Raw genomic sequence first — 226456 nt, forward strand, 5'->3', positions numbered from 1 at the left:
AAAAGGAAACGCGAATGCTAACCGCGCTCTTGGTGACGGGCGGAATCGCACTGGTGCTCGGTGTCATCTTGGGCTGGGCAAGCGTGCGGTTTCGTGCCGAAGGGGATCCGATCGTCGATCAGATCGACGCCATTTTGCCGCAAACGCAGTGCGGCCAGTGCGGGTACCCGGGCTGCCGTCCCTACGCCGAAGCAATCGCGAAAGGAGAAGCGGACATCAACCGGTGCCCCCCCGGTGGCGATGAAGGGGTGCGCCGCCTGGCGGAACTCTTGGGTCGGGAATACAAACCGCTCGAGCAAGAGGAAGCGGCTGCGAAACCTAAATCCGTCGCGGTCATCGACGAGACCCGCTGCATCGGGTGCACGTTGTGCATCCAAGCGTGCCCGGTCGATGCGATCGTCGGCGCAGCAAAACAGATGCACACCGTGATCGACACGCAGTGCACCGGGTGCGAATTGTGCGTTGCGCCGTGCCCCGTCGACTGCATCACGATGGAGCCGATCCCCGAATCGCTGGAAACCTGGAAGTGGCCCAAGCCGACGTGGTCATCGGAAAGAAAAACGACGGAGACGGTATGAGGTGGTTTTCCTGGCTGACCTCGTCAGCGGCGAACACTTTGGTCGACCCGGTTTCGGGGCGGAAACTCTACCCGATCGACGGGGGGATCGCTTTTCCCGATTACCACAAGCAGGAGACCGCTGACATTCCGATCCGCAACGTCGCGATGCCATCGCATTACATCGTTCCGCTTCGGGTCAATCCTCGCTTCACTGCACGACCGATCGTCGATATCGGTGCCCGGGTACGGAAAGGGGAAAAAATCGGAGAACCCGAAGGGAAATTTGGCGTCGCAGTGCACGCGCCGACCTCAGGTGTGATTCGCGATCTGGGGCATTACCCGATGACCCATGTCTCAGGGTTGCCCGCGCTGGCGTACTTCATCGAGCCCGACGGCAAAGATGAGGCGATCGAACCCACACCGTATCGGGGCGCTTGCGACGACACGGATCGCATTCGCGACTTCCTCCAACAGATGGGGCTAGCAGGATTGGGCGGCGCAGCGTTCCCTTCACACGCCAAAGTGGCGTCGAGCCCGGTAAAAACCCTCATCATCAACGGAGCCGAATGTGAGCCCTGGATCACGTGTGACGACCGGCTGATGCGCGAGCATGCAGCCGAAATCGTCGCAGGCGCGTGCGACCTGGCCGCTGCCGTTCACGCCCAAGAGGTTTTGATCGGTATCGAAGACAACAAGCCCCAAGCCATTGCGGCGATGCAAGCCGCCGCGGCCAACCATGGCACGGTCACCGTGGTGGCGATCCCGACCATCTACCCAGCCGGCGGGGAAAAACAGCTGATCGAACGCCTGACGGGTATCGAAGTGCCGTACGGTCATCTCTCAGCCGAATTTGGCGTGTTGGTGTTCAATGTGGGCACTGCGCGCGCCGTCCATCGTGCGCTCACCGACGGCGAACCGTTGATCGAGCGCGTCGTCACGCTGACGGGTGCCGCGGACGATCCGGGTAACCGCTGGGTCCGAATCGGTCATCCCATTGCGGAGCTCATCCTTGAGATGGCACCCAAACCAGAGGTCGATCGCTACCTTTTGGGCGGGCCGATGACCGGCTTTGCGATTCCTGACCTCGATGCACCGATCCTCAAAGGGAGCAACTGCATCATTGCCGCTTCGCCGGACCTTTTCCCGCCACCGCCGCCGGAGCAGCCGTGTATTCGGTGCGGTGCCTGCGCGCCGGTGTGCCCTGCCCGTCTCGAGCCCATGGCGCTCTATTGGTTCGCCCGGGCGCAACAATTCGGCAAAGCGCAGGAGTTTCACCTGTTCGATTGCATCGAATGCGGCTGCTGCGCCTATGTCTGCCCCGCGCACATCCCGCTCGTCGATTACTACCGTTACGCCAAAAGCGAGATTTGGGAGCGCGAACGGGAAAAAAGTAAAGCACAACAATCGAAGGCCCGGTTCGAGTTCCGCAATTACCGCTTGGAACGGGAAAAAGCGGAAAAAGCGGCGCGCGCCGCCGCCAAAGCCGCCGAAACGAAGCGACGACTCGAAGCCCAAGCGAAGCAGTCATCGACAGAAGCATCGCCTGGCGACACGGACAGTAAGCAGGAAAGCGCACCTTCGCCCCAAGCGCTCGGCACGAACGATCCGGACGCACGGAAAAAGGCGCTCGTTGAAGCGGCGCTGGCGCGCGCCCGTGCGAAACGGGCTGCAGAGGCGACAGAACCTTCCGGAGAGAATCGGGAATGATCACGGCTCCTTATTGGCGCGCACCGGTCAGCGTCACCCGTGTGATGGGATGGGTTTTGCTTGCGCTCATTCCAGCGATCGTGCTGCACGTGATTTTCTTCGGCCCGGTCCTGTTGGCGCAATTGCTCCTGGCCAGCGTCGCCGCCGTTGTCGTCGAAGCGCTGCTGCTGTGGGTGCGGCGACGACCGATCGTTTCCGCGGTCACCGACCTTTCGGCGGTGGTCACCGCTTGGTTGCTGGTCCTGGCTCTGCCTACAACCGTTCCTTGGTGGTTGACGCTGTTGGGGGTCGTGATTGCAATCGGTGTCGCGAAACAGCTGTATGGCGGTATTGGACAAAACCCGTTCAACCCGGCGATGGTCGCTTTTGCGGCGCTGATCGTTTCGTTTCCAGCAGAGCTCTCGCGCTGGCCGTTACCAACGACACCCGTTGCGTGGCAATGGGCCAGCTTCCTTGGAACCCCCAACGTCGATGCACTGGCGAGCGCGACCGTGTTGGACACGCTCCGGACCGCGGTCCATAGTGGCCAGGCGGTTAGTGAGCTCCTGGGGCGTTCGCCCGTTTTCGGCACCCTCTCGGGTGCCGGGTACGAGTGGATCGCAGTGGCGTTCCTGGCGGGTGGCCTCCTCTTATGGCTTCGGGGGATCATCCCGGGACGCCTTCCTTTTGCGTTTCTTCTGACCTTGGGGGTTCTGTCCACCCTCGCCTGGCTGGTCGCCCCAGAACGGTTCGCGCCCCCGTGGGTCCATCTCTTCGCGTACAGCACGATGCTGGCCGCATTCTTCATCATCACCGACCCGGTGAGCGGGGTGGTCACGCCACGCGGGCAATGGGTGTTCGCTGCGGGCGCTGCGCTGCTCGTTTTCTTGATCCGCCATTTCGGACAATTTCCGGACGGGGTCGCGTTTGCGGTTCTGCTGATGAATCTGGCGGCCCCATGGATCGAGATGAAGACCCAACCGCGCGTCTTTGGGGAGGACCACCCATGACGTCGGCTACCCAACCCACCGTTTGGCAAGCGGTGCTCCGCTCGTCGTTGCTCTTGACCCTGTTTGCCGCGGCGTTTACACTGCTGATGAGTGGCGCCTACCAACTGACCCGCGCGCCGATTGCAGCAGCGATTCAAGCAGAAGAGCTGCGACTGGTTCGGGCACTCGTCCCACCGTCTCCTCCTGCGCGCACCATCCGCGAGATAACGTTACCTGAAGCGATCACGAAGGCGCTCGATCTCAACCCGCCGGCCAAAGGGTACGTGGTCTTTCGTGAGGCCGAACCCGAGCTGGTGATCGTGCCGGCAAGAAGCCGCCAAGGGTACGGGGGCGACGTTGTGGTCATCGTCGCGGTCAATAAAAGCGGGGAACTCATGGGCGCCCGCGTCACCCAACACCATGAAACCCCTGGGCTTGGCGACTATATCGACCCGGAACGCGATCGCAACAAGGCGCGCCCGTGGATCACGCAATTCGCTGGCATACCGATCGCTGCGCACCCAGGTCCCTGGCGGGTCAAAAAAGATGGCGGATTCGTCGATGCGCACGCCGGTGCGACGATCAGCGCCCGCGCCGCAACGATGGCAATCGAGCGCGGCGCGCGGGTGGCGAGCAGCGCCTTCGCACAATTGGTCGCGTTAGCCAATCGCGAACGCGGAAACGACGAGAAAGGGAACCAACCATGAACGGCCATGGAACGATCGCCAACGAATTGGGCGTAAATGGGCTCTGGAAACAGAATCCGGCGTTGATCCAAATGCTGGGGCTGTGTCCGACGCTCGCGGTCAGTACCAGTTTCGTGAACGCGGTCAGTTTGGGGTTGGCTACGGTTGTCGTGATGATGATCGCCAGTACCGCGGTTGCGGTATTGCGTCATGTGATCCCGCGTGAGATCCGAATTCCCGTTTTCATTCTCATCATCGCGGGGTTGGTGACCGTGGTCGATCTCCTGATGAACGCCTATTTGCACTCCCTCTATCTGGTTTTGGGCATTTTTGTGCCATTGATCGTCACCAACTGCATCGTGTTGGCACGCGTCGAGGCGTTCGCCGCGAAAAATCGCCCAGATTACGCAGGGTTGGACGCATTGATGATGGGGTTGGGGCTCGTCTGGGTGTTGGCGCTGATCGGTGCGATTCGTGAGATCATTGGACAAGGGACGCTCTTTGCCGGAATCGAATGGATCGTGCCGTCTTGGTCCGCGATTACGCTGTTCGGCGATGCGTCCCAGGGGTTCCTGTTGGCGATGTTGCCTCCGGGCGCATTCATCGTGCTGGGCTTTTTGGTTGCTGCGCACAACGCGCTCACCGCGTGGCAAAAAGCGCGAACGAAAAAACGCACTTTGGCGGCATCCGCGCCCGCTGCACCAACGCCCATCGGGGGTGAGGCGTGACTGCTGCGCTGATGAGCGACGCCGCGGTAGCGGAGGCTTTTGCGCGCTGGCAAGCCAACAACCCGGAGCCGACCACCGAGCTGCACTACGGCAACCCCTTCCAGCTTTTGGCTGCAGTGGTGCTCTCTGCGCAAGCAACGGACAAAAGCGTCAATGCCGCTACCCAAACCCTCTTTGCGGTCGCACCCGACGCCTGTTCGATGGCGCAGCTCTCCGAAGCGGAAATTGCCGCACACATCCGGAAGATTGGCCTTTACCAAAGCAAAGCGCGCAATTTGAAGCGCCTTGCCGAGCGGCTCTGTGCCGAGCACGGTGGCGCGGTTCCCAACGACCGCGCGTACCTGGAAAGCCTACCGGGTGTCGGGCGTAAGACCGCGAACGTTGTGCTCAATACGCTCTTCGGAGCAGAAACGATCGCGGTTGACACCCACATCTTTCGTGTCAGCAACCGGATGGGGCTGGCACCCGGCAAAACCGTTCGCGAAGTGGAAGATCGGCTCATGGCGCGCGTCCCAAAACCGTATCGCCGCCATGCGCATCATTGGTTGATCCTGCACGGGCGCTACACCTGCACGGCGCGGCGCCCCCAGTGCAACCGGTGCTTGGTTGCCGATTTGTGCGGCTACCCCGAAAAGTCGGTCCCGCCGCAACCGCTTACCACAGAGGAGACGTGATGCTCTTTCAACCATCCCGCGACGATGTCCGCCGTTTTCTGGCCGAAAGCTATCGCCGGTGGCGAGCCGGATTACCGCTCGAACCGATGCAGGCGGTTGCCACCGAGGTGATCGCACTCCACCCGGAATACTTTGCGCTCTTTGACGATGAAACGCAGCTTTTTCGCGATTACACACCGGAAGATGGCGGCGTCAATCCCTTTTTGCATTTGACGCTACATTTGGCCGTAGCCGAACAGTTGGCGATCGACCAACCGCCTGGCATCAAAGCGCTCTACGCCGCGCGGGTACAAAAGCGCGGCGATCCGCACGAAGCGTTGCACGATCTGGTCGAAGCGCTGGGCATGACGCTCTTCGAAGCGCAACGCGCTGGCCGCATGCCGGACAACGACAGCTATCTGGAACGGATCCGCCGCTTGCCGTGAGGCGAAGCGCGCCCATGCTGCGTGGTGCGTCGACCGATCAGCGGGGCACGCGGTAGTTGTCCTGCGTCATCAGGTCGACGCCACACGGGAACGATTCCACCCAGTCGATGAACCGCTGGACCATCGCCTTGCCCTCGAACCGTTGCCCGTGCTGTGGCACGATCATTTCGATCTCGAGTGAACGCGCCATGTTCGCCCAATAGCGCAGGATCTTTTGCGACACCATATAGCGCCGGTGAAACGCGCTCATCTTGGGAATATGTGCGTCGAAATCGGCCACCGGTTTCGCCGCTTCGTTATGGTCGACGATCGAAACGCCCAAATCGCCGGAAAAGAGGATTTTCGCGACCGGATCGTAAAACTGGAAGTTCCCTTCCGCGTGCATGAAGTGCGCCGGCAGCGCGATGACTTCGCTGTTGCCGAGCGGGATTCGCATTCCCTCGTCGGGGATTCCCAGAATACGGTCGGAGTAATCTTTCCCTGTGGTGAAATGGGGAACGAACCGCGTCCACAGGTTCGAAATGTACACCTTAGCGTGCGAGGTGATCAGCCATTTATTGACGGACGCGATGATGTCCGGGTCGGCGTGGGACGCGAAGATATAGTCGATATCTTGCGGCCGGCAATATTTGGACATTCCCATCAACAGACCCGTATGGGTCATATTGCCGCCGGGGTCGAAGAGCGCTGCATGGTGCGCGTCGATCACCAGGAATTGGTTGCATTGCACCGCGTGGTTGCGTTCTTCATCGACCAAGTCGTAGAACCCGAGCACGACGTGCTCACCATTGTTGAAGAGCTCGATTGCCATCAGCAATTCCTTGCCTTGCTGCGAGTGTTCTGCGCCATTTTCCCACAAAAGGCACGAAAGGAAATAGTGCTGTAAAAAAGGTGTGTTTTTCCCCCTTTTTCTCCCCACCATCTGGCGGAGGCACGCGCGACAATGGCAACGCAGAAGGAGCGACACGATGAACTGGGATCCACAGTGGGCGCCGCTTGTGCGGCTGATCGGCGTGTTGGTTTTGTTGGTGGTGGTGGCGTGGGGAGTCAGCCAATGGCTGAAGCGTCGCCCCGGCGGCGCGAGCGGTAACCGGCAATTGCGCGTCGTCACCGCCGTTGCCGTGGGCACCCGAGAACGGGTGGTTCTACTCGAAGTAGAAGGCGAACGGGTGCTCGTGGGCGTGACACCACAACAGATCACCCCACTGTGGCACAAGGGTTTTGCCCAGACGATCGCGAACGTTCAGCACGGGCGCTCTGCACCCTCTGCGGACGCCACATCAAAAGAATCCATCCCCCAACCGCAAGACGAGGGCCGCGATGACACCCATCGCCAACCGGAATAACCGCCCCACGGTACCGATGCGGCATTCATTCGGGCACGAGCAAACCGTGACGAAGCGCCGTCGACACGTTTCGTGGTTTGCCGTGTTCTTCATGGCTTGCGCGCTCTTCCTGATCAGTCACCCGGTACTCGCGCAACAGGGCATTCCGCTCGCGACCGTGACGCCGCAACCCAATGGCGCGTCGAGCTATTCGCTCAACGTGCAGACGCTGCTGCTCCTTACCGCACTCACGTTCTTTCCCGCGGCGTTGCTGATGATGACGAGTTTCACCCGCATCATCATCGTGCTGTCGCTGCTGCGCATGGCGTTGGGAACCCAAACCTCGCCCCCCAACCAGGTGCTGATCGGCATCGCGCTCTTTCTCACCTTCTTCATCATGGCGCCCGTTTTCGACCGCATCTACCAAGAAGCGTGGGTACCCTACCAGAACGATACGCTGCCGTTCGAGGCGGCCGCAGAAAAAGCCGCGGAGCCGCTCAAAGCGTTCATGCTGGCGCAAGTTCGTGAAAACGATCTGCGGCTTTTCGCCGATTTGGCACAAACCCCAGCGGTCGAAAAACCTGAGTCACTGCCGCTGCGCGTGATCGTGCCCGCGTTTCTTACCTCTGAATTGAAAACCGCGTTTCAGATCGGCTTCGTGATCTTTTTGCCGTTTCTCATCATCGACATGATCGTCGCGTCGGTGTTGATGTCGATGGGGATGATGATGGTCTCACCCATCCTGGTCGCGCTGCCGTTCAAACTCCTGGTCTTCGTGCTGGTCGACGGCTGGACGCTGTTGGTTGGTTCGCTCGTTCGCAGTTTTGGTCTTTAGGAGAAAAGCGATGCATGCTGCGCTGTTCGATTTGGCCAGGGACGCCGTGATCACGACGCTGCTCCTTGCAGCACCGCCGTTTCTGGCGGCGCTGCTCACGGGGTTGCTGGTGAGTATCTTCCAAGCCGCGACGCAGATCAACGAAATGACGCTTACTTTCATTCCGAAATTCGTTGCGGTGGTCGCCACCTTGGTCTTCATGGGTCCCTGGATGGGACAGACGATCACCGATTTCATGACGCGTCTGATGACCGATCTGCCACTACTCCTTTCCTGATCCACCTGTTGCGGCTACTTGCCTATCGGGCTGGTCGCAGCGCCTCCAGGGAAAAGGCCCCCGATGCTCACCCTCTCTGAAACGCAATGGAGCACGTGGCTCGCCCTTTACGGGCTACCCTTGTTTCGCGTGCTGGCACTCCTCACCGCCGCCCCGGTCTTTTCGAACCGTGCGGTTCCCACCCGCGTTCGCCTGGCGCTGGGGCTTGCGGTAACCTTGGTGCTTGCGCCCACGCTCGCGCCGCTTCTCAAGCCGCTACCGCTCGGCTCCTGGCTGATTCTGCCCGCGATCGTCAGCGAAATCCTCATCGGTGTCGCGATCGGTTTTTTCCTGCGCCTCATCTTCGCAGCGATCGATCTCGCTGCAGCGTTCGTCGGGTTCCAAATGGGGCTGTCGTTCGCCGTTTTCTTCAGCCCGACGAGCGGCGCACAGACCCCAGTCCTGAACGAGTTCATCGGGGTTTTCGCCACCCTTCTCTTTTTGGCGCTCGACGGTCATTTGATGCTGATTCTGGCGCTGGCGCGCAGCTTCGAATGGTTGCCACCGCTTGGCGGTCCTTGGGCATGGGAAGCCGGATGGGCGGTTGCGGTGCAAGTGCCTGCGATCCTCTTCACCACCGCGTTCATGATCGCGCTCCCCGTGACCGCAGCCCTGTTGCTCACCAATATCGCGCTGGGTTTTCTCACCCGCACCGCGCCGCAACTCAACATCTTCGCGATCGGGTTTCCGATCACGATCACGATCGGTTTCTTGGCGCTCTGGGCCGTCTTTCCGGCGCTTGGAGAAGCGATGCAACAACTGTTCGTCGATGGGTTGTCGTGGGCTGAGCGCTTTCTCCACGCCCTGGGCGCGCTGCCCACCTAGCGATCGGGTACCATTACCCCCGTGACGACGACCGCATCCCCCCTCCCCCTACCGGCGATCCTCGGTCCGACCGCGTGCGGCAAAACCGCGCTGGCGCTGGCGCTGGCCGAACGCTTTCCCGTCGAAGTGATCAGCGTCGACTCGGCGCTGGTCTATCGCGGCATGACGATTGGAACCGCGAAGCCGGATGCGTCCGAACGGGCCCGGTGTCCGCACCACCTGATCGATCTCGTCGAACCCGAAACAACCTACACAGCCGGGCGTTTCGTCGCCGACGCCGAGCGGGTAGCGGCAGAGATTGCTGCACGCGGCCGGATCCCGCTGTTGGTTGGCGGTACGATGCTCTACGCCAAGGCGTTGCACGAAGGCTTGGCGGCTTTGCCTGCCGCGGACGCCACGCTACGCGCCGAAATCGACGCACGCGCCGCACGCGAAGGGTGGCCGAAACTCCATGCTTGGCTTGCGGAACACGATCCGGAAACGGCGGCACGGCTTTCGCCGAACGACCGGCAACGCATCCAACGCGCCCTCGAAGTGGTGTTGACCACGGGCAAACCCATGGCAGCGGTGCTGGCCGAGCACCAAGCACAAGCGCCGCGCGATCGACTGACCCTTTTGGCGTTGATTCCCGGGTCACGGACTTGGCTGCACGACCGGATCGCGGCACGATTTCACCAAATGCTGGCCGCCGGGTTCGTCGCGGAAGTGGCGGCACTCCGGCAGCGCCCAGCCTTGACTGCGGAACATCCGTCGATGCGCGCAGTGGGCTACCGCCAGGTTTGGGCCTATCTGGACGGGCAACTGAGCGAAACGGAAATGATCGCGGCAGGCATTGCGGCGACACGCCAACTGGCGAAACGGCAACTGACCTGGTTGCGGCAATTCACGAACCGCTGGCCACGCGTCACGGTGCTCGATCCGTGTGACCCTCAGCTGATTGCCAAAGCCAGCGCCTGGCTTTGCCGGACTGCGATCGCTGCGACCACCAAAGCGTAGCCGATCATCGCATAACGCCAGTTGCCCCGGGCGAGCTGGACTGCAGAGAGGCCGAAGCGCGCTTCCAGTAACAGATGGACCCCCGAAAGGGGGTTCACCGCCAACCCCAGTGCCCACGTACCCAAGAACATGAGCGCAAGCACGACAGGGTCTGGCGCCAGCGGCGCGAACCACGAACTGACGATGGTGATGGTGATCACCGCATGAACGCCAATGGAGGCAAGCGCGATCATCCCGGCCAAAGTCAAGGCGGCCACGACCCAATCGAAACGGGCAACGGGTAACCAGTGGCCGATCACCGGCAGCCACGACTCGATGCCCACGGCGAACACCCCTGCGGCAAGGAAAAGCAGCAACTCCCCGCGCATCAAGGGCAACCGCTCGACGATATGGTGGTAGAGCGTATGTTGCCACTCCGCTGCCGAGGCGCGAACCAGCAACACGACGAACGGCAACCCCATTGCGGCAAGATTGATCACCGAAAGCATCGCCCAATCCGGACGCCATTCATGCCCCACGACGACCAGCGTTGCCATCGCGAACGGCAAAAACAACTGCCGTGGCGTCAACGGATAGTCGGGCAACGATGCCAATGCTTCGGCGGGATAACGGCGGACGATCTCGGCAATCGAAAACGCAATCAACACGACAGCCAGCGGCGCGCCATACTGCGCGATCGCAGCAAGCGACGCACCGGGTGCGTAGGTGATCGCCACCGCCATCGCGGCAAAGAACGGAGACCACAACGCCGCGGCGAGGAACCCGCGCGCCAGCGCCCGCGCCATCGGCTCAGGGAGCGGCGCGTGCGATCGCTTGACCAATTGTTCGACCGTGATCACGACCATCGAAAGATTGATCACGGCACCGATGAGGTGCACCGCGCTCACCACTTGCAGCAGCCGCCGCCACGGCGGTGCTGGACGCGTTTCCGCACGCACCGCAGGCGGCGCTGGCGCGACCAACTGCAAAAAGGTGACGCTGGCGAGCATCGCGATCAGGAGTGTATTTTGAGTGAGCATTTTCGCCCACGCCACGGAATGCCCCGTCGCCGCTGCCGAGAGCGCAAGCAGCAGACCGATTCCCAAGAGCGCGCCGACGGTGCGCTTTTGCCGCGCGTCGAGCTGCGGAAAGAGCCACGGCGTCAATAGCCAGGCAAGCGCGCCCGCCCACGGCAAGGTGGGCGCACCCATCCCCCCTGTGGTGGCGAGCAGCGCCACCGCAAAAATCCCCCAACCGCGCATCGGCGATCAGACGTACCGCACGTGCGGCGCCCCTTCGTGCGCGACGATCGCGCCAATCCGGTAGACCCTTTCCCCCATCGCCGCAAGGGTTGCCGCAACCGCATCCGCGGCACCGGGGTCGACCACCACCGTCATACCGATGCCGCAGTTGAAAACACGCAGCATCTCATCGTCCGCGACCTCCCCGTGCGCTTGCAGCCATTGGAAGAGTTCCGGGCGTGGCCACCCGTTGCGCTCGATTTCAGCCGCCGTGCCTTGCGGCAGCACGCGCGGCAGGTTTTCGGTCAATCCGCCGCCCGTGATGTGCGCCAGCGCCTTGATCGCGTCGCGGTGCGCCGCGCGTGCGGCGAGGATACTCTTCACGTAGAGCCGCGTTGGCGCCATCACTGCGTCGCGCAGTGGCTGCCCGTCGAGCACCACGTTGGCATCCGCCTCTGGGTCCTCCCCCAGCCCCGAACGGGCCAAAATCTTGCGAATGAGCGAATAGCCATTGGAATGGGCACCGCTACTGCCCAACCCAAGCACCACGTCCCCTGGTGCCACGTTCTTGCCATCGAGCAACTGCGCGCGCTCGACCACCCCCACCGCGAAACCGGCCAGGTCGTATTCGCCATCGGGGTACATATCGGGCATCTCTGCCGTCTCCCCGCCGATCAGCGCGCACCCACACGCTTCGCACGCCTGAGCGATACCGGCGACCACCCGTTCGGCAACCCCGACGTCGAGCCGACCACACGCGAAGTAGTCGAGGAAAAAGAGCGGCTCTGCCCCTTGCACCAGGATGTCATTGACGCTCATCGCCACCAGGTCTTGGCCGACGGTGTCGTGACGATCCCACGCGAACGCCAATTTCAGCTTGGTACCAACACCGTCGGTCCCCGAAACCAGCACGGGATCGCGATAGCGCTGCCCCAAAGCGAAGAGCGCCCCAAAGCCGCCGATACCGGCAAGCACTTCTGGCCGCATCGTCCGCGCGGCCCAAGGTTTGATGCGGTCAACGAGCGCGTCCCCAGCGTCGATATCGACACCGGCATCCCGATAAGTCAATCCCGCCACGTTCGGCTCCCTTGCAGAAATGGTTGGTCACGGCGATAATTCGCACTTTCCGAATTGTACGACGAACGGTTACCGAGACGCGAGACACCCGGCCGGTGCAACTGCTACTGGATCTTTTCGACCCTCTGCCCCAACGCTTCGACAATTTCGAACCGCTGGGCAACGAAGCGCTCGTTGCGACGCTCGAACGGTTTGCCGTAAACGAACCGATGCCGGGGGTGACCACCCCTCATCTCGCGATTTGGGGGCCAGCGGGAAGCGGCAAAAGCCACCTGTTGCACGCCGTCGCGGAAACGGTGCGCCGTAACGGCAACGTCGCCTGCTACTGCCCGTTGCGCGAACCGTTTCTCGAACCGCCACCGCAATTGTCGGGTGCCGTGGTCCTCTTCGACGATCTCGACGTGGCGGACGCCGCGGCACAAGAGGCGCTCTTTCATGCGTTCAACCGCGCCGAACGCCTCAAGCAGCGGTGGTTGGTCGCGGCGAACGCCCCGCCGCATCAATTGCCTTTGCGGGAAGATCTGCGCACCCGGTTGGCGCTGCTTCCCCTCCTGCCGGTAACGCCGCTCGACGACACAGGGCGGGCGCGCCTCATCGCGAGACGTGCCGCAGAATGGGGGGTAGCGATTTCCGACGATGCCGTGCGCTTTTTGCTCACCCATGCGTCGCGGGCCATTCCCGAGCTCTTGCTGGTACTCGAAGCCGCCAGCGAAGAGAGCCTGCGCCGGGGCAAACCGATCACCGCACCGCTCGTCAAAGCGGTGTGGCAACTGATTTCACAGGAACCCTGAACGATGGATTTGACCCTGTTCGATCTGGACAATACGCTACTTGCCGGTGACTCCGACTTCAACTGGGCGCAATTCCTCATCGGCAAAGGCTTGATCGACCGCGAGCTGCACGAAGCGAAAAACCAGCAGTTCTACGACGACTATCTGGCCGGTACGCTCGACATCGACGCCTTCTTGGCGTTTCAACTCGCCCCCCTGGCGCGCCACGATCGGGAAACGTTGGAAGCGCTGCGCGCCGAATACCTGGAGACGGTCGTCCGCCCGATGATGTTGCCGCGCGCGCAAGCCGAAGTCGCAGCGGCCCGTGCGCGCGGTGACCTCGTTGCGGTCGTCACCGCGACCAACGCCTTCGTCACCGGCCCGATCGCCCGCGCGTTCGGTATCGAACACCTGATCGCGACGATCCCCGAGGTGGAACACGGCCGTTTCACCGGCCGCTGCCGCGGCACACCGGCGTTTCAAGCGGGCAAGATCGCGCGCGTCGAGGCGTGGCTGGAGTCGCTGGGTTATTGGTGGAATTCGTTTACGACGATCCGCTTCTACAGCGATTCGCACAACGACCTGCCGCTCCTTACCCGCGTCGATGAGCCGATCGCGGTCGATCCCGATCCGACGTTGCGCGAAGCCGCGCAGCGTAACGGCTGGCGTATCGTCTCGTTCCGGGAGCCGATGGAAGATGATTCGTAAAATTTTGCGCACACTCACCGCCAAAATCGCTCCGCGCCCGAAACCTGCGGTATTGAACGCGGCGCACTACGGCATCGCCCCGGAGCGGATCTCCCCTGCGGCACGGCGGGTGTGTGAAACGCTGCAACGCAACGGCCATCAGGGATTGATCGTCGGCGGCGCGGTGCGCGACCTGATTTTGGGGCGCAAACCCAAAGATTTCGACGTCGCGACCGACGCGCCCCCGGAGCGGGTGCGCGCCCTTTTCCGCCGTTCCCGGATCATCGGCCGCCGCTTTCGCATCGTCCATGTCTATGCGGGACGGGAAACGGTCGAAGTGACCACGTTTCGCGCCCACGTCGACCCCAACGCGCTGGCCACGGACGAACATGGCCGTATTCTCGAAGACAACGTCTTTGGCACCATCGAAGAGGACGCGCTGCGCCGCGACTTCACCGCGAATGCGCTCTACTACGACCCGATTCAAGGCGTGATCCACGACTTCCACCACGGCGTGGGTGACCTGCAAGCGGGTGTGCTGCGGATGATCGGCGACCCCGAAAAGCGCTACCGCGAAGACCCCGTGCGGATGCTTCGTGCCGTGCGCCTGGCCACGAAGCTCGGCTTGACGATCGATGCGGCCGCACGGGCGCCACTGCGCCGCCTTGCGCCGCTTCTTGCGAACGTTCCCCAAGCACGGTTGGTCGATGAACTCATCAAAGTCCTTACTTCCGGTCGCGCGCTGCACTGCCTGGCGCGTCTGCAGGAAGAGGGATTGGCCGAACACGCTCTCGCGCCGGTAGAGCGGTTGCTTGCCGTGCCCCACTACCGTACGTTTCTCGAGATCGCGCTTGACGCAACCGACCGGCGAATTCACGAGGGAAAACCGGTTTCCCCCGCGTTCACGCTTGGCGCGATGCTCTGGCCGGTGGTGCGTGAAGCGTGGGTTGCCGGGGAACAGGCCGGACTGCCCCGCGTGCCGGCACTGCAAGCGGCATGCGACGAAGTCCTTTCCGGAGATTTCGCGGCGCTCGCGCTGACGCGCGCGATGGCTGCCGACATGCGGGAACTTTGGTTGCTGCAACCCCGGTTCGAGAAACGGACGGGGAAATACCCGTATCGGCTGCTTACACAACCGCGTTACCGAGCGGCATGGGACTTCCTGATGTTGCGGGTCTGCGCCGGCGAAGTGCCCGAAGCGCTGGGCATGTGGTGGGAACGCTTCGCCCACGCCAGCGAAGCCGAACGCGCCGAACTGATCCGCGCCGCGCAACAGGGAAACGCCCCTGGCAAGAAAAAACGCCGGCGCCGCAAGAAAGCGAAACCGCGCTCCGCGGACGCTGCCGTCGCACAAACGGATGCGGCGCCACCCGTTGCGACACCGAGCAAGGAGGCGTGATGACCCAAAACCCTTTCGTCACGGCCTATGTCGGCCTTGGCGCGAACTTGGGAGACGCCCCTGGGCAACTGGCTGCCGCGGCACAGTGCCTCACGCTGCTGCCCCAAACCGAAGTGATCGCGCTCTCGCACCTCTACCGCAGCGGCGCGATCGAGGTCGATGCCCCGCAACCCGACTACTACAACGCGGTTGCGGCGCTGCGTACCCAGCTCGATGCCGAGGCGCTGCTTGCTGCGTTACTCGCGCTCGAAGCGCGTTTCGGCCGCATCCGCACGGGCTACCATTCGCCGCGGACGCTGGATCTCGATCTACTCCTCTACGGCAACGAACGCTATTGCTTGCCGCACCTGACCGTACCCCATCCGCGGCTTCACCAGCGCGCGTTCGTGCTGTTACCACTCTTGGAGCTGGCCCCGGACCTGACCGCACCGGGCCTGGGGCGGTTACTCGACTACCTACCGGCCGTAGCGGCGCAGCCGATTACTCGGATCGCGCCGCTTGCCGCACCCGAATCGACACGTTTGCAACCGATAGAGGCTTTGGCACAATGACACCCTATGCGCAACCCAACCCGGGAGCCACGGCGATGAACGCTGCAGATAAAGCATCACCCGTAACCCTGACCACGCTGCAACGCATGCGGGAAAACGGTGAGAAGATCGCGATGCTCACCTGTTATGACGCCGCGTTTGCCGCACTGCTCGATCGTGCCGGCGTCGATGTCCTGCTGGTCGGGGACTCGCTGGGCAACGTCATTCAAGGGCACAAGACGACGTTACCGGTGACCCTCGAACAAATGTGTTACCACACGGCGTGCGTCGCACGCGGTGCGCACCGCCCCTTCATCGTCGCCGACCTGCCTTTCGGCAGCTACCAGCAAAGCCCCGAACAGGCGTTCGCCAGCGCAGCACAACTGATGGCGGCCGGCGCCCAAATGGTGAAGCTCGAAGGGGGCATGCCGATGGTCGATACCGTGCAATTCCTGGTCGAACGCGGTATCCCGGTCTGCGCCCACATCGGCTTCACCCCGCAAGCGGTCAACCAACTGGGCGGGTACCGAGTGCAAGGGCGCTTGGAGGCGGAAGCCGAACGGCTCTATCTCGAAGCCTCGGCGCTGGAGTCTGCTGGTGCGGCGATGATCGTGCTCGAAATGGTGCCGCGCGCGGTCGCAAAAGAGGTCACCCGCCGCACCGACGAAATGATCACGATCGGCATCGGCGCCGCCCCCGAATGTCACGGGCAAGTGCTCGTCCTCTACGACATCCTCGACATTTTTCCGGGACGCAAAGCCCGTTTCGTACAAAACTTCCTTGCCGGCGCAGAAAGCATCCACGCTGCGGTTGCCGCGTACGTCAACGCCGTGAAAAGCGGCGCGTTTCCCACGGAAGCGCACTGTTACTGACGCGGTGCCGCAAAACATCGAACCGATCCGACGACGCACGGAGGGGTGATGGACCGCACGTTACAGACCTTCACGACGATCCGCGCCTGGCGCGAACACCGCGCCACGCTCGGTGAGGTGGCTTTCGTCCCGACGATGGGCGCGCTGCACGAAGGCCATTTGGCGCTCGCACGGCAAGCGCTCGCGCGCACGCCCAACGTGGTGGTGAGCATCTTCGTCAACCCGCTGCAATTCGGTCAAAACGAAGACTACGGCCGTTACCCGCGGATGCTCGAACGCGATGCGGCGCTGTTGCAATCACTCGGGGTGCCGTATCTCTTTGCGCCCGACGTCGCGGAAATGTACCCGGAGCCGCAGCAGTTCTTCGTCGAACCCCCGGAACGCTACGCCGCGATTCTGGAAGGAGCCGCGCGCCCGGGTCACTTCCGCGGTGTTGCTACCGTGGTGATGAAGCTCTTTGCGATCATCCAACCCACGATCGCCCTCTTTGGCAAGAAAGATTACCAACAGTTGATGATCCTACGCCGCATGGTGGAACAATTCGCGTTGCCGATCACCATCGAAGCGGGCGAGACCGTCCGCGCCGACGACGGATTGGCGCTCTCTTCTCGCAACGCCTACCTCTCGCCAGCGGAACGGCAGGAAGCGCCGCGGCTCTTCCAGGTGCTCAAAGCCACGGCCGACGCCCTCCGTTCGGGGCAAGGGGATTATGCTGCGCTGGAACAAGAGGCGATCGCCACGCTCGCCCGCCACGGCTGGCAACCGGATTACGTTGCGATCCGGCGGCAACACGACTTGCAGCCACCTTGCTGCACCCCGCCCGATTTGGCCGCAGAACCCCTTGTCGTCTTGGGCGCGGCCCGCTTGGGAACGACACGGTTGATCGACAACATCGAGGTGGGGTGAAGAAGATCACCCCATTGGTCGAAGGGTAGCCTACTCGCGAGCGACAAAAAAACCCGGCCATAAGGCCGGGGGTAATCTCCTCTTTGTGAAGCGGGCATTACGCCCGCCCTCCTCCATCTGTTCGTCAGCCTTTGAGCTGCTCCAGGATCGCTGGGTTTTCGAGCGTCGAGGTGTCTTGGGTGATCTCTTCGCCCTTCGCGAGCTGACGCAGCAAGCGGCGCATGATCTTGCCGGAACGGGTCTTCGGCAGGTTGTCGCCAAAACGGATCTCTTTCGGTTTGGCGATCGGCCCGATCTCTTTCGCCACCCAGTTCTGCAGCTCTTTGACGATCTGCGCCGCTTCTTCTCCTTCGGGACGCGGGCGCGTCAAAACCACGAACGCGACGATCGCCTCGCCGGTGACTTCGTCCGGACGACCGACCACCGCCGCTTCGGCAACGAGTTCGTGCGCCACCAGCGCCGATTCGATCTCCATCGTCCCCATCCGGTGTCCTGAGACGTTGAGCACGTCGTCGATCCGGCCCGTGATGGTGAAGTAACCGGTTTCGGGGTCACGAATCGCACCGTCTCCTGCCAAGTAGAGCTTGCCTTGGAAGTCCGCCGGATAGTAGGACTTCTTGAAGCGCTCCGGATCGCCCCAGATGGTACGGATCATCGACGGCCACGGCTTCTTGATCACCAGGAAGCCGCCCTGACCCCACGGGACTTCGTTCCCCGTCTCATCGACCACCGCAGCCTGAATCCCCGGGAACGGCAGCGTGCACGAACCGGGCACAAGCGGCGTGGCACCGGGCAACGGCGTGATCATATGGCCGCCGGTTTCGGTCTGCCACCAGGTATCGACGATCGGGCACCGTTCACCACCGACTTCGCGATAGTACCACTCCCACGCCGCCGGGTTGATCGGCTCGCCCACCGACCCGAGGATCCGCAGCGACGAGAGGTCGAAACGCTTGGGATGCACGTCCGGGTTGCTCTCCGACGCCTTGATGAGCGCCCGGATTGCGGTTGGCGCGGTATAGAAGATCGAAACCTTGTGCGCTTCGATCATCCGCCAGAAGCGGCTGGCATCCGGGTAGGTGGGCACCCCTTCGAAGACAACCTGGGTGGCGCCCACCGCAAGCGGCCCATAACAGACGTAGGTGTGACCGGTAATCCAGCCGATATCCGCGGTACACCAGAAGATGTCCTCTGGTTTGTAATCGAACGTCCACAGCATCGTGAGCGCCGCGTGGGTGAGATACCCACCGGTCGAGTGCTGTACCCCCTTCGGCTTCCCGGTCGAACCGGAGGTGTAGAGCAAAAAGAGGGGATGTTCGGCTTCGACCCATTCGGGCTCGCACACGTCGCTCTGCCCAGCGATCGCGTCGCTCCACCACAAGTCGCGACCTTCTACCCAATTGATTGCCATGCCGGTGCGTTTGTTCACGATCACCTTCTCGACCGTGTCGCACCCGCCCATGCCGATCGCCTCATCGACGATCGCTTTCAACGGCAACTGCTTACCGCCGCGGAACTGACCGTCGGAGGTGACGACCACTTTCGCGCCGGCATCTTGGATGCGGTCTTTGAGCGCCTGCGCCGAGAAGCCACCGAACACCACCGAATGGGTTGCGCCGATGCGCGCACACGCTTGCATCGCCACCACCCCTTCGACGCCCATCGGAAGGTAGATCACCACGCGGTCGCCTTTTTTTACGCCCAGCGCTTTGAGCGCATTGGCAAACTGCGCAACCCGCTTCAACAATTCCGCGTAGGTGACTTTCGTGACCTGGCCATCGTCCGATTCGAAGATGATCGCCACACGGTCACCTTTCCCCGCTTCGACGTGGCGGTCCAGACAGTTGTACGAGGCGTTCAACACCCCGTCGGCAAACCACTTGAAGAACGGCGCGTTGGATTCGTCCAGCACCTGGGTAAACGGTTTTTTCCAGGTCAATAGATTACGCGCATGGTTGGCCCAATACCCTTCGTAGTCCCGTTCCGCCTCTTCACAGAGCCGGCGGTAGTGGTCCATCCCCGAGACCGCAGCATTTTTGACCAACGCTTCTGGCGGGTAGTAGAGCTTTTGTTCGCTCATGGCCTGACACTCCCTCTCACTTGTGGAACAAAAATCAATGTATCGGCATTATCTTACAGCAACCTTACACACGACAAGCGATCGTGCGTTGGTGGCGTTTTCGATACAATCACGGCAGAGACAACCAGGGAGTGCCACGATGACCACCACCATTCGCGAAGCCGACTTCATCGAATCGATTGCCGACGCGTTCCAATTCATCAGTTACTACCATCCCCTGGATTTCGTCCAGGCGATGGCTGAAGCCTACGAAAACGAACAAAACCCAGCGGCCAAGGACGCCATCGCCCAAATCCTGACCAACTCGCGCATGGCCGCCGAGGGACACCGCCCCATCTGCCAGGACACCGGAATCGCCGTCGTTTTTCTGAAAGTGGGGATGAATGTCCGCTTCGACACCACGAAAAGCCTGCAGGAACTGGTCGACGAAGGGGTTCGGCGCGCCTACACCAATCCCGAAAATCCGCTGCGCGCCTCGATCCTGCGTGACCCGGCGGGCAAACGGCAAAACACCCGTGACAACACCCCTGCGGTCGTCCACTTCGAACTGGTGCCCGGTGACACCGTGGAAGTGATCTGTGCCGCGAAAGGGGGCGGTTCGGAGAACAAAGCAAAACTGGCGATGCTCAACCCGTCCGACTCGATCGTCGACTGGGTGCTCAAAACCATCCCGACACTGGGCGCCGGGTGGTGCCCGCCGGGGATTCTCGGTATCGGCATCGGCGGCACGCCGGAAAAAGCGATGCTGCTTGCGAAAGCGGCGTTGATGGACCACATCGACATCCACAAACTGCAAGAAAAGGCGGCCAAGGGCGAAACCCTCTCCACCGTCGAAGCACTGCGTCTGGAACTCTACGAAAAGGTCAACGCCCTGGGAATCGGCGCGCAAGGGCTGGGGGGACTGACGACGGTACTGGACGTCAAAATCCTCGACTACCCCACGCACGCAGCGAGCTTGCCGGTTGCGCTCATCCCCAACTGCGCCGCAACGCGCCACGTCCATTTCACGCTCGACGGCTCTGGCCCGGCGGAACTCACGCCGCCGCGCCTCGAAGACTGGCCGAAAATCACCTGGACTCCGGATCTCAAACAGGCCAAACGGGTCGACCTCGACACCCTCACCAAAGAAGAGGTGGCGACGTGGCGAGCGGGCGACATCCTGCTCCTTTCCGGCAAACTCCTCACCGGCCGCGACGCGGCGCACAAACGGATCGCCGACCTCCTGGCCAAAGGCGAACCGCTACCGGTCGATTTCACCAACCGGGTGATCTACTACGTGGGCCCCGTCGACCCCGTTCCCGGTGAAGTGGTCGGCCCTGCCGGCCCCACCACCGCGACCCGTATGGACAAATTCACCCGTATGATGCTCGAAAAGACCGGGTTGATCGCGATGGTGGGCAAAGCCGAACGGGGCCCGGAAGCGGTCGCCGCGATCCGCGACAACAAAGCCGCCTATCTGATGGCGGTGGGTGGTGCTGCGTACCTGGTAGCGAAAGCGATCAAGAAAGCCCGCGTCGTCGCGTTCGAAGATCTGGGCATGGAGGCGATCTACGAATTCGAAGTCCAAGACATGCCTGTGACCGTCGCGGTCGATAGTGAGGGGAACAACGTCCATGAACGCGGTCCCCAGGAGTGGCGGGTCAAAATCGGCAAGATTCCGGTGAAATCGGCGTAGCCGGACCGATTCGCTCCCTACCCCAAGGGGGATGAAGGGTGTCGGCGATGGCCCCTCTTCCGGCGCGGCGCAAGTTACCAATCGGAATCCAATCCTTCCGGAAGATTCGTGAAGGGGGCTTTTACTATGTCGACAAGACACCCTTCATCGCCGCGCTGGCCGAAGGCGCCAACTACTACTTCCTTTCCCGCCCGCGGCGCTTTGGCAAATCGCTCTTTCTCGACACGCTGGCTGCCGAGCAGGAGGGCTGCCCGCTTTCCCGTTCAGAGGTGCGCGCCTGGTACAACGGCTACTGGTGGGGGGGAAACGCTCGGGTCTACAACCCGTTCGACGTCCTGCAGCTCTTGCGTTTCCGCACATTCCGTCCGTGGTGGTTCGAAAGCGGGACGCCAACCTTCCTGGTCGAACTGCTCAAAGAGCGCGCCTTTTTCACCCCCCCGGCTCGAACGCCTCTTTGCCACCGAAGCGCTCCTGTCGTCGTTCGACGTCGAAGCGATCGAACCCGAAGCCCTCCTTTGGCAGACCGGCTACCTCACCATTGCCGACGCCCACTCGGCTGGAGGGCTCATCGAGTACGAGCTCACGCTGCCCAACACCGAAGTGCGCACCGCGCTCAACCAAGCGCTAACCCACGTGCTCCTTCCTTCCCGTCCGGGTGAGAGCCTCACCCAAATCGTCCGGATGTTGCAACAGGGTGACTCCGAGGGCCTGCAGCGCCACTTCGTCCGTCTTTTCGCTTCGATATCGCACGACTGGTACCGCAACAACCCGATCGCCCAGTATGAAGGGTATTTCGCGAGTGTCTGCTACAGTCACCTGGCCAGCCTAGCGTTACCGCTCAAAGCGAAAGCGGTGAGTGAAGCAGGACAGGTCGACCTCGTGATCGAGGCGGGTGCGACGGTTTGGGTGATCGAATTCAAAGTGGTTTTCGGAGAGGCTGCCACAGGGGAAGCCCTGGCCCAAATCCAGGCACGTGACTATGCCGCCCCCTATCGCGGCAAGCCAGGCGTTGCCCGTGTGATCGAGCTTGGCGTGGAGTTCAGTAAGACCCGCCGAACCTTGGTCGGATGGCACGCGCACGAATGGGTCGCCCAACTTTAGCGCGATGACAGACGCCCTATGCTATAATGCGCCCCGCTTCTCATCCGCCGGCATAGCTCAGCTGGTAGAGCAACCGCCTTGTAAGCGGTAGGTCGTCCGTTCGAGTCGGACTGCCGGCACCAGGTCATGACCAAACCCCACCACACCCTCACCGTCGCGTCGGAAACGGTCGCCGTTTACCGCAAAGCGATCAAACACCTCTACCTGCGCGTGCGTCCCGAAGACGGCACGATCTGCGTCTCCGCACCGCGCTTCGTTTCCGATAGCGCAATCCGCCACTTCGTCCTGAGCAAATGGGAGTGGATCGCGCGGCAGCGCACGCGCCTGGCGCACCACCCTTCTCCCGGAAAGCCCCTGGTAGACGCTGCGTGCCTTACCGTAGCGCAACCGCTCTGGTTCGAAGGCAAGCCATACCGCTTGGTATGGGTACCCGGCACCGCACGCGCGGCTGTGCACCGCGACGCGGCGACGCAAACGGTCACGGTTGCGGTGGCGCACACGACCCCTCCGGAACGGGTGGCGCGTGCGGTGGAGGCGTGGCTCCGCGCCGAACTCAAAACGCGTGCGGCGGCGCTCCTCGCCCAATGGGCGCCCCGTGTCGGGGTAACCGTTGCCGACTGGGGCATCAAACGGATGAAGACGCGTTGGGGCACCTGCAACGTCCGCGCCCGCCGCATCTGGCTCAACCTGGCGTTGATCGCCCACCCTCCCGCCTGCCTGGAATATGTGGTGGTGCATGAGCTCGCCCACCTTCTGGAGCGCCACCACAACGCCCGTTTTCACGCGTTGATGGACCGGTTTTTGCCCGATTGGCGCGCGCGCCAGGCGCAACTCAATGGTATTCCCCATCGCGATGCGTTTTCCGAACGGGGAAACTAGGCCGCCCGACACAGCCGCACCGTCACCGGTCGAGCAGCCAGCCCATCGTCGCCAAGCCGGCGAACGTCATCGCCACCGAACCGCCCAGATGCAGCAGCACGGAAACCGCAAACCAACCGTAGCGTTCGTGTTGCAGCAAGTGCACCAGTTCGGCTGAGAAGGTGGAAAAGGTGGTCAAGCCGCCACAAAAGCCCGTAACGATGAAGAGCCGCCACGCCGGAGCCAGGTTGGGCAGCGCGGTGATCCAGCCAAGCGCCAAGCCGATGAGGTAGCCGCCCAATAGGTTCGCAGCGAGCGTCCCCAGCGGGATCGTCGTCCACAGCCAGTTGAGCTGCACCCCCAGCCACCAGCGCAGCACCGCGCCAAAGCCCGCGCCGACGAAAACGGCCCCCACCGTCCGCCATGTTTCGGTCATCGGTTTCCTTCCCTAGCGTTTCGTCTCTCTAGCGCAACGACCGCGGCACCAGCGCTCGGAGCGGATAGGCCAACACCACCAGCGCGGGCGGCAGCGCAGCAAGAAGCGCCGCCGCGCCGCTCAGCACCGCAACGCGTGCAGCCGAATCGGCCGGCACCGCGCCCCAGAGCCGATGGGCGAGCAGGCGCAGCGGGTCGCCGTCGAAGCCGTACGCACCGAGCCAGGTACTCCAGACTGGGCTCAACCACTGGTACCCGGCAAACACGAACAGTGCGGCGGCGCCAGCGGCAAGCAGCGCCCCCAACCAGACCCGGTGCCACAGCGGCAACAGGGTGGTGATACGCCCTCCACCCAGCGCAAAGCGCAACGCGCACGCCTCTGCAGTCGCGCGCGCCGCATGCGCGATCAGCGCGCCAAGCGCCGCAAACCACAGCAGCGCTACCAGTGCCCCCAGCCCCTGCGCCAGACGCGTGCCCCACGTGTGCCACGCCTGCCACCGCGTCAACCACGTCGCGTCATAGACCACCTGGCGGACGTCAGGGCGTTCGCGAAGCGCCCCGACGGCATCGGCAAGCGCGTCGGCATCCCACTGGCGCGGCACGAGCCGCACCACGGGCGGCAACACCAACGCGGCGGTGATTTCGGAGTCTTCCAGACGCAACAGCGCGCGGACATCGTCGTCAGAAAGACGTTCTGCACGCTGCCACTGCCCCGTTTCTGAAGCAGTGCGCACGAAGGTTTGTGCCGCGGCATCGGCGTCGAGTGCGAAGACGACCATCACCGCGAACTGGTCGCGCTGCGCTTGGAGCCAAAAGGATAACGACGCCACGAGTACCCCCAGCCACACCCCCCACGCGACCACGCCACCCAGCGTCACCGCGTGCCAAAGGAGTCCGGAAATGCGTCGCGTGCGGCGGAGGGTCACGGGTGCACGTCCTCCACTACGCGGCCGCGCACCAGCGTCACCCGCCGCACGGGTTGCTCATGAAGAAACGGCACGTCGCCCCCCGTCGCGACCAAGACGGTTGCGCCGGCAGCGTGCGCTGCGGCAATGAGGCGCCACAAGCGCATCGCGGTTTCCGTGCACGCTCCTGCGGTGGGTTCATCGAGCAACAACAGGATTGGCGCATGGAGCACGGCGCGAACCCACAGAGCGAGTTGCCGTTCCGAGCCCGAGAGTTCGTGCGGGAACAACTCGGCTTGTTCGGCAAGTCCCAATTCGTCGAACCATTGCCGAACCCGAGCGTGCGCGCGGCGGCGTGGCGTCCCCTGGACGATGAGCGGCAACGCCACCGATTCGATTACGGGTTGATCGGCGATGAGCGGCCATTCGGCAAAGAGCATCCCAACCCGACGCCGCCAATAGGGAAGCGCGCGCGCCGGCAACCGTTGCAGTGAGACGTCGTCCCACCACACCTCCCCTTGGGTGGGGCGCAGCAGCGCTGCGATGATGCGCAACAACACGCTCTTACCTGCATGACGCGCGCCACGAAGCCACACCCACTCGCCCCGCGCAATGGTAAGCGTCACCCCCGCGAGGATCGCAAGGCCCGGTTGCGGCGCATAGGTGAGGTCCTGCACGCGAATCATAAGCGGCGCGCGCTCATTCCAAGCGTTCTAAGCCCACCAGCGCGGCGACGAAGTCGCGCGCGACAAACGGCCGAAGGTCATCTACCCCTTCGCCGACACCGACGAAACGAACCGGTTTCGGCAACCGTTTCGCAAGCGCCGCAATCACACCTCCTTTTGCGGTGCCGTCGAGCTTGGTGAGAATGAAACCGGTGACGCCGATCGCTTTGTCGAACGCTTCGGCCTGCGCGATCGCGTTTTGACCGATATTGGCATCGAGCACCAGCAGCACTTCGTGCGGCGCGCTGGGTTCCGCTTTTTGAATCACCCGTCGCACCTTGGCGATCTCTTCCATGAGGTGGAGTTGCGTGGGCAAGCGCCCCGCGGTATCGACGATGAGCACGTCATAGCCGCGCGCTTTCGCGGCCTGCACCGCATCGAACGCCACCGCGGCGGGGTCACCCTTCTCTTGCGCGATCACCGGCACGCCGTTACGTTCGCCCCAGATCACCAACTGTTCGCGCGCCGCGGCACGAAACGTGTCGCCCGCAGCCAGCATCACCTTCTTGCCTTGCGCTTGGTACCAACGGGCGAGTTTCCCGATCGAGGTCGTCTTGCCGGCGCCATTTACGCCCGCCACCATGATCACGAAGGGGTGCGCGACGCTGACGTCGAGCGGCGCTTCCAAAGGCGCCAACAACGTTTCGAGCTCGTCGGCCAGCACCTGACGCAGCGATTCGGCCGCTTCCAGCCGGTCCCGCTTGATCCGCTCACGGATCCGCGCCATCAGGGTTTCGGTCACCTCGATACCGCAATCGGCCATCAGCAGGGTGGTTTCGAGCTCTTCCAGGAACGCTTCGTCGATCTTGCGCCCGGTAAAGAGCGAAACCAATTGCCCGCGGGTGCGCGACAAGCCCGCTTTGAGGCGGTGCAACCAACTGAACATGGCGAACCTTTTGTCCGTTTTGCCGTCGAATCTTGCGATTCTAAACGATCCCCTTGGGAATCGGCTATCATCGCGCGATAACGAAAGGAGCAGCTGATGAAGCGATGGCTATCGATCGCGGTTTTTTCCGTGTGGTTTTTCGGTTTCGGCCCGGCGCAGGCTGAGACGCAACCACAGCCCACCTCAACGGACGCGCCGCACGTCGTCACCGCTCGGCTCGACAACGGCATGGAAATCTTGGTGGTTCCGGATCATCGCGCACCGTCGGTCGTGCATATGGTCTGGTACGACGTCGGCAATGTCGACGAGCCCGCAGGCAAGAGCGGTGTAGCCCATCTGTTCGAACACATGATGTTCAAAGGAACGAAGACGGTACCCGCGGGGGAATTCAACCGCCGCGTCGCCGAACTGGGTGGGCAGGACAACGCCTTTACGAGCCGCGATTACACCGCCTATTTCCAGCAGGTGCCCCCGCAAGGGTTGCCCACGGTGATGGCGCTCGAGGCGGACCGCATGGTGAACCTCACGTTCGACCCCGACGCGTTTGCGAAAGAGCGCAACGTGGTGATCGAAGAGCGTAAGCTCCGTACCGACGACGTCCCCGAGGCGCTGGGGTACGAAACCCTCATGGCGACGCTCTTCTTCGCCCACCCTTATCGCAATCCGATCATCGGCTGGCCCACCGATCTTGCGGCGCTTACGCTCGACGACGTCAAAGCGTGGTACGCCCGCTGGTACGCCCCCAACAACGCCCATTTGGTAGTGGTGGGCGACGTCGACCCGGAATCGGTCATTGCCGAAGCCAAACGCATCTACGGGCAGATTCCTGCGAAACCGGTCCCGACCGTGCGCGAACGGACCCGCACCGACGAACCGCCACAGCACGGGCCGAGACACGCGGTGGTCTATGGCAAAACGGAACTACCCAGCGTGACGCTTGCCTGGAAAGTACCCCCACTCACGGACCCGGACCGTGATCGTACCGTCGCAGCTTTGGTGGCGTTGGCCGCGGTGCTCGACGGCTTCGATGGCGCGCGCCTGCCGCAGGCACTGGTGAAAACGCAGAAAATTGCCGTTTCGGTCTCCGCCAGTGCCGACGTGATGGGCCGCGGCCCGGGCATTTTCGCGCTCGACGCCCAAGCCGCCCCCGGGGTCTCCCCAGATCGGCTCGCCGCGGCGCTCTATGAGGCGGTTCAGCGCGTTGCCCGCGAGGGGGTCACCCCAGCCGAACTCGAACGCGTGCTGCGTCAGTACGAAGCGCAGCAAGTCTATCAGCGCGACTCCCTGATGGGACAAGCGATGCGCATCGGCATGGCGCGCGCGGTGGGGTTGCCCTTTGATGCCGAAGTGCGCTTCTTACGCCTCTTACAAACCGTGACGCCTGCCGAAGTGCAGCAAGCGGCGCAACGGTGGTTCGACCCAACGACGATGACCCGCGTCGATGTCCTGCCGCAACGCGCCACTCAGGAATCTGAAGAGGAGCGGACGCAATGAGTGCCCCCCGGATTGCCCATTCACGCCTGTTCCCACGCCGTCTGCACCATTGGCTGACCACGGTGGCTTTGGCCCTGCTCGTGGGGTTTGGTTTGACCACGCCGGTTCGGGCCGCGGTGAGCGACCGCTTCGTGGTTGACGGGGTTCCCGTCGACTTCGTGATGAGCCCCGGCATCCCTCTGGTCGACGTCATCGTTTCGTTCGACGCGGGCAGCCGCCGCGACCCGCCCGGCAAAGCGGGTCTGGCGGCGCTCACGCGAACGCTCCTCACCGCAGGCACGACGCAACACGACGAACAGGTGCTCAGCGAGGCGTTTGCCGACCTGGCAACCGAGCTCACCGGCGACGTCGACCCCGACCGCGCGACGCTCTCTTGGCGAACCCTAGCAAAACCGGAAATTCGCACCGCCGCCGCAGCGCTGGTTGCGGAGGTGCTCAGCGACGCCACCTTTCCCGATGCGGTCTTTGCTCGGGAACAGGCGCGCATGATCGCCGGGTTGCGCGATGCGCTCACCCGTCCGGAGGTACTGGCCGAACGGGCATTCACCGCGGCGATCTATCGCGACCACCCGTATGGGCAACTGACCACGGAGGCGTCGCTGACCAGTCTGACGCGCGACGACGTCGTCGCGTTCTTCAAACGCCATTACACCCGCGCCACGGCTCAGGTGACGATCGTCGGCGCGCTCACCCACGACGAAGCCGCGGCGTTGGCGCGCACACTGATTGCCGCGCTGCCTTCGGGCGAAGCGTTGCCGGCGCTGCCCCCGGTACCCGCTCCGGCGTCGACGCCGCAGACGATCGTTCGTGACCATCCGTCGGAACAGACCCATTGGGCGATTGGCATGGCGGTGCTGTCGCGCGACGACCCCGACTATTTCCCGTTGCTCGTCGGCAACTGGATCCTGGGCGGGGGAAGCTTCAGCTCCCGCTTGATGCACGAGGTACGGGAGCGGCGGGGCTACGCCTACAGCGTCTATAGCGCGCTCGAGCCCCTGGCACAGCCTGGCCCGTTCGTCATCCGCCTGCAAACCCGGGGCCGTCATGCCGACGCGGCGCGCGAGGTGGTCGCTGCTACGCTCGCGCGGTTCCTCGCCGAAGGGCCGACACCCGAAGAGCTGGCGTTGGCGAAACGCGCGCTCGCCGACGGCTTCGGCTTACGGATCGACTCCAACCGCAAGCTCGCTGCGTTTCTTTCCGTGGTCGGCTACTACCGACTGCCACCCGACTGGCTCGAACGCTACCCCGAAGCGGTGCGCGCGGTGACGCTCGAACAGGTGCACGACGCGTTCCGGCGGCGCTTCGACCCGAACGCGCTCGTTTGGGTACGGGTGGGCGGCGCAGGCGACCAACCCAACGCCCCAAGTTCCGCGTCGAACGCGCCTCCGGCACCCGACGCGGCGGCGACGGCGCACTGAACGCCAGGCAGCGCAACGAATATGGGGCACGTTCGCATCATCGGTGGCGAATGGCGGGGGCGGCGCCTCACCTTTCCCGAAGCGCCCGGGCTGCGCCCCACCCCGGACCGGGTGCGCGAAACGCTCTTCAACTGGTTGGGACAGCGGCTGAACGGCCAGACGTGCCTCGACCTTTTCGCCGGTAGCGGCGCGCTCGGTTTCGAAGCGGCGTCGCGCGGCGCGCAACGGGTATTCCTGGTCGAACGCAACCGGCGGCTCGCCGCGTCACTGCACCGCTGGGCGCAAACTCTGGCGCCGGAAAGGGTAGCCGTGGTGGTGCGCGATGCGTTACAATGCGCGGCGGCGTGGAGGGAGCCGGTCGATCTGCTCTTTCTCGACCCACCCTACCGCGCCGGCTGGCTAGAGAAGCTCACTCCGCACCTCGATCGCCTGGTCAAAGCAACCGGCACGATCTACGCCGAAGCCGAAGCGCCGATCGACTGCTTGGGGGCGTGGCAGGTGGTTAAGCGGGGTACGGCCGGTCAAGTCCATTACCATTTGCTGGAGCGTTTGCCGCAAACGAATTCCGATGAGGCCCAGTAACAGCACAGTCGTCTATCCCGGCACCTTCGACCCGATGACCAAAGGGCACGAAGATCTGGTGCGCCGCGCGGCGCGGCTTTTTCCCGAACTGATCGTTGCGGTGGCGCGTAGCCACGGGAAAAACCCGCTCTTTTCGCTGGAGGAGCGGGTCGCGATCGCGCGCGAGTCGCTCGCTGATCTTACCAACGTCACCGTGGTCGGGTTCGACGGGCTCTTGGTCGATTTTCTGCGCGCCAACGGGGCGCGGATCCTCCTGCGGGGCTTACGCGCGGCTTCCGATTTCGAGTACGAATTTCAAATGGCGGGGATGAACCGCAAGCTCTATCCGGAAATCGAAACGGTCTTCTTGACCCCGGCAGACGAATACATGTTCATCTCTGGGACGATGGTCCGTGAAATCGCCCGACTGGGTGGTGACGTCTCGCGCTTCGTCACCCCCGCAGCGCTCCACTACCTGCAAAGACGACTCTCGTAACCTTTCCCCAACCCTTGAGGAGTAACGCAATGGCTCTGAAAATCACCGAAGAGTGCATCAACTGCGACGTCTGCGAACCGGAATGCCCCAACAACGCGATCTATCAGGGCGACGAAATCTACGAAATCGACCCGGACAAATGCACCGAATGCGTCGGCCACTACGATGAACCGCAATGCCAGCAGGTGTGCCCGGTCGACTGCATCATCGTCGACCCGGAGCACCAGGAAACCAAAGAGCAGTTGATGCAGAAATTCCTCAAACTCACGGGCGGGAACTGACGCCAACGCATCACCGCTCAATCGTCGAGGGGGATCTTCTGATCCCCTACCGCGACTGCGGTGATGCTGTTCTTCGGGCTCCCTTCGATCAAGCGGTCCGAATAGGTCAAATAGACCAGCACGTTGCGTTTGCGGTCGACCATCCGCACCACCTGCACCTTCTTGAAAATCAACGACGCCCGTTCGGAAAAGATCGAATCCTGTTGCGGCAGCGGACGCTTGAAGCGGATCGGAGCCACCTGGCGGCACGCGATCGACGCATCCGACGGGTCTTCGGCAACGCCCAGCGCCCCTTTGATCCCGCCCGTTTTCGCGCGCGAAACGTAGCAGACCACGCCGTCGACGTCCGGGTCGGGAAACGCTTCGACCACGATCTTGTGGTTCGGCCCGATCAATTTCCACACCGTCGACACTTCGCCGATCTCTTCACCGGACGCAAGCGACGCCGTGAGGAAAAGGCCAAGCGCAAACCCAACCGATTGGGCGCAGCTTCGCTTCATGGCACAATCTCCCTAACCGTGTGACGCCAAGCGCAGCGATCGTACCATGATTCCCTGGCTCGACCCTACCGCGCCGCCCCACTTTCCGACCACGGCGTCGGCGCTTACCGAACCCAACGGGCTGCTTGCGGCAGGCGGGGCGCTCACGCCGGCGTGGCTCGTGACCGCGTACCGCCACGGGATCTTCCCCTGGTACCAAGGCGGAGAGCCGATCCTGTGGTGGTCGCCCACACCGCGCATGGTGTTGCTGCCGGAAGCGTTTCGTCTGCACCGTTCGCTCAAGAAGCGCATGAAGCAGGTGCCGTTCGTTACCCGCGTCGATACCGCGTTCGATGCGGTGATCGCGGCGTGCGCCACCACACGTCGCGAAGGCACCTGGATCACGCCAGAGATGATTGACGCGTACACGACGCTGCACCGCCTGGGGTTTGCGCACAGCATCGAAGTGTGGCACGACGATCATCTGGTGGGCGGCCTCTACGGCGTCTGTCTCGACCGCATCTTTTTCGGCGAGTCGATGTTTCATTTCGAGCCAGATGCGTCGAAAATGGCGTTGGCGCGCTTGGTTCTGGAAGCGTTCGAACGAGGAATCGTGCTGATCGATTGTCAAATGAGCACCGCGCACCTCCGTTTCATGGGAGGCATGGCGATCCCACGCGACGCGTTCGAGACGGTGCTGGCGCGCGCGATCACCGCCGCTCCCGCACCGCAATGGTGGGGAGACGCGGCGCACCGTAGCGGTGACGCTGCTTGCGAAATGCCGTCTCGTGGCGGCGCACCCTGCACCACGAGGGAGCTGGTGACGTGCCTGACACCGTGGCTTGCGGCCGCACGAGCGCGGGCGCCGGCGTTGCGCGAGGCATTCGCATGAACCAACGGAGCCCTTTGACGCCGCAAGAGCGTTGGGCTTGGTACGCTTCGGCTCCCTACCCCTGCCCCTACCTGCCGGGCCGCACGGCACGCTCCCGGGTGATGCTCCCTTTTGCCGAACCGACCCTCTTCGACTATCAAGAGCTGCTGCAACGCGGCTTTCGCCGCAGCGGCGAACACCTCTACGCCCCGGCGTGCGACGATTGCCGCGCGTGCATTTCGGTGCGGGTACCGGTGGCGCGTTTTCAACCCAACCGCAGCCAGCGACGCGCCGAAAAGCGGCTTTCGCAGCAACTGACCGCACGCGAACTCCCGCTTGCGTTTCACCGCGACCACTATGCGCTCTATGCGCGCTACGTCTCGTTGCGCCACGCATTGCCAGAAGCGGAACGCAGCGAACAGGCCTATATCGAGCACCTGTTGTGGAGTCCGTTCGATACCCGCTTGGTCGAATTTCGCACCGCGGAAGGCGTGCTCAAAATGGTCTCGCTCATCGACGTGCTGCCAGACGCCCTGTCAGCGGTCTACACCTGGTACGAGCCCGAAGAGCCGCACGCCTCCTATGGAACCTACGCGATTTTGTGGCAGATCGCGCAGGCGAAACGCGCCGGGTTGCGTTACGTCTACCTGGGGTATTGGATTGCCGGATCGCGCACCATGGCGTACAAAGCGCGCTTCCAGCCGCTCGAAGGATTCTGTCCCGGCCGCGACGCCGAATGGCACCCGGTCACGCCCCCGTTGGCGGCCGCGCATCCTTCGCGTTAGAATCGTTGCGTCTTTCCTCCTACCCCAAACAAGATGGCGTTACCTCCCATTCCTTACGCGCTCGTGCGCCCGCTCCTCTTTACCTTGGACCCGGAACAAGCGCACGAACTGACCTTGGCTGCTCTCTCCCGCTACGGCAAATGCGTCGCCCCCCCTCCACCACCCGAAGCCGCGCCTGTCACCGTGATGGGACTCCGTTTTCCGAATCGGGTGGGTCTGGCAGCCGGTTTGGACAAAAACGGGATTGCGGTCGATGGGCTGGCGCACCTCGGTTTCGGCGCGATCGAAGTCGGCACGGTCACGCCGAGGCCCCAGCCGGGCAACCCCAAACCGCGGCTCTTTCGCCTTCCCGAAGCGCAGGCGCTGATCAACCGCATGGGGTTCAACAACGACGGCGTGGAGGCGCTCGTTGCCCATCTGCGCCACCGCCGTTTTCGTGGGATCCTGGGGATCAACCTCGGCAAGAACGCGACGACCCCGATCGAAGCCGCGTTCGACGACTACCGCATGGGAATGCAAGCGGTTTGGGAGATCGCCGATTACGTCACGATCAACATCTCCTCCCCCAACACGCAACAGTTGCGTTCCTTGCAGGAGCGCGACGCCCTTGCGGCGCTCCTGGACGGACTCAAAGCGGAGACGGTTCGCCTCGAAGCGAAAAGCGGGAAACGCACCCCGCTGGTGGTCAAGATCGCCCCGGACCTGGACGACGATGCGATTGCCGCAATCGCCGAAACGCTGGTCACGTTCGAGATCGACGGCGTGATCGCCACCAACACGACGATTGCGCGGGATGGCGTCGCGCACCTGCCGCACGGCAACGAAACTGGTGGCCTTTCCGGACGCCCCCTCTTTGCACGCAGCACTGCGGTGGTACGCGCACTTGCCGACGCCCTTCAGGGTAAGATCCCCATCATCGCTGCCGGCGGAATTTTGTGCGGAGACGACGCACGCGCGAAACTCGCAGCAGGCGCAACCCTCGTGCAGATCTACACCGGTCTGATCTATCGCGGCCCCAAGCTCATTGCGGAGGCGATAGCAGCGACGGCGGCAGAATGCTCGCGCCAGAAGGGGGAAGCGGCGTAACGGGCGTTTGTTCCTGATCGAGCCCCGCCATCGTCTCGAGCCGGATCGTCACCCTCCGATTGCGCGCCCGCCCTTGCGGGGTGAGATTGTCGGCGATCGGGCGCTGATCGGCGTACCCCACCGCTGCCAGGCGGCTTGGGTCGACACCCTCTTGGACGAAGAAACGCACCACCGCTGCCGCGCGCGCCGCAGAGAGCTCCCAGTTGGACGGAAACGCAGCACCCGGCCGCAACGGCACGTTGTCGGTATGACCTTCGACTTGGATCGGGAAATCGCCGCTTTGCGCCAGGACCCGAGCGATGGGACGCAACGCCGACAGCGCAACGGGCGAAAGGTTTGCTGAGCCGCTGGGGAAAAGGATCTCCGCCCCCACGTCGATCGTCACGCCAAACGCCCCTTCGGTCACCCGCACGTCACCGTTTTCGATCATCGGTGCCAGTGTCGCGCGCACCGCATTCGCGGTCTGAGCCGTCGCTTCCAGCGCCGCCTTGACCCGGGCTTCGCGCGACGTCTCCTCGTCGCCCTCTTTTCCGCCACGCCGCTTCACCGCGAGCGGCAACCCGGCGACAACGGCGGGGATCACCGACTCTTCCCGCCGCTCGCCGGGTTTCGGCACCAGAACACCCGCCCGAAACGCTTCATAGATCGACTCGGAGAGGACCCGGTACTTCCCTTCGTTGACCGACGAGATCGAATACATCACCACGAAGAAAGCAAAAAGCAGCGTGATGAAATCGGCATAGCTCACGAGCCAGCGCTCGAGGTTTTCGTGCTCCTCCCCTTTTTTCCGTCGCGCCCGTGCCATCGCCATTCCCGCTACCCAGTCGCCCCACTACCCGGTTCTGCTTCGGGCTCACTCCCGGGCAGGAAACTGCGCATCATTCCCTCGACGAGCCGTGGGTTTTCGCCGCTTGCAATGCCGACGAACCCTTCGACCAGCATCTGGCGGGTCAGGATCAGTTCGGCCGCGTAGGTGAGGAGTTTTTTCGAGATCGGGATATAGAGCAGGTTCGCCGAATAGACGCCGTAGATGGTGGCGACGAACGCCACCGCGATGCCACTGCCCAATTGAGCGGGGTCGGCAAGGTTCTCCATCACGTGGATCAACCCCAGCACCGCGCCGATGATTCCGATGGTCGGCGCGTAACCGCCAGCCGACTCCCACACCTTGGCGCGCACCTTGAACTGCTCTTCGAGCACTTCGAGTTCCGTGGTCAGCACCTCGCGCAGCCGTTCAGGTTCGATACCATCGACCAGAAGTTGCAACCCTTTGCGCACGAACGGGTCGGTTTCGCTCGCGATTTTGATCTCCAGCGCCAACAACCCTTCACGGCGCGCGGTACGCCCCCATTCCACCGCTTTGGCGATCCACTCCTCGGGGTCGCTCACCGGCGTGCGAAAGAGCCACCCCAACATTTTGAGCGCATCGACGAAAATCGGCCACGGCGTTTGAACGAAAAGCGCCGCGAAAGTCCCACCGAAGACGATGAGAAACGCACCGAACTGGACGAGCGAAAGGGGGTGCCCCCCTTCGACGACGAAACCGCCGACGATCGCAACCAACCCAAGCAGCAAGCCGACGACCGTGGTGAAATCCTTCATCCGCTCGCTCCCGGATCGTCCTTGGCGGCTTGCTTACGCGGCCGGCCACGCCGCTTTCCTGCCGCGGCCGATTGTCCCAAAAGCTGCGCGCGGATGCGCGCAATCGCCGACGAGAGGATTTGCGAGACGCGCGATTCGCTCACCTCGAGCACCGCGCCGATCTCTTTGAGGTTGAGTTCGTGTTCGTAGTAAAGCGCGAGCACCGTCTGTTCGCGTTCCGGCAGTTGCGTGATCGCGTGCGCGATCCGGGATTGCAATTCCCGCCGTTCGGCGAGCGCTTCCGGATTGGCCGAATCGTCGCCAAGGTGGCGCTCGAGGAAATGCGCCGCTCCGGATCGCCCCTGGTCCTCATCGATCAGGTCGTCGTAGTAGAGAACCGCATGGCCTTGCGCCGCGGAAAGGGTCGCAAAATAGTCTTCAAGTGACCAGCCGAGCGCATCGGCCACTTCCGCGTCCGACGGTTGCCGTCCCAATTGGTGGGTGAGCCGCTCGATCGCCGCTTCGACCTCGCGCATCGCCTGCCGCACCGAACGGGGCACCCAGTCGTTGCCGCGCAGCGCGTCGAGCATCGCACCGCGTACCCGCGCCACCGCGTAGGTTTCGAACTGCGCGTCGTCCTGGACTTCGTAGCGTTCGATCGCCTCCAGTAGCCCCATCATGCCGTACTGGATGAGATCGTCAAGCATGATGTTGGCGGGCAGTCGCGCAGCGAGCTGCATCGCCATCCGCTTGACCATCGGGGCGTAGTGTTGGACCAGTTGGTTGACGTCACGTGTGGTTTTTCCCGCCATACCCCACCATTTTGGATCGGGCGCATCCCGACAGCCGACGAAAAATGCGCGGTCGAGCTGTGCCAGCCACCGAGCGCGCGCAGAACCGCTAGCGTTCTTTTTACCACAACGCGGCGGGGATAGGGTCACACTCACGCGGCTACGCCCTCCGCCGGCCAAAAGGTATCGAGTAATGCTAATGGCGCGGCTTGCCAAACGGGTAACGAGGTTTGGCGCACGATCGCGCGCTGCAGGTGGGCAAGGAAGCGGGCCGCTTCGCGCAGATCGGCGCCGTCGGCAAGGAGCGTGATGCGATCGACCCCCAGATGGACGAGTTCGCGCGCCCGCTCGAGCGCCGCCCGCCACCCGCTGCCGCTCACCTCCGCCAAGAGCCAATGGCGCGGGGTGGAGGTCAGCCACCACGACGCGTCGGCAACGCTTGCCCCACCGCCAAAGAGAACCACCACGTCGTAACGCCGCGCGTGGTGCTCGAATGCGGCAAAGAGCCGTTCGCGCTGGGTTTCGTCGAGAAGCGGAAGCGCCACTGCCGCGGCTTTCAGGTTGAGGTACCCCCACCCTTGACGCAAGGTGAGATCGAAGCGTTGCCGTGGGGATTGCGTCTGCAACACCAACAACAGGTCTGCGGGTCGCCCCACGCCGCGCGCTTCGGGCAACGTTACCGAAGCGGTTGCTTCATCCGCAAGCAGCGCCCGGCCGCTCACCGTGACCAGACGCGCCATGAACCGTTCCGTCATCCGGGCCCAGTCGCGCCCCGCGGCATAGAGGCTATGCATCGCCGGGGGTTCGCGGCGAAACCAGCGCCGTAGCGTCGCTGCTTGATCGTCATGTCGCCACATCCTGCACCTCCGTCATGCACTGGCCGCGTGCGCCAACCACAGTGCCGCATCGTCTGCCGCAACCCGCCACGGCGCCTCTTCGCCGCGATTCACGCGAAAGGCGCGGTCGAGCAGATAGGCGCGATTCGGCAGATGGAGATCTTCGGGTACCCGCTGGCCGTTGGCCACGTAATGCACCAGAAGACGATGGCGCACGACCACGTCGACTGCAGCAGCGAGCGAGACCGCTTCGTCCGTTTTGGTGATGATCGCGCCCGCCAGCCCTTCCCCACCGAACGCCCGCACGACATCATCGAGCGTATCGCCTCGGCTCGCTGCGTTGAGACAGAGCAACCGTTTGACGACACCGCCCCCGGAAAGCATCGCGATCTGTTGCGCGACCGCTTTGTCGCGCTGGCTCAGCCCCACCGTGTCGATCAAGACGATGTGTTTGGTCGCCAGCTCTTGGAGGGTCAACCGCAGGTCTTGCGCGTCGCGCACCGCGAAGACCGGCACCCCCAGAATGCGTCCGTAGATGCGCAACTGCTCTTGCGCTCCGATCCGAAAACCGTCGGTGGTGATCATCGCCACGCGCGCGGCACCGAGCTGCACCACGCAGCGCGCGGCGATCTTCGCAGTAGTGGTGGTCTTGCCGACCCCCGTCGGCCCCACGATCGCATAGACCCCGCCTTTGGCGATCAATTCGTCGTCGTCACCGACCACCGCCAAACGCGCGCCAAGCCGCGCTTTCGCGGCCTCCCGCGCCGCGTCGGCCTCGGCGTGCGCTTCGATCTTGTCGCAGATCGCGCGCGCCAACGCCGGGGAAAAACCGGCGTCGAGCATCTCACCCAACACACGCGCGCGCCCCGGCGCTTTGCGGATCGCTTCGTTCCACGCAAACCCTGCCAGCTGCTGCTCGATGAGCGCGCGCACCTGCTGCAATTCACGCGCGAGCAGCGCATTCTGTTCGTGCAACGTCTCGATCTGTTGCGTCACCGTCGGGGACACCGCTGCCGCCGACGGTGGTTCCGGCTCAGCGACACTCCGTCCCGCGTCGCGCCCGAGCCGCTTCTGCAACGCTTCGAGCCCTGCTTTGACCCGCGCCGCTTCGCCGGCAGCGGCAACATCCTCTTGCCGCGCCGCGTAGTCTGCGGTGACGATGCGGGGCGGTTCGAACGGGCGGATCGTTTTGGGTTTCGGCGCACTGCTTTGCTTGACCGATGCCGCGGGGGGAGGTGATGATGCGATTTCGCTTGCGGGCATCGCGATGATCTCGACGCCACCGGGCACCGAGCGGTTCGCGAGTACGATCGCGTCCTCCCCCAGTTCTGCTTTGACCAGTTTCAGGGCTTCGCGCGCGGTGGCAGCTCGAAACTTTTTCACGTTCATGGTGGTCGCACTCCTTCACTTCGTGCGGTCTTACCGCCATTATCGCGGCGAAACCAGGAAATCGACGTGAAGAGAAGGCGGGGAAAACCGCCGCAATTTCGGCGCTATGCGGCCCCGATCATCTCGACGATCTCGATCCCACGGTTGTCGGGCATCTCGGCGTGCGACAACACCCGCAACATCGGGACCGATCGCTTCAGGAAGCGCGCAAGCAACCAGCGCAATTGGGGCGGGACGAGGAGGATCGGCGCTTTGCCGCTCTGCTCCATCCGCTGCGCGGCTTCGGAAATCCGGCGCAGCAGCGTATCGGCAAGCCCCGGTTCGATCGCTCCTTGCGCCGCCCCGCTCACCGCTTGCGACAGCACCCGTTCGAGCCCCGGATCGAGCACCAGCACCGGCACTTTCTGCTGCCCCGGCACGAGCGACTGCACGATCGCGCGCCCGAGCGCCTCCCGCACCCGGCTGGTGAGTTCGTACGGATCTTGCGTCTTCGGCGCATGTTCGGCGAGCGTCTCCAGGATCGTGCGCAGGTCGCGGATCACCACCCCCTCTTCGAGCAGCAACTGCAGCACTTTGTGCAGCAGCGTCACCGTCACGAGCGACGGCACCACGTCTTCGACCAGTTTCGGCGCCTCTTGCTTGAAGCGATCGAGAAGCGCCTGCACCTCTTCGCGCCCCAGCAGCTCTGCTGCGTGGTCGACCAGAATCTGGTTGAGGTGGGTGGCAACCACGGTCGCGGCATCGACTACGGTGTACCCCAACGCGTACGCCCGTTCGCGTTGCGCGGCGTCGATCCACATCGCCGGCAAACCAAACGCCGGGTCGGTCGTTTCGCGTCCTGAGAGCGGCCCGGTCACCTGCCCCGGATTGATCGCCAGATATTGGCCAGGGAAGACCTCGGCGCTCGCGATTTCGACCCCTTTGACGATCACGCGGTAGACGTTCGGTTTGAGCTCCAGGTTGTCGCGAATGTGAACGGTGGGGGGCAAAAAGCCCACCTCTTGCGCAAAGCGCTTGCGCAGCCCGCGAATCCGTTTGATCAGTTCGCCCCCTTGTTGCGGGTCGACAAGCGGGATCAGCCGATACCCCACCTCCAACCCCAGCACGTCCACCGGCTGCACATCGTTCCACGTTGCCTCGACCGTCTCTTCGGTGGGCGGAGGCGGCGCGGTTCGCGCCGCTGCCGCGGCTTTCGCGGCTTCGTGCTGCCAGCGCTTCCACGCCAGGAACCCGAGCCCGCCTGCGATGAGCAGAAAAACCAGATTCGGCATCCCCGGGATCGTCCCCAGCAGCCCGACGATCGCCGCCGCAATCATCAGGACCGGCGGTTTGCTGAAGAGCTGCCCCAAGAGCTGGCCACCCACGTCTTCCTCTTGTTCCTCTTCTGCGACGCGAGAGACCACCATCCCCGCGGCGATCGAAATCATCAACGAGGGAATCTGCGCCACCAACCCGTCACCGATCGTCAGCAGCACGTAGGTGTCGATCGCGCGGCCAAAATCCATACCGTGGCCGATCGTCCCCACCGCGAGTCCCCCCAGCACGTTGATCAGCGTGATGAGGATGCCTGCGACCGCGTCGCCGCGCACGAATTTCGACGCACCGTCCATCGCACCGTAGAATTCGGCCTCTTTCTGAATCTCGCGGCGGCGACGACGCGCCTCGGCTTCGTCGATCAGACCCGCGTTGAGGTCGGCGTCGATCGCCATCTGCTTTCCGGGCATCGCGTCCAACGTAAACCGCGCGCTCACCTCGGCGATCCGTCCGGCCCCTTTGGTGACCACGGCAAAGTTGATGATCACCAAAATCACGAAGACCACCACGCCGATTGCGGTGTTCCCACCCACCAGGAACTGTCCGAACGACTCGATCACCTTACCGGCGGCGTCGGGCCCGGTGTGCCCTTCCAAGAGCACCACGCGGGTAGACGCGACGTTGAGCGAAAGGCGCAAGAGTGTCGTCACCAACAGCACCGCCGGGAATGCCGCGAATTCAAGCGGACGCTGCACGTACATCCCCACCAGCAGCACCACGATGCTCATCGCGATGTTGAAGGTAAACATCACGTCGAGGAAGAAGGGGGGTAGCGGCAGCACCATCATGGTGAGCACGAGGAAAATGAAGACCGGCGCTGCCAAGAGCTTGAGTTTCGTCGGCGTCAGGAAACGGCGCCAGTCGAGCGCGGCAAGGTTCATCGGGCTCGCCACTTAGCTTCTCCTCACGAAGGCTTCGGTTGCTTCCTCAGGGGGTGGTACATAGAGCGGTTCGGGAATCTCCAGCTCTGGCGGCAATTCCGGTTTCGGGCCGCCACGCGCCATCCATTGGTCGAGCTGATAGACATACGCCAACACTTCCGCTACCGCAAGATAGAGCCCGGCGGGAATCGCTTCCCCCACTTCGGTATGGACATAGAGCGAACGCGCGAGCGCTGGCGCCTCGACACGCGGCACTGCATGCGCTTCGGCCAATTCGCGGATTTTGAGCGCGACCGCGCCGCGCCCCTTCGCGACGACCACCGGTGCCGCCATCTTCTGCGGTTCGTAGCGCAACGCTACCGCGAAATGGGTCGGGTTGGTCACCACGACGGTCGCTTTCGGCACCTCGGCCATCATCCGCCGCCGCGCCATTTCACGCTGCACCGCACGGATACGCCCTTTGACCTGCGGATCCCCTTCCAGCTCTTTGTGTTCGCGCTTGACCTCCTCTTTCGTCATCCGCAGGTTCTTGGTGTAACTCCACAGCTGATACGGCACGTCGGCTGCGGCGATCAGCGCGATCGCACCCACCAACCACAGCGCATCCCAACCGATCGCGTCGACGAATTGGGCCGCGGCGTGTTCGAGCGGCATGCGGATGAGCGCGAGTACCCGGTCGGTTTCCGAAGTGAGCGTCCACCAGGCCACTACGCCCACCAGTACCGTCTTCGCCACCGCTTTGGCGAGTTCCACCAGCCCATTGAGCGAAAAGACCCGTTTGATCCCCTGCATCGGATTCAAGCGGCTCCATTTCGGCGCGAGCAGTTTGGGTACGAACAGAAACCCGCCGACCGCGACGTGCCCCGCCACGGCAGCAACCAGCAGAAAGAGAAAGAGCGGCGTCAACGCGAGCAACGTCTCTTTGACCACGTACGGCAACAGCGCAAGGAGCGTCGTCACCTCGAACGCGCGCTCGGTTCCGAACGACCACACGGCCTGGACCAAACGGGCGATGCGCTCCCCCATCCAGCTACCGGTGACCATCAGCACCGAAACGCCTACCAGCAACACCAAGAAAGAGGCCAGTTCCCGCGACTGGGGAATTTGCCCCTCTTCCCGCGCCTGCTCGATCCTTCGCGCAGACGGCTGTTCGGTCTTTTCGAGGTCGCTCTCTTCGGCCATCGCGCCGCTCACCTGCTTCGACAGGCTCCATTATCACGGCGCCGCGCGTGTCGCATCACGGAGAAAACGAGGCAAAAAAGCGGCTATTTGTCGATTGCGTCGAGCCCGTGGATGCGCATACCGACGACGATACCCCGTTCCCGAAACCAGCCGCCGGGCATTTCGAGCGCCCAGCGTACCGGTTGTGCGGCGCAGTGGGGCGTCAGCGTATGGGGTGCCATCTCGGCGATATTGACGATGCGGCCAGCATCGTCGAGAAACGCCACCGCGAGCGGCAACGGGGTGTTTTTCATCCACATGCAGTGGCGGTCAGGAAACGGAAAGCGAAAGAGCATCCCGTGATTGGGCGGCAGTACTGTGCGAAACATCAACCCCTGTTCCCGTGCGCGTTGCGTCGCTGCCAATTCCGCAGTGATCTGATAGAGCCCAGCGCGCAGTGTCACCCGAGGCAACGGGGGATCGGCGATCACCGTACCGCTCCAGCCGCTCAACCAACCCAACACAGCGAAACAGACTACCCATCCCGCGCGGCGCGCACGCGCTGCAAACCCCCAACCGAAAACCATCGCACCTCCTCGCGCCAACCTGCGCACCGTTTCATTCCAAGTTTATACTGCACGGCATGAACCCCACCGTCTCATCACCCCGAAACCGCCTTCGGGCTCGGTGGTACCGCATCCTTGAAAGTACTCAAAAGCGAATGCAAAGAAACACGCTCGTGCCCGCACTGTGGCAAACCCCTTACTGGGCGCACACCGCAGCAAGAGGTTTCGCCACCGCAATGACTCACAACCGTGAGCCGACCGCACCCCGCTTCACAATGCGCCATTCGCCCGGCTGAAGCCGCAAGTTGCGCAGATCGTAAGGGCCGATTGCAATGCGGACGAGCCTGAGCGTCGGAAACCCCACCGCTGCGGTCATCCGCCGCACCTGGCGGTTACGCCCCTCGCGGAGCGTCAGTGCGATCCAACTCGTCGGCACGCTTTTGCGAAACCGCACCGGCGGCACACGCGGCCACAGATCCGGCGGCACGATTCGCACCGCGTGCGCGGGCAGGGTCACCCCATCCTTGAGGCGAACGCCGTGACGCAGTTGCGCGAGCGCCGCGTCACTCACCTCCCCTTCGACCTGGACCCAATAGGTCTTCGGCCATTTGAAGCGGGGGTCGCTGATCCGCGCCTGCCACGGGCCGTAATCGGTGAGCAGCAAAAGCCCCTCGCTCTCTTTGTCGAGCCGCCCGGCTGGATAGACGTTGGGAACGGGCACGTACGCCCGCAATGTCGCTTCCGGCGGTTCCCCGGAAAATTGGCTAAGCACCCCGTACGGTTTGTTGACCGCAATCAAAATCGGCACGATTTTTTTGGCAACCAAGAAAGACGCGCAGTAGAATAACAAGAAACGACAATGGAATCCACGCGATGACGCCCCCAACCTCCCCCTGGCTTCGCCGCTTGCCCGGCAGCCGCAAAGCCCCCGCCGGTTTGGAATGGAAGCTATTCAAACGCCTGCCGCGCTGGTTTGCTGGAGGATTGCTGGCGTGTGCATTGCCACCACTCATCGCGCGGTGGTGGTATGCCGATCTGGGACCGGCCGCGGAAAAATACCTCAACACAGTGGATATCCTCACGCTCGCAGCACTGGTGCTCCACGTCATCATCGTCTTCACGGTGGGGTTCGGCTGCTTGGTGGTAATCATCATGAAAGGGCACGGCTATGTTGCCGATGGCATCGAGGTGCCTTCGAGCCGCGAAGACGACCTCGCCGACTTGCGCGCACGCGAAGCGTTGAAACGGGACACCATCCTCCACAAACCACAAAACGGACGATGATCCCGGCCGAGTTCGTCACGCTGCTCTTTTCCGCAGCCAGCATCGAGCGCTGGAACGACCATCCACGCCCGATGCCTTTCACGGAGCTCGACAAGCAAGCGCACAAAGCGATCATCGCGTGGGTTCTGGCGCGCGCCGAGGAAGATGCGGGCAAATCGATCGACTGGGAAGCGCTCATCGGCGGCACCATCGCCGAGTGCCTCCACCGCATCGTCCTCACCGACTTGAAACCGCCGATCTTTCACCGTTTGATGGCGGAAAAGGGGCAAGCGCTTACCGAATGGGCGCTCGAACGGCTGGCGCCCGCCGTCACCCCGGTCGCTGACGGCGCGCTCTTTACGGCGATTCGCACCCACCTCACCGCACCAGCGCCCACCCTCGAGCGCCGTATTCTCAAAGCGGCGCACTACTTAGCTACGCAGTGGGAGTTTCGCCTGATCTACCACACCGCCCCCTTCCTCTACGGCATCGAACAGACGAAAGCCGCGATCGAAGGGGAGATCGAAGCGCACTACGACCTCATCGGCGTACAAAAAATCGCGCTGGGAAAACGCCTCTTCGGTTTCGTCGACCTGGTCGGGCAGTTGCGTTTCCAACAGCGCTGGGCGCAGACGCCGCGGCTACCGAAAACCTCAGTGCTCGGGCATCTGCTGTTCGTCGCGATTTTGAGCTACTGCGGCGCACGGGAGCTGGGTGCGAAGAGTGTGCGACGCCGCTGCAATGCCTTTTACGGCGCGCTCTTTCACGACCTGCCGGAAGTGCTCACCCGCGATGTGATTTCGCCGATCAAACGCGAAGCGCCAGGCGTGGAAGCACTTCTCAAAGCGGAAGAACGGCGGTTGATGGCCGAAGTGCTTTTGCCGCTTCTCCCCGACAATTGGCATGCACAACTGCGCGCCTATACGGAAACGGAATTCGCCTGCCGGGTGCGCGAACACGGGGAATGGCGTATCCTCGCGGACGAAACGGTACCGGAAGCGCTCGACCGTGATGCCTGCGACCCGATCGACGGCCCGCTCATCAAAGCGATGGACGAACTCGCCGCGCTCACCGAAGCGGCGCAATCGCTCGCCCATGGCGTTCGGGCACCGGCGCTGGTGGAAGCGAACCTCCGCCTGCCTGAAAAGTATCACGGTAAACGCCTAGGGGCACTCGATCTCGGCGCCCTGTTCGCTGTGCTGCGGTTCGAAGGGTAGCGAAGGGAGATTGAATCGCTGAAGATCATCAAATTGGGGGAATGACCATGACAGCCGCTGTGGATGATCTCCAACGCCTAACAGTGAAAAACTTTGGGCCTATCGTCGAGGCCGATGTTGAATTCGGTGATTTGACGGTGCTGGTGGGACCACAGGCAACCGGGAAGAGCGTATTCCTACAACTGCTGAAACTGCTGGTGGATACCGCAATCATCCATCAAGAGTTCGCCCGCCACGAAATCGATTGGCGCAACAATCTGAACGATCTATTCGAAATCTACTTTGGCGAAGGCATGTCCAGAATTTTCAGCAAGGAAAGCCAGGTTTTCGTGGACGATAAGCCCTTGCCATTGGAAGGATTAGCCAAACCGCAATTATCATCCGCATCATCCGAACGCATATTCTACATTCCAGCGCAACGGGTACTCAGCATGCGGGATGGCGTGACCCATCCTTTCACTGATTACCGGGCGGGTGATCCTTTCTGCCTAAGGGAATTCAGCGAAAAGCTGCACGTTCTGGTCCAGGGGGAATTCGTTACGGGCAAATTTTTCCCCCAGACCAACCGCCTTAAAAAGTGTCTCCGCAATCTGGTGGAAGGTCAGATTTACGGCAACCTATCTCTCATCAAGGACTCTTCTGGCTATCAGAAACGTATCGTCCTGGAAACTCGAGAGAAAGCCCGCTTACCCTACTTGGTCTGGTCAGCAGGACAACGAGAATTCACTCCGTTGCTTTTGGGTTTCTATTGGTTGTTGCCACCATCCAAAACGCCTCGCCGCCAGGCCTTACGATGGGCCATCGTCGAAGAACCGGAAATGGGCCTCCATCCCAATGCCATTTCAGCCACCCTGGCAATCGTGTTGGAACTGCTGGCGCGAGGTTATCGAGTCTGCATCTCCACTCACTCTCCCCATGTGCTCGACGTGATCTGGGCATTGCGCTTTCTCATAGAACATGGCGGCAGGAGAGAGGATGTCAAAGATATGCTCGGTCTCAAAGGCAGTGGAGCAGATAAAATTGCCAATGCCGCGTTGCAAAAGAACTATCGGACCTACTTCTTTTCCCACCACCAACCCGTTATTGACATTTCCAGCCTGGATCCCGGCGCTGAAAAGCCAGAAATTTCCGGCTGGGGAGGGCTAACCGGCTTTTCGGGCCACGTGGGGGAAATTGTCGCTCGCGTTGCCCGGCGCTGGGAGGAACATGCCGCATGAGTCAGTTCTGTGAAGGGGTGGCAAAAGCACAGGGTCTGAATGCCAGCCATTGCCACCCCGGACTTCAGGCTTTGGGTTCCAACGCACACAAAATCCAAGTTGATGACACCCGCAAGCTCACCGGCAGCATCGATTTGGATTCAGCACTTGCAGTAAATTATCCAAACAGCCCCCGTTGGGATTATGGGGTCGGTTACGATCAACGCTGCCAAGAAGCAGCCTACTGGATTGAAGTGCATCCGGCGGACACTTCCAAAGTGAAGGAGGTCATCGACAAACTCCAGTGGCTCAAACAATTCCTAGCGCGCAATAAAGACCTTCGGCAACTGACCAAAAATGCGAACAACCCTTACCGTTGGGTCGCCTCTGGTCGGGTCAAAATACCGAAAAACAGCCCTCAGTTCCGCTTGCTCTGCCAACAAGGCCTTTCTTTTCCCCGGTCAAACGTTACGATCCCATGACTGATCGCCATGCATCTCTCATCAACACTTCGCTACTTCCCACGCCGCATTGGCCATCACCGCCTCTTCGTTGGTCGCCACCACCGCCACCGCGACGCGGCTTGCTGCCGCTTCGATGCGTCGATAGCCATCAGGTAGCCTTCCCACCGCCGCTGCATTCGCTGCGTCGTCGATCACCACGCCAAGCCACGCGGCGTATTGGGCGATGCGGGCACGCACGGGCGCTGCGTGTTCGCCGATCCCGCCGGTGAACACCAGCGCATCCAACCCTTGCAGCGCCGCAGCCAGCGACCCCAACTCTCGCGCGGCCCGGTAACAGAAGAGCTCGACCGCTTCACGCGCTTTCGGGTCGTCGCTTGCCAGGAGCGTGCGCATGTCGGAACTGAGTTCGGAAACGCCGAGCAACCCGGATTCGCTGTAGAGGATGTGTTCGATCGCGCTCGCGTCACGTTTTTCGTGTTGCAACAAATAAAGCACAACCCCCGCATCGATCGTCCCGCAGCGGGTACCCATCATCAAACCATCGAGCGCGGTGAACCCCATCGTCGAAGCGACGCTCTTGCCCCTGTAAAGCGCGCACATCGACGCACCGTTGCCCAGGTGGGCCACCACCACACGCCCCGCCGCGCGCTCCGGTCCCAGAACTTCCGGCAAGCGCCCGGCCACATAGGCGTAAGAGAGACCATGGAATCCGTAGCGTCGCACCCCCGCCTCCCAGTAACGGCGCGGCAAGGGCATCATCTGCGCCTGCCACGGCTGCGAGCGATGAAACGCGGTGTCGAAACAGGCCACCTGGAGCCAATCAGGGTGGCGGGCGCGCAACAACCGGATCGGCCGCAGATTGTGTGGCTGATGAAGCGGCGCCAGCGGAATCAACGCTTGGAGTTGCGTCAAGACCCCATCGTCGATCGCCACCGGCGCAGCGAACTCGTGCCCGCCATGCACCACGCGATGCGCAACGGCCGCCACCGTCACCCCGGCCAAATGTGCTTCGATCCACGCCAACAGCGCCGTGAGCGCCGCGTCATGCTGTGCCTCCAGGTCGCCGTCGAGCGGTAACGCGATCCGTCCCTCGGCGGCTTGACTACCCGCTTGGGCGCGCACCGCGGCAGTGGCAGTTGGCTTGTTGCCCAGGGGGGCCGCGTTGGCTTCTTGCGCGCCTGCTTCGTTAGCGCACTGCCACTGCAACTGCGCCGCCCCTAGACCAATCCCGTCGATCTTTCCCCACCACTGCGCGGTAGATGCCACCCCGTTTTCGTCACACGGAAACAGGGCGAATTTGAGGCTGGAAGAGCCCGCGTTCAAACAGAGGATCGCCTGGGTGTGCGGTTGCGGTTCGATCATCATTTTTTCGTTCCTGGGTCGTTTCGTCCGAGAAACCCGCTGCGCCGTCTCCAGCGCGTCACGGAACCACTCGCGGCGGCCCTCATCGCCAGATCGGTCACGACGGCAACGCCATCCCTTGCGCTTTCGCCGCAACCAGAATCTGCGCAAGCGCACAGCTCGCCACCCGCGTTTCCGGGGTGTCGGCGCGGCTGGTGAGCACGATCGGCACCTTCGCCCCCAAAACGATTCCCGCCATCAGCGCATTCGCCAGATATTCGAGCTGCTTCGCCAGCATATTGCCTGCTTCCAAGTCGGGCACGACCAGAATGTCGGCATTGCCCGCAACCGCAGAGCGGATCCCTTTGACCTTTGCCGCGACGAGCGAAACCGCGTTATCGAACGCCAAGGGGCCATCCAGCAACCCTCCGGTGATCTGTCCGCGGTCGGCCATCTTGCAGAGCGCCGCCGCCTCGACCGTCGAGCGGATCTTCGGATTGACCGTTTCGACTGCGGAGAGGATCGCCACTTTCGGTTCGGTGATCCCGATCGCATGCGCCAGATCGATCGCATTCTGCACGATGTCGCGCTTCTCTTCGAGCGTCGGTTCGATGTTGATCGCCGCGTCGGTGATCATCAGCGGATGCGGGTAGGTGGGAACGTCGGCAAGGAACACATGGGAAATGCGGCGGTCGGTCCGCAACCCCCGCTCTTTGTTCACCACTTCACTCATCAATTCGTCGGTGTGCAGCGACCCCTTCATCAACGCCGCGCACTCCCCTTTGCGGCAAAGCGCCACCGCCACTTCGGCAGACGCGTGCGAATGGGGCGTATCGACGAGCGTGATGCCGTCGAGCGACACCTCCAGTTGCTCGGCCAACGCGGTGATGCGCGCCCGCGGACCCACGAGCACCGGGTTGATCACCCCCGCCTCCTTCGCCTCCAACGCCCCCAAAAGCGCATATTCGCTGCACGGGTGCGCCACCGCCATCCGCACCGGCGGCAACCCGCGCATCAGGCTCATCAGGTGCTGGTAGCGGAGTTCCTTATCAGAGATCGTCACTTCCGGCAGAGCGACCCGCGGCCGCCGGATCTTCTCCGTGGGCGCGACCACCTCCGCGGTGCCATCGATCACCAGCAACCCCTCCTGGTTGGTCGCCGTGCAATCGAAAAGCACGTGGTGGTTGTGGGCGAACTTTTCCCGAACCGTGACCCGCGCGGTGAGCGTATCCCCGATCGCGATCGGGCGGTGGAAACGCAAGTCTTGCCGCACATAGACGGTGCCGGGCCCAGGGTATTCCGTCCCCAAAATCGCGGAAAAGAGCGCCCCACCCCACATCGAATGGCCGACGATTTCGCGAAACTGACCCGATCGGGCGAACTCCGGGTCGACGTGCGTCGGGTTGAGGTCTCCCGAAAGCACCGCGAAAAGGTGGATGTCCTCAGGGCGCAGCGTCCGGGTGATCTCTGCCCCCTCACCCACGGTGATCTCTTCGAAGGTCTTGTTCTCGATCCACACCACCGGGTGCGCGTTCATCATGATCGGTTCCTTTTTGCTGCACCGCATCAATGTACCCTTTTTCCCGCTTTCTTGCAACCGAAGCGGCAAACTGGCGTGCTAAACTCGCCCATGATGACAAACCATGGCTACGGTGTGTTGCTCTATGAAAGCGCGTCAATTCTTTATCGCAACGCTCAAGGAAGATCCGTCGGATGCCGAAATCGTCAGCCAAAAGCTGATGATCCGCGCCGGTTTCATCAAAAAGGTCGCAGCGGGTATCTACACTTGGACCCCGTTGGGACTCAGGAGCCTGCGCAAAGTCGAAGCGATCGTGCGCGAAGAGATGAACCGCGCCGGGGCGCTCGAACTCCTCATGCCCGCAGTGCAACCCGCGGAGCTGTGGCAAGAGTCGGGACGATGGACCTTCTACGGTCCGGAGTTGCTGCGCTTCAAAGACCGGCATGAGCGCGATTTCGTGATCGGCCCCACACATGAAGAGGTGATCGCCGATTTCGCCCGCCGCGAAATCAAAAGCTACAAGCAGCTCCCCAAACACTTCTATCAGATCCAGACCAAATTCCGCGACGAAATCCGCCCCCGTTTCGGCGTGATGCGCGCCCGCGAATTCATCATGAAAGACGGTTATTCGTTCCACGCCTCGTTTGCGGACCTGGAGCGGGAATACCGCAATATGTACGATACGTACACCCGAATCTTCACCCGGCTGGGACTGGAATTCCGCGCCGTCGCCGCAGACACCGGCTCGATCGGCGGCACCGGTTCGCACGAATTCCACGTGATCGCCGAAACCGGGGAAGACACGATCGCGTACTGCCCCACCTCCGATTACGCCGCAAACGTCGAACTGGCCGAAGCGCTTGCTCCGCAAGGTGACCGTCCTGAGCCCACCGCCCCCTTGACCGAAGTGGCCACGCCGGGGGTGAAAACGATCGCCGATCTGGTCGCGTTTCTTGAGATCCCCATCGAACAGACGGTCAAAGCGGTGGTCGTGGAAAGCGAAGGCGGCGAACCCGTGCTGCTCCTGTTGCGCGGCGACCACGAACTCAACGAAATCAAAGCGCAAAAACTGCCGGGAATCAAGAATCCGCTCACCTTCGCCAGTGAAGCCGCGATTCGCGCCGCATTCGGCGCTGGCCCCGGCTCACTCGGCCCCGTCGGATTCAACGGGCGGATCATCGCGGACCGAACCGTCGCCAAAATGGCCGATTTCGTCACCGGCGCGAACCGTGACGGCTACCACTACACCGGCGTCAATATCGGTCGCGACTTTCCCGAACCCGAAGTGGCCGATTTGCGGAACGTCGTCGCCGGCGACCCCTCCCCGGATGGCAAAGGGGTACTCGCGCTGTGCAAAGGGATCGAGGTGGGCCATATCTTCCAGCTGCGCACCAAATACTCCGAAGCGATGCAGTGTACGTTTCTCGACGAAACCGGTGCGGAACGCCCGATGGAGATGGGCTGTTACGGCATTGGCGTGACCCGCATCCTGGGTGCCGCGATCGAACAGAACCACGACGCGCGGGGCATCATCTGGCCAGAGCCGATCGCACCGTTCGAAGCCGTGGTCTGTCCGATCGGTGCGACCAAATCGCCTGCAGTCGCCGAAGCAGCAGAGCGGATCTACCGCGCGCTCAGCGACGCGGGCATCGACGTGATCCTGGACGACCGCAACGAACGCCCGGGGGCGATGTTCGCCGACTGGGAATTGATTGGTGTGCCGTGGCGACTGGTCGTGAGCGAACGCGGTCTGAGCGCGGGGACCGTGGAAATCCGCCACCGCCGGGCCGCGGACAATATGGTGCTTCCGGAAGCCGAGGCGCTCGCTCAGGTGATCGCCGCGATCCGCAATGCGAAGACGGGGGATACGCACGCAACATGATCCGCGGCGCGAAGCGCACCGGCACGTTCCTGCTCCTCTTTGCGCTCCTTAGTGCGCCCCCTACCCTCCAGGCGGGCGCACAGCGCTACGAACCGCTTGCCGACGCGGTGCGCGCCGCGCTCGCTACCGCGACCCAAGCCGACGCGCCACCGCCCATCGCCACCCTTGCGGCGACTTTTCCCGAAAGCGCCCAATGGGTTGCGAAGCAGCAATCGCGGGTTGCACGCTATCTTCCGGACCCCATTGAACGTGACGAACTCCTCTACACCGTCTGGTACGAAGCGGCGCGCGCGGGGCTTCCCCCCGATCTGGTGCTCGCAGTGATCCACGTCGAAAGCCGCTTTCGTAAATATGCCGTCTCCACGGCTGGAGCGCGCGGCTACATGCAAGTGATGCCTTTTTGGGTCGATCTCATCGGCACCCCGGAACACAACCTTTTTCACCTGCGCACCAACCTCCGGTACGGAACCGTAATCCTGCGCCACTACCTTGATATCGAACAGGGCGATCTGGTGCGTGCGTTGGGCCGCTACAACGGGAGCCTGGGGGACCCAACCTACCCCAATTTGGTCTTTGCCGCGCTGAACCACTATCGCTAACCGAAAGGCGCAACGATGACCATCGCTTCGCTTCCCCGCAGCGTCGTCGCGTTGGGGTTCGTCTCGCTGCTCATGGATCTCTCTTCCGAGATGATCCATAGCCTTTTACCGCTCTTCCTAGTTACTATCCTTGGCGCCTCGCCGGTTGCGATCGGGATCATCGAAGGCATAGCGGAAGCGACCGCCGCCATGGTCAAAATTTTCTCGGGGACGCTCTCCGACCGTTTCCAGCGTCGCAAACCGCTGATTTTGCTCGGATACGGCCTCGCTGCCGTGAGCAAACCGCTCTTTCCACTCGCCAACAGCGTCGAAACGGTGCTGACTGCCCGCTTTCTCGATCGCATCGGTAAAGGGATACGCGGCGCCCCGCGTGACGCTCTCATCGCCGACGTCACCCCCGAAACCCAACGGGGTGCGGCGTACGGCCTGCGTCAAGCGATGGACACCATGGGCGCCTTCCTTGGCCCACTCACAGCGGCGCTCCTCATGGCAACCACGGACGACAACTTTCACCTGGTCTTTTGGGTCGCAAGCCTGCCCGCGCTCTTGGCCGTCGCCTTTATCCTCTTTGCCGTAACCGAACCGCCACGCAGCACGCAGACTCACCCAAGCCGCACGCCGATCACCCTTGCGGCAGCTCGCGAACTCCCGCTCCGTTTCTGGTCGATTTTGGCTTTAGCGGCGATCCTTGCGCTCGCCCGCTTTTCCGAGGCGTTTCTCCTTCTGCGCGCCGAAAACTTGGGTCTGGCTGCCACCTGGACACCGTTGGTGCTGATCGCGATGAACCTCGTCTATGCCGTGAGCGCTTATCCTTTCGGCAAAGGATTCGATAGCGGGCAGCGTCGGGCCCTTCTGCTCTGGGGCATTGGCTTCTTGATTGTCGCCGATCTTCTCCTTGCGCTCGCCGACCACTTTTGGTTCGTCTACGTTGGCGCGATGTTCTGGGGCTTACACATGGGCGCCACGCAAGGCCTCCTCTCCGCCTGGGTTGCCGAAAACGCGCCGCACCACCTGCGCGGCACCGCTTTTGGTCTGTTCAACCTGATCAGCGGCGTGGCCCTCCTCGGTGCCAGTACACTCGCCGGAGGGCTTTGGTCTGGAATCGGCCCCAAGGCAACGTTTCTCAGTGGGGCAGCCTTCGCAACCATTGCCGCGATCGGCCTGATCGCGAGCCGAGCGTGGCAAAACCGTTGACGAGACGCCAAAAGCCGACTACTGCGATTGCGGCAGCAGTTCCACCTCCCCGCGAACCCGCACCGTCACGGTTTCCAACTCGCCCGTGATCGGAACCGGCGCGGCTTCGCGTGCGGCCAGAAACGCAACGCCTCGCGGCACGCCCGGCTGCGCGGTCGGATAATCGAGGTCGATGCGAACGAGCCGATAGCCCGAAAAACCCAACGTTTGCGTCACCTGCTCGGCTCGATGCCGGAACGCATGCAATGCTTGTGCCACCAACGTATCGAGCGTTTTTCGCCGTTGCGCTTCCGAAACGGTTCCGGTAAGCGCTACCAACAGCAATCCCTCTTGTTGAAGCGCCCCCACCAAACGCCCCAGCGCTGAATTGTCGTCGCTCACCAACCGAAGCTGCTGCTGCACCACCCACCTCCGAAAGGCGCCTTCCCGGTCCCGCAGCGCTTCGGTATGGTAGCCGGTCGTGTACGCTTCGATGCCCGGAACCCGGTTTGCCCGCTTCAACGCCGCATCGATCTGGCGATTCACCCGATCGGCGAGCTCGGCGGGGTCTTGCCCTTCTGCCTGCGCGCGCAAAAGCGCCACCGTGCGATCGTGCGCTACCTCGGCCGAAACTGCTTCGGCAAACGCCACCCGATGCAGCCGTTCCGTTTCGGCAAAGATGGGTTGCGCAAACAGCAGCGACGCCGCTAGGAGCACGCTGCCCGTGGCATTGCGCAGAGAATTTCGCTTCGTCATTGCGCCACCACCTGTTTCAACACCGCCTGCTGGAAAGGACGGAACCACGCCGCTGCGGTGAGTGCCGCGCGCCGCGCCACACGTGCGGGAAACGCATCGCGGGTATAGAGCGTAGCCACCAGATTGGTCGCTTGGTAGAGCGGCCAGGTGGCGCGGCGGTGCGTTCGCTCATAGGTCAAGAGATGGCGCTGCGCATGCAGCGGCGCGCCCGCGGCCAGCGCAGAGGCGAGCGCTTCGGTGAGCCGCACCGCGCTCGCCAGCCCGAAATTGAATCCGTGGGCCGTGACCGGGTGCATTCCCACCGCGGCGTCGCCGATCAACGCCACCCGCCGCGCCACGAAATCGTGCGCATAGACCGCAACGAGCGGGTAAGCGAAGCGTTCGCTCACCACCGTCATCCGCCCCAACCGTCCGTCGAAGCGACGCGTGAGCTCATCTGCCAACGCGGCATCCGAAAGCGCCATGAGCCGCGCGATCTCCGCGTGCGCCATCGTGACCACGATCCCGCTCACGTTGTGGTTGAGCGGCAACAGCGCCAATGTCTGGCCACCGTAGCCGAACCACTCCCATGCCACGTGCCCGTGCGGCGCGTCGTGCGTCATGCGCACGAGCATCATCGTCCGCTGGAAGTCGAGTCGGCTGGCACCGATCCCCACCTGCGCCCGCACCCGCGAAAAACGGGTATCGGCGGCAACGAGCAACGACGCTCGGAACGTCCTGCCGTCTTCCAGCGTGAGCGACACCTCGCGGTCACCCCGCACCACCGACGCGACCCGCGCCCCAGTGATCAGCGTCGCAGCACCGCGCTCGGTCACCGTCTCGTACAACGCGCGACGGATCCAGTGGTTAGGAACCAACAGACCGATTGCATCGGTTCCCGCGTCGGCTGCGCGAAAACGCAACGCCAGGAGCGACGGGCCGTCGAAGACCTGCGCATCTTTGAGCGGCGACACCTCCGCTTCCGGAATATGCGACCAGACCCCCAAGCGTTCGAGCGTGGCGCGCGACGCGTAGGTGAGCGCGATCTCTCGGCCATCCGGTGCGGGATCAGCGAGCTGCGCTTCCGGTTGCTGATCGAAAAGCGCAACGCGCAATCCCAATGGTGCCGCCGCCAACGCAAACGCCAATCCTGCTGGACCAGCGCCCACCACCGCAATGTCGTACTGGTTCATCGCATGCTCCTTCGTGCTTCGCCTTTACGCACCTCCGGTCCCACCCACGGTGATCCGCTCGATCCGAAGCGTCGGCTGCCCCACCCCTACGGGGACGCTCTGCCCCTCTTTACCGCAGGTGCCAATTCCCGGGTCCAACGCCCAGTCGTTCGCGATCATCGTCACCTGCCGCATCACTTCCGGCCCATCGCCGATCAGCGTCGCTCCCTTCACCGGATATTGGATCTTGCCGTTCTCCACCCAGTAGGCTTCGCTCATCTCGAAGACGAACTTACCGGAGGTGATATCGACCTGCCCGCCGCCGAACTGCACCGCGTAAATGCCGCGATCGAGGCTTGCCACCACCTCTTCCGGCGCGTATGGGCCGGGGCGCAGGTAGGTATTGGTCATGCGCGGTAGCGTCAAATGGGCGTAGGATTCGCGCCGTCCGTTACCAGTAGGACGCATCCCCATCAAGCGCGCGTTCAGCCGGTCGTGGAGGTACCCGACGAGCACCCCATCTTCGATCAACACCGTCTCGCCGGTGGGAGTGCCTTCGTCATCGACGGTGAGCGAGCCGCGCCGTTCGGGCATCGCCCCGTTGTCCACCACCGTCACCCCTTTCGCCGCGACAGTTTCACCAAGCTGTCCGCTGTATGCAGAGACCCCTTTGCGGTTGAAATCGCCTTCGAGCCCGTGACCCACCGCTTCGTGCAGCAGCACCCCCGGCCAACCCGATCCCAGCACCACCGTCATCTCGCCCGCCGGTGCGGGACGCGCTTCGAGATTGACCTGCGCCTGGCGCACCGCCTGTTCGGCCAAGCGGTCGAGCACCGCGTCGTCGAAACGTTCGAGCCCATAGCGCCCGCCGATCCCGGCGGACCCCACTTCGCGCCGTCCGTTGTCGTGCGCGATCACGGTGAGCGACAAGCGCACGAGCGGCCGAATGTCGTACGCAAGCGTCCCATCGAGCCGCGCAACGATCACCGCTTCCCACACCGCAACGAGATGCGCCATCACCTGATCGAGTCTCGATTCCAACGCCCGTGCTTTGGCTTCCAAGCGCTGCAACAGCGCCACTTTGTCGGTAGCGGCCAAGGTGTGAACCGGATCGACCGCCGGGTATTGCGGCGTAACGGCCGCTACCCGCGCAAGCGGCACCGCAGTGACACCCGCCTGCCCCTGCGCGGCAATCGCCCGGACGGTTCGCGCCGCGTCACGCACTGCGTCCGGCTCAAGGACATCGGTGTAGGCGAGCGCCTGTTTTTCGCCATGGATCGCCCGGGCGCCGACCCCTGCGTCGATCGAAAAGCTTCCCGCTTTGACGATCCCCTCTTCCAGTGACCACGACTCCGCATGGCGATATTGAAAATAGAGGTCGGCATCATCGACCGCGTGGCTGGCGATCTCCTGCAATACCCGCGAAACGGCGTGCGCGTCCCACCCCAGTGGCGCCCACAGATGGCGCTCGGCCAGATTCCAACGCTCGATGTTCGTGTTCTCTTGACTCACTGCGCAATTCCCCTTTGCCGACATTGCCCCCACAAGGGTGCTATCATTTTTCCATGACTGCTCATTCTAACAACGCAACGACCCATCCCGCGCTCTCCGCCCTTCGCCCCCCGGCATGGCTTGGCGCAGAGGCGGGCGAACGCCTCGTCGAGCGGCTGGAGTATCTACGCCATACGCCCGCGCGCATCGTCTGGGTAGGAGAAGGCACCGCATGGGCCGATTCGCTCGCCACGCGCTACCCCAACGCCGCGTGCTGTGGCTATCGGCCCGACGAAACCCCCGCCGGTAGCGCCCCGCTTTCCCCCTCAGACGCGGCTTGCGATGACTCGTTCCTTGCACGACTGAAAAAACGGTTCGCAAAAGACAAGCGGAAAAGCGCCACCGTCTCTTTTCGCACTGCCGACCCGTTGCACCTGCCCGAAGAACCGGGCGGGATCGACCTTTTTTTCAGCAACTTGTTGCTCTACCGCGCCGCTGACCCCACACAACTTCTGGCCGCATGGCAACCCCTACTCGCCGAGGATGCACCGCTTTTTTTCGCGACGTTGGGTCCCGACACCCTGAAAGAACTCAAAGCGGCATTGGCTTGCGACTCAGCTCCGCCATGGCCACCGTTTTTGGACATGCACGACCTGGGGGACATCCTGGTACGGTTGCGCTACGCCGAACCGGTGATGGACATGCAAATGCTCACGGTGCGTTACGAACGTCCCGAAACGCTCCGCACCGATTGGGGCCCGTGGCTGGGGCTTGACGCAGCTGAGCGCATCAACGCGATCCCTTTTCCGTTTACCTTGACCGTGGAGCTCGTCTTCGGGCACGCATGGCGCGTCACCCGTCTAGCGCAACCGCAGCAAGACCCCCGGGCGCCGCGCCCCATCGTCTGGCAACCTCGCCCCGGAAAACCTCAGGAACCTACGACACCGCAATGACCACGCCGATCTGGATTTTCGACCTCGACAACACGCTGCACCACGCCAGCGCCGCGATCTTTCCCCACCTCAACCGCCAGATGACCGCCTATTTGATGCGCCACCTGGCGCTCGACGAAACGGAAGCGAACGCGCTTCGGGTGCGCTATTGGCGCGCCTACGGCGCGACGCTCGTCGGGCTGATTCGCCACCACCGCATCAACCCGCGCCATTTCCTGCGCGAAACCCACCGCTTCGACAATCTGGCCGCGCACATTCACGCCCCGAAGCGGCTGGCGGCGACGCTGGCGAAATTGCCCGGCGCCAAAGTCCTTTTCACCAACGGACCCCGCGAATACGCGCGCGCCATTGTCGAACACCTGGGGATTCACCGCCACTTCGTTCGCCTCTTCGCGATCGAAGATCTCGATTACAACCCCAAACCGCGCCGCCGCGCCTATGCTACGGTACTCCATGCGATGAAAGTCGCGCCTTCGCGCTGCATCCTCATCGAAGACAGCGCCGAAAATCTCGCACCGGCGAAGCAACTGGGCATGACCACCGTTTGGGTCACCCGCGCGCGCGGCTTACCGCCCTACGTCGACTGGAAGATCGCTACCGTCACCGACCTTCCGAAAGTGCTGGGGCGGTGGGGCGCTCGGTCATCGCACCCCCGATTGTTCCTTCGCTGACTGTTCCCTCGTCGCCGGGCTCGCCCCTGGCAATGCGACGAGCACAGTCAGCCGCAGCGCCCGCTCAAGCCCCTTCCCGCAGCCACTCGGCCACTTCCAGCGCAAAGTAGGTGAGTACCGCGTCAGCGCCGGCCCGCTTGAACCCCAAGAGCGCTTCAAGCACACACGCGCGGCGCTCCAACCACCCGTTCTGCGCCGCAGCAACCAGCATCGCGTACTCGCCGCTCACCTGGTAGGCGAACGTTGGTACGCCAAAGGTCTCTTTCACGCGTCGCACGATATCGAGGTAGGGCATCCCGGGCTTGACCATCACCATGTCCGCCCCCTCTTCGAGGTCGAGCGCCACTTCGCGCAGCGCTTCGTCGGAATTGGCGGGGTCCATTTGGTAGGTATATTTGTTTCCTTTGCCCAGATTCGCCGCCGAACCCACCGCGTCACGGAATGGGCCGTAGAAGCTGGACGCGTATTTCGCCGCGTAGGAAAGGATCCGCACCTGGCTATGCCCAGCAGCGTCGAGCGCTTGCCGGATCGCACCGATACGCCCGTCCATCATGTCCGAAGGCGCCACCACGTCGGCCCCAGCTGCGGCATGGCAAAGCGCCTGTTTGGTGAGCGCCGCAACCGTCTCGTCGTTCAACACGTAGCCGGTGGGGTCATTGCGCGCAATCAAACCATCTTGCCCGTGCGCGGTGTAGGGGTCGAGCGCTACGTCGGTGATCACCCCAAGCTCCGGCGCTGCGCGCTTAAGCGCCGCGACCACCCGGGGCACCAACCCGTCGGGGTTCCACGCCTCTTCCGCCCCCCAACTCTTCTTCTCAGGCGGCACCACTGGAAAGAGCGCGATCGCGGGAATACCCAGCTTCGCCGCTTTCTCCGCCAACGGCAACAAACGGTCGAGCGTCACCCGCTCCACCCCCGGCATCGACGCCACCGCTTCGCTACGATCCTTCCCTTCCAACACGAAAACGGGCCAGATCAGATCATCGACGGTGAGCGTGTGCTCACGCATCAAGCGGCGTGAAAAATCGTCGCGCCGCATCCGCCGCATCCGCACCGCGGGAAACGCCCCCATGGGAACAACCATCGCACGGCTCCTTGTAATGGTCCTCGATATTCCGATTATAGACCCCCATGCGCTGCTTCCTTTCGTACGCCTGCCCACCGCGCTATCATCGGGTAGGTCGAATACCGAGGAGCCCTGACCATGCCTGAGGAAGCAGCTCACGCACCCCGCACGCCCCTGGCCGCCCGGAAGGAGACGCCGCCCGCACCACTCCCGGAACCGTTCGTCGCCGAACTCCGCGCGCGCTTGGGCGAACGGTTCACGCAAAACCCGGCGGTTTGCGCACAACACGGCCACGACGAATCGCACTTTCCCGACGCCCCGCCGCAAGCGGTCGCATTCGTCACTTCGGCAGCCGAAGTGCAAGCGCTCGTGCGCGCGGCCGCCCAGCATCGCGTCCCCCTCATCCCCTTCGCCGCCGGCAGCTCGCTCGAAGGGCACGTCTTGGCTCCGTTGGGGGGCGTTGCGGTGGACTTCACCCAGATGAACCGCATCCTGGCGATCGAACCGGAAAACATGCTCGCCACTGTCGAACCGGGTGTCACCCGCACCCAACTCAACGCCGCGCTCAAAGAGACCGGGCTCTTCTTCCCGATCGACCCCGGCGCCGACGCGACGATCGGGGGCATGACCGCCACCCGCGCTTCCGGCACCAACGCAGTGCGCTACGGCACCATGCGGGAGAACGTCCTGGCGATCGACGCGGTACTGGCCAACGGCGAACCGATCCACACCGGCACCAAAGCGCGCAAATCGAGCGCGGGTTACGATCTCACCCGGCTGTTGGTCGGCTCCGAAGGGACGCTTGCTCTCTTTACCGCGATCACCGTGCGCCTCCACCCGTTACCGGAGGCAGTCGCCGCCGCGGTCTGCCCTTTCCCGACGATCGGCGCTGCAGTACATACCGTGATCGCCGCGATCCAAATGGGCGTTCCCCTGGCGCGCGTCGAATTCCTCGACGAACGCGCAGTAGCCGCAATCAACCGCTACAGTCATACCGAATACCCCGAAACGCCCACCCTCTTCTTCGAATTCCACGGTTCGGAAAGCGCCGTGGCCGAACAGATCGAACTCGTCAAAACGCTTGCAGAAGAAGCAAACGGCGGACCGTTCCTCTGGGCAAACCGCCCGGAAGAGCGAACACGGCTGTGGGCCGCGCGGCACAAAGCCTACTTCGCCTGCCTGGCGTTGCGCCCCGGCTGCCGCGGCACCACCACCGACGTCTGCGTCCCCATCGCCCGCCTAGCCGAAGCGGTGGAAGCGGCGCGCCGCCTCATCGACGCCTCTGGCTTCATCGCCCCGATCCTGGGGCACGTGGGCGATGGAAACTTCCACACCCTGATCCTCGTCAACCCCGACGACCCCGACGAAATCGCCCGTGCCGAAGCACTCAACGAAGCGATCGTCACTGCCGCGCTCGCGCTCGAGGGCACGTGCACCGGCGAACACGGGATCGGGTTGGGTAAGAAGGCGTTTCTCCGCCAAGAAGCGGGCGAAACCGCCGTTGCAGCCATGCGCGCAGTCAAGCAAGCGCTCGACCCGCTCGGGATTCTCAACCCAGGGAAAATTTTCGAGTAAAATAGTCGGGAACTTTCTGCTGACCGGCTTGTCTGAAGGATCACAGCGTGGCAACAGCAGCCATGGTTTTCATCCTCCCTCCTCCTCCCGCCCTCCTCCCTGAGCGGGATTGAACGCCCGGACGAACCCGTCTGGGCGTCTTTTTTTATCGCCGTGCGTTCGCGTTAGCATCCCCCGTTTTCGGTAGACGCCACCACAGCCAGAGTATGCTGCTGCGCCGCTGCGAACCAATTACCGACCACTGTTTCCACTTCCGCAACCCCCGTGCGCTGCAACGCCGAAAAGAGCTGCGCGGAAACCTGCCACCCGCGGGGTGCCAGCGCGCGCCGAACCTCGGCAAGCGTGGCTGCCGCTTTGCCGCGCGAAAGCTTGTCCGCTTTACTGAGCAAAACATGAACCGGCAACCCGCGCGGTGCGAACCATTCAAGAAGCTGCCAGTCGAGCGGCGTCAGCGGATGGCGGGCATCCATCACGTGCACGAGGCCAATCAGCGCGTCCCGGTTCATCAGATAGTGTTCGATCAACCCCACCCACTGCCGACGCACCGCTTCCGGCACCTTGGCGTAACCAAAACCGGGCAGATCGACCAGATAACACCCCGCAGGCGTGCGAAAAATGTTGAGCAATTGCGTCCGCCCAGGCGTCCGCGAGACATACGCCAGCCGTTTGTGGCCCGTCAATGTGTTGATTGCGCTCGATTTCCCCGCATTCGAGCGCCCGACGAACGCCACCTCCGGTCCCGCCGCAGGCGGCAACCCCGTCGGTTTCGCGATCGAGGTCACGAATGCCGTACCACGAAAAAAACCGTCATTGTTGAGATGCATCAAACGCTTGCACTTCCACGAAAATTGTCACTTCCGTTAGAATAGCAGTTTTGAGTTGCTTCGTCTTGGGGAACCGTCATGAAACCACTCGTAGTCGCTAGCTCGCTGCTTCTCGTCGCTGGCGCCGCGCACGCTGTCGAGCCGGCCCGTGTGCAGGAGATCGTCACCACCATTTGCGCCGCGTGCCATGGCACCGACGGCAACAGCGCTGTTGCCGAATACCCGAAACTGGCCGGACAACACGCCGAATACCTCTACAAGCAGTTGGTGGAATTCAAGAGTTGGAACGGGGAACCCCCCAAGCGTGAAAACGCGATCATGAACGGCATGGTCGCCACCCTCACCAAAGAAGAGATGAAAGCGGTCGCGGAATACTTCAGCCAACAAAAACCGGCAGAAAGCGCCGCGCAAAACCCGGCCACATTGGCGCTGGGGCAAAAGATCTGGCGCGCCGGAATCGCCAGCAAAGGGGTCCCGGCGTGCGCCGCGTGCCACGGCCCGTCGGGTAGCGGGATCCCGGTTCAGTACCCGATGCTAAAAGGTCAACACCCGCAATACACCGTCGCGCAACTCAAAGCGTTCCGCGAACAGCAACGCGCCAACGACCCCGAAGCGATGATGCGCATGGCCGTCAATGCCATGACCGACAGCGAAATGGCGGCTGTTGCCGACTACATCGCCGGCTTGCGCTGAGAACTGTCTGACCGGTCGCGTGAACAGGCCATCTACCCCCGGTCGAGCCTAACTGCTCGGCCGGGAAGTTTTTCTCTTTTGCTTGTCACGTTTTGCCCGGAGCGCAAGCAACCTTTCGACCTCCGCGCGAGAAAACCCCGCCTGTTCCCGCGCCGCCCAATTGACCGGCGGATGGGGTAACGGCGCACGAAACCGTTCGACCAACGCCTGATAGGTCTCCTCCGGCGGCAAACTCCGTTCGGCACACAACCAGCGAAACCAGCGACCCCCTGCCGCCACGTGGCCGACTTCGTCGCGCAAAATCACATCGAGCACCGCCAGCGACGCCGTGTCGCCAATTTGCCGCAACTTCTCCTGAATCACCGGTGTCGCGTCCAACCCGCGCGCCTCCAATACCCGCGGCACCAACGCCATACGCGCCAGCGGATCGTCCATCGTCTTCACCGCCATCTCCCACAACCCATTATGGGCAGGGAAATCGCCATAGAAAAACCCCAACGCTTCGAGCCGCGCGCACACCAAACCGAAGTGGTACGCCTCCTCCGCCGCGATCCGAAGCCAATCGGCGTGAAACGCCGTCGGCATCGCGGCAAAACGCCACACACAATCGAGCGCCAGATCGATCGCGTTGAACTCGATGTGCGCCACCGCGTGCAGCAGCGCCGCATGCCCTTCGCGCGTACCCACCTTGCGCTTCGGCATCGCCGCGGGCGGCAACAAGACTGGCCGCTCAGGGCGCCCTGGCTGCAGCAGTGGCGGCGGCAACGGCCGTTTTGGTTCGACGCGAAGCGCGCCTGACTGCCACCCCTGCCACAACTCCTGCGCGCCCGCGCACTTCGCCGCCGGTTCGGCGGTCATCAGCACCCGAAACGCCGCCTCATGCACCGAACGCCCAGAACGCTCCGACTGTTCCCCTTGTGCAGAATGCGCCACATTCACTGGCATCGTTTCCCTCATGGGCGCTCCCAAACCCAACGGCCCGATTATGCCGCACAACCCGCGCCGCCCGCGTTACAATCCCAAAAACAGCGTACCGCAGACCACGCCACAGCGCGCACCTTCACAATCCGAAGAGAGGAGAACCCCGATGCTTTCGGTTGCCGACGCCCAAACCGCGATCCGTGCCGCACTCCAACCTGTGATGGCGTGGGAACTCGTCCCACTGCCCCAAGCGCTGAACCGCATCCTTGCCGAACCGATCCTTGCGCCGTTCAACGTCCCAGCCCACGACAACGCCGCCATGGACGGTTACGCGGTACGCGCCGCGGACCTTGCCCCCGATCGACCCACCACGCTCACCGTGATCGGGAGCGCCTTTGCCGGGCACCCCTTCACTGGTGCGCTCACCGCCGGCACCGCAGTACGGATCATGACCGGCGCCGAAATCCCCAACGGGGCGGACACCATCGTCCCGCAAGAACTCTGTACCGCCCACGACAGCGCCACCGTCACCATCCCCCCCGGGCAAAAAGCCGGGCAACACCTGCGCCGCGCGGGCGAAGACCTTGCCGCCGGCAGCGTCGCGCTACCCGTGGGCCGCCGCCTGGGCGTTGCCGAACTCGGGCTCATCGGGTCGCTCGGCATCGGGTCGGTGCGCGTTTATCGCCGGCTGCGCTGCGTCGTCCTCTCCACCGGCGACGAAATCGCCACGATCGGCGAACCGCTCGCCCCGGGACAGATCTACGACAGCAACCGCCATACGCTCACCGCCGCGCTCACACGCCTGGGGTGCGACGTGCTCGACTTCGGCATCGTGCGCGACGACCCCGAACTACTGCGCGCTCGCTTCACCGACGCAGCGGAAACCGCCGACGTGGTCCTCACCTCCGGCGGCGTCTCGGTGGGCGAAGCCGACTTCATCCGCCAACTCATGAGCGAACTCGGCGCCGTTCACTTCTGGCAACTGGCGATCAAACCCGGGCGACCGCTTGCGTTCGGCCGCATCAAAACCGCCTGGCTCTTTGGGCTGCCGGGTAACCCTGTCGCCTCGTTGGTGGCCTTCGCCGCGTTTGCCCGCGACGCGCTGCGCTACCTGCAAGGAGAAGACCCGGTGACGCCCGCAGAACCGATCCCGGTCACCCTGGCGCACCCGATCCGCAAAAAACCGGGGCGGCAAGAGTACCTGCGCGGCACATTGGCGCGCGAAAACGGCACGCTGGTGGCGCACGTTGCCGGCGCCCAGGGTTCGGGCATCCTCAGCTCGATGACCCGCGCCACCGGCTTCATCATCCTTCCCGAAGAGGCCGGTGACCTACCGGAAGGGGCAACGGTGGCGTTCCTGCCGTTTGCGGTGGTGTTTTGACGGACGGGAAACAGGCTATTCCTGCAACATGATCAGCGCTTCGTCCAGTCCATGACGGAAATAGTGCAACCGGCTGGAACGGTCGGCAAGATGGGCTGCAGAAACGGAAGCGAATGAAAACGGGAAAAAACTTGGCGACCCCATGACGACGGACAACGCCTGTCCTGTGGTCGCTTGCGCGCGCAAATAGGCCTCGGTCAACCAAGCAATCAGTGCTGCTTGATCGATCGCAACCGAGGAAGCAGGGCGATACAGGCCCTGCTCATCGGTCTCCACAAGCACGCCCCAATCCACGAAACTGCGCAGAAGCCGTTGTGCTGCCCGTGAAACCGTTTCACGCTCTCCATATTGCTCGCGCAATCGGCGTTGTACCTGACTGACCGTCACCGCACCTTGAAGCCTGAGGAGTCGCCCCACGTTGGCCGCTACCGCGCCCCAGAACGGATAAACCGCCATAATCATGCCCCAGTGCACGGCAACATGGCACTCGCGCGGCAGTTTGACAAGGAATTTGAGCCCATCTTGTTGCAGAGGGCGCAGTTCAAGCGGGGGGCGAACCCAGATTCTCATCAAGATCGTCACCGTCTTATCTAACGATCCGCGGGCAGCGGTATTCGCGGACTGAAACGCGCTTTGAAGCTCAGAACAGAGCGCCGTTTTCACCGCTGGTGTGTGCATTCCAGCAAGAACCAAACCGGCAGCGTAGTCTAGCCATTTCAGACGCACAATCCGATCAAGGCCGATTTGGCTCTGTCGCGATGATTTCATCGGTTTTGTCTCTCAATTTGGACGAAAGGCACGATCAGCTCTTCAACGCTGATACCGCCATGCCCCACAATGGTTTCGCCTTCGCGCACAAAAGCGGTTCGGTACGGTGCGATTAGCGCCAAATAATCTTCTGGCAAACCGATGGGCGGCCATTCCAACGACTGAGGGAAACGCTCTTTAATTTGCGCCCGCAATCTGTAATCCGAATAGACACGCACGCGCTCGCCGCGCACGTCCGCAACCGCCCCTTCGGCAGGTCGCCCCACCCCTTGCGCCTCAACGTTGCCGTGGTCCGAAGCCAGGTACGCCTGGAAACCTTTGGTATGTAGGATACCGAGAAGATCCCGCAGGAATCCCTGCTTAGTCCAAAGACGAACCTGGTTGTGCATACCCGCTGCACCCAGCGCCATGCCGTGCAGAATCTGGTCGACCTTATCGATGACCAGCCCGACGACACGTAATTTGGGCCGAGAGATAAGCTCAGAAACTTTGTCCAAATCCCCTTCGCCCAGCCCCTTGGCGTAAGCCACCTCATTTGCGTTAAGCCCCTGATCGACCCAGAACTGCGTCCAAAGGGCTGGCTCTTTGTCTGTGGTATGGATACTCGCCGGGAAAAAGATCGGTGGCTTGCCGGCAAAGGCGGCTTGCCGGGAAACCGAGGTGATAGTGGGAATCCAAGCGAAAACGGCGTTCTCACGGAACCGCAGAGACGAATCCTGCTCGCTGAGTACCTCACGCAAGACGATCCATTGGTCTAGGGCGAGGCCATCTACCAACAGAAAAGCGATTTTCGAGCGTCGGTCGTCTCCGAGGCTTCGGGCGAGGAACCGCGGGATGTGATGCAGCATTACCGGTGGTGTGGGCGGCAGGTTGATCAGACTCCCGTAGCGCTTCATCACCCAATCGGTGAGCGCGGAATCGATCCGGGATCTCAGAGCCTGAAGGCGCGCCCGGTATCCTTCCGGCAGGATGGTGTCCGGCTCCAGCTCCAACGCGACGAGTTCCGCCCAACGGTAAGCAAACTGCAGCCACTCCCCATGACGCACCTCCACCGTGGGGATCGTCTTTTCAAGGGCATCCAGCAGCCCCTCCATGCGGCGGCGTCGGTTCTCCTCGGAGGAGACTTCGATCCCGTAAGCCACCCAGGTCTTGGCAAGCATCTGCGATTGCTTGTGCGGAACCGGCTGGAGCAAGCCCTCAAAGAAAAGATTATCGAGGTAAATGCGGACATCGGGGTGGTCGAACGGCAGGTGCGGGGTGCTTAGGGCATAGTGCGCCTCCACCTCGCGCACCTTGCACTTTTCACCGAGCATTTGAGCTGCGAATTGGTCGAGGAACACCGGCCAGCGCTCCTGCAAGAACGCAAAGAATGCTTGCCCATCCGGAATGATGGCCTCCAGAGGCCAATCCTCGAACCGGCCGTTTTGACGAAGCATTTGGATCAAGCGCTCATCGAGAATGGCCGGAATTCGTTGTCCACGGTAATGGCGGCGCAGCAAAACTCGGAGCAGACCCTGAGGCTCTTTGATCAGTTCTGGCGCAATGTCAAATACATGACGCAGGATGAAGTCTTTCGTAGCGTTGTCGCCGAGCTGCCCCGGCGCGTGCCTCAATTGCGCATCGAACAACGCATCGAGATCAGCCCGATCGAGCGCCGCAACAACGGGGTAGCTGAGATTCGGAAAGAGATCGCTCAAGGAGAACGAGAGCTTGCGGCCAGCCTGCAGCAGGTCGTAGGGTAAGGCATCAAGATCGCTCGACGGCGATCTCAGCACCACCACCAGATCGGTTTCCTCGCCGCGGTCCCAGCGGGAGCGGAACTTGGATTCGTAGGCATAGCGAAAGGCGACATGATCCTCGAACGGGATCAGCTCAAAGCCCCGTTCCCGGATCCCTTCGAGAACACCTTCTTCAAGGAGAAGGCCATCCGGATCCGCGACCAGGGTAAGCCGGGCGACTTGGGGTGTGAACTCCCGCAGGATTTGGTCACGCCAACTACCCATGGACGCCTCCCTCCACGCGGACGAGAAGCAGGGGCGCCATTTCCGGCAAGATCTGGGCCCTGCGCTCGAGTTGTTCCCTGAAGCGTTCTTCCTCCTGTTCCAAGAGACTCAGGCGATGGTTACGGACCTGGGGCAGTCCGATGCGCTCGATGGCTCTGCGTCGCGCAGCGAAGGCGTACTCGCCCTTTTCGCGCTCCCATGCAAGGCGCTCCTGGTGAGCGGCTACCAGCTCGTCGTAGATCGTCTTCCCCTGGCGCTCCGCCGTATCCCAAAGTCGCTCGAAGGCTTGATGCGAGGTCTCGACGTCCAAATGCCAGAGGATCGTGGGCTTCGTTACCACCAGTTGATCCCAGATGTGCCGGGCAGTCGGTGCAAACACCCGACCGTCGTCGGCGAGGAACAAAGGCATGATGCGTCTTCGCCGCGTCTCGGGTTCCGGGTCGAGTCTCTCTTGTGTGTCGGAAAGATTCGTGCGCCGCAACGCACCACACGTGACTGAAATCTGCCAAAGCGACCAAAAACCCCTGATCTCTGGGGCAAGACCAGGTAGCGTGATGACCGGGATTGGTTGTCCCGGGGCAAAGGGAGGCAGGCGCATGGCCAGCCCACGCACCTTGGGATCTTCCAGCGTCAAGTGGTAGGGACACACTGATTTATTCGCAGATCGATGGGCCGAACTCATCCCTGACATGCGAGAATTGAAGTACTGACATTTGATAGGCACTTGACGATGCAAGCGAGCTTTTCCGAACTTGAATATGCGAGCAAGAAGAAAGTGACGCGGCGCGACCGGTTTCTTGCCGAAATCGATGCGGTAACGCCTTGGTCGGCGCTGGTGGCTGAGATCGAACCGTTCTACCCGAAGGGAACCGGACGAGGCCGGCCGCCGATTGGCGTGGAACGCATGCTGCGCATGTATATTGCCCAGCAGTGCTTCGGATTGTCCGATGAAGGGATCGAAGACGCCATCTACGACAGCCAGGCCATCCGGCGCTTCGTTGGCATCGACCTGTCGCGGGAGTCTGCGCCCGATGCCACCACCCTGCTCAAGTTTCGCCGCCTGCTGGAAACGCACCATCTGACCGAGCGCATCTTTGCTGCCATCAATACCGTGCTGGCGCAGAAGGGTTTGATCCTCAAGGAAGGCACGGTCGTTGATGCCACGATCATCGCCGCACCGTCCTCGACCAAGAACCGAAGCGGCAAGCGCGATCCGGAAATGCATCAAACCAAGAAGGGCAATCAGTGGTACTTTGGCATGAAAGCCCACATTGGCGTCGATGCCGAAACCGGCATCACCCACACGCTGGTGACCACCCCGGCCAACACCAATGATGTCACCCAAGCCCATGCCCTGCTGCATGGAGAAGAGAAAGTGGCCTTTGGCGATGCGGGCTACCAGGGCGTCGAGAAGCGGCAAGAGAACCGCAACGGCAAGGTTCGATGGGAAGTCGCGATGCGTCCGGGCAAACGCAAGGCGCTGCCGAAGACGGCGATGGGCAGGTTGATCGACAAGATCGAGCAACTCAAGGCAAGCGTGCGTGCCAAGGTCGAGCACCCGTTTCACATCGTCAAGAACCTCTTCGGCATGAAGAAGGTACGCTACAAGGGATTGGCGAAGAACACTGCGCAGCTCTACACGCTCTTTGGGTTGGCGAATCTGCTGATCGCCAAGCGGCAATTGTTTGCGCTCAACGCCCAAGGTGCGTCCTGAGAGGGGCGAAATGAGGAAATTCGCCGAGAAACGAGGCGAAAGCCAGCCGAAAATGGCGGCAAAAAAGACATTTCTTGCCCACCGAGGTGTCAATGTCGAAGGGATACGGTCAATCTCGCTCATTTCCAGTCAAATGCTGATTTGTTCAGCGTGTCCGTAGCTCAAAGGGCTCGCTTCTGCCTCTTTGCTGGTGAAGACGACATGGGTCAGTCGCTCGCCGCCCGGCCAAGTGAGCTCCCAGGCGCCGTGCTTCCTCTCCGCCTTGCCGCCGTGCGCCTGCAGGTAGCTTACCGTCATGCGCTCTACCCAATGTGGGAGCGGATGAGCCAGCAGCCGCTGCGCTTCACCGGGATCTAGGTCTTCAACAGAACCGAGCACCGAGGCGCTTTGCCGAGACTGGCGGGCCTGCTCCTCAATGCTCTGCACCACTTCATTGATTTTCGTTTCCGCTTCCTCAGGATTGAGGATGGCCTCCACATACAGATCATCGAAAATGCGCCCCGCCTGAGCAGAGTCGAGCACGTCACCGGTCTTGTCGATGCCGAACTCCTCGAAGATGACCGCCAGTTTCTCTTCCAGAACCTCGCGGACACGGTGCTCGACCGAGTCCTCGAACACGAAGTTGATGGCGCGCACCGTGTGGCTCTGGCCGATGCGGTCCACCCGGCCGATGCGTTGTTCCAGGCGCATCGGGTTCCAGGGGATGTCGTAGTTGATGACCACATGACAGAACTGGAGGTTGAGACCCTCACCACCGGCGTCCGTCGAGATGAGGATGCGGGCATCCTTGGCGAATGCGTCCTGGACGCGTTTGCGCTCCTCCATGTCCATGGAGCCGTTGAGGCACACCACCGTAAAGCCACGCTCGCTCAGGAACTCGAACAGCATCTCCTGGGTCGGCACGAACTCGGTGAACACCAGCACCTTGAGATCCGGATCGCCTTCCTCGGCCTGAAGACGGTAGATCCACTCCAGGAGCGCTTCGGCCTTAGCGTCCGGGCCTTGGGCTTCGCAGCGCTTGGCCGCTTCCAGGAGCCGCTTCACCTCGGCCCGTTCATTCTTCAGGGCCTTGAGCCGGGTCTTGAGCAGCGTTTCCATCAGCTCCTGGCCGTCCAGATCGGCCCAGTCCTCCTCGCTGAGCTGCGAAAAGAGTGTGAGCTGTTCCTGCGGAGCATCGAGCGCTTCGAGGCGCCGCTCCAGGGTGGTGCGGATGGCGCAGGTGCTGGAGACCACCAGGCGCTGCATCAGAATCATAAGGAATCCGATGGCGCTGCGCTTCTCGAGCATGGCCTGGTTGTAGCCCTCGCGCACGTATTCGGTCACCGCCGCGTAGAGCAGCCGTTGATCCCGGTGGCGATCCTCCCAGGAGACCGGCGCAAGCTCCGTGCGCCGAGGTTTGAAAAGCGGCTTGCCCTGCGCGTCGATGGCCCGGCGCTTTTCTGTTCGGATGACGTAGGGCTGTACCCGCTCCTTGGAAATACTTTCCTCATCGGGAAACGCTTCTGGATCCAGTAAAGAGAGGAGCCGCCTAAAATGATCCGTCTTCCCCTGGTGCGGCGTAGCGGAGAGCAGGAGCAGGTAGGGCGCCGCCTCGGCCAGCCCCTGGCCGAGCTTGTAGCGGGCCACCTGGTCCGTGCTCCCACCCAAGCGATGGGCCTCGTCCACGATGACCAGGTCCCAGCCGGCGGAGATCAGGTCCTCGAAGCGTTCCCGGTTGTACGCGGCCACCTGATCCCTCGACCAGCCGCGCCGGCTGTCCAGGGGCTTCACAGAGTCCATGGGGCAGACCACCTGTGGATGGCTCTGCCAGAGGTTGTCTTCTTGGGCAATGCGGCGGTAGGCGGAGAAGTCGCTCGGGATGAGCAGGCGGAACTCCTCCCCGAAGTGGGTGCGCATTTCCGCCACCCATTGGGTCACCAGGCCCTTCGGGGCGATCACCAGCGTTCTCTCTACCTGCCCTCGGAGCTTGAGCTCCCGCATGATAAGACCTGCCTCGATGGTCTTGCCCAGGCCCACCTCGTCTGCCAGGAGATAGCGCACGCGGTCGCCCGACATGGCCCTGGAGAGCGCTCGAATCTGATGGGGCAACGGGATGACGTTGGACACCATGGGAACCAGCAATACATGACCCTCGGTGGCGCTAGTGGAACCTTCGAGCACCCCGGTCACCTTGGCTGCGGCAGCCACATAAGCTATGCATCCGGCTTCAATCTCTGGCCGCAGGTCGGCACTCAGCGGCCGCAAGGCAGAGCAGGGCACGCGCACCACCGCGTCCTGGTTCGGCAACCAGATGCGGCACACTGTCTGATCCCACAAAGTTTGTTTTTCGATGACCTTGCAGGCGCTCTTATGAACGGTGCTGTAGTGCCACTCGTGATTCATTGTGGAAACCAGGTTCGCAACACATCAACAACCGATCGGAACGTTTCGCAGTCCATCAATCCCTTCACGCCCGCAAGCTTACCAATTTCGGCAAAGTCTCTGGGTGAAATGGTCCTTTTGAGGCGCTCCCTCATCACATATTCAAAAAGCTCCTTGGGTTGTTCAGCCTTGAGTACATCCACAGGCTTGCCGAGCTTACTTGAACGATCTGCAAGCCAGGTATTTAGTTGCTCTGCTGATATGCCGCAATAGGAGATCAATGCGTTTTCGCAATACCAAAGCCATTGCTCCAGCTCGGGCACAAAAATAGTGATAGAACTGTTTCCGCTCCAGGTGTAGGAGTCGAGCTTATTTTGAATTTCATCGCGCACTTGCTCGGGCGATTGATTATGGTCACGACCAGAACCGTGATGATCCCATGTAAGAAGCGCTTTTTGGTATTTCCCTTTCTTCATTCTCGTCAGTTCCGGACCACTTTGCACCATCCCAGAATCACGCTGAGGGTGCCGCTCAATGTCGAAAGTAATCTGGCGAATGCCCAACGCCAGAGGTTTATTTAGAAGCGAATTCATAAAGGCTTGTGCATCCGCGTCGGCAACATATAGGAGCAAGTCCTTCATTCAAGCACCCCCGCCGCAAAAACAATCCCCAGATCTGGCGCGCCGTCCCAGTCCTTCAGCGCGGGATGATTACGCCCTGCAGTGATATGTGCACCGTCCGTATCACGGCTAAAGCAAAGCAGAGGATCAATGCCACACTGCTGTACGACAAATGGGGAATGAGTCGCCACTAACATCTGAGAACGCGGCACTGTTGAAAGTGAGCGCAGAATAATTTCAAGTGCCTTCGGATGAACTCCGTTTTCCGGCTCTTCAACCATGTAAAGAGCAGGCTCCGGAGGTAAAAACGCTGGCAAAGTCAATGCAAGCATCCTCAGTGTGCCATCCGACAGTACCCAGCTTGGAGCCTCAAGCCCGTTTTCATATCGGAGCACCAGATATTCGGCATTATCTGCCTGCCTTCTAGCCCATCCAATGTTCACCAAGTCAGGCAATGCATAGCGCAAATGTTCAACCCAGTTATATACAGGACCCGACTCTGCCCAGTAAGGCCCCAAACCACCACCCGCGCCAAGAAGACGACCAACGACACGAGCTAAATTCGTACCGTCAAGCTCCAAATCTGTGGGTCGAGTGGCAGGACAGGGTAAACGCATGGCTGGGCTATTGAGCTGAATGTAACGAACCCCTTGCATCAGGAATCGTCGCACAGTATTGGCTGTCGGATAACGCTCTTCGTCAGGCGGTGTGAGAGCAAGCGTCAATTTATCCAATCCAAAATTGAACGAATCCTGATAGGTTCCCTTCTCTCGTAAATAGAAGTCGGTCCCTTTCGTGGTTTTGCCCAATAGTCGTTTAGGTTTTACCTTGGGGCTGAATTCTATTGTCCTGCCACTAGGAAGCCAACTTTTCGAATACTGGCGAAGAATTTCATCATGGACACAAACCCCTAGTTTTGGATCCTGCTTGATTGCAAGACGATAGTTGATCAAGCTTTCTGCCAAGGCGGGCAGTTGATCAGAAAGATCGAGCCATAGCTCAACCTCAATAATTCCTCCTTGACGCATCCAGGTAAGATCATCGAAATCGGCAATATGTCGAGATTCAACGGCTACAGCCGGACCGTGGGCCAGGCAATCTCTTACAAAGTCGATGGCATCAAGAAATGTCGTCTTTCCAACGCCATTCGGTCCGACCAGAACATGAAAACGCGACAGTGGGAGATTTGATAACTCCCGAATGCCTTTATAATTTTTTATAGAGATGCCTACGATCATGATTCTCCTCCCACCCTTGTCACCGCCTGGTCGTACCACATGAGAAGCTTGGGATCCTCCTGGAGGACGTTATCGGGGATCTTGCGCGCCACGGCGATTATGGTCGCGTAGTCCCGATCCTGCCATGCCTTCTTGAAGCCGGCGCGGACGGCCTCGAGGCGGAACACCTTCAGGCGCCTCTGCTTGGACTCGCGGTACTCCTCGAACTCGCGCAGCAGGGCCCGCTCACGGAGCTTCTCCAGGTCGCTGGCCTTGTTGGGGTCCGGGACGTACCAGCGGTCTTTGGCGCGAGTGATGAGGACTGAGGACTGAGTGCTGAGTTGGCCGTTCTCCTCCGCCGCACGGCCGGAAGCCAGCTCTTCCTGAATGATTTTGCGGAGGTCGGCGCTTTGCTTCATCCAGGAGACAAGTTGGGCTGGAATCGGGCCCTTGCCGTCGTAGCGGAGGAAGTTCTGCTCCAGCAGTTCATCAAGTTCGAGCATTTTTTCGTTCTTCTTCCAGCCACCAATCTCCTGCATGAACTGCGGTTTAAGATCGCCTGCAGTCTGCGGCTTCCTGGTGAGCTGCTGCTTGAGCCACTGGATGGCGGAGGCCTCATCGGTGACGAAGAGCTGGAGCTGCAGGATCTCTTTCACTTTCATGCGCTTCTTGTCGTACTCCGCGACCTGCTCGGGCAGGAAGTACATCCCGTCGCGCTCCGGGAAGCGCTGGGCGAGACCGGCGTAGAACTCCGCCGCGGAGAGCGGTACCGTCACGCCCCGCTGGACGTGGAAGGCCACCATGCGGTCGAAGAGCAGGTAGTTCTGCCGCTCGGCGATGACCTCCGCCTTGCCGTCCTTTGAGACGAACACCGGAAGTTGTTTCAGGTGCGTGCGGACGAAGTCCCAGACACCTTCCTCGGTGCCGGCTTCGCGCTTGAAGCGCTCTTCCAGCCCCCCGTTTGGCTTGTAGCACGAAATGACCAGGTCCTGTTTGACGGCATTGGCGCTGGTCACCTGCTTGAACGAGCCCTGCTTCTTATCCAGCGTGCGCACGTCGGCGATGACGAAGCCCGCGGTTTGCAGTGCTTCCTGAATGCTGTTCCATACGCTGTTCTTGGAGTTGTGGAACTCCACCGTCATCCAGCGGCCTGGCTTGAGCACCCGATAGTATTCCCTGAAGCATTCGGTCATCAGCCGCTGGTATTCCGGCAGACCTTTGCCTTGGACCTTGTTCTCGATCGCTTCGGGCTCGTTGTTGGTAAAAACCTTGAGCCAGGATTCCCAGAGGAAGTTAAGTTCGGAGTACATCAGATTGCCGCCAAAGGGCGGATCGGTGAAGATGTAATCAATTGAATTATCTATTGGGGCGAAGCCCAGTGTTCTTGATTCCAAGATATTGTGTATTTGAATACAGCGGCCATTATCTGAAGAAAGGATGGCTCGGAATCTACGCTTGAAGTTCTCAAAGATCGAGCCTTCGCGCGGAAGTGATGGAACATACAATGTGCCTTTTAAAATCCCCCCCGCCGTATTTTTCGGGTTACGATTATCAAATCGAAAGCTGGATTGTATACTGCTGATCTGCAGCAATCCGGTAAGAACAAACAAACCATGAAGACTATTTCGATTCTTAAACTTACTAGATAGCGCCCCCAACACCCACAAATTCCGCTTGGTATAGAAATGGTGCACGTGGGTGAGGCCGATGTCATCGTTGCGACGAGATTCTTCGCCCTCCGGCATTCGGTCGGTCGGAAACCAGTAGGGAATGTCCAGCTCTTCGATCTTTTCGATCAGCGCCAGATCAAAGGCATCGGGCGTCTTTTCGTAGCGCTTCTTGCCCACGCTGTAGTTGATCAGAACCGGTACCTGCTTGGCCTGACGGATGGTTTCGCCGATGCTTTTGTCGTATCTGGTCACCCAGGCGCGATCCATATTGCGCTTGGTCAGGCTCGCCCCGCAGTGCGGGCAGGGAAATTCGTCTCTGACCTTGCCCGCTTCCTTGTCCACCGCCGCGTGCCAGAAGATCACCTCCTCGGTGCAGTCCGGGCAGACGAACACGTCAGACCAGACGGTGTAGTTGATCGTGCCGCGGCATAGGATCGACGCGATCAGCGCCCGCGCCTCGTCGGCCGTGCGGCATGCGCGCAGTTTCTCGGCCCACGTCGTCGCCTCGTTCGCAGCGGTGGTGGTGAGCGTGGCGTACATCCAGCCGCATTCGGCTTCTACCTCTTTCAGTATCTGGTTGGCTTCGCGCTCGAAGGCGCGCACGTCCACCGGTGTGTTGAAGTTGTAGGCGATAAAGGTCGCCGCCGGCGAGAGGTCGTTCAGCACAGCGCGCCGCGCGCCGAGCTTGGAAAAAGGCTTCCAGACCGTTTTGCCGTTTTCGTCCTGTTCCGGCTGGTAGATGGTGCCTGCATCATCCACCTTGTAGCCCAGCGACTCCACGGTTGCGCGGTCGCCGCAGAGTTGCGCCGCCACGCCGGTCATCCCCGTGCCGCAGAAACCGTCGAAGACCACGTCGCCCGGCTCGGTATAGTGCAGGATGTAGCGCATGATTGCCTTGTGCGGCACTTTGGTGTGGTAGGAGTGCGCGTTGTAGATGGGATCGTTCTTCCCCTCGCTCACATCCGCCGCGAACGGCTCCTTGCTGTACGGCACGTTCGGGTCGTAGGGCTTGCCGTAGTGCTTGATGAAGTCCGCGATGAAGGGGTTCGGACACGCCGTGTAATACGGTGGATCGGAGAGGTTCAGGATGTCTTTGATCTCACCGTGCGGGAAGCCGATCTCGTCCTTCCAGCGCTGGAGCAGATCCTTGTTTGAGTCCGCATGGCGCATGCGCTCGGCGAGCTCACGCAGATGCGCGTCATCCCCCATCGGCCATTTCTCGACCGACCCCATCCGTTCCACGGCGTCTTCCACCGTGGTGAAGGGCACACCGCCAAGTTTGGCGTGGAGTTCCTCCAGCCCTTCGCGCAAGAGGCGGAGGAAGTGCTCCCGCCGCGCTTCGTCGGAGGCGAATGTCTGGCCAAGACATTCGCCCGGTTCCTGGTTCCTGGTTTTGAGATCCTGGTTTTCAAAAAGGTTGTTTTGGTGGTTCATGTGAACTTTACTCCTTTTACTCCTTTTACTCCTTTTGACTGAATGAGGCGGAATGGAGCCGTCTTATTGCCATCATGCAATGCTCCCCAATACGCGCTGCTCATTAAAATGCGCATTAGACGGCTTTCAATGCAACATTCAATGAGCAGCATTATTGCTTTGCCCATTCATAACGCGCCCAGCGTCCTCGCCCCGGTTCCTGTATTTGCGGGTTCTCTTGCCGTAACTCTCGCATCAACCTGACCACTTGATTCCTGTCCAAATGAGTAATCTGGCGAATCTCCGCGTTACTCAATCCAGACTCTCCCCGGTCAGCGCGCTGCTTAAGAATGCTCAACACTCGAGTCTTCGCGGCTTCCCAGTCAATGCGGCGGTCTCGCTCGGGATGACCGGGCGCCGAGAGGCGCCGGTGCAGGTCGGCACGCAGACGCCAGTAGGTGCCCCGGCCCGTGCCGCCACGCTCCAGATAGCCCAGATCGAGTTCCATGCGGCTCAGGGTTTCCTTGGCGTCGCTTTCCGTCTGCTGGGTAATACGGGCTGCCGTGATGGTGTCGATTTCGGGATGCCTCAAGAGATACTGCAGGGTCAGCAGCTCCTCGACTGACAGGATACGACCCTTGTCGGCCTCTTGTGCCACGAAAAGCCGAAAGGGAACAGACAAATCGCTGGCGCGGAAGATAACCCGGACCGCTTCGCCTTCATCGAGGATCTCGGGAGGCTCCTTGCCCTCAATGAGCAAAGCCTGGTACATCCGGCGTACCCCCAGGTTGCTGCGGTTGACAAGTCGCAGGCGTGTCAGGGCATCCACCAGGGCCGGATTTCGGGGAACCGGTTCATGGCGCAGGATGTTCTGCGGCGTGATGCCACCCGGTAGCCCGCCGGGATTGCTGATTTCAAGACGGTCGCGAAATTGCTTGACCAGGATGGGGCCGTAAATCCGGTAATCGGCATGAACGAAGGCATTGAGCAGTGCCTCACGCAAGGCGATTTCAGGATAGGTCCGGATTTCGAAATGGAACAAGCCCTGGGGAACGGTGGTGATTGGGTTGTCAGCCATGATCCGGTCGAGGATGCGATCCAAAGCAATGGGAAGTGCATCGTATCCATCTGCGCGATCGGAATAGTCCGTATCAGATACCATGCGCAGATGCGTCCAGACGTAGCCAGGGAAATGTTTCCGAATGGCACGCTCCGTTCCGCTCAGCAGCACCCCCGATCTCAGCAAGCGTCCGTCCCGGATGAGCCCGAGCGTAGCAAGCAGTTCCCGATCGGGTCGACGTAGGAGATCGTCGGGAGCATTCTCGCGACGAGCGGCCTCGCGGAGACGTTCCATCGCCGCTGCAGAAACCAGGGATTCAGGCATGTCGGAAACCGGGGTGGCGGTAAAATCGGTTTCGCCGGTCTCCACCATGATCCGACGGCGCAAGGTGCCCGTAAGTGGCTGACAATCCTTCCCAATTCGGATCTTGCCGCGTCCCTGCGTGTCCGTGTAGGGTGGCAGACCAGGATAAATCTGCATGACAATGAGTCGTCCAGTTCCTTCCGGGACCGGAAGCTCCTGGAATACAGGGGTCAATTTGGGATCTGTGGAGTCGTAAACCGCCTTTTTCAGCCGATTGATATCGATCTCTGGTGGCACGCCCAGGATGGCATTGGATCGTCCGACTGCCTTGTCGTTCACACCGAAAATGACGGTTCCCCCGCCACCATTGGCCATGCAGACCGCCATTTCCACGACCAGGGCTACAGCATCCTGAAGGCTGCGGGTGTTCCATTCCTTGAAATCGAGATCCTGCCCTTCAAGGGCATCCGCCGGCTGATGTTCTAGCTCATCAAGGAGAGAGCGGATCTCGTCGAGCTCTTTCATTACAGCCTCATTTTGTTTTCATTTGTGCACACTGGTAATTCTCACTCCAGTACAATTCGGACCTTGCCGGGCTCGTTGCCCTTGGTGCGTTCATCAAGGTATTCCTCAAAGCGTTTCTTCATCTCCGCGGGCGTTGCCGGTGAGCCGCCTTTGAGAAGGGCTGCGCGCAGATCCTCGGTCTTCACCGCAACCTTGACCAGCCCGGAGAGCACCTCCTGCAGGGCATGGATGAAATCCTGGCCCAGTTCATCGGGCAGCTTCCGTTCCTTGAGGAAGGCATCCACCAGCTTCCTGGGCTCGGGCTTGAGCAGGTCGAGGTTGCCGCGGGTGGTCGGGTCCTCCAGGTTGGCCAGCAGCGTCTGGGTCCAGTCATCGAGGAGCTTGTCCAGTTCCGTGTCCAGGTGCTCGAGCACGGTCGCGGCAGGTGCGGCAGGTGCGGCAGGCGCCTCCGTGCCGGGCCGGAAGGAGCAATGCGGGCAGACCGGCGCCGCAATGAGGTCCTGCTCGGTGAGCGCGAAGCAGCTCTTCAGGCCGGCCAGACGGTTCTGGAAATCGGTCAGGTGCTGGCGCGGCATCAGATCAATCGTGGAGAGCTGCTGGAGTTTCTTGAGCCGCTCGTCACGCAGAAGCGCACGCTTGCGCTTGTCCTCATTCACGCCTAGTCGGGAACGGGCGTGCATGGTGAGATAGGCTTGCACGTAGGACTTCTTGAGGTCGGTGAGCTTGCGCAGGGTCTGCTGGCGGAAAGCGCTGGACGTGCGCTGGGCCGGGTCCGACACCTGCGCGAGCACCGCATCTCGCGTCGCCTTCATCTGCTTTACCCATTCGTGGTCCGTGGGCAGCACCGCCTCGGCGGTGGAGAGATAGGAGGCCACCGGGCCCAGGTCGCGGACCAGCTCCTGCAGGGACTCGATCTCCGAGAGAACCCTCAGACCGTCCTCGTGACGCGTCACCTCCTGGACGTCATAGCGAAAGTTCCTAAACTTACCGGGCGAGGAGTAGGCCTGGAGGGATTCCAAGAAAGTTTTGGTCTGGTTGAGTCGGTCGCGCAGCTGAGCAGCTTCCTCCTCGGCGAGCAGATTCCTACCCCAGAACGACAGGCCGCTTTGTAGGCTCTGTTGGGCCAAGACCAGCTTCTCCACCACCGCGGAGACGGCTTTCTGGAGCTGTTGGACCGGCTCTTCCTTGCCCTGGGTGATAAGCTGCCCCATACCCGACGCAAGCCCAAGCAGACCGAAGAGCGCCTTGAGTGCGGGCAGGTTCCAGTCTTTGGGGCGTTCGATGTGCTTGAAGTCGACCAAATCGTTAATCGGCGTCGCGGCCAGTTGCGGCAAACCAGTAGCATCGAACTTTTTGCCGGGAATCGAAAGCACGATATCCCCGGAGTTGACCAGTGCAGCTAGGACCACAACAACCCATTGAGGCTCTAAGCGGTAACCTTTCTCTGGTGCGAAGTACTCAACGCCAAAGACCTCCTGGATCAGCTCCGAGCGGTTGACCACCTGGCCTTGCCCTTTGTTATTGAGGAGGTTCAGGATGTGCTTCGCGTATTTGGAGCGGTACGGGTCGAGCCGCTCGCCATCGAGGAGCTCGAGGGCGTCGAGCACGGCGTTCGCCTGCTTGCTGCGATTCTGTCCGGCGATGGCACGCAGAGCGTCCTGTGCCGCCTGCTCGCGGTTTTGACTCGTGATGAGCACCGAGAAGTAGGGATACTCAGGCGCTTGGTCCTGAAAGTGGGCCGCAAGGATCATTCCAGCGACGGTGTTTACCAGGTCGCGAAAGTTGATCCGCTCATGATCAGCGATGCCGAGGCGTTCGCGGATGGGTTTGCCCTTGGCCCATTCGATGAGAAGCCGGGTGCGCGCCTGGTAGGTGACTTCAAAAGCATCCGCGACATGCTTTTGTAACCACCCCACCAATTCCCGCAGAAACCCGGCGGCTTTCGACTCATAGGTGGCTTTTGCGTGGCCACTCGAGGTGGAGGCGAGATCAAGCGCTGCGGCGTAGCAGCGAAGCGTCTGATCAAACGCGTCGGAGCGCGTCTTGAGCCGGAAGAAGAGTTCGTCGTTCCTTTTTTCGTCTTTAAATGGCGGTGGGTCAAACGGCTGGATGAAGTAAAGATAGAAATCACGTGGCGGCACAGCCGTTGACCTTTCATTGGGAGCGCCAAAGAAAAGATAGCCTTGACGCGCTGCTTTGCGTTCCAACCAAGTGAGTTCGTGCTGCCAAATCCGGTAACCGGTGACGTAAGTTTGGTCGGTGCACTCCATGACCCGTTTCAGGGCCTCGTAGTAATAGCGGTCGAGCTGGGAGGCATCGAGGCTTTCGGCGCGCTTCTCGATGAGCGCGTCAAAGTCGTCTGTCTTCTTGAGATCCAGGTAGTACTGACGGTTATTTGGGTTGAAGGAGATGAACTGGCCGCTCACGGTCTTGTGGATCTCGCGCAAAACCGTTTCCACCTGGGAAAGGAGGTCGTCGGCCGGGTCTCCACCCAGTTCTTCGATGCCGGGCTGGTAGAGACAGAGCGCGTCGCGCAGCTCCTCGGCCGTGGCGCCCAGGGGTGCGTAGATGTCTCCGGTCGTCAGCCGGTGGACCGAGAGCGCGTGGATGATGCGGAGCGCCATGGGCTTGTACGCCGGCCGGGTGAAGGCCTGCTCGATCCGGGACTCCAGCACCTGGCTGCAATCGATCACCGCCTTGATGTCTGGGACGGCGCGGAAGGAGGGATTCTCGCGCAGGTTCGTCCAATAGCTGTCGTAGGCGATGAGACCGGGCCGGTCTTGCGGCACCTCTTGGTCGAGGAGTTTTTTCATGGCCAGAGAGATGGTCTTGAGCACCTCGCGCTTCTCCACCGCCGTGACGCGCTCAAAGGTGTCGATGTAGTCGGGATGGACCGGGAAGAGGCGGACGAACTCGTCCATCCGCTCGTTCATGTGGCCGTAGAACTTGGCGAACGGCGTGAGGTATTCGCGGATCTTGGCCTGCTGCTCACCGGTCTTCTTGAGCAGGCGCTCGGCGACGACGAACTTCACGTCCTTGCGGGCGATGAGGATCTGTTCGAAGCGGTCCTTGACCCGGCGGATGCTGTCGGCGACGAAGGCGAAACGGGGGCTGTCGAAGATGGTCTCCTGCACACCCGCCATGAAGCGGAAACGCAGGTCCTTGCAGACCTCACCCACCTCACGGAGGAAATTGAGGTCTAGGATCAATTCCTGGTCCTTGCGGGTGCGGAGATAGTCCAGCAGCTCATCCACGACCAGGAGCAGGCCATGGTCCGGATAGGCCTTATGGAACGCGGCCATCATCTCCTCGAAGGCCCGCTTGTTGTTGGGGACCTGGCTGGCATCCGGGAAGGTATAGGTCACGCCCATGGCGGCCAGGTACTCCTCCAGCTCGCCGACGAGGATGTCCCGCAGCGACATGGTGGTGGCCCCGATCTCGGTGCGGACCACCTTGAACTTGCCGGCAATCGCTCTTGCTGCTTGTGCCACCTGTGCGTTGCCCAGATAGGTCCGCAGGTCCGCGTGCTCGGCGATGCTGGAGATCACCGACATCAGGTGTGACTTACCGGTGCCGTAGTTGCCCACGACAAGCAGCCCCTTGTTATCGACGGGCTGGTCGAACTGAAGCTGGGGGATCACAAGGCCGGTCAGCTTTTCGGCCATCTCGTCGGAGATGACGAAGGTGCGAACCAGCTGCTGGGCAGCAGAGGCTTCATCGGCATCCCGTAGCTGGACTACGGATTCGATGGGCTCGAAATGGATCAGGTCACGGTATTTCATTGGTTACCTCTCAGGTCTATCCGTATTGGCATCTGGGGTGATCACCAGAAAATCGCGAATTGGGTAGCGTCGATATTCGGGATGGCCTGGAGCAGCATAGATGATATGCCCATCCGCTATCGACCCATTCCATGCCGCGATAACGCTCTTGTTCCGAGACAACCCCTGAAGTAGACGCATAGGATCGTGCTGCAAGTGGACATCGAAAAGGATCTCGATGTTGTCGAGCAAAACCAGTTCGCCTGGGGCTGCACGGACGATTTCGCTCAGGAGTTTTTGCGTCAACAAAGCCCGTTGACGTTCGGTCAGGTCCAACATGCGGCGGGAGAGTTCCAGATTGACGTTGATGAGTGGCACAGAAAGGCTCTCCGCAAGCCCTTGAAGCACGGCTGTTTTGCCAGTTTGAGCCCCGCCAACCAGTAAGATGAGCTGAAAATAAAGCGCTTGCACTTCATCGATTCGTTTTTTTATTTCTGCTCCCGCCGGCCACATCGGGCTTTCTCCACCCTGTCGAGCAGTCCGCACCACTTGATCCATTATGCCTGATTTTGCGCGGGTTCCCACCCGCCACAACCTTGCAGCCCCACTCCTTTTTCAGTACGTGCTAATATCACCATCGAAACGATCGATCGACTGGTTTTCGCCCTACTTCACAAAGGAGCCCCGATGGACCCAAACACCCTCAAACAGCTCGTCGGCGAAGCAGCGGTGCAAGAGATCCCCGATGGCGCGGTAATCGGCGTGGGTACTGGCTCGACGGTGAACTGTTTCATCGACGCCTTGGGCCGAAGCGGCAAGAAGCTTGCGGGCGCGGTTTCGAGCTCGGAAGCCACCACCGCGCGCCTTGAAGCGATCGGTGTGTCGGTGTTGGACGCGAATACGGTCGAATCGCTCGCGCTCTACATCGACGGCGCGGACGAGATCGACCCCAACTTCTGCATGATCAAAGGCGGTGGCGGGGCGCTCACGCGGGAAAAGATCGTCGCGGCGATGAGCGAACGCTTCGTCTGCATTTGCGACGCGACGAAGCGCGTCACGGTGCTGGGCCGTTTTCCCCTGCCGGTCGAGGTGATCCCGATGGCGCGGGAATACGTGGCGCGGCAATTGCGCGCGTTGGGGGGCGACCCGAAACTGCGCGCAGGGTTCACCACCGACAACGGCAACCAGATCCTGGACGTGCACGGACTTACGATCGACGATCCGCTGGCGTGGGAGCGGCGGCTCAACGACATTCCCGGCGTAGTCACGAACGGCATCTTCGCGATGCAGGCCGCGCATGTGCTGCTCCTGGGCACACCCAATGGGGTCGAGCGGTTCGTGCGGCAATGACGGCGTGCGGCTTTCGCCCTGTCACCAAACCGTCACATTCCCATGCTAAGATTACCGGCACGTTCTGAGGAGAACCGCTGATGAATCTGAAGCCGCACACCCTTTCCGTTTTCGACAGAGAGATCAACGAATTGCGCACCTTGGTGCTCACCATGGGGCGAGAGGTGGAAGCGCAGGTGCAGCGCGCGGTCGAAGGGGTGCGTACGGGCAATACCGATTTGTTGGAAGCGGTTCGTTCGAAAGAAAAAGAGATCAACGCCGAAGACCGCGAGGTGTTCGAAAAAACCGTTCAGCTTATCGTGCGCAACGCCCCCACCGCGAGTGACCTGCGGCTTGCGCTTGCGACGATGCAGATCGCGACAGACCTGGAACGGGTTGGCGACGAGGCGAAAAAGATCGCGAAAGCGGGGTTACGCCTGCTGGATCGGCAACCCTCTTTCACGCCCAGCGTCGAGCTCGATCTGATCACCCGTACCGGCGTGGAGATGCTCCATGCGGCGCTCGACCTCTACGCGCGGCTCGAAGACGACCAGGCCAGCGAAATCCTGGCGCGCGACAAAGAGGTGGACCGGATGTTCAAAGGGATCCTGCGCGAACTGATCACCTATATGATGGAAGATCCGCGCACGATCTCGCAGTCGATCGAACTGGTCTTCATCGCGAAGGCGCTCGAACGCGTGGGCGACCACGCGAAGAACATCGTCGAGCACGTGATCTACGTGGTGGAGGGCAAGGACGTGCGCTACCGCGGCTCGCCGCCGCAAGCCGAGGCGTAAGCTTCAACCGCTCAAGGGGCGGCGCCGCGCCAGGCCGCTGCGGCAAGCATCACCCAGCCCGCGATCAGCGCCAACCCGCCAAGCGGGGTGACCCAACCCGGCAGCCACCGTTCGCCCAAGAGCGCGTGGAGGTAGATCGAGCCGGAAAAGAGGACGATCCCCGCCACCCACGCAAGCGCCGCCCAGCGCAACCACAAGGGATGGGGCGCGGTTCGCAACCAGACCCCCACGGCCAACAACCCCACCGCATGGATCAGGTGGTACCAGGCCGCGGTTTGGTAGGCGTCCTGCAACGCTGGGGAAAGGTGGGTGAGCGCGTGCGCGCCGATCGCACTCAAGACAACCCCACACCCCCCAAACACTGCCCCCAGTGTCAGCACGACGCGGCCATTGAGCCAGCGAAAGAGCCCTTTGGGTTTGACGGGCATCATCTGCGGGTAGGATCAGTTTTGCGGCGGGACGTAGTTGGGGATCGCTTCTGGACCCGCGCCCGTGCCGAAGAGGAACTGCTCCATCTGTTCCTGCAGGAATTTACGCGCCTGCGGATCCAACAGATTCAAGCGGTACTCGTTGATGAGCATCGTCTGGTAGCGCTGCCACGCTTGCCACGCCTCTTTCGAGATCTGCTCATAGACCTTCTTTCCCAGCGGCCCTGGCAGCGGCGGACGTTCCAGCCCTTCGGCTTCTTTCTGTAACTTCACACAAAAAACGGTTCGTGTCATGGACTGATCCTACTGAGTGAGCGTTTTGACGAACACTTTGCTTCGCCGTTGGTAATTGTAAAGTTCTCGCTTCTGTTTCGGAAGGGCATCGACGCTCACTTCCACGAACCCCCGCTCCAGGAACCAGTGGGCGGTGCGGGTTGTCAGCACGTAGAGTTTTTCCAAACCCGCTGCGCGCGCCCGCGCTTCGATCCGACGCAGCAGCTCCTCGCCGATCCCGGCGCGACGGTATTCCGGCGCGACCGCAAGGCACGCCAATTCGCCCGCCCGCTCTTCCGAAAAGGGGTAAAGCGCCGCGGAGCCGACCACCACGCCGTCGTGTTCGACCAGGATGAAGCGGGTGATCTCTTGCTCCAGGAGCTCGCGGTTGCGCCGCACCAGGGTGCCGTCGGCTTCCATCGGCGCAATCAGCGCGATGAGCGCCGGGACGTCTTCGCTGGTCGCGTCGCGATAGCGAAAGACGGGATTCCGGGTGATCATCGTGCCCACCCCTGAGTGGGTGAAGCATTCGAGCAAGATCGCTCCGTCGAGGTCGCGCGCGATGAGGTGCGCCCGGCGTACGCCGCGCCGTACCGCGTCGATCGCGTACGGCAGGTAGGCGCGCAGATCTTCGGAAAAGGTCGCGCCAGCTTCGTCCAGCCGCTGCTGCGCTTCGGTGACCGTCACCGACGCCATCACCCCTTCCCCTTCCGGTGTCGGGATTCCCGGTGCGTCGCAGAGAAAGATCAGCTTTTCCGCGTGTAGCGCCACCGCGACTTCGGCTGCCACCTCTTCCATGCTCAGGTTGAAGATTTCGCCCGAGGGCGACGCGGCGATGGGGGAGATCAGCACGACGTTCTCTTGTTCCAGGTCGGCTTCGATTTCGTCTGCAATCACCTTGCGCACCGCGCCGGTGTAGAGGTAATCGACCCCTTCGATCACTCCGAGCGGACGCGCCACCAGGTAGTTGCCACCGGTGATGCGCATGAAGCTTCCCGCCATCGGGGTATTCGGCAACCCCTGCGAGAGCTTGGCTTCGATCTCGAGCCGCGTGACCATCTGCGCCGCTTTCACGCATTCCAGCGCTTCGGCGTCGGTGACGCGCATGCCGCGGTGAAACTGTGGCGTCAGCCCACGCCGCGCCATCTCCGCGTCGATCTGGGGTCTGGCCCCGTGCACCAACACCAGACGGATTCCAAGCGCAGCAAGGAGGTTGCAGTCGTACGCCAGCCGCTGCATCCGTTCGCCTTGCGCCACTTCACCGTCGAACGCCACGACGAAGGTTTTGCCGCCGAACGCGTGGATGTAGGGTGCCGAATGGCGCAGCCACGCAACGAACTGCGCGACCGCTTTACTGTCTTCGAGCGCGATCGGCACCATCGCCTCCGGCGTTTCTGTCCCTTGCTTGCGCGCCGCACCGCTTGCTTTCATCCGTTGTGCATCCCTTTCATTGTGACCACCACACCGCCGTTTGCGCGAGCGCCGCGACCGCTGCAGTTTCGGCCCGCAACACCCACGGCGCCAGCCCCAACGCGACCGCCTCATGTTGGGCGAAGTATCGTTCCTCTTCGGGGTGCCACCCCCCTTCCGGCCCCACGAGGAGCACGACACCGCCCATGGGCGGTGCGCGCTTTGCCACCGACGTAGCTCCCGGCTGCAACCAGAACCAGGTGATCGGTGGCGTGACCCATTCGGCAAGGCGTTCCGCGAATGCCGTCAGGGGTGTCACCGGGAGGATTTCCGGTACGGTTGCCCGACCGCACTGCGCGCAGGCGTTCGCCGCCACCTGTTGCCAGTGCCGCCGTTTCTTCTCCGCGCGCGCGGCATCGAACCCCACCTGGCTGCGCGCCGTGACAAGCGGCACCCAATGGGTCATCCCAAGTTCCGTTCCCTTTTGCACCACCCAGTCGAGCCGCTCCGCGGGAAGAAGTGCGGTGGCGAGTACCCGCGGCGTTGGGGGTTCGGGTAGCGGCGTGACCGGCTGCAACGCATCTACCGTCACGGTGCGGCGACCAACCGCCACGACAACCCCTTCCCACTCCCGCCCTGCGCCGTCGAATAGCCGAATGGGATTGCCCGGCAGAACGCGCCGCACCAGCGCGTGGTACGCGGTTTCCGGCGGCAAATCCCAGGGCGTTTGCGGCGCGGTGTGCCACGAACGGGCTTCCGGGGTATAAAAACGGGGAGGAAACACGCCACGGTCCCGATACGATTTCGATGCGATTATCCCAGATTTCGGTGCGGCACGCAGTCCAGCCCCTTCATGGGCCAGCGGACTCATGGTTGCCACGGCCCGCGCAATAACCTTACCCATAAATGGGTTGACGCTGCGCTGCAGCACGCTATAATTCGCTTCACGTGACGCGGGGTGGAGCAGTCCGGTAGCTCGTCGGGCTCATAACCCGAAGGTCGCAGGTTCAAATCCTGCCCCCGCAACCAATCCAACCAACCCCTGTGGTTGGTTTTTTTGGATACAACATTTCAACAATTTTCGTAAAATCAAAATGAATGCCAACGAAGCGATCGACGCCCTCTCTGCCCTTGCCTCGGCACCCCGGCTTGCCCTTTTCCGCCTCTTGGTCCGCGAGGAGCCGACGGGGTTGGTTGCCGGCGAAATCGCCGAACGTCTTGGGATGAGCCCCAGCCAGGTCACGTTCCACGCGAAGACGCTCGAACGCGCCGGGCTCGTGATGAGCAACCCCGAAGGGCGTTTCGTCCGCTACCGCGCCGCAATTCCCCAAATGCATGCGCTCATCGCCTATCTCACCGAGGAGTGCTGCGCTGGGCAACGGGAGGTGTGCGCGACGATGCGTGCCGAATCGGGCATTGACGATCACTGGTTTCAATCAACCGAGGAGCCATGCCGATGACGGAAAAACGGAACGATCCGTCGAAACCACCCATGGTATTCGACGTTTGGGCAGAACGGGGCACCTCCTACGGAATCGCTCGCACCAAAAACGCAACCGTAATTCTCGATACCGATATGGCGGGGCGACACGATGCGTTCAACCCTGCCGAACTGCTTCTCGCTGCGCTGAGTGCCTGCATGCTTAAGGGCGTGGAGCGCATCATTCCCATTCTCAATTTTTCCTTGCGCCATGTAGCGATTCGTCTGCACGGTGAGCGACGCGATGTCCCGCCTGCCCTTGCTCGGATCTGCTACACGATTGGGGTAGACAGCGTGGAGAATGACCGGCGGCTTGATCTCCTACACGAAAATCTACGCAAATACGGTACCGTCTTCAATACAATCGCGCCGGGCACCCAGCTCAGCGGTTCTATACACCGCATGAAACGGGTTTTGGTACTCTGCACCGGTAACTCGTGCCGATCGCAAATGGCCGAGGCGATCCTCAATCACGACCTCGCTCCGTTCGTTCGCGCTTTCTCGGCAGGCGTTGCGCCGCAGTCCGAAGTGGCGCCGAACGCGCTCGAAGCGCTACGGCGCGCCGAACTCCCCACCGAAGGGCTCGCGCCGAAGGATGTGGCACAGTTTCTCGACGAACCGTTCGATCTTGTGGTCACGGTGTGCGACCACGCCCGTGAGGCGTGCCCCGTCTTTCCCCGCCCCATTCCCACGTTACACATGGCCTTTCCCGATCCGCACGGGCAGCCGCTCGCCGCGTTCGAAGCGGTACGGGACGCGATCCGCGCCCATTTGGTCCCTGCGGTTGCCCAAGCGTTGGCCGTTCCTTTCGCCCAGGAGAACGCGTGATGAGCGCCCAATGTGACGTCACAGCGCGCCGCGCGGCAGGCGCGCCCCTCGGTTTTTTCGAACGTTACTTGACCCTTTGGGTGGCGCTTTGCATCGTCGCCGGGATCGTTCTGGGGAAAGTGGTCCCCGGTTTCTTTCAAGCGATCGGCCGTATGGAGGTCGCTCAGGTCAATTTGCCGGTCGGTCTCCTCATCTGGGTGATGATCATCCCGATGCTCATCAAGATCGACTTTTCCGCATTGGGTGGCGTCACCGCGCATTGGCGCGGCATTGCGGTGACGCTCTTCGTCAACTGGGCGGTCAAGCCCTTTTCGATGGCGCTCTTGGCGTGGCTGTTCGTCCGGCATCTGTTCGCGGAATGGCTCCCCACCGAGCAGCACGACGCCTACGTTGCCGGGTTGATCCTGCTTGCCGCTGCGCCGTGCACGGCGATGGTCTTCGTCTGGAGTCGGCTGTGCAACGGCAATCCCTATTTCACTTTGACGCAAGTGGCGCTGAACGACATCATCATGGTTTTTGCGTTCGCACCGATCGTCGGTTTTCTCTTGGGCGTTTCGAAAATCGAAGTCCCCTGGGAGACGCTCTTCCTTTCCGTGGTGCTCTATATCGTGATCCCGGTGGTGCTTGCGCAGATCTGGCGCCGTCGGTTGCTTGCGCAAGGCGAAGCGGTCTATGAAGCCGCGCTGGTGAAGTTGGGCCATGCGTCGATTGCGGCGCTCCTCATCACCCTGGTGCTGCTCTTTGGCTTTCAAGGGGAGATCATCCTCGATCAGCCGCTCATCATCGCGCTTTTGGCGGTGCCGATCCTCATTCAGGTCTTTTTCAATTCGACCTTGGCGTATCTCCTCAACCGCACAGTAGGGGAAAAACACGAGGTCGCCGGCCCGTCGGCGCTCATCGGCGCGTCCAACTTTTTCGAATTGGCCGTTGCGGCAGCGATTGCCCTCTTCGGCTTCGAGTCGGGTGCGGCGCTGGCTACGGTGGTGGGCGTCTTGATCGAAGTACCGGTGATGCTCGCAGTGGTGGCGATCGTGAACCGCACCCGCGCGTGGTATGAAGGCCGAGCGGCCCGCGAAACTGCTGCGCTTTGAGCCCGAAAACACCCCCCACCCCGCAGAGAAAGGAGAAAACGATGACTGCTTCCTCGAACACAACAGCCCCCAACCCGGCACCGCCGACGCATCTTGGCTGGTTCGTAGGCATCCCGACGGCTGCGGTGGTGTGGTGGTTCGCCTATTCGCACCTTACCGATTGGGCCGATTGGGTGGTCGCCACCCTAGGCTTGCGCCGTGAGACCCATCTGGGTGAGGCGGTGCACTTTTTCGCTTATGACGCGCCCAAAGTGCTGCTGTTGCTCTTGGGTATCGTTTTCGTGATGGGCGTCGTGCAGACCTTTTTTGCCCCCGAGCGCACCCGGGCGCTCCTTTCGGGCAAGCGGCTGGGCATTGGCAATTTTCTCGCGGCGCTTCTGGGCATCGTCACCCCGTTTTGCTCCTGCTCGGCAGTACCGCTCTTCATCGGTTTCCTCTCCGCGGGCGTCCCATTGGGGGTCACCTTTTCGTTCCTCATCTCCGCGCCGATGATCAATGAGGTGGCGCTGGCACTGCTCTTCGGCCTCTTTGGCTGGAAAGTGGCCGCGCTCTATCTGGTCACCGGGTTGTCGATTGCGATCGCCGCGGGGCTTGTGATCGGCAAGCTCAAGATGGAGCGCTACCTACAAGATTGGGTGCGCGACATTCACATGGGAGACGCCGCATTGCCCACGGGAACCACACTGACCTGGAACGACCGCTTTGCCGCGGGGCTGCGCCATGTGCGGGAGATCGTCGGCAAAGTGTGGCCCTATGTCCTCATTGGGATCGCCGTGGGCGCCGGAATCCACGGCTACGTCCCAGAGGAGTTGATGGCAAAGCTCTTGGGCAAAGATGCGCCGTGGTGGGCGTTGCCTGCCGCGGTAGCGATGGGGGTACCGATGTACACCAACGCGGCAGGGATCATCCCGGTGGTCGAAGCGCTCATCACCAAAGGGGCCGCGCTGGGCACGACGTTGGCGTTCATGATGAGCGTGATCGCACTTTCGCTACCGGAGATGCTCATTCTGCGTAACGTTTTGAAATTGCCCCTGATCGCGACGTTCGCTGGCGTCGTGGCCATGGGGATTTTGTTCGTCGGTTATCTCTTCAACGTGCTGTTGAACTGATTGTTTCGTGAAAGGAGTCCGCAATGGAAATCAAAGTTTTGGGTACCGGCTGTGCGAATTGTAAGAATACGGTACAACTGATCGAGTCGGTAGCCAATGCGTTGGGCGTCTCTGTTCAACTGGAAAAAGTGGAATCACTGCCCGAGATCATGCGCTACGGGGTGATGAGCACACCGGGTGTTGTGATCGACGGGAAAGTGGTTCATGCCGGCAGCGTTCCCACGCGCGCGCAAGTGGAATCCTGGTTGAGACCGGAGTCGTGAATCGGGCTTGAAGGGGTTGCGGCAACCGCTGCCCTTGGTCTGTGCCGACGCACTCAAAGCCCCGCCGCGGAACGAACCCCGTCGATTGCCGCGGCAATGCGGGCGCGGTGGTCTTGCCACGCCTGGTACTCGGCTTCGAGCACCGCGATCTGGGGTTCCAGGGTGTCTACGGAATCGCGGATGCGCGCCAGGCTTTGCATCCGCTTTTCCAGCGCTTCGGCTTGTTCGGCCAATGCTTCGTCCATCGGCACCATCACCACCCGAACCCACGCCAGAAACTGACGGTAGTGGCGTTCCCAACGGGCTTCGATCTCCCGCCCAACCAGCGACGCAAACTGCTCGATCACCCGTTTTTTGCCGTGCGCGAGCAGAAACCCCCACCCGGCCACCTGTTCGAGCGCTGCTTCCCGTACGTCCTGGATGCTCGCGATGAAGGTCTCGTACTGCGGCGGCTCCGAAGGGGGATCGCATTTGAGCCCATACTCCGTTTCGAAGCGGTGGTAGAGCTTGTCCACCATCGTTTTCAATTCGCCGAGTTTGCGGTTGCCTTCCTCAAGCCACTCCGAGATGCGATCGAAAAAACGTTCGATTTCGCTGCGCATCTGCGCTGAAAAGGTCGCCTGCTGGAGCGCCGCGACCACCTGCTCGACTTCTGCGCGAATCCGCCGCCGACCGATGAGTTCGAGCAGCGCTTTCGCTTCACGAGCGAACAGCGCTTTCGCCGCTTTGCTGCGCTCGGCCAATGCGTCGAGCTCCTCTTTTTCGCTCTGCACCTTCTTGAGGAGGTAGAGCATCCGAGCGCGGTTCTTGTGGCGCAGCCCGTTGAGCTCTTCCAGCTGGCCGTGGAGCTGCGTCAATTTGGCTTCGATCCCAGTTGCGGCAAGGAGCCCCTCCAACGCGGCTTTGAGGTGAATTTCGCTGATCTCCAGACGACGATCGACCAGCGCTTCGGAAAGCGCCGCTTCGAACTCCGTGATCCGCGACCGCGTCACCAACGCGTCGTCGCGTCGAATGCGCCCCACCAGGGCCCGTTGCGCCGAAAGCGGGAAAATGTGCGAGACCGAAACGCCCAAATGGTGCGCGACGTCGGCGACCCGCGCGTCGATCTCCGCTTCGATCTCGGCTTCGCTGCGCAGCCCATCCTCCAGCGCGTCGATCTTGTTAAGCACCACCAAGGTCGCAGCGGAGCGGTCACCACCGCTTTGGATGAACCGGCGCCAAACCGCGAGGTCGCTGCGGGTAACACCCGTATCGACACCCAGCACGAAGACGATGGCTTGACATTCGGGCAACAGCGACAGGGTGAGGTCGATCTCCGCACCGATCGCGTTGAGTCCGGGGGTATCGACGATCACCAGCCCCGCGGCGAGGAGCGGGTGCGGATAGCGGATGATCGCGTGGCGCCAGGCCGGAACCAGAACGGTTCCGTCGGGCTGCGGTTCGAGCCCGTTTTCGCCGCTGGGGTCGATGCGAAATCCGAGCGACTCCGCCTCATCGACCGACACCTGTTCGACTTCGCAAACCCCTTGCGTTGCCGCTAAGACGCTCTGCGTGTCCTGCGGGTCGAACGGTCGCCGCGTCCAGAGCTCCGGCTGCATGCGGGCGTCGCGTAACGTGACGTCGCGCGCGGCAGCGATCGGCAAGAGCAGCACTTCGGGGGTTGCACCGTCGAACCATTCGAGCTCGGTTGGGCACATCGTGGTGCGCCCCGTCCGCGACGGCAATATCCGTTCGCCATGGTCGGCAAAAAAAAGCGCGTTGATCAGTTCGGTCTTGCCACGGGAGAATTCGGCCAGGAACGCGACCCGCAGCCGTTGGGTATCCACGGCATCGAACGCTTCGAGCAACCGGGCGCGCACGCGCTCACGCCCAGCCACTCCGGCATCGCTAAGCGCCTGCTGCACGATTAGGAGCGCCGAGCGAACCGACCCCCGCCACGCGTCGAAATCGATCAGGTACTGACCCAGTGCCATTTCGGCTCAAGACTGTCGTGAAGAAGTAAAAGGGTAGCACAAAAAGGATCGATCGAACGATCAATCCGCCTGACACCGCGGGCACCACCAGGTGCTTCGCCTCTGCTGCACGATCCGTTCGATCGGCGTCCCGCACCGGCCGCAAGGCTTCCCCTCTTGCCCATAGACCGCAAGCTGCAATTGAAACCACCCTTGCGCGCCATCGACGGTGACGTAGTCCCGAAAGCTGGTCCCACCAGCGGCGATCGCGGCGTCGAGCACCGCACGCACTGCCGCGATGAGTCGCGCCCATTCGTCCGCGGAAAGCGTTTCCGCTGGGCGCTGCGGCGCAATCCCGGCGTGGTAGAGCGCCTCACACGCATAGATGTTGCCCACGCCCACCACGACACGACCAGAAAGCAGCACCGCTTTGATGCTGGCACGTCCGGCGCGGTGCATCGCCCATTCCGGGGTCAATGCGGGTGAAAAGGGTTCGGGCGCGAGGGTTGCCGACCAACGGGCATAGTCGTCGGCTGGCAACAGGTCGCACCAACCGAAGCGGCGCGGATCGCGAAAGCGCAGGACCGACGCAGAAAAAGCGAGCTCCAGATGTTCGTGAGGCAGCCAATCAGACGCGGGATCCGTGAAGTAGAGCCGCCCACTCATCCCCAGGTGAAAGCGCAGATAGGCGCGCGCACCGTCTGCACGCGCCAGTTCCAACGCCACCACTTTGGCGCGCCGGGTGACGGCGCAGACCGTAGCATCGCGCCACGGCAAAAATGCCGAAGCATCGAGTGGACGGCGTAGGTCTGCCCGGCGAACGGTAGTGTGCCGCCACTGCTGACCGATGAGTGGCATCAGTCCTCGCTTGACCGTTTCGACCTCAGGCAATTCTGGCATGCCGCTACCCCGGGAACGCGTTTTGTAGCGCCACCAGCGTCAGCATCCCCAACGCGAAAGGGGCCCACGGGTTGCGCCAGAACGCGGCGGAGACCATCACCACCACTGCCGCAACCAGCTCCGGCTTGAACGCGACTTCCCCACCGGCCAGAAAGAGGTCTGGTGCAACCAGCGCGCCCAGCGCTGCCGCGGGGGCGTAGCGCAACCACATCTGCACCGATTGCGGTAACCGTACCTTTTCCCCGAACAGCAAGAACGCGCCGCGGGTGAGCCAAGTGGCCCAAAAGAGGAGCAAAAAAATGGGAAGATAGCCCCAACCCCAGACGCCGTGTGCTTCTGCCATACTCACGCTCCTTGGCGGCGCGCATGCCACCAGGTCCAAGCACCACCGGCAGCCAGCCCGGCGAGCACCGCAACGACCACGCCGCTTTTGAGCGGCAGGTCGTACGCCAGGATCGCCACCGTTGCCGAAGTGAGCGCGGTGACGCGCATCGCTGCCTCTTTGACAAGCGGCACCAAAAGCACCAGCAGCGCGATCGTGCCCATGAAGGTGAGCGGCCAGTCACGCGGCAACCATTCCGCGCCGAAAATCCCAACCAGTCCGAAAAGCTGCCACAGCCACCAACACCAGAGGCCAGCCGCGAAAAACATGCGCCAGCGCCGCTCGGGGTCAGGTTCTGCTGTGAGCCGCGGCCCCAACACGATGAACAACGCATCGACCAGCCAGTAACTGCCCAACGCACGCCGTGCCCACGATTGGTGGTGAAACGCTGGCGAGATCGCCGCACTGTAGATCACGAAGCGCAAATTGAGCACAGCGGCGGTAAGCCAGACGATTGCGATCGGTGCCCCGGCAACGATCAACGGCAACGTGCCCAGTTGCGCCGTTGCCGCGAAGACGAAGAGGTTCATCGCCGCCGCTTCGCCTTCGCTCAATCCATAAGCGCGCATCGTAAGCCCCGTTGCGATCGACCACGGGATCAAGCCAAGCGACAACGGCATCATCAAACGCAACGCTTCGCGCCACGCCGGTTCCTCTGGCGTAGCACCTGGAGGCTGAGTACTCACGGACGCTTCACTCCCTGTTTTCGTGGTGTCGATGCGCGTTGGGGTAACCGCTTGTGGGGTTGCCCTGCGCTTGTTGTTTGACGCTGTATGGGGGGATCGACCGGCGGCACCAGCGCATTGGGTCCATACCCGATGAGGTCACGCCGCCCCAGCGCGCGCAACGCTTCCCGAATGAGCGGCCAATTGGCGGGGTCGTGCCAGCGCAGGAGGGCTTTGTGCAGCCGCCGTTGCCGCCCTTTGCGCACGACGGTAACCGGCTTTCCCCCGTTTGCCAACCGTTTCAACGGGTTGCGTCCGGAATGGTACATCGCGGTTGCCAACGCCATCGGGGTTGGCAAAAAGGTCTGCACTTGGTCCGGTTTGAAGCCGTTTTGCTTTAACCAGACCGCTAGATTGACCATCGCTTCGTCGGTAGTCCCCGGGTGCGCTGCGATGAAGTACGGGATCAGTTGTTGCCGTTTACCCGCCGCTTTCGAGTAGCGTTCGAAGAGCGCGCGGAAGCGGTAGTACGTTTCGACCCCCGGTTTCATCATGTGCGCGAGCGGCTCCGGTTCGGTATGCTCCGGGGCGATCTTCAACCGCCCGCTCACATGGTGCTGCACCAGCTCTTTGACATATTCGGGACTTTTTACCGCCAGGTCGTAGCGCACGCCGGAACCGATCGTCACCAACTTCACGCCGGGCACTTCCCGTGCCGCACGATAAAGCTCGATGAGCGGCCGATGGTCGGTTCCGCCCAGGTTTTCGCAGACGTCCGGATAGACGCACGACAGGCGGCGACAGCGCGATTCGATCGCAGGGTCCTTGCACCGCATCCGGTACATGTTGGCCGTGGGGCCGCCCAGATCGGTGATGTGGCCGGAAAAACCGGGCGTTTTGTCGCGAATCGCAGCGATTTCCCGCAAAATCGATTCGTGCGAGCGGTTCTGGATGATCCGCCCTTCGTGCTCGGTGATCGAACAGAAAGTGCACCCGCCAAAGCAACCGCGCATGATGCTCACCGAGAAACGGATCATCTCCCACGCGGGAATGCGCGCGTTGCCGTAACTGGGATGAGGACGGCGCGCATAGGGGCGCTCGTAGAGGAAATCCATCTCTTCCGTGGTGAGCGGCAACGGCGGCGGATTGACCCACAGATCGCGCGCGCCCGGCCCAACCCCGTGCCGTTGCACCAACGCGCGCGCGTTGAATGGGTTCGATTCCAGATGCAGGAGGCGCGAGGCGTGCGCATAGGCCAACGGGTTTGCCGCCACCGTTTCGAACGCCGGCAACCGCACCACCGTGCGTTCGCGTGCCGCCCCTTTGGGCTGCTCGACCGGGCGATCGGGGTCGGTGGCGTCGAGCTCCACCCATTCGGGACCGGGCAGCCAACCTGGCTTCACCGCAAACGCCGACCCCCGCAGGTCACGGATCGACGCGAGCGGTTCGCCTGCTTGCAACCGGGTAATGAGCACAACGAGCGCGCGCTCGGCATTGCCATAGAGCAGCAAATCGGCTTTCGCGTCCAAGAGGATCGAGCGCCGCACCTTTTCGCTCCAGTGGTCATACTGGGCGATGCGGCGCAAACTCGCTTCGATCCCGCCGATGACCACCGGCACGCCAGGAAAGGCTTCGCGGCACCGCTGGGTATAGACGATCACCGCCCGGTCGGGACGTTTGCCCGCAACACCACCCGGGGTATAGGCATCGTCACTGCGGATGCGGCGATCCGACGTATAGTGGTTCACCATCGAATCCATATTACCGGCGGTAACCCCGAAAAAGAGGCGGGGCCGCCCCAGCGCGCGAAACGGTTCGGCACTGCGCCAATCCGGCTGGCTGATGATCCCCACGCGCAAACCGTGCGCTTCCAACAGCCGCCCAACGAGCGCCATGCCAAAACTGGGGTGGTCGACGTACGCGTCGCCCGTGACCAAGACGACGTCACAGGCGTCCCACCCGAGCGCATCCATTTCGGCGCGACTCATCGGCAGGAACGGGGCTGGGTTCGGATTGACCAGTTGGGGCAGGATCGTGGGTGTGTTCATCGTATCGACTCGTTATTTGCGAAGGATTGTAACGACTTTCGAGTCAGAAAACCACTGCCCACCATTCAGACCATTGCAACCCGTTTCGCTTGACCCCGCAACAGCGCGAGCAACAGGAGCGGCACCACGAAAAGGGTGAGGATCGTCGAAACGCCCAGCCCCCAGACGATACTCGACGCCACCGGCCCCCAGAGGAGCGAGTGACCGGCCAGACCCGTCGCCAGAGAAAAGAGCCCACCGATCGTCGTGCCCGACGTGATGAGGATCGGGACGATCCGCCGCCGTGCCGCGGTCACCACGGCGTGAATCGGGCTCATCCCGGCGCTGCGGCGGTCGTTCACCGCAGCAACGAGCACGATCGCGCTATTGACCGCGATTCCGGTGAGCGCGACCACCCCGTACATCGTGTAAAGCGAGAGCGGCAAACCGGACGCGGCCAACCCGAAAACCACGCCGGTAAACGCCAACGGCACCGTCACCAGGATCACCAGTGGCTGCACGTAGCTGCGAAACTGAGTGGCCAAAATGAGATAGATCAACCCCACCCCGACTAGGAAGATTTTCTGCAATGCCGCAAGGCTTTCCTTGATGTCGTCGAGCTCGCCGGTGAAGTCGAGCGTGACGTTGGGATAGTGCGCCGCCACCGCCTGCCAACGCCGCAGTAGCTCTGCGTTCACCGCTTGGGTCTCGGCAACCGTGCGGTCGAGTTCCGCTTCCACCGTCACCGAACGGGTGTATTGGTAACGGCGCACCACGCCCGCCGTTTCGCGCACCGTCACGTCGGCCAATACCGATAACGGCACCGCACCACCCGCAGGCGTCACGATCGGCAAATCGAGCCACGACGGGACGCTCGGCCACGCAACGGGTTTTGCCTGGACGATCACCCGCCAGGTCTCACCGCCCCGCCGCGTCTCCCCCACGTACTCGCCGTCGGCAAGAAGCGCCGTGGTTCGGGTCGCAGTGGCGACGTCGAGGTTCGCGTCGGCCAGCGCCTCCGGGCGCCAGCGCAATTCTATGGTGGGGCGCCCGGCCGCCTGATCATCCTGAATGTCCTTCACCCCCGGGATGTCGCGGAGCCACTCTTTGACGAGCGCCACCACGGCGTCGCGCGCAGCGTCGTCGTCGGAGCGCACCTTGACGCTCACCGGGCGCTGCGCGGGCGGCCCCCCTTTGACGATCAAGAACGACGCGGTGTAGGGTTTCGCCGCGGCGGTCACCGCGTCGCGCAGCGCATCGATCACCGCTTCGGTACTTCGCCCGTTCGGTGTGCGGGGGTTGAGCGAAACGATCACCTGGGCATGGTGGTCGGCATAAAGCGGTTCGGTATCGGTGAATTTCACGCCCGCCATCGCCACCGCCGCGCGCAGCTCCTCGGCAGGCAGTGTCGCTTCCACCGCCTGCCGCATCCGGTCGGCAACCGCGAGCGTCTCAGAAAGCGGTGTCCCGACCGGCAGATCGGCATGGATATAGAAGAGCCGAATCGTTTCGAACGCGAAAAACTGCACCCGAACGGTGCCACTCACCACCAACGCCACCGCAGCAGCGAACGCCAGGAACGCAAGCACCGCCGCCCGTTTCGGTCGGCGTAGCGCCCATACCAGCCACCGACCATAGCGATTGCGCAAGCGGCGCTGAAAGCGCTCGCGCCAGAGCCCCCAGCGCGAACGCGGCCGATCGAACGCCGCATGCATCGTCAAGATGTGCGCCGGAAGTAACCAATAGGCTTCGACGAGGCTCATCGCCAGCGCCACAGTGACGACGACGGGAACGACCCGCAAAAAATCGCCCAGAATGCCGGGCAGGAGCATGAGTGGCAGAAACGCCGCCACTGTGGTGAGCACCGCGCTTGCCACGGGCGCGGCCACTTCGCGCAACCCGGCAAAGACCGCCTGCTGCGCCGGCACCCCCTGCACGATCTTGTCGTGGATCGCTTCAACGATCACCACCGCATCGTCGACAAGCATCCCGAGCGCGATCACCACCCCCAAGAGCACCGTCAAATTGAGCGTACTGCCGCTCACGGCCAATACAGCCATTGCCCCCGCAAGCGCAAAAACCATCCCCGCAGCCACCAGCAGCGCCAAATGCCGCCCCAGGAAAAACCCGACCATGACCAGAACCAGCGCAAGGCCCACCAGCGCGTTCTGTTCCATCACACCGATTGCTGCGCGCGTCTCCGGGGTTTGGTCATCGACGAGCGCAAGCCGCAGCCCCAGCGCTTCGAGCCCCGAATTGTGCTCGTCGATATAGCGGTTGAGCGCGTCCAAAAGCTGAAGGGTGTTCGCCTTCGCCTTTTTGGTGATCGAAACGAGGAGCGCCGGATGACCGTGGAAACGGACGAGTTGACGGGCGCGCTCCGCCCCTTCCTGAACCTCGGCAAGCTGGGAAAGTGGCAGCAGCGCCGGTACCGGGTCGTTGGTACGCGCCACTTGGATCGGTAACTGGGCGAGCGCCTCGGCAGAAACCGTTTCGCCCTGTACCCGCGCGAGCCACTCTTCGCCAGCGATCCGCACCCGCCCAGCAGCCAGATCGCGGAACCAGGCGCGCACTTGATCCGCGAGCGTCACAGGGGCAACGCCCAGCGCCGCCAACGCGATCGGGTCGAAACGTATCTGCAATTCCGGTTCGCGAAAACCGAAGACCAACGCGCGATCTACCCCCGGAAGGCGCTCGAGGTCCCGTTTGATCCGCTCCGCAGTCGCACGCAGCGTCTCCCCACCCACCGGTCCGTACAACGCGAGCATCGCGGTTGGAAAACCGTTCGAGGTCGTGATCTCCATCACGCGTGGGGTTTTCGCGGTCTCCGGCAGGTCGTTCGCCTTGTTGAGTACCTCACGCCGTACCTCTTCGACGCGGCGCGCAAAGGTGGCGTCGTCCAGGCGTTCGAAACGGACCAAGATCGACGACAGCCCCTCACGCGAGGTCGACACCAAATAGCGGATATCGGAAACGGTGCGCAGCGCCTCTTCGAGCGGCTCGGTGATCTTTCGCGCGACATCTTCGGCGCTCGCCCCAGGATAGACCGTCCAGACATTGACCCAGTTGAAATTGATTTCGGGGTCGCGCGCCCGGGGCATCGTCAGATAACTGGCGACCCCGAGCGCAACGACCAGCAAAAACGCAAGGTTCGCCAGCGGCCCATTTTCCAACAAGCGGCGCACGAACCCACTCATTGCCCGCACTCCGCGCGAGTTTCGGATCGGGGTGTACGCGCACCCACGTATGCCCACGCAAGCCCCCCCTGGCGACCCACCGCGATCTGCGCCTCCTCAGGTAACCACCCAGACGGTAACGCCACCACGGCGCTGCGCCCCGGAAGGGCGTCTGGTAGCGCCAGAAAACGGGGCGGCGCAGTGGGGTTACGTCGCACCCAAACCCCGACGCGACCGTCGAAGGTCGTGACCGCTTCTGGCGGCGCGATGCGTGCCGACGATTGCCACCGGACCCGCCCCACGGTTCCTGCGGCCAATGGATGAGGGTGCGTGAAGCGAAACCGCACCGTCGTGCGCTGTCCGGGCGCGTCACGCACCGCGTTGGTTGCGACCCAGGTGAGCGCGATTTCCGCGGCCGGATCAGAAGAGGGATCGGAGATGAGCGCGGATGAATGTCCGGTTACGAACGGCACGAAGCGAGGTGACGCGGCAGCATGGGCAAGCTCCGCTGCCTGATCGCCCACCACCTGCGCGACCACCTCCTGCTCGGCCGAGGTCACCACCGCGATCCCTTGTCCCGCAGCGACCCAGTTTCCTTCCTGCGCCAAGCGTGCGGTGACCACACCGGCAAACGGCGCGCGCACCACCGCGTGCGCCAAGCGCCATTCGGCTTGCGCCCGTTGCGCCGCCCGCGCAGCCGCCTCCTGCTCGGCGATCCGCAACTGCTCTTCGGCAGCCGCCATGTTGTCGCGGTTGCCCACCCGTTGGGCAAGCAACCGCTCTGCTTGGGCAAGTAACCGTTTCGCCTGCGCCACCCGCGTTTGCGCCGCGGCATACGCCGCCGCCGCTTCGTCGCGCGCCAAACGCAACAGCGACGCGTCGAGCTCCGCGACCACATCGCCTGCCGCCACCTGGTCCCCCACGCGCACGGGGAGTTTTTCGATTCGGCCAGCGACTTCCGGCGCGACGGTTGCCGACTCGCGTGCGACCACTTTCGCGGGGGCTTCGCGCGCAGACGGCACCACTACCGTCGGCCACGGCTGCCAAATCGCTTCGGCGGAACCAGCCTGCGCGCACGCTTGTGCCGTTTCGGCTTGCGCCACCGGTTGCGTCTGCGCGATGCCCAGCCAACCGCAGAGCAGCGCTAGGCGCCACGCGATCCCCCATTGCTTGCGTCGCACCCAATTTCTGTTCCCGATCGACAAGTGCGCCTCCTGCTCAGTATAATGAGCGGGTCTTCCCGCTCGTGTTTTCGTACTATGGCTACCCAACCCCGCGTCGGTCTCTTTGTCACCTGCCTGGTCAATACCATCCGTCCCAACATCGCGATGGCGCTTGCACAACTCTTGGAAGCCACGGGGCACCGCGTCGAAGTCCCGTTCGCGCAAACCTGCTGCGGGCAACCCGGCTACAACGCGGGGGACTGGGATGCCGCCCGTGCGCTTGCGAAGCAGACCATCGCCGCGTTCGAACCCTTCGATTATCTCATCGCGCCGTCGGGCTCGTGCCTTGCGACGATTCGCCACGACTATCCGGAGCTGCTCAAAGACGATCCCGAATGGCGGGAACGCGCGCAACGGCTCGCAGCCAAGTCGTGGGAAGCGCTGAGCTACTTCGCCCAACAGGTTCCATTGGAACAACTCCCACGGGTCCGGTTCCCCTATCGCGTCACCTACCACGACTCCTGTTCCGGCTTGCGCAGCCTGGGGATCAAGGGACAACCGCGCCAGCTCCTTGCCCGTGTCGAAGGGCTGACGCTCGTGGAGATGGCAGAGGCCGAGGTGTGTTGCGGGTTCGGTGGCACCTTCTGCGTCAAATATCCCGAACTCTCCGAGGCGATGGTCGAACGCAAGGTCCAAAACATCCTGAAGAGCGGCGCGCAAGTGCTCTTAGGCGGCGACCTGGGTTGTCTGATGAACATTGCCGGGCGGCTTGCGCGCATCCATGCCCCGGTCCGGGTCTATCATACCCTCGAAGTGCTGGCGGGGCTGGCAAATGGTCCCGGTTTGAATGGCTGACGCGATCCCGCGGGAGCATGCAATGAGCGAGCAATCGACAAAAGCCCAGCTGTGTCACCCGATGACCAGCCGCACTCCACGCCGCTTTCGCGAACAAGCGGTCTTCGCGCTGCACGAGCCCAATCTCCAGGCGGCGCTTTCCCGTGCCGCGGATGGCTTCATCGGCAAACGCGCGAAAGCGGTTGCGCTCGTCCCCGAATTCGAGCAGTTGCGCGAAGCGGGCGCCCAGCGCAAAGATGAAATCCTGGCCAACCTCGACACCTACCTCGCCGCGTTCGAAGCAGAGGTCACCCGCCACGGCGGTGTCGTCCATTGGGCACCCGATGCCGACGCGGCGCGCCGCATCATTCTGGAGATCTGCGCCGCAGCGAATGCCCGCGTGATCACCAAGGGCAAATCGATGGTCTCCGAGGAGATCGGGCTCAACGAGGCGCTGGAGGCAGCGGGGTACGAAATCGTCGAAACCGACCTAGGGGAGTACATCATTCAGCTGGCGGGAGAAGCTCCTTCACACATCATCGCCCCCGCGGTCCACAAAACCAAAGAGCAGATCTCCGACCTCTTCGAAGCCGCGCATGGCACGCCGCGGCAAACGACCGTCGAAGGGCTGGTCACCGAGGCGCGGTTGCAGCTGCGACAAAAGTACTTCCAAGCAGACGTCGGCATCACCGGCGCGAACTTCCTCGTAGCCGAGACGGGACAGACCCTCATCGTCACCAACGAAGGGAACGGTGACCTCACGCAGACGCTCGCACGGGTCCATATCGTCACCGCCGGAATCGAGCGGGTGGTCGGCACCCTCGAGGACGTTGCGCTCTTTCTGCGTTTGCTCGCGCGTTCCGCAACGGGGCAAGACAGCGAAACCTACACCACCTACTCCGTCGGCCCGCACCGCGCAGGCGACCAGGACGGCCCGGAAGCGTTTCACGTCGTGCTCGTCGACAACGGACGCAGCCGGATGCTCGATGGACCGTTCCGTCCAATGTTGCGCTGCATCCGCTGCGGCGCGTGCATGAACCATTGCCCGGTCTATGGCGCGATCGGCGGGCATGCGTACGGTTGGGTCTACCCGGGGCCGATGGGATCGGTCTTGACTCCGCTCTTTACCGGACTCGACAACGCGCTCGATCTGCCCAACGCCTGCACGCTGAACGGTCGTTGCGGTGAAGTGTGCCCGGTGAAAATCCCATTGCCGGACCTGCTGCGCCGTCTTCGCCACGAACAGCACAAAGCGGGCCTTCGTCCGGCGCTGGAAGGACGGGCCCTCACCCTCTGGCGCTGGCTCGCAACCCGCCCTGCGCTCTACCATGCCGCGGAACGGGTCAAAGTCAGGCTGCTCGCCGCGTGGGCGCGCGGGCGCAAGACGCTTGACTGGTTTCCCTTCGCCCGCGGCTGGTTTGGGGTTCGTGACCTGCCCACGCCCCCGGGACGCACCTTTCTCGAACTGTGGCACGCCAAACGCGAAAACCCAAACGGAGGCGAGCGATGAACGCAACCGCAGGCTTTCCCACGTCGCAACGACCCGAACGGCTGGACTCCGCTTCGACAAACGACAGCACCGCCACCCGGCACGCCGACGGTCGTGAACGGGTGCTCGCTGCGATCCGCGCTGCGCTGGGCAAAAATGGCGCAGTTGAGCCTGCCGATCCCGCTGCGCGTGCCGCTGCGATCACCCCGCGCGCACCCCACCCCCGGCTGGCGTTCTCTGAACCAGTCGCGGCACGATGGCAACGACTTTGGACCGCACGTGCCGGAACGGTGCACGAACTCCCTTCCCGCGACGCCCTTCCCGAAGCGGTCGCGGCGTGGTGTGCCGAAGTGGGTGCCACACCGCCCACACACGCGAGCGGCACCCTCCTCGACCTCCCCTGGCCTGCTGCGTGGCAACTGCGCTGCGAACCGGCAACCGTCACCACGGAAACCGCGGTGAGCGAAGCGTACGCTGGCATCGCCGAAGTGGGAAGTCTTGTCTTCCTCTCCGCCCCCGTGCATCCCACCACCCACCGGTTCGTGCCAGACAACCACCTCGTGCTGCTATCGCAGTCCCGCATCGTTTCCCATTTCGAGGAGTTCTGGGCGCTGCTGCGCCGCGAACTGGGTGACGACACAACCGATTGGCGCGAACATCTGCCGCGCACCATCAACTTCGTCGCTGGCCCCTCACGCACCGGAGACGTCGAGCAGACGATCCAGTTGGGCGCCCATGGGCCGCGGCGGGTGCACGTCTTCTTGATCCCCTGAACCCCATCCACCCGCTTCCGTTTTTCAGGCGGGGCGGAACACCCCGCACCGGGTGAAAACGCAAGGCGGGGGACGCGCGTCACTCCACCGTCACACTCTTTGCCAGGTTCCGAGGCTTGTCGACATCGGTTCCCCGCACGAGCGCCACGTGATATGCCAGGAGTTGTAGCGGCACTACATGGACGATCGGAGAAAAGAGCCCGTAGTGTTCCGGCAACTGGATCGCGTGCAGGTGCGGCACCTGCGGTATGCTCACCCCCTGATCGGCGAAGACGTAGAGTTCGCCGCCGCGGGCGCGCACCTCTTCCAGGTTGGACATGAGCTTGTCGAGCAACTGATCGTTCGGCGCCACCGCAACCACCGGCATCAGGGCATCGACGAGCGCAAGCGGCCCATGCTTCAGTTCGCCCGCGGGATAGGCCTCCGCATGGATGTAGCTGATCTCTTTCAGTTTCAACGCCCCTTCCATCGCGATCGGCCAATGGACCCCGCGCCCCAAAAAGAGCGCGTGCGCTTTGTCGGCGAAATGGGGCGCCCACGCAGCGATCTCCGCTTCCTTCGCCAACACCGCCTGTAGCGCCACCGGCAAATGGCGTAACCGCGTCAATTCCGCTGCTTCCGCTTCGGGGGTGAGCCGGCCGCGCAGCTTCGCCAACGTCAAGGTGAGCAGCGCCAGCGCCACCAATTGGGTCGTGAAGGCTTTCGTCGACGCGACTCCGATCTCCGGTCCGGCATGGGTGAGAAAGGTTGCCGCCGCCGTGCGGGTCAAAGCCGACTCTGGTACGTTACAGATCGCCAGGCTCTTCGTCATCCCCAGTTGATGGGCATGTTCGAGCGCCGCGAGGGTATCGGCGGTTTCGCCCGATTGCGAAATCGCCACCACAAGCGTTGCTGGATGCGGAACGCTGTCGCGGTAGCGGTATTCGCTCGCGATTTCGACCACCGTCGGAATCCCCGCCACCGCTTCGAGCCAGTAGCGTGCGACCATTCCGGCATGGTAGCTGGTGCCGCACGCCAAAATCAGCACCCGGTCGATCTGGTCTAGCCACTGCTCGGCCGCCCCAAAGAGCGCGGACCCCAACGCGACGCCACCGCCGATCGCGCCGACGGTATTGGCGATCGCCTGCGGCTGCTCGAAGATCTCCTTCTGCATGTAGTGGCGGTACCCCCCCAACGCCACCGCGTCTGCGGTGAGCGCCGTGGTGCGGATGGGACGCGTCACGGGCGACCCGTCGGCCGCAACGACCGTCACCGATGCGGGGGTCAATTCGGCCACGTCCCCCTCTTCCAGCCAGATCACCTGGCGTGTGTGGGAAACCAACGCCGAGACGTCGGACGCCGCGAAGTTCGCCCCTTCGCCCACGCCCAACACCAACGGGGAACCGCGACGCGCCACGACCAACCGCTGTGGGTCGTTCGCGTCGAGCACCGCGATCGCAAAAGCCCCTTGAAGGCGCGCCACGGCCTGCTGCACCGCGGCAAGGAGCGATGCCCCTGCGGCACGTGCCTGCGCCACCAGATGGACGATCACCTCGGTATCGGTCTCGGACGCGAAAACCGCCCCGTGCGCAGACAATTCGGCGCGCAACGCGTTGGCGTTTTCGATGATCCCGTTATGGACGAGCGCAACGCTACCCACCACATGGGGGTGCGCGTTCGCTTCGGTCGGTGCCCCGTGGGTTGCCCAACGGGTATGGGCGATGCCCACCCGCCCGCTGAGCCCCTGGCGACGCACCGCCTCTGCCAACGCCGCAACCCGGCCCGTTCCCCGCGCGCGCTGCAGCACCCCAGCGTCATCGACCACCGCAATGCCTGCAGAGTCGTACCCGCGATATTCGAGTCGCGCCAACCCGTCGAGCAAGAAATCGACCATGCTTCCATTAGCGGCTACCGCCGCGACGATCCCACACATCGTGCTCTGCCCTCTTCAGTTCGTCGTTCGTTACCGTTGGCCGCGCTTCACCACCCTACCTGCCCCCAACCCTGCATGCGCACGCCAACCGCTCATCGTTTCTTCTGGGGGCGCTTCCAGCCCGTGATCGAGCGCTGCGGTGCTCGCGAAAGCGTCAGCGCCTCTGGCGGCGCGTCTTTGGTAAGCGTCGTGCCCGCTCCCAACGTTGCGCCGCGCCCGACCCGCACCGGCGCAACCAGTTGCGTATCGCTGCCGATGAACGCGTCGTCCTCGATCACCGTCCGGTATTTGTTCGCTCCGTCGTAGTTGCAGGTGATCGTTCCCGCTCCGATATTGACCCGAGATCCCACCGTCGCGTCGCCCAGATAACTCAGGTGGTTGGCTTTGCTTCCTTCCCCGATTTCGCTGTTCTTCACTTCGACGAAGTTGCCGATGTGCACCCCGTCGGCGAGCACCGTCTTGGGCCGTATGCGGGCGTAGGGGCCGATCACCGCGTTCGCGCCGATCCGCGCACCGACGATATGCGAAAAGGGCTCGATGCGCGTCCCTGGCCCAACGACACAGTCCTGCAGCACAGAGTGCGCGCCGACCACCACGTCGTCGTGCAATACCACCTCGCCCAGGAAGAGGCAACCGACGTCGATCGTCACGTCGCGCCCGCAGGTAAGCTCCCCGCGCAAGTCGAACCGCGCCGGGTCGAGCAAGGTTACGCCCGAGGCCAAGAGCCGTTCCGCCGTCTGCCGTTGAAAAATCCGTTCCAACTCGGCAAGCTGCCGCTTGTCATTGACCCCGAGGGTCTCTTCTACCGTCTCCGGCTGCACCGCAACCACAGCAACCCCCTCGGCCACGGCACGTGCGACCACGTCGGTGAGGTAATACTCCCCTTGCGCATTGTTGGGGGTGAGCGCAGCAAGCCACGCCGCCAAGCGGGCTTTCGGCAAGACCATCACACCGGTATTGACTTCACGAATCGCACGTGTGGCTGCATCCGCATCTTTCTCTTCGACGATTGCGGCAACACCACCTGCGCCATCGCGCACGATTCGCCCGTACCCGCTCGGATTTTCGAGGGTCACCGTAAGCAGCGCGACCCCGTCGCACGCGGTTGCCGCGGCGACGAGCCGCACGAGCGTCGACGGCCGAATGAGCGGAACGTCACCATAGAGGACCAGAGTCCATCGTGCTGGCGAATCGGCGAGCGCCGGTAGCGCTACCTGCAGCGCATGACCGGTGCCAAGCTGCGGCGTCTGCGCCACCGTGCGCCAGATGTCTGAACCGGTTTGCTCGGGCGCCTTCTGTGGCGCAGTCGGCCCGTTCCCACTGCTTGCAGACACCCTCTGGCGCGAATACCACGCCGCGAGCGCAGCGGTTACCTGCGCCGCTTCATGACCGACCACCACCACGCCTTGCGCGGGAGCGAGCGCTTCTGCGGTATCGAGCACGTGAAAAAGGAGTGGCCGCCCCGCAAGCGGCTGCAACACCTTTGGCCGCGCCGAACGCATCCGCGTCCCTTTTCCCGCAGCCAGAACGACGATATCGACTGTGTGCGGTGTCATCTTCCCTCGCCCTCACCGTGACCCTAGGATTTTCGCACAACAAAGCCCATATCGACCGCTTCGATTTCTGCCGACCGCGGCTCGCTCGATTTGCGCCGCCCCGTTTTTTGCCTTCTCAAACAATGCCGCTACAATCGCGCCGATACGCCTGAAGACGAATGCCTATGTACGAAGTGTTCATCGACGAGATGGAAGTGGTCGTCCCGGTGGGGCTCTGCCCGCACGAACGGCTGGCCCCGCAACGCTTACTCGTCTCCGTTCGCGCACGCGGCGCGCTGCCGATCCGTCCGCATGACCTCAGCGCGTGCATCGACTATTCGCTCGCCGTCGACCGGGTCAGCGCTTGGCAGTCGGCGCCCCATGTCGACCTCCTGGAAACGCTCGCCACCGAACTCGTCGACCACCTCTTTCGCCACGATCCGAAAATCGATTGGGTCGAGGTGACGCTTGCCAAACCAGATTTTTACCCAAACGCCCGCGCCGTAGGGGTGCGCATTGCGCACTCGCGTGACAGCTATGCGGCGCGCACGGCGTTATAATTATGAATTACGATCATTTCGTCGGAAGCAATCATGGCATTCGATCCGGTTCCGCTCTTCTTCGTACTGGGTTTTCTGGCGCGACTCGCGCGTTCTGACCTCAAAATCCCCGGACAACTCTACGAAGCCCTTTCGATCTATCTGCTCCTGGCGATCGGTCTCAAAGGCGGTGTGGAACTTGCCAAAGAGCCTTTCTTCGAAGTCGCACCCAAAGCAGGGGTAACGATCCTCTTGGGCGTGCTCATCCCGCTCGTTGCGTTTCCCATCCTCACCCGTTTGGGTCGACTGCCGCGGCCCGACGCCGCGTCGATCGCCGGTCATTACGGTTCGGTGAGCGCGGTGACGTTTGCGGTCGCGCTCGACTTTCTCCGCGCCAAAAACGTCCCATTCGAAGCGTACGCGCCGCTTTTCCTCGTCCTTCTTGAGATCCCCGGGATCATCGTCGGGATTCTTCTGGCGCGGATGGGTAACCTCCAAACCGTCCGCTGGGGACCACTCGCGCACGAGGTCCTTTTAGGGAAAAGTATCGTGCTCTTGGCAGGGGGACTCGTCGTGGGTTGGCTCGCCGGCCCCGAAAAGATCGCCCCGCTCGAACCGTTCTATTTCGTCGGCTTCAAAGGAGCGCTATCGCTCTTTCTCTTGGAAATGGGGCTCGTCGCGGCCGGGCAGATCGACGCGCTGAAGCGTGCCGGGGTATTTCTGACGGTTTTCGGTGTCGTGATGCCGCTCATCTCTGCTACCCTAGGATTCATCGCCGCGGCAATCGCCGGCCTTTCCGCAGGCGGCGCGATGCTGTTGGCAACGCTCGCCGCGAGCGCCTCCTACATCGCGGCCCCCGCAGCGATGCGCATCGCCGTGCCCGAAGCCAACCCGGCGCTCTCGATCGGCGCATCGCTCGTGGTCACCTTCCCCTTCAACATTCTGGTTGGCATCCCGCTGTATTATTTCGTATCCCAACAGATCATTGGATAACGAGATGAAAACGCGCGCTACCCGACAACTCGTCGTGATCATTGCCGAAGAAGCGATCGAAGGGCTGCTCACTACCGACGTGATGCGCCTGGGTGCCCATGGTTACAGCGTCTGCGAAGTCCGCGGTCAGGGCTCCCGCGGTTCCCGCAGCGGTGAATGGGAAGCCGCGAAAACGGTCCGCATCGAGGTACTCTGTTCGCCGGAAGTTGCCGACGCGATTCTCGATCACGTCCTGACCCACTACTTCCGCCATTATGCCGTGGTGGCTTATACGTTCGAAGTGGGCGTGTTACGACCGGAGAAGTTTTGAACCCCTTCAGCGTTCCTTGGCACGAAAACAGATCGTCGGTATGCAAGGGATGGCGGAGGCGGTGAGATTCGAACTCACGAGGGGCGCAAACCCCTGGCGGTTTTCAAGACCGCTGCCTTAAACCACTCGGCCACGCCTCCGATCGGGCGCAATTGTACCGTAAAACCTCACACCAACGCGACATCTTCGCCGCGCCCCAATTCGGCAGTCAGCGCGGCACGCATCGTTTCGCATGTCGCAACGGCCCGAACGGACGGGCGATTGCGGACGCGTCGACCCCAGTAGGGCTCAGGAAAATGGGGATCGTCTCGGTAGCGAGGGATCACATGCCAATGCAGGTGCGGCACCACGTTCCCGAACGCAGCCAGATTGACCTTGTCGGGTTGCGCCTCCGCGCGGAGGGCACGCTCGACGCCCCATAAAATCCGCCACAGATGGTTCGCCTCAGCCCAGGAAAGATCGGTCATCTCCTCGACGTGCCGCTGCCAGATCACACGGAGATATCCCGGATACTCGGGATCTTGCACCCATACGACGCGACACATTCGGTTTTGCCAAACGATGGGCAACACTTCTGACGCACACAAGGGACAAGGTGGAGGCATCGCAAACGACCTGCTGACAACGCGCAGTGATCAGTATAATCTCTGTATATCCATCTTTGCTACCGTGCGCGTTCCATGGCCAACGACAAATCCGGTTTTACGCCCTTAGAGTGGCGTCCGCAACTCGCGGTGGGTCATGAAAAGATCGACAAAGACCACAAGCGGTTGATCGAACTCATCAACGAGGTGCAATCCCTCTTTGTCACGCATGCCTCGATGGGGGTGCTTACGCTTGCGCTCGACGCGCTTCACGACTACACGCGTGATCACTTTGCGCGTGAAGAGTCGGTCATGCGAAAAATTGACTACCCCCACTTTCACAAGCACGCGCAAGCCCACGAAACGCTCGTCCGGCGCCTCAACGACCTGACCGAAAAGATCCTGCTGGCCCACTCCCAACAAACCTCAGCCGATAGTCTACCCAAGGAAAATAAAGAAGCGCTGTTACAACTGTTGCGCGACTGGTTGATCCACCATGTGATCCAGGAAGATCTCAAAATGAGGGACTACCTCCTGGGCGCAGCGGTCTGACGCGCGTACGCGCCTCATGGAATTTCTCGACACCCCATTCACCGCGTGGTTCGGTGTGATTCTGGGCGGTGCCGCCGCGGGGGCGATGAATGCGCTCGCTGGCGGCGGCACCTTCTTCTCCTTTCCGGCACTGCTCGCAGCCGGTTTGCCCCCGGTTGTCGCCAATGCCACCAATTCGGTGGCGCTCTGGCCAGCGAGCCTCTTCACCGCCTGGGCGTACCGGCACGAATTGCGCCGCTATGCCCACCACCTTGTCGTAATGGTCGTGATTGCGTTGATCGGAGGCGCGCTGGGTGCTGTGCTTTTGCTTTTCACCCCCAACCGAACCTTCGCAACGCTCATTCCTTGGCTTTTGCTCATTGCAACACTGCTTTTTGCCGCGGCACCACGCATCAACCGCTGGCTTACGAAGCAGCGGCAAACCGCTGCATCAGCCATTTCGCCCCAACCCCTGGCCGAGAAACGAAACGATACCGTCATAGCGCCCCCCGGCAGCAGCATTGCCCACCCGGGTGCGCGTCTGTTCCAGTTCTTCGTCGCGATCTACGGCGGTTTCTTTGGTGCAGGGATGGGAATTGTGATGATCGCGGCGATTGCGCTGCAACGCATCGAAGACATCCATGAAATCCAGGCCCTCAAAAACCTGCTCTCAGCGGCGATCTATACGGTAGCAGCGGCGACCTTCGTTATCGGCGGTGCGGTGAGCTGGCCCCACCTCGTGGTCACCGCGATGAGCGCCAGCGTCGGGGGATATCTCGCTGGTCGCGTCGCGCGACGCTTACCCGCGAAGTGGCTTCGCACCTTCGTCCTCTTCGTCGGAACCGCGCTCACCTGCTATTATTTCGTTTCCGTCTATGGAGCCCCGTAACGCAACTCGTTGCGGAAAAATCCGTTCATTGTGACTTAGGGAGACAAAAACGATGTCTGCACTACCTGACGGCGTGACGATCAACGCCCCGATGCACCCACGCTTCGACGAGATTCTGACACCAGAGGCGCTGTCATTCGTAGCCAAACTGCACCGGAAATTCGAACCACGGCGGCAAGAACTCCTGCGCGCGCGCGTCGAACGGCAAGCGCGCATCGACGCAGGGGAAATGCCCAATTTCCTTCCCGAAACGGCGCACATTCGCGAAGGCGACTGGAAGATCGCACCGGTGCCCAAAGCGTTGGAATGCCGCCGCGTCGAAATCACAGGCCCTGCGTCGGATCGCAAGATGGTGATCAACGCGTTCAACTCCGGCGCGGACAGCTACATGACCGACTTCGAAGACGCGAACAGTCCCAACTGGTTCAACCAGATCCAAGGGCAGATCAACGTCTATGACGCGATTCGCCGTCAGATCGATTTCGTTGCCGAAAACGGCAAGGAATACAAACTGAATGAGAAAATCGCGGTGCTGCAAATCCGTCCGCGCGGCTGGCACCTGGACGAAAAACACGTTCTTGTCGACGGGCAACGCGTCTCTGGTGGGCTTTTCGATTTCGGCTTGGCCTTTTTCCACAACGCCAAAGAGCAGATCGCGCGCGGCGCCGGCCCCTTCTACTACCTGCCGAAGCTCGAAAACCATCTCGAAGCGCGGTTGTGGAACGACGTCTTCCATTTCGCCGAAGACGAATTGGGACTGCCGCGGGGCACGATCAAAGCGACTGTTCTCATCGAAACGATCCTGGCCGCGTTCGAGATGGAAGAAATCCTCTATGAACTGCGTGACCACTCGGCAGGTCTCAACGCAGGGCGCTGGGACTACATCTTCTCCTGCATCAAAAAGTTCAAGAAAAACAAAGACTTCTGCCTGGCCGACCGCAATTTGATCACCATGGAAGTTCCCTTCATGCGTGCCTACGCCCTTTCGGTCGTCAAAGCGTGCCATAAGCGCGGCGCCCCGGCGATCGGCGGCATGAGCGCGCTGATCCCGATCAAAAACGACCCGGAAGCGAACGCGCGTGCGCTCGAAGGTGTGCGCAAAGACAAGCGGCGCGACGCGAACGACGGCTTCGACGGCGGCTGGGTCGCCCACCCCGGTTTGGTGCCGATCGCGATGGAAGAGTTCGTCGCGGTGCTCGGCGACAAACCCAACCAGTGGGAAAAACAGCGTACGGAAACCTTCACGGCGAAGGAGCTACTCGATTTCCGTCCGGAACAGCCGATCACCGAAGCGGGGCTGCGCAACAACATCAACGTGGCGATCCACTACCTGGGCGCATGGCTCAACGGCAACGGTGCGGTGGCGATCCACAACCTGATGGAAGATGCCGCAACCGCAGAGATCGCGCGCTCGCAAGTGTGGCAATGGGTCTATAGCCCGAAAGGGATCTTGACCGACGGACGCAAGGTCACCGCAGAGCTCGTCCGCTCCCTGATCCCGGAAGAGCTCGACAAGGTGAAAGCGGTGGTCGCCGCCCAAGGCGAACCGCTGGAAACGTATGAACAAGCGGCGCAAATCTTCGAGAAGATCGCATTGGATCCGGAATTCCCCGAATTCCTGACGTTGCCGCTCTACGAAGCCATGCCGTAGCCGCGAAAGGGGCGCAACCAAGCGCCCTTTTCTTTTGGCTGCTTTCTCTCGGGCTGAGGCGCGGTCACGATGCCAATGCTGACCCACGACGAACGCAACGCGCGGGCGGAAACGATCCGCAAAGCGTTTTGGCAACGCACGCGCCGTTTGACGTGGGCCGAACTTGTCGTCTGGCTGCTCTACAACTTTGCGATCGTCTGGTGGGCCGAGCCGATGAGCCGGATCACCCTCTGGGGCATTCCACTCAGCTTCCTCAATCTCTCGTTTTTTTCACTCGTACTTTTTACCGTATTGGCAACCGGCTACGCCGTGCTGGTCAATCGTTGGGCGCGTTCTGCGCGCGCTCAGCTTTCAGCGCTTGCTTCGCCCGCCAATGGGCGTGTCGACTGAGCGCAAAATCCAGGATCAATTTCAACCAGATCGTCGTTCCCGCAATCGCGGTCCAGGTATCGAACGGTAGTGCCAAGACGATCACACCATAGATCACATACGCGGTGACCGCACCGGCAACGAGATTGATTGCCGCGGTGTACGGCGCCCACCGTTCCGGATCGGGCGGCGGCTCTCCCCCTTTCAATGCCACTTCGGAGTAGTCGCGCTGGACGATGATACGAAACGCGCGGCGTAACCAGACGAAGGTTACTGGAAAAAGTGCCAAAAAGAGGATCCAATTGATCGCAAGTGAGACGGTCAAATGGATGCTTTCCATAGGTCGTATCCTCAGAAAACAAGCCGCCAACCGAAGTTGGCGGCCTGCACATTATACCGGAGTTCCGGCAAGTGGTCTGGCCTGTCTGCCTCGGGTCAATCGAGGCAGAGACCAAACCGGCTGATCAGTGGACGTGGGTACCATCCACCGCTTTGGCACCGCGCGGCACGCGGACGCTTTCCACCAACGCCTGGATGTGCGCCGGGGTTCCGGTGTGAATTTGTCGACCAGGAATGCAACGATGAAGTTCACCGCTGCCCCCACCGCACCGAACGCCTCAGGCGTGATCCCGAAGAAGCTGTTCGGCCCGCCGATCAGGTCGAGATACTCGGTGCCCTTGATGAAGAAGATCCCCTTGTGTGCGAAGACGTAGAAGAGGGTCACGACAATACCGGCGATCATCCCGGCAATCACCCCCTCTTTGTTCATCTTCTTCGAGAAGATCCCCATCATGATCGCCGGGAAGAGCGAAGAGGCGGCCAAACCGAACGCCAGTGCGACGGTCCCAGCCGCGAATCCCGGCGGGTTGAGCCCCAGGTAGCCGGCAATGACGATCGAGATCGCCATCGCAATTCGGCCCGCCATCAGCTCGCTTTTCTCACTGATGTTCGGCGCAAACACCCCTTTCACCAGGTCATGCGAAATCGCAGCCGAGATCGCCATCAAGAGCCCCGCGGCGGTCGAGAGCGCTGCCGCCAGCCCCCCTGCCGCGATCAAGCCGATCACCCAGTTCGGGAGCAACGCGATCTCCGGGTTCGCCAACACGATGATATCGGCGTTCACCGTCAATTCGTTGCCTTTCCAACCGGCCTGTTCGAACTTCTGCTTCGCGGCTTCGTCTTTGGTCTTGTCGTTGTAGTACTGGATGCGGCCGTCCCCGTTCTTGTCGGAGAACTGCAGCAAGCCAGTCACTTCCCAACGCTTCATCCAATCGGGGCGCTCTTCGTAGCGGATCCCTTGGTCAGCGGTCACCATCGGCTTGTTCTCGAGCGCAGCGGGATAAACCGTGGCCAAAAGGTTGTAGCGCGCCATCGCCCCGACCGCCGGCGCCGTGGTGTAGAGGATCGCGATGAAGACGAGTGCCCACCCGGCCGACGAACGGGCGTCTTTGACGCGCGGCACGGTGAAGAAGCGCATGATCACGTGCGGCAAACCGGCGGTGCCGATCATCAGGCTCAGGGTATAGACGAACATGTTGAGGGTACTCCCCGCCGTGGTCGTCGTATATTTCCCAAAGCCCAGTTCGGTGACGATCTGATCGAGCCGCTCAAGGAGATAGACGTCACTCCCCTTCAGGGTCGAACCCAGCCCAAGCTGCGGGATCGGATTGCCGGTGAGCATCGCGGAGATGAAGATCGCCGGGATCGTATAGGCCACGATCAGCACGATGTATTGCGCCACCTGCGTGTAGGTAATCCCCTTCATGCCGCCAAAGACCGCATAGAGGAAGACGATACCCATCCCGACGTAGATCCCCACCTCCTGTGAAACCCCAAGGAAACGGGAGAAAGCAACGCCAACACCGGTCATCTGCCCGATGATGTAGGTGAGCGACGCGATCAAGAGGCAAAGCACCGCGACCACCGCAGCGGTTTTGGAGTAATACCGATCCCCGATGAACTGCGGCACGGTGAATTTACCGAATTTGCGCAGGTACGGTGCGAGCGTCATCGCCAGAAGGACGTAACCCCCCGTCCATCCCATCAGGAAGACGCCACCGCCGTAACCCAAGTTCGAAATGAGACCGGCCATCGAGATGAACGATGCGGCACTCATCCAGTCGGCAGCAGTCGCCATCCCGTTCATCACCGGCGGAACCCCACCCCCTGCTGCGTAAAACTCCGAAGTGCTACCAGCGCGGGCCCAGATCGCAATCCCGATATAGAGCGCGAACGAGAGCCCGACGATCAGCCAAATCCAGGCATTCAGTGACATACTGTTTCCTCCCCTCAGTCTTCGTGGACATCGAATTCACGGTCGATGTCATCCATCTTCTTCGCGTACCAGAAGATCAACGCGACGAAGACATAGATCGAGCCCTGCTGGGCAAACCAGAAGCCCAACGGATATCCGCCCAAATGGATGCTATTGAGCGCCGGGGCAAAGACGATCCCCGCGAGGTAGGAGACCGCAAACCAGATCACGAGCACTGTGCCAATGAGGCGCAGTGTCGCTTTCCAGTAGGCGTCGGGTGACTTGTCCATCTCAACCTCCTTTGTGGTTAACGAAAAAAGCCATCGCCCAGGGTGACCTCGACGATGGCATAAAGCGTACGGATGAATGCTTACGCGAAACTTACAGCAAGCGAATTTTCGTCAGTCGATCACATCCGTTCGATCATCGCGGCCCCAAAGCCCGAACAGGAGACTTCGGTGGCGCCGTCCATCAAGCGGGCGAAATCATAAGTGACGATCTTGTCGTTGATGGTGCGCTCCATCGCGGCGATGATGAGGTCCGCCGCCTCTTTCCAGCCGAAGAAGCGCAACATCATCTCGGCAGAGAGGATGAGCGAGCCCGGGTTTACCTTGTCGAGCCCGGCATACTTCGGCGCGGTGCCGTGGGTGGCTTCGAAGACCGCGTACTGGTCACCGATGTTCGCGCCCGGCGCGATCCCGATTCCGCCAACCTGCGCGGCGAGCGCGTCGGAGATGTAGTCGCCGTTGAGGTTGAGCGTTGCGATCACGTCGTATTCGGCAGGGCGCAAAAGGATCTGCTGCAGGAACGCATCGGCGATCGAATCCTTGACGACGATTTCGCGCCCAGTCTTCGGGTTGGTGAATTGGCACCAGGGCCCCCCGTCGATCGGTTGCGCGCCGAACTCTTCCTTCGCCACCTGATAGCCGACGTCGCGGAAGAGCCCTTCGGTAAACTTCATGATGTTGCCCTTGTGCACCAGCGTCACCGATTTGCGGTCGTTGTCGATCGCGTATTGGATTGCGGCGCGCACCAGACGGCTCGTCCCTTCGATCGAGACCGGCTTGATGCCGATCCCAGAGGTCTCGGGAAAGCGGATCTTCTTCACCCCCATCTCTTCTTGAAGGAACTTGATGACCTTCTGCGCCCCTTCCGACTTCGCTGGCCATTCGATCCCCGCGTAGATATCTTCGGTGTTTTCGCGGAAGATCACCATATCGACGAGCTCCGGGTGCTTGAGCGGCGACGGCACCCCGTTGAAATAGCGCACTGGGCGGACGCACTGGTAGAGGTCCATCTCTTGCCGCAACGCCACGTTGAGCGACCGGATTCCGCCACCAACCGGAGTGGTCATCGGCCCTTTGATCGACACCGCGTATTCCTTGAGCGCCTCCAGGGTCTCTTCAGGAAGCCACTGATCGGGACCGTAGATGCGCGTGGCCTTCTCACCGGCATAGACTTCCATCCAGTGAATCTTACGCTTCCCGCCGTAGGCTTTCTCCACAGCAGCGTCGACCACGGCACGCATCACGGGCGTGATATCGACCCCAATCCCGTCCCCTTCGATGAAGGGTACGATTGGGTTGTCGGGGATCGGCTGCCCCATTACGATTTTTTGACCCCCTTCTGGCACTTGGATCTTTTGATAGCTCATGGTGCTTTCACTCCCTGTGTTAGGAACCCTTATTATCCGTCAAAACGCCTTTGCCGCGCTATACTTCGCGAAAACTCCAACCAGACAAGGGAGACGAAGATGGATCGGCCGATGCCCGATGAACTCGAACTCATCGCCCAAGGCATGGCACGAACGATGATCGAAGGGTTCGACAAGCACTACCGTATCTTTCGCGCGGTAAGCGCCCGGGCCAAAGAGCTCTTTGAAGCGGGTGACTGGCAAAAGCAGCTCGAATTGGTGCGCGATCGCGTCGAATTCTACGATCAGCGCGTTGCCGAAACGGTCGAACGGCTCAAAACGCAGTTTCCCATCGCTACGCTCGACGACGCCACCTGGCGTGCGGTCAAACTCTTCTACATCGACCACCTGATCGACCACAAACAGCCTGAGCTCGCAGAGACCTTTTTCAATTCGGTGACCACCAAAATCCTGGACCGAAGCTACTTCAACAACCAATACATCTTCGCGCGCCCTGCGATCTCGACCGAATACATCGAGTCGTTCCCGCCCGTCTACACGAGCTATTACCCGAAAGAGGGGGGGCTACGGGCAACGATCCGTCGCATCGTCGAAGATTTCGACTGGGAGCGCCCCTTCGAGGACCTTGACCGCGACATCGGCTTTGTCCTACGCGCGCTGGAGACGCACCTGGGTGGCCGGTGGCCGAAAATGGAAGTGAACGCCCAGATTCAGGTGCTCTATTCCCCGTTTTACCGCAACAAAACGGCGTACGTGATCGGCAAAGGGATCAACGGCCACGACGAAATCCCCTTCTGTCTGGCGATTCGCCACGGCGACAGCGGCAAATTGATCATCGACACCGCGCTCTTCGAAGCGTGGCGCATCTCCGTGCTCTTTTCGCTGTCGCGTGCCTACTTCCTGGTCGATATGGAAGTCCCGTCGGGCTACGTGCAATTTTTACGCTCGATCATGCCCAACAAACCGCGCTCCGAACTCTATACGATGCTTGGGTTGGGCAAGCAGGGCAAAACGATGTTCTTCCGCGATCTCATCGCCCACCTGCGCCACTCCAACGACCAGTTCATCATCGCGCCGGGGATCAAAGGGATGGTGATGCTCGTCTTCACCCTACCCTCTTTCCCGTACGTCTTCAAAGTGATCAAAGACCGCTTCGGCAGTTCGAAAAACATCGACCACGCCACCGTGCGCCGCAAATACCACATGGTGAAGCAAGTCGACCGCGTCGGCCGAATGGCCGATACGCTGGAATTTTCCCAAGTGGCGCTGCCGCTTGCGCGTTTCTCTCCCGAATTGCTCGTCGAATTGCGGCAAGAGGCGCCCAGTCTGATCGAAGAGATCGACGACCAATTGGTGATCAAACACCTCTACATCGAACGCCGCATGACGCCGCTCAACCTCTATCTGGAAACCGCCACCCCAGAAGAAGCCGAAGCGGCGATCATCGAATACGGCAATGCGATTCGCGAGCTCGCGATCGCGAACATCTTCCCCGGTGATATGCTGTGGAAGAACTTCGGCGTGACGCGCTACGGCCGGGTCGTCTTCTACGACTACGACGAGATCGAATATATGACCGAGATGAACTTCCGCGCGATTCCGCCTGCGCCTTATCCTGAAATGGAGATGAGCGACGAGCCGTGGTATTCCGCAGGGCCGCGCGACGTCTTCCCCGAAGAGTTCGCGACCTTCTTGCTGGGGGACCCGAAGATCCGGCAGATCTTCCTCAAACACCACCGCGACCTCTTGACCCCGCAATTCTGGCAAAATGCGCAAGAACGGATTCGGGCAGGCATTGTCGAAGATTTTTTCCCGTACGGGGAAGAGATGCGTTTTTGTCACCGCTACCGTGGTTCAACCCCTACCCATGACTGAAAGGACCGAAGGAGGTGCACCGATGACCCGATTTTTGACCACCCGTACCGCGCGTGCTGGAGCAGCCGTGCTCGCGTCGGCAGCGTTGCTTGCCGGTTGCGTCACGACCAACCCCTATACCGGGGAACGAGCGAATACCGCGAAAGGAGCAACCGCCGGCGCCGTTGCCGGTGCGGTTCTCGGGAACGTCGTCGCAGGGAAAGGAGACCGGACCAAAGGGGCGTTGATCGGTGCCGCGGTGGGTGCCGTAGTCGGCGGCGCGATCGGCCATCAAATGGACCAGCAAGAGGCGCAACTGCGGCAGCAGCTTGCCAATACCGGCGTCGAAATCCAACGGCAAGGGGACACCATCCGGCTGCAAGCGCCGGAGGCGATCACCTTCGCCACCGGGAGCGCGCAATTACAACCGCGTTTCCTCACGGTACTCGACCAACTCGCGCAGAGCGTGCAGCAATACCCCAACACCCTCATCCGCATCGAGGGGCACGCCGACGCCACCGGCAGCGCGGCGTTCAACCAGACGCTCTCGGAAAACCGCGCGCAGGCAGTCGCGAGCTACCTGATGCAACGCGGTGTCGATCCGCGGCGCATCGTCGCGGTCGGGTTCGGTAGTTCGCGCCCGATCGCCTCGAACGCCACGCCGGAAGGGCGGGCGCAGAACCGGCGGGTGGAAATTTTGCTGATCCCAGCAACCGACGGCTAAACCGCTTCTTGCGCTTTCGTCCGCGCTTGCGCCCAGCCCAGCGCCACCTGGTTGCGCCACAGTCGAATCACCCGTTTGAGTTCGGGTGAGAGCTGGAATTGCCGGGGCAGCGGCTTGTCGAGATAGGCAAGCCCGAACGTCTCGTCGCGCGTGCGCAAGGGAAGCAGCAAGACACTTTCGCCGCGCGGCAGGCGGCGCATCGCGTCGGGAAACTTCGCGGCAATCGCGGGGTCGCTGCGCATCTCGATTTCGATGTCGAGCCCCCGCGCCACCGCCAACTGAAACACGTGCCCGGGGCCGGACAGCGGGATGTGCCAAAGCGCCGCACGCAGGTCGCGCCATTCGGGTGCGATCCCGAATGCGGGCACGAGCCGATCGCCTTCGCAGAGAAAGAGAAGAATCCGTTCACAGCGCAGCGCCCGCCAAGCGATTTCGCACGCCATTACCGCAACCGAGGCCCACGGCTGTCCTTCGAGCAGCGATTGTGAATACTCCTCGATTCCGACCAGGATCCGCCGCATCGCCTGTGCTTCATCGACGGGCGTTTGCGGGTCGGGTGCGTAGTCATCGTTGTCGTGGTCGGTTTTCGCTGTCGGTCCGGCGGATGCATCCGCGGGCGCCTCTGGCGAGTGTGCACGGTGCGGCGCCTTGCGCCCGTGGTCCGGCTGCGTCCCGGGATCGGCAAATACCGTAAAGGGATCCCCCGCTCCTTCGAGAGCACGCCACCATTGGGCGGCCGCCTCTTCGCACCGTTTGGTGCTCGCCTGCCACTGTGACGCATCGATCGACTTGAGAAACGGATAGCGGTGCGTCAGCTCACCATACAGCGCCGCGAGCGTCTTTCCTTGCGCCAGTTGCGCGCCAGCCGCCTCGGCTGCGGCGGTGAGCCAGCGCACGGCATCCTGTTCCTGGGTCAAGGTAACGGGCGGCGCACCAACCGTAGGCGCGATCGCCTGCTGTACCGCAAGCGGCAACCCCCACGCCTTCGCGACGAAGAGGCCGAACGTCGCACAATGCACCCCCAACACCTGGTACTCTGCTTTCGCCTCCGACATCCCGGCGGCAACGAGCGCCTGGATCTGTGCCGCTTCTTCGGAAAAGTAGTGATGAATGAGTAAGCGGCCCAAATGACGAAACAGCGTTGACAAAAAAGCACGTTCTCCTTTGATGCGGAAACTGGGGGCGAGCTGTTCGGCAAAGAGCGCGCTCACCAACGCGCGCGCCCACTCGACCGCGATCGTCCCCTGCGCGTTACCAAGCCGCTGCAAGACCACTGAGGTGAGCGCCAGGTTGCGCACCGTCTCCAACCCCAGGAGCACGAGCGCCCGCGACACCGTCGTGATCTCCGGCATGCCGCTGCGGCGGTAGGTGGCGCTGTTTGCCAAACGTAAGATCCGCGACGCCAGCGAAACGTCGCGTAGGATCACGCTTGCCAGATGATCGACACGCGCGTCGTTCGATTCGGCCAATTGCACCACCAACCCGACGCTGCGCGCCAGCGCAGGAAATTCGCCCTGCGCGTTCATCCGCTCCCAGAGCGACGCAAGGACCGATTGCGCGGAAGATTCAGAACTCTGTTCCATCGGGTCCATTGTAGGCGAAACACCCGGTATCGTGCACAGATGCGATGCTTGGCGCCGACTCCACAAAAAAGGGGGCCAAAGCCCCCTTCCTTGGGATCAGAACCCGAAGAACCGAACCTTACGCCGCGACTTGCTTGGCGACTTCGGCAAATTCCGGAATCTGATCGAAGTTCATGTAGCGGTAGATGTTGGGCGCTTGCGCGCTTACCGGTTGCATCAGCGCCATATACTCTTCGACCGTCGGGATACGCCCCAAGAGCGCGCATGCCGCCGCGAGCTCCGCAGACCCGAGATAGACCCGAGTATCGAGCCCCAGACGGTTCGGGAAGTTGCGGGTGGACGTGGACATCGCGGTGCTGCCGCGCTTGATCTGCGCCTGGTTGCCCATGCAGAGCGAGCAGCCGGGCATTTCGAGCCGGGCGCCGACGCGCCCAAGCACCCCATAGACCCCCTCTTCGCGCAGGATCATCTCGTCCATCTTCGTGGGCGGCGCGATCCAGAGGCGCGTGGGGATGTCGTTTTTCCCCTCGAGCACTTTCGCCGCGGCGCGGAAATGGCCGATGTTGGTCATGCACGAGCCGATGAAGACCTCGTCGATCTTGTCGCCAGCTACTTCGGAGAGGAGCTTGACGTCGTCCGGGTCGTTCGGGCATGCGACGATCGGTTCGGTGATTTCGTTGAGGTCGATCTCGATCACCGCAGCGTATTCGGCGTCTTCGTCGCGCTCCAACAACACCGGATTTTCGAGCCACGCTTCCATCTTTTCGATGCGCCGCGCCAAGGTTCGCTTGTCTTCATAGCCGTTGGCGATCATCCACTTCAAGAGCGTGATGTTGCTCTTGAGGTATTCGATGATCGGCTCTTTGTCGAGCTTCACGGTACAGGCCGCGGCCGAACGCTCAGCGGACGCGTCGGTGAGTTCGAACGCCTGCTCGACCTTGAGGTGCGGTAGCCCCTCGATCTCCAAGATTCGGCCGTTAAAGATGTTTTTCTTCCCTTTCTTCTCGACCGTCAAGAGCCCTTGCTTGATCGCATAGTAGGGGATGGCATTTACCAGGTCACGCAGTGTGATGCCCGGCTGCATTTCGCCCTTGAATTTCACCAGCACCGATTCAGGCATATCGAGCGGCATCGACCCCGTTGCCGCAGCGAACGCGACAAGACCCGACCCAGCCGGGAACGAGATCCCGATCGGGAAACGGGTGTGCGAGTCCCCGCCTGTCCCGACGGTATCGGGCAACAACATCCGGTTGAGCCACGAGTGGATCACGCCGTCACCGGGACGCAAACTGACCCCGCCCCGTTCGGTGATGAATTTGGGCAGCTCTTTGTGCATCTTGACGTCGACCGGCTTCGGGTAGGCCGCGGTATGGCAGAAAGACTGCATCACCAAGTCGGCCGAAAAGCCCAAGCAAGCCAGGTCTTTCAGTTCGTCGCGGGTCATCGGGCCGGTGGTGTCCTGCGAACCAACCGTGGTCATCCGCGGTTCGCAGTAGGTCCCGGGGCGCACCCCTTTCCCTTCTGGCAAACCGCAAGCGCGGCCGACGATCTTCTGCGCCAGCGTGTACCCCTTGCCGCTCTCTTTGGGTTGCTGCGGCAGCCGGAAGAGGGTCGAAGCAGGCAACCCCAACGCCTCGCGCGCTTTCGCGGTGAGGTTCCGGCCAATGATCAGGTTGATCCGCCCCCCCGCGCGCACTTCGTCGAGCAAGACCGGGCTCTTCAGTTTCGATTCCGCGATCAGTTGCCCGTTTTTGTAGGCTTTGACTTCGGCCGTTTCGTGGTTGATCTCGAGCTCGATTTCGTCCCCCATCTCCATCTGAGAGACGTCGATCTCGATCGGCAACGCGCCAGCGTCTTCTTGCGTGTTGAAGAAGATCGGCGCGATCTTGCCGCCCAAGCACACGCCGCCGTAGCGTTTGTTGGGAACAAAGGGAATGTCTTTACCGGTCCACCAAATCACCGAGTTGGTGGCCGATTTGCGCGACGAACCCGTCCCTACCACGTCGCCGACATAGGCAACCGGATGCCCTTTTGCTTTGAGCGATTCGATCCGTTTGATCGGCCCGCGAACACCGGGCTCATCGGGCTCGATCCCAGGGCGCGGGTTTTTGAGCATCGCCAACGCGTGCAACGGAATGTCGGGGCGCGACCAGGCGTCCGGCGCAGGCGAGAGGTCGTCGGTGTTGGTTTCGCCGGGAACTTTGAAGACGGTGATCGTCATGCGCTCGGGCACCGGCTCGCGGCTGGTGAACCATTCCCCCTCTGCCCACGACTGCAATACCGCTTTGGCGTTCTCGTTCCCCGCGTCGGCAAGCGCTTTGACGTCGTTGAAGTAATCGAACATCAACAAGGTGTGTTTGAGCCCTTCTGCAGCGATTTGGCCCACCACAGGGTCTTTCAGGAGCTCGATAAGCGGCGCCACGTTGTAGCCCCCCAGCATCGTGCCAAGCAGTTCTGTGGCACGCTCACGGCTGATGAGGGGATTGGTCTCGTCACCCCGCGCGATGTGGGTCAAGAATTCGGCTTTCACCTTCGCGGCGTCATCCACCCCGGGCGGCACCCGGTAGGTGAGCAGTTCGAGCAGAAACGCCTCTTCACCTGCGGGCGGGTTACGCAGGAGCGCCACGAGCGCTTCGGTCTGTTCCTTGGAAAGCGGCAACGGGGGGATGCCGAGCGCCGCACGCTCGGCCACATGGGCACGGTAGGCTTCCAACATGACGATCACCTCGCTATGGTCTCGCACAAACAAAATATGTCTTATGTCTTTTATAAGACTAGAGGACTTGACAGAAAGATTCTACAAGAAAGCGCCCCGAGCGACAAGCATTCGCCCGGGGCGCCGTGCCTCAGTGTTTGACGAAACGAACTACCTTGCCTCAGTACGGCACCGTGTGCAATACCGAGCAACGGGATATGGTCTGACGCACCCTCTTGCCGGGATGCGCTCAGCCCAACCGCGCGGCCAAAGCCGCATCGACGACGGTTTTGGGGACATCGGCGGTCACCACCGCTTCCCCGATTCCCTTGAGCAGGACGAAGCGGATTTTGCCGCCGACAACCTTCTTGTCACCCGTCATCAGTTGCCAGACCTGGTCGGTATCGAGTGCCGGCCCCCGTACCGGAAGGCCAGCACGGATGAGTAGCCCTTCGATCCGCGCACAGTCGTTTTCCGTGAGCCATCCCAGGCGTAGCGACACTTCGGCGGCGATCATCATCCCTGCAGCAACCGCCTCGCCGTGCAACCATTGCGTGTAACCGGTTGCGGTCTCGATCGCGTGCCCGAAGGTGTGACCCAAGTTGAGGGTGGCGCGAACGCCCCGTTCCGTTTCGTCCGCTGCAACCACCTCTGCTTTGTTCCGGCAGCTGCGCTCGACCGCGATCGCGATGCTTTCGGCATCGAGCGCCAAGAGCGACTCGATGCGGTGTTCCAGCCATTCGAAGAACGCGGCGTCGCGAATCAGTCCGTATTTGATCACCTCGGCAAGCCCCGCACGCAATTCGCGCGCCGGAAGCGTGCGCAAAGTCGCCGTATCGATCAACACCGCACGCGGCTGGTAGAACGCACCGATCAGGTTTTTGCCGCGGGGGTGGTTGATCGCGGTTTTGCCACCGACGGAGGAGTCGACTTGCGCCAAGAGCGTCGTCGGCACCTGAAGGAACGGCGCACCGCGTTGCCAGCACGCCGCAGCAAAACCGGCCATGTCCCCGATCACGCCGCCCCCCAGCGCGATCACGGTCGTTTCTCGCTCCGCGCGGACGTCGACGAGCGCATCGAAAATCCTCTGGAGCGTCTCCCAGTTTTTATAGCGCTCGCCATCGGGCAACACCACCGCCGACACCGCAACGCCGTGCCGTTCGAGCGCAGCGCGAAAGGTCTCCAAATAGAGCGGCGCCACCGTGGTGTTGGTGACGATCACACCGTTGGGTTGGGGCAGGTGGGGCAGCAACAGCTCCGCATGGGACAAGATCCCCTCATCGATCCAGATGGGATAGGATCGCGCCCCCAAATCGACGCTGACGATGCGCACGGCTCATCTCCTTTCTTCCGTTTCTGGTGCAGCCCCTCACGCCGACGTTGCGGGCAACGGCACCCCATAAGCGACCAGCGCTTCTTCGAGCGTTTGCACCACCGCAGACAACCGCCCATCGCGGGTGGGAACGATCAGGTCGGCCACTTCGCGGTACCAGGGGTCCCGCTCGGCAAGGAGCGCTTGCAGCCGCGCTTTCGGATCGGGCACCTGCAGGAGCGGGCGCGTGCGGTCGTATTGCAAGCGTTCCCACAACACCTCGAGCGGTGCTTCCAGATAGACGACCACGCCGCGGCGCTTGAACCGTAGGCGATTCTCCGCGCGGGTCACCGCGCCGCCCCCCGTTGCGATCACCAGATCCTCTTTGGCCAGCAACTCATCCAAAAGCCGCGCTTCGCGATCGCGGAACCCGGCTTCGCCCTCCAACTCGAAAATGAGCGGGATCGGAACGCCGGTGCGCGCTTCCAATGCTTCGTCGGCATCGACGAACGACAACCCGTGGCGGGCTGCCAACGCCTTGCCGATCGTGGTCTTCCCGGCGCCCATCATGCCCACCAATACGATCGGTTCCACACCTTCCTCGGTTTTCTGGGAACATGGGCGTAGTGTACCTTAGCGCAGGCGCAGATCGTCGCTGACGATGCGGGGGGTGAGGAAGATCATCAGTTCGGTGCGCTGTGCGGTCCGGTTGGTATTCTTGAAGAGGTTACCCATGATCGGAAGGTCTCCCAAAAAGGGGACTTTGTTTTCGTTTTGCTGATCGCTCTCCTCGAAAAGCCCACCCAAGATGACCGTGCCACCGTTTTCGACGATCACGTCGGTTGTGACCTGTTTCTTCAAAATCGGCGGGTTGCCCTGGACGCTCCGAGTGAAATCGGCACGGTTTTTCTCGACGAGCACCGACATACGTACCCGCCCATCCGGGGTGAATTGCGGCGTCACTTCCAGGATCAGCGCCGCCTCTTTGAACGAGACCGTCGCCGTTTGGGTAGTGGTGCCCGGCGTCACGTACGGAATTTCGTCGCCTACGCTGATCCGCGCCTTGACGTTGTTCGCGGTCATGATCTTCGGACTCGAAATGATGCGCCCGTTCCCCGAGACCTCGGCCAGGTTGAGTTCAAGGTTGAGGTAGCGCGTGAGCGACTTGTTGAAGATCGAAACCGCGAACGAACCGTAATTGGTGTTGGTCACGGTGGCGCCTGCGGTATTGGGCCAATTGAACGGGCCGATGGTGTAGAGCACCCCACCGCCCAGGCTCCGGATGCGCGCGTCATCAAACCCCAGACGCGCGCCGATTTCGCGCCCGAAATTGGTGGTCGCTTCGACGATGCGCGCTTCGATCACCACCTGTTTCGGCGGCACGTCGATCTCTTTCAAGAGCGCACGCACCGCGGCCAGGCGATCCTCGACGTCGGTGACGAAGAGTTTGTTCGTGCGCGCGTCGAAGGTCGCCGAACCACGCGCAGAGAGAAAGCCTTGCGTCTGGGCTCCGCCGTTGCTGCCACCGCCGCTTCGGCCGCTCACCAACATCTGATGGATCTCAGCAGCCGAGTGGTAATTGATCTGGAACGATTCGGTGCGCAGCACCCCTTTTTCCACTTTCTGGTTGACCGCCGCCAAACGCTCCTGTTCACGTTGCGCGATCTCTTGGGTGGGTGCAACCCAGATGATGTTGCCGTTTTGCCGTTTGTCGAGCCCTTTCGCCTGCAAAATGATATCGAGCGCCTGATCCCACGGCACCTCTTTGAGCCGCAAGGTGATCGTACCTTGCACCGTGTCGGACGCGACGATATTGAATCCGCTGAAATCGGCAAGCACCTGCAACAACGCCCGCACTTCGACGTTCTGGAAGTCGAGCGTCAACCGCTCACCGTTGTATTTCGGTTTGAGGAGATCAGAAACGGCATTCTCTTCCTCCTTGGGCGGCTCAGCGACCTCCAACACGAACGTGGTATCGGCCTGATACGCGGTGGGTTGCCAATCCCCTTTCGCCCAAACCGAAAGCACTGCATCGCGCCCCTTTTGGGCAAAGCGCAATTCGGTCACCGGTGTGCCGAAATCGCGGACGTCGGATCGGCGGTGCAAAAGATCGGGCAACCGGACGTCGGGGAAACGCACTTCCAGGTGGTCCCCCGCGCGGATCAGGTCGGGGGAGACCTTCGTCGAAGAGAGCGTTACGACGACACGCCCTTCGCCGCGTTCGCCGCGGCGGAAATCGACGTCGCGAATTTCAGGGGTGTCGAACACCGCCTCGGCTGCCGGTGGCGCTGCGCTTCGCGCGGACGCGACTGCCGCAATCGCGTTCGCTACCGGCTCCGAAGCGGGTTGCGCCGCGCGGCGCCAGTCGATGCGCCACCCTTCGGGGGTAGCCGCAAGCGCATAGGGCACCGGCTCGTCGAGCACCAAGACGACGCGCAGCCGCTGCCCCGACTCCACCAGATAGACCCGATCGACTCCTGCACGCGCAAAGCGCTCTTCCGAGCGGCCCAACCCATTTTTAGCCCCGACGAAGTCGAAGATCGCGCGCGCCGGCCCGCTCATCTGAAAGTGGGCAGGCGCAGGCACAGCGGCATCGAAACGCAACAGAAGACTGGCTTGCCCATCGCCGCCCTCGACCAGCTCCACGCCAGTGAGTTGGGCTGCCCAGACAGAGAGCGCCATCCACATACCACAGAAGCCAGCCAACCACCGCACTGCCACACGTCGCCACTCGTTTCGCACCTTACCCCCCTTGGCTCACCAATTCGCGTTCCCGTTCCCGCCAACGTCCGTCGTCGTCACGGACCAGTTCGCGCAGCACGATCCGCCATTGCCGTCCCGCATCCGTTTCCGCTGGTTCGATCGCGACGATTTGGCCGAAATCTTTCCCCAAATAGTTGCCGACCGTCACCCGGTACAATTTGCCATCCGGCGCAGCGATCAGCCCCCACCGCGTCCCTTTCTGCTCCAGAACTCCGCGTAACGCCAAATCGTCCAACGCGAACGCTTCGAGCGGCTCACGCGCGCGCGTCAAATCGGGGGCAGGCAACCCGGGGTCGACCGCTGCCGCTTCGGCTTTGGGCGGCGGCGGCAAGAAGCGCGACAATGCAAACGGATCGGGCAGATCATAGGCTGCATAGGTCAGCGGAACGATCGTGCGCACCTGCGGTAACGGTTTGACCCGCCCTTTGAGCGACGCAGCAGACTGTTGCTGCCACGCTACCAAATCCTCCATTCCTTCGGGCGGCACCACCAGCCCACACCCCGCAGTCAGCAGCGCCCCCACCACCGCGACGAACCGGGTACGCAGGAAACAGCGCCGCGCCATCATCGCAGACCTCCTTGGCGTTGCGCCGGCTTAGGCACCTGCGCCGCCCGCTCCTCCTCATCCAGATAACGATACGCAAAGAGCGTTGCGTCCATCTGCAGGGTTGGATTGTCGCCTTGTCGATTCGCGACAGCCAATTTGACGTCGGCGAACGAGACGACGCGGGGCATCGACGAGACGTCGCTGAGGAACCCGGCGATGCGGTGGTAATCCCCCGTCAACCGGATCGTCACGGGCAATTCGGCATAGAACTCTTTCACACTTTCAGTCCCCGGCCGAAAGAGCTCGAACCGCAAACCGCGCTGCAACCCATAGCGGTGCGCCTCTTTCAACAACCCGTCGACTTCGGCGCGACTGGGAAGGCGCTGCAACAGGTCCCCAAACTGCTTTTCCGCTGCTTTCACTTGGTTGCGCAGCAGCGGCAAATTGACTGCAAGCCGTTTCTTCGCCAGCCACCGCTCTTTGAGCTCCGGTTCTTTGGCCACCGCCGCTTCGATCGCCGCGATCTGATCGCTCCACAAGAGATACCACCCCAAAAAGAGGGCCAGTACGAAAGCCACGACCCAAACGGTGACCTGCGGCGCAAGCGGCCACAATCCCGGATCGTTCGGGTCGAGATCGCGAAACTGGGCAGCGAACCGGGCGAACTGCGCCTTCATCGCTCCGCTCCTTCCTTTTGCGTCGTACGCTGCTCGATCGCGGCTCGGTCGATCGTCACCACCAGCGCGAATTGAACGCCACTTTGCCGGTCGACTTCGGTTGCTTGCGTTTCGATCAAGCGGACGCGATGGAAATCGGGAGAAGACTCCAGCGCGCGCATCAATTCTGAGACCGTGCCGTTGGAGCGCGCCAGACCGCGCAAGGTGACCTCGGCGTCATGGCGCTCGAGTTGGGTGAGCGCCACACCCTCGGGTAACAACCGCGGCAACGCATCGACGACAGCGATCGGTTCGACCCGCCGCAGTTGCAGCGACTCGATCACCTCTTTCCGCGCCAAAATCCCCGCAATCAGAGATTCCAGCGATTTGATCTCGGCGATTTGCCGGTCGAGCTGCGCAATCTCTTGTTCCAAGAAATGGTTGCGCGCCGTTTGCCGCGCCAAAAGAGAATCGAGCCACCACCACCCTGTGGCGACCACGAGCGCGGCGCACAGGGTCACCCCGCCCAAACCGAAATAGAAGCGCTGTCGTCGCTCTTCGCGCAGCGCTTCCCGCCACGGCAAGAGATCGATATCGATCGAATTCACGCTACCCCCGCCACGCCAAGCCAGTTGCCAACGCAAATCGCGGTGCGACCGGCAACCACTCCTGCCAACGCGCTGCCACAGTGAGCTTCACCCAAGGGTTGAGCAGTGCCACCGGCGGCGAAACCATACCCTGCACCGCTTCGACAACCCCAGGCAATGTCGCGACGCCACCCGCGAGCAAAAGCCGGTCGATCTGCGTCACCCCTTCGGATGCGGTGAGGAAGAATTTCAACAGATTCGCGACTTCAAACGCGAATTTCGCCAAAAACGGTTGCAACACGTCTGTCTTCGCCGCTTCGCTCCATTGATTCGACGCGACCATCTGGTTAGCCGCTTCGTTCGAACGCAAAAAACGTGCCAGGTCACGTCGGATACGGCTCGCTTCGAACGATTGGCTGCGGTCGAATCGCCGCTCGCCATTGACCCAGACAACGAGCTCGATCGTGTCTTCCCCAGCGTCGACGAGCGCCGTGACGCCAGAAAGCAGTTCCGCACGCAGCGCCGCGCGACGCAACGCCAGACTTTCCACGTCCAAGTGTGAGAGGGTCAATCCCGCTTCTTCAGCGATAAGCTGCATCGCTTCGACCCGCTCGTGGCGGGTGGCGACGATCACCACCCGTTCGGTTTCCGGTTCGACGCCAGGCCCGACCACCTGCCAATCGGCGCGCAGATCCTCGACCGGAAACGGAGACATCCGCGCCAATTCGGCAAAGACGAGCTCTTCCTTTTCCCGTTCGGAAAGGCCGACAGGAAAGTCGACGCTGCGTTGCATCACCGCACTGTCGGGCAATGCCATCACCGCCGCTCGGACGCCACCCAGCATCTGAGCCGCCTTCATGAGCGCGCCCACCACTGCCTTTTGATTGCCTACCCCAGACGCCGAATACCACCCACTTTCACACGGCACGGTTGCAACGCTTGCTAGCGCAACTGCCTGCCCCCGCCGCTGCAACTTGACCGCTTTGACGGCGGACGGCCCCAAGTCGATGCCAACGCCCTCCCCCGCTTTTTGTTGTCGTCCCAACCGCAGCATCGAATGCAACGCCTCCCCTCGATCGATAAAAAACGCGCTTTCGCGGCAGCAAAGCTATAATCGGCGAATCTCCGCCCGCTGTCAAGACAATCGTTATGCGTTTGCTCAAATGGACGGCCGTTTCGTTCGCACTCCTCGTCTCGCCGCTTGCCGTGATCGCCACCGTGATCCTTTTTGCGTGGCAGGAACTGCCCGACGTTTCGCAGCTGGCCGATTACCGCCCCAAAATGCCGTTGCGCATCTACGCGAAAAACGGCGAAAAAATCGCGGAATTTGGCGAAGAACGGCGGGTGGTCGTCGATATCACCGCGGTACCGGACCACTTGAAAGCGGCGATTCTGGCCGCTGAAGACGAGCACTTCTACGAACACCCTGGCGTCGATCCGCTGGGCATCGTACGCGCCGCGATCGCGAACCTCATCACCGGTGCCAAGGCGCAAGGGGGTTCGACGATCACGATGCAGGTGGCGCGCAACTTCTACCTCTCGCGCGAAAAGAGCTACTGGCGAAAATTCTACGAAATTCTGCTCGCGATCAAATTGGAGCGGGAACTCAGCAAAGACCAAATCTTGACGCTCTACATGAACCAAATCTACCTGGGGCAACGCGCCTACGGGTTCGCGGCCGCAGCGCAGGTCTATTTCGGCAAGCCGATCCAAGCGCTCACGCTCGCTGAAAGCGCACTCCTTGCGGGACTTCCCAAAGCACCGTCACAGCTCAACCCCTACCGCAACCCGGAAGGAGCATTGGCGCGGCGCGAATATGTACTGCGGCGCATGAAGGAGGCCGGATTCATCGATGAGATGCAATACGAAGCCGCCAAAGCCGAACCTCTGACACTTGCCAGCGACCAGAAGCGCGAAAATACCGTCGTCAAAAGCGCCATTCCCTGGGGCGGGCACGTCGCCGAACTGGTCCGGCAACTGATCGTCGAGCGCTACGGCGTCGACACCGCGATGACCGCGGGGCTTCAAGTGTACACGACGATCGACCCCAAATGGCAACGGGAAGCCGAAGCCGCGGTTCGCCGGGGGTTGATCGCGTACGACCAACGTCACGGTTTTCGGGGCCCGGAAGGGGAGATCCCTGCTTCGGTGCTGCAGTCGCGTGATCCCGGTGCGCTCGCCGAAGCGCTCGAAGCCTACCCCGACGCGCCCGACGGGCTCGCCGCAGTCGTGCTCACCGTCGCCCCTAAAGCGATCACGGTGTGGCGCAACGGTACAACCCTCTCTTTGACCGGCAAAGGGATCGCGTTCCTCGAACGCGCGCTCGCGCCGCGTGCGCCAGCAGCGCTCCAGATTCGCCCCGGCGCCGTGATCCGTATTCGCCAAAACGAGCAAGGAGAATGGGAAGCGACGCAACTGCCCGATGCGCAAGCAGCGCTCGTGGCGCTCGACCCCACCACTGGTGCGGTCCGGGCGCTCGCTGGAAGCTACGATTTCGAACTCGCCAAATTCAACTACGCCACACAGGGTTTTCGTCAACCCGGTTCGGCGTTCAAACCCTTCATCTACTCGGCCGCGCTCGAGAAGGGGTGGATGCCGGGCAGCTGGATCGAAGACGAGCCGATCGTCTTCGGCCCCGAGATCACGGGAAGCAAGGAGTGGGCGCCGAAAAATTACGACGACAAATACGAAGGGTGGATGCGGGTGCGAGAAGCGCTCGCCCACTCGAAGAACCTTCCAGCAATCCGCATCCTCCACGACATCACCCCCCAATACGCGCAACAGTGGATTACCCGCTTCGGGTTCGATCCGAAACGGCACCCCCCCTATCTCACCATGGTGTTGGGCGCGGGCGAAACCAGCCCGTGGATGTTGGCGCGCGCCTACGCGGTCTTCGCGAACGGGGGTTATCTTGTCGAACCCTATCTGATCGACGAAATCCGCGACGGTCAAGGGACACTGCTCTGGAAGGCGCACCCCACCGTTGCCGGAGACGAGCGCATTCGCGCGATCCCCGCGCGCAACGCCTGGTTGATCGACTCGATGCTCCACACCGTGGTCGAACGGGGAACCGGCGCGGCGGCGCGACGCGCCCTCAAACGCAACGACCTCGCGGGCAAAACAGGCACTACCAACGACGCGGTCGATGCCTGGTTCGCCGGCTACCACCCGAGCCTCGTTGCGGTCACCTGGGTGGGTTACCCTCAGCCCAAACCACTCGGCAAACGAGAGACCGGTGGCCGCGCGGCACTGCCGATCTGGATCGACTTCATGCAGACGGCGCTCGCGGGCGTCCCAGAAACCCATTCGCCGATGCCATCGGGGATCGCGACCACGATCCTCGACGGCAGACCTGAGTATTATTACACCGAACTGCCGCCACCAGATCCCTATCCGCCAACACCCATCTGGGAAGGCGGCGAGGGGTGGAACCCCAATTTGCTGCCCACCCCCGAAACGCCCCCCAGTGAGCGTACGCCGTATGCGCCGATCTTGGAGCGCTCTTTCCTCAACTGAGAAGGATCCAATACCGCCATGGGACAACGTTTCGTCAGCTACAAACACCATTTCCTGGTCGCGATGCCCGAGCTCAACGACCCCAATTTCCGCCAAACGGTGGTCTATCTGGTCGAACACCACCCCCAAGGCGCAATGGGGTTGATCATCAACCGTCCCACCGAAATCACCCTGGGGCAGCTCTTCGAGCGGGTCGAAGCGGGCGCGGTCAACCCCCTCGTTGCCGACGCGCCCGTCTTCTACGGCGGGCCAGTCGCGACCGAACGCGGTTTCGTCCTGCATCGTCCCAGTGGCGAATGGGCAGGATCGATGACGCTACCCGAAGACATGGCGCTCACCTCGTCGCGTGACATCTTGCCGAGCTTGGGCGACGTGAACGCGGTCCGCGACTTCCTGGTCTTGCTGGGCCATGCCGGTTGGGGCGAAGGTCAGCTAGAAAGCGAAATCGCCCGCAACGACTGGCTAACCGTACCCGCCGACCCCGAGATCATCTTTTCCACGCCGCCAGAAGCGCGCTATCAGGCGGCGCTCGCGCTGCTTGGCGTGCGCCCCGGTTTTCTGGTCGGAGGTGCCGGGCATGGCTGAATGCGCGCTCGCGCCCTGCGACGGCGTCTGGCTCGGGATCGACTACGGCAACGCGCGGATCGGCGTCGCGGTCGCCACGCTGCCCGTCGCGATCGCGACCCCCCTGACCACACTGGCCGCGCAGCCCGAAACGCGTTTCTGGGTCGCTTTCGACGCCCTCGTCGCGGAATGGCACCCCTGTGGATTCGTCCTGGGGTGGCCACCCACACCCGCAAGTGGGAACCCCCACCCAATGCACCCCGCGATCACCGCGTTCGCCAACACCCTCACTGCCCGTCACGCCAAACCCATCTACTGGGTCGATGAGTCGCTTACCTCGGCGCACGCCGAACAGCTCTTGCGCGAAACGGGCAAACGGCGCTGGCAAGCGCGCAAAGCGCGCCTCGACGCGGTAGCTGCCGCGCTCATCCTGCAAACCTTCTGCGACGGTCACGCCACCGTCTACCCTCCGGGAGCAATCACGCATGCACACGGAAAACCCATTGATATCGCCACCCCCTGACGCCGAAACGCTCTACCATGAACTCGAGCGCGCGATTGCGCCGTACCGCGATACCTTCGACGCCTTCGTCGGCATCCACGCGGGCGGCAGCTGGATCGCCGAACGGCTGCGCGCCGCGCTCGCGCCAACGCTACCGCTTGGGGTGATCGACGTGTCGTTCTACCGCGACGATCTGGCACAACGGGGTCTGGGGCGGCGCGACGTTCGGCCCAGCGAACTTCCGTTCTCGGTCGAAGGCGCACGGATCCTGCTGATCGACGACGTGCTCTACACCGGACGCACGGTGCGCGCTGCGATCAATGAACTCTTCGACTACGGCCGCCCCGCGTGCGTGCGGTTTGCGGCGCTTGCCGATCGCGGGGGGCGGGAACTCCCGATCTGTCCCGACTTTTGCCCCTGGCGCAGCCCGACCCCGCTTGCCCCCCACGTGCGGCTCGAACTCATCGTCACCCCCGATCAGACCTTTCGTTGGGAGCTCGTTGCATGACGCCACTCCAACTCACACCCGACGGGCGCCTGCGTCACCTCTTGACGCTCGATGGGCTACCCGAACCGATCCTGCAGCAGATCTTTTCGTTGGCAGACTCTTTTCTCGAAGTCTCTGAGCGCGCGGTGAAAAAAGTGCCGCTTCTGCGCGGCAAAAGCGTCTTCAACATCTTCTTCGAAAACTCGACCCGTACGCGCACCACCTTCGAGATCGCTGCCGCACGGCTTTCTGCCGACGTCGTCAACCTCAACATCGCCACCAGCAGCACGGCGAAAGGGGAGTCGCTGCTCGACACCATCGACAATCTTTGCGCGATGATGGCCGACATGTTCGTGATCCGTCACGCCGCAAGCGGCGCGCCGGTACGCATCGCGCAACACCTCGCTGAACGTGGGCTCGACCACGTGCGCGTGCTCAACGCTGGCGACGGCCGCCATGCGCACCCCACCCAAGGGTTGCTCGACATGTACACCATCCGCCACTACAAGAAAGAATTCACCCGTCTCACCGTCGCGGTGGTCGGTGACGTCCTTCATTCACGGGTCGCGCGCTCGGAGATCGCGGCGCTCACCACCCTGGGGGTTCCCGAAGTGCGCGTTGCCGGGCCGAAAACGCTGCTGCCCAAAGCGCTCGGCGAATTGGGCGTACAGGTCACCCACGACCTCGACGAAGCGCTCGACGGCGTCGACGTGATCATGATGCTGCGGCTGCAAAACGAGCGGATGCACGGCTCCTTCATCGCCACCACTGCCGAATACCACGAATGCTGGGGACTCACCCCCGAGCGGCTCAAACGGGCCAAACCCGACGCGATCGTGATGCACCCAGGCCCGATGAACCGTGGGGTGGAGATCGCATCGAGCGTCGCCGACGGCCCCCAAGCCGTAATCCTGCCGCAAGTCACTTTTGGGATCGCGATCCGCATGGCCGTCTTCACCCTATTGGCGGGCGTTGCCCCAGGAGGTCTCGCATGAAGTGGTTGATCACCAACGCCTACCTCGTCGACCCCGCTTCGGGGCGTGAAGGGTACGGAGCGGTTGCGATCGCCGACGGCCGCATCGTGGCGATTCAAGAACACCCGGCCGACCCGCCTGCGGCACCGGCGATTCCGGGCTTTACACCAGATCGAACCTGGGACGCGCAGCGGCGCGTACTTGCCCCGGCGTTGGTCGATACCTACGCGCGCCTCACCGGCCCGGTCTTGGAACAGCAAACCCGCTTGGAGCGCGAATTGCACGGCGCAGCGGCCGGCGGGATCGGTCATCTGGTGGTCGCGCCGGATACAGCCCCGCCGCTTGACGAACCGGGGTTGGTCGAAATGCTGCTCGAGCGCGCGCGCCGCGCCGCAACCGCCGACATCCTGCCGCTCGGCGCGCTCACCGTCGGCCTCAAAGGCGAGCAACTTGCGGAAATGGCGCGTCTCACCACGGCCGGCTGCATCGCGTTCTCGCAAGGCGATCGCCCGATGCGCGACACGCTGGCGTTGCTGCGGGCGATGCAGTACGCGGCAAGCTTCGACCTTCCCGTCTGGCTCACCGCTGCCGACCCCGACCTCAGCCTGCCGGGCGGCGCGCACGACGGCGTGGTCGCCGCACGCCTGGGGCTACCGCCAATCCCTGTCGCGGCGGAGACGGTCGCGCTCACGCGCCTCATCGAATTGGCGGCTGAAGCAGGCGTTCGGCTCCATGTGGTCAATCTGTCGAGCGAACGCAGCGTCGCGTTGATCCGCCGCGCGAAAGACGAAGGGCTACCCGTCTCGGCGAGCGTCTCCGCGCTCCATTTGACGATGACCGAACTCGACATCGGGGCGTTCGATACCAACGCCCACGTGATTCCGCCTTTGCGCAGCAGCCGCGACCGGGAAGCGCTCGCCGCAGCAGTCGCTGACGGCACGATCGACGTCATCACCTCGAACCACACGACCGTGGGGCGTGACGCGAAAGCCTACCCCTTTTCGGAGAGCGCCCCCGGGGCCGCAGGCTTCGAAACGCTCCTGCCGCTCGTACTGCGCTGGGGCGAATCGCAAGGGCTGTCGCTTGCCCAGACGCTTGCCCCAGTGAGCAGTCGCGCCGCTGCGCTTGTCGATAACGACGAATGGGGGCGGCTTGCAGTCGGCGCCCCGGCCGACCTCATCCTCTTCGATCCCGACGAACCGTGGATCGTCGACGCCCATTCGCTCGTCGGGCCTGCGCACAACACACCGTGGTGGGGTCTGCCGCTCACGGGGCGCGTCACCCACCTGATGCGGCGCGGCACCTTCGTCTTCGAACGCGAAGCGGCACCGGTCAAAAATTGAGCGAGTCGTAGAGGCGCGTGCGCCCAGTGAGCTCCACGGTCACCTCATTGGGCGCGCAGATCGCAGCGCTCCCAGCGCGCGTCAACCACCCTTGCCGCACGCAGATCTGCCGGGGGCCTGGGTCGCGCACCACCCGCGCGCGCCCCGGCGCGATCTCGATCACGGTGACGCCCAACGCACCGGTTACCTGAATGGTTTGGGGCTGGTCAAGCGCATAGGTTCCGACGACACGGCCCGCGACACGCACCACGGCGTGGGTGGGGGCTCCTGCCTGCAGTAACCATGTCAGCGACACGGCAACCGCTACAACGCCAATCGCAAGCGCCCCCCAATCCCCAGGGCGCAACAGGTGCTGCCAACCGCGCCACGCTGCGTGCCCCATTGCCGCGTCTCCCAACACCACGGTCAGTGTGGGAACATTTCGCCCAAATGGGTCAGAATCGCGGTGCGCTCGTGTGCGTCACAACGCAACAACACCAGCTTGGTCCGAGACGTTGCGCCCCCGACCACCGTCACCGCGTTCTGACGCAGGCCAAAGGTTTCGGCCAAGAAGGCGCACAGCGCCGCATTCGCCTTCCCCTCGACCGGGGGGGCCGCGATCCGCACTTTGAGCGCATCGCCGTGGCGCCCTGCCCAACCGCTGCGCTTCGCGCCGGGCTGCACGTGCAGGGACAACAACACCCCGTCCGAATGCGTCTGCCAGCCCGACACGTCACCCACCCACCGACGCCGCCAACAAGCCACGCACGACCATGAATCGGAGTTCGCCGCCGACGATCGCCAGCAGGTTGAGCGCAAGGAACAGGATCACCGGACTGAGGTCGATCCCACCGATCATTGGCACGAAACGACGGATCGGATCGAGGAAGGGATCGGCAAGCGCGTGAATCACCGGCGCGAGCGGGGCATTGGGCTGTAACCAGGTGAGCAACGCCGAAACCAGCACGACCCAGAAGACCAGGTACCCCAGGACATAGAGGGTTTCGAGCGCGCCGCCCACCACCATCACCCCCAGAACGCCGAAGAGCGGCAGGCTGGGCAGGTGACCCAGCACCGCAAACTTGAGGCCGATCAACACCATTTGGCTCACCCACGCCAAGAGTACGCAGCTCCAGTCGAGCCGGGTACGCGGCAAAAGGCGTCGCACCGGCCGCGCCGCCCATTCGGTGAGCGTCAGCACAAACGCGCCCCCCGGCAGAAAGAACGAAATCCGTCGCCAGCGCATCAAAAACGCGATCCAAAAAAGGGCCGAAAGTCCGTTGAAGACGGTACCGAAAACGAGATCGAAAAGTTGCCCGCCCCCCATCCGTTACGCTCCTTTCGCCAGCTCTTGCGCGCGCTGGTACGCCGCCGCGACCGCCGTCTCCAGAATGCGGTCCCACGCATGCGCGAACAGTACTTCCAATGCCGCAGCGGTCGTTCCCCCCGGCGAAGTGACACGGGCGCGCAACACGTCCAAGGGATCGGCGCTCGCGTCGGCGAGTTTCGCGGCGCCCAGCAGGGTCCCGACCGCCAAACGGCGCGCCACGTCGGCGGGCAACCCCAGCTCGACACCCGCGCGGGCGAGCGCTTCCATGAAGAGGAAACCGTACGCTGGACCGCTGCCGGAGACCGCAGTCACTGCGTCGATCGCCGCTTCGTTCTCGACCCAGACCACCTCACCTACCGCTTCCATCACCTTTTGCGCCAACTGCCGTGCGGTTACGCCCACCTCGGGCGGCGCGTAGAGCCCGCTCATTCCCGCGCCAACCAAAGCCGGGGTGTTGGGCATCGCGCGGATGATCGGCGCCGTGTCCCCCAGCAATGCGGCGATCCGCGCGCTCGGCACCCCGGCCATGATCGACAGCACGGGCGTTCGCCCGACGCGACCGGCAAGAGGCGCGAGCGCCGTCGCAACCACTTGGGGCTTTACCGCAAGCACGATCAGATCGGTTTCGAAAAAGGGGTCATCGACCACGGGAAGCGCCTTCACCCCATACCGACTTTCCAACGCCGTGCGGCGATCCGGGTTAGGGTCGACGACGTGGATCCGTTTCGCATCGGTCACGCGCCGATCGACCAACCCGCCCAGGATCGCTTCGGCCATATTGCCGCCACCCAAAAAACTCAACCGCATGCTTTTGCTCCTTTTCCTGATGCGTCTTCACCACCTTCGCGCCGCGATGTTTTGGGCGGTCTGGGTCCGAAAAGGGCGCTACCGATGCGCAGATGGGTCGCCCCTTCGGCAAGCGCCACCGGCCAATCGCTGCTCATCCCCATCGATAGCGCCCAAACGGGCAAGCCTTCACGCTGCAACGTGTCGCGCAGCTCACGCACCGTTCGAAAACGGCGCGCGAGCAATGGGGGATCGGCGCTTGGCTCAGGGATCGTCATCAACCCCACTACTTGGAGCCGCGGCAACCGCGCCACCGCTTTCACGAGCGCCACCACCGTTTCAGGCGCGACACCGGCTTTGCTCGCCTCCCCACTCACATTCACCTGCACCATCACGTTGAGCGGCCCCCGTTTGGGATCACGCTGCTCGGCAAAGCGCTTCGCCACTTCCAGGCGGTCCAGCGAATGGACCCAGTCGAACGCGGCGGCGATCGCCCGCGTCTTGTTGCGTTGAATCGGCCCGATGAAATGCCATTCGACGGGTAGATCGGTGAGTTGCTCCTGTTTCGCCACCGCCTCCTGCACATAGTTTTCGCCGAAGACGCGCACGCCTGCGGCAAACGCGGCACGGATCACCGCAGCGGGTTGCGTCTTACTCACCGCAACCAGCGTCACCGTCGCCGGATCGCGCCCCAAGCGCTCTGCCGCCTCGAAGATTTGTGCCCGCACCGCGGCAACCCGCGCGGCGATCGCGCACGCGTCGACCTCGCTCATGCCCTCCATGCTGCTCCGTTTCGTCGATCGTTTGCGACCGCAACGAGTATAGCATCGACGAAATCGGCTACCATAGCGGGATCAGATGCGGGAGACTGCTCGATGGACATCGCCGAACTGCTTGCATTTGCGGTCAAGAACAAAGCATCAGACCTTCACCTTTCGGCGGGGCTACCGCCGTTGCTGCGCATCCACGGCGACATCCGGCGCGTCAATCTGCCGGCGCTTACCGACGCCGACGTCAAGGCGCTCGTCTATGACATCATGACCGACGCGCAACGCAAAGCGTTCGAAGCCCATTTCGAAGCCGACTTCTCGTTTGAGATTCCGAAACTGGCGCGCTTTCGGGTCAACGCCTTCATGCAAAGCCGCGGCATGGGCGCAGTCTTTCGCACCATTCCCAGCAAAGTGCTCACCCTCGAAGAGCTCGACGCCCCGGCGGTCTTCAAGACGATCTGCGACCAGCCGCGCGGCATCGTGCTCGTCACCGGCCCCACCGGTTCTGGGAAATCAACGACGCTGGCGGCGATGATCGACTACCTCAACACCACGCAGCCGCTTCATATCCTCACCATCGAAGATCCGATCGAGTTCGTGCACGAAGCGAAAAAATCGCTCATCAACCAGCGTGAGGTCCATCGCGATACCCTCTCATTCGAAAACGCGCTGAGGTCGGCATTGCGCGAAGACCCCGACGTGATCCTGGTGGGGGAGATGCGTGACCTCGAAACGATTCGGCTTGCGCTCACCGCTGCCGAAACCGGCCACCTGGTCTTCGGGACGCTACACACCTCGTCAGCGGCAAAGACGATCGACCGGATCGTCGACGTCTTTCCTGCTGCCGAAAAAGAGATGGTGCGCGCGATGCTCTCCGAATCGCTGCGCGCGGTGATCTCGCAAGTACTCTTGAAGCGGCGCGACGGCAGCGGGCGCGTCGCCGCGCACGAGATCATGATCGGCACGCCCGCGATTCGCAACCTCATTCGCGAAAACAAGATCGCGCAGATGTACTCGATCATCCAGACGAGCCAGGCGCTGGGGATGCAGACGCTCGACCAATCGCTGCAACAACTGGTCGCGCGTCATATCGTTGCCCCCGACGAGGCGCGTGCCTACGCCGTAAACAAAGACGCGTTCCGGTAATCGGGTAAGGAGGCCACGATGCAACGTGACCAAGCGTTGAAATTCACCACCGACCTCCTGCGCCGCGTCAAGGAGCGCAACGGTTCCGACCTCTTCATCGCCCCCGATTTCCCGCCAGCGATCAAGATCGACGGGGCGCTGCAACCGCAGTCGAATCAGCCACTCACCGCCGCGCACACGCTTGCGATCGCCCGCGCGGTGATGAACGACCGCCAAGCCGCCGAATTCGAAGCCACCAAAGAGTGCAACTTCGCGATCTCGCCAGCCAACATCGGCCGCTTCCGGGTCAACGCCTACCGCGCCAAAGGGGGGGTTTCGCTCGTCTTTCGCACGATCCCCGACACCATCCCGACGCTCGACAGTCTTCGGCTCCCCGCCATCCTCAAAGAGGTGGCGCTGGTCAAACGCGGGCTCGTGATCTTCGTCGGCGGCACCGGTACCGGGAAATCGACCTCGCTTGCGGCGCTCATCGACTGGCGCAACGAACACAGCCGCGGGCACATCATCACCATCGAAGATCCGATCGAATTCCTCCATCCCCACAAGAAATGCCTGGTCTCGCAGCGCGAGATCGGGATCGACACCGACAGTTGGGAAATCGCGCTCAAAAACGCGCTGCGCCAAGCACCCGACGTGATCATGATGGGCGAAATTCGCGACCGCGACACGATGGAGTACGCGATCGCCTTCTCCGAAACAGGGCATCTGTGCCTGGCGACGCTGCACGCGAACAGCACCAACCAGGCGCTCGATCGCATCATCAACTTCTTCCCCGAAGACCGACGGCAACAGTTGCTGATGGACCTGTCGCTCAACCTCAAAGCGATCGTCTCACAACGGCTCTTGCCGCGCGCCTCGGGACCAGGGCGCGTCGCTGCGGTTGAGATCCTCCTCAACACGCCGCTCGTTGCGGAACTGATCTTCAAAGGGGAGATCCCCGAAATCAAAGAGGTGATGAAACGCTCGCGCGAACTGGGGATGCAGACCTTCGATCAAGCGCTCTTCGACCTCTACGAAACTGGGATGATCCGTTACGAAGATGCGCTGCGCTACGCCGATTCGGTCAATGACCTGCGCATCCAGATCAAACTCCACAGCAAACGGCCCGACAAGCCCGAAGTGGAAGTCCCAGAAGGGCTCGATATCGTGTAACGAAGGCGTAACGGCTCGGTTTGCCGTTGATCACGCCTCTGCTTCTGCACTCATGACGCGGTTACGCTTCAAAGAACCCGCTACGATCGGGTAACGCAGCAACACGCAGCGCAGTGGCCCGTTGTCGAGGTGCCACTTCGCCGCTGGCCGCAGGCCGATGCGCTTGGCGAATTGCGAATCGGCGGTCAAGAAATGGGCGGTCCACCCTGGCCAGCGGCGTTTGAGCGCGTTGCCCAGCACCGGGTACCACTTGGCGAGCGCTTCGGCTTCGGCCAGGCGGACCCCGTAGGGGGGGTTGGTCACCCAATAACCGGGCGGCACTTCGGTTGGCGGATCGAGCGCCTCTGCGGCCGCGACCTGCCACACGATCGGCAACGGCTGTTCCAATGCGGCTTCGAGCTTCTGCCAATTGTGCTGCGCCGCGGCGATCTGCCGCGGATCGGCGTCGGCGGCAAAAAGGAGCGGCTCCCTGTGCTTTGTGCGCAGCACAGCGATGTGCCGAGCGGTCTCTGCCCGTAGGGTGTTGCGTAGCTGCTGCCACGTCTGGCGGTCGAGTCCGTGCCACTGTTCGAACGCGAACACGCGAAAAAGCCCCGGGGGAATCGCATAGGCGCGCATCGCCGCTTCCAATAAGAACGTCCCGCTGCCACACATCGGGTCGATCAGCGGCAACGTGGGTGTCCACCCGATCACCTGCAAAATCCCAGCAGCCAGGTTCTCTTTGAGCGGCGCCAGCGTCGTTGCTGACTTGAACCCGCGCTGCACAAGCGGCGCCCCGCTCGTATCCCAATAGAAGGTCGCCCCCCGTTCGTCGAGGAAGACGACAGCCCGAAAGGTTGGATCGTGTTTGTCAACGCTGGGACGACGACCGCACTGGGCGCGGAGCGCGTCACAGATCGCGTCTTTCACCCGCAGCGTGAGAAAAGGGATCGCATCGGTGCATGCCGCCCGCGTCACGGTGAGATCGACACGCAGCCGCGCATCGGGCGAAACCCATTTCGGCCACGCGACGGTTCGCGCCAGGCGGTAGAGCGCCGCCCCCTCTTCGCCACGCCGCTTGCCGTGCGGCAACGCGCCGCCTCCCACCGCGACCAACACCCGCGTCGCGATGCGGCTCGTGAGGTGTACCCGCATGAGTACCGGCCAGTCACCGGTAAAGGCAACACCACCGGGACGCACCCGGATTTCAGCGGCACCCGCAGCGGTCAATTCGTCACCGAGGCATGACTCCAACCCGCGCGGGCACGGCGCGAACGCGCGCAACCGATTCGACACGACATGCTTCCCGGCTTAGAACGGCTTCAACACGACAAGAAAGACGACGACGGTCAGGATCACCACCGGGATTTCGTTGAAAACCCGAAACCAGACGTGGGAGCGGGTGTTGGTGCCGGCCTCGAAACGGCGCAGCAGCACCCCACAATACGCGTGGTAGGCGATCAGCAATACCACGAGCGTCGTCTTCGCGTGCAGCCACCCGCCGGAAAAACCGAACCCGAACCAGAGCCAGAGACCGAACCCCACCGCCAAAACCCCAAGCGGCGTCATGAAGCGAAAAAGTTTGCGTGCCATGAGGAGCAGCCGGTCGCGTGCGGCTGCGTTCTCTTCCATCGCCAGATTGACAAAGATTCGCGGCAGATAAAAGAGCCCCGCGAACCACGAAGTCATCAAGATGATATGCAGCGACTTGACGACGCCATAGAGCACGATTCCCTCCTTTCTTTCCAGATCGGTTGCGCGAGCAACGCAAAAACCGTGGGATAGCGCAAACGAAAGCGAAGTTCCCGTTTGAGGCGGTCGTTACGCAGCCGTCGGCTTTCGGTGAGGAACGAAGCCATCATCGGCCCGACACGTTCCAACACCGCTTGTCTGGGCAGACGCGGCGGGCGGGGCAGCCCCAGTGCATCGGCCACCGCATCGAACCACGCGCCCATCGGCAACGGTTGATCGTCGGCAGCGTGATAGGCGCGCCCCGTCTTGCCGCGCCACCCCGCCACCCAGAGGATCTGCGCCAGATCGTTGGCATGGATGTGGTTGCTGATACTGTCCTCCTCTTCGTGAATCGCCGGATCACCACGCAGCAACCGCGCCACCGGGAGGCGTTCGGCGGAATAGATCCCCGGTACGCGCAGCCGCACCACCCAGCCGCCCCGTTTCGCCCAATCGCGCCACAACCGCTCCGCCGCGACCCGCCGCGCTGCGCGCGCCGTTTGAGGGGCAACCGGGTCGCTCTCGCGCACCCACGCCCCTCCTCGGTCGCCATAGACGCCGCTCGTACTCAGATAGACCATACGCGGCCGAAGAGCGAAATGGTGACGCCGCCCCGGGCCGCGTGGCTTACTTCGGGCGGTGCTTCGCCGCAGCGCTGCCTGCAGACGACGGGTGCGGGGGTCGATCACCCCGTTCCCCGCAGGTGGTGCCGTCACCCAAACCTGATCCACTGCCGCGCCGATTCGCGCCAACGACCGCCAGAGGTCGAGATCGGCGACGATCACGCGTGCCCCCAACGCGCGCCACGCGGCGCTTTTGGCAGGATCGCGCACCACCACCCAAAACTGGACGCGAGACGCCAAGGCGCGCGCTGCACGTAACGCGACATCCCCGCCGCCCACGACCAACACTCGAACCGTCACGCTCGCGCCCCTCTTCCCGTACAATAAAGGCTTCCGATTATCGCACGCGACGTTCCATGACCCACACGGTTCAGATTGCGAATCACCCCGACGCCACCTTTACCGCCGCGCCCGACGAAACGGTACTCGACGCTGCGCTGCGATCGGGCCTTACTGTGCCGTACGGCTGCCGTGACGGCGCCTGCGGCGCCTGCCGTGCGCGCGTCGTGAACGGCACCGTGGAATTGAAGGGGGTCGCGCCGGGCGTTTTGTCCGACGACGAACGCGCCGCTGGCTGGACGCTGCTCTGCCGGGCTTACCCCAGATCCGATCTGACGATCGAGGTGCGGGAGCTGCGCCGCGCCGACGATCTGCCCATTCACAAATTTCCCGCGCGGGTCGAAACGATCGAAAAGATCGACGACGTCGCGATCGTCACGCTCAAGCTGCCGAATAGCCTCGACTTTCGCTTCCGCGCTGGACAATATGTCGATGTGCTGCTGCCCGATGGCGCCCGCCGCAGTTTTTCGATCGCGTCGGCACCCAACCACGGCGGTTTCCTCGAACTCCACATCCGGTTGGTGCCCGGTGGCCGTTTCACCCCGAAGGTGTTCACCGAAACCGCACCGAAAACGGTGTGGCGCCTCGAAGGGCCATTCGGCACCTTTACCCTGAAATCGCGCGCACGGCCGCTCCTTTTCGTCGCCGGGGGAACCGGTTTTGCGCCGATCCAATCGCTCCTGCAGGAACTGGCTGCCGGCGAACCCCCTCAGGTGCCGGTGCTCTGCTATTTCGGTGCCCGCACCCCCGCTGGGCTCTACCGCGACGCCTGGTTGCGGGCGTTTGCCGAATCCCACCCCTGGCTCGATTATCGCCCGGTGATCTCAGAGCCGGAGCAGGCGCCCGATTGGACGGGGCGAACCGGATTGGTACCGGACGCAGTCGTTGCTGAGCTCAGCGACCTCACGGCGTACGACGCCTACGTCTGCGGCTCCCCCGCGATGGTTGAAGCCGCACGCGCCCGCTTTCGCGCCGCGAACCTGCCGGAAGAAGCCTTTTTCGCCGACGCGTTCACGTTTCAATCGACGCCGCAATGAACACCGCCTTCGCCTATCTGACCCGCGAACCGGCGCTCAATCGCCGCTTTCAGATCACCGCGAACCGCCTCTGCCTGCACGCGAGCACCACGGAGCAGGCGCTCCAGACGCTCACGGCGCTCACGCCGCACTGGCCACAGTCACACGCCGTGCTGTTGTCGCTGATGCGTCTGCCGCCCAGTATCAAACTCCTTTCATGGGCGTGGCCGGAAAACACCTTCCTCGAAATCCCCCAACAGGCACTCACCATCCCGGCCACGCAACAGCTGATCGCGCACTGCGTCCAGCAAGAGACGCCGCTTTGTCTGGCCTGGTACGATGGGGTCAGTCCCTACCCCGACGCGCCGTGGCGCTTTTCGCTCGTCGATTGGCGCAAATGCCAAAGCCCCGACGCGGCGCCTGGGGTGGCGTTGGCGTGGGGGGTGCCGTCTCGGGCTGCGGCGCAAACGGCATTGCACCATTTCGCCGGGGTGTGCGGGTGGTTCTTTCTCAAAGAGGCGCTCCCCAACACGCAGTGCGAACCGGCACCGGCACGCACCACGGTGCTCCATTTGATCGCGCTTTTGCAGCAAGACGCTGAGATCGCAGAATTGGAAAAGGTGCTGAAACGGGACGTCGCGCTCGGCTACCGGCTTCTGCGCTACCTCAATTCGCCCGCGATGGGGCTACGGATGGAGATCACCTCGTTTCGCCATGCGGTGAGCATTCTTGGTTATCGGCCGTTGCTGCGCTGGCTCTCGGTCTTGCTCGTCCATAGCCACGACCACCCCGAAATGCCCGCGCTCGCGCAGACGGCATTGACGCGCGCCCGCTATCTCGAGCGTCTCGCTGCGGAGTTCTTCGACGCCGACGAAGCCGAAGCGCTCTTTCTCTGCGGACTGTTCTCGATTTTGCCGCAGCTCACGGGTGAGCCGCCGGAAGTGTCGCTGGAACCACTCACCTTACCGGAAGCAGTCAAGGCAGCGCTGATCCAGCGGGATGGGCCCTACGCACCCCTCTTGGCGCTCGCCGAAGCGAGCGAAAACGCTTCCCCTGCGCGGCTCATCGCCCAGGCAGAAAGCCTAGGGGTTGCGAGCGCCATGCACAATCAGGCGCTTCTTGAAGCGCTGGAATTCGCCGACCAGATCAACCAATGAAAAAGCCCGCCTCTGCGGGCTTTGCCATTGCGGGCTTTTGCTTGCGCTGCGTGCGCTTCGGTAAGACACCGAAACGCGCGCAAGCCGATCACTTGAGGGTGAGCACCCAGCGGACGATCTTTTCGATATCCGCTTCAGCCACTTGGGGATGCGGCGGCATCGGAACCGGACCCCAGACACCGGCACCGCCCTTCTTCACTTTCTCGACCAATTTGGGCACGTCGGCTTCGGTATATTTCTTCGCGACGTCTTTATAGGACGGGCCGACCAGTTTCTTGTCGATCGCGTGGCACGCCATGCACCCTTTCGCTTTTGCCAGCGCTTCATCGGCGAACGCCGGTGCGGCTCCAACCGTCATCACCCCGGCCACCACCAACAGTTGTGCGATTTTTTTCATCGCTGCTCCTTCTTTTCGGTCAATAAGAAAATCCCCGAGGCATTGTACGCGTAAAGGGCAAAAGAAAGCAACCCTTTTTTCATCAGTGATATCTCATTGCCGCGGATCGGCGAGCCATTGTTGCGGCAGCCACGCTTCGCTGCTCGCCCGCAACGGATTGATCTCCAACCCACCACGACGCAAAAACCGCCCCCAGACCATCAGCTCCGTCATACCCAAGCGCCACAGGTCGGTGTAGATCCGCTCGATGCACTGCTCATGAAATTCCGCATGACAGCGAAACGAAACGAGGTAACGCAGAAGCGATGCAGGATCGACGCGCGGCCCGACACAGCGCAGGTAAAGGCTTGCCCAATCGGGTTGCGCCGTCACCGGGCAGAGCGAGCGAAACGCGTCCATCACGAACCGTTGTTCGCAAAGAGTGGGGCTGTCGATACGGAGCAGCGTGGGATCGTATTGGTAACGAAAATCGTCCGCGGCAACCGTGTCCAAAAGGCATGCGCCGGGGTCGCCGAAATCGGACGCAACCGCGCGGCAAAATTGCGTCAGGGGATGAAGCGCGACGCGAACCGGCGCCTGCGCTACCGCCGCCAGATCCGCTTGGATGCGCGCAACCAACGCGTCGCCCTCCGCGAAACGAATTTGGTTGAAACCGTTCAGATAGAGTTTGAGCGACTTCGATTCGATCAAGTATGGGGAATGGGCAGGCACCCCGATCTCGATCACCGCCGCCTGCGGCTTTCCGTGCGCGTCGAGCCACGAGCCTTCGTATCCGTACCAGCGGTCTTCACCCACCCAATGCGGCAGTGGGTCACCCAACGTCGCACGCGCGGTGGCACGCGCGATCGGCGTCAGCAGCTCAGGCGCGTACCCGTCCGGAACAGCAACCGACTGGCCAAGCAGCAACCCGCTCATGCCCCACCCCCGTAGAGGGTCCACAACATCTTCGCCAAGAGCAAGAGCAGAACCCCGGCCAAAATTCGTTTCAGCACCGGCACGGGCAACCGGTGGGCCCACCGGGCGCCGATCGGCGCGGTCAGAATGCTCGTTGCGCTCACCCCGATCACTGCAGGCAGATAGACGTAGCCCAACGAGAAGGGTGGCAAATTGGGGTCATGCCAGCCGTTCACCACATAACCGATCGTTCCGGTGATCGAAATGGGGATCCCCAGCGCGGCCGAGGTGCCGATCGCGTGCGCCACCGGGACGTTGCACCACGTGAGGAACGGCACCGTGAGTGTCCCCCCGCCGATCGCAACCAGCGCGGAAACGGCGCCGATCACGAACCCGGCGAAACCGAGCCCCAGCCAGCCCGGAAGCTGACGCGTAGGCTTCGGTTTCAAATTGAGGAACATTTGCAAAGAAACGTATGCTATAAAGCACGCAAAAAAAATCGCGAGGGTGCGACTGGGAATCAGGGACGCTATGAAAGAGGCGACGAAGGTACCGAACAGCACGCCACTTGCCATGGGGACGAGCGCGTCGGTGCGCACCGCATGGTGTTGGTAGTGGGTTCGAGCACTCGCGAACGAAGTGAGGACGATCCCAGCCATCGACGAACCGAGCGCCAAATGGACAACGACCTCAGAAGAAAAGCCCTGATAGGCAAAGAGCGTGGTCAGCACCGGCACCATGATCGCGCCGCCCCCCACACCCAACAACCCGGCAAAAAGCCCCACGAATACCCCGAGAATCGGGTAAGCAAGCCACCAGAAGTCCATATGCTCAAGAAAAAAAGAGCCCCCGCAGCGCCGGTTCGGCTGAGTGACCTGAACCTACGGTTCAGGAGGGTCGCGTTCCCGTCACCATCAGGCACGTACCCACGGCACACGCACACAGGCGACGTCTGGGTCGGCGACCAATCGTCACGTTATTGGTTCAAGGATCGTACAGCCTTCTCGAACGCCGCAGGGAGTACCCGGTTCAGCGCGGCAGCGACGGCTGGCACTCTGCCAAGAGCCTGTCGAGCCGCGCACCCATACGTTCGATTCTACGCTGAAACCCGGCGATGTCAAACCCCCCTTGCCGTTGCGTGCGAATGAGTTCCGTTGCGATCTCGAACGCCGCCCAAAGAAGCAGCTTCTCTCCGCTCAACCCCTCGCCGCTCAGACGCGCGAGCCGCTCGTCGAGGAGGCGCGCCGCGTCCCGCAGGAGCGGCGCGTCCGCTTCGTCACACGTCAATCGGTAGGTCTTGCCGCGCAGTGTCACCTCGACCCGAACTTCAACCATCGTCACGCTCCTTACGCGCAAGCCACGCCGCCAGCTCGGAACGCAGCGCTGCGACCCGTTCTTGCTGCTTGGCCACTTCGGTGCGCGCCGTGGTCACAGCCGCTTGGAGACGGCGGTTCTCTTGTTGCAGTGCAGCCACCTGAAGCCGCAGTTGCGCGTTCTCCTGCCGCGACGCGGTCAGTTGTTGCGCCAGCAACTCGATTCTCTGCTCGAGCCCGGCGAGCAATTGCTCCATCTCAACGCTCCACTTGCGTGACATCCCGAACCGCACCGGTATCGGCGCTGGTCGTGAGTGCGGCGTAGGCACGCAGCGCGGCCGAGACCGGGCGATTGCGTGCTACCGGCTTCCACGCGTTCGCGCCGCGCGCTTCCATCGCGGCACGGCGCTTTGCGAGCGTCTCGTCGCTCACCGCAAGGTGGATCCGCCGGTTGGGAATATCGATCTCGATCGTATCCCCTTCCTCGACGAGCGCGATCGGGCCGCCGCACGCCGCTTCGGGCGAGACGTGGCCGATCGAAAGCCCCGAGGTTCCGCCCGAAAAGCGGCCATCGGTGATGAGCGCACAGACCTTGCCCAACCCTTTCGATTTGAGGTAACTCGTGGGGTAGAGCATCTCCTGCATGCCCGGCCCCCCTTTCGGCCCTTCGTAGCGGACGACGACGACGTCGCCCGGCACGATCTGGTCGGAAAGGATCGCCTCGACCGTCGCCTCTTGGCTTTCGAAGACCCGTGCCCGGCCTTTGAAGACCCAGATCGACTCGTCGACCCCCGCGGTCTTGACGATGCACCCGTTCGGCGCGAGGTTCCCGTAGAGCACCGCAAGCCCACCGTCTTGGGTGAACGCATGGACGCGATCGCGGATCACGCCGCGCGCGCGGTCGAGATCGAGCTCAGGGTAACGGTTTGCCTGGGAAAAGGCTTTCGTGGTCGGGATCCCGCCCGGCGCCGCGCGGTAGAAACGGTGCACCTCAGGATCGTCGGTCTGTTTGACGTCCCACTGCGCAAGCGCCGCTTGGAGCGTCGGGCTATGGACCGTTGGCACCGAATCGTCCAAAAGCCCCGCACGCTGCAGTTCGCCCAGAATGCCCATCACGCCGCCGGCGCGATGCACGTCTTCGATATGGACATCGGGCACCGCGGGCGCCACTTTACAGAGACACGGAACTTTGCGGCTGATGCGGTCGATATCGGCCATCGTAAACGGGACGCCCGCCTCAGACGCCGCCGCCAGCAGGTGCAGCACCGTGTTGGTGCTGCCGCCCATCGCAACATCGAGCGCCATCGCGTTTTCGAACGCGGCAAAGGTTGCGATCGAGCGCGGAAGCACGGTTTCGTCGTCCGCTTCGTAATAGCGTTTGGTCAACTCGACGATCCGCCGCCCCGCCTCGCGGAAGAGCCGCTCGCGGTCAGCGTGCGTGGCCACGAGCGTGCCGTTACCCGGTAGCGCCAGCCCCAACGCCTCGGTCAAACAGTTCATCGAGTTCGCGGTGAACATCCCCGAGCACGAACCGCAGGTGGGGCAGGCGCTCCGTTCGATCGCGGCCACCTCTTCGTCGCTTGCCTGGTCTTCGGCCGCTTTGACCATCGCATCGACCAGGTCGAGCGCCACCGTCTTGCCCCCGATCGTCACTTTCCCCGCCTCCATCGGACCGCCGGAGACGAAGATCGTTGGGATGTTGAGGCGCAGCGCCGCCATCAACATGCCCGGGGTGATTTTGTCACAGTTGGAGATGCACACCAGCGCATCCGCGCAGTGGGCGTTGACCATGTATTCGACCGAATCGGCGATGAGCTCCCGGCTCGGCAGCGAATAGAGCATCCCGCCGTGCCCCATCGCAATCCCGTCATCGACCGCGATCGTGTTGAACTCTTTGGCGATACCGCCCGCTTTGACGATCTCTTCGGCGACGATCCGACCCAGGTCGCGCAGATGGACGTGCCCCGGGACGAATTCGGTGAAGCTGTTGGCGATCGCGATGATCGGTTTGCCGAAATCGCTCTCTTTGACGCCGGTAGCGCGCCACAATGCGCGGGCGCCTGCCATGTTGCGCCCATGGGTCGTCGTGCGCGAACGGTACTGCGGCATGGTGCTCTCCTGCTTCAAGGGTCTGACTTTGGCGTATTCTAACGCTTTTGCGGCAGGAAGCGCGATGGCACTCGTCTTTCCCGAAATCGACCCGGTTGCGATCCACCTGGGTCCGCTCACCGTCCGTTGGTACGGCCTCATGTACCTGGCTGGTTTTGCGGCGTTCTATTGGCTGGGGCTTCGCCATGCGAAACGGCTCAGGGTAACCGACGTGTGGTCCCCAGAGCGCCTGGAACAACTCCTCACCGCGGGCGTAGTCGGCATCATCGTCGGCGGCAGACTGGGCGAAGTGCTCTTCTACCAACCCGCCTACTACTTTACCCATCCCCTCGAGATCGTCGCGATCTGGAAAGGGGGGATGAGCTTCCACGGTGGGTTGCTCGGCGCGATCGCCGCGATGCTCTGGTACGCGCGCCGCACCGGTCAAAATTTTTGGCAGGTTGCCGACTTCGTCGCCCCCCTCATTCCGCCTGGGCTGGGGTTTGGTCGCATCGGCAACTTCATCAACGGCGAACTCTGGGGACGCCCTGCACCCGAAGGGCTGCCCTGGGCGATGATCTACCCCCACGTCGATGCGATTCCCCGCCACCCCTCGCAACTCTACCAAGCCTTCGGGGAAGGGATCGTTCTCTTTCTCTTCCTCTGGTGGTTTGCACGCCGACCGCGTCCCGCCGGAATGGTTTCAGCCGCGTTTCTCGTCGGCTACGGCAGCGTTCGCTTCCTCTGCGAATTTTTCCGCAACCCCGACCCCGGCATCTTCTCCGCGTTCGGCAGCCTTCTCACCACCGCGCAATGGCTCTCTTTGGCTATGGTGTTCGCAGGCGCCGTGCTCACCGCGTGGGCGCGTCACCGTCGGCAACCACCGTCATCGTGAAGCGCGCCACCCCCTCGACCTCAGCAGTCACGCGATCCCCCGCCACCACCGGCCCGACCCCAGCCGGCGTGCCGGTAAGGATGAGGTCCCCCGCAGCCAACCGCCAATAGCGCGAAAGGGTGGCGATCAACTCAGGGATCGACCAGATCATCTGCGCGATATCCCCCGCTTGGCGCAGCGTCTCATTGACCCAAAGGCGAACCGCGCCGCGGGTCAACGCCACACCTGGGCGCGGCACGAGCGGCGCAAGCGGCAGCGACGCGTCGAACCCCTTCGCCACATCCCACGGCCGCCCTTTGGCCTTCGCCGCACTTTGCAGGTCACGCCGAGTCATGTCGAGTCCGACGGTGTAGCCCCAGATCGCTTGCTCCGCCTCCACTACACTGAGATTGCGGCCGCCACGCCCCAACGCAACCACCAGTTCCACCTCGTGATGGACCTCTTCCGTCATCGGCGGATAAGGCCAGCACGCCGTCTCGTCGGTCACTGGAAAAACCGCGTCGTTGGGCTTCAGGAAGAAAAACGGCGCTTCGCGGTTCGGATCGGCGCCCATTTCGCGCGCATGATCCGCGTAATTGCGGGCGACACAGAAGATACGGCGAACGGGAAAAAGCCGTCCATCGGTCACGGGAACGCGCGCAATCATCGGTTCGAACACCCAAGCGTTTGTCATCGATCGACTCCTTGACTCTTGACATACCCTGCACATGCAATAAAATTGCAAAAATGACACCTCATCCTATGCCACAAGACCCCATCGCGCAGACACTCGCCCGCTATGGCCGGGTCACCGCGGCACGGTGGTGGGCACTCGCTATCTTACGCGAAGCCAAGCAACCGCTGACGCCAGACGAGCTTTTCGCGGCAACGACTGCTGCGACTCCCAAAGCGCCCGACCGGGTCACGGTCTATCGGGCGCTCGACTGGCTCGTCGCGAAAGGGTTGGTGCGGCGCATCGCCGCAAGCGACCGCGCCGCCCGCTTCGAAGTCGCGAGCAACAACCCGGCGCACGCCCACTTTCTCTGCACCACGTGCGGCCGAACCTGGTGCCTGCCCCCCCATCCCACGCCGTGGCCGCCACTGCCCGACGGTTTCGTTCCGCGCGAAGCGGAGCTCGTGATCCGCGGCCAATGCGCGCACTGTCACTGATCGGTTTTCCGCGATGAACCCGCCCGATACCGCGCGCGAAGCATTGCACCTCGACAATCTCACCGCCGGCTACGACCGCCACCCCGCGATCCACCACCTTACCGCAACGATACCAGCGGGCAGCCACGTCGCGGTGCTCGGCCCGAACGGCGCGGGGAAATCGACACTGCTCAAGGTGATCGCCGGAGTGTTGCCCCCGATCACGGGCGCGGTCCACCTCCCGGAAACGTGGCGCGGTCGCGTCGCCTACTTGCCGCAGCACCCCACGTGGCGCGTCGATTTTCCGCTTTCGGTCTTCGACGCGGTTGCGCTTGCGCTCTGGCCCGAGGTCGGTTGTTGGCGGCCGCTTCGACGCGACGAACGCAACCGCGTCCACGCCGCGCTCGCCGATATGGGACTGACACCACTTGCGAAACGTCCGGTCGCGGCGCTCTCGGGCGGACAGCAGCAGCGGGTGCGCTTTGCGCAGCTGCTCGTGCGCGACGCGAAACTGATCCTCCTGGACGAACCCTTCACCGCGATGGACGCGCAGACGACCGCCTGGGTGCGCCAAATCCTGGCCCAGTGGCGGGAACGCGGCGTGACGGTCTTGGCGGTTCTACACGACGAAACGATCGCGCGCAGCGACTTTCCATGGACGATGCTGCTTGCGCGGGAGCTGGTTGCGTTCGCGCCAACCCAGACGATCGACTGGGACGCATGGCGACGCCGCGCCGCGCAACCGATCGCACCGCGCGACGATGCGCCGTGGTGCGCCGATGCACCTGCCGCGGAGGGGGTGTGATGGCCTTCACCGCACCATGGGAAGCGATCACTTTGCTGCTGACGGACCCGTGGTTGCGCCAGGCGTGGCTGGCGCTGGCCGTTGCCGCGCTCGCGGCGGCGCCGTGCGGGGTGCTGCTGGTCACCCGCCGCATGAGTCTGATGGGCGACGCGATGAGCCACGCGATCCTGCCCGGTGTCGCTACCGGTTACCTGCTTGCCGGGTTTTCGCTGCCCGCGATCACCGTTGGCGGCCTCGTCGCCGGAGTAGCCGTGGCGTGGGCGGCCGGGTGGGCGAGCCGCAACACGGCACTTTTCGAAGACGCGACGCTTGCCGGGTTTCAACTCTCGGCGCTCGCGCTTGGGATCCTTTTGATCACGGCACAAGGCAACCCCACCGACGTGATGCACCTTCTCTTCGGTTCGGTACTGGCGCTCGACCGCGCAACGCTCGGTTTCATCGTCGCAACCGCTGCGGTGACCCTGCTCACGCTCGTTGTCTGTCGGCGTGCGATCGCGTTCGAATGGTTCGATTCCGAGACCTTTCGCCGTCTCGACACACGCGCATCGGCCCGCACCTACTACCTCACCCTCGCGGTGATCGTCGCGATGATGGTCGCGGTCTTCCAAGCGCTCGGCGCGCTCTTGGGACTTACGTTGTTGATGCTGCCGGCGCTGACCGCGCGTTTGTGGGCGAATCGTTTACTGCCGACTTTCGTCACTGCCGCCTCGATCGGCGCCGCCGGCAGCACCATCGGGCTCTGCGCGGCGCTTGCCGGCGATTGGCCACCCGGCCCCGCGGTTGCGGCGACCCTTTCACTGGGTTACCTCGTTTCGCTCTTCTTTGCCCCGTACGGTCTGTGGCGACGCCGCCACCCGTCGCCCAAACACCGCGTGGCATGACGCCCGAATCGCACGACTCAACGGGAGTACAGAAAATGTATAGAAACGAACACGACCGCGGCGCCCCCACGCGCCGCCATTTTCTCGCCTATTGTGCGCAGTGGTTGGGCGCGCTGGCAACCCTGCCGCTTGCGAACCCATCGCGCGCACAAGCCCAGCGCACGCCACAACCCCTCATCGTCGCGAGTCACCCGATCGTTGCCGACTGGGTACGCAATCTGCTTGGCACGCACGCGGCGGTGCAGGCGATCGCACAACCCCAACAAGATCTGCACAGCATCACGCTGCACCCTGCGCATCTTCCCCTTCTGCGGCAAGCGGTGACCATCGTCACGATGGGGCTGGGCACCGAGACCGCGTTCGTGCGCGACTGCGCTCGACTCGTACCCGACACCCCGCGCCTTGCGCTTGGCGATCTGCTTGCGCCGCAACGGCGCTTGCTCCGTCCCACCGGCATCGCGCCCGACCACGATCACGATCACGATCACGCCGATAGCCATGACCACACACAGGATCGCGATCCCGACAACACGCTGGAGCACGGCCAGCACGACGATCACGCAACCCAATACGATCCCCACTTTTGGCTCGATCCCGAACGGGTTGCCGAGGCCCTAGCGCAAGCACTCCCAAACCTCATCACCCGCATCCCCAGCGCGCAGCAGTCGATCACCGCGCACGCGCACCCTTACCTGGAGGCGCTGCGCGCGCTGGCCGCGGACGGGCGTACCCGTCTGGCCGACCTGCCCGCCACGCACCGCAAGGCGTTCGTGCTGCACGACGCCTACCGCTACCTCAACGCCGCGTTCGGTGTCGAACTGATCGGTATCGACACCGTGGTGCCGCACGGCGAGGTCACTGCGCAACGCCTGCTCGAACTCAAGGCACGCGCAGCACGCGAAGGAATTCGCATCCTCTTCACCGAAGCCCATCGCACGAGCCGGGTGGCGCAAACTTTCGCACAGCGCCTGGGCCTTGCCGTCGCGGGTCCCCTCTACGCCGAAACCTTTGCGCCCTCTCCTGGGCCCGCGACCTATCTCGATCTGATGCGTCACAACCTGGCGACGATCGCCGCCGCGCTGCGCACTCAGTGAGCGCGCGCGAACCCTTTCGCGACGCGCGCACGAACGCAGAGCCCGGGGTGCGGGAACCGTGGCGATCTTTTGCTATCCTATCGGCAACCCGATTCGATCGAGAAACCCGATGACGCTTCGCGCGCTCTTGACTTTGTTATCGACTGCTCTGCCCTTGGCGTACGCCCCGTTTGCTGTAGCGCAAGGCGACACCGTGTCAGCACCTGCGCCATCCGCCGCACCCGACGCTGCATCGGAGATTCGTGTCGAGCCGTTGCGCACCCCGCTCGACGGCGATTTCGTCTTCGCGTGGCTCGTCGGGGAATTGGCGCTCCGAAACGGGCAGTGGGGGCAAGCGCTCGAAGCCTACGAGCGCGCGGCCGAAGCGCAACCGATCCCCGCCGTGCTCGACCGCTGGGCGCAAACCGCGCTCCTGGCGGGCGACGCGGTCCAGTTCGAACGCATCCTCACGCTTTGGCAATGGCTTGCGCCGGACGACGCGCGGCTTCAGCAACTCGCTGCGCACCGCGAACGGCTGAACGCCCGTTTCGAAGCGCAGATCAGCGAACGGATCGCCGAGATCCTGAAAAAGGACCCCGAGCAGCGCGAACGCAATCTGCTGGGGCTTCCCGCTGCGTTGGCCGAGTTGGGTAACCCGACGCAGATCCTGCGCTTGATCGAAAAAGCGGTCGCGCCCTACCGCGACGAGCCGGCGGCACACCTGATCGTCAGCGAGGCCGCACGGCAAGCGGGTGACCTCGACCGCGCGTGGGCTGCCGCGCAAGCGGCGGTGGCGTTGCGTCCCGACTGGCCACCGGCGCTCGCGCAACTCGCGCAGGTGGCGCTCGACCGTTTTGCTCCGGAACTGGCGATTCCGATCCTCGCGCCAGCGCAGGAACGCCAACCCGAAGCGCTCACCGTTACCTTGGCGCTCGCGGCATTGCTCGCCGAAACCGATCACCCGGAGCGAGCGGTTGCGCTGCTTGCGCCGTGGGTCGAGCGCGGTGTGACCGATCCCCGGCTGATCGACGCGCTGGCAACTTTTGGGGCGCAAGGGATCGAACCCGAACAGTGTGCTCGGTGGCTTTTGCGCCTTGCCAAAGAGCGCCCGGAAGCGCGCCTCAAAGCGGCACAACTGTGGCTTGCCCGCGAACAACCGCGGCGCGCCCTTCGCCTCCTCGACCCACGCGCGCTGCCTGACGAACTCGCCGAATCAGCGGCCGCGCTTACCGCGCAAGCGCTGGCACGGCTGGGACGCGTCGATGAGGCACTCTCGCGCTTGGAAGCACACGCCCCCCTCTCAGGCGTGGATGCGGCACTGCGTGAAGCACGCCTGTGGCAAGAGGCCAAGCAGTGGGAAGCGTCGCGCGCTGTGCTCATCGACGCGCTCGCGACGTTTGGCGATGTGCCGCAACTCCTCTACGACTATGCGATCCTGCTTGAACGCATGGGCGCGCGCGACAGCGCCGAAGGGTATTTGCGTAAGCTTTTGGCGATGCGGCCATTCGACGTCCATGCGATCAACGCGCTCGGCTACCTGCTTGCCGACGCGAACCGGTCGCTCGACGAAGCCGAACGGTTGCTGCGCATGGCGCGCGCCCTCAAGCCGAACGACGGGTTCATCATGGACAGCGAAGGGTGGCTACGCTTCCGTCAAGGAGATTATTCGTCTGCGCGTCGGCTGATCGAAGCCGCGTGGCGGCGCGCGCCAGACCCGGAAATCGGCGATCACCTCGTCGCCGTGTACCAAGCGCTTGGCGACGAAGCGCGTGCCGCTGCGTGGCGCAAACGCCTGGCGCGGCAATTTCCGGGGCGCTAACCGATGCTGACGTTGGTCATTGTCCTCCCTCTGCTTTTCGGCACCGCGGCGTGCGCGTGGGCGGGGGCGCGGTTTGGGAAACGGGCCGCGGCTGTCAGTGCCGCTGCAGTCGCGATACTGGCGCTGGGCCTGTTGCTGACCCTAGCGGCACCCATCTGGGCGGGGGGTGCCGTGACCGAAGCGGCGCAGTGGGTCCCCTCACTGGGGCTCAACTGGCAACTGCGCGCCGACGCGTTGAGCCTCTTCTTTGCTACGTTGATCCTGGCAATCGGGCTTTTGGTGATCACCTACGCCAGCTACTACCTCGGCCCCACAGATCCGCCCGGGAAGTTCTACGCGACGTTGATGCTCTTCATGGCCGCGATGCTCGGGATCGTGCTCGCGGACAACCTGCTGCTGCTCATCGTCTTCTGGGAGCTCACCAGCCTTTCGTCGTTTCTCTTGGTCGGCTACTGGAACGAGCAGACGCAAGCGCGGCGCGGCGCAAGACAAGCGCTGATCGTCACCGGTGTAGGCGGTGTGGTTCTGGCGGCTGGCGCGCTGCTCCTAGGCGAAATCGGCGGCACCCACCAGATCAGCGCGTTGCTCGCGCAAGGTGGCGCGTTGCAGAATCATCCGCTCTTTTCGTGGGCGCTCGTCATGGTGCTGATCGGGGCCGTCACCAAAAGCGCGCAGTTTCCGTTCCACTTCTGGCTGCCCGACGCCATGGCCGCCCCGACGCCCGTTTCGGCGTACCTCCATTCGGCGACGATGGTCAAAGCGGGGCTCTTCCTCCTGCTGCGTCTGCACCCACTTTTTGCCGGTTCGAGCCTATTCGAAATGATCGCATTACCGGTCGGTTTGGCAACCCTGACGCTCGGCGCCGTCATCGCAATTTTCAAACACGACCTCAAGGGGCTCCTTGCCTATTCGACGATCAGCCACTTGGGGTTGATCATGACGATGATCGGTCTGGGTACCGTCGAAGGGGTGGTCGTGGCGGTCTTGCACATCTTCAACCACGCGTTGTTCAAAGCAGCCCTCTTCATGAGTGCCGGAATCGTCGACCACGAAACGGGGTCACGTGATTTGCGCCACGTAAACGGCATGATGCGCTATCTACCGTGGACCGGTCTCTTTGCGATCATCGCCGCAGCGGCGATGGCTGGAATCCCCTTTTTCAACGGTTTCCTGTCCAAAGAGCTCTTCTTCACCGCGACACTCACCGCGCCCCACCCGCTCGTCCCGATCCTCGCAACGGCTGCGGCAGCCGCAAGCGTCGCCTACTCGTTCCGTTTCATTCACGATACCTTTTTCAACGGCGAACCGGGGCCACTACCCAACCCCCACCCGCACGAACCGGCGTGGGGCATGCGGGCGCCCGTGGTGCTCCTTGCGCTCCTTTGCGTCCTCTTCGGGGTGATGCCGTGGCTCGCCGAGCCGCTGATCACGCGGGTTGCCACGGCGGCGGCCGGGGCAGCCGTGCCGGAACTTCACTTAGCGTTGTGGCACCATCCCGGGCTTCACGTCGCAATGAGCGGACTTGCGCTCGTCGGGGGCGGCATCGCGTACGCCCTTTTGATGACCAACCGCTTCCTCCATCGACTCGATATCGACCGTCTCTTCGGACGCCGCGCTGGCCGCTGGCTCTTTGCCGCTGCAATCGCTCGATTGGTGCGCGCCGCGGCTTGGATCACTCGCCGTACCGACACCGGCTCGCTCACCGTGATCGTTGCGCTCGTCTGGATGAGCGCGCTCGCGCTCCTCTATTTCACCGTACCATGGCCGAAAACGGTTAACACCCCAGCAGTCCCGGAACCTTCGTTCGCGACACTGCTCGTTGCGTTCCCGCTCTGGTTGCTCGTCGCGCTTTCGGCGGGTGCGCTGCTCTTCTGGCATGCGCGCCGAACCGTCGCGGTGCTTCTGACCGGCGTGATCGGACTGGTGAGCGCCGTGGCGTTTGCCCTGCTGTCCGCGCCCGATCTGGCGATGACGCAGATCGCCGTCGAAGTGGTGAGCACCGTGTTGCTGTTCCTTGCGCTCTCGTTCCTACCCAAACGCACCCCGGCGATCCCGTTTCGGCGACGCTTCCTGCGCGGTGCGATCGCCGTCGCTGCGGGTGTCACCGTCGGCGTGTTGGCTTGGTGGCTGCTGGTGACGCCGCGCGAATCGATCAGTTGGTACTTCTTGGCCGAGGCGCTTCCCGGCGGAGGCGGCCGCAACGTCGTCAATGTGATTCTCGTCGATTTCCGCGGCTACGATACCTTTGGCGAGATCACCGTGCTCGGGGTCGCCGCGTTGGGCGCGTGGGCGCTCTTTGTCGGCGCGTCACGGGCACAGGATCGCGCCCGACGGACACCACAGTGGATCGAACCCCATTCCCACCTTCTGCGCGTCGCAACGACCGTGATGCTGCCCGCGGCGCTTCTTTTGAGCATCTATCTGTTCTTGCGCGGCCATAACCAACCGGGCGGCGGGTTCATCGCCGGGTTGGTCACCGCTGCAGCGCTTCTGCTCGTCTATCTCGCGCACGGGTTTGCCGCGGCAAACCAATTCGTGCGCGCCCAAGACGGTTGGCGGTTCGCACGCACGGTGGGCGCTGGGATCGCGATCGCAGCCGCCACGGGCGCCGCTGCGTGGGCGTTTGGACGCCCCTTCCTCACCAGCGCACACGGTCACCCACACCTGCCGCTCTTAGGCGAACTCCCGCTTGCCTCGGCAGCACTCTTCGACCTTGGCGTCTATGTCACGGTGGTCGGGGCAACGCTGTTGCTCCTTGCCACTTTGGCTGCGGGTCGCCGCAATGACCGCAAAACCGAGGAGATCGAACGATGACGCTGGAAGGATTGGTTGCTTCGGCGATTGGGATCGTCACCACCGTAGCCGTCTACCTGCTCTTGCAACCGCGCGCGTTTGCCACGGCATTGGGCTTGACACTGCTCAGTTACGCGGTCAATATGTTCATTTTCGTCGCGGGTGGGCTCTGGATCGACGCACCCCCTGTTCTCGACGCGGGCCGCCGACTTAGTGCCGACCCGCTACCACAAGCGCTGATCCTGACCGCGATCGTGATCGGCTTTGCCACCACCGCTTATCTGCTTGCGTTGGCGGTTCGCCGTTTTGCGGTCACGGGTGACGAGCGCACGCACCTTACCCCGAAGCACACGGAGGACGCGCGGTGAGCAACGCTGCAACCGCCCTCTTCACCCATTTACCGATCCTGCTGATCGTTTGGCCGCTGGGGTGGGGGATCCTTTTGCTCCTCGGCGCTGCGCGCAGCAGCGACCATCCGCCGGGGAGCGACCACCCCGAAACGTCGTTACGCCGCGAGCGCTGGCTCAGTTTGAGCGGTGCGGCGATCACCCTGCTGGGGGCGTCGCTGCTTTCCTGGGATGCCGCGCACGGTGCGATTCGCGTCTATTCGTTGGGCGACTGGCCCGCGCCATTTGGAATCGCGTTGGTCTCGGATCGCCTGTCCGCTCTTTTTCTGCTGCTCACCGCTGTGGTCGCGGGTAGTGCCTTGGCGTTTGCGATCGGCAGTTGGGACCACCGCGGTCGGGCCTTCCACCCCCTGTTCCATATCCAATGGGCTGGACTCAACGGCGCGTTCCTCACGGGCGACATTTTCAACCTCTTCGTCTTTTTCGAAGTACTGTTGATCGCCTCGTACGCGTTGCTCACCCACGGTCTTGGACAGGCACGCTTGCGGGTCGCGTTTGGGTATGTGGTCGTAAACCTCACCGCATCGTCACTCTTTCTCTTGGGGTTAGCGCTCATCTACGGCGCTTACGGTAGCCTCAACCTTGCCGATCTTGCGCAACGCACGGTGGCGCTTGCCCCGCAACCCCTCTTTTTGGCGCGCGCGGGTGCCACACTGCTGCTCGTCGTCTTTGCGATCAAGGCCGCTGCCGCACCACTCTATCTGTGGCTTCCCACAGCGTACAGTGCGGCGTCACCGCCCGTTGCCGCGCTCTTTGCAATCATGACCAAGGTCGGCATCTACGCGATCATTCGCGTCCATTGGGCGGTCTGGGGCGGTGAGTCGGGCGTTTTGGGTAGCGCGGCGTTTGCGTTGCTGCTTCCCGTAGCGATCGTCACGGGATTGCTGGGTGTTGCCGGGGCGCTTGCGGCCCGCACCCTTTCGCGGCAGATCGCGTTCTTGACCGTCGCGTCGGTGGGCACGATCCTCATCGGCGTCGCGTTGGCCACCCCGAAGGGAATCGCTGCCGCACTCTTTTACCTCGTCCACAGCACGGTCACCGTCACGCTCCTTTTTTTGGTCGTTGCGCTGGTCGCCGCACAACGGGGTGAAATCGGGGACGTGATCCAACCTGCGCCTGCGTTGCGCGATCCGGTTGCGCTCGGTCTCCTCATGCTGCTCGCTGCCGCTTCTGCGATCGGCATCCCGCCCCTTCCGGGTTTTTTGGGCAAACTCTACCTGCTGGAAGCGAGCCTGGACCGCCCGGGGCAAGGCGCCGTGTGGCTCACGCTCATCGCAGTGGGCGCACTCACACTGATCGCGCTCGCCCGTGCAGGGGTGACCATCTTTTGGCATAGCCACCCGAAGCGCATCACGGTCTGGCCCGCCGGTGACAGTCGCGTGCTCATGCAGCCGGTCGTGGCGCTGGTCGTTGTCGTCGCCGCGATGACGCTGTGGGCAGAACCGCTCTACCGCTTCACCTACGCCGCAGCGGTTCAGGCTGCCGACCAGACGGCATACGCACGCGTCGTCTTGGAGCGCGTGCACTTTTCGGCCCCGTGGACGCGGCCTTATGACGGCGTCCTTCCCCAGACCGAACCACCGGAGGTGCCATGACCCCCGCGACGATCCCGCCGCGCTGGTTCCCTGCGCCGATCCTTTCGCTACTCCTGGCTGGCGCGTGGTTGCTGCTCAACCACAGCGCGAGCCCGGCCCATCTCGTTGCAGCGTGCGTTCTGGGGTGGGGGATTCCGTTTTGGCTTCGACCGCTTTTGGGGACCCGTGCCACCATCCGCTGGCTGCCTGCATTGCGGTTGGCGGCGATCGTCCTCTGGGATATCGTGGTCTCGAACGTCCGCGTAGCGCGCCTGGCGCTCAGCCCCACCGCCAAACCGCGATCGGCGTGGCTGGTGTTGCCGCTTCGCACCGATCACGCGCGCGCAAACGCCCTGTTGGCAACGATCGTCACCAACACGCCCGGAACGGTTTCCGTGGCGTTTGCCGAGCGCTCGCTCCTCATCCATGTACTCGACTGCGCAGACCCAGCGGCAGCGCTCCACGAAATCGATACCCGCTACCAACTGCCGCTCATCGCGATCTTTTCGCTCGATATTGAGGAGACGCCCCAATGACGCCCGCTTTCTCGCCCTGGCTCAACACGCTGCTCGACGGTGCGCTCTTTGTCCTGATGCTCACCCTCGTTTTGGTCGCCTGGCGGCTGTGGCGCGGACCGGACGCGGTCGATCGTCTGTTGGCGTTGGACACGCTCTACCTCAACGCCGCGAGCCTGCTTCTGGTTTGGGACCTGCGGCACCATACGCCGCTGCTTTTCGAAGCCGCGTTGATGATCACCGCGCTCGGCTTCGTCGGTACCACCGCTGCAGCGCGGTACCTGGCCCGCCACGCCGTGATCGAATAGGAGCGTCGAATGGTTTCGCAAGCGTGGGAATGGCTGATCGCCGGATGCGTGCTCGCCGGTACGTTCTTCACGTTCGTCGGCGCGATCGGCCTCAATCGCTTCCGGGACACCTTCCAACGGCTGCACGCGCCCACCAAAGCATCGACGCTGGGGATCGGGATGCTGCTGATCGCGTCGATGATCGCTGCATGGCAAGAGGGGCGTCCCGGTTTTGCCGAACTCCTCATCACACTCTTCGTCTTCCTCACGGCGCCGGTCTCGGCGAGCCTGCTTGCGCAAGCCGCGATCCGGCGACGGTGCAAAGGCGGGCCTCCGGCAAGCGCCGCCCCTGAGACGCCGCAACAGACAGAGAGGGAAGGGCTATGAATCGTCAGGGAAGCGACCGGTTAGGCACGTCGCTCTTTGGGCTTACGCGGCTGCGGCTTGCCTGGGCGGTGCGCGTCCGCTGGCGCGTGGCGCTGCTTGGATTGCTCGCAACCGGAATCGCCGGCTGCTCCTCCTTCCCTTCCCCGCCCCCGCGGCGCGTGGACAGCACGTCCCCCGCATCGGTTGCCGCGATACCGGTGCGCTTTTACGTCGAAGGGCGTTTTGCGGCGCAACACGAAGCGGAAGGGATCTCGGGCCGTTTCGTCTGGCAACGAACCGCACCCCATCAGGAGACGTGGCAACTCATCTCCCCCACGGGAAACGAAGTCGCACAGCTTACCGTAACCGGCCACGACGCGACGCTCACCGTCCCGGGGCAACCGTCACGCACTGCGCCAAACCCCGAAACGCTCGTCGAACCGCTTCTTGGTTTTGCCCTTCCGCCGTGGACGACCTGGCGCGCCGCGCTTTGGGGCTGGCGCCCGGTCGATACCAATCCCCCCGCCGTCGAGCCGGTTGCGCACGAGTCGACACACGCGCTCGGTTGGACCTGGCGGTGGTCTGATCGTGATCCGAACGGGTGGCCACGCCGAATCGAAATCAGCCGCGGCGATACCCGTCTGATACTCGTCGTCGAGACGCGGCAAGGCAGCGAATCATGACCTTTGCACACCAACAGCCAGAGCCCCTCATCCCAGTACCACCCCAGGGCACCGGCACCGTTCGCGTCCCGGCGCCAGCCAAGATCAACCGATTTCTGCACGTGGTCGGGCGCCGTAACGATGGGTACCACCTGCTGCAAACCCTCTTTCAGCTAATCGACTGGTGCGATTGGTTGACGATCACGCGCCGTGACGACGGCCGAATCGTCCGCGAACTGCCGCCCAATAGCCCGGCAGAACTGGCCAAACTGCCACCGGAACGCGATTTGACCCTTCGCGCCGCGCATTTGCTGCGCGCGCGGTTCGGCCACCCCGAATGGGGCGCGACGATCCGTCTGGAAAAGCACCTTCCGCTCGGTGGCGGCCTTGGGGGCGGAAGCAGCGATGCCGCGACAGTGCTCTTGGCGCTCAATCGACTCTGGGGACTCAACCGCTCGCGCGAAACGCTGTGTGCGCTGGGTGCCGAACTTGGTGCAGACGTCCCGTTTTTCCTCTTCGGCGAAAGCGCGTTTGCCGAAGGAATTGGTGAAAAGCTCACCCCGTACCCGCTCCCGACCGAGACGATCTGGATCCTCGACCCTGGAGTCGCGGTCGCTACCGCATCGATTTTTGCCTCCCCCCTCTTGACACGCGATACGCCTTGTTGCACAATAACGGCTCTCGCGCACGCCACGCTGAGAAACGATTTGGAGCCGGTTGCGCGCGCGCTTCACCGGGAAGTCGATCGCGCCTTGCAGTGGCTCGCTCAGTTTGGTGACGCACGGATGTCCGGTTCAGGCGGTTGTTGTTTTGTAGTAACCCATGCGCGCCTGCCGGATCCGCCGTTCGGCGCACTCAAGCGTTGCCGGACGTTGGCGCGTCACCCATTGTGGCTGTGGGCGGAACCGAATTCCAGTTTTTTGGGGAGTCGCCAAGCTGGTTAAGGCACCGGATTTTGATTCCGGCATTCGAGGGTTCGAATCCTTCCTCCCCAGCCATTTCGTCGCGGGTAGGCTGTAAGCCTACCCGTTTTACTTGATGAGGGTGAAAATGCCACGCGGCAGTATGATGGTCTTTACCGGCAACGCCAACCCGAAACTCGCGTCAGACGTGGTTCGGCGTTTGGGGATCCCTTTGGGTTCGGCTGTTGTCGGTCGCTTTTCCGACGGCGAGATCAACGTCGAGATCCTCGAAAACGTCCGCGGACAAGACGTCTTCATACTCCAACCGACGTGCACGCCCACCAACGACAATTTGATGGAACTGGTGGTGCTTGCCGATGCGCTGAAGCGCGCCTCTGCGTGGCGCATCACCGCCGCGATCCCCTACTTCGGTTACGCCCGGCAAGACCGTCGCCCGCGTTCGGCACGCGTTCCGATCACTGCGAAAGTGGTCGCGAACATGCTGCAAGCCGTCGGCGTTCAAAGGGTGCTCACCGTCGATCTCCACGCCGATCAGATCCAGGGCTTTTTCGACATTCCGGTCGACAACATCTACTCGACGCCGGTTTTGATCAACGACATAGAAAAACAGCGCCACGACAATCTGACGGTCGTCTCACCCGACATCGGCGGTGTGGTGCGCGCGCGTGCTTTCGCGAAACGGCTCGACTGTGACCTGGCGATCATCGACAAACGGCGCCCGAAAGCGAACGTGGCCGAAGTGATGAACATCATCGGCGATGTCAAAGGGCGCACCTGCGTGATCGTCGACGACATCGTCGATACCGCCGGCACCCTCTGTAAAGCTGCGGCTGCGCTCAAGGAACACGGCGCCGAACGGGTGATCGCCTACTGCACCCACCCGGTCCTTTCTGGCGCCGCGCCCAGCCGGATCGGCGAATCGGTACTCGACGAACTCGTGGTCACCGATACGATCCCGCTCAAAGAGGACGCGCAATCGTGCGCTAAGATCCGTCAGATCACGATCGCACCGCTTCTTGCCGACACGCTACTGCGCATCAGCAACGAAGAGTCGGTGAGTTCGCTTTTCACCGAATGAGGTTTTGGGAAGCACCTCGTCTGCTGGTCGCGGCGGCGAGGTGCGGTTTGTCACTGTAAGGAGCGTATCATGCAATTCAACCTCAAAGCCCAGCGTCGCGACGACCAGGGTACGCGTGCGAGCCGCCGCCTGCGTCGCGCGGGTCTCGTCCCCGCGATCGTCTACGGGGGCAATCAACCAGCGCAACCGATCGCGCTCGACCACAACGAGCTCTACCACCTCTTGGACAACGAGGCGTTCCATACTGCGGTGATCACGCTGGAAATCGACGGCACCCCGACCTCGGTGCTGTTGCGTGACGCGCAATACCACCCCTTCAAGCCGATCGTGCTCCATGCCGACTTTCAGCGCGTGGCGGCTGACGAAGTGATCCACATCAAAGTGCCGTTGCACTTCGTCGGCGAAGCGGAATCGCCCGCCGTGAAGCTCCACCACTGTATCGTCAACCACGTCTTGACCGAACTCGACGTGCGTTGCTTGCCAAAAGACATCCCCGAGTACATCGAGGTCGACCTCTCGCAGATCGAACCGGGCCATTCGGTGCATGTCTCCCACATTACCCTTCCGGCAGGGGTCACGGTGGTGAGCCATGGCGAAGAGGATCCGGTCGTTGCCACCGCCGTGAAAGTTTCCAGCGGGGAAACCAGCGGTGAGGGTGAAGTGGAAGGCGAAGGCGAAGCGTAACTCACCTTCTTTCCTTTCCCTTTCGATACGCGTCGCGGCATGAGTGGTCACCCAATTCCTCCGCAATTGGTCGTTGGGTTGGGTAACCCCGGCCGCGAATACGAAGCGACGCGCCACAACATCGGTTTTTGGTGGGTAGACCAGTTGGCGCGCACGTTGTGCGCAATTTTTCACCCAGAAGCGCGCTTTTTCGGTGAAGTTGCGCGCTCCGGCACGCTGCGGCTGCTCAAACCCACCACCTTTATGAACCGCTCCGGGCAAGCGGTCGCGGCATTGGCGCGCTTTTTCCGCATTCCTCCGGAAGCGATCCTCGTCGTTCATGACGAACTCGACCTCCCGCCCGGACGCGCCCGCCTCAAATTCGGCGGCGGCACGGCGGGCCACAACGGCTTGAAAGACATTCGCGCGCAATTGGGCAGCGACCGCTTCTGGCGGTTGCGCCTGGGCATCGGGCATCCGGGCGATCGCAACCAAGTGGCGAACTACGTCCTCCATCCGCCCCGCGCCGAGGAGCGGGCGCTGCTTGAGCAGGTGCTCACCGATACGCTGGCCTGTTGGCCCTTGATTGCTCGTGGCGACTGGTCGCGGGCGCAGCAACGGATCCATGCGCTGGCACCGCCCACCCCCTCGCTCACGCCCCAGGAGAACCGGTCATGAAATGTGGCATCGTCGGATTGCCCAACGTTGGAAAATCGACGCTCTTCAACGCGCTCACCAAAGCGGGTATCGAAGCGGCAAATTACCCCTTCTGCACGATCGAGCCCAACGTCGGCGTCGTGGAAGTTCCCGATCCGCGCCTGAAGCAACTGGCCGAAATCGTCAAACCGCAACGCGTGGTCCCGGCGATCGTCGAATTCGTCGATATCGCGGGCTTGGTCAAGGGGGCATCACAAGGAGAAGGGCTTGGCAACCAATTTTTGGCCAATATCCGCGAAACCGATGCGATCGTCCATGTCGTTCGCTGTTTCGAAGACAGCAACATCGTCCACGTCTCAGGTAGCGTCGATCCCCTGCGTGACATCGAAGTGATCGACACGGAACTGGCGCTTGCCGACCTTGCCACGGTCGACAAAGCGCTCAACCGCTACCGCAAACCGGCGCAAGCGGGGGACAAAACAGCGAAAGCACTCGTACCGGTCTTGGAACGGTGCCACGCGCAACTCGATGCCGGCCGCCCCATTCGCGCCCTCGCGTTGAGCGACGAAGAGCGGGCGCTGCTCAAACCCTTCTGCCTGCTGACCGCAAAACCGGTCCTCTACGCCGCGAACGTCGACGAACACGGTTTCGGTGACGACAACCTCCACCTGCGGGCCGTTCGCGAACACGCTGCGCAAGAAGGGGCGCAAGTGGTCGCAATCTCTGCAGCGATCGAAGCGGAGATCATCGAACTGCCCGACGAAGACAAAGCAATCTTCCTCGAAGAGATGGGGATGAGCGAGCCCGGGCTCAACCGCTTGATTCGGGCGGCGTACCGGTTGCTGGGCCTACACACCTTTTTCACCGCGGGCGTCAAGGAGGTCCGCGCCTGGACCATTCCGATCGGCGCGACCGCGCCGCAAGCCGCGGGCGTGATCCACTCCGACTTCGAACGCGGTTTCATCCGCGCGCAGGTAATCGCGTTCGACGACTTCATCCGCTACCGCGGCGAAGCGGGGGCACGGGAAGCGGGTAAAATGCGCGCCGAAGGCAAAGAGTACGTGGTACAAGACGGGGACGTGATCCACTTCCTGTTCAACGTCTAACCTCAAGGCAACCCGCCGCGTTGCCCGCTATTGTCCGCGTCGTCGTTTATGTCCTCCCCCTACGCGCTCCCCGCAGAACCGCTCGCCCCACCGCTCACCGCAGTTGCTCCGCCTGCGGTTGCGATCGAAACGGTAGCAAGCGGCTTCACCCATCCGTGGGCGGTCGCGTTCCTTCCTGACGGAACGTTGCTCCTCACCGAACGCCCCGGGCGCCTCGTTCATTTCGATCCCCGAAGGGGTCAACGGCACACGGTTACCGGTGGGCCACCGGTTTTTGCACAAGGTCAAGGGGGATTGCTCGACTTGGTGCTTGCGCCCGATTTCGCCACGAACCGCACCCTCTATTTCTGCTTCGCCGAACCGGTGGGCAGCACACACGCCCGGACCGCCGTAGCACGCGCCGTAATGACGCCCGACAACCGCGCCCTCACCGACGTGCGCATCCTCTTTCGCCAGGAACCCCCACTGCCTGGCGAACTCCACTTCGGTTGCCGCCTGCTCTTCGAACCCGACGGCAAAGCGCTGCTGGTCACACTGGGCGAGCGCTACCAGGCGCGCAATGAAGCCCAGAATCTCACCAACCATCTGGGAAAAACGGTACGCATCGACCCAGAGAACGGGGCCGGTCTGATGGGGCGATTTTGGCAGGAGCGGTGCCAACGCGGTGACCGCAACGCGTGCCACGCACAACCCGAGATTTTCACTTGGGGCCACCGCAACGTGCAAGGCGCCATTTGGCACCCGGGCGCGAACCAATCGTGGATCGTCGAACATGGCCCGCAGGGGGGTGACGAACTCAACCGCCTCACGCCGGGCGGAAACTACGGTTGGCCCCACTATACCTACGGCGAGGAGTACGGCGGTGGGCCCATCGGCGAGGGGAAGGTCCACCCCACTCCCTACCAACCGCCACTCATCCACTGGACCCCGTCGATCGCACCCTCGGGGATGGCGTTCCTTGCAAGCGACCGGTACGGGGTCGAATGGCAAGGAGCGGTGCTCGTCGGCTCGCTCAAGTTCGGTGAGGTGCGCTGGCTTCAGACGGTGTGCGACCGCGTTTTGCACGAAGCGATCCTTCCGGTCGGAGCGCGGGTGCGCGACGTCCGAGTAGGTTCAGACGGGTTGGTTTATCTCCTCACCGACGAAGCAAACGGCAAATTGCTTCGCCTCACGCCTCAACCGGCGGAAAAGCCGTAGCATCGGCTGCAGTGGTTGCGCAATCGCACCCTGCGCTAGCTTCGGTTTCCCAAGACGCCAATTCCGCCCGCCGCTCTTCGGAAAGGGCGGCAGCGGCTTGCGCGAACCGATCGCGAAAGGTTGCCCGCGAAAGCGACGCCCCCGCCGCGCCGTGACAGACGCGGGCACAGCGTAACTGCGTCCAACGCGTCGCGTCGTCGTCGGACAACGATTCGGGGTACCAGCGTGCGCGCATCCGAAACGCCAGTTCGCGCAACGTCGGCTGCTCAAGCGCCGTTTCCAGCGTCTGCAATACCGTGGCATCAGGCCCACTGTCGGGTGCCGCCTGCCACGCTGCGGCCAACCGTGACCGATCGCGCCCCCCGGGGAATTCACCGTAGAGCGCGATTTCGGGGTCGCGCGTCTGGCCGACGAACTCCGCTTCGCCCAGCGCAAGCAACGCCTCCGCTTTCTCATGCAACGCGTCCCGGTAGCGCTGCGCCACGGCAAACTGCGATTGGATCGCGTCGAGATCGAGCCCGAACCGCGCCGGATCGGTTGCACCGATCGCCGCCCAATTGGCGAGCATCGGCGTTTTCTTCACCGAAATCGTCCGCACGGGGGGGCGATAAGCCGATTCGGGCAGCGACACTTCGGGACAAAACCGCCATGCATGCAGCGTCTCCAGCGGTGTCTCGAGAAAACGCGCCACCGGTTCGCGCAGATCGAGCGTCAACCATTCGTTGCGCCGCCCCGGGCGTTTTCCCAACACGACCACCGGACTCAAATGCCCTTGACTTGCCGGAACGAACGGCGAAATCAACCACAATGGCTCACGGGGCGCGCGCGCACTCAGGAGCGCATCGACCCGCGCGGGCGTGCGCAAACCGAGTGCGTACGCAAAGAGTCTCGGTTGTCGCGTGCGAACCAAGTTCGCGAGCGCGATGAGTGCCAACACGTCGGATCGGGCATCGTGGGCGCGGGGTTGCGCGATCGCGTTTGCCGCTGCCAGGTCTTCGAGCTTGAAACTGGGTGCTTCCGGATCGTCGGTGCGAGAAGGCCATTCGATGCCTTCGGGACGAAACGCGTATGCAAGCCGCAACACGTCCAGGAGATCCCAGCGGGAGGTGTCGAGGCGGTTTTCATGGGCGAACGGGTCGAGTAGGTTGCGATGCAAGAGGTAACGCAAACAGGCGTCGTCGAAACGGACGTTGTTGTACCCAACCCAGCAGGTGCCCGGTTGGCTCAAGACGCGAAGCAACTGCGCGGCAAATGCCGGCTCTGTAAGCGCGTCGTCGCGTGCATTGACCAACGGCGGCGTAAGCCCAGTCACTGCACACGCGACCGGGTCCGGAAGGAAATCGGGTACGGCCCGACAGTACCAAACTTGTTCCTCGAGGATCTGCGTGCAGGTTGCATCGGTGCGAATCGCCGCACACTGCGCGATGCGCGTCGTCGCCGGGTCACTGCCGTACGTTTCGAAATCGTACCAGAGAAAGGTTTCGGGGTCGTTCAACGGGAAAGTTCTTTGCACTCAGAGCAACGTTATACGTGAAGCGCCGACGGTCGCACCGCACCTCAGCGTGCGCTTCTTCGTCGCTGACACCGGCCGGCGCGCTCTTTCTGCGTCGAATTAGCCTGAAGCGGCTGAGCTTGCGAGCCGGTCAAACGCCGCTACAACCTCCGGCGGCGCCTGAACGAGTTCGATCAACACCCCTTCGCCGCTGATCGGCGCCTCGTCGCTCCCCTTCGGATGGATGAAACAGATGTCGAACCCCGCTGCCCCTTTGCGGATCCCGCCCGGCGCAAAGCGCACCCCTTTCGCGCTCAGCCAGGCGACCGCTGCGGGCAGGTCGTCGACCCACAGCCCGACATGGTTGAGCGGGGTCTGATGGACTGCGGGTTTCTTTTCGAGATCGAGCGGTTGCATCAAATCGACCTCGACCTTGAACGGGCCACTACCCAGCGCAAGGATCGCTTCGTCGACGTTTTCCCGCTCGGAGCGGAAGGTTCCCGTGATCGGCAGCCCGAAACACTCAACCCAGAGTTTTTCGAGTCGGGCGCGATCGAGCGCCCCCAATGCGATCTGCTGTACGCCCAAGATGCGAAATGGTCGTTGCTCCGTTTGACTCATGATGGACTCCTATCGAATAGGCTCACGATGCTGCTTGCCACGTGACGGGTAGCGCGAAGAGGTAACCGGCGCCATAAACCGTCTTGATGATTTTCGGCGCGTGGGGGTCGTCCCCCAGTTTTTTGCGTAGGCGAGAGACCCGCACGTCGATACTGCGGTCGTAGGCTTCGAGCGCGCGCACGCCAGCCAACTGTTCGCGCGAGAGAATGCGGTTGGGTTGCCGCAGGAAACGGAGCAAAAGCTCCGCTTCGGCGGTCGAAAGGGTCAGCGGCTCAGTGTCGTCGCGGACCAACGCGAAGGTAGCGGCATCGAAACGCCACGCGCCGAAGTGCGCTACCTGTCGTTCGTCCGCGGCGTTCGTAGCTGCTATCGCGCCAGGCGTCGCAGCCCCCTTCTCGCCGCTTCCAGCAGCCTGGTAGCGCCGCATCACCGTTTTGGCCCGCGCGGCAAGTTCACGCGGGTCGAAGGGTTTCACCAGATAGTCGTCGGCCCCCAGTTCGAGGCCGAGCACCCGGTCGGCCACCGCGGCACGCCCGGTGAGGATGATCACCGCGCAAGGGTAGCGGGTCTGCAGTTCTCGCAACAGGTCTAAGCCGTCGCGGTCGGGTAGTCCAAGGTCGATGATCGCCAATTCGGGCGGGGTGGTTTCACAATGCGCCAGTGCGGCCTGCGCAGTGCCAACCAGGGTCACCGCAAAGCCGAACGGTTCGAGCGCCCGGGCGATCAATTGCGCGACGTCGGGTTCGTCCTCGACGATCAGCGTGGGAACCGCGCTCACCGCTTCTCCTCCGGCGTTACCGTTTGGGCCACATGGGCGATGGTAACCGATCGCAGCGCTTCGGCCAACGCCGCTTGGCTTACCGGTTTCGCCAACGCCGGAACATCGGGTAGTGCTGGGGCTTCGTGCCAATAACCGCTCACCAAGACCGCAGGCAACCCCGGGCGCACCGTCCGCGCCCGGGCAATCAGGGTGCCGCCGTCGCACCCGCCCGGCATCACCGCGTCGGTGACTACCACGTCGATCTCCGCAACGTGTTCGATGAGCTCGAGCGCTTCGGCACCATTTTCGGCTTCGAGCACGCGGTGCCCCAGGCGCATGAGCATCTGACGCAAAAGGTGGCGGACCTCCGGTTCGTCTTCCACGAGTAGCACCGTAAGGGCGCACGGCGCGGTTTCGGGTTTCGCGGCAGGCCCAGGGTCGCTGGATGGCGCAGGCGGTTCGCACTGCGGCAAGACAAAGGTGACCGTCGTACCAACCCCCGGCTCGCTGCGGATACGAATCGCGCCCCCCGACTGGCGCACGAAACCGTAGACCATCGCAAGCCCAAGGCCACTACCGCGACCGAAGGGTTTGGTGGTAAAGAACGGTTCGAACGCGTGCGCGAGCACCTCCGGCGCCATCCCGCAGCCGGTGTCGATTACGTCGAACTGCACGTAACGCCCTGGCGTAAGGCCGTAACGCTCCGCCAAATCGGCAAAGATTTCGCACGGCAACACCCGGATCGTCAGGGTGCCGCCTGAAGGAGCCATCGCGTCGCGCGCGTTGAGTGCCAGATTGAGGAGCGCATTTTCCAATTGGTGGCCGTCGGTATGGGCGTAGAGCGGCGTTTCGGGCAAGCGCAGGTCGAGCGTGACCAGTTCGCCCAAGGTTCTGGCAAGGAGCACTCCCAACCCCCGTACCCGCTCGCCCACCTCCACCGGTGCCAAGGCCATCGGCTGCCGCCGCGAGAAGGTGAGCAAACGCTTGACCAGATCGACGCCGCGGCGTGTCGCGCGAACCGCTGGCGCGATATGTTCGCGCGCCAGCGACGCCAACCCGCGCGCGGTCAGTGCTTCGTCGAGCGCCTCCAGGTTGCCGAGGATGATCGTCAGCAAATTGTTGAAGTCGTGCGCGATGCCGCCGGTGAGCTGCCCCACCGCCTCCATCTTCTGCGCCTGGATGAGCGCCTCTTGTTGCGCCCGCTGCTCCGTGATATCGAACGAGAGTACGAAGAAACCGACCACCTCCTCGCCCCGCTTTTCCGGAACGACGGTACTGCGGGCAAAGACCCGTTTGCCATTGGCGCGGGTGCGGTGGTATTCGTAGGTGACCCGCTCCCCGGCAAGCGCCCGCTCGAGATGGGTTTCGATTTGCGCATAGGCTTCCGCCCCCACCACCTCGGCGATCGTCTGCCCGACGATCGCCTCGGGCGTCGTCTCGAACCATTCGGCGTAGACGCGGTTCGCGTAGCGGTAGCGTTGGTCGCGATCGACGTAGGCGACCATCGCTGGGATCGAATCGAGGATCAAGCGCAACCGCGCTTCCGAATAGGCCAGCGCCTCTGCGGTGGCTTCGAGCTCATGTTGCGCTTCGCGCAATTCCTGATAAGCGCGCGCGAGCTCCTGGGTCCGTTCGCGCACGCGCGCCTCGAGCTGCAGGTTCTGCTCTTCGATCAGCCGTTCGTTGCGCCGCAGTTCGGTGATGTCGGTCCAAAGGGAGACGAACCCAAGGTTGGGGATTGGGACGCCCCGCACCGCGAGAATTTGACCGTTGGGGCGTTGCCGTTCGAAATAGTGAGGTTGAAACGAGCGCGCTGCCGCCATCCGCTCCGCGACCAGCTTTTCGATCTCGCCGTCCCCATACTCCCCCCGCTCGGCGTTGAAGCGCACGAACGCCTCGAAAGGGGTCCCTTCACGGACCAACTCCGGCGGAAAGTCGAGCAAGCGGGACAGGGCCTGGTTCCACGCAACCAGTTTCGGTTCGGCGTCGAAGACCGCGATCGCCTGATCGAGGAGGTCGAGCCCCGCAAGCAACAGATCGTAGCGACGACGATCCTGGGGCGAGGGCATCGGGCGTCACCCCGTCTGGTAGTGGGTGGGATCGGGGACGCCAGCCGCAGCAAAGCCCGCGGCACGCAGACGGCAGGAATCGCAGCGGCCACACGCGCGCCCCTCGGCGTCGGCCTGATAACAGCTCACCGTGAGCCCATAGTCGACCCCGAGCGCCACGCCGCGACGGATGATCTCGGCCTTGGAAAGGTAGAGCAACGGGGCATGCACCCGATAGCGCGCCCCCTCTACCCCTGCTTTCGTCGCCACGTTGGCCAGGTGTTCGAACGCCGCCAGGAACGGCGGACGGCAATCGGGGTATCCCGAATAATCGACGGCGTTCGCGCCGATGAAGAGATCGGTGGCGCCCACCACTTCCGCCCACGCGAGCGCCAACGCCAAGAGCACGGTATTGCGCGCCGGGACATAGGTGATGGGGATCGTCGTGCGCGTCGAGCCGTCTTCGGGTACCGCCAACGCGGCATCGGTGAGCGCCGAGCCGCCAAACGCATCGAGTGAGGCCTGCGCGATCCGATGCTCGACTACCGCAAACGCACGCGCCACGCGTTTCGCTGCGGCGATTTCGGCGGCGTGCCGTTGCCCATACGCGACGGTGAGCGCGTAAAGCTGGTAGCCACGCGCTGCGGTTTCGGCAAGCACCGTCGTCGAGTCCAACCCCCCGGAAAGGAGCACCACGGCTTTGGGTTTCGTGTACCCGGTCATCGCCCGCGCTCCTCACCCCACAAAACCTTGTGCAATTGCAGCTGAAACCGCACCGGCAGCTTATCGGCAACGATCCACTCTGCCAACTGGTGTGGCGGTAAAGCGTTGGCCACCGGCGACAAGAGCACGGCGCACCGCTCCGTGAACCGCTTCTCGGCAATCACCATTTTCGCCCATTCGTAATCGGCACGATCGGCGATCACGATTTTGATCTCGTCGGTGGGTTTGAGCGCAACGAGGTTCTGCCAAAGGTTCTTCTCGTGCTCTCCCGAGCCGGGGGCTTTGAGGTCCATCACCACGGCAACGCGTGGATCGACGTCGGCAATCGGCAACGCACCGCTCGTTTCCAACGAAACGTCGTATCCCGCGTCCGCAAGCGCACGCAGCAGCTGATGTACCGCCGGTTGCGCCAACGGTTCGCCACCGGTAACGCACACGGTACGCACACCGCGTGCGCGCACTTCGGCAACCACTTCGGATACCGTTTGCCGCAAGCCACCTTGAAACGCGTAGGCGGTATCGCACCAGTGGCAACGCAGTGGACAGCCGGTCAGCCGAACGAAGGTCGTCGGCAAACCAACACGCGACGACTCCCCTTGAATCGAGGTGAAAATCTCGCTGACGCGCAGCAGCGCTTCACTCATCGCCCCAGCCGCTCGCGCGCGATCTTACCCGCTGGCGTGTTCGGATAGCGCTCGACCAGACGATTCAACATGTCGTTGGCCTCTTTACGGTCGCCCAGACCTTGCAGCGCATTGGCCAATCCCAGCATCGCGTCGGAAACGAGCTCGTGCCCCGGGTGGTCGAAGACCACCCGCGCGAAATGTTGCCGCGCCTTATCGTACTGTTTGAGTTGCAACGCGGCCGTACCGGCCCAAAAGCGCGCTTCGACCGCTTGCGGGTCCGACGGATAGCGAGCCAGGAACGTCTCGAAATCCTTGAGCGCCGCGTCCGTTTTCTGCGCTTGCAGTTCGCGCAACGCTTGTCCAAAGAGCGCTGCCGCCTCGGCGCGAGACGGTTGGGGCGCGGTCGCACCAGAACTGGCAGCGGGGGCCACCGCTGTGCCACCACCAGCGCCCCCCCCGATCTCACTCGATGGCGCGCCGGAAGCTGGCGGTGCCCCAAACGACGCCCCTTCGCCACCAGCCAACGCGCGCAACCGTTGATCGAGATCGAGGTAAAAATCTTTTTGCCGCTTCTCGAGTTGTTCCAGGCGGTAGCGCAGCTCTTCGATCGCCCCTTGCAGTCGGGCTAGCTCCTGCTGCCGAGCGTTTTCGCGGTTTGCTGCGTCGAGCGCGAGACGGTTGACCCGCTCCTCGAGCGCCTGCACCTGCCCCTGTAGGGCTTCGAGCCGTTTGGCGTCGTCACCGAACAGCGCCCACGCAGGCGACAGGTTCGCCAACGAGAGTGCGATGACCATTCCCCACCGTATCGCGCGCATACGCTAGACTCCTTTGGGTTCAAAACTCCCCTTCGTAGAGGATATCAGCGCGCCGGTTCTGTGCATAGCACGATTCGTTCCGTTCCGTACAGACCGGTTTCTCTTCGCCCAAGCTCACCGCTTCGATGCGCTCGGCCGCAACCCCGAGTGCAGAAAGCGCTTGCTTCACCGCTTCGGCACGTTTTTGTCCCAGCGCCAGGTTGTATTCGCGACTCCCCCGCTCGTCGGCATTGCCTTGGATCAGTACCTTCACCGTCGGGTATTTCTGCATCAGTTGCGCGTGCGCCACCACCAGCGACTGGTACTCGGGCTTGATCTCGTAGCGGTCGAAATCGAAATAGATGCTGCGTTGGTGCGCAGGATGGGCTGGATTCTTGATCTCCGCCAACAGAGCCTCGGATGGAGAACCGCTTGCAACCGCAGATGCAGCCACATCGCGATCAGACACCCCAACATTACCCTCTTCGGTTGGTGTCGAAGAACAGGCTGCCAAAACGGCCGGTGCAACCATAACCACCATCCACTGGCGCAGATGAAGACCCATGACAAGCTCCTTTCGATGAACAGGTTGAAGACAATTTTTAACGTGGCAAACGCCCCCACGCAGGTTCCCGAACGTCGGCACCGGAAGCGCTCAAACGCAAACGCACCCGGCCGTCGGTCGAAACCGCAGCCAAAACCCCTCGGCCACCGACCTCGGTGGCATAGACGATCATATGACCCGTCGGGGCGAACGCGGGCGATTCGTCCCGCTCGGAATCGGTCAGGATTTGCCGATAGCCCGCGGTCAAATCGTGGTAGACGACTCGGAACCGCCCGTCGATTCGGGTGATATAGGTGAGGGCGCGTCCGTCGGGGGAGACGTCCGGGCTTACATTGTAGCTGCCCTCGAAGGTGATGCGCTGCGCGTCGCCCCCGGTGGCTGGCATGCGGTAGATCTGAGGCGACCCACCGCGATCCGAGGTGAAATAGAGCCATTGCCCATCGGGAGAAAAGACCGGTTCGGTGTCGATCGAACCGGAACGCGAAACGCGAAACGCCCGATTGAGCGTGAGATCGAGCACGTAAATCTGCGAGATCCCATCCTGGGTGAGCGTCACTGCCAATTTGCGCCCATCGGGCGACCAGGCCGGTGCCGAGTTCGAGCCGCGGAAATTGGCCGCGACCCGCCGCCTGCCAGTTGCCACCTCATGGATATAAACCACCGGCTTTTTGTTTTCGAACGAAACGTACGCAAGCTGATGCCCGTCGGGCGACCAGGCAGGCGAAATGATCGGTTCTGGAGAAACCAGCGCCGTTGCGGCATGGCTGCCGTCATAGTCACCGATCTTGAGTTCGTAACGGTTTCCACTCTTGACGACATACGCCAACCGCGTCGTGAAATACCCTGGCACCCCGGTCAATGCTTCATAGATCAGGTCGGCGATGCGATGCGCAGCGGCGCGTAATTGCCCTGCGTTGAACTGCACCACCCGGTTGGTCAATTCGCTGCGCCGCACCGTATCAAAAAGACGGAGGCGCGCTTCCCAAACCCCCGGTGCCGTCGCATAGACCGACCCCGCAAGCACCGCTTCGGCACCTCGTTGCGTGAGCGCGGCATAGTCGGGAATCAGGTCTTCCGGAGCCCGCATCCAGCCGACATCGACCACGCGGAAAAGTGCGCTCCGCTCGAGGTCGGAACGGACGATCTCAGTAAGCGATTGCGGGAGCGCCTCTTCGTTTACCAAGTAAGGAAGGGCCACCGCGATCTGCCGGCCGCTCGAGCCAGTGATTTCGATCGCGAGCTGAGCCATAGCGACCTGAATGCCCAGCCACCAAAGCATCATCAAACAGGCCAGAGTGCGCATCATGCCGACCATCGGTACCTCACCGGTATCCCTTGAAACAGAACGAGACATTATAGCGAAACCAAGTACATTGTCACTGTGCCAGCGGCCGCAGAATCAAACGCAGCTCACGGGCGAAAAGACGATGATCCGGTGGAGTCGGCAACGGACTCGCAGCGCGGATCGCTCGTTCGAGCGCCACATCGAGCGCCGCAAACCCCGACGAGCGCACCAGACGCACCTCAACGACCGTGCCGTCGGGCAGTTGCACCACGTCGAAAACCGCTTCCGGATTCCCAACGACGCCAGGCGGCACTACGACGTGTTGGCGCACTTTGGCGCGAATCGCATCGATATAGCTGGCCCGCGCCGCATCGCTGACCCCAGACGGCGCCCCACTGCGCCCCTGGGCAAGCGCCATCAACCGCTCCCGAACTGGATCGGAATGCGGTGACTCCGCCTGCGGCGGTTTCTGTTCCGCAGCCAGACGCCGCTGTACCAGCCGCTGAAAATCGTCTACCGGCTCTGGTTTTGGCTTCGGCTTGGGCTCTGGCTTCGGTTTGGGTTCCGGCCTAGGCTCTGGTTTTGGCTGGGGCTCAGCCTTAGGTTCCGGCTTAGGCTCTGTTTTCGGTTCTGGTTTTGGCGTAGGCTTCGGCTCTGCCTTCGTCGCCTGCGGCTCCGGTTTCGGCTCCGGTTTGGGCATTGGCTTCGGTTCCGCTTTCACTGCCATCTGCGGCTCAGGCTGCGGCTGCGATTTCGGCACCGGTTTTGGTTCTGGCTTCGGTTCTGACTTCGGTTCTGGCTTCGGTTCCGGTTTAGGTTCCGGTTTAGGTTCCGGTTTCGGTTCCGGTTTCGGTTCCGGTTTCGGAGTAACGCGCGCCGCAGCACCATCCCCTGGCGTCACTGTCCGCGCCCGTTCCGTGGTCGCAGCGATCGGCGCCACCAGATCGACCACGACCGGTGCGGGCGGTGCGCTTTGCCAGTCGAGCGAAACGAGCAAAACCGCTGCGAAAAAGAGATGGACGGCCACCGCCAGCACCCATGCCAGCGCGCGACGAAAGCCATCAGAACGGCGCAATACGTTCATCGTCAACGGATCATGACGCCGGCCGCGGGGCGGCGTCTTTCCTACCTTCGCCGGTGCTCGTCTGCAGCCCGACACGCGCAAATCCGGCGCCACGCAGGCGATCGAGCATCCCCATCACGGTTTCGTACGTCACTCGGCGGTCCGCCGCAATCACCACCGCCAAATCGGGGCGCTCCGCTTGTAACGCGCGCAAGGCGCGCAACAGCGCGAGCGGCTCCATCGCCACTTCTGGGGCCGTTGCGGTCTTTTTCAAGCCGATCGAACCGTCGGCGTGGATCACCACCACCGCGGCTTCCGAGGTCGGTGCGGGAAGTTGCGCGACGCTCGGAAGCTGCACCTCCCCCAGTTGGATCATCGGCGCGGTGACCATGAAGATCACCAGCAGCACCAGCATCACGTCGATGTAGGGCACGACGTTCATCTGGCTCATCAACGCCCGTCGACGCGCCATCGCTTCGCTCCCTTGCCTGGCTCGTCAACGCCCGATTTGGCGTTGCAACAAATTGGTCATCTCGTCGATGAAGGTTTCGATTTTCACCGAGAGCCGCTCGATATCGTGGGTGAAACGGTTATACGCGATCACCGCAGGAATTGCGGCAAAGAGACCAATCGCAGTGGCGATCAGAGCTTCGGCAATTCCCGGCGCCACGTGGGCGAGCGTTGCCGTCGTCATGTTCGCCAACCCGCGAAACGCGTTCATGATGCCCCACACCGTACCAAACAGGCCGATGTACGGCGACACCGACCCGACCGAAGCCAAAAAAGCCAGATGCGCTTCGAGTGCGTCCAACTCGCGCTGATACGCCACCTGCATCGCACGCCGAATACTGTCGATCGCGCCGCCGCGCTCCCTTTGCCGCAGCCATTCCCGATACCCTGCCAGAAAAACCAACTCCATCGGTCCAGCCTGATCGAGCCGCGCCTCCACCCGTTCCGCCAACTGATCCAAACGGGCTGCGTTCCAAAACTGCACCTCGAACCGCTGCGTGGCGCGACGCGCCGCACGAATGTGCAACATTTTGAGGAAAATCCAATACCACGAAAGCAGGGAAAGCCCCACGAGCAGCGCCATCACCAGCTGTACCGGAAGGCTTGCCTGCAAGACAAGGTGAGTAAGCGAAAGATCGGCGGTTTGCGACATCGTAACCAAGAAGGCGAAGACAGAGAGTGTGCAATTATAGCAAAGAAAGCTCCGTTTTTGCTACTCCGCTGGCGTCTCTCCCCTTGCTCGTGCTAGGATTGTGCGCATGGATGGGTTTGCCACGAACGGATGGGCGCTCGGCGCGCCGCCCCCCTACCTCACCGCGCTCGCAGAGGGCGTGGAAGCGATCGTTCGTCTTTCCGCAACGGAAACCGAAGCGATCGCCCTCGACATTGCCAATGGCAATACCGCCAGTGCATGGGCACTTCTCAAACCCCGTATCGCTGCGAAAACCGAAAACCACGCGTTGTGGCAACTGGCCTATGAACTGCTGACGCTCGACGGATCCGCGGAAGCGCTGGAGCAACTCTCGGAACACTACGCAGCCACCTTCGGCGAACTGGCCCCTTTTGCACTTACCGCGGCTGACACAGCGCAAACCCACAGCGAGCGACGAAGCTGGATCCGGTGGCCGGCGGAGTTGAACGCACAAAACGCACACGATTTCGTCACCCACTGGCCCAACAGCCCGACGCTCCACTTCGACCTTTCGGACGTACACACCATCGCTTCGGAAGCCGCAGCGGAACTGACGCAGGCGCTCGCCGAAACGCTGCGTGCGGGAAAGCGACTGCGCTGGCGCGGCCTTGACAACGGCATCTTGGTGTTGCTATCCCCGAACACCCTTCTGCATACCCCCGAAGAGATCCAATTGCTGCTGCTCTGGCTCAGTGCCGCGAAGCGGGAAGAGGAAGCCGAAGCGCTCGCGCTCGAATACGCGCTGCGCTTCGACAGCACCCCACCCGATTGGTGTTTCGATCGCGTCGCCAACCAGAGCGCCGACGAACCAGAAACAACGCAACCTGCCCTAGAAACGGACACCGCGACCGACCACCTCGTGGTCTTACCGGCACAAATGACCGACCACCATGTCACCGTCCTGTTGAAGCGGATCGGTGACGCGGCGGTCACCGGAGACCTACCACTCAACTGCCAGGCACGGCGGCTCCAGACGTGGCCGTTTCGCAGCCTCGCGCGCTTTGGCCACCTCATCCGCCGGCAAGTCACGCCCCGTCTTTCGTCCACCGCGCAACCCGTTCTGCGGCTCCTTCACGCGCCGCTGTGGCTCCAATTGGTCGTTGCATTGGCCGGCCTTGCACCATTCGTGCAATTCGTCGACAATAACGCCTCTACTTCTCGTTGAACCCACCAAACCGTTTCACTATGTCCACCACACTCCACGGCACCACGATCGTCGGCGTGCGCCGCAACGGTCAAGTCGCACTGGGCGGCGACGGCCAAGTCACCCTTGGCGCGATCGTCGTCAAAGGAACCGCTCGCAAAGTCCGCACCCTCTACCACGGTAAAGTCCTAGCCGGCTTCGCCGGCGCGACGGCGGACGCCTTCACCCTCTTCGAGCGCTTCGAAGCGCAACTCGAAAAACACCAAGGGCACCTCCTGCGCGCCGCAGTCGCGCTCTCCAAAGATTGGCGCACCGACCGCGTCCTGCGGCGACTCGAAGCGATGCTCGCGGTGGCCGATCGCGAACACCTCCTCATCCTCACCGGTACCGGCGACGTGCTCGAACCCGAAGACGACGTGGTCGCGATCGGCTCGGGCGGCGCCTACGCGCTCGCCGCTGCGAAAGCGCTCCTGCGTCACAGCGAGCTTTCGGCACAAGCGATCGTCGCCGAAGCGCTCAAGGTTGCCGGCGAAATTTGTATCTACACCAATGAGAACCACGTGATCGAGGTGCTGGAATGAGTGACAACCCGCTCACCTGTCGTGCGATCGTCGCCGAACTGGACAAATACATCGTCGGGCAACACGCGGCGAAGCGCGCGGTCGCACTCGCACTGCGCAGTCGCTGGCGGCGCGCCCGGGTTCCGGAGCCCCTACGCCACGAAATCACGCCGAAGAACATCCTGATGATCGGCCCAACTGGTGTCGGAAAAACGGAGATCGCACGCCGCTTGGCTCGGCTTGTGCAAGCGCCGTTCGTCAAAATCGAAGCGACCAAATTCACCGAAGTCGGCTACGTCGGCAAAGACGTCGATACCATCATCCGCGACCTCGTCGAAGTCGCGGTCAAAGAGGAGCGGGAACGCGCCATCGCCGCGGTCCGTGAAAAAGCACAAGCCGCGGCAATCGAGCGGATCCTCGATATCCTCCTTCCGCCCCCCCGCAAAGAACCCGAACCGACTGGGCTCGCCGCCCTCTTTGCCAACGCAGCCGACGAAACCGCCGTACCTCCTCCACGGGAAGAGAGCGCAACGCGCGCCAAATTTCGCGAAAAGCTGCTTCAGGGCGCGCTCGACGACAAGGAGATCGAGGTCGAGGTGCGTGAAGCGGCACTCGCGGCGCACGTGATGGGGCCTCCGGGCATGGAGGAGATCACCGAACAGCTGCAAGGGCTCTTCCAAGCGATCGGCGGCAAGAAAAAACGGCGCAAAATGACGATTGCCCAAGCCAAAGCGGTGCTCACCGAAGAGGAGGCCGCAAAACTCCTCGACGAAGAGGAGATCAAGCGCCGCGCGATCGCGAACGCGGAACAAAATGGCATCGTCTTTCTCGACGAGATCGACAAAGTCGCAGGCTCCGACGGCGGACGCGGCCCCGACGTCTCGCGACAAGGGGTGCAGCGTGACCTCCTGCCGCTCGTCGAAGGCACCAGTGTCACCACCAAATACGGTACGGTGCGCACCGACCACATCCTCTTCATCGCCTCTGGGGCCTTTCACCTCAGCAAACCCAGCGACCTCATCCCCGAACTGCAAGGGCGGTTCCCAATCCGCGTCGAACTCGACCCGCTCACCGTCGACGACTTCGTCCATATCCTGACCCGAACCGAGGCGAACCTCATCACCCAATACCAGGCGCTGCTCGCCACCGAAGGGGTCACGCTCACTTTCACCGACGCTGCGGTCCGCCGCCTGGCCGAAATCGCCTGGCAAGTGAACGAACGCGTCGAAAACATCGGCGCACGCCGCCTCTACACCGTGATGGAAAAACTGCTCGAAGAGATTGCGTTCCTTGCGGGCACCCCGGAATGTCCCAATGCGGTGACGATCGACGCACCGGACGTCGACCAACGCCTGAGCGATCTCGCGCAGAGCGAAGATCTCGCGCGTTACGTCCTGTGACGCCCTGCCCTACGGTTTTGCCACTGCGTTCGTGACAGCAGACGGCGATGGAACTGGCGAACCGGATCGTTGCGATCCTCTTTCCCCTGTTTGCGATCGTCGCTCTGGGGATCTGGGTGGGCGCCCGACAACGCCCGGAGATGGGCGTGGCGAACCGCCTCAACATGGACGTTTTCGTTCCGGCGCTTGTTTTTCATGCGCTTGCGAGCAAACCGATCGTCTGGTCGCAGTTCGGTCCGTTGGCGCTCGCGGCCCTCGTGCTGGTGATCGGCTCGGGCGCCGCCGGCTGGCTCTTGGCAAAAGCGATGCGACGTCCAGCGCAGACCGTCGTGCCGCCGATGATGTTCAACAACTGCGGCAACCTGGGCATTCCACTTGCACTCCTTGCGTTTGGCGAAAGCGCCGTACCCGCTGCCGTCACGCTCTTTTTGGTCAGCAACCTGCTCCACTTTTCGTACGGCGTTTGGCTGCTCGACCACCGCTTCCGTTGGTGGCAGGTGTGGCGGGTTCCGGTGGTGCTCGCCTCGTTCGCCGGCGTTGCGGTGGGTATGAGCGGTGTCACCTTGTGGCCACCGCTACAAACCGCGATCGAGATGGTGGGGCAGATCGCGATCCCATTGATGCTCTTTGCGTTGGGGGTGCGCCTTGCCACCGCGCAGATCACGGCGTTCGTCGACGGATTGATCGTCGCGATCGCCCGCCCGCTTGCGGGAATGGCGCTCGCGATCGGCGTTTTGTTCGCAGCAAACGCATTGGGTCACCCCTTCTCGCCACGGGACGCCGCGCAAATCCTCCTGTTTGGCGCGCTCCCGCCAGCGGTCCTCAACTACCTGTTCGCGGAACGCTACCGCCAAGAGCCTGAGATCGTCGCCTCGATGGTACTCGTCGGCAACGCCGCGGCGCTTGTCGTGTTACCCTTGGCGTTAGCGCTGGTCCTTTCCTACTGAGGAACCACATTGCCTTTCTTCGCATTCGCTTCTATACTGGTAATAGCCACATCCATTTCTTTCGGGAGCGAACCATGTCCATTGCTGGTTTCGGCATCATCGGCCCAACGGGCGAACGGCTCAACACTTCGGCAGCGTCGCCCGCGGAGGTGCAGCGACTCACGCAACCGCAGTCCGGAAATCCAAATCCGACCGTTGGCCAACCGCCACCACCCCCCGTAAACGAACCGACCCAAGCACCGGCCAGCGTTCGGGTCTCCCTCTCGGCGGCTGCACAGCAAGCCACCGCCGGTGCGCCTACCCCACCCCCCAACAGCACAACGCCTCCGACACAACCCGAAGCGACCCAGACGCCGTTTGCGGTGCAGCGCGCCCAGAACCTCTATGCGCTCAACACCAACGCGCCAGTCAGCGTGAATGACACCACCCAAAATGGCGCGCAAACGCTGCGCTGACGCGCGGCTCCACCCCAGCATCCCCTTCTGACAAAGGCGAACCGCACGCTTACCTATGACCCTTTCGCTCCATGCACTCCCCCCCATTGCCAAAGCGCTCCTCGCGCAACTGGGGGGGTGGCTGCTTGCCTACGTCTCAGCGCGTCTGGGTGCGCTGGGCGAAAGTGGACTCTCCCCGGCCTGGATCATCACCATCCAAGCCGCCGGCGCTGCGGGCATCGCCTGGCTGCTTGCGAGCGACCGCTGGTGGATCCCGATCCATCTGGCCTTCATGCCCGCGATCATCGCCGCGCAACGGCTCGCGATCGCACCGTACTGGTACCTCATAGCATTCGTCGCCTTGTGGCTGATCTTTCGCAACACCATCCGGACGCGCGTCCCGCTCTACCTCTCCAACGCGCAGGCGGTCGAGGCGATCGCGGAGCAGCTCCCCACCGATCGCCCTTTTCGGTTTCTCGACCTGGGGAGCGGCACCGGCGCGCTCCTTCTGCCGCTTGCGCGCCGCTTTCCCAACGGCATCTTCGTCGGCATCGAAAGCGCGCCGTTGCCGCTTTGGTGGGCGCGCTGGCAAGCGCAGGGACAACCCAACCTCGTTTATCGCAGCGGCGATATCTTTGCCGAATCGTGGCAGGGGTACGATTTCGTCTATGCATTCCTTTCGCCTGCACCGATGGGTCGGGTGGCGCGCAAAGCGCGCAAGGAACTGACGCCTGGCGCGGTGCTGATCAGCAACTCTTTTCCCCTGCCCGATCGGGAACCCGGCCGGGTTCAACCGCTCGACGAGGCCGGACGACGCACGCTCTATTGGTACCCGTTCTGATTTGCCCCGCTTTTTCCCCACTTTTTCGCTCAAGAACCGACCTCGGTTGCCGATAGTCTACGCAGAAGCTGAGACGACGAACGGAGAGGAGCCGCGGCAATGGCCATTTTGATCGCGATCATCGGCAACAAAGGCGGGACCGGCAAAACCACCCTGTCCCATCTGCTCTGCCACGGTCTGGGGTTGCTCGGATACAAATCGGCCTGTATCCTCACCGACACCGCGCGCGAACCGTTGAGCCCCGAAGGGCGCCGCTACGTCATCGCCGACGCCCGTTCTGCGGCAACGCTCGAACGGATCGTCACCAAGCTGCGCACGCTCGACGATTGGGTGGGCGTGCTCGACGGCGGCGGCAACCGCCCCGAAATCGACAAACGGCTCTACGGTATCGCAGACCTGGCGCTCCTACCCTTTCGCGAATCGGCCGAGGATATCCGCACGGTGATCCGCGACCTCGAACAGTACCCCCGCGCGTACGCCGTGCCGTCACAGTGGCCGGTGAGCAACCGCTGGCAGCGCCAGGCCGCGGACAAACTGGTCGCGCAGATGATGGGCCCGTACCGACACCGAATTTTGCGGCCTGTTCCTGCACTTTCGGCCACCAAGCTGCTCTTGCTGAAGCAGATCCCTGCGCATCTGCCCACACCACTCAACAACGCAGCGCGACAATTCGCGCGCCAAATGGTCGAACTGCTCGCGCTCACGGAGGAAACGCCCGAAACCGTCGAATCCGACACGCACGAATACCGCATTCCGGAGGAAGAGATGCCGTTGCGCTACCGCCGCTGACCTGACTGGTGTCAACGGCGTGCCTCTTGCCGAAATCGCCTTTTTCGCTGTACGATAGCAGGGCAGAAACGAGGAGAGGGAACCGATGAACCGCCCAATCGTGTCGCGTGCGCTGATCTTTGGCGCGATCGCCCTTGGCGCAACCGCTTGTATGACGCCGTACAGCGAAGTGCCCGTAGCCACCAATTTTCCGACCACCACCCAAGAAAAACTGCAATCGGCACACCACTGGCAGGTGATCGCCGAAGGCATCGCCGCGCAGATCACGCAAGCCCTGCAACAAGAGCAAGGGTGCCGCACCGCGCCGCTCGCGTGCCCGACGCTCGCGTTCGCATCGCCGGATCGCCCATCGCCCTTCGAACGTGCGCTGATCGCCGCAATCACCACCGAATTGGTGCGCCACGGCTGGAAAGTACGAACCGAATTGCCTGCCGATATCACGCTGCGCTTGGACGTCCAGGCGAACCGCTTTCGCAACCGCCCTGCCGACGGCAAATTCACCAGCGCTGCCGCTTTGGGGGCGGGCCTCTGGGTGCTGAGCGACGACAAAAACATCGGCGTATGGGAACACGTCTCGCCGGGTGCCTCTGCGCTCGTCGGTCTTGCCGCAACGGATCTCTGGCGCTGGCAAACGAGTCAGTTCGCGCAAGGGCCGACCCCAGAAGTCGAACTGATGGTCAATGTTTCCGCCGTTCGGGAGGGGGTCTATCTGGCGCGCACCTCTGAGGTTTTCTATATCGCAGAGAGCGACCTGGCGCTCTACACACCGCCGCCTGCGCCGTACCCCGCCCCAATGGTCTTGCCGGTCCGCGGGAGCTGAGCCATGCGCTGGAACCACCGCAATCGAACCGCTGCCTTCCTCTTGGTGAGCGCTGCGCTGGTAAGCGGTTGCCTCACGACGCAGCCTGAGCCGCTGCGCGCCCCTGAGGAGAACCCCAGTGCGGTACTCGACACCACCTACGGGCTGATCGACGCGATCGCGCAACAGGCGCCCGCTTGGGTCAAGAATGGCCCGGTGCTGGTTGCAACGTTCGTCGACGTCGATCAATTGGAGCATTCTTCGACATTGGGCCGCGCGATCACCGAACAGGCGAGCACCCGTCTGGTGCAACTGGGCTTTCCGGTGGTCGAAGTCAAACTGCGCGCGAGCCTCTTCGTCAAGCAGGATACGGGGGAACTGCTCCTCAGCCGCGAAATCGGGCAGATCGCCCGCGAACAATCGGCGCGGGCGGTCTTGGTCGGCACCTATGCGGTGGGGAAACGCGCGGTCCATATCAACGCCAAGCTGGTCGACCCCACCCAGGGGACGATCCTTGCCGCGCAAGACAGCGTGCTCGCACTCGACAGCCACGTCAAGAGCTTGTTGCGATGAGTCGACCATACACCGCAACCGGAAGCCAAGAGAAGAGCCGTCTGGGTGCGATCGTCATTCCCGTCACACCGTTCGAGCAGAATTGCACGCTGCTCTGGGATCGCGAAACCCAGGAAGGGGTCGCGGTCGACCCGGGCGGAGAGATCCCCAAGATCTTGGACGCCGCGGAGTCGCATGGGATCGCGCTGCGCGCCATTTGGCTGACGCACGGCCATATCGACCATGCCGCGGGCGCGCCTGCGCTTGCTAAAGCCGTAGGCGGCATCCCGATTCTCGGCCCCCATCCGGCGGACGAGTACTGGCTACAAGGACTTCCGCAGCAAGCAACCTATTTCGGTTTTCCGCCAACGGTGGCGTTCACGCCGGACGAGTGGCTCGACGAAACCCAAGCGGTCATGGCAGGTGAGATCCCCTTTCAGGTGATCCACCTGCCCGGCCATACCCCCGGCCATCTGGTCTTCTTTCAACCGGAATATCGGCTGGCGCTGGTAGGCGACGTGCTCTTTGCCGGTTCGATCGGACGCACTGACTTTCCTGGCGGAGACCACCAGGCGCTCATCCAAGGCATTCAGCACAAGCTCTTCCCGTTGGGTGACGACGTCCTTTTCATACCGGGGCACGGGCCGCAGAGCACTTTTGGCGAGGAGCGCGCCAACAATCCTTTCGTGCGCATGTTCACGATTCCCAAACATTCCTAAACCCAATCACGGCGAGGCCCGATCTCCGCCAAAGTACCGCGCTGGCTGACGCGCCCAAGCGTCGTCGAGTCCCCACTGAATCGGGTCGGCTTCGACGGACTCCAACCGCGCCTGCTCGTTTTCCGGTAACGCTGGGAAAAAATCCAAGCCAGTCAGGGCTTCGACGCTGTCGATCGCGACGATGAAGTCGCGCAAATCGCTGTCAGCCGGGGTATCCTGCGGCACGAGAAACGCGATCGCACGCCGGGTACCGTCCGCCTCTTCACGCACCAAGATGCGGTAGTAGGCTTCTGGAACCGCCACCCACGCCGAAGAGAACCGCAAAGGATTTTCACCCCACACTGGGCCGACGATCACCCAAAGTTTGCTGGCCCCGGGCGCAAAGCGGTTTGCTTCGAGCCGTTCGAGCCGCTCCCAACTGCCTCGGTTGTGCTCGGGTTTTTGCGGCGCGATGTTGCTCATGCGAAAGGTCGCGTATTGGGCGTCGCGCCCGTAGCGCGTTCCGATCAAGAAGTTGGGCGCCATGTGGCCGCGATCGAACCCGGAACGGGTATAACTTTCGTGCGTCACACACCCCAGATGCAACCGGCAGCGCCAGGTGCGTGAGTCGGGCGAAAAACGATCGGGGCGCGGCCCAAGACGATAGCGCGGTGGCGGATCGGCGCGGTACGCAACCCACTCGGGCACGCCGTGCCATTCGCTGTAGCGCACGACGAAGCCGGGGTTGACCAGAGTCGTTGCGAACCAGCTCCCACCGTGCGGCCAACCGTAGGGGGTGTCTTCCGGTAGCGGTTCGCCAGGCACGAACCAGACTGCGATCGCCACCAGGCCCGCTGCGATCAGCGTCGTCACCCAGCGGCGTGGCCATCGAACCATTTGCGCCATCGTCTTGCCTCTGCGCATCCGCGAACCCATACGTACGTCAAAACGCGCTATTATCCCGAAACTCTGAGCGATCCGGACAAAAACGCATGGCTCGATGGCGCACTTTTTTCGTTACGCTTGGCCGCGCCCCAGCCGCACCGTGGTGGGGGATCGCTGCGGTCGCTTGTGCACTTGCCGTTGCCAGCATCGTACTCACCCACCTTTTGCGTTTGGCACCCTGCCATTTGTGCATCCTACAACGGTTCCTGTTCCTGGCTCTTGCTGTACTGGCCAGCGGTGTGGCGCTGAGCGGCGCGCGCTTCCGCTTGCTTTATCGCGTCATGGCCATCGGCACCGTCCTTACCGCATTGTTTGGTATGGGCGTTGCAGGGTATCAGTCGCTCTTACAGTGGCACCCCGAGTCGTTCACCTGCGGCGGCGCCGAGCTCTCGCCTCTCGAACGCTTCGTGGAATGGTTGGCGTCGCTCTCTGAAACGCTCTTTCTGCCGACTGGTTTTTGCAGCGATCCCGGTTTGGTCCTCTTTGGGTTGTCGCTGGCAAATTGGGCGTTTCTGGCGTATGCTGGGATCGCGGCAGTAGGCATCTGGGCGCTGCGGCGCGCTCAGGCGCCGTTGGCGCGGTAACGGGCAAGGGCGTGTTGCACCGGAAAGGGGGTAGGGTCCGAAGGTTGGGCGTCATTCTGCGCACGCTTTGCGTCTTCCTGCTGCGCTTTCGCCAATTCGATCCGCGCCTGTGCCGCCATCTGTGCCGCTTGCGCCGCCACTTTGCGGTCTTGCGGGGAGGGGTCGGCCGGCGCGAGCGCCGCAGCACGAATCCGCTCCGCTTTCTGCAGTGTCTCTTCCGGCGTCTTACCTGGCGAGACGTCGATCTGCACGTCCCCGGCAATGGCGTATTGCCGACCGTCTGGGCCACGCACCGTGGTAAATTGCGCCCCCCGCGTCACCAGTCCAGCACCGGCTGCAACATGCGCCGCTTCGTGCGCGCGCACCTTGCGGTCGATTTCGCGCAGTCGCGCTACCTTCTGCGCCGTTTCGGCGTCTTGCCGCAACGGCGTCGCACCCCGAGCATCGAAACCACTGTCCTGTGCGGCCATGCTGGGTGGCATCGAACCGACAACGTAAATTGCCGAGATCACCATCGCGTGCTCCTTCAAAAAACATCATAGCCCGGGAAACCCCTAATGACAAGTCACGCCCCAGAACCGGTACAATTCGCTCCGCGATCAACCACTTGAGTGAGAAAACGACAATGCCGACTTTCCTGGAACGCCAGTTCGCGCTCGCGGCGCACGGCACGACGCTGCGCACCGAGCTTCTTGCGGGTCTGACCACGTTCTTGACGATGGCGTATATCCTGTTCGTCAACCCGGAAATCCTTTCGACCACCGGGATGCCGAAGAGCGCCGTTTTCGTCGCCACCTGTCTGGCCGCCGCGATCGGCTCCTTCATCATGGGATGGTGGGCCAACCTGCCGATCGCGCTCGCCCCAGGGATGGGGCTCAACGCCTATTTTGCGTTCGTGGTGGTGGGAACGCTCGGCTTCACGTGGCAGCAGGCGTTGGGCGCCGTGTTCATTTCGGGGGTCCTCTTCATTCTGGTTTCGCTCTTCCGGGTCCGTGAATGGGTGATCAACGCGATTCCCAAAAGCCTCAAATACGCGATTTCCGCTGGCATCGGCCTCTTCCTCGCGATCATCGGGTTGAAAAACGCGGGCATCGTCGTCGCCCATCCCGCGACCCTCGTCACCTTGGGCGACCTGCATCAAACCCCGGCCTTGTTGGCTTGCCTCGGCTTCGTGCTCATTTTGGCGCTGGAAGCGCGCCGCGTCAAAGGGGCGATCTTGATCGGGATCCTTGCGATCACCTTCCTCTCCGTTGGGCTGGGGTTGACCCCGTTCCAGGGGGTGGTCGCCGCACCGCCGTCGCTCACTCCGACGTTCCTCGCGATGGATATCGCCGGGGCACTGCACGTCGGCTTGGTTTCCGTCGTGATGACGTTCTTCTTGGTCGAACTCTTCGACGCTTCGGGAACGCTCATCGGGGTGGCTCATCGCGCGGGACTTCTCGACGCCGAAGGAAAACTCCCCCGGATGGGGCGGGCGCTGCTTGCCGATTCGTCGGCGATCGTGGTCGGGGCAACGCTCGGCACCTCGTCGACCACCGCATACATCGAATCAGCTGCAGGCACCGCCGTAGGGGGGCGCACGGGGCTCACCGCGGTGGTAGTCGCGGTGCTGTTCCTCTTGGCGCTCTTTTTCTCGCCGCTTGCGGCGATGGTCCCCGCGTACGCAACGGCGCCGGCGCTCCTCTACGTGGCGATCTTGATGTCGCGCGGGCTTGCCGAAGTCGATTGGCACGATCTCACCGAAGCCGCCCCTGCGGCGGTCACCGCGATCACGATGCCCTTCACCTTCTCCATCGCGCACGGGATCGCGTTCGGCTTCATCACCTACGCGGCGCTCAAGATTTTGAGCGGCCGCATCAAAGAACTGCCGATCGCGGTTGCGGTGATCGCAGCGCTCTTCCTCGTCAAATTCGCGCTGTGGTAAGGAGACCCGCCCATGAGTGCGCTGCCGCCCCCATTGCCCGACCCGGCGCCGCTGGTTGCGCGCATCCGGACGATTCCCGATTGGCCCAAACCGGGCGTTTTGTTCCGCGACATCACGCCGTTGCTCCTCGACCCGCAAGCATTTCGCCTGCTCGTCGATACCTTCGTGATCCGCTATATGCACGAAAAGATCGACCGCGTCGCCGGAATCGACGCGCGCGGGTTCATCATCGGGAGTGTCGTCGCCCACCAACTGAACGCCGGGTTCATCCCGATCCGCAAAGCGGGTAAACTCCCGTTCACGACGCTGCGCGAACGTTATACGCTCGAATATGGTGAGGCCGAAGTCGAAATCCACACCGACGCGATCGAACCGGGCGCGCGCGCCTTGCTGATCGACGACCTGATCGCAACCGGCGGTACGATGGTCGCCGCCGCCAATTTGCTCACCCGTCTGGGCGCGAACGTGGTCGAGACCGCGGCGATCATCGACCTGCCCGCGTTGGGCGGCAGCGCACGACTACGGGAAGCGGGTTTTTCCGTGTTCACCTTGTGCTCGTTCTAAGGAGGCCGAGATGCTCCTGACGTTCGTTATCCTCTACCTCTTGGTTTCGGTTGCGATCGGCCTCTGGGCCGCAACCAAGGTGCATAACGCCCGCGACTACATCGTCGCGGGGCGTAACCTCCCCTTCATCGTCGTGCTGGCGATGGTCTTTGCGACCTGGTTCGGTTCGGAAACGGTGTTGGGTATCAGCGCGACATTTCTCGAGGAAGGGTTGGTGGGACTCGCCTCCGACCCGTTGGGCGCATCGCTCTGTCTCGTGCTCTTCGGTCTGATCTTCGCGCGACCGCTCTACCGCATGAACCTGCTGACGTTGGGCGATTTCTTTCGTCGCCGCTTTAGCCCCACCATCGAGATCGTGCTCTCCTTTTGCATCGTGATCTCCTATTTGGGGTGGGTCAGCGCACAGTTCGCGGCTCTGGGGGTCGTTTTCAACGTGCTTTCCGACGGCTCGATTTCGCAAAATACCGGCGTACTCATCGGCGGCGCGGTCGTGCTCGTCTATACGGTTTTCGGTGGCATGTGGTCTGTTGCGTGGACCACCTTCATCCAGATGATCCTGATCGTCGTCGGGTTGTTGCTCGTTGCCTATTTTGCTGGGGAGAAGGCTGGCGGCGTCGCAGCAGTGCTCGACCACGCCAAAGCGGCGGGCAAGCTCGAATGGTTTCCCTCCCTTGCCGATCCACAGGCGGTCCTCACTTGGTTCGCAGCGCTCGTCACCGTGGCGCTCGGTTCGATTCCGCAGCAGGACGTCTTTCAGCGGGTGAATAGCTCGAAAAACGAGTTCGTCGCGGTTTGGGGGACGACGCTCGGGGGTGTCGCCTATTTCCTCTTTGCCGCGGTGCCGCTCTTCATCGCCTACAGCGCGACGATGATCGCCCCGGAGACCACCGCGAAATTGCTCCAGGAAGATTCACAGTTGATTCTGCCGACGCTCGTGACCGTGGAGATGCCGCTGTGGCTGCAGATCGTCTTCTTCGGCGCGCTGCTTTCCGTAATCATGAGTACCGCGAGCGGCACCCTGCTCGCGCCATCGGTGACCTTCACCGAAAACGTCGTCAAAAGCGTCTGGCCCGGAATGAGTGACCAGCAACTGCTGCGGATCACCCGCTGGACGGTCGTCGGGTTTGCGGCCCTCGTCACGGCGTACGCGCTTTCCACCAACGACTCGATCCACAAAATGGTGGAGAATGCCTATCGCGTCACGTTGGCAGGCGCGTTCGTGCCCTTGGCGTTCGGGATCTTCTGGCGGCGCGCGACCAACTTCGGGGCGACGATGGCGGTGGTCACGGGGCTGGGCGTCTGGCTCTTCGGCGAATTTTATCTCCCCGAGATGGCGATCGAGCCGCAAGTGATCGGAATGCTTGCCGCAGCGGTGGCGATGGTCGTAGGAAGCATTTTCGGGCCGAAAGCGCCCACGCCAACGGATGAGACACCGCGCCACCGCACCCATCACGCCGCGGCCGCAACCCACCACGTTCCGTACTGACGCGACGGACCGAACCGTGCGCCCTGCGCTCGCAACGATCGACCTCGACGCGCTCGTGGCCAACTACCGCTGGCTGCAGGAGCATGGAAAACCAGGGCGCACCCTAGCGGTAGTAAAAGCCGACGCGTATGGCCATGGTGCAGTGCAATGTGCGTCGGCGCTCGCGCCTTTCGTCGACGGCTTTGCGGTAGCGTTCCTCGAAGAGGCGCTGACGCTGCGGAAAAACGGCATCACTGCGCCGATCCTCGTCTTGGAAGGGTGTCTGGCAGCCGACGAGTACGCCGCGTGTTGCGCGCACCGGCTCTGGACGGTAGTCCACTGCGAACCGCAACTCGCCTGGCTCGAAGCCCACGCCCGACGCGGCGCGCCACACCCCGAGCGTATCTGGGTCAAGGTCGATAGCGGCATGCACCGCTTGGGTTTTGCTCCGGAAGCGCTCTCTGGCGTGATCGCCCGCCTGGAGCGCCTTGCAGTCGAACCCCGACATCTCGTCTGGATGACCCATCTCGCGTGCGCCGACCAACCCAAACACCCCCACACCGCCGCGCAGCTCGAACGGTTCGCCCAAGCATTGGAGGCACTTCCCGAACGCTACGCCCAAGTACCACGCAGCATCGCCAATTCGGCTGCGCTCCTTGCGTGGCCAGCCGCGCATGGCGACTGGGCGCGCCCCGGGATCGCGCTTTACGGCGCGAACCCCTTGGCCACGGAACCGTTGCCCGCCGCATTGACGCCGGTGATGACACTGCGCTCAGAGATCATCGCAACCCGTTGGATCGCCGCGGGGGAAGCGGTTGGGTACGGCGCGGCCTTCGTTGCCGAGCGCGCGACGCGCGTCGGTGTGGTCGCAATCGGATATGGCGATGGGTATCCGCGTACCGCACCGACCGGAACACCCGTTGCCGTGGCAGGTCACCGCACGCGGCTCATTGGGCGAGTCTCGATGGATCTCGTCACCGTGGATCTCACCGATCTCCCCGAATCGGTAGGGGTGGGCGCCGCGGTCGAACTGTGGGGTCGGCAAGTCTTGGTCGATGAGGTCGCACGCGCCGTGGGCACCATCGGCTATGAACTGTTGTGTCACGTGCGCCGTGTGCCGATGCGCTATCTGCCTGCTACTTGCACCGCCTGCTGAGTTGCGCTAACGTACCATTTTCCCAACAACGGAGTTGCGCGATGAACGCACCCTTCGATGCCCGCTTGGCGAAACCGGACACCGCTGCGGTTCAACCCTTCCCCAACAGCAGAAAAATCTACGTCACCGGATCGCGGTCCGACATCCGCGTCCCGATGCGCGAAATCCACCAGGCGCCCACCCCACTTCCTGGCGGCGGTTTCGAGCCCAACCCGCCTATTTTCGTCTATGACACCTCGGGGCCATACACCGACCCGGATGCCCGAATCGACATCCGCCAAGGCCTGCCGCCACTGCGTGCGGGTTGGATCGAAGCGCGTGGCGACACCGAATTGCTACCCCACCCGACCAGCCAATACGGACAGGCGCGCCTTGCCGACCCAGCGACCGAACCTTTACGCTTTCCCGGATTGAAACGCACACCGCGGCGCGCCAAACCGGGGTGTAACGTCACCCAAATGCACTACGCGCGGCGCGGCATCATCACCCCGGAGATGGAGTTCGTCGCGATTCGCGAAAACCTCAACCGGCAGGCCTATCTCGAAGCATTGCGCGCCGCCGGGCCGAGGGGGCAAAAACTGGCCGAGCGTCTCACCCGTCAGCACCAAGGGCAGCGATTTGGGGCGCACATTCCCGAAACGATCACCCCGGAATTCGTTCGCCAAGAGGTCGCTGCCGGTCGCGCGATCATCCCGGCGAACATCAACCACCCCGAATCGGAGCCGATGATCATCGGCCGCAACTTCCTGGTGAAGATCAACGCCAATATCGGCAATTCGGCGCTCGCCTCCGACATTCAAACCGAAGTCGACAAAATGACGTGGGCGATCCGTTGGGGTGCCGATACCGTGATGGATCTCTCCACCGGCAAGCACATTCACGAAACCCGCGAATGGATCATCCGCAACAGCCCGGTACCGATCGGCACTGTGCCCATCTACCAGGCGCTGGAAAAGGTCGACGGCAAAGCCGAAGAGCTGACGTGGGAAATCTTCCGCGACACCTTGATCGAGCAAGCAGAACAAGGGGTGGACTACTTCACGATCCACGCTGGCGTGCTGCTGCGCTACATTCCGCTCACCGCAGATCGGCTTACGGGAATCGTCTCCCGCGGTGGGTCGATCATGGCGAAATGGTGCCTGGCCCACCACCAAGAGAACTTCCTCTACACCCACTTCGAAGAGATCTGCGAAATCATGAAGGCGTACGACGTCGCGTTCAGCTTGGGCGACGGACTCCGCCCCGGCTCGATCTACGACGCCAACGACGAAGCGCAGCTTGCCGAACTCAAGACGCTGGGGGAATTGACCCAAATCGCCTGGAAACATGACGTCCAAGTGATGATCGAAGGCCCTGGTCACGTACCGATGCAGCTCATCGCCGAGAACGTCGAGAAAGAGTTGGCGTGGTGTCATGAAGCCCCGTTCTACACCCTTGGCCCGCTCGTCACCGACATTTCGCCCGGCTACGACCATCTGGCGAGCGCGATCGGTGCTGCGCAAATCGGCTGGTACGGCACCGCGATGCTCTGCTACGTCACGCCCAAAGAGCATTTGGGACTCCCGAACAAGGACGACGTCAAAGAAGGGATCATCGCGTACAAGATCGCCGCGCATGCCGCCGACCTCGCCAAAGGACACCCCGGCGCGCAGATCCGCGACAACGCGCTCTCCAAGGCGCGCTTCGAGTTTCGCTGGGTCGACCAATTCAACCTCTCGCTCGACCCCGACAAAGCGCGTGAATTCCATGACGAGACCCTGCCGAAGGAGTCGGCGAAGGTCGCCCACTTCTGCTCGATGTGCGGCCCCCATTTCTGCAGTATGAAGATCACGCAGGAGGTGCGGCAGTTCGCTGAGCAAGCGGGGCTCAACGAGGCCGAAGCGCTTGCCGCGGGGATGAAAAACCAGGCCGAAACGTTCAAGAAGCTGGGGGGCGAACTCTACGTTCCTGCGTCCGACGCTTCGTGAGCGAAGCGCAGTTGCGTGACCGTCCGCCCGCCTCTGCCCCGGCGGACGGGGCCGATCCGACGCTCGCGGAACGGGCGCGGCGCTTGCTGCGCACGCGCTTCGGTCTTGCGTCTTTCCGCCCCCAGCAAGAGGAGATCGTGTGCCATATCGCCGCAGGCGGCGATGCGCTCGTCTTGATGCCAACCGGAGGCGGCAAATCGCTCTGCTACCAACTGCCTGCGTTGCTGCGCGCGGGGCTTGCGGTCGTCTTCTCTCCGCTCATTGCGCTGATGGACGATCAGGTACGCGCGCTCACCGCACGAAAGATCCCTGCCGCAGCGCTCCATTCCGGGTTGGACGAAGCAGCACAGGATGCGGTGCTCGACGCGGCGTTCGAAGGGCGGCTCAAACTCCTGTTCGTCGCTCCTGAACGCCTCCCCACGCCGCGTTTTTTGGCACTCCTCGACGCGCTCCACGAACGCAACCGGCTCGCGCTTTTTGCGATCGACGAGGCGCATTGCGTCTGGCAGTGGGGACACGACTTTCGCCCCGAGTATCTGCAGTTGGCGCTTTTGGCTACCCGCTACCCCACGGTGCCGCGCGTTGCGCTCACCGCAACCGCCGACCACGTGGCGCGCGAAGAGATCATCGCCCGGCTCAACCTCCACCGCGCCCGCACCTTCCTCACCAGTTTCGACCGCAGCAACCTCTTTTACGCGATGACACCGCGCAGTGGCGACGGGAAACGGCAGCTTCTTGCCGCATTGCGCGCGCGCCCACTGGAAGGCAGCAGCATCGTCTATTGCGGCAGCCGCGCGAAGACCGAACGGATCGCCGCCTGGCTTGCTGCGCATGGGGTCCCCGCGCTTGCCTACCATGCCGGGCTCGACGCTGCGACGCGGCGCGCCCGACAGCACCAGTTCCTACACCGCGACGGCATGGTGATGGTCGCGACGATCGCATTTGGCATGGGAATCGACAAACCAGACGTGCGTTTTGTCGCCCACCTCGACCTGCCCCGTACGCTGGAAGGGTATTATCAAGAGACTGGCCGCGCTGGGAGAGACGGCGCGCCTGCGTTCGCGCAGCTTTTTTGGCGCGGCGAAGACGCAGCGCGTTGGCGCATTGCGATCGACACGAACACGCAATTACTCCCCGAACAACGAAGCGCTGCGTGGGCGCGGCTCGACGCGCTCGCCCAGCTCGTGCTCGCCTCCGGCTGCCGCCGACAGCCGCTTCTTGCCTATTTCGGGGAGCGAATCGGGCCGTGCGGCCGCTGTGACCATTGCCTGGCACCGCCGAAACGGTGGGACGCCCGCGAAGCGGCCCAAATGGCGCTCTCGGCAGTCTATCGCACTGGCCAACGACACGGCGCGCAGCTTCTCGTCGACGTCTTGCGCGGCAACGCAACGAGCCGCGTGGTCGCCGCCGGGTACGACCGCATCAAAACCTTTGGTGTCGGCGTACGAATTCCGCCCGAACGGTGGCACAGGCTCTTCCAAGCCCTGTTGCTCACAGGGGCGCTCACGCTTACTGACGCCGGTGGCTATGCGCTCACCGAACGGGCACGGCCGCTCCTCAAAGGAGCGGCCCCTTTCTGGTTGCCCCTTCCCCACAACTAACCGCAACAGGCAGGCTAAAATGGCTGCCCGCCCCACCTCCCGCGCCGCGCGAAAGTGGGTGTTGCTGCGCTGGGCCATCACCGGATCGCCTCAAGGAGTAGGCGCCCATTTGCGGGTTGCGGCGGGCGGCTGGTTCGCGGTCCGGCCAAGAGTGGCGCAATCACCCCCCCCTCTGCCTCCGTTCCGCTCTGATAGACCAGCCACACCACCCCTTCGCGACACGGCGGCCACGGCTCAGACCCTTCGTAGAGATAAAAGGTATCGAAAACCGGCAACAGCGAACGCCAATCCCACCGCAACCGGGACGCGTTACGCCCACCCTGCGCCCACTGAGCCAACGCTTCCAACTCTGGTGCGGTGCGTGTGCTCTGTGCAACTGGGATCTCGACGAAGAGGCGCGCCCCATTGCCCACGAACGCTAACACCCAAGACCCCAGCCAAGGCCCACCGCTGCGCCCCGGATGGAGCACAGGATGGTGCCACGAAGCGCGCTGCAACTGCCAAACGACGCCGCGCCAACGCAGGCTCTGAGGCGCCCGGGGCACCAGCACGATCTCCCCTTGCGGGCTTTGTGAAACCGTGTGCCATGCAGGGCGCACGAACCATTCGGGTGGCGGCACGGACGAAGGAATCGCACCACGCAGCGTAATCGGCGATTGCCGCCTGCCCGCGCGGCAGATGCGCCACTCGGGATCCATCCGATCCCACACCGCCGGACCACCCGCCCCTTCATACCGCCAGGCATCGGGCGGTGGCAGCACGCGGCGCGTACGGCTGCGTGCCGAGGAAGCGTTGCCTGTCGCCACGGGGCGATGCTGGGATGTTACGGTAAGCGCCGTCTGTGCTCCGGTGTGCGCGCGCGGTTGGCGCGTGACGCTGGGCGCTGCTGAGGTTCGATGCTCCGCGACCGCGGGTACCCCCCGTTCGGTTTTCTGAGCCGATGGTTGATGCGGCGTCACCGCATGCGCCGTTTCTGTGGTCGGGGGATTCGCACCGTGCTGCGTCGACGCTTCGTGCGTCGTCGCTACCTGCCCCCCCGGTGCGTGACGGTCACTCGCAGCGCTTTGTGCCGCCATCTTGGAGGGTGGGCTCGGCGCCAAGGTTGCGTGGGCACCGGGCGTTTTGACGATTCTCGGTTTTTTCGGCAGCAGATTGGGCACAGGCAATTGCGCGATCTCGGGCGGCAACTGACTCGGGTCGGCCAAATCGACGCCGATGGGGATGGCGCCCTCGCTCGGTTCGTGTGTTTTTTGGGCGCCTTCGGCAAGCTGCATAGCGGGTGCTGCCTGCGCAGCGGTTGGCGCGGCGTGGGCAGGAGCGGCACGCTCGTGTGAAGCCCCCTCATGCGTCGTGGGGTCCCCTGGTTCCATCGCGCTTTTTGCCGAAGCAAGCGCTTGCGCCGCTACCCGTTGCAACGCTTGCGGCGACATCGGTTCGCAAACCGCCCGCCACAACCGCTCATCGACACTCCCTTTGACGACGGGAACCGCCTGTTCCTGAGCGACGGCTTCGTCCCGGATCGGCAACCCTTCGGCGTCGAGATAGACCCGTTTGACCGTGGTAAACGTCCGGTGCTGGCAATCGAAACGGTTGAGCGCCCGAATCATCGCAAACCCCAGACGCTCTGCTTCACTCGGCGCAAGGATCACACGCCCCCACGCCACTTTGATACCGGCCTCCGCAGGCAAAATCGTTTCGGTGTCGACCTGCACTTCGCGCTCGCGGTCTTTGGCCACCGTCACCCACGCTGCCCTCGTGGGTCCACTCCAGCCCAGAAAAGCGACCATCACGGCCAGCGACACCAAACCTTTCCACACGATCGTTTCCCCCATCGTGCGCACACCCGGCAACGGGGTGCACATTGTCGGTCCTTTGACGCTATTATCGGCATGTGAAGAAAAAACTTGAGCAGGCGATGAAACTCGCGGCAATCGGCTATCGCAAAGGGGAGCACGCCGACACCTTACTCGCGGACGTCGTGACCGCATTACGGCGTCAGAACGTCTCCGTCTATGGCACCTTGCAACACTGGTTGTGCATTCCGGACGACCCGTGCGCGATGGCGCTGGAGATCCTTCCCACCGGAGAACGCTTTTCGCTTTCGCAAGATTTGGGCCGCCATGCCCAATCGTGCCGCCTCGATCCGGCCGCGCTCGCGCTCGCTGCGGCACGCGTGCGCACGATCTTGTCCGAGCATCCCCGTCCCGATCTCGTCCTCTTCAGCAAATTCGGCGAAATGGAGGCGCAAGGCGAAGGGTTCTGCGATGAAATCGTGTACGCGCTCGACCTTGGTTTGCCGGTTCTGACCGCGGTTGCCGAAGTTTGGTTGTCGGCCTGGCAGCAGTTCACTGGGGGCTTCGCCGAAACCCTTCCCTTTGCGTTCGACGCGGTGCTCGATTGGTGCCACCGCGCGGGCGTCTGCGCGCAAGTACGGTAAACTCTCCCTTTCTTCGGCGAACGACAAGGCGCTATGTATCTCCTTTTCGAAGAAGCGGGTGCGTTCAAAACGGGAATCGAACGGACCGCAACGGATGCCTCGATCCAGGTCGAACTCCCGAGCGGCCGACGCGTCAAAGTCAAAACGGCCAACGTGTTGCTGCGCTTTCGCGAACCCAATCCCGCTCAACTCCTGACGGAGGCCGAAGCGCTTGCCGAAACCCTCGATATCGACTTTCTCTGGGAAGTGAGCCCCGAGGAGACGATCTCGTTCGAGACCCTTGCCGAAGCGTACTTCGGCAAACAAGCCTCGGCGGTCGAACGGGCGGCGATGTTGCTGAAGCTCCACAGCGCCCCGATCTACTTTCACCGCAAAGGGAAAGGTCTTTTTCGCAAAGCGCCACCGGAGATCCTGCAAGCAGCACTGGCTGGACTCGAAAAAAAACGCAAGCGTCAAGCCCAGATCGACGCGTGGCGTACCGAACTGCTCGCGGGGAAGATTCCCCCCGAATGGGCACCGCTCCTTGACCAGCTCTTGTACGCGCCCGACCGCAACCAGATCGAAACCCAAGCGCTCGAAGCGGCGGCAACCGAACGCAACACCACACCCACGCGGCTTTTGATCGACCTTGGTGCCGTTGCCTCGACCCACGATTACCACTTCGGACGTTTTGCTCGGGAACTTCTCCCCGAAGAGGCCGCGCCACCCCATTGGGACGAAGCGCTCGCTACCGCCTGGTCGTCGTTGCCGCAAGCCGATGCCCCTGCCTTTTCGATCGACGACCACACGACCACCGAAATCGACGACGCGTTCTCAGTGCGCCGTCGAGCCGACGGCGGTTGGCGCGTGGGGGTCCACATCGCCGCGCCTGCCCTCTCGATCGCCGACGGCACCGAACTCGACCGCTGGGCGCGGGAACGCCTTTCGACCATCTATATGCCGGGGCACAAAATCACGATGCTCCCCCCAAGCGCGATCGCCCCCCATACCCTTGCCGAAAACCAGTGGGTTCCGGCGCTCTCGCTCTATTTCGACCTCGCGCCGTCGCTTGCGCTCGAACGCACCGAAACCCAACTCGAACGCGTCTTCATTGCCGCCAACCTTCGTCTGAACGCTCTGGAGCCCCACTTCAACGAACAGACTCTGAGCGACGGGCTCCCGGAACCTTTTCCCTGGCGTGACGAACTGAAACTCCTGTGGGACGTCGCCACCGTCTTCGAAGCGGGGCGGGGCAAATCATCGGTACAAAACGGCATCGTCGACTTTCTCTTTTACGTCGATTGGGCGATCACCACCGAAGACGGCCCCGGGTTCGTCACGCTGGTACCTCGCCCCCGCGGCGCGCCGCTCGACAAACTGGTCAGCGAATGGGCGATCGCCACCAACGTCCGTTGGGGCGAATGGCTGCGCGCGCACGACGTCGCGGGGATCTACCGCGGCCAACCACCCGGCGAGAAGGTCCGGATGTCGATCCACGCCGAACCGCATGAAGGCCTTGGGGCTCCTTGCTACCTGTGGGCCACGTCGCCGCTGCGTCGCTACGTCGACCTCGCCAACCAGCGTCAATTGCTCGCCACCCTGGGGCACGGCGAACCGCTCCCAGCGGATCGCTTGGCAGAGCTCATCCCCGCGTTCGAAACCCGCTACGCGCAGTATCAAGAGTGGCAGCGGCATATGGAGCGCTACTGGGCGCTGCGTTGGCTGCGTCAAGAGCGCGTCGAAACCACCACCGCGCTCGTCCAGCGCGAAAACTGGGTCCGGCTCGAAAGCGCGCCGCTCGCGGTAAAAGTTCCCTCGCTTCCCCTCCTGGCGTCCGGCACGCGCGTCCGCATCGCGATCGAAACGGTCGATCTCGTCGACCTCGACCTCAAGGTTCGGTACGTTGCCACCGTATGAGCGACGCGCGCCCCCCCACCCTGGTTCGGTTCTTGCTGATCTCGGTCGTCGCGCACGCACTCCTCTTTTCCCTGACTTTCGTCGCGCCACCGCCGCAACCTGCCGTTCGCCACGACGACTCGTTACAGGTCGTTCTGGTCAATGCCCGCACCCAGCACGCACCCGAAACAGCCAAGCGCTTTGCCCAGGTCGACCTTGACGGCGGGGGCGAATCCTCCACCCCGGCAACCCCCACCGCGCCGCTGCCGCCGCTACCCGATGCGCACGCGGAAACGACGCTTGTCGAACAACGGGCCGCCCCCGAAGCCGCGAAACCCACCGAAGTCGATCACTCAACGCACTCGGCATCGTCGCCAACCGCTCCGCTTTCCCGCCCCGCACCGCAACCGCAACCGAAACCAACGCCCCCAAAGCCCCCCAAACGCACGGATCACGCTCCGGCACCAACCGAAACGGGCCGCGCGCCGCACCCCACCGAGCCGCTGCGCGGCATCGACCTCCTCAACGCCGCGCAGACGATCGCGCAGTTGCAAGCGCAGATCGATCGGGAAACCAAAGCGATCGCCGAGCGCCCCCGCGTTCGCCACGTCGGCGCTTCGACCCGTTCGCACCTCTATGCGCTCTACCTCGAAGCGTGGCGCCAAAAGGTGGAACAGATCGGAACGCTCAACTACCCAAGCGAAGCTAAGGGCAAAATCTACGGTTCGCTCATTTTGCAAGTAGCGATCGATCGCGAAGGAAGGCTTGTCGATGCGAAGGTGGTCCGTTCTTCCGGCCACAAGGTGCTTGACGACGCGGCGCTCAGAATCGTTCGCCTGGCGGCACCGTTTGCGCGCTTTCCGCCCGAAATGGCCAAAGAGACCGATATCCTCGTGATCACCCGGCGCTGGACCTTCACCCGCAACGCCCGCTTTGCAACACAATAGCCCGACAATTTTGGGAGCACGACCGATGACCGATCGTTACGCCGTCTTTGGCCACCCCATTCACCACAGCAAATCCCCGTTCATCCACAGCGCGTTTGCGCAGCAAACGGGACAGGATCTGACCTACACCGCGATCGACGCGCCTGCCGAAACGTTCACGACGGCAGTTCGAACGTTTTTCGCCGAAGGCGGCAAAGGGGCGAACGTTACCGTCCCGCACAAAGAGGCCGCGCTGGCGCTTGCCGACGACGCAACGCCGCGGGCGCAAGAAGCGGGCGCGGCCAATACGCTCCTTTTCACCGCAGACGGGGCCATTTACGCCGACAACACCGACGGCGTCGGCCTCATTCGCGACCTCACGAACCGCTGGGGCCTATCACTCGAAGGGAAACGGATTCTACTCCTTGGCGCGGGGGGCGCCGCGAAAGGGATCCTTGCCCCGCTCATCGCGGCGCGGCCGCGCGCAATCACGGTGGCCAACCGCACGGCGGCGCGCGCCGAAGCGCTGACGACCGCGTTTGCGCCGCTCGCGGTTCGATTCGATGTCACGCTCACCACACTGCCGTGGGCGCAACTTGTGCACCGCGAAGCAACGCCACCGTTCGACCTCGTGCTCAACGCGACAAGCGCAAGTCTCGCGGGCAGCACTCCACCCCTTTCGCGCGCGCTTTGGGCACCAGACGCCGTTGCGTACGACCTGATGTACGGCGCCACCCCGACACCTTTCCTGATGGCCGCGCAGCAACAGGGGGCCGCGCGGCTGATCGACGGCCTGGGGATGCTCGTCGAACAGGCAGCGGAAAGCTTCTGGTTGTGGCGCGGCGTACGCCCTGAGACCGAACCGGTATTCCAGGCGCTCAGGACGCAGTTGGCCGCATCAACCGCGTGCTAGTTCGGCAAAAACCGCTTCCGCTGCCGCGATCGTCGCCGCGATCTCCGCGTCACCGTGCGCTGCGGAGACAAAACCCGCCTCGAATGCGGACGGCGCAAAATAGTGCCCCCGCGCCAACATCCCGTGAAAAAACCGCTTGAAGCGTTCGCCATCACACGCGGTGACCTCGGCGTAAGAGGTCGGCACCTTCGCGGCGAAGTAGATCCCGAACATCCCACCGACGCTGTCGGCGGCAAACGGCACGCCTGCCGCAGCCGCCGCTTGCGTGAGCCCAGCGACCAGTTTCGCAGCGTTGGCCTCGAGCGCATCATAGAATCCGGGTTGCGTGATCAGATCCAACGCCGCGAGTCCTGCCGCGACCGCAACGGGGGAGCCCGAAAGGGTGCCTGCTTGATAAACGGGGCCGAGCGGCGCCAGATGCTCCATCAACGCCCGTTTGCCACCAAACGCGGCAAGCGGCATCCCGCCGCCGACCACTTTACCCAACGTCGTGAGGTCGGGCGTCACCCCGGTAAGCCCCTGCACCCCGGTGAGCCCCACGCGAAAGCCGGTCATCACCTCGTCGAAAATCAATACCGCCCCCGCGCGATCGCACAACCGGCGCAGCGCCTCCAAAAACCCCGGAACCGGCCGCACCAGATTCATGTTGCCCGCGATCGGTTCAACGATCACCGCAGCGATCTCGTCACCGCGCTCAGCAAAGAGCGCTTCGACGGCTGCGCTGTCGTTGTACGGCAGCACCACGGTCTGCTGCGCGATCGCCTCCGGCACCCCCGCCGAGCTGGGATGGCCAAAGGTGAGTGCTCCAGAACCCGCCTTCACCAACAAACTATCGGCGTGGCCGTGGTAACACCCTTCGAACTTCACCAAGAGCGGCCGCCCCGTCACCCCGCGCGCCAGGCGGATCGCGCTCATCGTCGCTTCGGTGCCGGAACTCACCAGCCGCACCATCTCGAGCGACGGCAGCAGCGCACACAGCCGTTCGGCGAATTCCACTTCGCGCACCGTCGGCGCCCCAAACGACAAGCCGTCGCACGCGGCCGCCCGTACCGCTTCCACGATTTTCGGGTGCGCGTGGCCGGCGATCGCCGGCCCCCAAGAACCCACGTAGTCGATGTAGCGCACGCCTGCTTCGTCCCAGACGAACGGCCCTTCCCCCCGACGCAAGAATCGCGGTGTGCCGCCCACGGAGCGAAACGCCCGTACCGGCGAATTGACCCCGCCTGGAATCACCTGTTGCGCTCGGGCAAACCACGCTTCATTGACATCCATCTTCAGCTCCTCGTTTCGGTTCGATCTGTTGCGAAGGGCAATCGCATTGCCAGCGGTCGAACGCTTCCCGCCACGCGGCAGCGCGCACCGCAACCGCGCTCAGCGACGGTTGCGCGAATAGGTCTGCGATCACCGCAACCCCGTCCACTCCAGCTGCGAGCAACTCCGGCACCCGCGCAAGCGTCACCCCACCGATCGCCACCCGCGGCACACCCAACGCGCGCGTCGCCGCAAAAAGCGAAAGCGGCGCGGTCTGCGCGCCGGGTTTGGTTTGGGAGGGAAAGACCGCACCAAACGCGACGTAACTCGCCCCTTCGGCAACTGCCGCTTCGGCGCGCAGCCGCGACGCGTAACAACTCGCCCCGATCACTGCTTGCGGCCCCAGCCGCTGCCGAGCCTCAGTCAGCGAACCGTCTCCCTGACCCAAATGGACACCGACTCCAAGGCTTTGCGCGAGACGCCAATCGTCGTTGATCACGACCACCGCCACCCCCGCCGCTGCGGCACGGGCACACAGCCATTCGGCCTCTTTCTGGCGCTCCGAAAGCGTAGCGGCCTTGTTACGGTACTGCACCCAATCAGGCCGCGCCTCGAGCGCTGCTGCAACCCGTGCCCGCCACTGCGCACCATCGGGGTCGTCTGGAGTGATCAGGTACCAAAACGGGCGGGCGGTGGCATGGCGCGCGAATGTTGTCATCGATCTTGGCAAAGTGCGGATTATTTCTTATTATACCGCTTCCCCTCCCCCTCTGCCTGGAGGACGCGTTGGCCACCGTGCTCGTCATCGATGACAGCAACACCATCCGCCGCAGCGCCGAGCTCTTTTTGCAATCGGCAGGGCACCACGTCATCTTGGCGACGGATGGTTTCGACGCGCTCACCAAAATCGTCGGCAATCCCCCCGATGTGATCTTCATCGACGTGATGATGCCACGGCTCGACGGCTACCAAACCTGCGCGCTCCTCAAAAAAAACGACCGTTTCCGGCACATTCCCGTGATCATGCTCACCTCGAAAGACGGCGTTTTCGACCGCGCCCGCGGCGCATTGGTCGGTTGTGACGAATACCTCACAAAACCGTTTACCAAAAGCGAACTATTGGAGGCGGTCGCCCGCCACATCACGTAAGGAGTCAACCCGCTATGGCCATCAAACGTGTTCTCATCGTCGACGATTCCCCCACCGAACGGGCAGCGTTTCAAGAAATCCTGAGCGATGCCGGTTACGAAACCATCCTTGCCGCCTCAGGCGAAGAAGGGATCGCGCTCGCCAAAAGCGAAAAACCGGATGCGATCATCATGGATATCGTGATGCCGGGGCTGAACGGCTTTCAGGCAACGCGGCAGCTTTCGCGCGACGAAGCCACGCGCGCAATTCCCGTGATCATGTGTACCACCAAAGGCCAGGAGACGGACAAAATCTGGGGCATGCGGCAGGGGGCAATCGCCTACCTCGTCAAACCGATCGACCCGGCGGCGCTTTTGGACGCACTCAAACAACTGGGTTGATTCGATGGCCAAACGGACCGACATCCGCCGTTTTCAGGAAACGCTGGCGCAAAAGCTCGCGGCAGCGCAGCACCAGAGCGAAGGGATCGCCGCGCGCTGGCTCGGCGTGATGGTCGGAGCCCAACCGGTGCTGCTCCCGCTGTCGGCCACCGCGGGCGTTATCCACGAATTCACGCTCACGCACGTCCCCTTTTCCCCACCTCACTTCCGCGGTGTCACCAACGTCCGTGGGGAGCTCCACGACGTGCTCGATCTCGCACCGCTCTTCACCCAGACCGAGACCCCCCTGAGCGGAACCGCCCGCCTCGTCGTGTTGCAGTCTGCGATCGCACCGCGCACTGCGCTGCTTGCTGCGCGGGTCGTCGGTCTTCGCCGCCCTGAAGCGATGCGACCGCTGGACCATTCAACGCCTAAAGAAGGCGTTGTTGCCATGTGGCAAGAAAGTGAGGACCCCAACGCCCCCGTCTGGCAAGAGATCGATTTGCCCTTCTGGCTTCGTCAAGCCGCCCAGGCCTTCACCAGCGAACCCCTGCACGAGTGAATCACCCACGAAAGGAATCGACGGCCATGCTTCAGTCGCTCTTTCAACGCACCAAACGGCACTCCCCCCCCCGTTCCGCCCCCGCTTCGCCGTCCAGCACCAGCGGCTGGGATCTGTTCCGCGGCCCCGCGATTGCGCTCGTCATCACGTTGCTCTTCACGCTCGTCGCTTTGCGTTTGGTCTCTGCGCCAGTCGAGATCGCCGAAAAGCAAGACATGCTTTTGCGGGAATTCGAAAACGCACTGCTACCGTTCCAAAACGCTTTGACGCAATTGACCACGAGTGGTCGCAGCACGACGCCGCTGGAAACGATCGCCAGCGAACAGGAGGCCCGTTTGCAGCAATTGCGCGAAAGCGTCGCGGCGTTGCGCGATACCGTCGGGTTCGCCCTTTGGACGGAGTTTGGCGGGAACCGCTCCGAACAAATCGAAAACCATCTCGCAGCGCTCTACCAACAGTGGCAGCAGGCGCAGCAAGAATTGCGCACTTTGTTAGTCGCCAACCAGACAGTTGCCGATTTTCGCGCCCAGCTCACCGCAATCAGCCAAGCAGCCGACAACCTCAGCGAAGCAGCGAAAGCGATCGCGGCACAACTCGAAGACCGCACTGCTGCCCGCGAACTGCTCGTGACCGCGCTCACGGCGCAAGACGTGGCGCAACAAGCCAACCGGCTGCTTACGGCTGCCCCGGCCGACCGTGAAGCGCTTCTTGCCGCGCTGGAAAACGCGGTTGAGAAACTCGGAGCACTGGCGAATGGCCTGAACCGCAGCGCCGTCCCCTTTGCGCTCAAAGACCGGTTCGATGCGCTCGTTGCCGCCGCCCAATCGTTGCGCGACGACGCAACGACCCTACTCAACGCGGCCGCCACCTATTTCGCGCAACAAGACAGTGCTGCATTGCTCCAGCAATGGATTCCACAGCTGCAGCAGCAAGCGAACACGATTTACACCCTGGTCGAGCGCGAACTCGAAACCGGCCGCTCGGCAACCAACTTGATTCTCATGCTCACCGGTATCGCGCTCGTCGGGATCTTCGTCCAAGTGGTGAAGAGCTACGTCGACTTCCAGGCGGCACAAAGTGCGAAAGAACAGGCCGAGCGGGCCAAAGCAGAAGCGGAAAACCGGCGAACACAAGAAGCGATTTTGCGCCTTCTCAACGAAATGGCCGACCTCGCCGAAGGGGACCTCACCATTCGCGCGACCGTGACCGAGGACGTGACCGGCGCGATCGCCGACTCGGTGAACTTCGCGATCGAAGAGCTTGGCAACCTCGTGCGCCGCATCAACGAAACCGCCGAACAGGTTGCGCAAGCAACAACCCAGACGCAAGCACGCTCGACGAACCTCTTGACCGCTGCCCAGCAACAGTCGGAAGAGATCGAAGAAGCGGACGCGATCACCCAAGAAGTGGCGCAAGCGCTTTCCCGGGCGGCGGAAAGCGCCAACCAAGCGGCGCAGGCGGCACGCCGCTCGCTCGAAGCGTCGCAAAAAGGGACGCTTGCGGTGAACCAGTCGGTGGAAGGGATGGACCGGATCCGCGAGCAGATCCAAGAGACCGCGAAACGGATCAAACGGTTGGGCGAATCGTCGCAGGAGATCGGCGAAATCGTCGAACTCATCTCCGACATTACCGAACAGACCAACGTGCTCGCGTTGAACGCCGCGATTCAGGCCGCTGCAGCGGGGGAAGCGGGACGGGGCTTTTCGGTGGTTGCCGAGGAGGTGCAACGCCTTGCCGAACGTTCGGCGGAAGCGACGAAACAGATCGCCGCGATCGTGCGCACCATTCAGACCGACACCCACGAAACCATCGCCGCGATGGAAGCGACCACGCAAGAGGTGGTGCAAGGGGCTGCGCTCTCGGAAGAAGCCCGCCGCGCACTCGACGAGATCGCGACAACCTCGCGCGAAACGGCCGCACAGATCGCGCGGGTGGCGCAAGAGATCCAATCCCAAGCGCAGCGCGGTGAAACCATTTCCCGCCTGATGCGCGACGTCTTGACGCTCACCCAAACCACCCGCTCCGGTACCGAAGAAACCGCCGAAGAGATCGCGCGGCTTGCCGACCTAGCCGCGGAATTGCGCGGTTCGGTCGCCGGGTTCCGGGTCTAACCGAGGGAGTTTTGCGACGTGCCTCGCATCGACTTCGACGCGCTTTCCTGGATCGCCGACGAAATTTCCCGTTCGCTGCAAGCGGCGCGCACGCTCGTCGCGGCATGCACCACCCACTTCGACCCAGCCAATTTACGCGAAGCGCAAACCCACCTCTTCGCCGCAAAAAGCGTGCTCGAAGTCGCAGCGATCGAGCCCCTTCCTCGGTTCCTCGCGCTTTTGGAAAAGGCGATCGACACCCTCTTCGATGCCCCGGACCTTTCGTCCGCCGCCCTCGCAACTGTGGAGCGAGCGCTTGTCGCGGTCGAAAACCTCTGGTACGAACTGACGCACCACCACCGTTGGCAGCCGTTACGGCTGCGCGACCCCTACCTGGCACTCGCGCCACTTGCGAAAGCGGCGAACGCGCACCCAGCCGACCTCTGGCCTTTTCCGCTACCCAAACCCGGAGGCACACCGCAGATCCGATCGCCCGAAGCGGAACAGGCGGCGCGCACGAAACTTCGCCACCGCTTCACCCAAAGCCTTGCGCGTTGGCTCAAAACGGGCGACCCCGTCGCGCTCTTGCCCGCCCGAGAAGCACTGGTCGGTCGCCTCATGCTCGATGCGGGCCGCGACGACGAACCCCTCTGGATTGCCGCGACCGCATTCGTCGAAGCACTCATCCGCAAGCAACTCGATAGGGACCCCGAGTCGCAACGACTCCTCCGTTTGCTGCAGCGCGCACAAAAGGAACTGCTCACTGCAGAATCCCGTCTCGCGCTCTTTCGCCAATTGCTCTTGCCGCTTGCGGCACGCGCGCCGCAAACGCGCCTGCAGCGTCTCATCCACCAATATTGGCACCCGCACGATTGGCTCCAAGACGCCGAGCTTCCGCTACCCGAGCGGCCGTTGATCGAGCTCGACCAGGCATTGATCGCTGCAACACAACACGCCCAAGCACTCTGGGAGCAAGAAGCCCCGTGGCCAGAGCGGATCGAAGCGCTCTTTGCGGTCGCACGCGCACTCTACGACCGCCCAGACTCTGAGATCCAAGCGCTGGCAGCCGCGTTGGAGACTTTTGCGCAGCAGTTACCCGACGCTGCGACGACCAACCCGGAGCGCTCCCTTCTGCTCGCAACCACGCTGCTCGCGCTCGAACGGGACGCCCAAGCGGGAACCCTCACCGCAGCGCAGTGCCGCCCGCTCGTCACCCAATGGCAAGCGGCGCGCTCTGGACAGCAAAGCCGCACGGACGCACCCACTTTGGTCGAATCGGACGGATCGCTCGCGCAAGCGCTCGACGCCGAAGTCATCCAACTGTGTGGTGAGATCGAGCACGCGCTCGACACCTTTTGGCGCACCCCCGACGCGACCCTGCCCCTGAAAGCGATCAAGAAAGCGCTCGACCAACTGGCCGCGATCTGCGTCGTCTCCGACCACACCGCGCTGCTTTCCGAAATCGACGCGGTTCGCGACTGGTTGCAAACCGTCGCTGCGGGCAAACAGCGCTTCGACCCGCAAAACCCGCTGATCGCCAAGATCGCTACCTGGGCGCAACGGATCAGCCAACCTGCCCTGCCCAGAGACAGCGAACCGAATCCCGACCCCATCCCGTGGGATCGCCTCTTTCCCCAGCACCCGGCGTCTGTCCCCGCGACAGAAGCCACCGCGACCGATGCGACCCAGTCCAAGCAGGTCCCCGTGCCACCGCACGAACCGCGAGTCGAGGCACACGAACCCCTACCCGACGTGCCCCAACCGGCACCGAGTGCCTCCCCTGTGGTCACAGCGCACGACCCTAGCGCCGCAGACACGAAAGCCGACGAAACCGCCGAGCTGCGCGCGATCTTCCTCGCCGAATGCGACGAGATCCTCGCGGCGATGGGCGCCGCCCGCGCTCAGCTCGAACAGCAACCGACGAATCGGGACGCGCTTACCCAATGGCGTCGGCAAGTCCATACCCTCAAAGGCAGTAGCCGCATCGTCGGCTTGACCCAACTCGGGGAAACGGCGTGGGAGTTAGAGCAGACACTCAACCACTGCCTGCGCCACACCGACTTCGTCCCCTCGGCCGACTTTCTCGCGTTCCTGTCGAACGCGGAAAACGCGTTCGCACAAGCCGCCGCAACGATCGCCCAAAGTGGCGAAGACCTCCCCGTCCCAATCGCGGAGCTGGTCGAAGCGGCGCAGCGCTGGCGCGCAACGCCACGATCAGAAAGCGAAGCCGCTAAGTCCCAACCCACCACTTCGTGCGCCGAAAGCGACGCAGAGCGCGGCGAAACCGCCACGCCCGAACCCGTTGCACCGCAGTCGCAGGAACCCCCCACCTCCGCCAAGGAAGAACACGCGCCGCATCCCGATTGGCACACCATCGATTTCGAACCGGAGGCTGCCGCAACTTCGGAACCTGTTCCCAGCCAGCCGGCACCCCCCCAACCCGACCGCTATTTCACCTTTGGCAACCGCAAAGTCTCGCGCGCCATCTTCGAAATCTTCCGCACCGAAGCGCGCGAACATCTGGCCACGCTCGCACGCTTCCTGCACGACCCCGAAACCCCTTCGGACGCTGTCGTGCGTGCTGCCCATACCCTGGCCAGCATTTGCGGTACCGCACAGATCCCTGAAATGCACGACTTGGCCCGGGCGTGGGAATTGCGGCTCTTGGCGATGCAACGCGCGGGCGCAGCGCCGAACGACCAAGACCTCACGGTTTTCCACGCAGTGCACTCGGCGCTACACAACGACCTCGTCACTGTCGAAGACGGGAAAATCCCGCCACGGCGTGACGAATTGATCGCCACGCTCGAAACGCCACCCGCCGCTGCGCCAGAACCGTCCGCTGCAGCCACCTCCGCAGTCCCAGCAGAAGCGCCCGCTGCAGCTTCCTCTGAGGGCACGCCAGAAACGCCAGCCGCAGCCACCCCCTCCGCCGTTTCCCCCGCACCGAATCCGGAACCTGACCTGGCGCCTAAAACCGAACCAAGCGGCGAAACGCAGGATCACCTCGACGCAGCGCTCCTGCCGATCTTTGCCGAAGAGGGGCGGGACCTCTTCGCGCAACTCGAAGCGGCGCTCGAACACCTTCCCGAGCCGGATTCGGCGCAACCCGAAACCTTCGAACCGATCCTGCGGCTTTTGCACACCCTCAAAGGGAGCGCCCGAATGGCGGGCGCACTCGCGCTGGGCGACCGCATCCACCAGATCGAACAACACCTGAAAGAGACGCCCGTTGCCATTGCGCAGCGCACGCTCCCCGAACTCGTTGCCGCTGCCCGCGCCCACTTCCTCCAGCTCCTCACCCAACCGACCGAACCGTCTGCCGAAGCAGCACCCGACGCTCGACCGATCACGCTGCCTACCGACGCGCCCGAAACCGAAACGCCGCTTGGCACCACTGCGGTGCTGCCGATGACGCTTCGGATTCCCGCACCGACGATCGACCGCTGGGTCAATGAACTCAGCGAAATCGCGATCCAACGGGCCCGCGCCGAAAGCGAACTCGTCACCCTGCGGCAGGCCGCAAACGACCTCACCGAAAACGTCCACCGCTTGCGCCACCACCTGCGCGAACTCGAAATCCAAGCCGAAGCGCAACTCCAAGCGCGAATCCAGGTCGCGGAAACGCAACACACCGAATTCGACCCGCTCGAAATGGACCGCTACACGCGGCTCCAAGAGCTCACCCGGATCCTCGCCGAAGGGATCGCCGACGTCGGCACCTTGCAACAATCGATCGTGCGCACCGTCGATGCCGCGGAGGTGAGTCTCCATCGCCAATCGCGGCAAACCCGTGACCTGCAAGCAGAGATCACCGCATTGCGTGCGGTGCCCGTCGCAACGCTTCACGAGCGCTTCACGCGCATCGTCGCGCAAACTGCAGAAACCCTGGGCAAGCGGGTCGAATTCGCGCTTGTGGGTGGCGAAACCCGGGTCGACCGCGCGGCGCTCGAGCGCCTCACGCCAGCACTCGAACACCTCTTGCGCAACGCCGTCGCCCACGGGATCGAACCCCCCGACGAACGGCAGGCGCTCGGCAAATCCCCGACCGGGCGCATCACCCTCACCGTTCACGCCACCCAAGGGGAGACGCAGTGGGTGCTCACCGACGACGGTCGCGGCCTCGACGCCGAGCGGATCGCCGCGAAAGCGCGTGAAAAAGGGTGGATCGCGCCCGGTGAGACCCCAACGGAAAACGAGCTCTTGCGTTTCATCTTCCGTTCCGGGTTCTCCACCGCCGACACGGTCTCCCCGATCGCCGGGCGCGGGGTCGGGCTCGACGTGGTCCAGGCCGAAATCGCCGCGTTGGGCGGGCGTATCGACGTCAACAGCGAGCCCGGCCGCGGCGTGCGTTTCCAGATCCGCATCCCCACCGAGCTCGCGCTGACGCAACTCCTCCTGGTCGTGGGTCATGGACGGCGCTGGGGGATTCCCACCGAATGGATCGTCCATACGCAACAACTCAAAGCCGACGTGCTCGAACCCCTTTTGGCGGCCGGAACGATCGAACATCTGGGCGAAACCTATCCCCTCGTCGGACTCCACACCTTGATCGCTGCCCCAGAACCGGCGCGCGCAGGGCGCCATTGGGTGATCTTCACGCGGATCGGCGACGAACGGATCGCAATCTGGGTCGAAGCGATCGCCGGCCGCCAAGAGCTCGCCGCGAAGCCGACCGGGCCGTTCCTGCGCCGCGTCGGCGGGATCTTGGGTGCCGTGCTGCTTCCCGACGGAGAGATCACGTTGATCCTCCACCCAACTCAGCTCCTCCGAACGGCGCGTCACGCAACCACGCGGCAGCGCACCGCAGAGAGTGCATCCGCCACGGTGCGCGCTGCCACCGCGGACGACGCCAGTTCTGCGGTGCACGAAGCACACCACGCCGCTCCGCTCGTTCTGGTCGTCGACGACTCACTCACCGTCCGGCGCCTCACGCAGCGGTTGCTCGAACGCCAAGGCTATCGCGTCCTGACTGCCAAAGATGGCCAAGACGCGCTCGAAAAACTCGAAGACGCCGCACCGGCTGCGATTCTATCGGACATCGAAATGCCGCGGATGGACGGATTCGAGCTTCTGCGTCACCTCCGTGCCCACCCGACGACGCGTGATACCCCAGTGATCATGATCACCTCGCGCCTTGCTGAAAAACACCGCACCCACGCGTTCGAGCTGGGCGCCACCGACTATTTGGGCAAACCCTACCAAGAGGAGACGCTGCTGGCGTTGCTTGCTCAGCACGCGCCCCTGAGCGCACGCGCTGCCGGTTGAGATGCGATCCGCGCTTCCTCCGCCAGATGCCACCCAAGCGACCGCCCCGTGGCAAGCGGTCAAGCAGCTGCTCAAACACCTCTGGCGGTATCGCGTGCGCGTCCTCTTGGGCTTTGTCGCGCTCATCGCCGCGAAAGTGGCGCTCGTCGCCAATCCTGTGCTATTCAAAGCGATCGTGGACGCCCTGGCCCCAACCCCACCGCAACCGGCGTTTTGGGTCGCGCCCGCTGCGCTCGTCGTCGCGTACGGCATCGCGCGCACCGGGGTCTCGCTCTTCACCGAATTGCGCGAAATCCTCTTTGCACGCGTGATCCAACGCATCAGCCGTCAGTTGTCGCTCGCCGTCTTCAACCATCTGCACGCGTTGTCGCTACGCTTTCATCTCGAACGGCAAACCGGTGCGATCACCCGTGACATCGAACGGGGCACACGCGCGATCGGCACACTCATCAACTTCACCATCTACTCGATCGCGCCGACGCTCGTCGAGATCGCGCTGGTCCTCACCCTCCTCTTCAGCCAATACGACGCCCGCTTCGGGACGATCGTCGCGGCAACCCTCGCGCTCTATATCCTCTTTACCGTGATCGTCACCAACTGGCGCACCGTCTTGCGACGCCACCTCAACCGGCTCGACGCGCAGACCCATACCCGCGCGGTCGATGCGCTGCTCAATTACGAGACCGTGAAATACTTCAACAACGAAGCGTGGGAGGCGGCGCGTTACGACCGGGATCTCGCGCAATGGCAAGAGGCGGCGATCAAAAACCAATATTCGCTCTCGGCGCTCAACCTCGGCCAGGCGCTGATCATCGCCACTGGCGTCACCCTGTTGCTGCTGCAGGCGATCGCGCGCGTCAAAGCCGGTACGATGACCGTGGGCGACCTCGTCCTCATCAACGGCCTGATGCTGCAACTCTACATGCCGCTCAACTTCCTGGGTGTGGTCTATCGCGAAATCCGGCAAAGCCTCGTCGATCTCGAACGCCTCTTCGCACTCTTTACCGTTCCGCCCGAAGTGCGCGACCCGGAAAACCCCCTCCCGCTTCCTACCGGAGCGCTCGACGTTTCGTTCGAGGCGGTCTCGTTCGCGTACGACCCCCGCCGACCGATCCTCCACGACGTCACCTTCACGATCCCGGCAGGGAAAACCGTCGCGGTCGTCGGCAGTTCCGGGAGCGGCAAATCGACCCTCGTGCGGCTCCTCTTTCGCTTCTACGACGTCCAGGCGGGCGCAGTGCGGGTTGGCGGCGTCGACGTGCGGCACCTCGCGCAAGCCGAGTTGCGGCGCGCGATCGGCATCGTCCCGCAAGACACCGTGCTCTTCAACGACACGCTCGAATACAACATCCGCTACGGAAACCCCGCAGCAAGCGACGACGCGCTCTGGGGGGCGATTCGCGCCGCCCGCCTCGACGCGCTGGTGGCGCGCCTTCCGGACGGACTGCAGACCGTGGTCGGCGAACGGGGGCTCAAGCTCTCCGGCGGTGAAAAGCAGCGCGTCGCGATCGCCCGCGTCCTCCTCAAAAACCCGCGCATCCTGGTGCTCGACGAAGCGACCTCGGCGCTCGACAGCCAAACCGAACGGGAAATCCAAACAGAACTCGCCACCGCGCGCGCCGGCCGCACCACGCTGATGATCGCGCACCGCCTCTCCACCGTGCGCGACGCCGACGAAATCCTGGTCTTGGAACACGGCCGCATCGTCGAACGTGGCACCCACGAAACGCTTTTGGCGCACAATGGCCGTTACGCCGAGCTGTGGTGGCGGCAAAGCCGTAGCGAAGGGCGACCCGCCGCGATCGACCCCTCCCCCGCCCATTTCGAGGAAGCGCGGTCATGAGCGCGAAAGCGGCGCGTTCCCATTGGCGCATCTGGTTAGCGCTTTTCTTTGCCTTCTATCGCGGTGAAACGGCGTGGCGCGCTTGGACCGTCACCGTAGGGCTCATCGTCCTTACCGTCGCGCAGGTGCTGCTTGCCGTTGCGCTCAACCATTTCATGCGCCTGCTCTTCGACGCATTCGAAAACCGGGCGCTCACGCAGCTTCCCGAACTGATCTGGCGCTTCGCGGCGCTCTTGATCGCGATCGTTGCCGTCACCAGCGCCCACCTGTGGATCAAACGGGCATGGCAACTTGCTTGGCGTCAGTTCCTTACCGAACGGTTCATCGCCCATTGGCTCGAGAAGGGTCATTACCACCGGCTCCGTCACTTGGCCGACGCCGCGGACAACCCCGACGCCCGAATCGCCGAAGACGCGCGGATCGCGACCGAAGTGGCGATCGAACTCTTTCACTCCCTTCTCTACTCGTTGCTGTCGATCACCCTCTTTGCCGACATCCTGTGGCAAATCACCCTCGACCTCGACTACGGCCCACCTGGGATGATGATTCTCCTTGCGCTGCTCTACGCTGGAACGGGGAGTGGTATCGGTTGGCTCCTCGGCCTTCCTCTCACCCATGCCACCGATCGGCTGCAGAGCCGCGAAGCCGACTTCCGTTTCGCGCTCGCGCACGTCCGAGAAAAATCGGAAGCGATCGCGATCGCGCGTGGCGAGCACCACGAACGGCAATTGGCCGCTCGCCTTTTTGCATGGCTTGCGCAAGCGTGGCGGGCACAGACCCGCGGTTACCTGGGAATCGTCACCTTTTCGACCGCATACGGGACGCTCCTTCCGGTTTTCCCCCTTTTGGTGCTCGCTACCCCCTATATCTTGGGAACGATTTCGCTCGGTCTTTTGATGCAGGCAGCACAGGCATTCGAACGACTCACCAGCGCCCTTTCCTGGCCGATCGACAACCAAGGGGAGATCGCGCGTTGCCGCGCTTCGATCGAGCGGCTCACCCATCTCTGGGAGAACCTCCAACAGCTCGACAAACAGGATCGAATCTGCCCTCTCGACGCACCGTGCGTGCGTGCAGCCGCCGTCTCGGCTCTGACGGTCGAACACCTCACGCTCACCACTCTGGGTGGTCAGACCCTCCTTGCCGATTTTTCCGCGACCGCACCTCCCCATCGCCTTACCGTCTGGAAGGTACCGGAAGAGGGGAAACTCCCGTTGATGAAATCGCTTGCCGGTCTCTGGTCATGGGGAAGCGGTCGGATTCTCTATCCGGAAGGAGAGACGGTCGCGATCTTGCCGATCCGCCCTTACCTGCCGGAGGGCACGCTCCTTGCGGCACTTACCTATCCGAACGAACCGACGCCGAGCACGCGCGCCGCACTCGAAGCGGCGCTCAGGGACTTACATCTCGAGCCTTTTGTTCCTCGGCTGGAACAACGCGAAGATTGGAACCGGACATTGCCCCCCGTCAAACAGCGACAGCTTGCCCTCGTTCGCTTGGTACGCACCCCTGCGGCATGGTGGGTGGTCGAGTGCGACCACTGGCCCGACCCGCTGGTCCTCGAAGCGCTCGCGTACACTCGCCGCACCCTCGAGAAAACGCCTGGCGTCGTGATCGTCACGGCGCACGTATCGGCATCTGAGGCACGCAACGCAACGGAGACGCTACCGGATGCCCCCACTGACCCAGGCGACGTTCGCTCCTAGTCGAGCGATGGGTAGGCGTTCGCAGCGAACGACGGGGGCAGCCACCCACGTTCCACCGCGGCACGAAACGACCACGCCGGTGTTGTCTCGGTCTTGTAGTTCCAGAAACACCAACCATCGTAGCGTTCGAACGCCAGGAGCTGGGTCGCGGCAAACGCGCGTATCGCCACCTCCTGCTGGAACGGGTCGAGGTGTTCGAGCGGATGGTTGAACGGCCCTTCGGCCCAAAGCGAGACCACCTCGAGGTCGAGCCCCAAGCTCCACTCGCCGCAGATCGTCGGCAGCTGCAAGGTTGCCCGGATTGCATCGGCCTCTTGGCGCAGATCGACCGCCGTCTTGCGCAGATGTTCGAAAATATCGGCGTCGAGGTCTTCGCGGGTAAAGCACTGATAGCGGTGGACGTCGAACCAGACGTTCTGATATTCGGGCGCGGGAAGTGCCCCCAGGTATTCACGCCAATCGCGAAAACCGTCGTGGAACATCACCGCGGCCCGTTCCGGCGGTAGGTGGCGGCGCACCGCGTCATAGGCGCGGCGGTAATAGTCAAGCAAAATCGCCGTCGGAACATCCCAGCGCGGTTCGTTCAAAAGCTCGATCCCCCAGAGCGCGCGGCTTGCCCGGTAGCGCTCAGCGATCCGACCCAACAGCTCGACCGAAAAATCGATGTATTCCGTTTGGGTGTGCCATTCACAGACATCGAGCATCCCGCCGTTGTCAAAGCCGTTTTGGCACCCCGGCGCGGCGTGCAGATCCAACAGTACCTTGAGCCCATAGGTTTCGGCCCACACGAGCGCCTGGTCGATCACCTCGATTCCGCCCGGAACGAACGGAAAGGGATTCTCCCCATATTTCGGGTGATAAGGGTACGGTGGCCCCATCACCCAGTGGCCGAAGGGAATGCGCACGAGATCGATCCCCCGTTCGGCCAGCCAAACAAAATCGTCACGGGTAATCCAGCTTGCCCAGTGCGCCCGCAGCCGCTCCGAGGCAGCCGGACCCAGCTCCACACACCAGGTGGTTTCGTCGGTTGCCGCAAGCCCCACAAAGAGGCTTGGCACCATCCACTTTTCGAGCACCAACCACGAACCGAGATTCACCCCCCGCAGCGTCGCCATCACGCCCTCCTTTCTTCACTCTTCTACGCGACGCACCATCCGTTGCGCCCCTTTTCGCAGTGTGCCGCCAAAAGCCGCACCTTCCCACCGAACCATTTGCGTTATCATTGTAGCGTCGGAATTGCCCAGAAGAACCCAAAAACGGTGACGGTGACCGCAACCTCGTCCCATCCAACCCGCTCCGCACCGCCCGCTGCTCAGATCCCACGCTGGTGGCACGACGCCGTGATCTACACCGTCTGGGTGCGGAGCTTCGCCGATGGGAATGGCGACGGGATTGGCGACCTTCAGGGGCTCATCACCCGTCTCGATGCGCTCGCGTGGCTAGGAGTCGATACCCTCTGGCTCACCCCGATCCACCCTTCCCCCAACGCCGATTTTGGCTACGACGTCACCGATTACTGCGCGATCCACCCCGATTTCGGCACGCTCGCCGACTTCGATACGCTGGTCGCTGAACTGCACCGCCGCGGCATGCGGCTGGTGCTCGATCTGGTGATCAACCACACGAGCTGCGACCACCCCTGGTTTCGCGCAGCCGAACGGGGCGAAGCCCCCTACCGGGAGTGGTACTACTGGCGCGACGCGCCCAACGACTGGGAAGCGATTTTTGGCGGCTCCGCGTGGTCGTGGAGCGAAACCGCGCAGCAGTACTACCTCCACCTCTTCCTGCCACAACAACCGGACCTCAATTGGGAAAATTCCGAAGTACGCGCAGCGCTTGCCGAAATCGCCCGCTTCTGGCTCGACCGCGGCGTCGACGGCTTTCGTTTCGATGCGCTCACCGTCCTCAAAAAAGCGCCGGGGCTACCGTCGGTCGCTCCAACAGGGGGGGAGCCGCGCTGCTTGGCCGCCCCAGAGGCCGAGGCATCTGCCGGTGCCGCCGCACCGGTTGTGCAACCTTTTTTCTGTAAATTTCCGTGGTGTTGGTCATGACGCCGGGGTTACGGGTTGAGGTTGAGATAGACCTTGCCGGTCATCCACTCGTCGTCGAGTTCGGCCAGCAGCGCCGAGACCAGGCGCAGGCAGGAATCCATGTTGGGGAAGATGCTGGCCACCCGGGTGCGTCGTCGCAGTTCCCGGTTGATGCGTTCCAGCCCGTTGGTGGTACGCAAACGGATACGGTGCGCAGCGGGGAAGTCGAACACCGTCAGGGATTCAGGAATCGCGGTTTCGGCCCACTCGGCCAGTTTCGGATGCTCCTTGCGCCAGGTGTCCAGGGCGGCTTTCAAAAGCCGCTCGGCTTCTGCCTTGTCCGGAGCATTGAAGATCGCGCGCAGTGTCGCGGCGACGTGCTTTTTCGCCTCCTGTCGGGTGACGAACTGGCCGGCGTTTTGCTGCAGATGGAACTGGCAACGCTGCCAGGGAACAGAAGGGAACACCGCTTTGCGGGCAGCTTTGAGGCCCGCATGATCATCCGCGATGATGAGCTTGATCCCGTGCAACCCTCTGGCCAGGAGGGATTCCAGGAAACGTCGCCAATTGATCTCGGCTTCCGACGTGGCCACCGTGCAACCGAGCACCCGCCGTTTGCCCGTCGCATCGACGCCGACGGCGATCAAGACGGCACAATCGACGATTCGCCCTTCCAGCCGCACTTTCTCGTAACGGGCATCCAGAAAGAGATAGGGCACTTCGCCCAGAGGACGCTCGCGCCAGGCCGCAAGCCCCTCGTCGAGCCTGGCGGCGGCACGGCTCACCTGGGCGGTGGAGAGCGAAATCTCCGGCCCCAGCAGGCGCTGCAGTACCTCGATCACCCGGCGGGTGGAGACCCCCTGGACGTACATCTCGGCCAGGGCCAGATGCACCGCCTGATCGGTGCGGGTGCCTTTTTCGAGGGCAGAAGGGTAGAAGTCGCCGCAACGCACCTGGGGCACCTGAAAGGTCAGCTCACCAAGGCGGGTGAGTACCGTCTTGGGTTTGTACCCGTTGGCGTAGTCACGCCGTCGCTCACTACGTTCATAGGGCGCCGCTCCAAGGAACTGGGATCGTTCGATCTTGGCGGCTTCATTGACGAGGATGCGCAGAGCCTCGCCGGCACCCTCCAGTCCGTGTTCGAGCAACACAGCATAAGCCATTTCCAAAGGATTGGTTTCGACACGCATCGCCATGATGGGCATACTCCTTTCTCGAAGTCATGGCGTCAGACCGAGCGCCGCGCACTTCCTGCCAGAGGCGCTAAACGGAATTTACAGAAAGGATGGTACACAACCCGCCGCACCCCCCTCCGAAAATAGGCACCCTCTGCCTCAGCCCGCCTGGAGCCATTTCCTCGCCCAACCCGGTCTCGAAGCGCTTTTTGCCGATTTCGTGCGCCGCGCCGGACTCACCCGTGACCACTTGACACTCGGGGAAGCCAACGGTCTGCCCGTCGAGCGCGCCGCGCCGTGGATCGCCGAACCCAACGGGCTGTTGTCGTTTCTGTTGCACTTCGAACTCTGGCACATCGACCGCCCCACGGCGCAAGGGGGCACGACGCTCGATACCGTCGCCTTTTCCGAAAGCTGCGTGCGCTGGTGGCAAACCGCACGGGCGCTGGGAACACGCCCCGCCCTCTACCTCGAAAACCATGACCTGCCGCGCGTCGTTTCGCGCTGGGCGGACGATCGTGATCCCGACGCCACGCGACGCGCCGCGAAAGCCTTCGCGGCGGCGCAACTGCTCCAACCGGCGGTGCCGATCCTCTACCAGGGACAAGAGTTGGGTCTGCCGAACGCACGGCTCACCCACTGGGCGCAAATCCACGACCGTGCCGCAGAGCCGACGATCGCCGCGTTGGGCGCCAAAGGGGAGACAGACAGTACGATTCTCGCCGCGCTGAGCCGCACCGGCCGCGACGCGGTGCGCACACCGTACCCGTGGGACGCCACCCAACCTTTCGGCGGTTTCTCCCCAGCCCCACCATGGACGCCGCTTCCCCCGGAGCACCTGCCGCTTGCCTGGCAACAGCAGTACGAAGACCCCCATTCCACGCTTCACTGGTACCGACACCTGATTCATCGGCGGCGACAACGAAACCAAGGAGTAACGCCGTGAGTTCCGCACCCGATCGCCTCACCCACGCGCCACCCGACGCCACGCCCCATCTGGTCTGGATCGCCACCGGCGGCACCATCGCCGGAGCGGGCGTAGGCCACACCTATACCGCTGGCGCGATCGCTGCCGAAACGCTCGCCGCCCGGTGGCGGGTTACCTCGTCCCTTCCCGTGCGCGTACGCACCCCTTACCAAATCGATTCGAAAGAGGCTACCCCCGAAACGTGGCAACAGTTGCACAAGGCCGTCACTGCGGCACTCGCCACCCCTGGCTGTTGCGGCATCCTCATCACCCATGGCACCGACACACTCGAAGAGAGCGCGGCGCTGTTGGCGCTCACCCTCGCCCCGTCGATCCCGGTCGTTCTCACCGGTGCGATGCGTCCCGCCGACGATCCGGAGTCCGATGGTGAAGCCAATTTCCGCGCTGCGCTCGCAATCGCTGCCGATCGGGCAACCCCACCCGGCGTCTGGGTTGCGTTCGCGGGCAAAATTTTCCCTGCGCTCGGCGTGCGCAAAACGCACACCTGCGCGCGCGATGCCTTCGCTGCAGTCGAACCGCTTGAAACCGCCACCACCGAACCCGCGCACACGCCAGCCCCCGCATCGGCCCGCAGCGCCCACCGCATCCCTCCAGATTCCTTGCCGCTACCGCTTCCCGCCGATTGGCCCGCTGTGCCGCTGCTCTCCTGCACCGCATGGGACGACGCCGTGCTTCTCAACGCGGCCGTGCCGGCGGCGGCTGCGTTCGTCCTGCTCTGCCCGGGTCATGGAAGCGTCCCCACGCGTTGGTACGAATCGATCCGCGCCGCGACCGCCTCCGGTACGCCCATCATCCGCGCGAGCCGCTGCAGTTTCGGCCCCGTGCTTCCCCACCCGATCGACGCCGAACTGGGCACCTGGCCTGCTGGGATCCTCAGCGCCGCACAGGCGCGCGTCGCCGCCGCGTTGGTCACGAACGCAACCCCGCTACCTGAAGCACGCGACGCGCTTTGGCGTGCGATTGCCGCCGGAACCGTTCCGTACGCGTCCTGCCCTGCGCCTCATCACGCGGCGAACCCACCATGAGCGAAAACGAAGCGCAAAAAACGCCGCAAGCGACGTTTCTCGTCGCCGACATCGGCGGCACCCACAACCGGTGGCAACGGCTTCGTCTCGACGGCGCACACCTGCACGTAGACACGACCTGGATCGGACGCAACGACGATGCCGCGACCTTTCACGAAGCGTGGCAGCGGGCGCTGACAGCACTCCCCGTCACCGAACCCCTTTCCCAGGTCGTGATCGCAGCCGCGGGGCCCGTACACGACGCAACGATCACACTCACGAACCGTCCCACCTGGCGCATCGACGCGGCAACGCTCAGCCGCGTGCTCGGCGCACCCGTTACCCTGCTCAACGACTTCGCCGCGCAAGCCTACGGGCTGCTCACGGTCACCGAT

At 62.8% G+C, this 226456-nt stretch carries 216 protein-coding genes, 4 tRNA genes, 1 other RNA gene and 3 pseudogenes (1 of these 224 only partly in view); 125 read left to right on the forward strand and 99 right to left on the reverse strand.

What is annotated here, in order from left to right; genetic code table 11:
* The first annotated feature begins 14 nt into the window (after positions 1-14).
* Genes rsxB through HPTL_RS08275 form a run of 7 tightly spaced genes read left to right on the forward strand, consistent with a single transcriptional unit; the run spans position 15 to position 5747 of the window.
* Positions 15-578: an electron transport complex subunit RsxB gene (gene rsxB / locus HPTL_RS08245; protein ID WP_119335557.1), complete on the forward strand. Its 564-nt coding sequence runs from the start codon at positions 15-17 to the stop codon at positions 576-578.
* A complete protein-coding gene (gene rsxC / locus HPTL_RS08250) occupies positions 575-2266 on the forward strand; it encodes an electron transport complex subunit RsxC (protein ID WP_119335558.1) in 1692 nt (563 codons plus the stop codon). Before rsxB ends, rsxC begins: the two co-directional genes overlap by 4 nt.
* Positions 2263-3255 (forward strand): RnfABCDGE type electron transport complex subunit D, encoded by a 993-nt coding sequence (locus tag HPTL_RS08255; RefSeq protein ID WP_119335559.1) that lies wholly within the window; start codon positions 2263-2265, stop codon positions 3253-3255. Before rsxC ends, HPTL_RS08255 begins: the two co-directional genes overlap by 4 nt.
* Positions 3252-3941: an RnfABCDGE type electron transport complex subunit G gene (locus tag HPTL_RS08260; RefSeq protein ID WP_170141316.1), complete on the forward strand. Its 690-nt coding sequence runs from the start codon at positions 3252-3254 to the stop codon at positions 3939-3941. The genes HPTL_RS08255 and HPTL_RS08260 overlap by 4 nt, the downstream gene beginning before the upstream one ends.
* On the forward strand, positions 3938-4648 hold the full coding sequence (rsxE, locus tag HPTL_RS08265) for an electron transport complex subunit RsxE (protein ID WP_119335561.1): 711 nt from the start codon (positions 3938-3940) through the stop codon (positions 4646-4648). The genes HPTL_RS08260 and rsxE overlap by 4 nt, the downstream gene beginning before the upstream one ends.
* 11 nt (positions 4649-4659) lie before the next feature.
* Positions 4660-5322, forward strand: coding sequence for an endonuclease III (nth, locus tag HPTL_RS08270; protein WP_119336139.1), 663 nt, complete (start codon positions 4660-4662; stop codon positions 5320-5322).
* Positions 5322-5747 (forward strand): DUF1841 family protein, encoded by a 426-nt coding sequence (locus HPTL_RS08275; protein ID WP_119335562.1) that lies wholly within the window; start codon positions 5322-5324, stop codon positions 5745-5747. Before nth ends, HPTL_RS08275 begins: the two co-directional genes overlap by 1 nt.
* Before the next feature lie 37 nt (positions 5748-5784).
* Here the strand turns inward: HPTL_RS08275 and HPTL_RS08280 are convergent, their stop codons facing one another.
* Positions 5785-6558, reverse strand: a complete 774-nt coding sequence (locus HPTL_RS08280; protein WP_119335563.1) for an oxygen-binding di-iron domain-containing protein — start codon at positions 6556-6558, stop codon at positions 5785-5787.
* 157 nt (positions 6559-6715) lie between these two features.
* On the opposite strand from HPTL_RS08280, the gene fliO reads away from it, so the two are divergent.
* The 5 genes from fliO to miaA all read left to right on the forward strand — a co-directional run bounded on the left by fliO (position 6716) and on the right by miaA (position 10044).
* Positions 6716-7093, forward strand: a complete 378-nt coding sequence (gene fliO, locus HPTL_RS08285) for a flagellar biosynthetic protein FliO (RefSeq protein WP_119335564.1) — start codon at positions 6716-6718, stop codon at positions 7091-7093.
* A gap of 91 nt (positions 7094-7184) precedes the next feature.
* Entirely contained in the window at positions 7185-7907 is a 723-nt protein-coding gene (gene fliP / locus HPTL_RS08290; protein WP_119336140.1) for a flagellar type III secretion system pore protein FliP, read from the forward strand.
* Positions 7908-7917: 10 nt separating this feature from the next.
* Positions 7918-8184, forward strand: a complete 267-nt coding sequence (gene fliQ, locus HPTL_RS08295; RefSeq protein ID WP_119335565.1) for a flagellar biosynthesis protein FliQ — start codon at positions 7918-7920, stop codon at positions 8182-8184.
* A gap of 63 nt (positions 8185-8247) precedes the next feature.
* Complete coding sequence (gene fliR / locus HPTL_RS08300) at positions 8248-9048, forward strand: flagellar biosynthetic protein FliR (RefSeq protein WP_119335566.1); 801 nt, start codon at positions 8248-8250, stop codon at positions 9046-9048.
* A gap of 21 nt (positions 9049-9069) precedes the next feature.
* Positions 9070-10044 (forward strand): tRNA (adenosine(37)-N6)-dimethylallyltransferase MiaA, encoded by a 975-nt coding sequence (gene miaA / locus HPTL_RS08305; RefSeq protein WP_197713644.1) that lies wholly within the window; start codon positions 9070-9072, stop codon positions 10042-10044.
* Here miaA and HPTL_RS08310 read toward each other — a convergent pair.
* Positions 9978-11285, reverse strand: a complete 1308-nt coding sequence (locus HPTL_RS08310; protein WP_119335568.1) for a hypothetical protein — start codon at positions 11283-11285, stop codon at positions 9978-9980. The genes miaA and HPTL_RS08310 overlap by 67 nt on opposite strands.
* 6 nt (positions 11286-11291) lie before the next feature.
* On the reverse strand, positions 11292-12341 hold the full coding sequence (gene purM, locus HPTL_RS08315; RefSeq protein WP_197713645.1) for a phosphoribosylformylglycinamidine cyclo-ligase: 1050 nt from the start codon (positions 12339-12341) through the stop codon (positions 11292-11294).
* 95 nt (positions 12342-12436) lie between these two features.
* On the opposite strand from purM, the gene HPTL_RS08320 reads away from it, so the two are divergent.
* The 6 genes from HPTL_RS08320 to panC are packed head-to-tail and all read left to right on the forward strand — an operon-like array spanning position 12437 to position 17505.
* Positions 12437-13132: an HdaA/DnaA family protein gene (locus HPTL_RS08320; protein WP_119335570.1), complete on the forward strand. Its 696-nt coding sequence runs from the start codon at positions 12437-12439 to the stop codon at positions 13130-13132.
* Positions 13133-13135: 3 nt separating this feature from the next.
* Positions 13136-13819 (forward strand): histidinol-phosphatase, encoded by a 684-nt coding sequence (locus HPTL_RS08325; protein ID WP_119335571.1) that lies wholly within the window; start codon positions 13136-13138, stop codon positions 13817-13819.
* On the forward strand, positions 13809-15197 hold the full coding sequence (gene pcnB / locus HPTL_RS08330; RefSeq protein WP_119335572.1) for a polynucleotide adenylyltransferase PcnB: 1389 nt from the start codon (positions 13809-13811) through the stop codon (positions 15195-15197). Before HPTL_RS08325 ends, pcnB begins: the two co-directional genes overlap by 11 nt.
* Positions 15197-15748, forward strand: a complete 552-nt coding sequence (gene folK / locus HPTL_RS08335; RefSeq protein ID WP_119335573.1) for a 2-amino-4-hydroxy-6-hydroxymethyldihydropteridine diphosphokinase — start codon at positions 15197-15199, stop codon at positions 15746-15748. The genes pcnB and folK overlap by 1 nt, the downstream gene beginning before the upstream one ends.
* 35 nt (positions 15749-15783) lie before the next feature.
* On the forward strand, positions 15784-16599 hold the full coding sequence (panB, locus tag HPTL_RS08340) for a 3-methyl-2-oxobutanoate hydroxymethyltransferase (protein ID WP_119336141.1): 816 nt from the start codon (positions 15784-15786) through the stop codon (positions 16597-16599).
* A gap of 48 nt (positions 16600-16647) precedes the next feature.
* Complete coding sequence (panC, locus tag HPTL_RS08345; RefSeq protein WP_119335574.1) at positions 16648-17505, forward strand: pantoate--beta-alanine ligase; 858 nt, start codon at positions 16648-16650, stop codon at positions 17503-17505.
* Between the two features lie 124 nt (positions 17506-17629).
* Here the strand turns inward: panC and acs are convergent, their stop codons facing one another.
* The gene (acs, locus tag HPTL_RS08350; RefSeq protein ID WP_119335575.1) at positions 17630-19585 is read right to left on the reverse strand and encodes an acetate--CoA ligase; all 1956 of its coding nucleotides are present in this window, start codon (positions 19583-19585) and stop codon (positions 17630-17632) included.
* Positions 19586-19724: 139 nt separating this feature from the next.
* On the opposite strand from acs, the gene HPTL_RS08355 reads away from it, so the two are divergent.
* The 4 genes and pseudogenes from HPTL_RS08355 (at position 19725) to HPTL_RS08375 (ending at position 23240) form a co-directional block, all read left to right on the forward strand.
* The gene (locus HPTL_RS08355) at positions 19725-21260 is read left to right on the forward strand and encodes a fumarate hydratase (RefSeq protein ID WP_119335576.1); all 1536 of its coding nucleotides are present in this window, start codon (positions 19725-19727) and stop codon (positions 21258-21260) included.
* 47 nt (positions 21261-21307) lie between these two features.
* Positions 21308-22361 (forward strand): annotated as a pseudogene (locus tag HPTL_RS11490) (AAA family ATPase).
* A 46-nt stretch (positions 22362-22407) separates the two neighbouring features.
* Positions 22408-22483, forward strand: a tRNA-Thr gene (locus HPTL_RS08370).
* Between the two features lie 4 nt (positions 22484-22487).
* The gene (locus HPTL_RS08375) at positions 22488-23240 is read left to right on the forward strand and encodes a M48 family metallopeptidase (protein WP_119335579.1); all 753 of its coding nucleotides are present in this window, start codon (positions 22488-22490) and stop codon (positions 23238-23240) included.
* Positions 23241-23262: 22 nt separating this feature from the next.
* On the opposite strand, the gene crcB is transcribed toward HPTL_RS08375, so the two are convergent.
* Genes crcB through ftsY form a run of 4 tightly spaced genes read right to left on the reverse strand, consistent with a single transcriptional unit; the run spans position 23263 to position 26170 of the window.
* A complete protein-coding gene (gene crcB, locus HPTL_RS08380) occupies positions 23263-23655 on the reverse strand; it encodes a fluoride efflux transporter CrcB (protein ID WP_119335580.1) in 393 nt (130 codons plus the stop codon).
* A 28-nt stretch (positions 23656-23683) separates the two neighbouring features.
* The gene (locus HPTL_RS08385; protein ID WP_119335581.1) at positions 23684-24580 is read right to left on the reverse strand and encodes a cell division FtsX domain-containing protein; all 897 of its coding nucleotides are present in this window, start codon (positions 24578-24580) and stop codon (positions 23684-23686) included.
* Positions 24577-25245 carry a cell division ATP-binding protein FtsE gene (locus HPTL_RS08390; RefSeq protein WP_119335582.1) on the reverse strand — a complete coding sequence of 223 codons (669 nt, stop codon included), beginning with the start codon at positions 25243-25245 and terminating at the stop codon, positions 24577-24579. Before HPTL_RS08390 ends, HPTL_RS08385 begins: the two co-directional genes overlap by 4 nt.
* A 13-nt stretch (positions 25246-25258) precedes the next feature.
* Positions 25259-26170: a signal recognition particle-docking protein FtsY gene (gene ftsY, locus HPTL_RS08395; RefSeq protein ID WP_119335583.1), complete on the reverse strand. Its 912-nt coding sequence runs from the start codon at positions 26168-26170 to the stop codon at positions 25259-25261.
* 96 nt (positions 26171-26266) lie between these two features.
* Here ftsY and HPTL_RS08400 point away from each other — a divergent pair, with 96 nt between their 5' ends.
* The 5 genes from HPTL_RS08400 to HPTL_RS08420 are packed head-to-tail and all read left to right on the forward strand — an operon-like array spanning position 26267 to position 30420.
* On the forward strand, positions 26267-27664 hold the full coding sequence (locus HPTL_RS08400) for a M16 family metallopeptidase (protein WP_119335584.1): 1398 nt from the start codon (positions 26267-26269) through the stop codon (positions 27662-27664).
* Positions 27661-29082 carry a M16 family metallopeptidase gene (locus HPTL_RS08405; protein ID WP_119335585.1) on the forward strand — a complete coding sequence of 474 codons (1422 nt, stop codon included), beginning with the start codon at positions 27661-27663 and terminating at the stop codon, positions 29080-29082. The genes HPTL_RS08400 and HPTL_RS08405 overlap by 4 nt, the downstream gene beginning before the upstream one ends.
* A gap of 21 nt (positions 29083-29103) precedes the next feature.
* The gene (gene rsmD / locus HPTL_RS08410; protein ID WP_119335586.1) at positions 29104-29664 is read left to right on the forward strand and encodes a 16S rRNA (guanine(966)-N(2))-methyltransferase RsmD; all 561 of its coding nucleotides are present in this window, start codon (positions 29104-29106) and stop codon (positions 29662-29664) included.
* Positions 29651-30139 carry a pantetheine-phosphate adenylyltransferase gene (gene coaD / locus HPTL_RS08415; protein WP_119335587.1) on the forward strand — a complete coding sequence of 163 codons (489 nt, stop codon included), beginning with the start codon at positions 29651-29653 and terminating at the stop codon, positions 30137-30139. Before rsmD ends, coaD begins: the two co-directional genes overlap by 14 nt.
* Positions 30140-30168: 29 nt before the next feature.
* Positions 30169-30420, forward strand: a complete 252-nt coding sequence (locus HPTL_RS08420; RefSeq protein WP_119335588.1) for a YfhL family 4Fe-4S dicluster ferredoxin — start codon at positions 30169-30171, stop codon at positions 30418-30420.
* Between the two features lie 17 nt (positions 30421-30437).
* On the opposite strand, the gene HPTL_RS08425 is transcribed toward HPTL_RS08420, so the two are convergent.
* On the reverse strand, positions 30438-30920 hold the full coding sequence (locus HPTL_RS08425) for a CreA family protein (RefSeq protein WP_119335589.1): 483 nt from the start codon (positions 30918-30920) through the stop codon (positions 30438-30440).
* Positions 30921-30966: 46 nt separating this feature from the next.
* On the opposite strand from HPTL_RS08425, the gene aat reads away from it, so the two are divergent.
* The 3 genes from aat to HPTL_RS08440 are packed head-to-tail and all read left to right on the forward strand — an operon-like array spanning position 30967 to position 33641.
* Complete coding sequence (gene aat / locus HPTL_RS08430) at positions 30967-31791, forward strand: leucyl/phenylalanyl-tRNA--protein transferase (RefSeq protein WP_119335590.1); 825 nt, start codon at positions 30967-30969, stop codon at positions 31789-31791.
* Positions 31788-32555: an arginyltransferase gene (locus HPTL_RS08435; RefSeq protein WP_119335591.1), complete on the forward strand. Its 768-nt coding sequence runs from the start codon at positions 31788-31790 to the stop codon at positions 32553-32555. The genes aat and HPTL_RS08435 overlap by 4 nt, the downstream gene beginning before the upstream one ends.
* A 48-nt stretch (positions 32556-32603) precedes the next feature.
* The gene (locus HPTL_RS08440) at positions 32604-33641 is read left to right on the forward strand and encodes a quinone-dependent dihydroorotate dehydrogenase (RefSeq protein WP_179949097.1); all 1038 of its coding nucleotides are present in this window, start codon (positions 32604-32606) and stop codon (positions 33639-33641) included.
* Here HPTL_RS08440 and motD read toward each other — a convergent pair.
* From motD to HPTL_RS08485, 9 genes are all read right to left on the reverse strand, one after another.
* Positions 33577-34452, reverse strand: coding sequence for a flagellar motor protein MotD (motD, locus tag HPTL_RS08445; RefSeq protein WP_231999979.1), 876 nt, complete (start codon positions 34450-34452; stop codon positions 33577-33579). The genes HPTL_RS08440 and motD overlap by 65 nt on opposite strands.
* Before the next feature lie 5 nt (positions 34453-34457).
* The gene (locus HPTL_RS08450; protein ID WP_119335593.1) at positions 34458-35243 is read right to left on the reverse strand and encodes a flagellar motor protein; all 786 of its coding nucleotides are present in this window, start codon (positions 35241-35243) and stop codon (positions 34458-34460) included.
* Positions 35240-36169 carry an RNA polymerase sigma factor FliA gene (locus HPTL_RS08455; RefSeq protein ID WP_231999980.1) on the reverse strand — a complete coding sequence of 310 codons (930 nt, stop codon included), beginning with the start codon at positions 36167-36169 and terminating at the stop codon, positions 35240-35242. The genes HPTL_RS08450 and HPTL_RS08455 overlap by 4 nt, the downstream gene beginning before the upstream one ends.
* Complete coding sequence (locus HPTL_RS08460; RefSeq protein ID WP_119335594.1) at positions 36166-36870, reverse strand: hypothetical protein; 705 nt, start codon at positions 36868-36870, stop codon at positions 36166-36168. Before HPTL_RS08460 ends, HPTL_RS08455 begins: the two co-directional genes overlap by 4 nt.
* A gap of 12 nt (positions 36871-36882) precedes the next feature.
* Positions 36883-38238, reverse strand: coding sequence for a flagellar biosynthesis protein FlhF (flhF, locus tag HPTL_RS08465; protein ID WP_119335595.1), 1356 nt, complete (start codon positions 38236-38238; stop codon positions 36883-36885).
* Between the two features lie 104 nt (positions 38239-38342).
* A complete protein-coding gene (flhA, locus tag HPTL_RS08470; RefSeq protein WP_119336144.1) occupies positions 38343-40433 on the reverse strand; it encodes a flagellar biosynthesis protein FlhA in 2091 nt (696 codons plus the stop codon).
* Positions 40434-40445: 12 nt separating this feature from the next.
* Entirely contained in the window at positions 40446-41615 is a 1170-nt protein-coding gene (flhB, locus tag HPTL_RS08475; RefSeq protein WP_119335596.1) for a flagellar biosynthesis protein FlhB, read from the reverse strand.
* Positions 41616-41698: 83 nt separating this feature from the next.
* The gene (locus tag HPTL_RS08480) at positions 41699-42181 is read right to left on the reverse strand and encodes a DUF192 domain-containing protein (RefSeq protein ID WP_119335597.1); all 483 of its coding nucleotides are present in this window, start codon (positions 42179-42181) and stop codon (positions 41699-41701) included.
* Positions 42182-42401: 220 nt separating this feature from the next.
* Entirely contained in the window at positions 42402-42986 is a 585-nt protein-coding gene (locus HPTL_RS08485) for a pseudouridine synthase (protein ID WP_408610095.1), read from the reverse strand.
* A 47-nt stretch (positions 42987-43033) separates the two neighbouring features.
* Between HPTL_RS08485 and HPTL_RS08490 the strand changes: the two genes are divergently transcribed.
* The 4 genes from HPTL_RS08490 to HPTL_RS08505 are packed head-to-tail and all read left to right on the forward strand — an operon-like array spanning position 43034 to position 46318.
* The gene (locus tag HPTL_RS08490; protein ID WP_119335598.1) at positions 43034-43444 is read left to right on the forward strand and encodes a hypothetical protein; all 411 of its coding nucleotides are present in this window, start codon (positions 43034-43036) and stop codon (positions 43442-43444) included.
* Positions 43441-44640: an HD domain-containing protein gene (locus HPTL_RS08495; protein ID WP_119335599.1), complete on the forward strand. Its 1200-nt coding sequence runs from the start codon at positions 43441-43443 to the stop codon at positions 44638-44640. Before HPTL_RS08490 ends, HPTL_RS08495 begins: the two co-directional genes overlap by 4 nt.
* Before the next feature lie 47 nt (positions 44641-44687).
* Positions 44688-45857 (forward strand): AAA family ATPase, encoded by a 1170-nt coding sequence (locus tag HPTL_RS08500; protein ID WP_119336146.1) that lies wholly within the window; start codon positions 44688-44690, stop codon positions 45855-45857.
* Positions 45854-46318: a hypothetical protein gene (locus HPTL_RS08505; protein WP_119335600.1), complete on the forward strand. Its 465-nt coding sequence runs from the start codon at positions 45854-45856 to the stop codon at positions 46316-46318. The genes HPTL_RS08500 and HPTL_RS08505 overlap by 4 nt, the downstream gene beginning before the upstream one ends.
* A 21-nt stretch (positions 46319-46339) precedes the next feature.
* On the opposite strand, the gene HPTL_RS08510 is transcribed toward HPTL_RS08505, so the two are convergent.
* The gene (locus tag HPTL_RS08510) at positions 46340-47665 is read right to left on the reverse strand and encodes an acetate/propionate family kinase (RefSeq protein ID WP_197713647.1); all 1326 of its coding nucleotides are present in this window, start codon (positions 47663-47665) and stop codon (positions 46340-46342) included.
* 94 nt (positions 47666-47759) lie between these two features.
* Entirely contained in the window at positions 47760-49178 is a 1419-nt protein-coding gene (locus HPTL_RS08515; protein WP_119336148.1) for a bifunctional enoyl-CoA hydratase/phosphate acetyltransferase, read from the reverse strand.
* 127 nt (positions 49179-49305) lie between these two features.
* Here HPTL_RS08515 and HPTL_RS08520 point away from each other — a divergent pair, with 127 nt between their 5' ends.
* From HPTL_RS08520 to HPTL_RS08530, 3 genes are read left to right on the forward strand one after another with little or no spacing between them, the layout of a single operon-like run.
* The gene (locus tag HPTL_RS08520) at positions 49306-51042 is read left to right on the forward strand and encodes a proline--tRNA ligase (protein ID WP_119335601.1); all 1737 of its coding nucleotides are present in this window, start codon (positions 49306-49308) and stop codon (positions 51040-51042) included.
* Positions 51039-51641 (forward strand): lytic transglycosylase domain-containing protein, encoded by a 603-nt coding sequence (locus HPTL_RS08525; RefSeq protein ID WP_119335602.1) that lies wholly within the window; start codon positions 51039-51041, stop codon positions 51639-51641. Before HPTL_RS08520 ends, HPTL_RS08525 begins: the two co-directional genes overlap by 4 nt.
* A 15-nt stretch (positions 51642-51656) precedes the next feature.
* On the forward strand, positions 51657-52835 hold the full coding sequence (locus HPTL_RS08530) for an MFS transporter (RefSeq protein WP_119335603.1): 1179 nt from the start codon (positions 51657-51659) through the stop codon (positions 52833-52835).
* An 18-nt stretch (positions 52836-52853) separates the two neighbouring features.
* Here HPTL_RS08530 and HPTL_RS08535 read toward each other — a convergent pair whose 3' ends face one another.
* Genes HPTL_RS08535 through tldD form a run of 3 tightly spaced genes read right to left on the reverse strand, consistent with a single transcriptional unit; the run spans position 52854 to position 56257 of the window.
* Positions 52854-53570: an SIMPL domain-containing protein gene (locus tag HPTL_RS08535; RefSeq protein ID WP_119335604.1), complete on the reverse strand. Its 717-nt coding sequence runs from the start codon at positions 53568-53570 to the stop codon at positions 52854-52856.
* Positions 53567-54742 (reverse strand): 5-demethoxyubiquinol-8 5-hydroxylase UbiM, encoded by a 1176-nt coding sequence (ubiM, locus tag HPTL_RS08540; RefSeq protein WP_119335605.1) that lies wholly within the window; start codon positions 54740-54742, stop codon positions 53567-53569. Before ubiM ends, HPTL_RS08535 begins: the two co-directional genes overlap by 4 nt.
* A 24-nt stretch (positions 54743-54766) precedes the next feature.
* Positions 54767-56257 (reverse strand): metalloprotease TldD, encoded by a 1491-nt coding sequence (tldD, locus tag HPTL_RS08545; RefSeq protein WP_119335606.1) that lies wholly within the window; start codon positions 56255-56257, stop codon positions 54767-54769.
* Positions 56258-56286: 29 nt separating this feature from the next.
* Between tldD and HPTL_RS08550 the strand changes: the two genes are divergently transcribed.
* Complete coding sequence (locus HPTL_RS08550) at positions 56287-57165, forward strand: class I SAM-dependent methyltransferase (RefSeq protein ID WP_119335607.1); 879 nt, start codon at positions 56287-56289, stop codon at positions 57163-57165.
* A complete protein-coding gene (locus tag HPTL_RS08555) occupies positions 57162-57836 on the forward strand; it encodes a pyrimidine 5'-nucleotidase (RefSeq protein ID WP_119335608.1) in 675 nt (224 codons plus the stop codon). Before HPTL_RS08550 ends, HPTL_RS08555 begins: the two co-directional genes overlap by 4 nt.
* 64 nt (positions 57837-57900) lie before the next feature.
* Here HPTL_RS08555 and hemB read toward each other — a convergent pair whose 3' ends face one another.
* Complete coding sequence (gene hemB / locus HPTL_RS08560; protein WP_119335609.1) at positions 57901-58920, reverse strand: porphobilinogen synthase; 1020 nt, start codon at positions 58918-58920, stop codon at positions 57901-57903.
* 120 nt (positions 58921-59040) lie between these two features.
* Between hemB and HPTL_RS08565 the strand changes: the two genes are divergently transcribed.
* Positions 59041-60477, forward strand: coding sequence for an FAD-binding oxidoreductase (locus tag HPTL_RS08565; RefSeq protein WP_119335610.1), 1437 nt, complete (start codon positions 59041-59043; stop codon positions 60475-60477).
* 164 nt (positions 60478-60641) lie between these two features.
* Here the strand turns inward: HPTL_RS08565 and yihA are convergent, their stop codons facing one another.
* Entirely contained in the window at positions 60642-61301 is a 660-nt protein-coding gene (yihA, locus tag HPTL_RS08570; RefSeq protein WP_119335611.1) for a ribosome biogenesis GTP-binding protein YihA/YsxC, read from the reverse strand.
* A gap of 78 nt (positions 61302-61379) precedes the next feature.
* On the opposite strand from yihA, the gene HPTL_RS08575 reads away from it, so the two are divergent.
* Positions 61380-61994 (forward strand): c-type cytochrome, encoded by a 615-nt coding sequence (locus tag HPTL_RS08575; RefSeq protein WP_119335612.1) that lies wholly within the window; start codon positions 61380-61382, stop codon positions 61992-61994.
* A 48-nt stretch (positions 61995-62042) separates the two neighbouring features.
* On the opposite strand, the gene HPTL_RS08580 is transcribed toward HPTL_RS08575, so the two are convergent.
* On the reverse strand, positions 62043-62939 hold the full coding sequence (locus HPTL_RS08580) for a ferritin-like domain-containing protein (protein ID WP_408610119.1): 897 nt from the start codon (positions 62937-62939) through the stop codon (positions 62043-62045).
* A gap of 142 nt (positions 62940-63081) precedes the next feature.
* Between HPTL_RS08580 and moeA the strand changes: the two genes are divergently transcribed.
* Positions 63082-64296: a molybdopterin molybdotransferase MoeA gene (moeA, locus tag HPTL_RS08585; RefSeq protein ID WP_119335613.1), complete on the forward strand. Its 1215-nt coding sequence runs from the start codon at positions 63082-63084 to the stop codon at positions 64294-64296.
* A gap of 15 nt (positions 64297-64311) precedes the next feature.
* On the opposite strand, the gene HPTL_RS08590 is transcribed toward moeA, so the two are convergent.
* The 3 genes and pseudogenes from HPTL_RS08590 to HPTL_RS08600 form a co-directional block, all read right to left on the reverse strand.
* Positions 64312-64959: a hypothetical protein gene (locus HPTL_RS08590; RefSeq protein WP_197713651.1), complete on the reverse strand. Its 648-nt coding sequence runs from the start codon at positions 64957-64959 to the stop codon at positions 64312-64314.
* A gap of 101 nt (positions 64960-65060) precedes the next feature.
* Positions 65061-67067, reverse strand: a complete 2007-nt coding sequence (pglZ, locus tag HPTL_RS08595; RefSeq protein ID WP_119335615.1) for a BREX-3 system phosphatase PglZ — start codon at positions 67065-67067, stop codon at positions 65061-65063.
* Positions 67060-67707, reverse strand: a pseudogene (locus tag HPTL_RS08600) (helicase); the annotation flags it as partial. The gene pglZ and the pseudogene HPTL_RS08600, both read right to left, overlap by 8 nt.
* A gap of 90 nt (positions 67708-67797) precedes the next feature.
* On the opposite strand from HPTL_RS08600, the gene HPTL_RS08605 reads away from it, so the two are divergent.
* Positions 67798-68781, forward strand: a complete 984-nt coding sequence (locus tag HPTL_RS08605) for an IS5 family transposase (protein ID WP_108079864.1) — start codon at positions 67798-67800, stop codon at positions 68779-68781.
* 129 nt (positions 68782-68910) lie between these two features.
* Here HPTL_RS08605 and HPTL_RS08610 read toward each other — a convergent pair whose 3' ends face one another.
* The 7 genes from HPTL_RS08610 to brxF form a co-directional block, all read right to left on the reverse strand.
* Positions 68911-71163 carry a DEAD/DEAH box helicase gene (locus HPTL_RS08610; protein WP_197713653.1) on the reverse strand — a complete coding sequence of 751 codons (2253 nt, stop codon included), beginning with the start codon at positions 71161-71163 and terminating at the stop codon, positions 68911-68913.
* Positions 71160-71783 carry a methylation-associated defense system protein MAD4 gene (mads4, locus tag HPTL_RS08615; protein ID WP_119335616.1) on the reverse strand — a complete coding sequence of 208 codons (624 nt, stop codon included), beginning with the start codon at positions 71781-71783 and terminating at the stop codon, positions 71160-71162. The genes HPTL_RS08610 and mads4 overlap by 4 nt, the downstream gene beginning before the upstream one ends.
* Positions 71780-73000, reverse strand: coding sequence for an AAA family ATPase (locus tag HPTL_RS08620; RefSeq protein WP_119335617.1), 1221 nt, complete (start codon positions 72998-73000; stop codon positions 71780-71782). The genes mads4 and HPTL_RS08620 overlap by 4 nt, the downstream gene beginning before the upstream one ends.
* Positions 72997-76083, reverse strand: coding sequence for a DNA methyltransferase (locus HPTL_RS08625; RefSeq protein ID WP_119335618.1), 3087 nt, complete (start codon positions 76081-76083; stop codon positions 72997-72999). Before HPTL_RS08625 ends, HPTL_RS08620 begins: the two co-directional genes overlap by 4 nt.
* Positions 76084-76234: 151 nt before the next feature.
* Positions 76235-77950 carry an ATP-binding protein gene (locus tag HPTL_RS08630; RefSeq protein WP_119335619.1) on the reverse strand — a complete coding sequence of 572 codons (1716 nt, stop codon included), beginning with the start codon at positions 77948-77950 and terminating at the stop codon, positions 76235-76237.
* A 41-nt stretch (positions 77951-77991) separates the two neighbouring features.
* Positions 77992-81732, reverse strand: coding sequence for a DUF6079 family protein (locus HPTL_RS08635; RefSeq protein WP_119335620.1), 3741 nt, complete (start codon positions 81730-81732; stop codon positions 77992-77994).
* Positions 81733-81735: 3 nt separating this feature from the next.
* Complete coding sequence (gene brxF, locus HPTL_RS08640; RefSeq protein WP_119335621.1) at positions 81736-82224, reverse strand: BREX-3 system P-loop-containing protein BrxF; 489 nt, start codon at positions 82222-82224, stop codon at positions 81736-81738.
* A gap of 174 nt (positions 82225-82398) precedes the next feature.
* On the opposite strand from brxF, the gene rpiA reads away from it, so the two are divergent.
* Positions 82399-83061 (forward strand): ribose-5-phosphate isomerase RpiA, encoded by a 663-nt coding sequence (gene rpiA / locus HPTL_RS08645; RefSeq protein WP_119335622.1) that lies wholly within the window; start codon positions 82399-82401, stop codon positions 83059-83061.
* A gap of 80 nt (positions 83062-83141) precedes the next feature.
* Positions 83142-83837 carry a phosphate signaling complex protein PhoU gene (gene phoU, locus HPTL_RS08650; protein ID WP_197713654.1) on the forward strand — a complete coding sequence of 232 codons (696 nt, stop codon included), beginning with the start codon at positions 83142-83144 and terminating at the stop codon, positions 83835-83837.
* Positions 83838-83848: 11 nt separating this feature from the next.
* Here phoU and HPTL_RS08655 read toward each other — a convergent pair whose 3' ends face one another.
* The 4 genes from HPTL_RS08655 to HPTL_RS08670 all read right to left on the reverse strand — a co-directional run bounded on the left by HPTL_RS08655 (position 83849) and on the right by HPTL_RS08670 (position 86819).
* Positions 83849-84268 carry a DUF423 domain-containing protein gene (locus tag HPTL_RS08655; protein WP_197713655.1) on the reverse strand — a complete coding sequence of 140 codons (420 nt, stop codon included), beginning with the start codon at positions 84266-84268 and terminating at the stop codon, positions 83849-83851.
* A gap of 12 nt (positions 84269-84280) precedes the next feature.
* Positions 84281-84559, reverse strand: coding sequence for an oxidative damage protection protein (locus HPTL_RS08660; RefSeq protein ID WP_119335623.1), 279 nt, complete (start codon positions 84557-84559; stop codon positions 84281-84283).
* A gap of 9 nt (positions 84560-84568) precedes the next feature.
* Positions 84569-85918, reverse strand: coding sequence for an amino-acid N-acetyltransferase (gene argA, locus HPTL_RS08665; protein ID WP_170141365.1), 1350 nt, complete (start codon positions 85916-85918; stop codon positions 84569-84571).
* A gap of 67 nt (positions 85919-85985) precedes the next feature.
* Positions 85986-86819: an RsmE family RNA methyltransferase gene (locus tag HPTL_RS08670; protein ID WP_170141317.1), complete on the reverse strand. Its 834-nt coding sequence runs from the start codon at positions 86817-86819 to the stop codon at positions 85986-85988.
* A gap of 81 nt (positions 86820-86900) precedes the next feature.
* Between HPTL_RS08670 and HPTL_RS08675 the strand changes: the two genes are divergently transcribed.
* From HPTL_RS08675 to HPTL_RS08700, 6 genes are all read left to right on the forward strand, one after another.
* Positions 86901-86977, forward strand: a tRNA-Met gene (locus HPTL_RS08675).
* A 65-nt stretch (positions 86978-87042) separates the two neighbouring features.
* Positions 87043-87408: an ArsR/SmtB family transcription factor gene (locus HPTL_RS08680; RefSeq protein ID WP_119335625.1), complete on the forward strand. Its 366-nt coding sequence runs from the start codon at positions 87043-87045 to the stop codon at positions 87406-87408.
* Positions 87405-88256: an arsenate reductase ArsC gene (locus HPTL_RS11380; RefSeq protein WP_197713657.1), complete on the forward strand. Its 852-nt coding sequence runs from the start codon at positions 87405-87407 to the stop codon at positions 88254-88256. The genes HPTL_RS08680 and HPTL_RS11380 overlap by 4 nt, the downstream gene beginning before the upstream one ends.
* Positions 88256-89347: an ACR3 family arsenite efflux transporter gene (gene arsB, locus HPTL_RS08690; protein ID WP_119335626.1), complete on the forward strand. Its 1092-nt coding sequence runs from the start codon at positions 88256-88258 to the stop codon at positions 89345-89347. Before HPTL_RS11380 ends, arsB begins: the two co-directional genes overlap by 1 nt.
* Before the next feature lie 41 nt (positions 89348-89388).
* Positions 89389-90456, forward strand: coding sequence for a permease (locus HPTL_RS08695; RefSeq protein ID WP_119335627.1), 1068 nt, complete (start codon positions 89389-89391; stop codon positions 90454-90456).
* Between the two features lie 23 nt (positions 90457-90479).
* Entirely contained in the window at positions 90480-90719 is a 240-nt protein-coding gene (locus tag HPTL_RS08700) for a thioredoxin family protein (protein WP_119335628.1), read from the forward strand.
* 53 nt (positions 90720-90772) lie between these two features.
* On the opposite strand, the gene HPTL_RS08705 is transcribed toward HPTL_RS08700, so the two are convergent.
* The 7 genes from HPTL_RS08705 to HPTL_RS08735 all read right to left on the reverse strand — a co-directional run bounded on the left by HPTL_RS08705 (position 90773) and on the right by HPTL_RS08735 (position 101002).
* Positions 90773-92692 carry a dynamin family protein gene (locus HPTL_RS08705; protein WP_119335629.1) on the reverse strand — a complete coding sequence of 640 codons (1920 nt, stop codon included), beginning with the start codon at positions 92690-92692 and terminating at the stop codon, positions 90773-90775.
* Between the two features lie 60 nt (positions 92693-92752).
* Positions 92753-93571 carry a bifunctional DNA-formamidopyrimidine glycosylase/DNA-(apurinic or apyrimidinic site) lyase gene (mutM, locus tag HPTL_RS08710; protein ID WP_119335630.1) on the reverse strand — a complete coding sequence of 273 codons (819 nt, stop codon included), beginning with the start codon at positions 93569-93571 and terminating at the stop codon, positions 92753-92755.
* Between the two features lie 4 nt (positions 93572-93575).
* Positions 93576-93914: an AzlD domain-containing protein gene (locus HPTL_RS08715; protein ID WP_119335631.1), complete on the reverse strand. Its 339-nt coding sequence runs from the start codon at positions 93912-93914 to the stop codon at positions 93576-93578.
* A 2-nt stretch (positions 93915-93916) separates the two neighbouring features.
* Entirely contained in the window at positions 93917-94639 is a 723-nt protein-coding gene (locus tag HPTL_RS08720) for an AzlC family ABC transporter permease (RefSeq protein WP_197713658.1), read from the reverse strand.
* On the reverse strand, positions 94636-96666 hold the full coding sequence (locus HPTL_RS08725; protein ID WP_197713659.1) for a YgiQ family radical SAM protein: 2031 nt from the start codon (positions 96664-96666) through the stop codon (positions 94636-94638). Before HPTL_RS08725 ends, HPTL_RS08720 begins: the two co-directional genes overlap by 4 nt.
* Positions 96667-96731: 65 nt before the next feature.
* Entirely contained in the window at positions 96732-99842 is a 3111-nt protein-coding gene (locus HPTL_RS08730; RefSeq protein WP_119335632.1) for an efflux RND transporter permease subunit, read from the reverse strand.
* Entirely contained in the window at positions 99839-101002 is a 1164-nt protein-coding gene (locus HPTL_RS08735) for an efflux RND transporter periplasmic adaptor subunit (protein ID WP_170141318.1), read from the reverse strand. Before HPTL_RS08735 ends, HPTL_RS08730 begins: the two co-directional genes overlap by 4 nt.
* Positions 101003-101080: 78 nt before the next feature.
* Between HPTL_RS08735 and HPTL_RS11215 the strand changes: the two genes are divergently transcribed.
* From HPTL_RS11215 to HPTL_RS08745, 3 genes are all read left to right on the forward strand, one after another.
* A complete protein-coding gene (locus HPTL_RS11215) occupies positions 101081-101839 on the forward strand; it encodes a (Fe-S)-binding protein (protein WP_170141319.1) in 759 nt (252 codons plus the stop codon).
* A 61-nt stretch (positions 101840-101900) separates the two neighbouring features.
* Positions 101901-103328, forward strand: a complete 1428-nt coding sequence (locus HPTL_RS08740) for a LutB/LldF family L-lactate oxidation iron-sulfur protein (RefSeq protein WP_119335634.1) — start codon at positions 101901-101903, stop codon at positions 103326-103328.
* Positions 103325-104080: a LutC/YkgG family protein gene (locus tag HPTL_RS08745; protein WP_119335635.1), complete on the forward strand. Its 756-nt coding sequence runs from the start codon at positions 103325-103327 to the stop codon at positions 104078-104080. The genes HPTL_RS08740 and HPTL_RS08745 overlap by 4 nt, the downstream gene beginning before the upstream one ends.
* A 79-nt stretch (positions 104081-104159) precedes the next feature.
* On the opposite strand, the gene glmS is transcribed toward HPTL_RS08745, so the two are convergent.
* Positions 104160-105992, reverse strand: coding sequence for a glutamine--fructose-6-phosphate transaminase (isomerizing) (gene glmS, locus HPTL_RS08750; protein ID WP_119335636.1), 1833 nt, complete (start codon positions 105990-105992; stop codon positions 104160-104162).
* Between the two features lie 92 nt (positions 105993-106084).
* Positions 106085-107548 carry a bifunctional UDP-N-acetylglucosamine diphosphorylase/glucosamine-1-phosphate N-acetyltransferase GlmU gene (gene glmU, locus HPTL_RS08755; protein ID WP_119335637.1) on the reverse strand — a complete coding sequence of 488 codons (1464 nt, stop codon included), beginning with the start codon at positions 107546-107548 and terminating at the stop codon, positions 106085-106087.
* Between the two features lie 164 nt (positions 107549-107712).
* On the opposite strand from glmU, the gene HPTL_RS08760 reads away from it, so the two are divergent.
* Genes HPTL_RS08760 through HPTL_RS08770 form a run of 3 tightly spaced genes read left to right on the forward strand, consistent with a single transcriptional unit; the run spans position 107713 to position 109369 of the window.
* Entirely contained in the window at positions 107713-108087 is a 375-nt protein-coding gene (locus tag HPTL_RS08760; RefSeq protein WP_170141320.1) for a dihydroneopterin aldolase, read from the forward strand.
* A 33-nt stretch (positions 108088-108120) separates the two neighbouring features.
* The gene (locus HPTL_RS08765; RefSeq protein WP_055424391.1) at positions 108121-109059 is read left to right on the forward strand and encodes a sodium-dependent bicarbonate transport family permease; all 939 of its coding nucleotides are present in this window, start codon (positions 108121-108123) and stop codon (positions 109057-109059) included.
* Between the two features lie 4 nt (positions 109060-109063).
* Positions 109064-109369 (forward strand): P-II family nitrogen regulator, encoded by a 306-nt coding sequence (locus HPTL_RS08770; RefSeq protein WP_055424392.1) that lies wholly within the window; start codon positions 109064-109066, stop codon positions 109367-109369.
* A gap of 50 nt (positions 109370-109419) precedes the next feature.
* Here the strand turns inward: HPTL_RS08770 and HPTL_RS08775 are convergent.
* A tRNA-Ser gene (locus HPTL_RS08775) sits at positions 109420-109509 on the reverse strand.
* A gap of 27 nt (positions 109510-109536) precedes the next feature.
* Positions 109537-109974 (reverse strand): HIT family protein, encoded by a 438-nt coding sequence (locus HPTL_RS08780; protein WP_119335639.1) that lies wholly within the window; start codon positions 109972-109974, stop codon positions 109537-109539.
* Positions 109975-110049: 75 nt separating this feature from the next.
* Here HPTL_RS08780 and HPTL_RS08785 point away from each other — a divergent pair, with 75 nt between their 5' ends.
* From HPTL_RS08785 to HPTL_RS08800, 4 genes are all read left to right on the forward strand, one after another.
* On the forward strand, positions 110050-110505 hold the full coding sequence (locus HPTL_RS08785) for a bacteriohemerythrin (RefSeq protein WP_119335640.1): 456 nt from the start codon (positions 110050-110052) through the stop codon (positions 110503-110505).
* 16 nt (positions 110506-110521) lie between these two features.
* The gene (locus tag HPTL_RS08790; protein WP_119335641.1) at positions 110522-111373 is read left to right on the forward strand and encodes a sulfite exporter TauE/SafE family protein; all 852 of its coding nucleotides are present in this window, start codon (positions 110522-110524) and stop codon (positions 111371-111373) included.
* Positions 111374-111425: 52 nt separating this feature from the next.
* Complete coding sequence (gene aceB / locus HPTL_RS08795; protein WP_119335642.1) at positions 111426-113024, forward strand: malate synthase A; 1599 nt, start codon at positions 111426-111428, stop codon at positions 113022-113024.
* Positions 113025-113093: 69 nt separating this feature from the next.
* Positions 113094-113414 carry a DUF4212 domain-containing protein gene (locus HPTL_RS08800; RefSeq protein ID WP_119335643.1) on the forward strand — a complete coding sequence of 107 codons (321 nt, stop codon included), beginning with the start codon at positions 113094-113096 and terminating at the stop codon, positions 113412-113414.
* On the opposite strand, the gene HPTL_RS08805 is transcribed toward HPTL_RS08800, so the two are convergent.
* The 4 genes and pseudogenes from HPTL_RS08805 to icd all read right to left on the reverse strand — a co-directional run bounded on the left by HPTL_RS08805 (position 113341) and on the right by icd (position 117301).
* Positions 113341-113733, reverse strand: coding sequence for a hypothetical protein (locus tag HPTL_RS08805; RefSeq protein ID WP_197713662.1), 393 nt, complete (start codon positions 113731-113733; stop codon positions 113341-113343). The two genes, HPTL_RS08800 and HPTL_RS08805, sit on opposite strands and share 74 nt — an antisense overlap.
* Positions 113734-113857: 124 nt before the next feature.
* A pseudogene (locus HPTL_RS08810) lies at positions 113858-115668 on the reverse strand (sodium:solute symporter family protein).
* 14 nt (positions 115669-115682) lie between these two features.
* Positions 115683-115937 carry a DUF4212 domain-containing protein gene (locus HPTL_RS08815; RefSeq protein WP_119335644.1) on the reverse strand — a complete coding sequence of 85 codons (255 nt, stop codon included), beginning with the start codon at positions 115935-115937 and terminating at the stop codon, positions 115683-115685.
* Between the two features lie 119 nt (positions 115938-116056).
* The gene (icd, locus tag HPTL_RS08820; RefSeq protein ID WP_119335645.1) at positions 116057-117301 is read right to left on the reverse strand and encodes an NADP-dependent isocitrate dehydrogenase; all 1245 of its coding nucleotides are present in this window, start codon (positions 117299-117301) and stop codon (positions 116057-116059) included.
* Positions 117302-117400: 99 nt separating this feature from the next.
* Between icd and aceK the strand changes: the two genes are divergently transcribed.
* Together aceK and HPTL_RS08830 are read left to right on the forward strand one after the other, a co-directional pair.
* Complete coding sequence (aceK, locus tag HPTL_RS08825) at positions 117401-119176, forward strand: bifunctional isocitrate dehydrogenase kinase/phosphatase (RefSeq protein ID WP_119335646.1); 1776 nt, start codon at positions 117401-117403, stop codon at positions 119174-119176.
* A gap of 22 nt (positions 119177-119198) precedes the next feature.
* The gene (locus tag HPTL_RS08830) at positions 119199-119879 is read left to right on the forward strand and encodes an OmpA family protein (RefSeq protein ID WP_119335647.1); all 681 of its coding nucleotides are present in this window, start codon (positions 119199-119201) and stop codon (positions 119877-119879) included.
* Here the strand turns inward: HPTL_RS08830 and HPTL_RS08835 are convergent.
* From HPTL_RS08835 to pilM, 9 genes are all read right to left on the reverse strand, one after another.
* Positions 119876-121462, reverse strand: coding sequence for an HDOD domain-containing protein (locus tag HPTL_RS08835; protein ID WP_170141321.1), 1587 nt, complete (start codon positions 121460-121462; stop codon positions 119876-119878). The two genes, HPTL_RS08830 and HPTL_RS08835, sit on opposite strands and share 4 nt — an antisense overlap.
* A 118-nt stretch (positions 121463-121580) precedes the next feature.
* Positions 121581-124178 (reverse strand): bifunctional aconitate hydratase 2/2-methylisocitrate dehydratase, encoded by a 2598-nt coding sequence (acnB, locus tag HPTL_RS08840; protein WP_119335649.1) that lies wholly within the window; start codon positions 124176-124178, stop codon positions 121581-121583.
* Between the two features lie 229 nt (positions 124179-124407).
* Positions 124408-125490, reverse strand: a complete 1083-nt coding sequence (aroB, locus tag HPTL_RS08845) for a 3-dehydroquinate synthase (protein ID WP_119335650.1) — start codon at positions 125488-125490, stop codon at positions 124408-124410.
* 36 nt (positions 125491-125526) lie between these two features.
* Positions 125527-126063 (reverse strand): shikimate kinase, encoded by a 537-nt coding sequence (locus HPTL_RS11565; RefSeq protein ID WP_119335651.1) that lies wholly within the window; start codon positions 126061-126063, stop codon positions 125527-125529.
* A gap of 39 nt (positions 126064-126102) precedes the next feature.
* Positions 126103-128190 (reverse strand): type IV pilus secretin PilQ, encoded by a 2088-nt coding sequence (gene pilQ / locus HPTL_RS08855; RefSeq protein WP_119335652.1) that lies wholly within the window; start codon positions 128188-128190, stop codon positions 126103-126105.
* Positions 128191-128212: 22 nt separating this feature from the next.
* On the reverse strand, positions 128213-128800 hold the full coding sequence (locus tag HPTL_RS08860; RefSeq protein ID WP_119335653.1) for a pilus assembly protein PilP: 588 nt from the start codon (positions 128798-128800) through the stop codon (positions 128213-128215).
* The gene (locus tag HPTL_RS08865; protein ID WP_119335654.1) at positions 128797-129456 is read right to left on the reverse strand and encodes a type IV pilus inner membrane component PilO; all 660 of its coding nucleotides are present in this window, start codon (positions 129454-129456) and stop codon (positions 128797-128799) included. Before HPTL_RS08865 ends, HPTL_RS08860 begins: the two co-directional genes overlap by 4 nt.
* On the reverse strand, positions 129453-130043 hold the full coding sequence (locus HPTL_RS08870; protein WP_170141322.1) for a PilN domain-containing protein: 591 nt from the start codon (positions 130041-130043) through the stop codon (positions 129453-129455). The genes HPTL_RS08865 and HPTL_RS08870 overlap by 4 nt, the downstream gene beginning before the upstream one ends.
* A gap of 1 nt (position 130044) precedes the next feature.
* Positions 130045-131076, reverse strand: a complete 1032-nt coding sequence (gene pilM, locus HPTL_RS08875; protein ID WP_119335656.1) for a type IV pilus biogenesis protein PilM — start codon at positions 131074-131076, stop codon at positions 130045-130047.
* A gap of 95 nt (positions 131077-131171) precedes the next feature.
* On the opposite strand from pilM, the gene HPTL_RS08880 reads away from it, so the two are divergent.
* The 6 genes from HPTL_RS08880 to HPTL_RS08905 are packed head-to-tail and all read left to right on the forward strand — an operon-like array spanning position 131172 to position 137408.
* Positions 131172-133538, forward strand: a complete 2367-nt coding sequence (locus HPTL_RS08880) for a penicillin-binding protein 1A (protein WP_119335657.1) — start codon at positions 131172-131174, stop codon at positions 133536-133538.
* An 18-nt stretch (positions 133539-133556) separates the two neighbouring features.
* On the forward strand, positions 133557-134123 hold the full coding sequence (locus HPTL_RS08885) for a YqgE/AlgH family protein (protein ID WP_119335658.1): 567 nt from the start codon (positions 133557-133559) through the stop codon (positions 134121-134123).
* Entirely contained in the window at positions 134116-134625 is a 510-nt protein-coding gene (gene ruvX / locus HPTL_RS08890) for a Holliday junction resolvase RuvX (protein ID WP_119335659.1), read from the forward strand. Before HPTL_RS08885 ends, ruvX begins: the two co-directional genes overlap by 8 nt.
* Positions 134588-135112, forward strand: coding sequence for a bifunctional pyr operon transcriptional regulator/uracil phosphoribosyltransferase PyrR (gene pyrR / locus HPTL_RS08895; RefSeq protein ID WP_119335660.1), 525 nt, complete (start codon positions 134588-134590; stop codon positions 135110-135112). Before ruvX ends, pyrR begins: the two co-directional genes overlap by 38 nt.
* Positions 135109-136086: an aspartate carbamoyltransferase catalytic subunit gene (locus HPTL_RS08900; protein ID WP_119335661.1), complete on the forward strand. Its 978-nt coding sequence runs from the start codon at positions 135109-135111 to the stop codon at positions 136084-136086. Before pyrR ends, HPTL_RS08900 begins: the two co-directional genes overlap by 4 nt.
* Positions 136083-137408, forward strand: a complete 1326-nt coding sequence (locus HPTL_RS08905; protein ID WP_119335662.1) for a dihydroorotase — start codon at positions 136083-136085, stop codon at positions 137406-137408. The genes HPTL_RS08900 and HPTL_RS08905 overlap by 4 nt, the downstream gene beginning before the upstream one ends.
* On the opposite strand, the gene HPTL_RS08910 is transcribed toward HPTL_RS08905, so the two are convergent.
* Genes HPTL_RS08910 through HPTL_RS08930 form a run of 5 tightly spaced genes read right to left on the reverse strand, consistent with a single transcriptional unit; the run spans position 137398 to position 140276 of the window.
* On the reverse strand, positions 137398-137790 hold the full coding sequence (locus HPTL_RS08910) for a NusG domain II-containing protein (protein WP_119335663.1): 393 nt from the start codon (positions 137788-137790) through the stop codon (positions 137398-137400). The genes HPTL_RS08905 and HPTL_RS08910 overlap by 11 nt on opposite strands.
* 23 nt (positions 137791-137813) lie before the next feature.
* Positions 137814-138119, reverse strand: coding sequence for a DUF167 domain-containing protein (locus HPTL_RS08915; RefSeq protein ID WP_119336157.1), 306 nt, complete (start codon positions 138117-138119; stop codon positions 137814-137816).
* A gap of 1 nt (position 138120) precedes the next feature.
* Positions 138121-138714, reverse strand: a complete 594-nt coding sequence (locus HPTL_RS08920) for a YggT family protein (RefSeq protein ID WP_119335664.1) — start codon at positions 138712-138714, stop codon at positions 138121-138123.
* Positions 138715-138717: 3 nt separating this feature from the next.
* Positions 138718-139524: a pyrroline-5-carboxylate reductase gene (proC, locus tag HPTL_RS08925; RefSeq protein ID WP_119335665.1), complete on the reverse strand. Its 807-nt coding sequence runs from the start codon at positions 139522-139524 to the stop codon at positions 138718-138720.
* Positions 139515-140276, reverse strand: a complete 762-nt coding sequence (locus HPTL_RS08930) for a YggS family pyridoxal phosphate-dependent enzyme (protein ID WP_119335666.1) — start codon at positions 140274-140276, stop codon at positions 139515-139517. The genes proC and HPTL_RS08930 overlap by 10 nt, the downstream gene beginning before the upstream one ends.
* Positions 140277-140378: 102 nt before the next feature.
* On the opposite strand from HPTL_RS08930, the gene HPTL_RS08935 reads away from it, so the two are divergent.
* Positions 140379-141419: a type IV pilus twitching motility protein PilT gene (locus HPTL_RS08935; protein ID WP_119335667.1), complete on the forward strand. Its 1041-nt coding sequence runs from the start codon at positions 140379-140381 to the stop codon at positions 141417-141419.
* A gap of 18 nt (positions 141420-141437) precedes the next feature.
* Positions 141438-142571, forward strand: coding sequence for a PilT/PilU family type 4a pilus ATPase (locus tag HPTL_RS08940; RefSeq protein ID WP_119335668.1), 1134 nt, complete (start codon positions 141438-141440; stop codon positions 142569-142571).
* A gap of 30 nt (positions 142572-142601) precedes the next feature.
* On the opposite strand, the gene HPTL_RS08945 is transcribed toward HPTL_RS08940, so the two are convergent.
* From HPTL_RS08945 to HPTL_RS08955, 3 genes are read right to left on the reverse strand one after another with little or no spacing between them, the layout of a single operon-like run.
* The gene (locus HPTL_RS08945; RefSeq protein WP_119335669.1) at positions 142602-143846 is read right to left on the reverse strand and encodes a THUMP domain-containing class I SAM-dependent RNA methyltransferase; all 1245 of its coding nucleotides are present in this window, start codon (positions 143844-143846) and stop codon (positions 142602-142604) included.
* A 15-nt stretch (positions 143847-143861) separates the two neighbouring features.
* A complete protein-coding gene (locus HPTL_RS08950; protein ID WP_233467987.1) occupies positions 143862-144239 on the reverse strand; it encodes a CopD family protein in 378 nt (125 codons plus the stop codon).
* Positions 144239-145204 carry an NAD-dependent epimerase/dehydratase family protein gene (locus tag HPTL_RS08955; protein ID WP_179949076.1) on the reverse strand — a complete coding sequence of 322 codons (966 nt, stop codon included), beginning with the start codon at positions 145202-145204 and terminating at the stop codon, positions 144239-144241. Before HPTL_RS08955 ends, HPTL_RS08950 begins: the two co-directional genes overlap by 1 nt.
* Positions 145205-145260: 56 nt before the next feature.
* On the opposite strand from HPTL_RS08955, the gene HPTL_RS08960 reads away from it, so the two are divergent.
* Positions 145261-146280: a 2Fe-2S iron-sulfur cluster-binding protein gene (locus HPTL_RS08960; protein ID WP_119335671.1), complete on the forward strand. Its 1020-nt coding sequence runs from the start codon at positions 145261-145263 to the stop codon at positions 146278-146280.
* On the forward strand, positions 146277-147416 hold the full coding sequence (locus tag HPTL_RS08965) for an EAL and HDOD domain-containing protein (RefSeq protein WP_119335672.1): 1140 nt from the start codon (positions 146277-146279) through the stop codon (positions 147414-147416). The genes HPTL_RS08960 and HPTL_RS08965 overlap by 4 nt, the downstream gene beginning before the upstream one ends.
* An 88-nt stretch (positions 147417-147504) precedes the next feature.
* Here HPTL_RS08965 and HPTL_RS08970 read toward each other — a convergent pair whose 3' ends face one another.
* From HPTL_RS08970 to ilvD, 7 genes are all read right to left on the reverse strand, one after another.
* On the reverse strand, positions 147505-147813 hold the full coding sequence (locus HPTL_RS08970; RefSeq protein ID WP_119335673.1) for a c-type cytochrome: 309 nt from the start codon (positions 147811-147813) through the stop codon (positions 147505-147507).
* A 93-nt stretch (positions 147814-147906) separates the two neighbouring features.
* Positions 147907-148728 carry an NADPH-dependent 7-cyano-7-deazaguanine reductase QueF gene (locus HPTL_RS08975; protein ID WP_119335674.1) on the reverse strand — a complete coding sequence of 274 codons (822 nt, stop codon included), beginning with the start codon at positions 148726-148728 and terminating at the stop codon, positions 147907-147909.
* Positions 148725-149534, reverse strand: a complete 810-nt coding sequence (locus HPTL_RS08980) for a sulfite exporter TauE/SafE family protein (RefSeq protein WP_119335675.1) — start codon at positions 149532-149534, stop codon at positions 148725-148727. The genes HPTL_RS08975 and HPTL_RS08980 overlap by 4 nt, the downstream gene beginning before the upstream one ends.
* 15 nt (positions 149535-149549) lie before the next feature.
* Positions 149550-149730: non-coding RNA, 6S RNA (ssrS, locus tag HPTL_RS08985), on the reverse strand.
* 6 nt (positions 149731-149736) lie between these two features.
* The gene (locus HPTL_RS08990; protein WP_119335676.1) at positions 149737-150042 is read right to left on the reverse strand and encodes a cell division protein ZapA; all 306 of its coding nucleotides are present in this window, start codon (positions 150040-150042) and stop codon (positions 149737-149739) included.
* Positions 150035-150277, reverse strand: a complete 243-nt coding sequence (locus HPTL_RS08995; protein ID WP_119335677.1) for a hypothetical protein — start codon at positions 150275-150277, stop codon at positions 150035-150037. Before HPTL_RS08995 ends, HPTL_RS08990 begins: the two co-directional genes overlap by 8 nt.
* A gap of 1 nt (position 150278) precedes the next feature.
* Complete coding sequence (ilvD, locus tag HPTL_RS09000; protein ID WP_119335678.1) at positions 150279-152129, reverse strand: dihydroxy-acid dehydratase; 1851 nt, start codon at positions 152127-152129, stop codon at positions 150279-150281.
* Positions 152130-152193: 64 nt separating this feature from the next.
* Here ilvD and lgt point away from each other — a divergent pair, with 64 nt between their 5' ends.
* Complete coding sequence (gene lgt / locus HPTL_RS09005) at positions 152194-153003, forward strand: prolipoprotein diacylglyceryl transferase (RefSeq protein WP_119335679.1); 810 nt, start codon at positions 152194-152196, stop codon at positions 153001-153003.
* Here lgt and HPTL_RS09010 read toward each other — a convergent pair.
* Entirely contained in the window at positions 152960-153676 is a 717-nt protein-coding gene (locus tag HPTL_RS09010; protein WP_119335680.1) for a fumarylacetoacetate hydrolase family protein, read from the reverse strand. The two genes, lgt and HPTL_RS09010, sit on opposite strands and share 44 nt — an antisense overlap.
* 68 nt (positions 153677-153744) lie before the next feature.
* Between HPTL_RS09010 and HPTL_RS09015 the strand changes: the two genes are divergently transcribed.
* The 19 genes from HPTL_RS09015 (at position 153745) to HPTL_RS09105 (ending at position 170937) form a co-directional block, all read left to right on the forward strand.
* Positions 153745-154152, forward strand: a complete 408-nt coding sequence (locus HPTL_RS09015; RefSeq protein ID WP_231999983.1) for a Fur family transcriptional regulator — start codon at positions 153745-153747, stop codon at positions 154150-154152.
* 13 nt (positions 154153-154165) lie between these two features.
* Complete coding sequence (locus tag HPTL_RS09020; protein ID WP_119335682.1) at positions 154166-154936, forward strand: metal ABC transporter ATP-binding protein; 771 nt, start codon at positions 154166-154168, stop codon at positions 154934-154936.
* Positions 154936-155817 carry a metal ABC transporter permease gene (locus tag HPTL_RS09025; protein ID WP_170141323.1) on the forward strand — a complete coding sequence of 294 codons (882 nt, stop codon included), beginning with the start codon at positions 154936-154938 and terminating at the stop codon, positions 155815-155817. Before HPTL_RS09020 ends, HPTL_RS09025 begins: the two co-directional genes overlap by 1 nt.
* 35 nt (positions 155818-155852) lie before the next feature.
* Positions 155853-156911 (forward strand): metal ABC transporter substrate-binding protein, encoded by a 1059-nt coding sequence (locus HPTL_RS09030; protein ID WP_170141324.1) that lies wholly within the window; start codon positions 155853-155855, stop codon positions 156909-156911.
* Between the two features lie 109 nt (positions 156912-157020).
* Positions 157021-158709 carry a tetratricopeptide repeat protein gene (locus HPTL_RS09035; RefSeq protein ID WP_119335685.1) on the forward strand — a complete coding sequence of 563 codons (1689 nt, stop codon included), beginning with the start codon at positions 157021-157023 and terminating at the stop codon, positions 158707-158709.
* A 3-nt stretch (positions 158710-158712) separates the two neighbouring features.
* On the forward strand, positions 158713-161523 hold the full coding sequence (gene mbhE / locus HPTL_RS09040) for a hydrogen gas-evolving membrane-bound hydrogenase subunit E (RefSeq protein ID WP_119335686.1): 2811 nt from the start codon (positions 158713-158715) through the stop codon (positions 161521-161523).
* Complete coding sequence (locus HPTL_RS09045; protein ID WP_119335687.1) at positions 161520-161870, forward strand: Na+/H+ antiporter subunit C; 351 nt, start codon at positions 161520-161522, stop codon at positions 161868-161870. Before mbhE ends, HPTL_RS09045 begins: the two co-directional genes overlap by 4 nt.
* Entirely contained in the window at positions 161867-163504 is a 1638-nt protein-coding gene (locus tag HPTL_RS09050; RefSeq protein ID WP_119335688.1) for a monovalent cation/H+ antiporter subunit D, read from the forward strand. The genes HPTL_RS09045 and HPTL_RS09050 overlap by 4 nt, the downstream gene beginning before the upstream one ends.
* Complete coding sequence (locus HPTL_RS09055) at positions 163501-164019, forward strand: Na+/H+ antiporter subunit E (protein ID WP_119335689.1); 519 nt, start codon at positions 163501-163503, stop codon at positions 164017-164019. The genes HPTL_RS09050 and HPTL_RS09055 overlap by 4 nt, the downstream gene beginning before the upstream one ends.
* Positions 164016-164306, forward strand: a complete 291-nt coding sequence (locus HPTL_RS09060; protein ID WP_119335690.1) for a K+/H+ antiporter subunit F — start codon at positions 164016-164018, stop codon at positions 164304-164306. Before HPTL_RS09055 ends, HPTL_RS09060 begins: the two co-directional genes overlap by 4 nt.
* 9 nt (positions 164307-164315) lie before the next feature.
* A complete protein-coding gene (locus HPTL_RS09065) occupies positions 164316-164672 on the forward strand; it encodes a Na+/H+ antiporter subunit G (protein ID WP_119335691.1) in 357 nt (118 codons plus the stop codon).
* Positions 164669-165334: a lipoprotein insertase outer membrane protein LolB gene (locus HPTL_RS09070; RefSeq protein ID WP_119335692.1), complete on the forward strand. Its 666-nt coding sequence runs from the start codon at positions 164669-164671 to the stop codon at positions 165332-165334. The genes HPTL_RS09065 and HPTL_RS09070 overlap by 4 nt, the downstream gene beginning before the upstream one ends.
* Positions 165331-166257 carry a 4-(cytidine 5'-diphospho)-2-C-methyl-D-erythritol kinase gene (ispE, locus tag HPTL_RS09075; RefSeq protein WP_119335693.1) on the forward strand — a complete coding sequence of 309 codons (927 nt, stop codon included), beginning with the start codon at positions 165331-165333 and terminating at the stop codon, positions 166255-166257. The genes HPTL_RS09070 and ispE overlap by 4 nt, the downstream gene beginning before the upstream one ends.
* Positions 166235-166311, forward strand: a tRNA-Gln gene (locus HPTL_RS09080). The genes ispE and HPTL_RS09080 overlap by 23 nt, the downstream gene beginning before the upstream one ends.
* 52 nt (positions 166312-166363) lie before the next feature.
* Positions 166364-167314 carry a ribose-phosphate pyrophosphokinase gene (locus HPTL_RS09085; protein ID WP_119335694.1) on the forward strand — a complete coding sequence of 317 codons (951 nt, stop codon included), beginning with the start codon at positions 166364-166366 and terminating at the stop codon, positions 167312-167314.
* Positions 167315-167383: 69 nt separating this feature from the next.
* On the forward strand, positions 167384-167998 hold the full coding sequence (locus HPTL_RS09090; RefSeq protein WP_119335695.1) for a 50S ribosomal protein L25/general stress protein Ctc: 615 nt from the start codon (positions 167384-167386) through the stop codon (positions 167996-167998).
* A 39-nt stretch (positions 167999-168037) separates the two neighbouring features.
* A complete protein-coding gene (gene pth, locus HPTL_RS09095) occupies positions 168038-168655 on the forward strand; it encodes an aminoacyl-tRNA hydrolase (protein WP_119335696.1) in 618 nt (205 codons plus the stop codon).
* Entirely contained in the window at positions 168652-169740 is a 1089-nt protein-coding gene (ychF, locus tag HPTL_RS09100) for a redox-regulated ATPase YchF (protein ID WP_119335697.1), read from the forward strand. Before pth ends, ychF begins: the two co-directional genes overlap by 4 nt.
* A gap of 48 nt (positions 169741-169788) precedes the next feature.
* Positions 169789-170937, forward strand: a complete 1149-nt coding sequence (locus HPTL_RS09105) for a PQQ-dependent sugar dehydrogenase (protein ID WP_119335698.1) — start codon at positions 169789-169791, stop codon at positions 170935-170937.
* Here HPTL_RS09105 and sbcB read toward each other — a convergent pair.
* The 12 genes from sbcB to tolQ form a co-directional block, all read right to left on the reverse strand.
* Positions 170909-172432: an exodeoxyribonuclease I gene (gene sbcB / locus HPTL_RS09110; RefSeq protein WP_170141325.1), complete on the reverse strand. Its 1524-nt coding sequence runs from the start codon at positions 172430-172432 to the stop codon at positions 170909-170911. The two genes, HPTL_RS09105 and sbcB, sit on opposite strands and share 29 nt — an antisense overlap.
* Positions 172433-172549: 117 nt before the next feature.
* The gene (locus HPTL_RS09115) at positions 172550-173050 is read right to left on the reverse strand and encodes a VOC family protein (protein ID WP_119335700.1); all 501 of its coding nucleotides are present in this window, start codon (positions 173048-173050) and stop codon (positions 172550-172552) included.
* 22 nt (positions 173051-173072) lie between these two features.
* Entirely contained in the window at positions 173073-173828 is a 756-nt protein-coding gene (locus HPTL_RS09120; protein ID WP_119335701.1) for a response regulator transcription factor, read from the reverse strand.
* The gene (locus tag HPTL_RS09125; RefSeq protein WP_119335702.1) at positions 173825-175879 is read right to left on the reverse strand and encodes a PAS-domain containing protein; all 2055 of its coding nucleotides are present in this window, start codon (positions 175877-175879) and stop codon (positions 173825-173827) included. The genes HPTL_RS09120 and HPTL_RS09125 overlap by 4 nt, the downstream gene beginning before the upstream one ends.
* Positions 175880-175885: 6 nt before the next feature.
* The gene (gene queC, locus HPTL_RS09130; protein ID WP_119335703.1) at positions 175886-176581 is read right to left on the reverse strand and encodes a 7-cyano-7-deazaguanine synthase QueC; all 696 of its coding nucleotides are present in this window, start codon (positions 176579-176581) and stop codon (positions 175886-175888) included.
* Entirely contained in the window at positions 176578-177225 is a 648-nt protein-coding gene (queE, locus tag HPTL_RS09135; protein WP_119335704.1) for a 7-carboxy-7-deazaguanine synthase QueE, read from the reverse strand. The genes queC and queE overlap by 4 nt, the downstream gene beginning before the upstream one ends.
* Positions 177222-178022, reverse strand: a complete 801-nt coding sequence (gene ybgF / locus HPTL_RS09140) for a tol-pal system protein YbgF (RefSeq protein WP_119335705.1) — start codon at positions 178020-178022, stop codon at positions 177222-177224. Before ybgF ends, queE begins: the two co-directional genes overlap by 4 nt.
* Positions 178023-178041: 19 nt before the next feature.
* Positions 178042-178566 carry a peptidoglycan-associated lipoprotein Pal gene (gene pal, locus HPTL_RS09145; protein WP_197713664.1) on the reverse strand — a complete coding sequence of 175 codons (525 nt, stop codon included), beginning with the start codon at positions 178564-178566 and terminating at the stop codon, positions 178042-178044.
* Positions 178567-178603: 37 nt separating this feature from the next.
* Positions 178604-179872 (reverse strand): Tol-Pal system beta propeller repeat protein TolB, encoded by a 1269-nt coding sequence (gene tolB, locus HPTL_RS09150; protein WP_119336159.1) that lies wholly within the window; start codon positions 179870-179872, stop codon positions 178604-178606.
* Between the two features lie 70 nt (positions 179873-179942).
* A complete protein-coding gene (locus tag HPTL_RS09155) occupies positions 179943-180935 on the reverse strand; it encodes an energy transducer TonB (RefSeq protein ID WP_119336160.1) in 993 nt (330 codons plus the stop codon).
* A gap of 10 nt (positions 180936-180945) precedes the next feature.
* Entirely contained in the window at positions 180946-181386 is a 441-nt protein-coding gene (locus tag HPTL_RS09160) for an ExbD/TolR family protein (protein ID WP_119335706.1), read from the reverse strand.
* 24 nt (positions 181387-181410) lie between these two features.
* Complete coding sequence (tolQ, locus tag HPTL_RS09165) at positions 181411-182076, reverse strand: protein TolQ (protein WP_119335707.1); 666 nt, start codon at positions 182074-182076, stop codon at positions 181411-181413.
* Positions 182077-182182: 106 nt separating this feature from the next.
* Between tolQ and HPTL_RS09170 the strand changes: the two genes are divergently transcribed.
* The 10 genes from HPTL_RS09170 (at position 182183) to HPTL_RS09215 (ending at position 190300) form a co-directional block, all read left to right on the forward strand.
* A complete protein-coding gene (locus HPTL_RS09170) occupies positions 182183-183280 on the forward strand; it encodes a hypothetical protein (protein WP_119335708.1) in 1098 nt (365 codons plus the stop codon).
* Between the two features lie 20 nt (positions 183281-183300).
* Positions 183301-183840: an ATP-dependent protease subunit HslV gene (hslV, locus tag HPTL_RS09175; RefSeq protein ID WP_119335709.1), complete on the forward strand. Its 540-nt coding sequence runs from the start codon at positions 183301-183303 to the stop codon at positions 183838-183840.
* Positions 183837-185219 carry an ATP-dependent protease ATPase subunit HslU gene (gene hslU, locus HPTL_RS09180; RefSeq protein ID WP_119335710.1) on the forward strand — a complete coding sequence of 461 codons (1383 nt, stop codon included), beginning with the start codon at positions 183837-183839 and terminating at the stop codon, positions 185217-185219. The genes hslV and hslU overlap by 4 nt, the downstream gene beginning before the upstream one ends.
* A gap of 53 nt (positions 185220-185272) precedes the next feature.
* The gene (locus tag HPTL_RS09185) at positions 185273-186166 is read left to right on the forward strand and encodes an AEC family transporter (RefSeq protein ID WP_119336161.1); all 894 of its coding nucleotides are present in this window, start codon (positions 185273-185275) and stop codon (positions 186164-186166) included.
* Positions 186167-186240: 74 nt separating this feature from the next.
* The gene (locus HPTL_RS09190; RefSeq protein WP_119335711.1) at positions 186241-186621 is read left to right on the forward strand and encodes a hypothetical protein; all 381 of its coding nucleotides are present in this window, start codon (positions 186241-186243) and stop codon (positions 186619-186621) included.
* A 55-nt stretch (positions 186622-186676) separates the two neighbouring features.
* Positions 186677-187441, forward strand: a complete 765-nt coding sequence (locus HPTL_RS09195) for a class I SAM-dependent methyltransferase (RefSeq protein WP_119335712.1) — start codon at positions 186677-186679, stop codon at positions 187439-187441.
* Positions 187442-187540: 99 nt separating this feature from the next.
* Positions 187541-188230 (forward strand): nucleotide-binding protein, encoded by a 690-nt coding sequence (locus tag HPTL_RS09200; RefSeq protein WP_119335713.1) that lies wholly within the window; start codon positions 187541-187543, stop codon positions 188228-188230.
* Between the two features lie 85 nt (positions 188231-188315).
* The gene (locus tag HPTL_RS09205; RefSeq protein WP_119335714.1) at positions 188316-189050 is read left to right on the forward strand and encodes a hypothetical protein; all 735 of its coding nucleotides are present in this window, start codon (positions 188316-188318) and stop codon (positions 189048-189050) included.
* A gap of 3 nt (positions 189051-189053) precedes the next feature.
* Positions 189054-189602, forward strand: a complete 549-nt coding sequence (locus tag HPTL_RS09210) for a FlgO family outer membrane protein (RefSeq protein WP_119335715.1) — start codon at positions 189054-189056, stop codon at positions 189600-189602.
* Positions 189599-190300 (forward strand): MBL fold metallo-hydrolase, encoded by a 702-nt coding sequence (locus HPTL_RS09215; RefSeq protein WP_119335716.1) that lies wholly within the window; start codon positions 189599-189601, stop codon positions 190298-190300. The genes HPTL_RS09210 and HPTL_RS09215 overlap by 4 nt, the downstream gene beginning before the upstream one ends.
* A 6-nt stretch (positions 190301-190306) precedes the next feature.
* On the opposite strand, the gene HPTL_RS09220 is transcribed toward HPTL_RS09215, so the two are convergent.
* Positions 190307-191185: a DNA/RNA non-specific endonuclease gene (locus HPTL_RS09220; RefSeq protein WP_170141326.1), complete on the reverse strand. Its 879-nt coding sequence runs from the start codon at positions 191183-191185 to the stop codon at positions 190307-190309.
* A gap of 86 nt (positions 191186-191271) precedes the next feature.
* On the opposite strand from HPTL_RS09220, the gene HPTL_RS09225 reads away from it, so the two are divergent.
* Complete coding sequence (locus HPTL_RS09225; RefSeq protein ID WP_119335718.1) at positions 191272-191808, forward strand: disulfide bond formation protein B; 537 nt, start codon at positions 191272-191274, stop codon at positions 191806-191808.
* Here HPTL_RS09225 and HPTL_RS09230 read toward each other — a convergent pair.
* Complete coding sequence (locus HPTL_RS09230) at positions 191787-192323, reverse strand: putative metalloprotease CJM1_0395 family protein (protein WP_119335719.1); 537 nt, start codon at positions 192321-192323, stop codon at positions 191787-191789. The genes HPTL_RS09225 and HPTL_RS09230 overlap by 22 nt on opposite strands.
* 110 nt (positions 192324-192433) lie before the next feature.
* Between HPTL_RS09230 and HPTL_RS09235 the strand changes: the two genes are divergently transcribed.
* From HPTL_RS09235 to HPTL_RS09260, 6 genes are read left to right on the forward strand one after another with little or no spacing between them, the layout of a single operon-like run.
* Positions 192434-193732, forward strand: coding sequence for an NCS2 family permease (locus HPTL_RS09235; RefSeq protein WP_119335720.1), 1299 nt, complete (start codon positions 192434-192436; stop codon positions 193730-193732).
* A gap of 12 nt (positions 193733-193744) precedes the next feature.
* On the forward strand, positions 193745-194296 hold the full coding sequence (locus HPTL_RS09240) for an adenine phosphoribosyltransferase (RefSeq protein ID WP_119335721.1): 552 nt from the start codon (positions 193745-193747) through the stop codon (positions 194294-194296).
* Positions 194297-194306: 10 nt separating this feature from the next.
* Positions 194307-195782, forward strand: a complete 1476-nt coding sequence (locus HPTL_RS09245; RefSeq protein WP_119335722.1) for a sodium:solute symporter family protein — start codon at positions 194307-194309, stop codon at positions 195780-195782.
* A gap of 16 nt (positions 195783-195798) precedes the next feature.
* Complete coding sequence (gene alr / locus HPTL_RS09250; RefSeq protein WP_119336162.1) at positions 195799-196917, forward strand: alanine racemase; 1119 nt, start codon at positions 195799-195801, stop codon at positions 196915-196917.
* 41 nt (positions 196918-196958) lie between these two features.
* Entirely contained in the window at positions 196959-198884 is a 1926-nt protein-coding gene (thiC, locus tag HPTL_RS09255) for a phosphomethylpyrimidine synthase ThiC (RefSeq protein ID WP_119335723.1), read from the forward strand.
* Entirely contained in the window at positions 198881-200485 is a 1605-nt protein-coding gene (locus HPTL_RS09260) for a RecQ family ATP-dependent DNA helicase (protein ID WP_119335724.1), read from the forward strand. The genes thiC and HPTL_RS09260 overlap by 4 nt, the downstream gene beginning before the upstream one ends.
* Positions 200486-200562: 77 nt before the next feature.
* On the opposite strand, the gene HPTL_RS09265 is transcribed toward HPTL_RS09260, so the two are convergent.
* Entirely contained in the window at positions 200563-202317 is a 1755-nt protein-coding gene (locus HPTL_RS09265) for a surface-adhesin E family protein (protein ID WP_170141327.1), read from the reverse strand.
* Positions 202318-202400: 83 nt separating this feature from the next.
* Here HPTL_RS09265 and HPTL_RS09270 point away from each other — a divergent pair, with 83 nt between their 5' ends.
* The 4 genes from HPTL_RS09270 to aroE are packed head-to-tail and all read left to right on the forward strand — an operon-like array spanning position 202401 to position 206636.
* A complete protein-coding gene (locus tag HPTL_RS09270) occupies positions 202401-202922 on the forward strand; it encodes a DUF2478 domain-containing protein (RefSeq protein ID WP_119336163.1) in 522 nt (173 codons plus the stop codon).
* Positions 202923-202955: 33 nt separating this feature from the next.
* Positions 202956-204818 carry a ribonuclease catalytic domain-containing protein gene (locus HPTL_RS09275; RefSeq protein WP_119335726.1) on the forward strand — a complete coding sequence of 621 codons (1863 nt, stop codon included), beginning with the start codon at positions 202956-202958 and terminating at the stop codon, positions 204816-204818.
* Positions 204815-205744: an energy transducer TonB gene (locus tag HPTL_RS09280; RefSeq protein WP_119335727.1), complete on the forward strand. Its 930-nt coding sequence runs from the start codon at positions 204815-204817 to the stop codon at positions 205742-205744. The genes HPTL_RS09275 and HPTL_RS09280 overlap by 4 nt, the downstream gene beginning before the upstream one ends.
* 25 nt (positions 205745-205769) lie before the next feature.
* Entirely contained in the window at positions 205770-206636 is an 867-nt protein-coding gene (aroE, locus tag HPTL_RS09285; RefSeq protein ID WP_119335728.1) for a shikimate dehydrogenase, read from the forward strand.
* Here the strand turns inward: aroE and hemL are convergent.
* Both hemL and HPTL_RS09295 read right to left on the reverse strand, forming a co-directional pair.
* Positions 206622-207908 (reverse strand): glutamate-1-semialdehyde 2,1-aminomutase, encoded by a 1287-nt coding sequence (gene hemL / locus HPTL_RS09290; RefSeq protein WP_119335729.1) that lies wholly within the window; start codon positions 207906-207908, stop codon positions 206622-206624. The two genes, aroE and hemL, sit on opposite strands and share 15 nt — an antisense overlap.
* Complete coding sequence (locus HPTL_RS09295; RefSeq protein WP_119335730.1) at positions 207895-208605, reverse strand: thiamine phosphate synthase; 711 nt, start codon at positions 208603-208605, stop codon at positions 207895-207897. The genes hemL and HPTL_RS09295 overlap by 14 nt, the downstream gene beginning before the upstream one ends.
* Positions 208606-208673: 68 nt before the next feature.
* Here HPTL_RS09295 and HPTL_RS09300 point away from each other — a divergent pair, with 68 nt between their 5' ends.
* Genes HPTL_RS09300 through HPTL_RS09330 form a run of 7 tightly spaced genes read left to right on the forward strand, consistent with a single transcriptional unit; the run spans position 208674 to position 220864 of the window.
* Positions 208674-209036: a response regulator gene (locus tag HPTL_RS09300; protein WP_349497524.1), complete on the forward strand. Its 363-nt coding sequence runs from the start codon at positions 208674-208676 to the stop codon at positions 209034-209036.
* Between the two features lie 14 nt (positions 209037-209050).
* Positions 209051-209416, forward strand: coding sequence for a response regulator (locus tag HPTL_RS09305; protein ID WP_119335732.1), 366 nt, complete (start codon positions 209051-209053; stop codon positions 209414-209416).
* Positions 209417-209420: 4 nt separating this feature from the next.
* Positions 209421-209957: a chemotaxis protein CheW gene (locus HPTL_RS09310; protein WP_119335733.1), complete on the forward strand. Its 537-nt coding sequence runs from the start codon at positions 209421-209423 to the stop codon at positions 209955-209957.
* Between the two features lie 26 nt (positions 209958-209983).
* Positions 209984-212068, forward strand: coding sequence for a methyl-accepting chemotaxis protein (locus HPTL_RS09315; RefSeq protein ID WP_197713666.1), 2085 nt, complete (start codon positions 209984-209986; stop codon positions 212066-212068).
* Positions 212069-212086: 18 nt separating this feature from the next.
* Complete coding sequence (locus HPTL_RS09320; protein ID WP_119335734.1) at positions 212087-217315, forward strand: hybrid sensor histidine kinase/response regulator; 5229 nt, start codon at positions 212087-212089, stop codon at positions 217313-217315.
* 1 nt (position 217316) lies between these two features.
* Positions 217317-219158, forward strand: coding sequence for an ABCB family ABC transporter ATP-binding protein/permease (locus tag HPTL_RS09325; RefSeq protein ID WP_119335735.1), 1842 nt, complete (start codon positions 217317-217319; stop codon positions 219156-219158).
* Positions 219155-220864: an ABC transporter ATP-binding protein/permease gene (locus HPTL_RS09330; RefSeq protein WP_119335736.1), complete on the forward strand. Its 1710-nt coding sequence runs from the start codon at positions 219155-219157 to the stop codon at positions 220862-220864. The genes HPTL_RS09325 and HPTL_RS09330 overlap by 4 nt, the downstream gene beginning before the upstream one ends.
* On the opposite strand, the gene HPTL_RS09335 is transcribed toward HPTL_RS09330, so the two are convergent.
* On the reverse strand, positions 220861-221979 hold the full coding sequence (locus HPTL_RS09335; RefSeq protein WP_119335737.1) for a glycoside hydrolase family 5 protein: 1119 nt from the start codon (positions 221977-221979) through the stop codon (positions 220861-220863). The two genes, HPTL_RS09330 and HPTL_RS09335, sit on opposite strands and share 4 nt — an antisense overlap.
* A gap of 144 nt (positions 221980-222123) precedes the next feature.
* Between HPTL_RS09335 and HPTL_RS09340 the strand changes: the two genes are divergently transcribed.
* Positions 222124-222915 (forward strand): alpha-amylase family glycosyl hydrolase, encoded by a 792-nt coding sequence (locus HPTL_RS09340; protein ID WP_197713667.1) that lies wholly within the window; start codon positions 222124-222126, stop codon positions 222913-222915.
* 8 nt (positions 222916-222923) lie between these two features.
* On the opposite strand, the gene HPTL_RS09345 is transcribed toward HPTL_RS09340, so the two are convergent.
* The gene (locus tag HPTL_RS09345; protein WP_119334379.1) at positions 222924-224090 is read right to left on the reverse strand and encodes an IS256 family transposase; all 1167 of its coding nucleotides are present in this window, start codon (positions 224088-224090) and stop codon (positions 222924-222926) included.
* Here HPTL_RS09345 and HPTL_RS09350 point away from each other — a divergent pair.
* The 3 genes in view from HPTL_RS09350 to HPTL_RS09360 are tightly spaced (each overlapping or abutting the next) and all read left to right on the forward strand, a layout consistent with a single transcriptional unit that may run on beyond the window.
* Positions 224089-225015 carry an alpha-amylase family glycosyl hydrolase gene (locus tag HPTL_RS09350; RefSeq protein WP_119335738.1) on the forward strand — a complete coding sequence of 309 codons (927 nt, stop codon included), beginning with the start codon at positions 224089-224091 and terminating at the stop codon, positions 225013-225015. The two genes, HPTL_RS09345 and HPTL_RS09350, sit on opposite strands and share 2 nt — an antisense overlap.
* Positions 225012-226082: an asparaginase domain-containing protein gene (locus tag HPTL_RS09355; protein WP_170141328.1), complete on the forward strand. Its 1071-nt coding sequence runs from the start codon at positions 225012-225014 to the stop codon at positions 226080-226082. The genes HPTL_RS09350 and HPTL_RS09355 overlap by 4 nt, the downstream gene beginning before the upstream one ends.
* A protein-coding gene (locus HPTL_RS09360; RefSeq protein ID WP_119335740.1) for a glucokinase crosses the window boundary here: on the forward strand, positions 226079-226456 show its beginning. Its footprint extends 696 nt past the window's final position; only the first 378 of its 1074 coding nucleotides appear in the window; it begins with the start codon at positions 226079-226081; its stop codon lies beyond the right edge, outside the window. The genes HPTL_RS09355 and HPTL_RS09360 overlap by 4 nt, the downstream gene beginning before the upstream one ends.

It is taken from the genome of Hydrogenophilus thermoluteolus (genome assembly GCF_003574215.1).
Taxonomy (GTDB): Bacteria; Pseudomonadota; Gammaproteobacteria; order Burkholderiales; family Rhodocyclaceae; genus Hydrogenophilus; species Hydrogenophilus thermoluteolus.

Excerpts from the sequence above, each read along its gene's own strand:
- HPTL_RS08610 (WP_197713653.1), bottom strand. The coding sequence starts at position 71,163 with ATGAATCACGAGTGGCACTACAGCACCGTTCATAAGAGCGCCTGCAAG.
- HPTL_RS09205 (WP_119335714.1), top strand. The coding sequence starts at position 188,316 with ATGAACCGCCCAATCGTGTCGCGTGCGCTGATCTTTGGCGCGATCGCC.
- acs (WP_119335575.1), bottom strand. The coding sequence starts at position 19,585 with ATGAGCGAACAAAAGCTCTACTACCCGCCAGAAGCGTTGGTCAAAAAT.
- rsmD (WP_119335586.1), top strand. The coding sequence starts at position 29,104 with ATGGGGCACGTTCGCATCATCGGTGGCGAATGGCGGGGGCGGCGCCTC.
- HPTL_RS09270 (WP_119336163.1), top strand. The coding sequence starts at position 202,401 with ATGAAACTCGCGGCAATCGGCTATCGCAAAGGGGAGCACGCCGACACC.
- HPTL_RS09025 (WP_170141323.1), top strand. The coding sequence starts at position 154,936 with ATGGCCTTCACCGCACCATGGGAAGCGATCACTTTGCTGCTGACGGAC.
- HPTL_RS09225 (WP_119335718.1), top strand. The coding sequence starts at position 191,272 with ATGGCTCGATGGCGCACTTTTTTCGTTACGCTTGGCCGCGCCCCAGCC.
- flhB (WP_119335596.1), bottom strand. The coding sequence starts at position 41,615 with ATGGCCGAAGAGAGCGACCTCGAAAAGACCGAACAGCCGTCTGCGCGA.
- HPTL_RS08745 (WP_119335635.1), top strand. The coding sequence starts at position 103,325 with ATGAACGCAACCGCAGGCTTTCCCACGTCGCAACGACCCGAACGGCTG.
- fliQ (WP_119335565.1), top strand. The coding sequence starts at position 7,918 with ATGCATGCTGCGCTGTTCGATTTGGCCAGGGACGCCGTGATCACGACG.
- pcnB (WP_119335572.1), top strand. The coding sequence starts at position 13,809 with ATGATTCGTAAAATTTTGCGCACACTCACCGCCAAAATCGCTCCGCGC.
- HPTL_RS08900 (WP_119335661.1), top strand. The coding sequence starts at position 135,109 with ATGACGCCACTCCAACTCACACCCGACGGGCGCCTGCGTCACCTCTTG.
- flhA (WP_119336144.1), bottom strand. The coding sequence starts at position 40,433 with ATGAACCTTGCCGCGCTCGACTGGCGCCGTTTCCTGACGCCGACGAAA.
- HPTL_RS08400 (WP_119335584.1), top strand. The coding sequence starts at position 26,267 with ATGAAGCGATGGCTATCGATCGCGGTTTTTTCCGTGTGGTTTTTCGGT.
- icd (WP_119335645.1), bottom strand. The coding sequence starts at position 117,301 with ATGAGCTATCAAAAGATCCAAGTGCCAGAAGGGGGTCAAAAAATCGTA.
- HPTL_RS08515 (WP_119336148.1), bottom strand. The coding sequence starts at position 49,178 with ATGAACGCGCACCCGGTGGTGTGGATCGAGAACAAGACCTTCGAAGAG.
- HPTL_RS08730 (WP_119335632.1), bottom strand. The coding sequence starts at position 99,842 with ATGAGTGGGTTCGTGCGCCGCTTGTTGGAAAATGGGCCGCTGGCGAAC.
- HPTL_RS08605 (WP_108079864.1), top strand. The coding sequence starts at position 67,798 with ATGCAAGCGAGCTTTTCCGAACTTGAATATGCGAGCAAGAAGAAAGTG.
- hemB (WP_119335609.1), bottom strand. The coding sequence starts at position 58,920 with ATGGTTGTTCCCATGGGGGCGTTTCCCGCGGTGCGGATGCGGCGGATG.
- HPTL_RS09240 (WP_119335721.1), top strand. The coding sequence starts at position 193,745 with ATGAGTGCGCTGCCGCCCCCATTGCCCGACCCGGCGCCGCTGGTTGCG.
- HPTL_RS08780 (WP_119335639.1), bottom strand. The coding sequence starts at position 109,974 with ATGCCTCCACCTTGTCCCTTGTGTGCGTCAGAAGTGTTGCCCATCGTT.
- HPTL_RS08625 (WP_119335618.1), bottom strand. The coding sequence starts at position 76,083 with ATGAACCACCAAAACAACCTTTTTGAAAACCAGGATCTCAAAACCAGG.
- HPTL_RS08965 (WP_119335672.1), top strand. The coding sequence starts at position 146,277 with ATGAACACCGCCTTCGCCTATCTGACCCGCGAACCGGCGCTCAATCGC.
- HPTL_RS08405 (WP_119335585.1), top strand. The coding sequence starts at position 27,661 with ATGAGTGCCCCCCGGATTGCCCATTCACGCCTGTTCCCACGCCGTCTG.
- HPTL_RS08785 (WP_119335640.1), top strand. The coding sequence starts at position 110,050 with ATGGCCAACGACAAATCCGGTTTTACGCCCTTAGAGTGGCGTCCGCAA.
- HPTL_RS08940 (WP_119335668.1), top strand. The coding sequence starts at position 141,438 with ATGCAACGTGACCAAGCGTTGAAATTCACCACCGACCTCCTGCGCCGC.
- thiC (WP_119335723.1), top strand. The coding sequence starts at position 196,959 with ATGAACGCACCCTTCGATGCCCGCTTGGCGAAACCGGACACCGCTGCG.
- HPTL_RS08760 (WP_170141320.1), top strand. The coding sequence starts at position 107,713 with ATGTACGAAGTGTTCATCGACGAGATGGAAGTGGTCGTCCCGGTGGGG.
- HPTL_RS08835 (WP_170141321.1), bottom strand. The coding sequence starts at position 121,462 with ATGGAACAGAGTTCTGAATCTTCCGCGCAATCGGTCCTTGCGTCGCTC.
- HPTL_RS08865 (WP_119335654.1), bottom strand. The coding sequence starts at position 129,456 with ATGAAGGCGCAGTTCGCCCGGTTCGCTGCCCAGTTTCGCGATCTCGAC.
- HPTL_RS08905 (WP_119335662.1), top strand. The coding sequence starts at position 136,083 with ATGAAGTGGTTGATCACCAACGCCTACCTCGTCGACCCCGCTTCGGGG.
- rsxB (WP_119335557.1), top strand. The coding sequence starts at position 15 with ATGCTAACCGCGCTCTTGGTGACGGGCGGAATCGCACTGGTGCTCGGT.
- tolB (WP_119336159.1), bottom strand. The coding sequence starts at position 179,872 with ATGATGCGCACTCTGGCCTGTTTGATGATGCTTTGGTGGCTGGGCATT.
- HPTL_RS09275 (WP_119335726.1), top strand. The coding sequence starts at position 202,956 with ATGTATCTCCTTTTCGAAGAAGCGGGTGCGTTCAAAACGGGAATCGAA.
- HPTL_RS08480 (WP_119335597.1), bottom strand. The coding sequence starts at position 42,181 with ATGGTTTTCGGTTGGGGGTTTGCAGCGCGTGCGCGCCGCGCGGGATGG.
- tldD (WP_119335606.1), bottom strand. The coding sequence starts at position 56,257 with ATGTCGGCAAAGGGGAATTGCGCAGTGAGTCAAGAGAACACGAACATC.
- brxF (WP_119335621.1), bottom strand. The coding sequence starts at position 82,224 with ATGTGGCCGGCGGGAGCAGAAATAAAAAAACGAATCGATGAAGTGCAA.
- HPTL_RS08490 (WP_119335598.1), top strand. The coding sequence starts at position 43,034 with ATGACGCCCCCAACCTCCCCCTGGCTTCGCCGCTTGCCCGGCAGCCGC.
- HPTL_RS08920 (WP_119335664.1), bottom strand. The coding sequence starts at position 138,714 with ATGGGGGGCGGGCAACTTTTCGATCTCGTTTTCGGTACCGTCTTCAAC.
- yihA (WP_119335611.1), bottom strand. The coding sequence starts at position 61,301 with ATGCATCTCAACAATGACGGTTTTTTTCGTGGTACGGCATTCGTGACC.
- HPTL_RS09045 (WP_119335687.1), top strand. The coding sequence starts at position 161,520 with ATGACGCTGGAAGGATTGGTTGCTTCGGCGATTGGGATCGTCACCACC.
- HPTL_RS09020 (WP_119335682.1), top strand. The coding sequence starts at position 154,166 with ATGAACCCGCCCGATACCGCGCGCGAAGCATTGCACCTCGACAATCTC.
- HPTL_RS08525 (WP_119335602.1), top strand. The coding sequence starts at position 51,039 with ATGATCCGCGGCGCGAAGCGCACCGGCACGTTCCTGCTCCTCTTTGCG.
- HPTL_RS09065 (WP_119335691.1), top strand. The coding sequence starts at position 164,316 with ATGGTTTCGCAAGCGTGGGAATGGCTGATCGCCGGATGCGTGCTCGCC.
- acnB (WP_119335649.1), bottom strand. The coding sequence starts at position 124,178 with ATGTTGGAAGCCTACCGTGCCCATGTGGCCGAGCGTGCGGCGCTCGGC.
- HPTL_RS08460 (WP_119335594.1), bottom strand. The coding sequence starts at position 36,870 with ATGTGGCGACATGACGATCAAGCAGCGACGCTACGGCGCTGGTTTCGC.
- flhF (WP_119335595.1), bottom strand. The coding sequence starts at position 38,238 with ATGAACGTGAAAAAGTTTCGAGCTGCCACCGCGCGCGAAGCCCTGAAA.
- arsB (WP_119335626.1), top strand. The coding sequence starts at position 88,256 with ATGAGCGCCCAATGTGACGTCACAGCGCGCCGCGCGGCAGGCGCGCCC.
- HPTL_RS09235 (WP_119335720.1), top strand. The coding sequence starts at position 192,434 with ATGCCGACTTTCCTGGAACGCCAGTTCGCGCTCGCGGCGCACGGCACG.
- HPTL_RS09310 (WP_119335733.1), top strand. The coding sequence starts at position 209,421 with ATGGCCAAACGGACCGACATCCGCCGTTTTCAGGAAACGCTGGCGCAA.
- HPTL_RS08970 (WP_119335673.1), bottom strand. The coding sequence starts at position 147,813 with ATGAAAAAAATCGCACAACTGTTGGTGGTGGCCGGGGTGATGACGGTT.
- mutM (WP_119335630.1), bottom strand. The coding sequence starts at position 93,571 with ATGCCAGAATTGCCTGAGGTCGAAACGGTCAAGCGAGGACTGATGCCA.
- HPTL_RS08500 (WP_119336146.1), top strand. The coding sequence starts at position 44,688 with ATGACAGCCGCTGTGGATGATCTCCAACGCCTAACAGTGAAAAACTTT.
- glmU (WP_119335637.1), bottom strand. The coding sequence starts at position 107,548 with ATGACACCGCACACAGTCGATATCGTCGTTCTGGCTGCGGGAAAAGGG.
- HPTL_RS08375 (WP_119335579.1), top strand. The coding sequence starts at position 22,488 with ATGACCAAACCCCACCACACCCTCACCGTCGCGTCGGAAACGGTCGCC.
- HPTL_RS08960 (WP_119335671.1), top strand. The coding sequence starts at position 145,261 with ATGACCCACACGGTTCAGATTGCGAATCACCCCGACGCCACCTTTACC.
- mads4 (WP_119335616.1), bottom strand. The coding sequence starts at position 71,783 with ATGAAGGACTTGCTCCTATATGTTGCCGACGCGGATGCACAAGCCTTT.
- coaD (WP_119335587.1), top strand. The coding sequence starts at position 29,651 with ATGAGGCCCAGTAACAGCACAGTCGTCTATCCCGGCACCTTCGACCCG.
- HPTL_RS08715 (WP_119335631.1), bottom strand. The coding sequence starts at position 93,914 with ATGGCAGAAGCACACGGCGTCTGGGGTTGGGGCTATCTTCCCATTTTT.
- crcB (WP_119335580.1), bottom strand. The coding sequence starts at position 23,655 with ATGACCGAAACATGGCGGACGGTGGGGGCCGTTTTCGTCGGCGCGGGC.
- HPTL_RS09245 (WP_119335722.1), top strand. The coding sequence starts at position 194,307 with ATGCTCCTGACGTTCGTTATCCTCTACCTCTTGGTTTCGGTTGCGATC.
- HPTL_RS08975 (WP_119335674.1), bottom strand. The coding sequence starts at position 148,728 with ATGAGCGGGTTGCTGCTTGGCCAGTCGGTTGCTGTTCCGGACGGGTAC.
- HPTL_RS09105 (WP_119335698.1), top strand. The coding sequence starts at position 169,789 with ATGTCCTCCCCCTACGCGCTCCCCGCAGAACCGCTCGCCCCACCGCTC.
- HPTL_RS09330 (WP_119335736.1), top strand. The coding sequence starts at position 219,155 with ATGAGCGCGAAAGCGGCGCGTTCCCATTGGCGCATCTGGTTAGCGCTT.
- fliR (WP_119335566.1), top strand. The coding sequence starts at position 8,248 with ATGCTCACCCTCTCTGAAACGCAATGGAGCACGTGGCTCGCCCTTTAC.
- fliO (WP_119335564.1), top strand. The coding sequence starts at position 6,716 with ATGAACTGGGATCCACAGTGGGCGCCGCTTGTGCGGCTGATCGGCGTG.
- fliP (WP_119336140.1), top strand. The coding sequence starts at position 7,185 with ATGGCTTGCGCGCTCTTCCTGATCAGTCACCCGGTACTCGCGCAACAG.
- aat (WP_119335590.1), top strand. The coding sequence starts at position 30,967 with ATGATTCCCTGGCTCGACCCTACCGCGCCGCCCCACTTTCCGACCACG.
- HPTL_RS09010 (WP_119335680.1), bottom strand. The coding sequence starts at position 153,676 with ATGACAAACGCTTGGGTGTTCGAACCGATGATTGCGCGCGTTCCCGTG.
- HPTL_RS08310 (WP_119335568.1), bottom strand. The coding sequence starts at position 11,285 with ATGCGCGGTTGGGGGATTTTTGCGGTGGCGCTGCTCGCCACCACAGGG.
- HPTL_RS08790 (WP_119335641.1), top strand. The coding sequence starts at position 110,522 with ATGGAATTTCTCGACACCCCATTCACCGCGTGGTTCGGTGTGATTCTG.
- mbhE (WP_119335686.1), top strand. The coding sequence starts at position 158,713 with ATGCTGACGTTGGTCATTGTCCTCCCTCTGCTTTTCGGCACCGCGGCG.
- hslU (WP_119335710.1), top strand. The coding sequence starts at position 183,837 with ATGAGTGACAACCCGCTCACCTGTCGTGCGATCGTCGCCGAACTGGAC.
- HPTL_RS08555 (WP_119335608.1), top strand. The coding sequence starts at position 57,162 with ATGACCACGCCGATCTGGATTTTCGACCTCGACAACACGCTGCACCAC.
- folK (WP_119335573.1), top strand. The coding sequence starts at position 15,197 with ATGACCCAAAACCCTTTCGTCACGGCCTATGTCGGCCTTGGCGCGAAC.
- HPTL_RS08580 (WP_408610119.1), bottom strand. The coding sequence starts at position 62,939 with ATGCCAGTGAATGTGGCGCATTCTGCACAAGGGGAACAGTCGGAGCGT.
- nth (WP_119336139.1), top strand. The coding sequence starts at position 4,660 with ATGAGCGACGCCGCGGTAGCGGAGGCTTTTGCGCGCTGGCAAGCCAAC.
- HPTL_RS09350 (WP_119335738.1), top strand. The coding sequence starts at position 224,089 with ATGATGGGCATACTCCTTTCTCGAAGTCATGGCGTCAGACCGAGCGCC.
- HPTL_RS08325 (WP_119335571.1), top strand. The coding sequence starts at position 13,136 with ATGGATTTGACCCTGTTCGATCTGGACAATACGCTACTTGCCGGTGAC.
- HPTL_RS08510 (WP_197713647.1), bottom strand. The coding sequence starts at position 47,665 with ATGATGATCGAACCGCAACCGCACACCCAGGCGATCCTCTGTTTGAAC.
- queC (WP_119335703.1), bottom strand. The coding sequence starts at position 176,581 with ATGACCGGGTACACGAAACCCAAAGCCGTGGTGCTCCTTTCCGGGGGG.
- HPTL_RS09055 (WP_119335689.1), top strand. The coding sequence starts at position 163,501 with ATGACCCCCGCGACGATCCCGCCGCGCTGGTTCCCTGCGCCGATCCTT.
- HPTL_RS09220 (WP_170141326.1), bottom strand. The coding sequence starts at position 191,185 with ATGGCGCAAATGGTTCGATGGCCACGCCGCTGGGTGACGACGCTGATC.
- HPTL_RS08355 (WP_119335576.1), top strand. The coding sequence starts at position 19,725 with ATGACCACCACCATTCGCGAAGCCGACTTCATCGAATCGATTGCCGAC.
- HPTL_RS08860 (WP_119335653.1), bottom strand. The coding sequence starts at position 128,800 with ATGATGGCGCGGCGCTGTTTCCTGCGTACCCGGTTCGTCGCGGTGGTG.
- HPTL_RS08910 (WP_119335663.1), bottom strand. The coding sequence starts at position 137,790 with ATGGGGCACGCAGCGTGGCGCGGTTGGCAGCACCTGTTGCGCCCTGGG.
- HPTL_RS08390 (WP_119335582.1), bottom strand. The coding sequence starts at position 25,245 with ATGATTCGCGTGCAGGACCTCACCTATGCGCCGCAACCGGGCCTTGCG.
- lgt (WP_119335679.1), top strand. The coding sequence starts at position 152,194 with ATGGCACTCGTCTTTCCCGAAATCGACCCGGTTGCGATCCACCTGGGT.
- argA (WP_170141365.1), bottom strand. The coding sequence starts at position 85,918 with ATGGTGCCGATCGCGCTCGAAGACAGTAAAGCGGTCGCGCAGTTCGTT.
- HPTL_RS08770 (WP_055424392.1), top strand. The coding sequence starts at position 109,064 with ATGAAAACGCGCGCTACCCGACAACTCGTCGTGATCATTGCCGAAGAA.
- HPTL_RS08660 (WP_119335623.1), bottom strand. The coding sequence starts at position 84,559 with ATGACACGAACCGTTTTTTGTGTGAAGTTACAGAAAGAAGCCGAAGGG.
- HPTL_RS08495 (WP_119335599.1), top strand. The coding sequence starts at position 43,441 with ATGATCCCGGCCGAGTTCGTCACGCTGCTCTTTTCCGCAGCCAGCATC.
- HPTL_RS08670 (WP_170141317.1), bottom strand. The coding sequence starts at position 86,819 with ATGAGTCCGCTGGCCCATGAAGGGGCTGGACTGCGTGCCGCACCGAAA.
- HPTL_RS08420 (WP_119335588.1), top strand. The coding sequence starts at position 30,169 with ATGGCTCTGAAAATCACCGAAGAGTGCATCAACTGCGACGTCTGCGAA.
- HPTL_RS08565 (WP_119335610.1), top strand. The coding sequence starts at position 59,041 with ATGCCTGAGGAAGCAGCTCACGCACCCCGCACGCCCCTGGCCGCCCGG.
- HPTL_RS08530 (WP_119335603.1), top strand. The coding sequence starts at position 51,657 with ATGACCATCGCTTCGCTTCCCCGCAGCGTCGTCGCGTTGGGGTTCGTC.
- HPTL_RS09345 (WP_119334379.1), bottom strand. The coding sequence starts at position 224,090 with ATGGCGATGCGTGTCGAAACCAATCCTTTGGAAATGGCTTATGCTGTG.
- HPTL_RS08680 (WP_119335625.1), top strand. The coding sequence starts at position 87,043 with ATGAATGCCAACGAAGCGATCGACGCCCTCTCTGCCCTTGCCTCGGCA.
- hemL (WP_119335729.1), bottom strand. The coding sequence starts at position 207,908 with ATGGATGTCAATGAAGCGTGGTTTGCCCGAGCGCAACAGGTGATTCCA.
- HPTL_RS09170 (WP_119335708.1), top strand. The coding sequence starts at position 182,183 with ATGGATGGGTTTGCCACGAACGGATGGGCGCTCGGCGCGCCGCCCCCC.
- motD (WP_231999979.1), bottom strand. The coding sequence starts at position 34,452 with ATGGCGATGGCACGGGCGCGACGGAAAAAAGGGGAGGAGCACGAAAAC.
- HPTL_RS09160 (WP_119335706.1), bottom strand. The coding sequence starts at position 181,386 with ATGGCGCGTCGACGGGCGTTGATGAGCCAGATGAACGTCGTGCCCTAC.
- HPTL_RS09215 (WP_119335716.1), top strand. The coding sequence starts at position 189,599 with ATGAGTCGACCATACACCGCAACCGGAAGCCAAGAGAAGAGCCGTCTG.
- HPTL_RS08260 (WP_170141316.1), top strand. The coding sequence starts at position 3,252 with ATGACGTCGGCTACCCAACCCACCGTTTGGCAAGCGGTGCTCCGCTCG.
- HPTL_RS08995 (WP_119335677.1), bottom strand. The coding sequence starts at position 150,277 with ATGGAGCAATTGCTCGCCGGGCTCGAGCAGAGAATCGAGTTGCTGGCG.
- panC (WP_119335574.1), top strand. The coding sequence starts at position 16,648 with ATGGACCGCACGTTACAGACCTTCACGACGATCCGCGCCTGGCGCGAA.
- HPTL_RS08255 (WP_119335559.1), top strand. The coding sequence starts at position 2,263 with ATGATCACGGCTCCTTATTGGCGCGCACCGGTCAGCGTCACCCGTGTG.
- HPTL_RS08535 (WP_119335604.1), bottom strand. The coding sequence starts at position 53,570 with ATGACGAAGCGAAATTCTCTGCGCAATGCCACGGGCAGCGTGCTCCTA.
- tolQ (WP_119335707.1), bottom strand. The coding sequence starts at position 182,076 with ATGTCGCAAACCGCCGATCTTTCGCTTACTCACCTTGTCTTGCAGGCA.
- HPTL_RS09265 (WP_170141327.1), bottom strand. The coding sequence starts at position 202,317 with ATGGGGGAAACGATCGTGTGGAAAGGTTTGGTGTCGCTGGCCGTGATG.
- HPTL_RS09070 (WP_119335692.1), top strand. The coding sequence starts at position 164,669 with ATGAATCGTCAGGGAAGCGACCGGTTAGGCACGTCGCTCTTTGGGCTT.
- pilM (WP_119335656.1), bottom strand. The coding sequence starts at position 131,076 with ATGCTGCGGTTGGGACGACAACAAAAAGCGGGGGAGGGCGTTGGCATC.
- HPTL_RS08275 (WP_119335562.1), top strand. The coding sequence starts at position 5,322 with ATGCTCTTTCAACCATCCCGCGACGATGTCCGCCGTTTTCTGGCCGAA.
- HPTL_RS09060 (WP_119335690.1), top strand. The coding sequence starts at position 164,016 with ATGACGCCCGCTTTCTCGCCCTGGCTCAACACGCTGCTCGACGGTGCG.
- proC (WP_119335665.1), bottom strand. The coding sequence starts at position 139,524 with ATGCGGTTGAGTTTTTTGGGTGGCGGCAATATGGCCGAAGCGATCCTG.
- ychF (WP_119335697.1), top strand. The coding sequence starts at position 168,652 with ATGAAATGTGGCATCGTCGGATTGCCCAACGTTGGAAAATCGACGCTC.
- HPTL_RS08950 (WP_233467987.1), bottom strand. The coding sequence starts at position 144,239 with ATGACTTCGTGGTTCGCGGGGCTCTTTTATCTGCCGCGAATCTTTGTC.
- HPTL_RS08630 (WP_119335619.1), bottom strand. The coding sequence starts at position 77,950 with ATGAAAGAGCTCGACGAGATCCGCTCTCTCCTTGATGAGCTAGAACAT.
- HPTL_RS09210 (WP_119335715.1), top strand. The coding sequence starts at position 189,054 with ATGCGCTGGAACCACCGCAATCGAACCGCTGCCTTCCTCTTGGTGAGC.
- HPTL_RS09155 (WP_119336160.1), bottom strand. The coding sequence starts at position 180,935 with ATGAACGTATTGCGCCGTTCTGATGGCTTTCGTCGCGCGCTGGCATGG.
- HPTL_RS09295 (WP_119335730.1), bottom strand. The coding sequence starts at position 208,605 with ATGACAACATTCGCGCGCCATGCCACCGCCCGCCCGTTTTGGTACCTG.
- moeA (WP_119335613.1), top strand. The coding sequence starts at position 63,082 with ATGCTTTCGGTTGCCGACGCCCAAACCGCGATCCGTGCCGCACTCCAA.
- pal (WP_197713664.1), bottom strand. The coding sequence starts at position 178,566 with ATGGGTCTTCATCTGCGCCAGTGGATGGTGGTTATGGTTGCACCGGCC.
- pglZ (WP_119335615.1), bottom strand. The coding sequence starts at position 67,067 with ATGGGTAGTTGGCGTGACCAAATCCTGCGGGAGTTCACACCCCAAGTC.
- rpiA (WP_119335622.1), top strand. The coding sequence starts at position 82,399 with ATGGACCCAAACACCCTCAAACAGCTCGTCGGCGAAGCAGCGGTGCAA.
- HPTL_RS09085 (WP_119335694.1), top strand. The coding sequence starts at position 166,364 with ATGCCACGCGGCAGTATGATGGTCTTTACCGGCAACGCCAACCCGAAA.
- rsxC (WP_119335558.1), top strand. The coding sequence starts at position 575 with ATGAGGTGGTTTTCCTGGCTGACCTCGTCAGCGGCGAACACTTTGGTC.
- ftsY (WP_119335583.1), bottom strand. The coding sequence starts at position 26,170 with ATGTTCAGTTGGTTGCACCGCCTCAAAGCGGGCTTGTCGCGCACCCGC.
- HPTL_RS09115 (WP_119335700.1), bottom strand. The coding sequence starts at position 173,050 with ATGAGTCAAACGGAGCAACGACCATTTCGCATCTTGGGCGTACAGCAG.
- ubiM (WP_119335605.1), bottom strand. The coding sequence starts at position 54,742 with ATGAACCAGTACGACATTGCGGTGGTGGGCGCTGGTCCAGCAGGATTG.
- HPTL_RS08550 (WP_119335607.1), top strand. The coding sequence starts at position 56,287 with ATGACTGCTCATTCTAACAACGCAACGACCCATCCCGCGCTCTCCGCC.
- HPTL_RS08280 (WP_119335563.1), bottom strand. The coding sequence starts at position 6,558 with ATGGCAATCGAGCTCTTCAACAATGGTGAGCACGTCGTGCTCGGGTTC.
- ybgF (WP_119335705.1), bottom strand. The coding sequence starts at position 178,022 with ATGCGCGCGATACGGTGGGGAATGGTCATCGCACTCTCGTTGGCGAAC.
- HPTL_RS09335 (WP_119335737.1), bottom strand. The coding sequence starts at position 221,979 with ATGGCGACGCTGCGGGGGGTGAATCTCGGTTCGTGGTTGGTGCTCGAA.
- HPTL_RS09200 (WP_119335713.1), top strand. The coding sequence starts at position 187,541 with ATGGCCATTTTGATCGCGATCATCGGCAACAAAGGCGGGACCGGCAAA.
- HPTL_RS08930 (WP_119335666.1), bottom strand. The coding sequence starts at position 140,276 with ATGAGCGAGGTCGACGCGTGCGCGATCGCCGCGCGGGTTGCCGCGGTG.
- HPTL_RS08935 (WP_119335667.1), top strand. The coding sequence starts at position 140,379 with ATGGACATCGCCGAACTGCTTGCATTTGCGGTCAAGAACAAAGCATCA.
- HPTL_RS08990 (WP_119335676.1), bottom strand. The coding sequence starts at position 150,042 with ATGGTTGAAGTTCGGGTCGAGGTGACACTGCGCGGCAAGACCTACCGA.
- ilvD (WP_119335678.1), bottom strand. The coding sequence starts at position 152,129 with ATGCCGCAGTACCGTTCGCGCACGACGACCCATGGGCGCAACATGGCA.
- HPTL_RS08435 (WP_119335591.1), top strand. The coding sequence starts at position 31,788 with ATGAACCAACGGAGCCCTTTGACGCCGCAAGAGCGTTGGGCTTGGTAC.
- panB (WP_119336141.1), top strand. The coding sequence starts at position 15,784 with ATGAACGCTGCAGATAAAGCATCACCCGTAACCCTGACCACGCTGCAA.
- aceK (WP_119335646.1), top strand. The coding sequence starts at position 117,401 with ATGGATCGGCCGATGCCCGATGAACTCGAACTCATCGCCCAAGGCATG.
- queE (WP_119335704.1), bottom strand. The coding sequence starts at position 177,225 with ATGAGTGAAGCGCTGCTGCGCGTCAGCGAGATTTTCACCTCGATTCAA.
- HPTL_RS08880 (WP_119335657.1), top strand. The coding sequence starts at position 131,172 with ATGCGTTTGCTCAAATGGACGGCCGTTTCGTTCGCACTCCTCGTCTCG.
- HPTL_RS08655 (WP_197713655.1), bottom strand. The coding sequence starts at position 84,268 with ATGATGCCCGTCAAACCCAAAGGGCTCTTTCGCTGGCTCAATGGCCGC.
- HPTL_RS08450 (WP_119335593.1), bottom strand. The coding sequence starts at position 35,243 with ATGAAGGATTTCACCACGGTCGTCGGCTTGCTGCTTGGGTTGGTTGCG.
- HPTL_RS08425 (WP_119335589.1), bottom strand. The coding sequence starts at position 30,920 with ATGAAGCGAAGCTGCGCCCAATCGGTTGGGTTTGCGCTTGGCCTTTTC.
- HPTL_RS09305 (WP_119335732.1), top strand. The coding sequence starts at position 209,051 with ATGGCCATCAAACGTGTTCTCATCGTCGACGATTCCCCCACCGAACGG.
- aroE (WP_119335728.1), top strand. The coding sequence starts at position 205,770 with ATGACCGATCGTTACGCCGTCTTTGGCCACCCCATTCACCACAGCAAA.
- HPTL_RS08505 (WP_119335600.1), top strand. The coding sequence starts at position 45,854 with ATGAGTCAGTTCTGTGAAGGGGTGGCAAAAGCACAGGGTCTGAATGCC.
- HPTL_RS11380 (WP_197713657.1), top strand. The coding sequence starts at position 87,405 with ATGACGGAAAAACGGAACGATCCGTCGAAACCACCCATGGTATTCGAC.
- HPTL_RS09030 (WP_170141324.1), top strand. The coding sequence starts at position 155,853 with ATGTATAGAAACGAACACGACCGCGGCGCCCCCACGCGCCGCCATTTT.
- ispE (WP_119335693.1), top strand. The coding sequence starts at position 165,331 with ATGACCTTTGCACACCAACAGCCAGAGCCCCTCATCCCAGTACCACCC.
- phoU (WP_197713654.1), top strand. The coding sequence starts at position 83,142 with ATGAATCTGAAGCCGCACACCCTTTCCGTTTTCGACAGAGAGATCAAC.
- HPTL_RS08620 (WP_119335617.1), bottom strand. The coding sequence starts at position 73,000 with ATGATCGTAGGCATCTCTATAAAAAATTATAAAGGCATTCGGGAGTTA.
- HPTL_RS08740 (WP_119335634.1), top strand. The coding sequence starts at position 101,901 with ATGACCAGCCGCACTCCACGCCGCTTTCGCGAACAAGCGGTCTTCGCG.
- HPTL_RS09325 (WP_119335735.1), top strand. The coding sequence starts at position 217,317 with ATGCGATCCGCGCTTCCTCCGCCAGATGCCACCCAAGCGACCGCCCCG.
- aceB (WP_119335642.1), top strand. The coding sequence starts at position 111,426 with ATGTCTGCACTACCTGACGGCGTGACGATCAACGCCCCGATGCACCCA.
- HPTL_RS08800 (WP_119335643.1), top strand. The coding sequence starts at position 113,094 with ATGCCAATGCTGACCCACGACGAACGCAACGCGCGGGCGGAAACGATC.
- HPTL_RS09315 (WP_197713666.1), top strand. The coding sequence starts at position 209,984 with ATGCTTCAGTCGCTCTTTCAACGCACCAAACGGCACTCCCCCCCCCGT.
- HPTL_RS08830 (WP_119335647.1), top strand. The coding sequence starts at position 119,199 with ATGACCCGATTTTTGACCACCCGTACCGCGCGTGCTGGAGCAGCCGTG.
- HPTL_RS08700 (WP_119335628.1), top strand. The coding sequence starts at position 90,480 with ATGGAAATCAAAGTTTTGGGTACCGGCTGTGCGAATTGTAAGAATACG.
- HPTL_RS08980 (WP_119335675.1), bottom strand. The coding sequence starts at position 149,534 with ATGGACTTCTGGTGGCTTGCTTACCCGATTCTCGGGGTATTCGTGGGG.
- HPTL_RS11215 (WP_170141319.1), top strand. The coding sequence starts at position 101,081 with ATGGCTACCCAACCCCGCGTCGGTCTCTTTGTCACCTGCCTGGTCAAT.
- pth (WP_119335696.1), top strand. The coding sequence starts at position 168,038 with ATGAGTGGTCACCCAATTCCTCCGCAATTGGTCGTTGGGTTGGGTAAC.
- ruvX (WP_119335659.1), top strand. The coding sequence starts at position 134,116 with ATGGCTGAATGCGCGCTCGCGCCCTGCGACGGCGTCTGGCTCGGGATC.
- HPTL_RS09195 (WP_119335712.1), top strand. The coding sequence starts at position 186,677 with ATGACCCTTTCGCTCCATGCACTCCCCCCCATTGCCAAAGCGCTCCTC.
- HPTL_RS09280 (WP_119335727.1), top strand. The coding sequence starts at position 204,815 with ATGAGCGACGCGCGCCCCCCCACCCTGGTTCGGTTCTTGCTGATCTCG.
- HPTL_RS09125 (WP_119335702.1), bottom strand. The coding sequence starts at position 175,879 with ATGCCCTCGCCCCAGGATCGTCGTCGCTACGATCTGTTGCTTGCGGGG.
- HPTL_RS09015 (WP_231999983.1), top strand. The coding sequence starts at position 153,745 with ATGCCACAAGACCCCATCGCGCAGACACTCGCCCGCTATGGCCGGGTC.
- HPTL_RS08695 (WP_119335627.1), top strand. The coding sequence starts at position 89,389 with ATGACTGCTTCCTCGAACACAACAGCCCCCAACCCGGCACCGCCGACG.
- glmS (WP_119335636.1), bottom strand. The coding sequence starts at position 105,992 with ATGTGTGGGATCGTCGCGGCGGTAGCCGCTAATGGAAGCATGGTCGAT.
- HPTL_RS08885 (WP_119335658.1), top strand. The coding sequence starts at position 133,557 with ATGGGACAACGTTTCGTCAGCTACAAACACCATTTCCTGGTCGCGATG.
- HPTL_RS08725 (WP_197713659.1), bottom strand. The coding sequence starts at position 96,666 with ATGAACACACCCACGATCCTGCCCCAACTGGTCAATCCGAACCCAGCC.
- HPTL_RS08635 (WP_119335620.1), bottom strand. The coding sequence starts at position 81,732 with ATGAAATACCGTGACCTGATCCATTTCGAGCCCATCGAATCCGTAGTC.
- HPTL_RS08805 (WP_197713662.1), bottom strand. The coding sequence starts at position 113,733 with ATGGAAAGCATCCATTTGACCGTCTCACTTGCGATCAATTGGATCCTC.
- hslV (WP_119335709.1), top strand. The coding sequence starts at position 183,301 with ATGTCCACCACACTCCACGGCACCACGATCGTCGGCGTGCGCCGCAAC.
- HPTL_RS08575 (WP_119335612.1), top strand. The coding sequence starts at position 61,380 with ATGAAACCACTCGTAGTCGCTAGCTCGCTGCTTCTCGTCGCTGGCGCC.
- HPTL_RS09090 (WP_119335695.1), top strand. The coding sequence starts at position 167,384 with ATGCAATTCAACCTCAAAGCCCAGCGTCGCGACGACCAGGGTACGCGT.
- HPTL_RS08815 (WP_119335644.1), bottom strand. The coding sequence starts at position 115,937 with ATGGACAAGTCACCCGACGCCTACTGGAAAGCGACACTGCGCCTCATT.
- HPTL_RS09035 (WP_119335685.1), top strand. The coding sequence starts at position 157,021 with ATGACGCTTCGCGCGCTCTTGACTTTGTTATCGACTGCTCTGCCCTTG.
- HPTL_RS08765 (WP_055424391.1), top strand. The coding sequence starts at position 108,121 with ATGGCATTCGATCCGGTTCCGCTCTTCTTCGTACTGGGTTTTCTGGCG.
- HPTL_RS09190 (WP_119335711.1), top strand. The coding sequence starts at position 186,241 with ATGTCCATTGCTGGTTTCGGCATCATCGGCCCAACGGGCGAACGGCTC.
- HPTL_RS08705 (WP_119335629.1), bottom strand. The coding sequence starts at position 92,692 with ATGGCACTGGGTCAGTACCTGATCGATTTCGACGCGTGGCGGGGGTCG.
- rsxE (WP_119335561.1), top strand. The coding sequence starts at position 3,938 with ATGAACGGCCATGGAACGATCGCCAACGAATTGGGCGTAAATGGGCTC.
- pyrR (WP_119335660.1), top strand. The coding sequence starts at position 134,588 with ATGCACACGGAAAACCCATTGATATCGCCACCCCCTGACGCCGAAACG.
- HPTL_RS08520 (WP_119335601.1), top strand. The coding sequence starts at position 49,306 with ATGAAAGCGCGTCAATTCTTTATCGCAACGCTCAAGGAAGATCCGTCG.
- HPTL_RS09230 (WP_119335719.1), bottom strand. The coding sequence starts at position 192,323 with ATGGTGATCTCGGCAATTTACGTTGTCGGTTCGATGCCACCCAGCATG.